This is a genomic window from Mesocryomonas lacus (genome assembly GCF_055730135.2).
Window position 1 is genome coordinate 335,780 of record NZ_JBUZWE020000002.1, and the last position, 161,818, is coordinate 497,597.

Consider the following 161,818-nt stretch of genomic DNA (forward strand, 5'->3'; position numbering starts at 1 on the left):
TGATGCCCGGCAGCGCGAACTGGATCGTCGTCTGCGGCACATCGAGCGTCACCGCCGCGGTCTTGCCGGTCACCGGCACGGCGTCAGCGATGACGGGGAGCGTCGCCTTGGCCGGCAGCGCGCCGAACACCGCGTCGAGCTGCTTGCCGAGTTCCGTCGCATCGATCGCCCCGACGACGCCGACGACGAGGTTGTCCTTGGCGAAGCCGTTCTTGCGGAAGTTCTCGAGATCGGCCTTCTCGACCTTGTTCAGCGTCTCGACGGTGCCGTCGCTCGGCCGGCTGTAGGGATGCCCGGGGAAGACCGCGCCGCGCCAGGCCTTGGAGGCGAGCTGGCCCGGATCGTTCTCGTTGGCGATGATGCCGGTCTCGATCTGGCCGCGGATCCGCGCCACCGGCTCGTCGTCGAAGCGCGGCTCGTTGACCGAGAGGCGCAGCAGGTTGAAGGCCTCGGACTCGTTCTCCACGAGCGTCCGGAACGAGCCGGAGAAGTTGTCGTAGCTCGCGGTGTAGGACAGGCTGACGCCGAGATTGTCGAGCTTCTCTTGGAAGCTGCGGCTGTCGATGTCGCCGGCGCCCTCGTCGAGCAGGCCCGACATGAGGTTTCCGGTGCCGTCCTTGCCCTCGGCATCGGCGGTCGAGCCGGCGCCCTTGAACGAGAAGTTCACGGCGATCAGCGGGTTGGTGTAGTCCTCGACAAGCAGCGCCTTGATGCCGCCCGGGCTGGTCACCTGCTTGATTTCGACGGCCTCGGCCGGCGAAAGCGCGAAGAAGGAGAGGCCGGCGGTGAGGGCGAGCGCGGCGATCGGGCGTAGCGTGATCTGCGTCATGTAAACCTCGATCTCAGGAGCGGACGGCGGGGGCGGCGGGCAGCAAATAGCCGGTGACCGACCGTTTCGGGTCCAGATACTTGCGGGCGACGGCGTTGACGCTGTCGACGGTGACGGCCTCGATCCGCTGGGGATAGCTGTCGACGTCGGCGATGGTGCGGCCGGTGGAGATCGCCGCGCCGTAGCGGCGGGCGAGCGCCGTCTGGCTGTCGCGCTCGTAGATCACGGCCTTGCGCACGCGGTTCTTGGCGCGCTCCAGCTCTTCCGGTGTGATGCCGTCCTTCAGGATCTTCGCGATCTCCGCGTCGATCGAGCCTTCGACCTTGGCGATATCGGCGGTGCCGCGCGGCGTGCCGTAAACGCCGAACTCGCCTTCCTTCAGCGCCGAGCTGGAATTATAGGCACCGACGCCGGCGGCGATCGCCTGGTCGACGACGAGCGCACGGTAGAGCCGGCTGGTCGTGCCGCTGTCGAGGACGTCGGCGAGCACATCGAGTGCCTCGGCCTCGCCCGGTGCCGCCGTGGTGTCGGACGGCACGAGGTAGGAGCGCTGCATGGTCGGCTGGGTGACGCGCGCGTCACTGAGTGTCACCGTGCGGGCCGCCAGCGGCTCGGGCTCGGTCGGGCGCAAGGCTGCCCGGTCGCCGGGCTCGGCGCGGCGCTTGACTTTGCCGAAGGTCTTTTCGGCGAGCGCGCGCACCTCGTCCGTTGTCACGTCGCCGGCGATGATCAGCGTCGCGTTGTTCGGTGTATAGTAGCGGTTGTACCAGGCGATCGCGTCCTCGCGCGACAGCTTCTCCATCTCGTGCCGCCAGCCGATGACCGGGATGCCGTAATGGCTGTTCTGGTAGAGCGTCGCCTGCAGCGCTTCCTGCAACTGGGCAGAGGGGTCGTTGTCGGTGCGCTGGCGGCGCTCCTCGAGGATCACGTTGCGCTCAGGCAGCACTGCCTCGTCGGACAGGATGAGGTTCTCCATCCGGTCGGCCTCGAAGCCCATCATCTCTTCCAACGCGGAGGATGGAATCTGCTGGTAATAGGCGGTGTAGTCGTAGCTGGTGAAGGCGTTCTCCTCGCCGCCGATGTCGGAGACGGCGTTTGAGAAGGTGCCCATCGGATGGGTCTTGGTGCCCTTGAACATCAGGTGCTCGAGGAAGTGGGCGATGCCCGAGGTGCCGGCGACCTCGTCGGCCGAGCCCGCCTTGTACCAGACCATCTGGGTGACGACCGGAGCGCGGCGGTCCGGCAGGACGACGACCTGCATGCCGTTTTCCAGCATGAAGCTCTCGTTCTTCGGGCGCTTGGCTTCCGCCTCGGCCATCCGTTCGGCCGGTGTCTGGGCCGGCGCGGGGGCGGCGGCGGTCGTCGCGGCGACTGGCTTGGCGGCGTCCTCGGCGAAGGCTGTGAGCGGCAGGAGACTGATCGAGAGGGCGAGAGCGGAACCCCCCGCATGCCTGGCAAAACGATGCATCGTCGGTTCGATCCCTGTGCTTTTTCGTTCTCGTGCGGCAGCTATGGCTGCTCCGCGCTATGGGTGCCAATTAAGTTTTAGTTAGGTCGCCCGCGGCGTGGCCCAGCGCTACCCGGCGGCTGAGGGATCGGGCGGTCTCCGGCGGATAGCGAACCGCCCGGCCGATGCTCACGCCGCGGCGAAGCGCAGGAACCGCAGGACCGTGTCGCCGGTCGGGCGGCTGTCGTCGAGGACGAAGCCCGCCGGCAGCTGGAAGCGCGCGCTCGACGCCTCTTCCAGCACGCAGATCGCGCCTTGCTGTAGCCAGCCTTCGTCGCGGGCCGAGGCCAGCGCCTTTTCGCCCAGACCCTTGCCGTAGGGCGGATCGGCGAAGAGGAGGTTGAACGGCTCCAGCGCGCCCGCCGGGCCGAGGCTCGTCGCATCGCGGCGGAACACCCGGGTGATGCCGGTCAGGCCGAAAGCCTCGATATTGCTGCGCAAAAGGCCACGGCCCTCGACGCCCTCTTCGACGAACAGGCAGTAGCGCGCGCCGCGCGACAGCGCCTCGATGCCGAGCGCCCCGGTGCCGGAGAAGAGGTCGAGGACGCGCGCGCCTTCCAGCGGTCGGCTCTTCTGATGCTGCAGGATGTTGAACAGCGTCTCGCGCACCCGGTCCGTGGTCGGGCGGATGGCGTCGGTCTTCGGCGCGGCCAGCGGCCGGCCGCGGAAGGAGCCGCCGACGATGCGCATGGCCTAGCTCCGAGGTCCGCGCTTCGGCCCGCCGGGGCCCTTGCCGTTGCCGCCGCCGGGGCCGCCCCGTGGCGCCCCACGCGGAGCATCACCGCCCCGTGGTCCATCACCGCGGGAGGGTCCGCGGGCAGGGCCATCACTGCGTGGGGTCCGGGGGGCGTCGCTGCGGTCGCCCCGCGGGGCCGAACTGCGAGCGTCGCCGGGCGTCTTGTTGCGGTCGCCGAAACGCGAAGGGGCACCGCTGCGGGCAGGACGCTCGCCACTTTCCTCGCGCGGCTTGCCATAGCTCGGGCGTTCGCCGGCCGGGCGGGCCGATGGCCGTTCGCCAAGGCCGGGGCGACTGCCGGCCGGCCGGGCGGGCCGATCGCCGGCAGGACGTTGGGGACGATCGCCGGTCGGCTTGTCGGCGCCGACGCTCGGCCGGGGACGGTCGCGGCCCTTGGCGCGCTCCTCGCGGGCGGCGAGCTTCTTCTCGCCGACCGGCCGGGCGCCAGGTGCGGTCCAGACATTGGCGTGGCGGCGCGGGCCCATCGGGGTCTTCATCGCCGTGTCGCCGCCGGTGCGCTCCTCGCGGTCGCTGCCACCACGCGGACGGTCGTCCCGCGAACGGTCCGAACGTTCCGGGCGGTCACCGGTGCGCGGACGATCGCTGCGGTCCTCGCGGGGCCGGTCCGGCCGGTCACTCTTGCTGCGGTCGTCGCGGGCACCCGGCCGCGGCGGCTTGGTGTCGAGACGGCCGAGCGCGTCGGTGCGCTTGGCGTCGCCGAACTTGCGCCGGTTCGGGCGTTCGGTGGTGGCCGAGACCCACTCGCTCTTGACCTTCGGCGCCTCGACCTTTTCGGCCTGCACCACGGCATTGGTGAAGGTGGTGATGATCGGCGCGTCGAAATCGGCGCCGGCCTCCTCGATCAGCCGGTCGCCGAGCTGGTCGCGCAGCATGCGGCCGTTGATCTCGCGCACCGAGCCTTCCGGCATGTCGGCAAGCTGGAACGGGCCGAAGGAGATGCGGATCAGCCGGTTCACGTCGAGGCCGAGATGGCCGAGGATGCGCTTAACCTCGCGGTTCTTGCCTTCGCGCAGGCCGAGCGTCAGCCAGACATTGGCGCCCTTCTCGGAATCCAGCGTCGCTTCGACGGCGCCGTAGAACACGCCGTCGATGGCGACGCCCTGGCGCAATTCGTCGAGTTGGGCCTGCGTCACCGTGCCGTGCGCGCGGACGCGGTAGCGGCGGAGCCAGCCGGTCGCCGGCAGCTCAAGGATGCGGGCCAAGCCACCGTCATTGGTGAGGAGCAGCAGGCCCTCGGTGGTAATGTCGAGCCGCCCGACCGAGAGCACCCGCGGCAGGTCTTCCGGCAGGCGGTCGAACACGGTCGGCCGGCCTTCCGGGTCGCGGTTGGTGGTCACGAGGCCGGAAGGCTTGTGGTAGAGCCAGAGCCGGGTGCGCTCGATCGGCGCCAGCGGCTGGTTGTCGATTTCGATCTTGTCGCGGCCGGTGACGGTGACCGCCGGAGTGTCGAGGATCTTGCCGTTCAGCTTGACGCGGCCGTCGGCGATCATGCCCTCGGCGTCGCGGCGCGAGGCAACGCCGGCGCGGGCAAGGCGCTTGGCGATGCGCATCGAGCCGGCCGGCTCGTCCGACGTCGACGCCGTCCGGGACGGGGCGCGGGCATCGTCGCGGGGCTTGCGGTCCGGCTTGTCGCCGCGCGCCTCGCGCTTGTCGCCGCGGGCACCGGCGGGTGCTGCTCCCGGCATCTCGGTGTCGAAGCTCTTGGGGTAGACCTTGCGGGCCGGCGCGTCGCCGAGCGGGCGCGGCTTGAACACGCGCTTCTCGCCGGCGGGCTTGTCCCCGCGCGTTCCACCTTTTTTAGCGTCGTCGCCGTCGTGTCTGTCGGTCATGATCTTTGCCTTTTGCTCGCCGGTGCTTATCAGGTCGGGCCGGGCGCGGCGAGAGGCTGCGCGAGGGGAAGGCCATGGGCCGCGAGAATTACATGGATTTGGCGCTGGAGGAGGCCCGCGCCGCCGCCCTGCGGGGCGAGGTGCCGGTCGGCGCCGTCCTGGTGTCGGGGGAGGCCGTCATCGCCCGCGACGGCAACCGCACGCGCGAGCGGAACGACCCGACGGCGCATGCCGAAATGCTGGTGATCCGCTCGGCCGCCGAAGCGCTCGGGCAGGAGCGCCTCTCCGGCTGCGATCTCTACGTGACGCTGGAGCCTTGCGCGATGTGCGCCGGGGCGATCTCGTTCGCGCGGATCCGGCGGCTCTATTTCGCCGCAAACGATCCGAAAGGCGGCGGCGTCGAGCACGGCGGCCGCTTCTTCGCGCAGCCGACGTGCCACCATGCGCCAGAAGTCTACGCCGGCATCGCCGAGAGCGAGGCGGCCGTCATCCTGCGCGACTTCTTCCAGGCCCGCCGGGACTGATCCGCCCGAAAAGCGCAATCGATCCCGGGCGGGCGGGACGGCCTAGAACGGCAGGATGCCGCGCAAGGTCTCGCCGAAACCCTTCTTCTTGTTCAGCTTGGCTTCCTTCACCTTCTCGTCGACGCCGGGATCGCCGACGGGGGCGCTGGCGGCGGGCTGGCGATAGGCGACCGGCGGTTCGCTGAGATACTTGCGCTGGGTCGGGTTGCCTTGCTTGCTCTCCTGCAGACGCTTCTTGAACGCCTCGCGGCCGGAGTTCAGCTCGTCCGGGCTCAGCGTCGTGCGGCCGCGCTCACTGCTCAGGCGGTCGGTGCCATAGGTGTTGGCGGCGATCTGTTCCTCAGTGATGCCTTCCTTGCGGGAAACCATCACGTCGGCGCTCACCGCACCGCCGGTGTCGCGGGCGTCGGCCGCGGCCTTGATCCGGGCGCTCCGCACTTCCGGCGATTCGGGCCAGTTCGGATCGTTCTCGGCGCTTACGCCGTCGCGCGGCGGCGGCAGGATCGACGTGTCCTTCGGCTTCACCAGCTCCGCACGCGGATTATAGGAGATCGGCTCCTTGTTCGAGGAGCCGAGCGTCAGCATGCCGTCGAGATCGGAGACCATCTGCGCGCCGGCCGACTTGCCCGTTCCGTAGGTCGGTCCCATGCAGCCGGCGAGGCCGAGGGCCGCAAGGCTGACGGCGATCGTGCTGGCGGCGCGAATCTCTCGAAGCTTCATCGTCGTGTCGGCCCCCTTGCCGAATTCCCCGCGACCGAGATCCCCGGATCGCGCCCAGCCATGCTCATTGAATTCTGTCGATTGTCGGGCGAGTTCTACGGCAAGCGCAAGGCTGAGGCAAGAAAGCGGCTGGTGGCGCGGCGGGAACCGCAGATTTGTTCCGGATGTCCCCGCCAATCTTTCGCATGTCCCCGCTTTGCCGCCTCAGACCGCCAGCCGGCCGAGCGCCTTCAGTTCGCGCAGCGCCGCTGCATCGCGGGCCGATACCTCCGGAAACTCGGCATCGTCGCCGACGTCCCGGGTGATCTTCCACGAGCGGGCGCATTTCTGCCCCTCGGCAAGGCCCGGCACCACCGCGACCCCCGGCGTGTCGGCGAGCGCGAAGGCGCCGGTGGGCGCCGGGAACGCGGCGATCACAATGCCGCTGGTGATCGCGATCTCGGCAAAGTCCAGCTCTTCGGCGAGCGCTCGCAGGCCGGCATCCTCGATGTGGACGGTCGGCGCTGCCTCCAGCGAGGAGCCGATGCGCTTGGCCCGCCGCTCCTCCTCCAGCGCGCCGGTGACGACCCGGCGCAACCGCTTGACCTTCTGCCAGCGCGTCGCCAGCGCCTCGTCGAGCCAGGCCGGATCGACGGTGCGGAACTGTTCGAGATGCACCGAGCGGCTCTCCGGATGGCGCGACAGCCAGGCCTCCTCCATGGTGAAGGGCAGCATGGGCGCGAGCCAGGTGACGAGGTGGTCGAAGAGTTCGCGCACCACCTGGATCGCCGCATGCCGGCGCGGCGAGGACGGCGCGTCGCAGTAGAGCGCGTCCTTGCGGATGTCGAAGTAGAAGGCGGACAGCTCCACCGTCATGAAGTCGACGAGCGCACGGCTGACGCGCTTGAAGTCGAAGTCGTCGTAACCCTTGCGCACCACGCGGTCGAGTTCGGCGATCCGGTGCAGCATCAGCCGCTCGAGCTCCGGCATGTCCGCCGGCGCCACCGTCTCGCCGGTGTCGTGCGCGAGCGTGCCGAGCATCCAGCGCATGGTGTTGCGCAGCTTGCGGTAGGCATCGATGTTGGTCTGCAGGATCGTCTTGCCGAGCCGCAGGTCCTCCGAATAGTCGGAGGAGACCACCCAGAGCCGGAGAATGTCGGCGCCGGACTGCTTGATCACCTCCTGCGGTGTGACGACGTTGCCGAGCGACTTCGACATCTTGCGCCCTTCCTCGTCCATGACGAAGCCGTGCGTCAGCACCGCGTCATAGGGCGCCCGGCCGCGGGTGCCGCAGGATTCCAGCAAGGACGAGTGGAACCAGCCGCGGTGCTGGTCGGAGCCTTCGAGGTAGAGATCGGCGGGCCATTTGAGGTCCGGCCGCTTCTCCAGGCAGAAGGCGTGGGTCGAGCCAGAATCGAACCAGACGTCGAGGATGTCGGTGACCATCTTCCACTGGGTGCCGTCATGCTCGTTGCCGAGGAAGCGCTCCTTGGCGCCCTCGGCAAACCAGGCGTCCGCCCCTTCTGCGGCGAAGGCCGCGAGAATCCGCTCGTTGACCGCCTTGTCCTTGAGGATCTTGCCCTCCTCGTCGACGAAGACGGCGATCGGCACGCCCCAGGCGCGCTGGCGGGACAGAACCCAGTCCGGCCGACCCTCGATCATGCCGCGCAGCCGGTTCTGGCCCGAAGCCGGCACGAAGCGCGTCTCCTCGATCGCCTTCAGAGCGCGACCACGCAGCGTGTCGGTCTCGGCGAGCTGGCCTTCGCGCAGGCCGTAACCTTGCAGCTCCTTGTCCATCGACACGAACCACTGCGGCGTGTTGCGGAAGATCACCGGCTTCTTGGAGCGCCAGGAATGCGGATAGGAATGCTTCAGCCGGCCGCGCGCGAGCAGCCGCCCCGCGGAGATCAGCGCGGCGATGATGCGAGCATTGGCGTCGCCCTTCTTGCCCTTGTCGTCGATGACCCGGGCCGGGCCCTCCGGCGCGTCGGGCCCAAAACCCGGCACATCCTTGGTGTAGAAGCCGTCATCGTCGACGGTGAACGGGATGGCGGTGTCGATGCCACGCTGCTCCAGCAGCTTGCGGCTCGACGTCCAGACGTCGAAATCCTCGCGGCCATGGCTCGGCGCGGTGTGCACGAAACCGGTGCCCGCCTCGTCGGTCACATGGTCGCCTTCGAGCAGCGGAACGGGGAAGGTGTAGCCAAGGGCCTCCAGCGGATGGATGAGCATCAGGCCAGCGAGGTCGGCGGCCGAGACGTCGGCGAGGCGAGTGAATCCGCCCTCCGGCACGCGCGCCTTGGCGAAGACGTCGGCGGCGAGAGCGTCGGCCAGGATCAGCTTCTCGCCGAAATTCGCCCAGCGCGGCGCCTCGGCGTCATCCGGCGCGGTCACCTCGTAGAGGCCGTAGGCGACGCGGTCGGAATAGGCGACGGCGCGGTTGCCGGGCATGGTCCAGGGCGTGGTCGTCCAGATCACGACGGACGCCGGCAGAAGGTCCGACAACGTCGCGCCATCGCGTGCGACGAGCCGAACCGGGAACTTCACCCAGACCGTGTCGCTCTCGTAATCCTCGTACTCGATCTCGGCCTCGGCGAGCGCCGTCTTCTCGACCACCGACCACATGATCGGCTTCGAGCCACGGTAGAGCTGGCCGGAGGTGGCGAACTTCAAGAGCTCGCCGGCGATCACCGACTCGGCCTCGAAGTTCATCGTCAAATACGGGTCGGCAAAATCGCCCTCGACGCCGAGGCGGCGGAATTCGGCCGACTGCACGCCGACCCAGTGCGCCGCGAACTCGCGGCATTCCTGGCGGAACTCGTTGACCGGGACCTCGTCCTTGTTCTTGCCCTTGGCGCGGTAGGCCTCCTCGATCTTCCACTCGATCGGCAGGCCGTGGCAGTCCCAGCCCGGCACGTAATTGGCGTCGAAACCGCGCATCTGGAACGAGCGGGTGATGACGTCCTTCAGGATCTTGTTCAGCGCATGGCCGATGTGGAGGTTGCCGTTGGCATAGGGCGGGCCGTCGTGCAGCACGTATTTCGGTCGGCCGGCGGCATCCTCGCGCAGCGCCTTGTAGAGGTTCTCTGAATCCCAGCGGGCGATCCATTCCGGCTCGCGCTGCGGCAGGCCCGCGCGCATCGGAAACTCGGTCTCGGGCAGGAACAGCGTCTTGGAATAGTCGGTGGTGGCGGTGTCGCTCATGTCGGTCTTTTCGGTTCGCGGGCCGGAAGGCGGCGCATCGCGTCAAGGGGAGAGCGTCGCGGCTGAAGGGCCTGCGGCGGGCAGTCGCGTCCCGGTCCCCAGAGCGCTCAGAGCGCGCGCGGGGCCGGGCGGATAATTCGCAGGAGCGGAAGCCGGATCATGCCGCCTCTCTAGCAATACGCGCCGCGCGTATAAAGCGGAATTAGAAGGCGATGGCCGTGTCGAAGGGCGACAGGGGTGTCGCTGAGGCCAGCAGCCGGCGGGCCTCGGCGGTGTCGCGGTCCATCTGTGCCACCAGCGCCTCGACCGAGTCGAACTTCTCCTCGCCGCGCAGGAAGGCGAAGAGCGAGACCTCGGCGGTCTCGCCGTAGAGATCGCCGGAGAAGTCGAACAGGAAGGTCTCGAACAGCGCCGCGCCGTTGTCGAAGGTCGGGCGGCGGCCATAGCTCGCGACGCCGTCGTAGAGCGTGCCGTCTTCCCGCCGGAAGCGGACGGCATAGATGCCGTGGGCGAGGATATCGTCCCTTTCGAACGCCATGTTGGCGGTGGGATAGCCGAGCGTGCGGCCGATCTTGGCGCCGCCGGTCACTTCGGCCTCGATCGTCCAGCGGTAGCCGAGCAGCGCTGCCGCGGCGTCGACGTGGCCGTGCGACAGCGCGGTGCGGATGCGGCTGGAGGAGACGACGTCGCCCGCCGCATCGTTCAGCGCCTCGACCACGGTGACGCCGAAACCGTGCACGGCGCCGGCGCCGGCGAGGAAGGCGGGGGTGCCGAGCCGCTTGGCGCCGAACTGGAAGTCGAAGCCGACGACGACGTGCTTTGCCGCGAGAGCTCCGACGAGGACCTCCTGCACGAAGGCCTCCGCCGAGAGCGCGGCGACGGTCCAGTCGAAGGGGTGCTCCACCACGGCATCGAAGCCGAGCGCGCCGAGAAGGCGCGCCTTCATCGGCGCCGGCGTCAGCCGCGGCACCGGGTGATCGGGCTGGAACAGGCTGCGCGGGTGCGGCTCGAAGGTCAGGCAGACCAGCGGCACGTGCCGCCGCGCGGCCTCGTCGCGGGCGGCCGCCAGCACCGACTGGTGGCCGCGGTGGACGCCGTCGAAATTGCCGATCGCCACGACGCCGTGGCGCAGCGTCTCCGGCAGGTCGGCGGGATCGTGAAGCCGTTGGATCATCCGAGCGCGTACATGAAATAGCGGGCCGAGAGGTCCTGCTCGGCCAAAGCCGTCGCCAGCGCCTCGGGCGCGACGCCGGCGCCGCCGAGCTCCTCGCCGTGGATCCCTCCGACCACCAGCAGCGCATCGGCGCCGTAGCCGACGGCGCCCCGGATGTCGGTGTTGAGGCCGTCGCCGATGCACAGCACGCGGCGGGGATCGGTGACGCCGGCCGCTTCGGCGGCCACCGCATAGATCGCGGCATAGGGCTTGCCGGCCATCCGGACCTCGCCGCCGAGCGCTGCATAGTCGCGGGCGAGCGCCCCGGCGCACCAGATCAGCCGGTCGCCGCGGTGGACGACGATGTCGGGATTGGCGCAGATCATCGGCAGCTTGCGCCCGTTCAGCCGGGCGAGAAGGTCGGCATAGTCCGCCGGCGTCTCCGCCTCGTCGTTAAACAGGCCGGTGGCGATCACCGCCTCTGCTTCCTCTTCCGCCACCAGTTCGATCGGCAAGCCGACGAACAGGTCGCGGTCGCGGGCGGGGCCGAGGTGGAAGAGTTTCGTGCCGGCGGCGGCGATCAGGACGCGGGTCACGTCGCCGGAGGTGACGATCCGGTCATAGGCCTCGCGTGTCACGCCGAGCGTGTCGAGCTGGGCGGCGACGCCCTCGTTCGGCCGTGGCGAGTTGGTGAGGAGGATCACTTTTCGCCCCGTCCGTCTTGCGGCCAGCAGCGCCGCCTCGGCGCCCGGGGACTTCTTCTCGCCGTCGTGCACCACGCCCCACACGTCGCAGAAGAGGGCGTCATAGCCGGATGCGACCGCATCGAGCCCGGTGATAGCCTGGAGTTCCATGTCGATCCTGCTTGCCTGCCGCGCTGCTGCCGTGGCGATAAGCAGGACGGCGTCTCCGGTCAAGCTGGCCGCGCTGTCGCAGCGTGAGGGTTGTCATCGTCACGCCTTGCAATCGCCTCAGCGGAACAGGGCGCTGCCGATGCCGTTAACCGTGGCGTCGGACGTCGTCGGCACCCTCTGGACAGAGCTGCTGGCCATCGCCAACTAGTGTGCTTCGGGCTTTCGCCTTTGGGCATCCACGATTGCCCAGCTCCGCGTTTTCGCACTGCGAACCAAAGCTCGCTTCCATCACGTGGACTTGACAAACGGCTCCCTCAGGCCCTATCTCCGGCTCGCTAGCACTCTCCCTTGGTGAGTGCCAACATTCTCGAAGCGGATGCCTTTCGGGCTTCGCTTCCCCCAGCTGAAGGTCCAACGATCATGGCAACTGTCAACTTCCGTCCCCTCCACGACCGCGTCGTCGTTCGCCGCGTCGAGTCCGAGACCAAGACGGCCGGCGGGATCATCATCCCGGACACGGCCAAGGAGAAGCCGCAGGAAGGCGAGATCATCGCCGTCGGCGCCGGCGCGCGCGACGAGCAGGGCAAGATCCAGCCGCTGGACGTCAAGGCCGGCGATCGCATCCTGTTCGGTAAGTGGTCGGGCACCGAGGTCAAGCTCAACGGCGAAGACCTGCTGATCATGAAAGAGTCCGACATCATGGGCGTCGTCGGCTGATCGCCGCTCGACCCTGATCTGATCGACATCCTTTTCAACACGGTGCCGCCCGCTCTCGGGTCCACCGCTGGAGACCATCACAATGGCTGCCAAAGAAGTTAAATTCGGCCGTGACGCCCGCGAACGTATGCTGCGCGGCGTCGACATCCTCGCGGATGCCGTCAAGGTAACGCTCGGCCCCAAGGGCCGGAACGTCGTCATCGACAAGTCCTTCGGCGCCCCGCGCATCACCAAGGACGGCGTCTCCGTCGCCAAGGAGATCGAGCTCGAGGACAAGTTCGAGAACATGGGCGCGCAGATGCTGCGCGAAGTGGCCTCGAAGACCAACGACAAGGCCGGTGACGGCACCACCACCGCGACCGTTCTCGCCCAGGCCATCGTCCGCGAAGGCGGCAAGGCCGTTGCCGCCGGCATGAACCCGATGGACGTCAAGCGCGGCATCGACATGGCCGTCGCCAAGGTCGTCGAGGCCCTGCAGGCTTCCGCCCGCAAGATCGAGACCTCGGACGAAGTCGCCCAGGTCGGCACCATCTCCGCCAATGGCGAGAAGGAAATCGGCGCGATGATCGCGTCGGCCATGCAGAAGGTCGGCAACGAGGGTGTCATCACCGTCGAGGAAGCCAAGACCGCCGAGACCGAGCTCGAAGTCGTCGAAGGCATGCAGTTCGACCGCGGCTACCTCAGCCCGTACTTCGTGACCAACCCTGAGAAGATGGTCGCCGAGCTCGAGGACCCCTACATCCTCCTGCACGAGAAGAAGCTCTCGAACCTCCAGGCCATGCTCCCGGTTCTCGAGCAGGTTGTGCAGTCGGGCAAGCCGCTCCTGATCATCTCGGAAGACGTCGAAGGCGAGGCTCTTGCCACGCTCGTCGTCAACAAGCTCCGTGGTGGCCTGAAGATCGCCGCCGTCAAGGCGCCGGGCTTCGGTGATCGCCGCAAGGCCATGCTGGAAGACATCGCGACCCTCACAGGTGGCCAGGTCATCTCCGAGGACATCGGCATCAAGCTTGAGACCGTCACCCTCGACATGCTCGGCCGCGCCAAGAAGGTCTCCATCACCAAGGAGAACACCACGATCGTCGACGGCGCCGGCGCCAGCGAAGAGATCCAGGCCCGCGTCGCGCAGATCAAGCAGCAGATCGAGGAGACCACCTCGGACTACGACCGCGAGAAGCTGCAGGAGCGTCTGGCCAAGCTCGCCGGTGGCGTCGCGGTCATCCGCGTCGGCGGCGCGACGGAAGTCGAAGTCAAGGAAAAGAAGGACCGCGTCGACGACGCCCTCAACGCGACCCGTGCGGCCGTCGAAGAAGGCATCGTGGCCGGTGGCGGCGTCGCCCTCCTGCGCGCTTCCAACGCGCTGACCATCCAGGGCAACAACCAGGACCAGGAAGCCGGCATCACCATCGTGCGCCGCGCCCTCCAGGCTCCGCTTCGCCAGATCGTCACCAACGCCGGTGAAGAAGGCTCGATCGTCGTCGGAAAGATCCTCGACAACTCCTCGGTCACCTTCGGCTACAACGCCGCGACCGGCGAATATGGCGACATGATCCAGATGGGCATCGTCGACCCGGTCAAGGTTGTTCGTTCGGCTCTGCAGGACGCGGCTTCGGTCGCCGGTCTGCTCGTCACCACCGAGGCCATGATTTCGGAAGCTCCGAAGCGTGACGGCGGCAATGGCGGCGGCGGCATGCCAGGTGGCATGGGCGGCATGGGCGGCGGCATGGGCGGCATGGACTTCTAAGAAGCCTCGGCTTCTCTAGAAGACCTGACGGTCATCTACCTCAGAGGGCTCGCCAGCGATGGCGAGCCCTTTCTACGTCCGGCGGCCGCTTGCGGGGACAAGGTTGACTTGTCGCCCCGTTGGATGGTTCACCGGGAAAACGAATTGGTGAAGGCCCGACCGATGATGAACCGCATGGAAAGCGCCGGCGAGGCCAAAATCCGCTACCTCGACGGCGACTTCGAGATTCTGAAGCCCGGCGCCTACGTGCGCTGCGCCGTGACGTCCGAGGCGATCCCGCTCGACATGCTGCGCTATTGGAGCGTCGCCCGGCAGGAGGCCTATGCCTCGCCGGCTGCCTCGCTGAAGCGCGAGATCGAGGCGAACCCGGTGCTCGCCAAGAGAGCTGCCGCAGCCCGCTGAGCCGCGAATGCGCCGGTCGCCGGGGCCGACGCCTTATCCAGGAGATGAGCCAGCCTGGCGCCGTGCGAAGGCGTCCAGCGCCGCGCCGACGAATTGTCCTGGTGCGGCGTCGTCGGTGAACACCAGCCGGATGTCCAGGATTTCGATACGTTCAAGCAAGGCACGGGCTTCGGCCCCGCCCCCCGCGAGGCGCGCGGCGTCCTTGCGTGTGGTGACGAGCGTCAGACCGCCGCGAACGGCCGCTGCGTCGAGCGCCTGCAGCTCGGCGGTGGTAAAGTCGTGGTGGTCGGGGAAGTCGCGTGTCTCGGCGACGATCGCCCCGAGGTTTTCGAGGCTTCGGTAGAACTTGCCGGGATCGGCAATGCCGGCAAAGGCGAGGAACCGGCGTCCCGCAAGCCGCTCCGGCGCCTCCGGCACCAGCGTGGCGCGAAACACGGGCTTGCCGGATGGGGCGAGCCGCAGCAGTGCCGCTGCGCCGGCCAGCCCGTCGCCGATGACGAGGAGGGCATCAGCGTGGCGCAGCTGCACGCCGAGCGGCGCGCGCAGCGGGCCCGCGGGGATCACCCGTCCATTGCCGAGGCCGCGGCCGGCATCGATCACCAGCAGCGCGAGATCCGTGCGCAGCCGGGCCGACTGGAATCCGTCGTCCATCAGGATGAGGTCGCAGCCTGCCTCCCGGAGAAGACGGGCCCCTTGCTTGCGGTCGACGGCGATGGCGGTGGGGGCAAGGCCCGCGAGCAGCATCGGCTCGTCGCCGACATCGGCCGCCGTGTGCCGGGACGGGTCCACCAGCAGCGGCCCACCCAGCCGCCCGCCGTGACCGCGCGACAGGAAGCCCGGTCGCCGTCCCGCCGCGAGCGCCGCAGCCCCGAGCGCCAGGGCCGTCGGCGTCTTGCCGCCGCCGCCGGCGGTGAAGTTTCCGATGCAGAGGACGGGAAGCCCGGTCTCGGCGCGTTCGCCCCGATCGAGCGTGCGGCCGGCAATGGCGCCGTAGACAGCGGCGACGGGGGAGAGCAGCCGGGCCGTCAGCGAGGAAGGGCGCCACCAGAAGCCCGGCGCCGAACCGCCTCTCACAGTGTCACCGTGGCTGACCCGACCGGTCGAGGCTGATCGCGACCTTCAGCGGGTGGAGGAAGGGCTCCAGCGCCTGCATCGTGCGGCCGAGCGCGCCGCGCATCTCGCCGACGGTACCAGCCGCCGCTTCCGCCATGCGCAGCCGAAGGTCCGGCTCGGCCAGGAGTTGCGCCACCATCGCGCCGAGTGCCGCCTCGTCCTGCACCAGCCGCGCGCCGCCGTTTTTCAGGAGGCGCTGGTAGGTCTCGCGGAAATTCTGGACGTAGCGGCCCGACAGGATGGCGGTGCCAAGCATTGCCGCCTCCAGCGGGTTCTGCCCGCCCTGGCCGGCGAGCGAACGCCCGACGAAGGCGATGTCGGTGAGGCGGAGGTAGAGCCCCATCTCGCCCATGCTGTCGCCGAGGAAGATGTCGGTATCGTATTCCGGCAGCTGGCCGGTCGAGCGGCGCACCACCCGCAGGCCTTTTGCCGTGAACGCCTTCTCCAGCGCGTCGGCGCGCTCGACATGGCGCGGCACGATGATGGTGAGCAGTTCCGGGTGCTGTGGCTTGAGGCCGAGATGCACCTCGGCGGCCATCGCCTCCTCGCCCTCGTGCGTCGAGACTGCCGCCCAGACTGGACGCTGGCCGAGGGCACGCTGCAGCGGTACCAGCGCTTCCGGGTCGACCGGGGGCGGGCTGGTGTCGGCTTTCAGATTGCCGGCGACGCTCACCGCCCGGGCGCCGAGAAGATGATAGCGCTCGCCGTCGATATCGGACTGGGCGATGACGTGCGACAGGTTCTCGAGCAAGGCCTCGGCGATCGACGGCGCCGATTTCCAGCGCTTGAACGAGCGGTCGGACAGGCGGGCGTTGACGAGGATCTGCGGGATCCGGCGGCGGCCGAGTTCCAGCATGGTCATCGGCCAGATCTCGCTCTCGGCGACGATCGCAAGGTCTGGGCGCCAATGGTCGAGAAACCGGGATACCGAGGGGCGCAGGTCGAGCGGCACATACTGATGCACGACGGAATCGCCGAGCCGCTCGCGCACCATGGCGGCCGAGGTGACCGTGCCGGTGGTCATGACGATCTTGATGTTCTCGGCGGCGATCTCGCGCACCAGCGGCATCACGGCGTTGCTCTCGCCGACGCTTGCCGCATGCACCCAGATCAGCGGCCCGTCGCCCGGGCGCTCGGCACCGGGATAGCCGTAGCGCTCGCGCGCGCGGCCCGGCTCTTCCTTGCCGCGCGTGGTGCGCCAGCCGACATAGGAGCCGAGCAGCGGATAGGCCACGGCGCCGGCGACACGGTAGGCGGTCAGCGCGGTGCGCGCCCAGCCCTGGCTCATCGCGCTGCTCCCGCCACCATCGCCATCGCCTTTAAATTCGCCGCCTCGATCGCCGCTGTGACCGCCACGCGCTTTTCCTCCATCAGCGCCGCATCGGCGTCGGCGGGCACGAAGATCGGATCGCCCAGCACCACCGCCAGCTGGCCGAAGGGGAGGGGGATCGCCGTCTTGTCCCAGGAGCGCGCGATGATCCGGCGACGGCTGGTGACGGCGGCCGACGGAATGATCGGCCGGCCCGACAGCCGCGCAAGGGTGACGATGCCAAGGCCCGCCTGGCGCGGCGTGCCCTTCGGCACGTCGGCGATCATACAGACGCCGTTGCCTTCCGACAGAAGCCGCCGCAGCACGATCAGCGCCCGTGCGCCGCCCTTGCGCGAGACGGCATTGCGCACCCGCCCGCCGGAGCCGCGCACCGTCGCGATGCCAAAACGCTCGACCACGGCGGCATTGATCTCGGCGTCGGCATTGCGCGACAGCAGCGCGACATAGGGCAGCGTCACCGGCCGGAAGAACGGTGCCAGCAGATGCTGGCCGTGCCAGAGCGCGACGATGGCGGGATGCTCGCGGGTCAGCACCGCCGTGAAGTCGCTGGAGCCGGCGACCGGCTTCTGCGACCAATGGACGAAGCGCAGCGCGTCATGCAGCAGCCGGCCCGCCGCCGCGGTGACCTGCGGCTGGCGCAACAAGCGGCGGCCGATCCGCTTGATGCGCTGCTGCAGGCCCTGGCGCTTGCGTTTCGGCGTCCGGTCGGCCTCGCCGACGCGGCCCATCTCATCGCTCATCGCCATCACTGCGGTCTTATGGGGGACGCTCAAACGCCTTCCGGATCCAGAAGGCGGTGCATGTGCACGATGAAGTAGCGCATGGCGGCGTTGTCGACGGTTGCCTGCGCCTTGGCGCGCCAGGCGCTCAGGGCCGAGCCATAGTCGGGAAAGATGCCGACGATATCAAGGCCGGCAGGATTCTTGAAATCGACGCCTTCGAGCGTCTTCAGCTCTCCGCCGAAGACCAGATGAAGGCGCTGCTTGGATTCCTGCTCGGCAACCATGGCAATATTCCTCGTCCCAGTTCTGTCAGTTCGGATTAGGCCGCCGAAGCGGTCGCGGCAAGGCCGATCAGCGTCGGCAGGGCATGCCCAGCGGCGGCGATCAGCACGTCGTGCCGTCGGCCCTCCACCGTGTAGTGGGCCAACGCCCCGCCGAGATCGACGAGGGAGCCGCCGGCCCGCTCGAGGATCAGGTCGCCGGCGGCGACGTCCCAGTCGTTGGCGTGCGGGCGGATCAGCGTGCCGTCGAGCCGCCCGCAGGCGACGAGCGCCAGACGGTAGGCGAGCGACGGCGCATTGCGCGCATAGGCGATGCGGTTCTCGCCGTCTGCCCCGAGCGCGCGGCGCATCGGATCGGGCATCGAGACCTTCAGCCGGACGTTCGGTTCCGGCTGCGAAACGCTGAGCGGCGCGCCGTTCAGCAAGGCGGTGCCCCCGGCCGCCGCCGAAAACACCTCGCCGGTCGCCGGCACGTCGATGACACCGGCAATCGGCCGGCCCGCCTCGATCACCGCCACCGAGATGCACCAGGTGTCCTCGCCGCGGATGAAGGAGCGCGTGCCGTCGATCGGATCGATGACGAAGAAGCGCCGCGGCGCCTCGACGACCGCCTCGACGGTCAGCAGCGGGTCCGTCTCCTCCGACAGCCAGCCATAATCCGGCCGGGCCCCGAGGAGCGTCTCCTTGAGGTAGCGATCGACGGCGAAATCGGCCTCGCTCACCGGCGAGTTTCCCTCCTTCCACCAGACCTGCGGGTCCTGCCGGAAGTAGCCGAGCGCGATCCGCCCGGCCTCGCGTGCCGCGGTCTCGAGGAGGGCAAGGTCCTGTTCGGGGCTGGCGAGCGCCATCAGCTCCCCGCGACGGTCAGCGCGCCGAGGCCGAGCGTCGGGGCGACGAGGGAGTAGCGCAGGTCGAGATCGTCGGCGGCGACGAGTTGCTTGAGTATGTCGCTGAGATTGCCGGCGATGGTCACTTCCGACACCGGAAAGGTCAGCGCGCCATTCTCGATCATGAAACCGGAAATGCCGCGGCTGTAGTCGCCGGTGACCATGTTGACGCCCTGGCCGATCAGCTCGGTGACGTAGATCCCGTTGCCGACGTCGCGGATGAGTTCCTCCGGCGACATGGCACCCGGCGTCACCACCACATTGGTCGAGGATGGCGAGATGCCGCCGGACGAGCGCGAGCCGCGGCCGTTGGTGGCAAGGCCGAGCTCGCGGCCGGTGGCGCTGTCGAGCAGCCAGCTCTTCAAAACGCCGTTCTCGACCAGCGTCAGCGGTGCGCCGCGCACGCCCTCGCCATCGAAGGCGCGCGAACCCGGACGCCGGGCGAGCAGCGGCTCGTCGGTGATCGACATCGAGGCCGGCAGGATCGCCTCGCCCATCCGGTCCTTCAGGAAGCTCGTCTTGCGGGCGATGGCGGCGCCGTTGATCGCGCCGATGACATGGCCGATCAGGCCGCGGGCGACGCGCGGATCGAAGACGATCTGGTACTTGCCGGTCGGCACCATGCGCGGGCCATGCCGGCGTACGGCGCGTTCGCCCGCCCGGCGACCGATCTCGGCGCAGTCCTCGAGATCGGCCCAGTGGATCCGCGAGTCGAAGTCGTAGTCCCGCTGCATCTTGACGCCTTCGCCGGCGATGACGCTGACCGAGCGCGAGAAGCCCGAACGCATGCGCCAGCCGGAAAAGCCCGACGACGTCACCAGCACCAGGCCGCTGATGCCGATCGACGCGCCGGCGCCGCCAGAATTGGTGACGCCGGCAACCGACCGCGCCGCGTCCTCCAGCGCCATCGCCTCCTCGACCAGAGTCTCGCTGGAGATGTGCGTGTCGTCGTAGAGGTCGAGGTCGATCTCGTCCGTCGCCAGGAGGTCGGGGTCGGCAAGCCCGGCATAGGGATCCTCGGGCGAGACCTTCGCCATCGCGACCGCCCGCTCGACCAGCGGGCCGATGTCGGCGCGGATATCGGCGGAGACGGTGGCGACGCGCTGGCCGACGAAGACCCGGAGCGAGACGTCCTCGCTCTCGGCCGATTCGGTGTCCTCTACCTTGCCGAGCCGCACCGAGGCGCCGCGCGAGTGCGAGCGCACCACGGCAGCGTCGGCTGCGTCGGCGCCGGACCTCAACGCTTGGTCGATCAACCGCCCCGCCGCGTCGAGGAGCCGCTGCGTCTCGTGATCCATTGGATTGCCTGCTGGGGGATTGCCTGCTGGTTTCTGCATCTGGAACATTTATGGTGCGGCGCGCCGGAAGCCAAGCGGCGGCGGCGGCTTTTCGTCCCGCCCCGTGCGGCCGACCGGCGCTCCTTCGCCTCGAAACGAGATGGTCCGTCCCGTGGAAGCCCCGACGTCGATATTTCTGGAAGCCGTCCTCCTCCTCGGCGGCGGCATCCTCGCCGGCACGATCTTCAAGCGTGTGGGGCTCGGAACAGTGCTGGGCTACCTCTTCGCCGGCATTGTCATGGGCCCCATGCTGCGGCTGATCGACGGCGACGGCGAGGAGATCCTGCATGTCGGCGAGCTCGGCGTGGTGTTTCTTCTCTTCATCATCGGCCTCGAGCTGAAGGCGAGCCGGCTCTGGGCGCTGCGCCGCCAGATCTTCGGCCTCGGCCTCACCCAGGTCGTCGTCACCGGCGGGCTTCTCATGGTCGCCGCCGTCCTCCTCGGCATCGACTGGCGCGCCGCCTTCGTCATCGGTTTCGGTCTTGCACTGTCCTCAACCGCTTTCGGCCTGCAGGTGCTGGAGGAGGCGGGGGAAACCAACACGCGGCATGGCCAAGCAGCCTTCTCGGTGCTGCTGTTCCAGGACCTCGCTGTCGTGCCGCTTCTGGCGCTGCTGCCCTTCCTAGCGCCCTCGACCGGGGAGGCGGCGCATTTCGACCTCGCGCGCTTTGCGCTGTCGATCGGCGCCATCGTCGCGCTGCTGGCCGCCGGACGTTACCTCCTCAATCCGCTGTTCTCGTTCATGGCGCGCTCGGGCGCGCGCGAGGTGATGATCGGGGCGGCGCTGTTCGTGGTGCTGGGATCGGCGCTGCTGATGCAGGCGGCGGGCTTCTCGATGGCGATGGGCGCCTTCATGGCGGGCGTGATGCTGGCGGAATCCTCCTACCGGCACGAGCTCGAGGCCGATATCGAGCCGTTCCGCGGCATCCTGCTCGGCCTGTTCTTCATCGGAGTCGGGCTGTCGCTCGATCTCGGGGTGATCCTCCGGCACTGGCCGGCAATCCTCCTCGTCACGCCGGCGCTGCTCCTCGCGAAATCCGCGGTGCTCTATGCTGCCTCGCGTTTTTTCGGCGAGACGCAGGACACCGCGACACGGGTGGCGGCCCTCCTGCCGCAAGGCGGTGAGTTCGCCTTCGTTCTGTTCGCCGCTGCGGCTTCGGCTGCGATCTTTCCGCCGGAAACCTCGTCGCTGCTGGTCGCCATCGTCACCCTCTCGATGGCGCTGACGCCACTGACGGTCTGGCTCGGCGGCCGGCTGTCGCCGGAGGCAGAGGCCGAGCAACTCGATGAGGATTTCGAAGGCGCCGGCTCCTCGGTCCTGATGATCGGCTTCTCGCGCTTTGCGCAGATCACCGCACAGGTGCTTCTCACAAACGGCACCGACGTCACCATCATCGACTCTTCCGCCGAGCGGATCCGCAACGCCGCTCGCTTCGGCTTCCGGATCTATTTCGGCTCGGGCCTTCGCCGCGACGTGCTCGAGGCGGCCGGCATCCGCAAGGCCAAGATCGTCGCCGTCTGCACCAACCACCAGGAAACCACCGACCAGATCGTCGATCTCATCCGGTCGGAGTTTCCGAACGTCCGGCTCTACGTGCGCTCCTACGATCGCAACCATTCGCTGTCGCTGCTGTCGCGCGGCGTCGAGTATGAGCTGCGCGAGACGCTGGAGTCGGCGCTGGTGTTCGGCGGTGAGACGCTGCAGGGGCTCGGCGTCAATGACGAGGTGGCGGAGGCGATCGTTGACGATGTCCGCCGCCGCGATACCGAGCGGCTGAAGCTGCAGCAAGCGGAGGGCATCTATGCCGGCGACACCGCCGCCCCCGGCCGCAAGGCAACGCCGGAGCCGCTGGTGCCACCGAAGCTCAAAGGCCCGGCGGGCGAGGGCAAACCCGCCGTCCGCCGCCGCCCGCGTTTCACGGCCCGCTTGCGCAATCGGCAGGCAGCCGAAGATAAATAGCTTGCGGCCGGCATCGCTTTTCGCGGGTGCCGGTCGAACTGGCAGCTACCATTTGTCGAGCTCGGTCTCGCTCTTCAGCGCCTTGCCGCCGTCCTCCTGTTTGACGAGGTAGGCTGGCTTGTCCTCGTCGGCGTTGCGGGTGACCTTCTTGCCCTTGATCGTCTTCGTCACCTTGTCGGTGAAGGCCTCGACGACCTCGCCTTCCGCCTCGCCCTTGCCCCAGGACCAGGTGACGTCGTCGCCCTTCTTAAATTCGGTCATGTCGTCTCTCCCTTGGCTGTCGTGCCTAGCTCATGTGCTGGTTCGTGCGGCCTCAATGCACGGTGGGCAAGAGCCGTTCCGTCTGGTCTCGACGCGTGCGCACCTGTCGCATCCAGACCTCGGGAACCCCCGCCGGAAGGCTGCCGTTGACGCTTCAAACACTGCCTGACGGACGCCATGAACAAGCATCTCTTCCGCCACGCCGAACGGATCGGCCTCCAGATCGTCGACCCGCAGGATTTCGGCATCGAACGCCTGCATCACGAGGATGGCCCGCGGATCTGCTTCGCCGCCGGTGACGAGGTGTCTGATCCCACGTTGCGGGCGCGCATCAATGCGCTGGTGATCCCGCCGGCCTGGCAGGACGTGAAGATTTGCATCGAGGCGAACGGCCACATCCAGGCAATCGGCCGGGACGAGAAGGGGCGCCTCCAGTACCGCTACCACGACGACTGGGTGAACGTGCGCAACGCGGTGAAGACCGAGCGGCTGCTGCGCTTCGGCAAGGCACTGCCCAAACTGCGTCGGCGGATCGAGAAGGACATCCGTCGCAAGGATTTCGGCGAGGCGGCTACCGCCGCGACCGCGGCACGGCTGATCGATCTCGCTGCGATGCGTCCGGGGCACGAGAAATACGCCGCCGATGGCGGTCGCGGCGTGGCCTCGCTGCGCAAGCAGAACCTGCGCATGACGCCGAAAGCCGCGGTGCTGAATTTCATCGGCAAGTCGAACAAGCCGCACCGCATCGACATCGCCGACCGGCCGGTGCTCCGATCGCTGGCACGGTTGCGCAAGCTCAAGGGCCCGAGGCTTTTCGCTTTCCGGAATGGTGGACTGAAGCCGAAGCTGCTGACTGCGACGCTGCTCAACGGCTACCTCCGCGACGCCGCCGAAGCGCGCGTCTCCGCCAAGGATTTTCGCACCTTCCACGGCTCGGCGGAGGCGCTGCGGTTTCTGATTGAAGAGGCCGGCGTGGAGCAGACCAGCGACACCAAGCGCAAGCGGGCGGTGGCCGCGGCCATGAAGGCGGCGAGCGAACTTCTGCGCAACACGCCGACAGTCGCCCGCGCCTCTTACGTCCACCCCGAGATCGTCAGCGCCTATGAGGAGGAACGGCTTGATCCCGACCTTCTGAAAGGTCGGTCGCGCCAAGGCCTGACCCGGGTTGAGACCGGCCTGATGCGGTTCCTCGAGGAAGTCGCGACTCGGCCGTAAGCCGGTGTGAAGCGCTTCATTTAAACCGAATGGCGCCAAGTCCGTTTCTGGCGCAGGTCACCCGAGGCGTACGCAAAAAGGGCGACCCGAGGGCCGCCCTTTTCCGTTGGACAGTATCCGATGCGTCAGTAGCGCGAGACGCGGGCTGGCTTCGGGCCGACGGCGTAGGCGCCGGCGCCGTTGGCGGCCAGCAGCAGGAAGCCGCCGGCAAGGCCGATGTTCTTCATCAGCGCAGTCGGCTCGCCGATATGGGCGATATAGCCGGTGAACAGGCAGAACAGCGCGAGCAAGATGCCGACGATGCGGACCTGGAAGCCGATCAGCACGCAGACGCCGCCGACGAGTTCGCAGAGGCCGACGAGATAGGCCATCGCCAGCGGCTGCGGCAGGCCCATGCCGCCGAGCATGCCTGAAAGGCCCTCGGCGCCGCCAGTCAATTTGCCGAAGCCAGCGACGATGAAAAGAACCGACAGGAGCACCCGGCCGATAAGGAGGAGAAGGTTGGAATTCATGGACTGGGTTCCCGACAAAGGTTGATGGCGCGCTGTAGACTAGAAAACCCTGCGCCGCAGGAGAAGCCGGCGGCAACGGATCGTTCACCGAAACGGCACGGCCCGTCCCACGGGAGACAAGCCGTACCGAATGGGGCGGACGATCAGCCCGGGCGGGTCATCGCCGCGGGCACGACGATCCGCTGATAGTCCTCGGCCGAGACGAGGCCGGAGGCGACCGCCTCCTCGCGCAGCGTGGTGCCGTTGTGGTGCGCTGTTTTGGCGATCTTGGCGGCATTGTCGTAGCCGATGGTCGGGGCGAGCGCCGTCACCAGCATCAGCGACTGCTCCATCAGCGCCTTGATGCGGTCCTCGTTGGCCTTGATGCCGTCGACGCAGTGCTCGCGGAAACTGTCCATCGCGTCGCCGAGGAGGCGGATCGAGGAAAGCACGGCGTTGGCGATCACCGGCTTGAAGACGTTAAGCTCGAAATGCCCCTGGCTGGAGCCGACGGTGACGGTCGTCTCGTGGCCGAACACCTCGACGGCGACCATGGTCATTGCCTCGGCCTGGGTCGGGTTGACCTTGCCCGGCATGATCGAGGAGCCCGGCTCGTTCTCCGGCAGCGACAGTTCGCCAAGGCCGGAGCGCGGGCCCGAGCCGAGGAAGCGGATGTCGTTGGCGATCTTGAAGAGGTCGGTCGCCAGCGCGTTCAGGCTGCCGTGGAAGAAGGTCAGTGCGCCGTGCGAGGCGAGCGCCTCGAACTTGTTGCCGGCGGTGCGGAACGGATGGCCGGTGAGGCCCGCGATCTCGGCGGCGATCGCCGTGTCGAAGCCAACCGGGGCGTTGAGGCCGGTGCCGACGGCCGTGCCGCCCTGCGCCAGCGCCAAGACGTCGCCGAGCGCCTGCTCGATGCGCCGGCGGCCGAGGTGCAAGGCTGCGGCATAGCCGGAGAATTCCTGGCCGAGGGTGATCGGCGTCGCGTCCTGGGTGTGGGTGCGGCCAATCTTGATGATGTGGTCGAACTCTTTGGCCTTGGCGTCCAGCGAGGCGAACAGCGCGTCGATGGCGGGGAACACCCGCTTCATCGTCTCCACCACGACGGCGACATGCATGGCGGTCGGGAACACGTCGTTCGACGACTGGCCCATGTTGACGTGGTCGTTCGGGTGGACCGGCTTCTTCGAGCCCATCTCGCCGCCGAGCATCTCGATCGCCCGGTTCGAGATGACTTCGTTGACGTTCATGTTGGTCTGGGTGCCCGAGCCCGTCTGGTAGACGACCAGCGGGAAGTGATCGTCGAGCGCTCCGGAGATCACCTCGTCGGCGGCCTTCTCGATGGTCGCGGCAAGGTTCGCGTCGAGCTTGCCCATGCGCGTGTTGACGCGCGCCGCTGCCTTCTTGACGAGGGCGAGGGCGTGGATCAGCGGCAGCGGCTGCTTGTCGGTGCCGATCTTAAAGTTGTGCAGGGAGCGCTCGGTCTGCGCTCCCCAGTAGCGGTCGGTGGCGACCTCGATGGCCCCGATGGAATCGGTCTCGCGGCGTGTCGTCATGTGCCCAGCTCTCCGGTTCAGGAGGCTGGGCAATGCGCTCCGGTCGCAGCCCAGGCCTCGTACAGCGCGCCGAATTCGGCCTGGGTGCCGGCGACGGGCTCGCGCCCCTTGCCGGGGTTCCAGCCCCATCCGACGAGATCGTCCTTTGCCATGTGCTCGACGAGTTCGGCAAGCGTCTTGCCGCCGTTTCTGTTCTGGTCCTTGATCTGCACGCAGATCTCGGCCAGCGTCTTGCCCTCCCAGGCCATCTCGATCGGCGCGAGGTGCCAGTTGGGATTGCCGGGGATCGACTTCAGCGTCGCGGCCTGGCCGACGACGTCGACATTGGCCGGGCCGTGGCAGGTGGTGCACTGCATGCCGGCCATGCCGAAATTCGCCTCGCCGCGCGACACCGGCGGCTGGTGCTTGGCGAGATTGTTCTGCAGCGGGCTGTCGCCCTTCGGGTGGCAGTTGACGCAGCGGGGATCGAGCAGAACCTTGCCGGTCTCCTCGAAGATCGCGATCGAGCGCTCTTTCTCGTCCTTGATGCTGTCGAAGGCCGAGACCGGCTTCAGCGTCTTCGCCTCGGCGGTCTTCTCCTGAGCATTGGACAGGGTCGGTGCCATCAGCGCGACGACGATGGCGATGGTCGCGGCAAGGCCCGCCAGCACGAGGATAGGCTTCACGTTACGCACCTTCAGGACACCACGACATTGACGATCGGCAGCTGCCGCACCGGCGAACCGGTGAGCTTGCGCCAGGCATTTGCGACGGCGGGGCCGACGGGGGGCACGCCGGGCTCGCCGACGCCGGTGGGCGGCTCGGTCGAGGGGATGATCGAGACCATCACCTCGGGCATCTCGTTGATGCGGATCGAGCGGTAGTCGTGGAAGTTCGACTGCACGATGCGTCCGCCGTCCCCGAGCGTCACCGCGTCGAACAGGACGGCACCGAGGCCGTAGCCGACGCCGCCCTCCATCTGCGCGGTGATGACGTTCGGGTTGATCGCGACGCCGCAGTCGACGGCGACCCAGACCTTGTGGACGCGCGGCAGCTTGTCCTCGCCGATCGAGGCCTCGACGATCTGCGCGACGAAGGTGCCGAAGCTCTCGACCACGGCGACGCCGCGCTCGCGGCCCGCCGGCACCGGGGCACCGCCCCAGTCGGCCATCTCCGCGACCTTCTTCAAGGTCGCGACATGCCGCGACTTCGGATCGAGCAAAGCGAGGCGTCCCTCGACGGGATCCTTGCCGGCCTTTTCCAGGAGTTCGTCGACGAAAGTCTCGACCGCAAAGCCCGTATGGGTGTGGCCGACAGAGCGCCACCAGAGCGCCGGCACCGGCAGCGTGGTGTTGTGCGATTCCACCTTCAGGCTCGGAATGGCATAGGGCAGGTTGGAGGCGCCCTCGACCGAGGTCTGGTCGAGCGTCGCCTTGGCCATGATCGACTGGCCGACGATCACCTGATGCCAGCCGGTGATCTCGCCTTCTGCACTGACGGAAGCCTTCATGCGGTGGGCGTACATCGGGCGGTAATAGCCGCCGCGGATGTCGTCCTCGCGCGTCCACATGTGCTTGACCGGACGGCTGCCGCCCGACGCCTTGAACACCTCGGCGGCCTCGCGCATGTAGGGCGAGCCGAACTGCGCACGGCGGCCGAAGCTGCCGCCGCCGAGCTGGGTGTTGACGCGGATCTTCGCCTCGTCGATGCCGAGCACCTGGGAAAGTGCCTGCCGGTCCTGGCCGGGGAACTGCGCGCCGTTGTAGCAGTCGATCGAGCCGTCCGCGTTTTTGACGATGACGGCGTCGAGCGGCTCCATCGGCGCATGCGCGAGGAAGGGGAAGACGAGATCGGCTTCCAGCGTCTTCGCGCCCTCGGCCGTGAAGGCCTTCTCGACGTCGCCCTTGTTGGTTGCCTCGAAACCCTTCTCGGTGAAGAGCTTGGTGTAGTCAGCGGTGATCTCTCGGCTCGAGCGGGTCTCGGCCTTGGCGAGGTCCCATTCGATCACCAGCGCGTCGCGGCCCTTCAGGGCGGCGAAGGTGTTCTCGCCGTAGACGGCGACGCCCTGCGGGATCTCTTTCACGTCGACGACACCCGGCACCTTCAGCGCGGCTGCAGCGTCGAAGGATTTCACCGTCGCGCCGAAATGGTCGGGGTGGGCGACGACGGCGATCAGCATGTTGTCGGCGAGGACGTCGAGCGTGAAGATCGCCTTGCCGGTGGACTTCGCCTCGGTGTCGAGCTTCGGCAGCGACTGGCCGATCAGGATGAAGTCCTTCGGGTCCTTCAGTGTTGGCTCGGCCGGCGGGGTCTCGGTCGCGGCCTTCTCGGAGAACGCGCCGAAGCCGCTTTCCTTGCCGGAGGCTGCATGCGCGATGCGGCCCTTGGCGACGGTGATCTCGGCAGCGGGAACGCCCCATTCCTTGGCGGCAGCGGCAACCAGCATGGCGCGGGCGGTGGCGCCGGCCTTGCGCAGCTGGTCGTAGGAATTGAAGATCGCGGTCGAGCCGCCGGTGCCTTGCAGGCCGAAGGCAAGGTTGGCGTAGATCTTGTCGTCGGCGGGCGCGTGGACGGCGCGCATCTGGCTCCAGTCGGCGTCGAGTTCCTCGGCGACGATGGTGGCAAGGCCGGTGAACGGGCCCTGGCCGAACTCGATGTGCTTCGACAGGATCGTCACCGTGTCGTCGGCGGCGATCCTGACGAAGGCGTTGAGCTCGCGGAGCTCTGCCCCGCCGCCGGCCTCGACGCCGTTCGCGGTCATGCCGCGGGCAAAGCCCTTGGGCGACAGCGCCAGGCCGATGACGAGGCCGCTGCCGAGGAGAAAGCTGCGGCGGGTGGTGGTGTGAATGGTCATCGCTCAGCCCTCCAGCGTGCCGGCGGCGTTGTGGATCGCCTGGCGGATGCGTTGATAGGTGGCGCAGCGGCAGATGTTGCCGGCCATGGCGCCGTCGATGTCGGCATCCGTCGGCTTCGGCACGGTCTGCAGCAGCGAGACGGCGGACATGATCTGGCCGGACTGGCAGTAGCCGCACTGCGGCACGTCGATCGCGACCCAGGCGGCATGCACGGCCTCGGCCTCGGCACCCTCGACGCCCTCGATGGTGATCACCTCGGAGCCGTCGACGGTGGAGATCGGGGTGATGCAGGAGCGGCGGGTCATGCCGTCGAGATGCACCGTGCAGGCGCCGCATTGGGCGACGCCGCAGCCGTATTTGGTGCCGGTGAGCTTCTCGACGTCGCGGATCACCCACAGGAGCGGGGTCTCGGGGTCGCCGTCGAAGGTCTTTTCCTGGCCGTTCAGCGTGAAGGTAATCAAGGTGCCGCTCCCTCGGAGAGTCCCGGCGCCACGGGGTCGGGCCGCAGGCTGCCGGCGTCTAGTTTGGGGCAATTCTAATCTGCAGGGGGAAAAGCGTCTACTGCCCGGCGCAGCCCTTAGGGCCGAAACGTACCGTCCGGTAGCCTAAATGCCCTGCAGCGCTTACATTTCGCCGCTGAAAATAAAGTTCGGCGGCGCCGGCGCCCGCGCTGTTGCCAGCCCGCCGAAGGCGGTCAGCGCCGACCGAAAAGCCGCTCGATATCGGCCAGCTTCAACTCGATGAAGGTCGGCCGGCCGTGGTTGCAGGTGCCGGAGCCGGGCGTCGCCTCCATCCGGCGGAGAAGCGCGTTCATCTCCGCCGGCCGCAGCGTGCGCCCGGCCCGGACCGAGCCGTGGCAGGCCATGGTGGCGGCGACATGGTCGATCCGCCGCAGCAGGCTTTCGGCGCTGTCGCAGTCGGCGAGCTCGTCGGCCAGATCCTGCACCAGCCGGGCGGTATCGACCTGGCCGAGCATCGAGGGCGTCGCGCGCACCGCGACGGCGCCCGGCCCGAAGCGTTCGAGAAAGAGGCCGAAACGCTCGAAGGCCGGGGCATGCTCAGACAGGCGGTCGGCGTCCTCTTCCGGCAGATCGACGATCTCCGGCAAGAGGAGGTGCTGGGCGGCGAGCGGCTTCTCGTGGATCGCCGTCTTCAGCGCCTCGTAGACCAGGCGCTCGTGCGCTGCGTGCTGGTCGACGATGACGAGGCTGTCCCCGGTCTCGGCGACGATGAAGGCATCGTGCAGCTGCGCCCTTGCCGCGCCAAGCGGGTAGCCGCGGGCGAGATCGTCGCCATCGTCCCCGCTGCGGGGTAAGGCAGGGCGGGCATAAGGCGCGAGCCCTTCGAAGCTGCTGGCGATGCCGGCGAGAATCTGTGGCGATGGCAGCACTGCCGGGCTGTCGGCGAGCGGGCGGAACGGCGACTGGCTGGGATCATACGTCGTCTGCACGCCTTGGGAGAAGCCGCCTTGGTTCGCGCCGCCCCAGGCCGCAGCCGTCGGTGCCGGCGCCGCGCCGCCTGCCCGAAAGCTCGACAGCATCCCGCTGGCGCTCTCGGTCGAGGCCCGCATGCCGGCCGCCGCCAGCGCCTGCCGGATGGCGCCGATGACGAGGCCACGGACCATGCCGGGATCGCGGAAGCGCACGTCGGCCTTAGCCGGATGGACGTTGATGTCGACGAAGGCCGGGTCGATCTCGAGGAAGAGGACGGCGATCGGGTGCCGGTCGCGCGGCATGACGTCGGCATAGGCGCCGCGCAGCGCCGAGAGGAGCATCTTGTCGCGGACCGGCCGGCCGTTGACGTAGACATACTGGAACTGCGCATTGCCGCGGCTGTAGGCGGGGATGCCGGCAAAGCCGGTGAGCCTTGCGTTCTCGCGGCCGGCTTCGATGGGCAGGCTGTTTTCGGCGAAATCCTTGCCGACGACCGACGAGATGCGCCCGATCGGCGTCGCGGGCTCGAAGACCAGCTCGCTGCGGTCGCTGCCGGCGAGCGCAAAGCGCACCGCAGGAAAGGCGATGGCGATGCGCCGGATGACGTCGGTGACCGCCGCCGCCTCGGCCCGCTCGCTCTTCAGGAACTTCAGCCGGGCTGGCACGGCGTGGAAGAGGTCGCGCACCTCGACGACGGTGCCGCGCGACAGCGCCGCGGGGCGGGGGCGCTCGACCTTGCCACCGTCAACGGCAATCTCGTGCGCCCCGTCGGCGCCGTCCCGGCGCGAGCGCAGCGACAGCCGCGCGACCGAGCCGATCGAGGGCAGCGCCTCGCCGCGAAAGCCAAGCGTCTGGATGAGGTGGAGATCGTCGACGAGCTTCGACGTGCAGTGGCGCCGCACGGCCAGCGGAAGTTCGCCGACCGGAATGCCGCAGCCGTCGTCGGTGATCCGGAGAAGGCCCTTGCCGCCGCCGGCGGTGACGATCTCGATCCGCGTCGCACCGGCGTCGAGCGCGTTCTCGACCAGTTCCTTGACGACGCTCGCCGGCCGCTCGACCACTTCGCCGGCGGCGATCTGGTCGATGACGGTCTCCGAGAGCTGGCGGATCGGCATGGTGCGGTGTCCGATAAAACAGAATCACCCGCCCGGACACCGGGCGGGTGATGCGTTGATAGGCCTTTGACCTGACCGGATCAAACCGGCGGGATCACTGCAGCTTGGACTGGCTCATCAGGCCGGCGTGCCCTTTTCCTCGAGCATGATGAAGACCGAGCGGCCCTTCACGACGATCTCTTCGGTGTGATCGACCTTGCGTGGCTCCAAATCCGGCCAGTCGGACTGGATGTAGAGCTGGAAGTGCGAGCCGGCGCGGGGCTCCGGCAAGCGGACGTTCGCATCGTCGTGGCTGCCGTTGATGTAGATGACGGCACGCTCGCTGTCGAACTCGTCGCCCTCTTCGCGCGGCGCATAGACGCTCATGCCGAGGAAGCGGCGCGAACCGTCGTTCCACTCGTCCGGCGAGAGCTCGTTGCCGTCCTCGCGCAGCCATTGCACGTCCGGCATGTCGCCGCCGCGCACTGTGTCGCCCGTCAGGAACGCATCGGCGTTGAGGGCCGGATGGGCCCGGCGCAGATGCGCGAGCTTGGCGGTGAAATCCATCAGCAGCTCGTCGGCATTCTCCCAGTCGAGCCAAGTGATCTCGTTGTCCTGGGCATAGCCGTTGTTGTTGCCGCCCTGGGTGCGGCCGAACTCGTCGCCGGCGACGATCATCGGATTGCCGCGCGAAACCATCAGCGTTGCGAGCATCGCCCGGATGTCGCGGCCGCGCGCCTGGATCACGTCGGGATTGTCGGTCAGTCCCTCGACGCCGTTGTTCCAGGAATGGTTGGCGTTGTGGCCGTCGCGGTTGTCCTCGCCGTTCGCCTCGTTGTGCTTGTCCTCGTACATCGCGATGTCGGCGAGGGTGAAGCCGTCATGGGCGGCGAGGAAATTGACGCCGACCGAGGGCGTGCGGCCGTCATGGTTGTAGAGGTCGGCCGAGCCGGAGAGGCGGGTTGCCAGCGCGCCCAGCATGCCGTCCTCGCCCTTCCAGAACTTGCGGATGTCGTCGCGGAACTTGTCCTGCCACTCGAACCACGGCTTCGGGAAGTTGCCGACCTGGTAGCCGCCGGGGCCGACGTCCCAGGGCTCGGCGACGTGGATGCGGTCCTTCAGGACCTCATCCTCGGCGACCATCTTGAAGAACGGTGCGTCGTGGCTGAAGCCGTCCGGCAAGCGGCCGAGCACGGTGCCGAGATCGTAGCGGAAGCCGTCGATGCCCGTGGTCTGGACCCAGGTGCGGAGGACGTCGACGAACATCTTCGCCACCGGCGGCTTGTGCGTCGCGAAGGTGTTGCCGGTGCCGGTGTCGTTGAGGTTGAACTCCGGCTGGCCCTCGGGGTGGCGGTAATAGAGGAGGTTATCGAGGCCGCGATAGCAGATGGTCGGGCCGACTTCCGAGCCTTCGCCGGAATGGTTGAAGACGACGTCGAGAAGCACGCGGATGCCGCGCTCGTGCATTGCCTCGACCGCGCGGCGCACTTCGGCCAGACCGCCCGGCGACAGGCGCGGATCGGGCGCCATGTGGGTGATCGGGTTGTAGCCCCACGCATTGGTGAGGTTGTTGAGCATCAGATGCCCTTCGTCGATCCAGGCGGCGAGGGGCATGAACTCGACGGTGTCGACGCCGATGCGCTCGAGGTGGTCGAGGAAGTGCGGCTCGGCGAGCGCGGCGACGGTGCCGCGCAGTTCGCTGGAGATATCGGGGTTGCGCTGAGAAAAGGCGCGCACCGACAGCTCATAGGTAAAGCCCGGGGCCTTGAACGGGAGCGTCGTGGCGTCGCGCAAGGGATCGATGACGACGGCGCGCGGGATGAAGGCGGCGCTGTCGAGCTCGCGCTCCGGCGGGGCGGTGAGGCCCGGCTGGTAGATGAACGGCCGGTCGAGCTGAATGGCATAGGGATCGACCAGAAGCTTCGAATAGTCGAAGCGGTGGCCTTCCTTCGGCGCATAGGGCCCCTTGGCGCGCAGGCCGTAGCGGGCACCGGCGGCAAGGCCCGGGACGAAGCCGTAGCGGAAACCCTCGCCGTCGAGGCCTTCAAGCGTCAGGCGATCGGTTTCCTGTGTGCCGGCCTCGTCGAAGAGGCAGACCTCGATGGCATCCGCATTCTCGGAGTAGACGGCGAAGTGGACGCCGTCGGCGTCGACCGTGGCGCCCAGCTCAGCCGGCTTGCCACGTTCGGTCGTGATGGTGTTCGACATGGAGGTCCCGCGAGAAGGAGAAAAGATCAGGTAATCACGTCAGGCGCCGTGCGCTTGGTACGTTTGGTGATCTCGCCGATAACATCAGCGGTCTCGATGAGTTCCCGCAGCACGGTTTGCGGTGCAGCATCATGCTTGGACGCATCCGGCTGGTAGGCCTCGATGTAGACGCGCAGCGTGGCGCCCTGGGTGCCCGTGCCCGACAGGCGGTACACGATCCGGGCGCCGCCCGAGAAGAGGATCCGCACGCCTTGGCCGGTGGAGATCGAGCCGTCGATCGGGTCCTTATAGGAGAAGTCGTCGGCTTCCGACACCACCAAGGTCCCGAAACGCTGGCCCGACATCGAGGCCAGGCGGTCGCGCAACGATCCCATCAGCCCGGCCGCGGCCTTGCTATCGATCTCTTCATAGTCATGCCGCTGGTAGTAGGTGCGGCCGAATTCCGCCCAGTGGCTGGAGAGGATGTCGGCGACGCTCTCCTTGCGGACGGCCAGGATGTTCAGCCAGAGCAGCACTGCCCAAAGCCCGTCCTTCTCGCGCACGTGGTCGGAGCCGGTGCCGGCGCTCTCCTCGCCGCAGATCGTCACCTTGCCGGCGTCGAGGAGGTTGCCGAAGAACTTCCAGCCGGTCGGCGTCTCGAAGATCGGAACGCCGCGCTTGGCGGCCACGCGGTCGGCGGCCTGGCTGGTCGGCATCGAGCGGGCGATGCCGGCGATGCCCCGGGCGTAGCCCGGCGCCAGATGCGCGTTGGCGGCGAGCACCGCGAGTGAATCGGACGGCGTCACCACGACGCCGCGGCCGACGATCAGGTTGCGGTCGCCGTCGCCGTCGGAGGCCGCGCCGAAGTCCGGACCGTCCGGCGCCATCAGGAGCTCGATCAGCTCGTGCGCGTGGACGGCGTTGGGATCGGGATGGCCGCCGCCGAAATCCTCCAGCGGCACGCCGTTCATCACGGTGCCCGCGGGGGCGCCGAGCAGGCCCTCGAGGATCGCCGTGGCATAGGGGCCGGTGACGGCGTGCATGGCGTCGAACTTGATGCGGAAGCCGCCGGCGATCAGCGCGCGGATCGCGTCGAAGTCGAACAGCGTCTGCATCAGCTTGGCGTAGTCGGCGACGGGGTCGACCACCTCGACCACCATGTCCTCGATCGTCGTCTCGCCGAGAACGGAGAGGTCCGGGGAGGGCGCGTCGGACATCTTGTACGCGGCGATCTCCTTCGACCGGGTGAAGGTCGCCTCGGTGATCGCCTCGGGGGCCGGGCCGCCATTGGCGATGTTGTACTTGATGCCGAAGTCGCCGTTCGGGCCGCCGGGATTGTGGCTGGCCGACAGGATGATGCCGCCGGCGGCCTTGCGCTGGCGGATCATGTTGGAGGCGGCGGGCGTCGAGAGGATGCCGTCCTTGCCGACGACGACGCGGCCGAAGCCGTTGGCGGCGGCCATGCGGATCGCGGTCTGCACGACTTCGCGGTTGAAGAAGCGGCCGTCGCCGCCGATCACCAGCGTCGCGCCGGGCTGGCGCTCGGCGACGTCGAAGATCGACTGGATGAAGTTCTCGGCATAGTGCTTCTGCTGGAAATGCGGGACCTTCTTGCGCAGGCCCGAAGTGCCGGGCTTCTGGTCGTCGAAGGGCCGGGTGGCGATCGTCTCGATCATGGCGTCTGCTCTTTCGTCAGGGACCGGTAGAGTTCGGCGTAACGGGCGGCGCTGGCCGTCCAGCCGACATCGGTGGCCATGCCGCGCTTCTGCATGGCTTGCCAGAGGGGGGGATCGGCGTAAAGCCGGTTGGCCTTGTGCACCGCGTCGAGCAGCGTGTCGCGGTCGACGGGCGAGAAGATGAGCCCGGTGGCGACCGCCGCCGTCATCGCCGCGAAGTTGCTGTCGATCACCGTATCGGCAAGGCCGCCGACGCGGGCGACGATCGGGATGCAGCCGTAGCGCAGCGCATAGAGCTGGGTCAGGCCGCAAGGCTCGAAGCGCGAGGGGATCAACAGCGCGTCGGCGCCGGCCTGGACCTTGTGCGACAGCGTCTCGCTGTAGCCGATGCGCACGCCGATGCGGCCGGGATGGCGGGCGTGCGCCGCGTGGAAGGCGCCTTCGATCAGCCGGTCGCCCGAGCCGACGATCGCCAGCCGTGCGCCGCTGGCGACGATCTCGTCGCAGAGCGCCACGAGCACATCCATGCCCTTCTGCCAGGTGAGGCGGCTGACCACGGCGTAGATCGGGCCAGCCTCGTGCGCGAAGCCGAACTCGGTCTCCAGCGCGCGCTTGTTCTGGGCGCGGGCCTTGAGGGCGCGCAGACTGTAGGTCTTGGCGATGTTGGCGTCGGTCGCGGGGTTCCAGGTGTAGGTATCGATGCCGTTGACGATGCCAATCAGCCGGTCGCCGCGGCCGCGCAGCAGGCCGTCGAGACCCATGCCGCCCTCGGCCGTGAGGATTTCCTCGGCATAGGTCGGGCTGACCGTGGTGACGGCGTCGGCGGCATGCAGGCCGCCTTTCAGGAAGCCGACGCTGCCATAGTACTCGATGCCTTCCAGCGACCAGGCGGAGGCCGGCAGGCCGAGCTTGGGGAAGATTTCGAGCGGGTAGCTGCCCTGGAAGGCCAGGTTGTGCACGGTGACGACGGTCTTCGGGCGGCGCTGGCCCCGACCGAAAGCCAGGTACACCGGTGCCAGCGCGGCTTGCCAGTCGTGTGCATGCAGGATGTCCGGGGCATAGCCGTCGATCGCCCCTTCGCCAACCATCGCGCCCGCCTTGCCGAGCGCGGCAAAGCGCGCCCAGTTGTCGGCGTGCTCGTGCCCGTCATTGCCGATATAGGGGCCACCCGCGCGGTCGTAGAGGTGCGGCGCGTCGAGGAGCAGAAGGTCCAGCCCCTCGGCCTTGGCCGCAAGAATCCGCGCCGACCCGCCGAACAGTTCGGGGATGACGAGAACGCTCTCCGTCGGCCCGACCGCCCGTACCACGTCGGGATAGGCCGGCATCAAGGTGCGAACCCCGATGCCGAGCGCGCCGAGCGCCAGCGGCAGAGCGCCGGCGACGTCGGCGAGCCCGCCCGTCTTGATGAAGGGAAAGACCTCCGAGGCGACGGAGAGAACGCTGAGGCTCATCGGTAGTTGAGCCGGTCGATCATCGACTTGGTGACGAGGCAGATGCCGTTCTCGGTGCGGCGGAAGCGCTGGGCGTCGAGCTCGGGATCCTCGCCGATGACGAGGCCGTCCGGGATCGCGACGCCGCGGTCGATCACCGCCCGCGTGATGCGCGCGCTCCGGCCAATGGTCGCGTGCGGCAGCACGACGGCATGGTCGAGGCTCGAATAGGAACGCTGGCGCACGCCGGTGAACAGCAGCGAGCGCATCAGCGAGCCGCCGGAGATGATGCAGTCGCCCGAGACCAGCGAGGAGATCGCTTGGCCGCGGCGGCCGTCCTCGTCATGCACGAACTTCGCCGGCGGGGTAATTTCGGAATAGGTCCAGATCGGCCAGTTGCGGTCGTAGATGTCGAGCGGCGGGACGACGTCGGTAAGGTCGATGTTCGCCTGCCAGTAGGCGTCGACCGTGCCGACGTCGCGCCAGTAGGCGTCGTACTCGTTCTCGGAGCGGACGACCGAGCGGTTGAAGGAATGCGCCTGCGCCGTGCCGTGCTTGACGATGTGCGGGATGATGTCCTTGCCGAAGTCGCGGCTCGACTTCGGGTCGGCCGCGTCGCGGCGCAACTGGTCCATCAGGAACTTGGTGTCGAAGACGTAGATGCCCATCGACGCCAGCGCCGTGTCCGGCCGGCCGGGGATCGCTGGCGGGTCGATCGGCTTCTCGACGAAGGCGGTGATGCGACCGGTGTCGTCGACATGCATGACGCCGAAGCCGACCGCCTCCATGCGCGGGACCTCGAGGCAGCCGACGGTGACGTCGGCGCCGGAGTCCACGTGCTGCTGCAGCATGATCTCGTAGTCCATCTTGTAGACGTGGTCGCCCGCCAGGATGACGATGTACTGCGGCGCGTAGTCCTCGATGATGTCGATGTTCTGGTACACCGCGTCGGCTGTGCCGGCATACCACTGGTCCTCCGACACGCGCTGGCTGGCCGGCAGCACGTCGAAGCTCTCATTGCGCTCGGGCCGCAGGAAGTTCCAGCCGCGCTGCAGGTGGCGGATCAGGCTGTGGGCCTTGTACTGCGTGGCGACGCCGATGCGCCGGATGCCGGAATTGATGGCGTTCGAGAGCGCGAAGTCGATGATGCGGGTCTTGCCGCCGAAATAGACCGCGGGCTTTGCCCGGTTGTCGGTCATTTCCATCAGCCGGCTGCCGCGGCCGCCAGCGAGGACATAGGCCATCGTATCGCGTGAGATCGGCGCATGGCGCTTGCGGTCGGTCATCGTTCATCCTCCCAGTATGCCATCGGAGGTGCGCGACCCTCCCAGGCCGCCGCCCTTCCGGAGCGCTTGTTGTCGTCGCGTCTGTTGTCTTCGTCCTTGCCGGTATGGCTGCGGACAGTCGTTAGAGATAGCGCCGTGCCGCCATGCTTCTACAAGCCAAGGGCACGCCGCAAGGGGCTTTTTCCACTATTCCCGGTCTGACGGAAGCCTTGCCACGCCGTATGCCAAGCACGGCCTAGGCGTCGCCGCGCGGCTTTGCGTGCCGGCGGAAAACCTAGACCGTCAGGAGACGGTCTAGGTGGCAGCGGTGAAGGAGAGTTTACGAACGCCGGGGCTCGGTGCCGGGTCCGGCGTGCCAGATGTCCTTGGCGTATTCGCGGATCGAGCGGTCCGACGAGAACCAGGACATGCGCGCGGTGTTGCGCACCGCCTTCTCGCCCCAGGAGGCGCCGTCCTGCCAGGTGGTGTCGAGCTGGCGCTGGGTGTTCCAGTAGGCTTCGAAGTCGGCGGCGATCATCCACCAGTCGTTGTTGTAGATGTTGGAGACAAGGCTCGCATAGCTCTCCTGTCCCTCTGGCGAGAACACACCCTTGACGATCGATTCCATCGCCCCGCGCAAGAGCCGCGAGTTCTCGATGATCGAGCGGCCGCTGTGCGCGTCGCGCCGGCGCTGGGCGACATCGGAGGCGGTGAGGCCGAAGATGAAGATGTTCTCCTCGCCAAGGTGCTCGAGCATCTCGACATTGGCGCCGTCGAGCGTGCCGATGGTGAGGGCCCCGTTCAGCGCGAACTTCATGTTGCCGGTGCCGGAAGCCTCGAGGCCGGCAGTCGAGATCTGCTCGGACAGATCGGCCGCCGGCATGATGATCTCGGCAAGGCTCACATTGTAGTTCGGGATGAACACGACCTTCAGGAGATTCTGCACGGACGGATCGGAGTTCACGACGCGGGCGACGTCGTTGATGAGGTGGATGATCTCCTTGGCCTGCGCATAGCTCGGCGCCGCCTTGCCGGCGAAGATCTTCACCCGCGGCTGCCAGTTCAGCTCGGGATGCGAGCGGATCTGGTCGTAGAGCGCGATCGCCTCGATGATGTTGAGGAACTGGCGCTTGTACTCGTGGATCCGCTTGACCTGGATGTCGAACATCGCCGTCGGGTCGACCGAGATCGCCAGCCGGTCCTCGATGACCTTGGCGAGCCGCTCCTTGTTCTGCCGCTTCACCGCCATGAAGCGCTCGCGGAAGCTGGAATCGGTGGCAAGCTTGTCGAGGTCGGCGATGCGGTCGATATCGTCGAGGAAGGCCGGACCGATCGCATCGGTGATGAGATTGGTCAGGCCCGGATTGCACTGCATCAGCCAGCGGCGGGGTGTGACGCCATTGGTCTTGTTCTGGATCCGCTGCGGATAGAGCTCGTGCAGCGAATGGAACACGGTCTCCTTCATCAGCTCGGTGTGCAGGGCCGAGACGCCGTTGATCGTGTGCGATCCGGCGAAGGCGAGCTGGCCCATCCGCACGCGGCGGCCGTTGTTCTCGTCGATCAGCGACATGGCGGTGATCTTGGCGCCGTCGAAGCCGAGCTTGGCGGCCTCGCGGATCATCTGCGCGTTGATGGCGTAGATGATCTGCATCTGCCGCGGCAGCAGCCGCTCGAAGAGGTTGATCGGCCAGGTTTCGAGCGCTTCTGGCAGCAGCGTGTGGTTGGTGTAGGAGAAGGTTTTTTGGGTGATGCCCCAGGCATCGTCCCAGGCGAAGCCGTGCACGTCGATCAACAGCCGCATCAGCTCGGCGACCGAGACCGCCGGGTGCGTGTCGTTCAGCTGGATCGCCACCTGCTCATGCAGGTTGGAGAGGTCCGGATTGGTACGCAGGTGCTCGCGGATGATATCCTGCAGCGAGGCGGAGGAGAAGAAGAACTCCTGCCGCAGCCGCAGTTCCTGGCCGGCCTGGTGCGAGTCGGCGGGGTAGAGAACACGGGTGATCGCCTCGGCCTTGTTGGCCTCGCGCAGCGCGCCGATGTGGTCGCCGGAGTTGAAGGCGTCGAGCAGGATCGGGTCGAGCGACTGGGCGCTCCACAGGCGCAGCGTGTTGACGTGCTCGCCGCGCCAGCCGACGATCGGCGTGTCGTAGGCGACCGCCAGCACGCGCTCGGCCGGGCGCCAGATCTGCCGTGGCGGCTTGCCGGGCTCGTCGATCGACGAGACCTTGCCGCCGAAGCCGATCTCGTAGGAGCTCTCGCGGCGCTCGAATTCCCAGGGATTGCCGTGCGCCAGCCAGTTCTCCGGCAGCTCGACCTGTTCACCATCGACGACTTCCTGGCGGAAGAAGCCGTGGACGTAACGGATGCCGTAGCCGAAGGCGGGGACGCCGGTCGAGGCCATGGATTCCATGAAGCAAGCGGCGAGGCGGCCGAGGCCACCATTGCCGAGCGCGGCGTCAGGCTCCAGCAGCTCGATCATGTCGAGACTGACGTCGAATTCCGCCAGCGCCTCGGTCACCGCTTCGGTCAGGCCGAGATTGCTGATGGCATCGCGTAGCAGGCGGCCGATCAGGAATTCCATCGAGAGGTAGCAGACGCGCTTCTCACCGCTTTCGTAGATGTGCTGGCGGGAGGCCAGCCAGTGATCGATGATCCGGTCGCGCACGGCGAGCGTCGTCGCTTCCAGCCAGTCGTGCCGGCGGGCGGAGGCGGGATACTTGCCGATCGAATAGGTCAGCTTCTCCAGGATCTCGGAGGCGAGGGTATCCCGGTCGTTCAGCCGCGGCTCGGCCTTGGCGAGGACGGTCGGCGACTCTTCGGCCTGGATGGCTTCTGCCTGGGCTTCTTCAAGTGCGGAGCTCATGTCAGTTCCTCATGTCGCGGATGGCGGTGACGAGACCTCTGGTGGAACTGTCGCGCCCGGAGGCGTCGGCGTCCCCGGTGACGACCGGCAGAAGGCCCGTGGCGAGCTCCTTGCCGAGCTCGACGCCCCACTGGTCGAAGGCGTTGATGCCGAACAGCTGGGCCTCGACGAAGACCCGGTGCTCGTAAAGCGCGATCAGGCGCCCGAGCGTGAACGGATCAAGACGGGCGTGGAGGATGGTGATCGACGGGCGGTCGCCGGAGAACTCGCGGTGCGGCGCGATGCGTTCGGCCTCCGCCGCCGGGGCTCCCTTGTCCAGCATCTGTTGGCGCGCCTCCTCGAGCGTCCGGCCGCGCATCAGCGCCTCGCTCTGCGCCAGGCAGTTGGCAAGCAGCAGGTCGTGGTGCTGCTTGAGGCCCGACTCGTGGCTGTTGGCGGCAACGATGAACTCGGCCGGGATCGCCCCGGTGCCTTGGTGGATCAGCTGGTAGAAGGCGTGCTGGCCGTTGGTGCCGGGCTCGCCCCAGACGAGCGGGCCGGTGACCGTCGGCGTGCGGCGGCCGTCGAGGCCGACATGCTTGCCGTTGGATTCCATGTCCAGCTGCTGGAGATAGGCGGGAAAACGCGCCAGCCGCTGGTCGTAGGGCAGGATCGCGCGCGCCGGATAGTTCTGTGCGACCCGGTGCCACCAGCCGACGAGGCCGAGCAGCACCGGCAGGTTCGCCTCCAGCGGGGCGGTCCGGAAGTGGACGTCGAGGCTGCGCGCGCCTTCGAGGAAACGGCGGAAGTTTTCGGGGCCGATGGCGAGCATGATCGGCAGGCCGATCGCCGACCAAAGCGAGTAGCGTCCGCCGACCCAGTCCCAAAAGCCGAAAACGCGCGTGGGGTCGATGCCGAAGGCGGCGACCTTGTCGAGGGCGGTCGAGACGGCGCAGAAATGCGCCGAGACCGCGTCCTCGCCGAGCGCGTCCGCCACGAAGGCGCGCGCGGTGGCGGCATTGGTCATGGTCTCGGTGGTGGTGAAAGTCTTCGACGCGACGATGAAGAGCGTCGTCGCGGGATCGAGCCCCATCAGCGTGTCGGCGATATGGGCGCCGTCGACGTTCGAGACGAAATGCGCCCGCGGCCCGTCGTGGAAGGGAGAGAGCGCGAGTGTCGCCATTGCCGGCCCGAGGTCCGACCCGCCAATGCCGATGTTGACGACGTCGGTGAACGGCTTGCCGGTGGCGCCAAGGGTCGTGCCGGCGCGGATGCCGTCAGAAAAGGCCGTCATCGCCGCCAGCACCGCCTCGACGTCGGCACCGACCGGCTCGCCGGCGGCGGCAAAGCCGTCCGACGGCTGACCCCGCAAAGCGACATGCAGGACCGAGCGCCCTTCCGTCGCATTGATCGGCGCTCCGGCGAACATGGCGTCACGCTTGGCCTCGAGCTCCATCTCGCGGGCAAAGGCGAAGAGCGCTGCGAGGTCGTCGGCACCGAGCGCGGTCTTCGAAACATCGAGCAGGAGATCGTCGAGCCGGGCGGACATGGCGTCGAAGCGTTTGGGATCGGCGGCGAAACGGGCGGCAATGCCTTCGGACTTGGCACGCTCGCCGCGCTCGATGAGGGCCGTGATGGCCGGGCTGGGAGTGGCGGCAGTCTGTGCGTTCACGTCAACGTTCCATGGTCGGTTGCGGGTGGCGGTCTCGGCGCCGGATGCCGTCTGCCGCAGGATAGGGCCATACCGGGCAATGATCGAGGGGAGGGGCCATTATTTCCTGTCGCACTGCAGCAAGAAGGTTTTGACGCCTAACCCTCACAGGCACGTGACAGGGATTGATGGCGAGATCAGGAACGGCGAACGCCAGCCGCGATTCCTTGAACATCTTGCCCCGCAGAAGCTGTTTCCAGAATGCCTTTGTCGGTTCATGCCGATGAAGGTCCGGGGCCCTCAGGAGAATGAAGATGAAGAAGTTCGTGATCGCCAGTGCCGTCGCCGCGATGATCCTGCCCTCGCTGGCCTTTGCTCAGGAAGCCACGCCCGCCACGGGCATGCAGGGCATGTCGACGCCCGCGGCCAGCGACTACACCATCGAGATCAAGACCAATCTCGACGTCGCCACCGGGACCGACAACACCGACTCCAGCATGAACCGCAACACCGATCCCGCCGCCATCCAGCGGACGATCGATGCCAATCCGGGGCTTGCCGAAAAGCTGGCATCCGAGGGCGTGAAGATCGAGGATATCGGCAACCTGTCGGTGCAGCCGGGTGGCAAGGTCGTCGTCTACAAGTCCTGAGCCGCCTGAACGGCCGAACAGACCGTTTTAAGAAAAAACGCGCCCTTCGTAAGAGGGGCGCCTTTTTCGCGTCGGCTGGTGATGGTCGCGACGGCGCGTCAGTCGATGGTGACGGTCTTGACGTTGACGAACTCGTGGATGCCCTCGTGCGAGAGCTCCCGACCATAGCCGGAGTTCTTGATGCCGCCGAAGGGGAGGCGCTGGTCGGAGGCGGTCATCCGGTTGATGTAGGTGCCGCCGGCCTCCAACTCGCGGGCGAAGCGCTCCTGCTCGGCCGGCTCCTCGGTCCACGCCGAGCTCGACAGGCCGAAATCGCTGTCGTTGGCAAGCGCGATCGCCTCATCGATCGAAGTCACCTTGAAGAAGATCGCGACGGGACCGAACAGTTCCTCGCGGTAGGCCGGGGCGTTCTCCGGCACATCGGCGATGATCGAGGGCTGGTAGAAATAGCCGGGCCGGTCGACGGCGGCGCAGCCGGAGACGCGCTTGGCGCCCATCGACAGGCTCTTCTCCACCTGTCCGGCGATCTCGTCGCGGATCTTGGCGGTGGCGAGCGGCCCCATGTCCGTGCCGGGATCCATCGGGTCGCCCACCACCATGGCGTCGACCTTTGCGCGGTAGCGCTCGAGATAGTCGTCGTAGACGTCGGCATGGACGATAAAGCGCTTGGCGGCGATGCAGCTCTGGCCATTGTTCTGCATGCGGGCGCGCACGCCGACCTCGGTCGCCTTGGCAAGATCGGCCGAGGGCATGACGATGAACGGATCGGCGCCGCCCAGTTCAAGAACGGTCTTCTTCAAATGCGCGCCGCACTGTGCGGCGACGGCACGGCCGGCCGGCTCGCTGCCGGTCAGCGTCGCCGCCTTGATGCGGGGATCGGTGACGATCGATTCCACCTTGGAGCCGGCGACGACCAGCGTCTGGAACACGCCCGCGGGCGCGCCGGCATCGGTGAAGATCTTCTCGATCTCGAGCGCCGAGTGCGTGACGTTGGAGGCGTGCTTCAGGAGGCCGACATTGCCGGCCATGACGGCGGGGGCGGCAAAGCGGAACACCTGCCAGAACGGGAAATTCCACGGCATGATGGCGAGTACCGGGCCGAGCGGGCGGTACGCGACGAAGTTCTTCCCCGCCGGACCCTCGCGCAAGCTGTCGGCGAGGAAGCCCGTGGCGTTCTCGGCGTAGAAGCGGCAGCCGGCGGCGCATTTCTCGATCTCGGCCTTCGCCTCAGCGAGGCGCTTGCCCATCTCGGCGACGGCGATTTCCGCCAGACGGTCGCGGCGCTCGTCGAGGATGTCGGCGACCCGCAGGAGGAGAGCGGTGCGCTCGGCAAAGCGCGTCTGGCGCCAGTCGCGAAAGCCGTGCTCGGCCTTCGCCAGCGCTGCCTCGATCTGCTCCGGCGTGTGCTCGGCGTAGTCGGCGATCGTCTCGCCGGTGGCGGGGTTGATGCTGCGGGCCATGGCTGAAGCTTCCTTTCGGCGATGAATGCCGAAAGGGCTATGTCGCCGGGACAGGGCGCGTCAAGCCGCGCCTCTCCCCAAGGGGCGACCGCGCCCGATGCTGAAGCCGGGCGCGGAACTTGCCCGCCGGGCGATCAGTACTCGTTCTCGTAGAACACGCCGACCTCGCCGCCACCGGTGGCCGACACCGCACCACGGGCCTTCAGGCCCTTGCCGAGGTCGAGGTCGATTGACACCCGGCCGGTCGAGTCGACGCCGAGATAGGCGTTGTCGGTCAGGTACTTGCCGACGCCGACTGCGGTCTGCCCATCGGCATTGGTCTTGATGTCGAGATCGTCGACCCCGAGCTGGGCGCGCAGGTTCTCCAGAAGCCCGTTCGACCCGCCGACACCCGCAAGCTGCGAGGCGGCCTCGGCGAGCTGGGCAATCTGCAGCGGCGACAGGTTGGCGGTGCCTTGGCCGAAGATCAGCCGCGCCAGCACCTCGTCCTGCGGCAGCGCCGGGGTCGAGGAGAAGTTGAAGGCCGGATCATTGGCCGGGCCCGTGACGGCAACGCTGACCGTGACGCCGCCGCTGTCGGAGGTCGCGAGGAGATCGAGCGTCGGCAGGAGGTCGCCGGTGAAGGTCAGGCGGCCACGCTGGAAATCCAGACGGTTCGACAGGATGTTGAAGCGACCGCGCTCCAGTTCGAAGCCGCCGGTGATGCTCGGCGCCGACGCCGAGCCGGCGATCCGCACCGAACCACCAAGCTCGATGTCGAGGCCGCGGCCGCGCACGAACACCCGGCTGGGCGCGCTGAACGTCACGTCGAGCAGCAGGCCTGCGCTGGAGGAGGCGCCACTCGCCGCCTTCGGCTCGATCTTCTTGGCCTGTTCGAGCACTGCGCGGGGTGCGTTCTTGTGCTGCACCTGGATGCGGGCGAGCGAACTCGGCAGGCGCTCGGGCACCAGGACGTCGATGCCGGTGGCGTCGATCCGGCCGGCGAGCAGCGGGCTGCCGGTCAGCGGCCCGGTGATCGTCAGATTGGCGCCGAGCCGGGCGGCGATCAGCTCCCCGTCATTGTACCGGCCATTGGCCAGCTGGATGCGGATGTCGGCGGGAAAGCCGTTCGCAAGCCCCACCGTGCCGCCGATCGTGATGGTGCCGCCCGCCGCCAGCGAAGCCTGGAACGACCGGATGGTGGCCGTCTGCCCGCTGAGCACGATCGTCGCCGAGATACCGTTGACGGCGACGTTGGCGCCCGTGTCGGTGAAGCTTGCCCCCGACGTCGAGATCGTGCCGTTGACATCCGGCGCCGACGGCGTGCCGCGCACGGTGGCGTTCACCGCGACGGTCCCCTTCACCGAGCGGCCGCCCTCGGCGAGGATCCGGTTGGCGATGGCGAGCGGGACGGTGCCGTTCAGCGCCAGGTCGAGCTGTGGCGTCCCGGCGAGATTGACCGAGCCGCTGGCCTGGAAGGCAAGGCCGCTGCCGGAAAGACGGGCGTCGAGTCCGAGCAGCTTGTTGGCGAACCGGCCATTGGCGGTGATGTCGAGAGGACCGACACCGGCATCGCGCGTCTGGGCGATGCTGAGGCCGCCGGCCCTGAGGTCGTAGGTGACGTCCGGATTGGTCGCAGAGCCGGTGGCGCGGACGGTGCCGTTGATCGAGCCAGCCGGATCTATCCCGGGCGCTGCCGCTGCAGCGAGCGAAGCCGGCAGATCATCGATGGCAACGGTGAGGTCAAGGTTCTGCCCCGCCGTGCCGGTGACCGTCACTGTGCCGCCGCCGACGGTGATCCGCGCGGTCTCCAGCGCGACGCCGGCATTGCGGTAGGTGCCGCGTGCGATCGCATCGATCGCAGGCGCGCCAGCCTGCCGGGTCTGCGCGACGGAAACGTCGTTTGCCGCGATGTCGAAACGGGCGTCGGGGCTGGTCAGCGAGCCGGTGGCGGTGGCGGTGCCCGACAGCGTCCCTCGGGCGCCGAGGTCTGGGACGAAGCCGTTGGCGAGGCCGACCGGGAGCTTGTCGATCTTCACGTCGACGTCGAGCTGCTGGCCGATGCTGCCGGTCGCCGACAGCGAGCCCTCGCCGATTTCAGCGCGTGCCGTCTCCAAAGTCGCGGTGCCCGCGGCGTAGCGGCCGGCGACGTCGAGGTCGATCGGCGCGACGCCGGAGGCCTTCACCTGCGCCGCGGTGATGCCGGTGCCGGTGATCTTGAACGTTGCGGCGGGATCGGCGAGCGAGCCAGTCGCCTTGGCGCTGCCCGAGAGCGTGCCGGAGGCCTTGAGGTCTGGGACGAAGCCGTTGACGAGGGCGACCGGCAAGGCGTCGAGCACGACGTCGAGGTCGAGCGCCTGCCCGACGGTTCCGCTGGCGACGAGCGATGCCTTGCCGATGTCGGCGCGTGCTGTCCGGATCGTTGCGTTCCCGGCAGCATAGCTGCCGTCGACGTTGAGCGTGATCGGCTCGATCCCGGCGGCCTTCACCTGCGCGGCGGTGATGCCGGTGCCGGTCAGCTGGAAGCTGGCGTTCGGGTCGCTGAGCGAGCCGGTCGCCCGGACATTGCCGGACAGGGTGCCCGTTGCATTGAGGTTGGGCACGAACCCGTTGACGAGGCCGACCGGCAGCTTGTCAAGCGCGACCGTGAGGTCGAGGGCATCCCCCACGGTGCCGCTGGCGTTCAGCGATCCGTCGCCGACGAGGACGCGCGCGGTCTCGATCGTCGCGGTGCGCCCGGCGACGCGGCCGGCGACGTCGAGGCTGAGCGGTGCGATGCCGGACGCTGCGATCTGTTCGGCGGTGATGCCAGTGCCGGTGAGGTTGAACGTCGCGTTGGGGTCCTGAAGCGTTCCCGTTGCAGTGGCGGTGCCGGAGATCGTTCCGGAGGCCTTCAGGCCGGGCACGAAGCCGTTGGCAAGGCCGACCGGAACGCGGTTGAGGACGACGTCGAGGTCGAGCGCCTGCCCGACGCTGCCGCTAGCGGTCAGCGAGGCGTCGCCGAGATTGGCGACGGCGGTCTCGAGCGTCGCGGTGCCGTCGGCGAAGCTGCCGGCGAGCCGCAGCGTCATCGGCGGAATGCCGCCGGCCTTGACCTCGGCCGCGGTAATGCCGGTCCCGCTGATGTCGAACGTCGCCTGCGGGGCGGTGCGCGGTCCGGTCGCCGTCGCGGTGCCGGAGAGCGTGCCCGACGCCTTGAGGCCCGGCACGAAGCCGTTGACGAGGCCGACCGGCAGCTCGGTCATGCGGACGTCGAGGTCGAGCGTGTCGCCGGCGGTGCCGGAGGCCTCCAACAAGCCGTTGCCGACCGTCGCACGGGCCCGCTCCAGCGTCAGCAGGTTGCCGGCGAAGTTGCCGGCGACGTCGAGCTCGACCGGCGGCACGCCGCTGGCGGCAACCTCGGCTGCGGTGATGCCGGTGCCGGTGAGGGTAAAGCTTGCCGTCGGCGCCGCGACGGTGCCGCCGGCGCGGGCCGAGCCCGAGATGGTGCCGGAAGCGTTCAGCCCGTCGACGAAGCCGTTGGCCAGCGCCACCGGGACATTGTCGAGGTCGGCATTCACGGCGAGCGTGTCGCCGATCCGGCCGGACGCGGTGATCGAGCCGTCGCCGAGGTCGATGTTGGCGTTCTGGAGATCCAGCGTGCCACCGGCATACTGGCCGGCGGCCATGGCCTCGATGGGTTTCAGCCGGGCGGCGCGGGTCTGCGTCGTCTCGATGCCGGTCGCGGCGATCTCGAAGCGAGCCTCCGGATCGCTCGAGGGACCGTTGACGGCCGCATTGCCGGTGATCACGCCGGATGCGCCGAGGTTCGGCACGAATGGGTTGGCGACGGCGGCGGGGACCCTCGTGAGGCTTGCCGTCAGGTCGAGCGTCGCCCCGGCCGTGCCGGAGACGGCGACCGAACCGGCGCCGACGTTCAGCGTCAGCGCATCGAGCTTGGTGGTGCCGTCGGCGATCCAGACGGTCGCGCGCTTGGCGAGCGCGATCTCCGCGTCGGGGATGGCGGCGGTGAGACTGTCGAGGGCGACGATGGTCTCGGCGGCGGTAATCTGCGCCTGGCCGGACAGGCCGACCGGAATGCCGTTGGCGCGCGCCTTCGCATCGATCTGGGTGTAGTCGCCACGCCGGGCGAGATCGATCGCGGCCGTCTCGACGGTGGCGCCGCCGGCGACCAGCTTCTCGGCGCGGATCGTGCCGGCCGGGAAGGGGGCACCGAGATAGTCCTCGACCGCCAGCTTGACGCCGAGGCCGGTCAGCGTGTTGCCGCCGACGGCCAGGCTCGTCGAGAGGAGGTCGAGCGTGGCGACCGGAAACTCGCGCTCGTTGACCGACAGCTCAATCTTGCCGTTGAGATCGCCGGACATGCTCTGCAAGGCAAGGGCGGCCAGTGGGCCGACATCGCCCAGCGCGACATTGAGGCTTCCGACCGGCCCGGTCTTGCCGAGCAGGACCTCGCCGGTGACGTTGTTCGGTCCCTGGCGGATCTCGAGCCCCGAGAGGTTGATGTCGCCGGTGGGGAGGGTTTCGACCTTCGCATTGCCGGACAGCGGCGCGCCGTCGAGTTCGCCGGAGAGGGTGACGGTCCCGGACGGCGTGGCGGAGGCGATCTCGCCGCGCGCCTCGACCTTAAGGTTGGCAAGCTCGCGCCCGTTGACCTTGAGGCCCTGGCTGGTCAGCGAGATGTCGACGTCGGGCTGGGCCGAGGGACCGCGCGCGGTGAGGCCGAACTCGGCCTTGCCGGAGATCGCGGCGTCCTCGCCGGCCTTCGCGTCGAGGACGCCCTTGATGTCGGCGGTGATCTGGCCGGCCGCGAGCGCCGCGCCGCCCGTGACGGTCAGGCCCGTGCCGTTGATGGCGAGGGTGTCGGCGGCGAGGCCCTCGCCGGTCTGAACGACATGGCCGCCGACGGAGAGCCGGTCGCCGGCCAGCGGCACCAAGGCGGCCGAAAGGGCGAGCGTGTCGAAATCGCTGGAAAGCGTGAGGTCGAAGGTCGAGAAGTTGTAGGCGGCGCTGCCGGTGACCGCGGCATTGGCGACCTTGGTGGTGACCTTGCTCTGGCTGAGCGTCAGGCCATCGGCCGTCAGCGCGCCATCGGCGGCGATGCTGACCGGGCCCTTGAGGAATCGGTCGGCGACGCCGGCGGGCGCGGTCATCGAGGCGGCGGCGAGCTGAAGCTGCAGCGGCCCCTCGAGGCCCGACAGGTTGAAGCCCCGGGCGGTCGCGCTGGCCGAGACGTCCTTGCCAACATATTCGCCGAAGCCGGCCGTCGGCAGCTTGGCGGTGAGGTCGATATTGGCGGCGACAAGCGCGCCGGCGAGCTTGGCGTTGAGGCTGGTGACGTCGAGGACCGTCTGGCTCGGCGCCGTGCCGAAGCGTAGCGGCACCGTTCCGCCATCGCGCGCGGCAATGGCGACGTCGAGCGCGGTCTGCGGGCCGGCCCGGTCGAGCGTGCCGGTGACGTTCGCGCGGATCTGGCCGGAGGCGATCTGCGCCTGGTCGATGCCGATGACGCCGTCCGGTCGCAGCAACAGCTGCACGTCGAGATCGGCGCCGCCGTCGACATAGGCGCGGTAGGCGTCGGGCACGAAGCGCTCGGCGGCGACGTTGAGCGTCGCGGTAACGCGGCGCCCTTCCGGCTGGTCGGCGACGCGGGCGGTGAGCATCGCCGCGGACTCGCCGCCGACTGTGAGCTGGCCGTTGGCCATGAAGTCGGCGAGCGGGCCGCTGCCGTCGATCGTCAGCGCCACCGGCGGCGCGCCCGGCAGCTTCAGGAGGGTCGCGACCAGGCCGCCGGCGGGCTCGCTGGCATTCACCTTCACGGCCAGGCGGTTATCGGCCGGCGCGAAGGCGACGTTCGCCGCGATCGTGCCGGGTTGGTCGAGCCGCTCGATGTCGATATTGGCCTCGACATTAGTCGGGTCGTTCTCGAGCTTCAGGCGGGCATTGGCCGAGAGGCGCGCGCGCGTGCCGGCGATCGCCTCGCCGAGGATGATCTCCTGAATGGCGATCTTCTGGATGTCGGCGGTGATGTTCGGAAGGCCGGAGGACGGCTCGGCATTCGGATCGGCAGGGGCGCTTTCGGGCAGCCGCTCGAGGACGATCTGGCCGGCGGTCAGCGCCTCGACGTCGATGCGCGAGCGCACGACGGCGAGCGGCGACCAGTCCATCGCCAGATCCTTGGCGGTGAGGAACACGCCCTTCGGGTCCGAGACGGTGACGCTGTCGATCCTGAGATTGCCGGTCAAGGCGCCGCTGAGGCCGGTGATCTCGACCTTCATCGTGTCGGTCGAGATGAGGTTCTGGATCTGGTTGGCCAGGAACTGCTGCGCCGATGCCGGGCGCACGGAAGCCTGCGCGAGAAGGACGGTCAACAGCGCGACGGCACCAAGGCGGGCGAAGGCGGCAAAACGGGAAATGGGAAGAAGCCTCATCGTCAAAACGCCTGTCCGATGCCGGCATAGATCTGGTAGCTGGCGTCGCGCGAGCTCGGATCGAGCGGGATGCCGACATCGACCCGGATCGGCCCGAAGCCGGTGAGATAGCGGGCGCCAACGCCGACGCCGATCTTCATCTCGCCGAAGTCCGGCACGAGGTCGTTCGAGACGACGCCCGCATCGACGAAGGGGACGAGCTGGATCTTCTCGGTGATCCCGATGCGCACCTCGGCCGACGCCTCGAACAGCGACAGGCCGCCGGTCGGCGTGTCGTTGAAGTTGTTGTCGCCGCCCGGCCGGTCAACGTCCGGGAAGAACGGGCCGATGGTTTGGAACTGGTAGCCACGGACCGAGCCGCCGCCGCCGGCATAGAAGCGGCGATCGTTCGGGATGTCCTGGAGGTCGGCGCCGAAGATCGTGCCATAGGCGACGCGGCCGGCGAGAACGAAGCGGTCGCTCTGCGTCAGCGAGAGGTAGGTCGAGGCGTCGGCGCGCGTCTTCACGAAGGCGGTGCCCTCGTTGATCTCGTAGGACGGCTCGGCCATCAGCTTGGCGAAGAAGCCCGAGGTCGGGTTCAGTTTGTCGTCTCGGCCGTCATAGGTGTAGGTGATCGGCAGCGAGGCGATGATGAAGCTGGCATCGCCGAGATAATCGGTGATGTCCTCGTATTCGCCGCGGATCCGCGCCTCGATCGTCTGCGTCTTCGACAGCTTGTACTGGACGCCAGACGTCGCGGCGAAGGACTGGCGGTCATAGGCGAGCGGGTGCTCCGTCACCGCCTCGACCGAGCCGATATAGACCGAGTCCGGTCCGAGCACGCCCGGCTTCTTGAACACGGCCGCGAGCTTGTAGTCGAACTCGTCGGTCTGGCGGACGGTGTCGTCCAGCGCCGATGCGCCGATGCGCGACACCGCGGCGTCGATGCGCAGGCTCTCTGCCCGGCCGAACAGGTTGCGGTGGCCCCAGTAGCCGGAGACGCCAGCGCCCTCGGTGTTGGAATAGGTCGCGCCGACGCCGTAATAGCGGAACTTGCGCTCGCCGACCTCGACCTGCACCGGCAGCGTGCCGTCCTCGGCCTGCCCGCGGCCTTCCTTGACGGTGACGCTGGAGAAGACGTCGAGCCCGAGCAGCCGGTCGCGCGCGTCCGCCATGTCCTGCGGCGAGAAGATCTTCCCCTTCTCGATGCCGGTCATGTAGGCGATGAAGCCGGGGTCGACGTCCTTGTTGCCGTCGACATAGAGGTCGCCGAAAGGCACCGGGGCGCCCGGCGAGATCGCCAGCCGGTAGTCGAGCTTGCCGGTCGCACTGTCGGCGACGACGTCGCGGTCGGTGACGGCGACGAAGGGCCGGCCCTCGTTGCGCAGCGCCTCCAGCACCTTGGCTTCCTGAGAGAGGATCCGGGTCGATGCGGCGGACGAGCCGCCGGCAAGGTCGAAGCTCGCCGGATCGATCGGGACGCCGTTGGCGGTGATGTCGACCTTGCCGAGGGTGAAGGCCTGGCCGGGATCGACCATGATGGCGACCGGCACGGGCCGCGAGGTGTCGAACTCCGCGTCGGGCGCGAGGTCGTCGATGTTCTTGCCTTCGATCAGGACGGTGACGACGCCATCATAGCGGCCGTTCTCGTAAAGCGAGGCGACAAGGCGCTTGCGGTCGTTCTTCGCCTTGGCGAGGAGGCCAAGCGAGCCGGAGACCGGCTGGTCGACGTCGGCGACGAGCGTCGAGGCGGTATCGAGTTCGTCCTTCAGCCTTTCGACATCCGGCATCACGCCGAGCGTGACGGTATAGCGGATGGGATCGACGATCCCCTCGACGGCCTTGTCCTTCTTGCTCTCGAAGATCGTGATCCCGAAAATCTCCAGCGCCTGAGCAGGCGCTGCTGAGAAGGGGGCCACCATGCCGGCGCAGCCGAGTGCGAGGGCCATCGCCCGCGGTGCACGACGGCCGGCAGCGGAGAGCTTTCGCGAGGGAAAAGGCAGCTTCGGAAAGATCAAACGCACCTCGGACCTGTCACCGTCAACGCGCTTCGGGGAAGGCGACCGATGGCACCAGGCCGCGCCGATCCCCCGATGACGCCGGGTCTAACAAGCCGATAAAACATTAAATAACAACACATCTCGCTGGCGTGAGACTGACCATCACGTGATCCCGGCCATTCTGTAGCCGCATGTTGTGTGGCAGTCACAGCGGTGGACGGGAGAGGCGGCAGGCCTTGGCGCCCCGTACCTCCCACACGAAAACGCCCGGTTCGAGACCGAACCGGGCGCCCATCAAATGAACAGTTGCTCAGCCCTTAGAGCCGGCACTGGTGGGCACGGCCGTCATTGCCGATGAAGGTGTTCGAGCGGACGTCATAGGTACGGTAGCGGGCCGCGCAGGCGTCGATCCGGTTGTAGCCGCCGCGATAGACCGGCGCCGGACGGTAGGCACGGTTCACTGGGCCCTCGTTGACGATGTAACCGCCACGGCCGTAGTAGCCGTTGTCATAGGCGCGCGGAGCAGCAAGCGCTCCGCCGATCAGAGCGCCGACGCCGAGGCCAACGGCGCCCGCTGCCAGCGCGTCGCCATGCCCACGGTGATGGTAGCGGCGACCGCCGTCATAACCGCGGTAATAGCGGCGTCCGCCATCATAATAATCGCGACGGCCGCCGTCGTAGTAGCCGCGGTGATGGCGATAGTAGCCGTCCGCCGACGCAGGGGTCGCCGTTGCAAGAGTGCCGGTCACCAGCATCGCGACAGTGCCGAGCGCTGCGAAGAAGGTCTTCATGGCTTGCCTCAGAGTTGTAGGAGCGGACAGAGCCGCAAGAAAAGCGAGATAGAGTTTAATGCGCACTCCGGCACCAAGGTTCCGTTGGGACCGGCAGCGCTAAGCAAGTCCCGCAATCCGACGTCACCGCTCCTGTTGGCTTTGAAATGCCGGACTCGCACGCAGAAGTCACTGGTACGAACGAAGCGGGAACGCTACATCCCTGCCATGGCTGCACCGACCCTCATGCAAAAACTCGCGATCCTCAGCGACGCCGCAAAATACGATGCGTCCTGCGCGTCGAGCGGCACCACCAAGCGCGACAGCGCCAAGTCCGGCGGCATCGGATCGACCGAAGGGCATGGCATCTGCCACGCTTACGCCCCGGACGGCCGCTGCATTTCGCTGCTCAAGATTCTGATGACGAACTTCTGCGTCTATGACTGCATCTACTGCGTCAACCGCTCGTCCTCAAATGTCGCGCGGGCTCGCTTCAGCGTCGATGAAGTCGTGAAACTGACGATGGAGTTCTACAAGCGGAACTACATCGAGGGTCTCTTCCTCTCCTCCGGCATCATCAAGAACTCCGACCACACCATGGAGCAGATGGTGGAGATTGCCCGCAAGCTGCGGATGGTTGAGAATTTCGCCGGCTATATTCACCTGAAGACCATCCCGGACGCCGCGCCCCACCTGATCGAGCAGGCCGGGCTCTTCGCCGACCGCCTGTCGATCAACATCGAGCTGCCGACCGACCTCTCGCTTTCGGCGCTCGCGCCGGAAAAAGACGCGCGCGACATCCGCCGCTCGATGGGGCACCTGCGCGCCAAGATCGAGGAGCACAAGGGCGAGAAGAAGGACCGCGCCAAGCCGAAGAAGTTCTCGCCGTCCGGCCAGTCGACGCAGATGATTATCGGCGCCGACGCTTCCGACGACAACGACGTCCTCTCGCGCTCGGAGAATCTCTACGGCTCCTACCAGCTGAAGCGCGTCTACTACTCCGCCTTCTCGCCGATTCCCGATGCGTCGAGCCGCCTGCCACTGGCGCGTCCACCGCTGATCCGCGAGCACCGGCTATATCAAGCCGACTGGTTGATGCGCTTCTACGGCTTCGAGCGTGCGGAGATCGTGTCGGGCGGCGAGGATGGGATGCTGGATCTTGCCATCGACCCGAAGCTCGCCTGGGCGCTGAAGCACCGCGCGCGCTTTCCGGTGAACGTCAACCGTGCCGATCGCGAGATGCTGTTGCGTGTGCCGGGGCTTGGGACGAAGGCGGTCGCGCGCATCCTGACGACCCGGCGGCACCGGACGCTGCGGCTCGACGACGTCGCCAAGCTCTGCCAGTCGATCACCAAGGCGCGGCCGTTCATCGAGGCGCTGGACTGGACGCCGGGCGGCCTCACCGACAGCGCCGGATTGCGGGCGACCATGTCGCCGAAGCCGAAGGCGGAGCAGCTGTCGCTGTTCTGAGAGGGTTGGGGTGGTCATCGTCGCGGTGGTTCACCCCCCTCTGCCCTGCCGGGCATCTCCCCTTCAAGGAGGGAGATCAGTCGCCTAGGCCGCAGCTGCCGATCTCCCCACCCGAGGGGGAGATGGCCGGCAGGCCAGAGGGGGGGGGGCAAGCCGCCGCAACGTCGGAAGCCATCCGCCGCTCCAATCCACTCCCCATGCAACCGCCGCCGTTCCCAGCGCTTGTGCGCAAAAGGAGCCGCCCATGTTCCACGCCCGCCTCGACCATCCCGCCGACTTCGACGGCTGGCGCAGTGCCGCCCGCACTGCGGTGGAACTCGGCATTGCCCCGCCTGAGATGAGCTTCACTGTCGGCGACGACGCGCCGGGCCTCTTCGCCGAACCCCTGCCGCCGCGACCGACAGGCGCCAAGGCGATCACCGTCTCGAAGGCGTTTCCGGACCTCGCGGGCAAGATCGTCTGCCACGCCGATCCCGCCCGCTTCGACCTCGCCTACCGCCTGCTCTGGCGCCTGCAGACCGAAAAGAAACTTTTGGAGATCGCCTCCGACGCCGACGTGCTCGCGGCGACCGATATGGAGAAGGCGGTCCGCCGCGACAGCCACAAGATGAAGGCCTTCGTGCGGTTTCGCGAGATCGAGGTGGGGTCCGACACCGACACGCCCACAAAACACTACATCGCCTGGTTCGAGCCCTTCCACCACGTCGTCGAGCGCACCGCGCCTTTCTTTGCCCGGCGCTTCGCCGGCATGGTCTGGTCGATTTTGACGCCGCTGCGCTCGGTGCACTGGGACGGCACGGCGCTCGACTTCGCCCCCGGCGCTTCCATCGCCGACCGGCCGGCGGACGACGACATGGAGGCGCTGTGGCTGACCTACTACGCCTCGATCTTCAACCCGGCGCGGCTGAAGGTGAAGGCGATGCAGTCGGAGATGCCGAAGAAGTACTGGCACAACCTCCCCGAGGCCGTGCTGATCGAGCCGTTGATCCAGGGCGCCGACGCCGCCGCCCGCCGCATGCTGGAAACCGCGCCGACGCTGCCGAGTTTACGCCACGCAAAACAGGCGGAGCGTGACGAGATGGCCCGGCAGGAGACGGTGGTGCAGCGACAGGGCAACCAGCCGCAGACGATCGATGTGGCGCGGTCCGAGGCCCAGCACTGCAAGGCCTGTCCGCTCTGGGAGCCGGCGACGCAGACGGTGTTCGGCAAGGGGCCGGACAATGCGCCGGTGATCTTCGTCGGCGAGCAGCCGGGCGACCAGGAGGATCTGGCGGGCGAGCCCTTCATCGGCCCGGCCGGCAAGGTGTTCGACGCCGCCCTCGCCGAGGCCGGCATCGATCGCGGCCAGGCCTACGTGACCAATGCCGTGAAGCACTTTAAGTTCACCCCGCGCGGCAAGCGGCGGATCCACCAGAAGCCGAACATGGGCGAGGTCAAGGCTTGCCGATTCTGGCTGGAGCTCGAGCGCGACCTCGTGCGGCCGAAACTGATCGTGGCGCTCGGCGCGACCGCCGCAGCCTCGGTGCTCGGCAAGACGGTCACCATCCGCGACACCCGCTCGCGGCTGATCGACCTCGACGAGAACACCAAGCTCCTCGTCACCGTTCACCCCGCCTACATCCTGCGGCTGCCCGACCCTGAGGCGCAGGCGCGCGAGACCGAGCTGTTCAACGCCGACATGGCGCGGGTGCGGGACTACGTGCCGGAAATCGCGCTCGCGGCCTAGGGCATCCGCGGGTCGCCTTTCGCACCAGGCTCGGCGCCGTCAGGCGATGCTCACCGCGCGCAACGCGAAGACGACGAAACCGATGAGCGCGATGGCTAGGCACACCATGCCGCCGATCAGCAGCACTTTGCGCTGCCAGGACTGGGGGGCGATTGGGGTCTCGTCGCGAATGACAGGGTGGGGCAATCGGATCTCCTTTGGGGAATGGCTGCATCTCATATAGGCCTGCAGGAGCAGCCGCGCCCGGACAAACCGTCCCATCGCTAAACTCCGCCGGAGAGTTAGGGGTCGCGCGCCGCCGGTCCTTTCAGTATGCCGGGGCAGGGCAGGAACGGCGCTGGGTCTGCGGAACACGGCAGAGAGCGGCGATAAGGGGATCGATGGCATGGACGGCAAAGGCAGCGAGCGGCGAGCCCTAGAGGAGATTTTCGCGGCGGTGGTGGCGGCTGCCCATCCCGGCGCCGTCCTGGCGGAGCATCTGCCGGAGCCGCCGACGGGCCGCGTGATCGTGCTCGGCGCTGGCAAGGCCGGCGCCAGCATGGCCGCCGCTGCCGTCCGCTTCTACCAGGCCAAGGGCCTCGGCGATGACCGCATCACCGGCATCGCGGTGGCGCGCGACGGCTATGGCTGCGACGCCGGGCCGGTCGACGTCGTCGAGGCCGGCCATCCCCTGCCGAACGCGGCGGGCCTTGCGGCGACGCGCCGCGTCCTCGACTTCGCGCGGAGCGCGGGGCCGGACGACCTCGTGCTGGCGCTGATCTCCGGCGGCGGCTCGGCCAACTGGCTGCTGCCGCGCGGCGACATCACGCTCGCTGACAAGCAGGCGGTGACGAAGGCGCTGCTGCGCAGCGGTGCCGGCATCGGCGAGATCAACTGCGTGCGCAAGCACCTCTCGGAGATCAAGGGCGGGCGCCTGGCTGTCGCCTGCGGCGATGCGCGCCTCGTGACCCTCGCCATTTCCGACGTGCCGGGCGACGATTCGAGCGTCATCGCGTCCGGGCCGACCGTTCCGGACCCGACGACGCTGGCCGAGGCGCGCGAGATCGTCCGCCGCCGGGGTATCACTTTGCCGGAAAGCTGCTTGCGTGCGCTTGAAACTGACGCGAGCGAGACGCCGAAGCCCGGCGATGCCGCTTTCGACGGCCGGCCCTACACCATTGTCGCCACCCCGGCGACGGCGCTCGCCGCAGGCGTTGCCGCCGCCGAGGCGCTCGGCTATCGCGCGGTCATGCTCGGCGCCGATCTCGAGGGCGAGGCGCGCGAGGTCGCCCGGTCGCATGCCGCTTTGGCACTCGCGGCAAGGCGGGATGGCGAGCGGCTGGCGATTCTCTCTGGCGGCGAGCTGACGGTGACGATCGCCGGTGAGGGACGTGGTGGCCCGAACCAGGAATACGCCTTGGCGCTGGCCCTCGCTTTGGGCGGCGCGCAGGGAATTCATGCGCTCAGCGCCGATACCGACGGCACCGATGGCGGCACGGGCCTTGCCAGCGACCCCGCCGGCGCGTTTGCCGGACCGGAGACGCTGGAGGCGGCTATCGCCACCGGCATCGATCCGGCCGGAGCGCTCGACGACAACGATTCCACCGGCTTCTTCGAGGCGATCGGCGGGCTGTTCGTGCCGGGGCCGACGCTCACCAACGTCAATGACTGCCGCGTGATCCTCGTCGGCTGAGGCTTGGCGGCGGCGGGCGCCGCGGCTAACGTCCCGCCGCGAACGCCTTGGGAGAGAGAAATGAAACGAAGCCGAGTGAACGCCATCCTGCAGGAAGGCGACGCCTTCATCCGCTCCTTCGGCTACGTCATGCCGCCCTTCGCCTATTTCAGCCCCGCCGAAATGCAGGCCCGAAGCGATCTCGCACTGCTCAAGCAGCGGCAGATGGGCTGGGACGTCACCGACTTCGGCAGCGGCGACTTCGACCGGCTCGGGCTCTTCCTCTTCACCGTGCGCAACGGCGACAACGCCGATCTCGCGGCCGGCCGCGGCATGCTCTACGCCGAGAAGATCATGATCTCGAAGCAGGATCAGGTCACGCCGATGCACCGGCACGATCTGAAGGCCGAGGACATCATCAACCGCGGTGGCGGCACGCTGACGCTGGAGCTGTTCACCCGCGCCCCCGATGGCGGCATCGACGAGACGGCCGATGTCGAGGTCTACTGCGACGGCATCGCGCGCCGCATGGCGGCGGGCGACAAGCTGCGGCTGACGCCCGGCGAGAGCGTCACCTTGATGCCGCACCACTGGCATTCCTTCTGGGGCGAGGGCGCCGACGTCCTCGTCGCCGAGGTCTCGACCGTCAACGACGACCGGACCGACAACATCTTTCGCGAGCCGGTCGGGCGCTTTGCCGAGATCGAGGAGGACGAGGCGCCGCTGCACCTCCTCGTCGCTGACTACGATGCCTGGCTGAAAAGCTGATGCCGCTCGCCTCCGCCGGGTTGCGGCCAGCGGCGCGGCGGTGGCGGCTCGGGCTCATGGCCCTCCTGGCGGGCATGGCCCTGACGGCGGTCAGCGCGTCGGCCGCTGTGGCCGGCGATATCCGGGACTTCGCTTTCTACTCGCCGGCGCTCGGCAAGGCGCAGTCGGCGCGTGTCTACGTGCCCGAAGGGCGGGCGCCGGAGGGCGGCTGGCCCGTGCTCTATCTGCTGCACGGGCTCGGCGGCAACGCTTATGACTGGCAGCGGGCAGGCGGCGTCGACGCGACGATCGACCGGATGATCGCTGCCCGGGAAATCCGGCCGCTGCTGGTGGTGATGCCGGATGCCAATGACTCCTGGTACGTCGATTCCGCCGAGGTCGGCGGGCCCGGCAACTATGCGACGTTGATCTCGAGCGACCTGCCAGCGGCGGTCGAAAAGGCCTTTCCGGTCGGCCGCGATCTCGCGCACCGCGCCATTGCCGGCCTGTCGATGGGCGGCGCTGGCGCGCTGCGGCTGGCGCTGACCTTGCCCGAGCGGTACGGCGCCGTGGCCGCGCTGTCGCCGGCGATCTGGCAGAACGTGCCCGCGGAGGATTTCGGCAGAAGCGCCGCCGAACTTGCGGTGATCCGCGACAGCCGCTATTTCCACCGCATCGATCCCGACACGATCGGCACCGGCATCGACATCCCGCCGGAAGGCCTGCATTTCGGCGGCGCTTTCGGCACGCCCTTTCAGCCGCAGCGCTTCAATGCCAGCAACGTCTTCACCTTGCTGTCGCAGGCGATCGCGGCGAAGGCATCGCTGCCGCCGATCTTCGTGACCGTCGGGGATGATGACAGCCATCTCCTCTGGCGCGGCGGCATCGCCTTCTTCGAGACCATGCGGGCCGACGATCGGCCGATGGAGTTCCGGATGACGGACGGGGACCATAGCTGGGATCTCTGGCGGGTCTCGATCGTCGACGCGCTGCGCTTCATCGATTCCTCCATCGACCGACCGGCCGTCGCGGGCCCGCGCAATCCGTCCCCTTTGACGCCGGAATAAGGTCGCGCATCACGGCTTTCGCACAGAGACCGGAGAATTTGCGCGAAGCTGTGGAGAAGACGGCTTTTCCTCCGACTCCTGACGGCCCCGCGGTGATAGGAAATGCCTCTGTCCCCCTCTCGGCCGAAGGAGCGCCATCGATGAAAGTCGCCGTCGACCTCGGCACCACCGCCACCGGCGATCCCGCCGAGATGGACCTCGAGGAACTGCTGTCGACGCGGCTCCTCGTGCAGGGCAATTCCGGCTCCGGCAAGTCGCACCTCCTGCGCCGGCTGCTCGAGCAGAGCGCCGAATGGGTGCAGCAGGCGATCATCGATCCCGAGGGGGACTTCGTCTCCTTCGCCGAGCGCTACGGCCATATCGTCGTCGACGCCAACCGGACGCCCGCCGAGCTGCAGCGCATCGCCGCGCGCATCCGCCAGCACCGCGCCTCGGTGGTGCTGAACCTCGAGGGCCTCGACGCCGAGGTGCAGATGCAGTGCGCCGCGGCCTTCCTCAACGGCCTCTTCGACGTCGACCATTCGCTGTGGTTCCCGATGCTGATCGCCGTCGACGAGGCGCAGCTCTTCGCCCCGGCGATCGCCGGCGACGTCTCGGACGACGCGCGAAAAGTCTCGCTCTCGGCGATGACCAATCTGATGTGTCGCGGGCGCAAGCGCGGCCTTGCCGGCATCGTCGCGACGCAGCGGCTGGCAAAGCTTGCCAAGAACGTCGCGGCCGAAGCGTCGAACTTCCTGATGGGCCGCACCTTCCTCGACATCGACATGGCGCGCGCCGCCGACCTCCTCGGCATGGACCGCCGCCAGGCCGAACGGTTCCGTGACCTTGAGCCCGGGCACTTCGTCGCCCTCGGGCCGGCACTGTCGCGCCGGCCGGTGCCGATCCGCATCGGCCCCGTCGAGACGCGAGGGCGCACCGGGCGGCCGACGCTGATGGCGCGGCCGGAAATGGCGCCGGAGGACATGGCCGACCTCATCTTCAAGGGCGGCAACGACGCGCCGGCGCCGATGATGGCGCGCGCGCCGACCCCGACGCGCGAACTCATCGAGCGCGTCGCCGCGCCGAAGCCCGAGCCCGACGCCGATCCCCGCTCGGCCGAATCGCGCCAGGCGCTGGTCGAGGATATCTTTGCCGAGATGCTCGCCGATCCCGAGGCGGCGTTCCGCCCGGTGCCGATCCTCTACCAGGACTTTCTCGTGCATTGCCGGTTAAAGCGACTCGGTGGTGCCGAGACCGGCATGCCGGCCTTCCGCCGGCGCCTGTCGCTTGCCCGCGCTGGAGTCTCCGAGGAGACCGAGGACGAGGACTGGCTGAGCGTCATCCAGCGCTCCGAGGCGCTGCCGGAGGAAATGCAGGGCGTCTACCTCATGCTGGCGCGCGCCGCCCGCGACGGCGAGGAATGCCCGTCCGACGAGGCGCTGGCGCGCGCCTATGGCAGCCGCTCGCCCTCGCGCGGCCGCTTCCTCTTGGGCTTCATGGCCGAGCGCGACTTCATCACCGCCGAGGCCGATTTCCGCGGCAACCGCGTGGTGACGATCACCGGCACCCCCTGGCGCGCTTCCCAGCGCGGCAATCTGCCGCCCCCGCCGGCGGCCCCGACGCCACTCGACGAGGCACGGGCCCGGCGGGCCGCACGGCTGTCCGGGCGGTAGGGCTACTGCAGCTTCAAACTGTCTGGCCAATCCTGCGCCATGTGAACGACAGCCAGAACCTCGATCTGATCGTGAATTCGGTAGACGACGATATAACTGGTGCGGGCGATACCGAGCTCGCGGGTTCGCTTGTCCCACCCTGTCCATCCGAGCAGTGGATTGGCCGACAGCAGCCGTTGGGTTCGCTGGAAGATGTCCGGAACGACCTGCTCAGCCATCCTTGGGCTGTCCCGCGCAATATAGTTCTGGATCTCGTCGATCTGGCGGAGCGCAAATCGGGTCCAGACCACCCGCATCAGCGGGTGCGATGCCGCTTCAGCACCAGTTCGATCTCCTCAGGCGTGGCAAACTCTCCGGCGTCGGCCGCGGCGATGCCGGAGGCGACGGTGTCTAGAAACCGTTCCTGCCACTCCAGCGAACGGCCGTTCTCCAATGCATCGGCGACCACTTCAGAAGCCGTCAGGCTGGATCTCGCGGCGACCGCGTCGACGCGGTTACACAGTTCCGGCGGTAGAAAGAGGGTCGTGTCCATCTTGCTATCTTGGATCCACGTGGTCGGCCTTGCAATCGCTGCGGACGCAACATCTTCGGTGACGCCTTCGGATTCAGCCTGATTATGGATCGAAGCCTGTAGCGCTGGAGAACGATACACCTGACAGGCAGCGTCGAATCAGCGCATCACCGGGGGCTGGAAGGTACTGGTTCTCCGTCGAAAGGATGTACTGTCGCTTCAGTCCACGCTTTGCCCAGTCCTGCTCTCTGCCTCCCGTTCTCCGCTTGAACTTTTTGTGCGGAATGCCGCCCTTGTAGGATAGGCTGTGGCGGCTAGTTCGAGGCAGGTGAGCGGTTTCGCCGGGGAGACAGAGTGGCAAGGCAGGATCGGGACGGGGTCGACATTCTGTTCGTCGGCGGCGGGCTGGCGAACGGGCTGGTCGCTTATCGCCTGGCGAAGCTTCGTCCAGACCTAAAATTGCTGCTGCTGGAAGCGGGCGATACGGTCGGGGGCAACCACACGTGGTCTCTCCACGATGGCGACCTGACGGCCGACCAGCAGGCCTGGCTCGAACCCTTCATCGTCCACCGCTGGCCCGGCTACTCCGTCCGTTTTCCGGAGCGCGCGCGCGATCTTTCGACCGGCTATCGCAGCGTGACGTCGGAGCGATTCGCTGAAGTCCTCGCCCAGGCGCTCGGACCCGCCATCCGCTGTGAGGCGAAGGTCGCGGCTGTCGGCGCCACCGCTGTCACGCTGGCCAGCGGCGAGCGGATCGAGGCTGGCTGCGTCGTTGACGGACGCGGGACGGCGCCGAGCCGACACCTGACGCTCGGCTTCCAGAAATTCCTCGGCCAGGAGATCGAGCTGACGGCGCCGCACGGGCTGCAGCGGCCGATCATCATGGACGCGACCATCCCGCAGCAGGATGGCTACCGCTTCGTCTACACTCTGCCTTTCGGTCCGAAGACGCTGCTGGTCGAGGACACCTACTATGCCGACGGTCCGGCGCTCGAACCCGAGCGCCTGCGGGCGGAGATCCAGAGCTACCTCGCGCGTCAGGGCTGGGTGGCCAAGACGGTGCTGCGCGAGGAGGCGGGCGTGCTGCCGATCGCGCTGGGCGGCGACATCGACGCGTTCTGGGACGACAAGGCGGGCGTCGCGTCGACAGGCCTTGCCGCGGCCCTCTTCCACCCGACGACCGGCTATTCGCTGCCGGATGCCGTGCGCCTCGCCGACCGCATCGCCGCGCTCCAGGACTTTTCGGCCGGCGCGGTCTACGCCGCGACGCGGGCGCATTCGCGGAAGGCGTGGAAGGCTCGCGGCTTCTTCCGGATGCTGAACCGCTTCCTCTTCCTTGCCGGCTTGCCGGGCGAGCGCTACCGCATCCTGCAGCATTTCTACCGGCTGCCGACGCCCTTGGTGGCGCGCTTTTATGCCGGCAAGCTCAATCCGCTCGACTGGGCCCGCATCCTCACCGGCAAGCCGCCGGTGCCTTTCGGCAATGCCATGCGCGTACTCGCGCAACCCTCCCATACGAAGAAGGCGCGCGCCTGATGCTGCAGAAACTCTCGCCCAGGACCGCCGTCGTCGTCGGCTCCGGCTTTGGCGGCCTTGCCCTTGCGATCCGGCTGCAGGCCGCCGGCATCGCCACGACTTTGGTCGAGAAGCGCGACAAGCCCGGCGGCCGGGCCTATGTCTACGAAGACCAGGGTTTTACCTTCGATGCCGGGCCGACGGTCATCACCGATCCTTCGGCGCTGGAGGAACTGTTCGAGGTCGCTGGGCGAAAACTGTCCGACTATGTCGAGCTGCTGCCGGTCAGCCCGTTCTACCGGTTGTGCTGGGAAGACGGCTACGCCTTCGACTATGTCAACGACCAGGCCGAGCTCGACCGCCAGATCGCCGCAAAGAACCCGGCCGATCTGGAGGGCTACCGGAACTTCCTCGCCTACTCCAAGGCGGTGTTCGAGGAGGGGTACCTGAAGCTCGGTACCGTGCCATTCCTGAACTTCAAGGACATGATCAAGGCCGGACCGGCGCTCGCCAAGCTGCAGGCGTGGAAGAGCGTCTATGCCAAGGTCGCCGACTACATCCAAGACGAGCAGCTGCGGCAGGCCTTCTCCTTCCATTCGCTCCTCGTCGGCGGCAATCCTTTCGCGACATCTTCGATCTATGCACTGATCCACGCGTTGGAGCGGCAATGGGGGGTCTGGTTCCCGCGCGGGGGGACAGGGGCGCTGGTGCGTGGCATGGTGCAGCTGTTCGAGGATATCGGCGGCACCGTGCATCTCTCGGCCGAGGCCGAGAGGATCGAGTTGACGGGCAAGCGGGCAACGGCCGTCGTGCTGAAGGACGGCCGGCGCTTCGCCGCCGATCTCGTCGCCTCCAATGCCGACGTCGTCCACACCTATGCGACGCTTCTGGCAGGCACGCCGCGCGGCGAGGCGGCGGCCAAGAGCCTGAAGCGCAAGAAGTTCTCGATGTCGCTCTTCGTCATCTATTTCGGACTGAAGAAGCATCGGCCGGACATCCAGCACCACACCGTCTGCTTCGGCGCGCGCTACCGCGAGCTGATCGGAGAGATCTTCAACGGGGCCGAGCTGCCGGCGGACTTCTCGCTCTACCTCCACAACCCCTGCGCCACCGATCCGTCGCTGGCGCCGGAGGGGGCGGGCAGTTTCTATGTCCTGTCGCCGGTGCCGCATCTCGGCAATGCCGAGATCGACTGGGAAGTCGAGGGGCCGCGCTACCGCGACCAGATCTTCGATTATCTTGAGAAGCACTACATGCCGGGCCTTAAGGAGGACCTCGTGACCTCCCGCATCTTCACGCCGCTCGACTTCCGCGACGAGTTGAACGCGCATGTCGGCTCGGCCTTCTCGCTCGATCCTGTGCTGACGCAGAGCGCCTGGTTCCGGCCGCACAACCGCGACGATGTCATTTCAAACCTCTACATCGTTGGCGCCGGCACGCATCCGGGCGCCGGCGTTCCGGGCGTCGTCGGCTCCGCCAAGGCGACCGCAGGACTGATGATCGCGGATGCCGCGCGTGTCTGAACGCGTTGCCGGAGCGGCGGACGAAAGGCTGGTCGGTACCCCTGGCCCGGTGAACAGGGCGGGCGGCAAGGCGGAAGCGACCGGCGGACGGGTGCGGGGCGGCAGCTCGGCGTCGGTGCCGGCGGGTCTGGCAGCGGTGGACGAAGAGGCCATCGCCGCGATGGCGGCCGCGACCATCGCGCGGGGATCGCAGAGCTTTGCCGCGGCGGCGAAACTCTTCGACCCGGTCACGCGGCAAGGTGCCATGCTGCTTTATGCCTGGTGCCGGCACTGCGATGACGTGGTGGATGACCAGGACCTTGGCTTCGCCCGCGACACCGTAGCCGCGACCTCGCCTGCCCAGCGGATCGCCGGGCTGGAGGCGACGACGTGCGCCGCCTTCGCCGACGAGCCGGTGTCCGACCCGGCGTTCCGCGCCTTGCAGCTGGTAGCGCGCCGGCACGGCCTGCCGCTCGGCCTTGCGCTCGATCATCTCGAAGGCTTCCGGATGGACGTCGACGAGCGGCAGTACCGGACGAGCGAGGACCTCCTCGACTACTGCCACCATGTGGCCGGGGTCGTCGGCGAGATGATGTCGATGGTCATGGGCGCCCGCGAGGCGGGGACGCTGCAGCACGCGGCCGATCTGGGCCTTGCATTCCAACTCACCAACATCGCCCGCGACATCGTACCGGATGCGCGCGTCGGCCGCGTCTACTTGCCGGCAACATGGCTGGCGGAAGTCGGGCTGGATGCGGCCGACATCGCCCGGCCCGAGCGACGCGGGGATGTCGCAGTCCTCGCCGCGCGGCTGGTGGCGATGGCCGAGCCTTATTACGCCTCGGCGCGGATCGGCGTCGACGCCTTGCCGCGCCGGTCGGCCTGGGCCGTGGCGACGGCGCTCGGGGTGTACCGCGAGATCGGGCTGCGGGTGGTGGCACTGGGGCCGCGCGCCTGGGATGCCCGGGTTTCAACCTCGAAGGCCGACAAGCTGGGCCATGTCGCGAAGGCGGCAGCGGCGGCCTTTGGCCCGCGCAAGCCGCATCCGTCCCCGCGGCCGGATGGGCTGTGGCGTCACACCGACTGAGGCGTCGAGCAAACGTTTAGTGGAATGCCCCACGGCTCGCCCGGATGGATGCTTGCATGCCGATGAAGGTCGGAAGGCTGATAGGGATGAGAGAAGGCCGGCGGTAGAAGCCTAACGCACCCCAATTTCCTGGCCCAGTCCGCCCGGCATGTCGTCATTGCTGAAGGCGGCGGTTAGCGGGGTGGGCAGAGCCTGTTCGACGATCGCCGACACCAGCCCGTGCAGCCGGCTGCCGGTGCCGAAGATTTCGTCCAGGGCCTCTTGCGCGGTTTCGATGTGCCGGTCGATGCGGCGGCGGGCCGAGTCGCGGCCGATGATCGACAGGATGGTCGACTTGCCCTCGTCCTTGCCGATGTCCTTGCCGGTGAGGCCAGGGTTCGCCGCCAGGTCGAGAAAGTCGTCGAGCAGCTGGAAGGCGTGGCCGAGTTCCTCGGCGAAGCTGCGCAGTCTTGCGCGGGTCGCCGCATCCGCCCCGGCGATGACGCCGCCGATCTCGACGGCCGCCGAAAACAGCGCGCCGGTCTTCAGCCCGTTGGCCGCCTGGATTTCGGCCACCGCGCGCCGCGTCTTTCCGCGGCGAAGGTCGTCGAACTGGCCGCCGACGAGGCCAGCGACACCCACCGCCTTCGCCAGGATCGAGATCGCGTCGAGCCGTCCGGCGGCGGGAATGTCGGAGATTTCCGAGATCAGCTGGTAGGCAAGGCTCACCGCCGAGATCGAGACGAGAACCGCGATGTCCTCGCCATGTCCGACATGAACGGCCGGCAGGCCGCGCCGCAGCTTGGCGTTGTCCATGCACGGCAGGTCGTCGAGCACCAGCGACGCCGCGTGGACCAGCTCGACCGCGCAGCCGGCATCGATCGCCGAAAGGGCGTTGCCGCCAAGATCCTCGGCCGTCAGCACCGTCATCAGCGGCCGCAGCCGCTTTCCGGGCGCTAGCACGCCGTCACGCATCGCCGCGTCGAGCGCGGAGTGGCCGGGCAGCACGGGCGGCAGCAGGGCGGCAAGGCGCAGGTCGATCTGACGGCGGTAGAGCGTCAGGCCCGTCGTCGCATCCACATTCATTGCCGACTTCTCGCTTCGCTCTGTCTCATCTGGGCCTTTTTACCAGTTACCACCTATACTTGACCCTTGCAGCCGCGGTGCCAAGTGCCGAAACTGTGGGCAGATGGGTTTTACCCCGCCGCGAGAGCGGGCAAAGCGCCGCCAGCGCCGGCCGTGCGCCCCGAGAGATGAAGGATTGCAGGGCGTTGACCAGCCAGAGCGAGACCGGCAAGGCGGACGATATCGGCGCCCGCAAGAGCGACCATCTCGACATCGTGTTGACGCCCCGGCTCGCGGCGCGGCACGCCGATGCCGGGTTCGACGCCATCCGATTCGAGCACTGCGCCTTGCCGGAGCTCGATCTCGGCGCGATCGATCTCTCCTCGCGCTTCCTCGGCAAGCCGCTTTCGGCGCCACTCCTGATCTCGTCGATGACCGGTGGACCGGCGCGGGCGGCGCGGATCAATGCGCATCTGGCGGAAGCGGCGCAGGAGCTCGGCATCGCCTTGGGCGTCGGTTCGCAGCGCATCGCCCTCGAGGGCGCCGCTTTCGGAGGCCTCGACCGATCGCTCCGTGCGCTGGCGCCAGACGTCGTTCTGCTCGCCAATATCGGCGCCGCGCAGCTCCTCGAGGGCGGGCTCGACGTGGCGCGCCGGGCGGTGGCGATGATCGAGGCGGATGCGCTGATCGTCCACCTCAACCCGCTGCAGGAGGCGGTGCAGACCGGCGGCGACCGGGACTGGCGTGGCGTTCTCGTCGCGATCGGTGATCTCGTCCGGAGCCTTGGCGTGCCGGTGGTGGTGAAGGAGGTCGGCGCCGGCCTGTCCGCCTCGGTTGCGCGACGGCTGGTCGAGGCCGGCGTCGCGGTCATCGACGTCGCCGGCGCCGGCGGCACCAGCTGGGCGGCGGTGGAGGCAGAGCGTGCGGCGAGCCTTGCGGAACGCCGCACGGCGCTGATGTTCGCCGACTGGGGCATCCCGACGGCGGAGGCGATTGCCGGGGTACGCGCGGCCTGCCCGGATGTCGTGCTGGTCGGCTCCGGCGGGGTCCGCTCGGGGCTCGACGCGGCGAAGGCGATCCGGCTCGGCGCCGACATCGCCGGACAGGCGGCGGCGAGCCTTGCCAGCGCCGACGTCTCGACGGAGGCGGTGGTGGCGCATTTCTCGGAGGTCATCGACCAGCTGCGGATCGCCTGCTTCTGCACCGGCTCGGCCGATCTCGATGCCCTTCGGCGTGCGCCGCTGCTCTAGACTTCAGCGATAGAGCATCTCTGCTGCATTCTTTCGATTGCATGAGCCCTGGCAAAGTCCGCGCGCGTCAATCGATCGCCGGGCCGTCGGGATAGAGCCGTGCCAGCAGCGGCAGGAACTGGGCGCCGCGCTGGGTAAGGAAATCGGTGAAGGCGCGCTCGGCCGGGGCGGAGGCGTGGTCGCTGCGCGAGACCGCGAACCATTGCCGCCGGATCGGCATGTCGGCGACGTCGAGCACCGCCAGCCGGTGCATCTCGACCTCGAACTCGATGGTGTGAGCGGAGATGAAGGCGATGCCGAGCCCGGCCATCACCGCCTGCTTGATCGTCTCGTTGGAGCCCATCTCCACGACCTTGTTCTCGAGCGCATCGGGAATGCCGGCGAAGAAGCGCTCGAGCGAGGAGCGGGTGCCCGAGCCCGGCTCGCGGATGATGATCGTCTCCTCCAGAAGACGCGGCTTATCGATGGCGCGTGCCGTCACCAGCGGATGGTCGGGCGCCGAGATCATCACCAATGGATGGTCGCCGAAGGCGCTTGCGGACACCTGGAACTCGCGCGGCGGCCGGCCCATCAAGGCGATGTCGAGCTGGTAGTTGCGCAGCTTCTCGACGATCTCCTCGCGGTTGCCGACGAGCAGCTTGATCTCGATCGCCGGGAAATCCCGGGCAAAGCCCGCGATCATCCGGGGCGCGAAATACTTTGCCGTCGACACGACCCCGAGCCGGATCGAGCCGTGCCGCAGGCCCTTGATCGCGTCGATGTCGTCCTGCAGCGTCTGCAGCACGGTCTCGATCGCGTTGGCCGCGCGCAGGGCCGCCCGTCCGGCCTCGCGCAGCTGCATGCCGTCGCTGGTCCGGTCGAACAGGGCGACGCCGAGGTCCTCCTCGACCTGCTTGATCTGCAGCGTGATGGCGGGAGCGGTGAGGCCGAGCTTCCGGGCAGCGGCGGCGATCGTGCCGTGCTGGTAGATGGCCTGGACCGAGCGAAGCTGGCGAAGGGTGAGGGTGCGCATTTCCCATCCATAATAAAACTGACTGCGAATGTAAATAGAATAAATTTTACTAACGGCATCGCGCCGGCCATAGTCTGAGGGTAATCGGTGAACGGGGACGAAGAGCCCCGAACCGACAGGGAGAAATGCATGGCATCGTCGCTAGACGCGCATCTCGGCTCATATGCCGGGACCGATCCGCTTCGGCTAAAAGTCGCCGAAACCCTCCGTCATCTCGCCGGGGCCGCCATCAAGGTCCGCAACACCATCATCGCCGGTGGCAGCGGCGACCATTTTGGCCAGTCCCGCGACGTCGCCAATGCCGGCGGCGACATCCAGAAGGAACTCGACGTCGTCGCCGACAAGGTGTTCCTCGAGGCCGCCACCGCCTCCGGCATCGCCTTCTACGGTTCGGAGGAGCAGGAGGAGCCGGTTCGGCTCGCCGAGGGCGGCGCGCTGGCACTGGCGATCGATCCGCTGGACGGCTCGTCCAACATCGAGACCAATGTCTCGATCGGCACGATCTTTTCCATTCTACCAACCGAGGGAATGGATGCCGCGTCCGTCTTCTGCCAGCCGGGCACGAAGCAGCTGGGCGCCGGCTTCTTCATCTACGGACCGCAGCTTCTTCTGGTGATGAGCGTCGGCAACGGCACGCATATCTTCACCTTCTCGCCGTCCTTCGGCGGTTTCGTCGAGTTGAAGGCCTCCGTCGAGGTCGCCGACCGGGCGCACGAGTTCGCCATCAACGCCTCCAACTACCGTCACTGGGACGAGGCGATGCGGCTCTACATCGACGATTGCCTGGCCGGCGCCGAGGGACCGCGCGAGCGCGACTTCAATATGCGCTGGATCGCCTCGATGGTTGCCGACTGCTACCGCATCCTGATCCGCGGCGGCATCTTCCTCTACCCGGGCGACGGCCGGAAGGGCTACGCCAAGGGCCGCCTGCGGCTCTGCTACGAGGCCAACCCGATCGCCTTCTGCATGGAGAATGCCGGCGGCAGCGCGACCGACGGCGTCACCCGCATCCTCGACATCGTGCCAGAGAGCCTGCACGTGCGCACGCCGCTGGTCTGCGGCTCCAAGCGCGAGGTCGCCCGTGTCACCCGCTACCTGACGGATCCCTCGGGCATTGGCGAGCGATCGCCGTTGTTCGGCAAGCGGAGCCTGTTCAGGGCCTAACATTCGACGTCGACGGCTTCTGGGAGGAACCGAGCATGTCCGCAAAGCACCCGATCATCGCGATCACCGGCTCGTCCGGCGCGGGCACGACATCGGTCAAGAATACCTTCGACCAGATTTTTCGGCGCGAGATCGTCAACGCCGTCTACATCGAGGGCGACGCCTTCCACCGCTACGACCGCCAGGCGATGAAAGAGAAGATCGCCGAGGAAGACGCCAAGGAGAACCGGCACTTCTCGCATTTCGGCCCCGAGGCCAACATCCTGGAAAAGCTCCAGGAGGTGTTCGCCGAATACGGCCGCAAGGGCCGGGGCGAGACGCGCCGCTACATCCACGACGATGCGGAGGCCAAGATCTACGGCTGCGCGCCGGGGACGTTCACCGACTGGTCGGCGTTCTCGGACGAGAGCGACCTCCTGTTCTACGAGGGCCTGCACGGCTGCGTGCGGACCGGCACGGTGGACCTTGCCGCCCATGTCGACCTGAAGATCGGCGTCGTGCCGGTCATCAACCTCGAATGGATCCAGAAGATTCACCGGGACAAGGCGTCGCGCGGCTACTCCACCGAAGCGGTCATGGACGTGATCCTGCGCCGCATGCCGGACTACATCAAATACATCTGTCCGCAGTTCGCGCTGACGGACATCAACTTCCAACGCGTGCCGATCGTCGATACATCGGATCCGTTCATCGCCCGGTGGATCCCCACCGCCGACGAATCAATGATCGTGATCCGCTTTGCCCGTCCGCGGGGTATCGACTTTCCGTACCTGCTCTCGATGATTCCGAACTCGTTCATGTCGAGAGCGAACTCCATCGTGGCCCCGGGCAACAAGCTCGACCTCGCCATGCAACTGATCCTGACGCCGCTCATCCTGCAGCTCATCGAGCGCAAGCGCCGCGCGGCCTGAGACCCGAAAGAGACCGATGTCCACCACCTCAGCCAAGCCCGATCCGAAGACCGTCGACCAGGACGCCCGCGACATGGCGAACGCCATCCGCGCTTTGACGATGGACGCCGTCCAGAAGGCCAATTCCGGCCATCCCGGCATGCCGATGGGCATGGCCGACGTCGCCTCGGTGCTGTTCCGCGACTTCGTCAAGATCGATCCCTCGAACCCGACCTGGCCCGACCGCGACCGCTTCATCCTGTCTGCCGGCCACGGCTCGATGCTGCTCTATGCCGTCCATCATCTGCTCGGCTATTCCGACATGGACATCGACCAGTTGAAGAGTTTTCGCCAGATCGGCTCGCGTACCGCGGGCCATCCGGAATACGGCCATGCGCTGGGCATCGAGACCACCACCGGCCCGCTCGGCCAGGGTCTGGCCACCGCCGTCGGCATGGCGCTGGCCGAGCGGCTCGCCAATGCCCGCTTCGGCGACGCGATGGTCGATCACCACACCTATGTCATCTGCGGCGACGGCTGCCTGCAGGAGGGCATCAGCCACGAGGCGATCGATCTCGCCGGGCACCTGAAGCTGAACAAGCTGATCGTGCTTTGGGACGACAACAACATCTCGATCGACGGGCGCACCTCGCTGTCGACCTCGATGGACCAGATCAAGCGCTTCGAGGCCGCCGGCTGGACCGCCGTCTCGATCGACGGGCTCGACGACGACGCCATCCGCGACGCCATCGCCACCGCCCGCAACTCCGACAAGCCGGCGCTGATCGCCTGCCGCACCATCATCGGCTATGGCGCGCCGAAACTGCAAGGCACCGAGAAGACGCATGGCGCCCCGCTCGGCGCCGAGGAGATCGCCGGCGCGCGCAAGGCGCTGATCTGGGAGTCCGAGCCTTTCGTGCTGCCGGAGGCCGTGGTCAAGGGCTGGCGCAAGGTCGGCGAGAAGGGCGCCGAGGCCCGCGCCGACTGGGAGAAGCGCGTCGAGGGCTCGAACCGCGCGGAAGAGTTCCGCCGCCACGCCGCGACGACGCTGCCGCACGATTTTGCCGAGACCATGCAGGCCTTCCGCGAGAAGCTCTCCACCGAGCAGCCGAAGATCGCCACCCGCAAGTCCTCCGAGGCGACGCTGCAGGTCATCAATGACGCCACCGACATCACCATTGGCGGCTCGGCCGATCTGACGCATTCGGTGTTCACCCTCACCAAGGGCATGACCTCGGTCACCCCCGGCGACTATTCCGGCCGCTACATCCACTACGGCATCCGCGAGCACGGCATGGCCGCGGCGATGAACGGCCTCGCGCTGCACGGCGGCTTCATCCCGTATGGCGGCACCTTCCTGGTGTTCTCCGACTATGCCCGCGGCGCGATCCGGCTCTCCGCCCTGATGGGACTGCGCGTCATCTACGTCCTGACGCATGACTCCATCGGCCTTGGCGAAGACGGCCCGACGCATCAGCCGATCGAGCACCTCGCCATGCTCCGGGCGACGCCGAACCTCCTCGTCTTCCGCCCGGCGGATGCGATCGAGACCGCGGAAGCCTGGGAGATCGCGATGACCGAGACCAAGCGCCCGTCGGTACTGTCGCTGTCGCGCCAGAACCTGCCGACGCTGCGCGGCGGCGACGTCGCCGAGAACCGCACCGCCAAGGGCGCCTATGTCCTGCGCGAGGCCGAGGGCGGCGAGCGCCAGCTGACGATCCTTGCCACCGGTTCGGAGGTCGAGCTCGCCATCGCCGGCGCCGAGAAGCTGAAAGCCGAGGGCATTCGCGTCGCCGTCGTCTCCATGCCGTCTTGGGAGCTCTTCCTCGAGCAGGACGCGGCCTACCGCGCTTCCGTGCTCGGCACCGCGCCGCGCATCGGCGTCGAGGCGGCCGCCCGCTTCGGCTGGGACCGCTGGATCGGCGATAACGGCCGCTTCATCGGCATGAACTCCTTCGGCGCCTCGGGTCCGGCACCGCTCCTCTACGAGCACTTCGGCATCACCGCCGAGGCGATCCTTGCCGCCGGCAAGGAGCTGGTGGCTTGAGCGGCGGACAGCTGCGCCCGATCGAGGGCGTCGACGTCGCCGGCAAGACGGTGCTGATCCGCGCCGACGTGAACGTGCCGATGCAGGACGGCGTCATCACCGATGCGACCCGCCTCGAGCGCTTCGCACCGACGGTGACGGACCTCGCCAACCGCGGCGCGCGGGTGGTCGTGCTCAGCCATCTCGGCCGGCCGAAAGGCGAGGTGAACCCGCACTTCTCGCTGCGGCCAGTGGCCGAGAAGCTCGGCGAGATCCTCGGGCGGCCGGTGCAGTTCGCGGCGGACTGCGTCGGCATCGAGGCCGAGAAGGTCGCCGGCGCGCTGAAGGACGGCGAGGTCGCCGTCCTCGAGAACCTGCGCTTCCACGCCGAAGAGGAAGCCAACGACAAGACCTTCGCGCTGCGCCTCTCGGCGCTCGGCGACCTTTACGTCAACGACGCCTTCTCCTGCGCCCACCGGGCGCATGCCTCGACCTACGAACTGGCGACGATCCTGCCGGCCTATGCCGGGCCTTCTCTCATGGCCGAGGTGAAGGCGCTGGAGGCCGCGCTCGACACGCCGAAGCGGCCGGTGGCCGCGCTCGTCGGTGGGGCGAAGGTATCCTCGAAGATCGGCGTCTTGGAGTTCCTGGTGCCGAAGATGGACCACCTCGTCATCGGCGGCGGCATGGCGAACACCTTCCTCGCGGCGCAGGGCCACGATGTCGGCAAGTCGCTGTACGAGCCGGACGCCATGGAGACGGCCAAGAAGGTGATGGCGATGGCGGAAGGCGCGGGGTGCACGCTGCATCTGCCGGTCGATGTCGTCGTCGCCCGCGAGTTCAAGGGACATGCCGCGAACGAGACGGTCGCCATCTCCGCCATCCCGTCGGACGCCATGGCGCTCGACGTCGGGCTGAAGACCGTTGCCGCGATCAACGCAGCGCTCGAGACCTGCGCTACGCTTCTGTGGAACGGACCGCTCGGCGCCTTCGAGATCGAGCCGTTCAACGCCGCCACCAATGCGGTGGCGCAGACGGCGGGCAAGCTCACCAAGGCCGGCCGGCTGATCACGGTCGCCGGCGGTGGCGACACGGTGGCGGCGCTGAACGCTGCCGGCGTCGCCGACGACTTCACCTACCTGTCCACGGCGGGCGGGGCCTTCCTCGAATGGCTCGAGGGGCGCGACTTGCCGGGGATCGAGATCCTGAAGACCCAGTCCACCATGACATAGGAGTATCCCCGATGGCCAAGATCACACTTCGCCAGCTTCTCGACCATGCCGCCGACTACGACTACGGCGTTCCTGCCTTCAACATCAACAACATGGAGCAGGGCCTCGCCATCATGAAGGCGGCGGCGAAGTGTGATGCCCCGGTCATCCTCCAGGTGTCCCGGGGCGCCAGGGCCTATGCCAACGACATCATGCTGTCCAAGATGATGGACGCGCTGGTGGAGATGTACCCGACCATCCCGGTCTGCATCCACCAGGACCACGGCAATGACGAGGCGACCTGCCTCACCGCGATCCGCCACGGCTTCACCTCGGTGATGATGGACGGATCGCTTGAGGCGGACGCCAAGACGCCCGCCTCCTACGACTACAATATCGCGATCACCGAGCGGGTGACGCGGATGGCGCACTGGGTCGGCGCCTCGGTCGAAGGCGAGCTTGGCGTGCTCGGCTCGCTGGAGAGCGGTCAATCCGAAGCGGAGGACGGTCACGGCGCCGAAGGCGTGCTCAGCCACGACCAGCTGCTGACCGATCCCGACCAGGCGGTCGACTTCGTCCGCCGCACCGGCGTCGACGCGCTCGCCATCGCCATGGGCACCTCGCACGGCGCCTACAAGTTCACCCGCCAGCCGGACGGCGACATCCTGGCGATGGGGATCATCGAGGAGATCCACCGCAAGCTGCCGAACACCCATCTGGTGATGCACGGCTCCTCCTCGGTGCCGCAGGCGCTGCAAGACGTGATCAACCGCTATGGCGGTGAGATGCCCCAGACCTGGGGCGTGCCGGTCGAGGAGATCGTGCGCGGCATCCGCCACGGCGTGCGCAAGGTGAACATCGACACCGACTGCCGCATGGCGATGGCCGGGCAGTTCCGGAAGATCGCCATGGAGCGGCCGCAGGAGTTCGACCCGCGAAAGTTCCTGCAGCCGGCGATGGACGCGCTCGAAGCGCTCTGCACCGACCGCAACGAGCAGTTCGGCACCGCCGGCAAAGCGTCGATGATCCGGCCGATCGGCCTCGACGCGATGGCGAAACGCTATCAGCGCGGCGAACTGGATCCGCAGACAGGGCTGCAGCAAGCGGCCGCCTGAGAGCATCTGCGGCCCGCCGCAGCCTGAACAACCGAAACCTACCTGCGGCAAGCCGCAGCTTCACCCGTCGAGCCCGACCGCGGCCCCGCCGCGGAACGACCCGTCACGTCTATGCAATGGGCATTTGGAGGAAACGACCATGCAAGAGAAGTCGCAAACCGTCACCGGCAAGGACCGCTACAAGTCCGGCGTCATGGAATACAAGAAGATGGGCTACTGGGAGCCCGACTACGTCCCGAAGGACACGGACGTCATCTGCTGCTTCCGCATTACCCCGCAGGACGGCGTCGACCCGATCGAGGCAGCCGCCGCCGTCGCCGGCGAGTCCTCGACCGCGACCTGGACGGTGGTCTGGACCGACCGGCTGACCGCGGCCGAGAAGTACCGCGCGAAGGCCTACCGCGTCGACGCGGTGCCGAACGCCGAGGGCAGCTACTTCGCCTACATCGCCTACGATCTCGACCTCTTCGAGAACGGCTCGATCGCCAACCTCACGGCCTCGGTCATCGGCAACGTCTTCGGCTTCAAGCCGTTGAAGGCGCTGCGGCTCGAGGACATGCGGCTGCCCACCGCCTACGTGAAGACCTTCCAGGGCCCCGCGACCGGCATCGTCGTCGAGCGTGAGCGGCTCGACAAGTTCGGCCGGCCGCTGCTCGGCGCCACGGTCAAGCCGAAGCTCGGCCTCTCCGGCCGCAACTATGGCCGCGTCGTCTACGAGGCGCTGAAGGGCGGGCTCGACTTCACCAAGGATGACGAGAACATCAACAGCCAGGCCTTCATGGATTGGCGCGAGCGCTTCCTCTACTGCATGGAGGCGGTCAACAAGGCGCAGGCCGCCACCGGCGAGATCAAGGGCACCTACCTCAACGTCACCGCGGCGACGATGGAGGACATGTACGAGCGCGCCGAGTTCGCCAAGGAACTCGGCTCGACCATCGTCATGATCGACCTCGTCATCGGCTGGACGGCGATGCAGTCCATGGCGAAATGGGCGCGGCGCAACAACATGATCTTGCACCTTCACCGCGCCGGCCACTCGACCTACACGCGCCAGAAGACCCACGGCGTCTCGTTCCGCTGCATCGCCAAGTGGTCGCGGCTGGCCGGCGTCGACCACATCCATGCCGGCACGGTGGTCGGCAAGCTGGAAGGCGATCCCGCGACGACGAAGGGCTATTACGACCTCTGCCGCGACGAGTTCACGCCGCAGAACCTTTCCAACGGCATCTTCTTCGACCAGCCCTGGGCCTCGCTCAACAAGATGATGCCGGTCGCCTCAGGCGGCATCCATTGCGGGCAGATGCACCAGCTGCTCGACCTCCTCGGCGAGGACACCGTGCTGCAGTTCGGCGGCGGCACGATCGGCCACCCGATGGGCATCGGCGCGGGCGCGACGGCCAACCGCGTCGCGCTGGAATGCATGGTGCTCGCCCGCAACGAGGGGCGCGACATCGTCAACGAGGGCCCGGAGATCCTGGCGACCGCCGCCAAGACCTGCACCCCGCTGCGCCAGGCGCTGGATACCTGGAAGGACGTCACCTTCAACTACGCCTCGACCGACTCGCCGGACTACCAGGTTGCCGTGACGGCTGCCGCCTGATCCCCCGCCGGGCTCCGCTCTTACGCCGGGCAGCCCTGCTGCCCGGTGCCAAGGCCCGAACCTCGCCAGACGTCCCGTGGCCGCGCGCACCGCGACGGCCGACCGCCAATCATCATGCCGAAAGGAACCATGCCATGCGCATTACCCAGGGCGCCTTCTCCTTCCTGCCCGACCTCACGGACACCCAGATCTCGGCGCAGATCCAGTACTGCATCGACAATGGCTGGGCGGTGAACATCGAGTTCACCGACGACCCGCACCCGCGCAACACCTATTGGGACATGTGGGGCCACCCGATGTTCGACGTGCCGGACGCGGCCGGCGTGATGATGGAGCTCGCCGAATGCCGCAAGGTCTACGGCGGCCGCTACATCCGCGTCTCCGCCTTCGACTCCACCCATGGCTGGGAGTCGGTGAAGCTCTCCTTCATCGTCAACCGTCCCGCGGTCGAGCCCGGCTTCCGCCTCCGCCGCCAAGAGGCGAGCGGGCGCACGCTGCGCTACTCGACGGAAGGGTACTCGGTCGACCTGCCCGAGAGCGAGCGCTACCCGGCGTAATCAAAGGGCGGCGCTCTATGGCGCCCCCCTCTGGCCTGCCGGCCATCTCCCCCTCCAGGGGGGAGATCAGCTGACCGCCGACGCCGCAACTGCCAGATCTCCCCCCTTGAGGGGGAGATGTCCGGCAGGACAGAGGGGGCGAGCTGCCGCCCTCTTCTAACGATATCCCAAGGAGCGCGTCATGAGCACGACCACTGCCGAACCCATCACCGCCGAACCCGCGTCCCCGCCGCAAACCGTCGACCTCCGCCGCGAATACGAGGAGGCGGGCGTCGGCGAGGTGCTGGACGAGCTCGACCAGTCGCTGGTCGGCCTGAAGCCGGTGAAGCAGCGGATCAAGGAGACGGCGGCGCTGCTGCTGGTGGAGCGGGCGCGCAAGGCGATGGGCCTCGCGCACGACACGCCGACGCTGCACATGAGCTTCACCGGCAATCCCGGCACCGGCAAGACCACGGTGGCGATGAAGATGGCGAACCTCCTCCACCGGCTCGGCTACATCCGCAAGGGCCATCTCGTCTCCGTCACCCGCGACGACCTGGTCGGCCAGTACATCGGCCACACCGCGCCGAAGACCAAGGAAATTCTGAAGAAGGCGATGGGCGGCGTCCTGTTCATCGACGAGGCCTACTACCTCTACCGGCCGGACAACGAGCGCGACTACGGCCAGGAGGCGATCGAGATCCTCTTGCAGGTGATGGAGAACCAGCGCGACGACCTCGTCGTTATCCTCGCAGGCTATGCCGACCGGATGGACAAGTTCTTCGAAAGCAATCCGGGTTTTCGCTCGCGCGTCGCCCATCATATCGACTTCCCCGACTATTCCGACGGGGAGTTGCTGACGATTTCGGAAGGCATGCTGTCGCGGCAGAACTATACGCTGAGTCCGGAGGCGAAGGCGGTGCTGGAGCGCTATATCGGCGAGCGCCGCCAGCAGCCGCACTTCGCCAATGCCCGCTCAATCCGCAACGCGCTGGACCGGGCGCGGCTTCGCCAGGCGAACCGGCTGTTCGAAAGCGCGACCGGCCCCCTCAACGCGGCGCAATTGTCGTGTATCGAGGCGGTGGACATTTCGGTGAGCCGGGTCTTCGACGCCTCGCGCCGGCAGAACGCCGCCGAGGCGCAGTAGCCGGTCCCGGCCAGAGCAGAACAAGGGAAGGGAATTCCATGGACCTCATCATCGCCCCGTCGATCCTTTCGGCCGATTTTGCCCGCCTGGGGCCCGAGGTGACGGATGTCGACAAGGCCGGCGCCGACTGGATCCACCTCGACGTGATGGATGGCCATTTCGTGCCGAACATCACTTTCGGCCCCGGCATCGTGAAGGCGATCCGCCCGGCCTCGGCGAAGCTCTTCGACTGCCACCTGATGATCGAGCCGACCGACCTCTACCTCGAGGCCTTCGCGGAAGCGGGGGCCGACCTCATCACCGTGCATGCCGAGGCGACGCGGCATCTCGACCGCTCCCTGCAGGCGATCCGTGGCCTCGGCAAGAAGGCCGGCGTCGCGTTGAACCCGTCGACACCGGAAAGCGTCATCGCCTACGTCCTCGACCGCGTCGACCTCGTGCTCCTGATGACCGTCAATCCCGGCTTCGGCGGCCAGGCCTTCATCCCCGCGGTCGTCGACAAGGTCCGGCGGGTCAAGGCGATGATCGGCGACCGGCCGATCCACATCGAGATCGATGGCGGCGTGACGCCCGAGACGGCGCCGCTGGTGGTGGAAGCGGGCGCCAACGTCCTCGTTGCGGGATCTGCGATCTTCCGCGGCGGCACGCCGGCGCATTACGGGGCCAACATGAAGGCGATCCGCGAGAGCATCGCCGGGGCTCCCCGCCAAGCGGCCTGACGTCCTCCCCGTTGGACCGCTCTTGCCGCGCCGTCCGAGAATGGACCGCGCGGCTTTTTTGGGTTGGGGAGGATGACGCGGGGAGGGCAGCGGCGTTCCCCCGCGGAATCATTGATCGAAGTACCATCGTCCTTGGGGGGGCGGCGGGAGCGCAAAACCGTACCCATCGTCATCTCGCGCGCAGTTGGGGGATCCATGCCAAGCCGTCGAACAAGCGCGGCGTGGAGAGACATTCCCTCCCCCCCTGAAGCGGACCGGCGCGTCACTTGGGTGGCATGGGTCCCCGGCCTGCGGCCGAGGATGACGACTGCGAGGGGAGGCGACGTCCTTGAAAGTCCCGATGACCATTCCGGCCGTTGGTCTGCGGTTCACCAACACCCCTTGACCTTCCTGTGGCTGGAAGCCCCATCTCTCGGGTCTGAGTTCGGGAGACGCGCATGAACGCCCATCATCATCAAGACGACAAGACGGTCACCCGCGATCCCGTCTGCGGCATGCTGGTCGATCCCGCGGCGGGCAAGCCCAGCGTTGAGCGGGACGGGCGGGTCTTCCACTTCTGCTGCGGCGGTTGCCGAGCGAAGTTCGAGGCCGATCCCGGCACCTATATCGAGGCGAAGGACCCGGTCTGCGGCATGACGGTCGACCGGGCGCCGGCCGCGCACATGGTCAAGCACGAGGGCCAGCGGTTCTACTTCTGCTCCGCCGGCTGCCAGCAGAAGTTCGAGGCCGAACCGTCAGCCTATCTCGGCGATCGCCCTGCACCGCCACCGGTGCCGAATGGCACGCTTTACACTTGCCCGATGCATCCCGAGGTGGTCAGCGACCATTTTGCCGATTGTCCGAAATGCGGCATGGCGTTGGAGCCGATGGGCGTGCCGGCCGCCGACGCCGGGCCGAACCCGGAACTTGTCGATTTCACCCGCCGGCTCTGGGTCAGCATCGCCTGCGCCGTCCCGCTGCTGGTGCTGTCGATGGGGCCGATGCTCGGCCTGCCGGTGCGCGGCTGGATCGGCGAGCGCGCCGCCGTGCTGGCCGAGTTCGCGCTGGCAACGCCGGTGGTCTTGTGGGCCGCGCTCCCCTTCTTCCGCCGCGGCTGGCAATCGCTGGTGAACCGCTCGCCCAACATGTGGACGCTGATCGCCCTCGGCGTTGGCGCCGCCTATCTCACCTCCGTCGTCGCGACCTTCCTGCCCGGCCTGTTTCCCGCCTCCTTCCGGCAAGGCGGGATGGCGATGGCCGAGGGGGCCGCGGGTGAGATGATGGGCGGCACGGTGCCGGTCTACTTCGAGGCGGCGGCGGTGATCGTCGCGCTCGTCTTCGTCGGCCAGATTCTCGAGCTGAAGGCGCGCGAGCGCACGGGATCGGCGATCCGGGCGCTGCTCGACCTCGCGCCGAAGACGGCGCGGCGGCTGTCGGCGGACGGCAGTGAGGCGGAGGTCGCGCTGGAGACGGTGGTGACGGGCGACCGGCTGCGGGTGCGGCCGGGCGAGAGCGTGCCGGTCGACGGCGTGCTGGTCGAGGGCCGCTCGGCGGTCGACGAGAGCATGCTGACCGGTGAGCCGCTGCCGGTCGAGAAAACCGTCGGCGACAAGGTTTCGGGGGGTACCCTGAACCGCACCGGCGGCTTCGTCATGGCCGCCGAGGCCGTCGGCTCGGACACGGTTTTGCAGCGGATCGTCGCCATGGTCGCGACTGCCCAGCGCTCGCGGGCGCCGATCCAGGGCCTTGCCGACCGGGTGGCCGGGGCATTCGTGCCGGCCGTGGTGGCGGTGGCGGTGCTCGCCTTCGCCGCCTGGGCGCTGCTCGGCCCGGCGCCGGCGCTCGCCCATGCCGTGGTCGCCGCCGTGTCGGTGCTGATCATCGCTTGCCCTTGCGCGCTGGGGCTGGCGACGCCGATGTCGATCATGACCGCCACCGGCCGCGGCGCGCAGGCCGGCGTCCTCGTCAAAAGCGCCGAGGCGCTGGAGCGTTTCGCCGGCGTCGACACGCTGATCATCGACAAGACGGGCACGCTGACCGAAGGGCGACCGGTGCTCACCGACGTCGTCGCGCTCGACGGCAAGGGCGATGCGCTGCTGCGGCTGGCCGCCAGCCTCGAGCGCGGCTCGGAGCATCCGCTGGCCGAGGCGATCCTTGCCGGTGCCGCCGAAAAGGGGCTGACGCTGGCCGAGACGGCGGACTTCGAAGCCGTGACCGGCCAAGGCGTTCGCGGCCGGATCGACGGCAAGGCGGTCAGCCTTGGCAACCGCAGGCTGATGGAGGACTGCGCGGGGCCGGGTTTTGCCGCGCTGAACGAGAAGGCCATGGGGCTCGAAGGTCTGGGTCGAACGGCGGTATTCATCGCGGTCGATCGCGCCGTCATCGGCCTTGTGGCGGTCGCCGATCCCATCAAGCCGGGCGCGGCCGAAGCCGTCCGGGCGCTGCAGGCCGAGGGGCTGAAGCTGGTCATGGCGACCGGCGACGCCGAGGGTCCCGCCCGGCACGTCGCCCGGCAACTGGGCATCGATGCCGTGCATGCCGGCTTGCGGCCCGAGGACAAGCAGGCGCTCGTCGCCCGACTGCAGGCCGAGGGGCGCCGGGTGGCGGTGGCCGGCGACGGCGTCAACGACGCGCCGGCGCTTGCGGCGGCCGAGGTCGGCATCGCCATGGGCACCGGCGCCGACGTCGCGATCGAAAGCGCCGGGATCACGCTGGTGAAGGGCAATCTCGACGGGCTGCTGCGCGCCCGTCGCCTGTCCGAGGCGACGATCGCCAACATCCGGCAGAACCTCTTCTTCGCCTTCGCCTACAATCTCGTCGGCGTGCCGGTCGCCGCGGGCGTCCTCTATCCGCTGTTCGGCTGGCTGCTGTCGCCGATGCTGGCGGCGGCGGCGATGAGCCTGTCCTCCGTGTCGGTCATCGGCAATGCCCTGCGGCTGCGGACGGTGAAGCTGTAGCGGCGCTGCGTCCGTTCTGCGGCGGCGGGAGAGGCCCAATGCTGCCTACAGCAGCATGGCGTAGCGCAGCCCGTCGTAGATCGCAGCGTGGATGTTGCGCGATTCCACGGCGTCGCCGATCCGCACGAGGTGGAAGCTGCCCGCCGGGTTTCGGTCCGGCAGCGGCCAGCGGCCGGCGATCAGCGCGTCGTAGTCGACGGCGCCGAGATTGCGGGAGGACGGCTTCAACTCGAAGTAGAGCTCCTCCATCGCCGAGGTGCCGTGCTCGACCACGACCTGCGCCACCTCGCGCTCTTCGGGATGCCCCGGTGCCCAGTCGCTGTCGAGCACGGCGACGAGCCCGTTGCCGCGCCGCTTCACCGATTTGAGGCGCTTGGCGATGGTGATGCGCGTGCCGGTCTCGGCGAAGGCTTTGGCGAAGGGCACGTGGTTCATGCCGCCGACATCGGGCGCGAAATTGCGCTCGGGGGTGACGAATTCGAGGGCGACGCCGGCCCGCACGATCATCTCGGCGGCGCTGAGGCCCTGGTGGGCGCCGTTGTCATCGTAGAAAAGCACCGGGCCGTCCGGCTTGACGGTACCGGCGAGGATGTCCCAGCTCGAGACCACGAGATCGTCGCCTTCTTCGAGCGGCGGGTTCTGCGGCAGGCCGCCGGTGGCGACGAAGACCATGTGCGGGTTCTCGGCCGTGACGTCGGCGCCCTCGGCATAGACGTTGTAGCGGACCTCGACGCCGAGCCGCTCCAGTTCGGCAAGCCGCCAGTCGATGATCCCCGCCATCTCGCGCCGGCGCGGCACGCGGGCGGCGAGCGCCACCTGTCCGCCGGCCTGGCCGCTCGCCTCTAGTACGACGACGCTGTGGCCCCGCTCGGCGGCGACACGCGCGGCCTCGAGGCCTGCAGGTCCCGCGCCGATCACCACGACCCGCTTGCCGGGCGTGTTGGAGCGCTTCAACAGCTGCGGCATGAACTCTTCGCGCCCGGTTGCGGCATTGTGGATGCACAGCGCCCCGCCGCCCTCGTAGATCCGGTCGAGGCAGTAGGTGGCGCCGACGCAAGGACGGATCTCGTGCTCGCGGCCCGTCATGATCTTGCGCACGATGTGGGGGTCGGCGATGTGGGCGCGGGTCATGCCGACCATGTCGAGCTTGCCCTCGGCGATGGCGTGCCGGGCGGTGGCGACGTCGGCGATGCGGGCGGCGTGGAACACCGGATACTTCGTCGCCGCGCGCACCTCGCCGGCGAAATCCAGATGCGGCGAGGCCAGCATGCCCTGGATCGGGATGACGTCGGTCAGGTCCTTGTCGTGGTCGAGATGGCCGCGGATGACGTTGATGAAGTCGATCTTGCCCGACGCCACCAGCCGCCGGGCGATCTCGACGCCCTCGCGCTTCGACAGCCCGATGTCCCAGGCCTCGTCGGCGACCATGCGGGTGCCGACGATGAAGTCCGGCCCGACGGCGGCGCGCACCGCATCGACGATCATCCAGGTGAAGCGCAGCCGGTTGTCGAGCGAGCCGCCATGCTCGTCGTCGCGCTGGTTGGTGGCGGGCGACCAGAAGCTGTCAAGGAGGTGGCCATAGGCCTCGATCTCGACACCGTCGAGCCCGGCCTCCTTCATCCGCGCGGCGGCATCGCCGTAGTTCTTGGCGATGCGCTCGAGGTCCCAGTCCTCGGCGGCTTTCGGAAAGGCGCGGTGGGCGGCTTCGCGCACCGGCGAGGCGGAGACGACGGGCAGCCAGTCGGCCTTGTTCCAGGAGGTGCGGCGGCCGAGATGGGTGATCTGGATCATCACCGCGGTGCCGTGTTCGTGGCACTCGTCGGTGAGCCGCTTCATGTGCGGCACGATCTCGTCCTTGTAGGCATGGAGATTGCCGAAGGAGGCGGGCGAGTCCGGCGAGACGATCGCCGAGCCCGCCGTCATCGTCATGGCGATGCCGCCCTTGGCCTTCTCCACGTGGTAGAGCCGGTAGCGGTCCTTCGGCATGCCGTCTTCGGAATAGGCCGGCTCGTGCGCCGTCGACATGATGCGGTTGCGAAGGGTCAGGTGCCTGAGCTGGTAGGGCTGCAGGAGGGGATCGTTCGACGCTGACGCTGACATGGCCCACCGCTTGATTGGAACGCCGCCATCATGCGCTTCGCCGCGGGAGCCGTCGATCCGCCTGAGACGGAAGCTGGCCTGATCGCGACGTCCCGCTTCCCTTCGCCGGCCGCAGGGGCTTGTGCGGCCGGTTTCGCGTGTCCGGCCGCGCACGTCAGGCCCCGCACCGGGCATGACCGCCGGTCCCGCGCGCTACGTCGCTGAGAGATGCTCCAGCATGGCGGAGAAGTCGCGGCCCCGGCCGCCTTCCGCGTCGAACGCGGCATAGAGGGCGCGCGCATGCTCGCCGAGCGCGGTGTGGGCGCCGGTCGCCTGGGCCGCCTCCGCTGCCAGCGTCAGGTCCTTCAGCATCAGCTCGGTCGCAAAGCCCGGGCGGTAACTATTGTCGGCCGGGCTCTTCGGGCCGACGCCGGGGGCGGGGCAATAGGTTTTGAGCGACCAGCAGGCGCCCGACGAGGTCGAGGCGACGTCGAACAGCGCCTGGCGGGAAAGGCCAAGCTGGTCGGCGAGATGGAACCCCTCGCAGACGGCGATCATCGAGATGCCGAGGATCATGTTGTTGCAGATCTTCGCCGCCTGGCCGGCGCCGGCCGAACCGCAATGGACCGCCTTCGCGCCCATGATCTCGAACAGCGGCCGCGCCAGCTCGAAGGCGCCTTCGGCGCCGCCGACCATGAAAGTCAGCGTGCCCGCCGCCGCGCCGCCGGTGCCGCCGGAGACCGGGGCGTCGAGGGCGATGAGGTCAGCCTCCATCGCGGCATCGTTGACGGCGCGCGCGCTCTCGACGTCGATGGTCGAGCAGTCGATGAGGAGGGCCATCGGCCGGGCCGCGTCGATGATCTCGGCATGCACCGCGCGCACGATCAAGCCGTTCGGCAGCATGGTGACGATCGCTTCGGCCTCGCGCACGGCCTCGGCGAGCGAGCCGGCCGGCGCGACGCCCTCGACGGTGACGCCCGCCGCGTCGTAGCCGGTGACGGAATGGCCGGCCTTTGCCAGGTTCGCCGCCATCGGCGCGCCCATGTTGCCGAGGCCGATAAAGCCGATCTTCATGTCCGTTCCTTTCGAGAATGCTGTCTGTGGAGGGTCTCGGGGGCTCGCCGCGCCTTGTGATCCGCCGCGCTTTTTGTTTCGGGCGAGTTTAGAAGGTTGGCGGCCGCTGTCACGCCTCGGCGAGCAGCGCCCGCGCGGTGATCAGCCGCATGATCTCGTTCGAGCCCTCGAGGATCTGGTGGACGCGCAGGTCCCTGACGGTCTTCTCGATGCCGAAATCGGTGAGGTAGCCGTAGCCGCCATGCAGTTGCAGCGCCTGGTTGGCGACGTCGAAGGCGGCATCGGTGACGAAGCGTTTGGCCATGGCGCAGAAATTGGTGGCATCCACTGCCCCGGTGTCCAGCTTCCAGGCCGCCTGCCGCAGGAAGACGCGCGACGCCTGGAGCGCCGTTTCCATGTCGGCAAGGCGGAAGCGCAGCGCCTGCAGATCGGACAGCGGCCCGCCGAAGGCCTGGCGCTCCCGGAGGTAGCGCACGGACTTGTCGAGCGTCGCCTGGGCCGCGCCGAGCGCGCAGGCGGAAATGTTCAGGCGGCCGCCGTCGAGGCCCTGCATGGCGTAGACGAAGCCCTCGCCTTCGACGCCGAGGAGGTTTTCCGCCGGCACCCGGCAGCCGTCGAAGCGCACTTCCGCCGTCGGCTGGGCGATCCAGCCCATCTTGCGCTCCTGGGCGCCGAAGGAGAGGCCGGGCGCGTCCTTCTCGACGAGGACGGCGGAAATGCCTTTCGGCCCCGGCCCGCCGGTGCGGCACATCACGACATAGACGTCCGCGGTGCCGGCACCGGAGATGAACGCCTTGCTGCCGTCGAGGACGAGGTTCTCGCCGTCGCGCCGCGCCGTGGTGCGCAGCGCCGCCGCGTCCGAGCCCGAGCCGGGCTCCGTCAGGCAGTAGCTGCCGATCTGGCGCATCGCGGCAAGGCCCGGCAGGAACCGCGCCCGCTGCGCGTCGCTGCCGTGGCGGTCGATCATGCCGGCGACGAGGTTGTGGATCGACAGGAAGGCCGAGACCGAGGGGTCGCCATAGCCGAGCGCCTCGAAGATGACGGCCGAATCCAGCCGGCCGAGGCCCGAGCCGTAATCGTCGCCAACGCAGATCGCGGCCATGCCAAGCCCGGCGAGTTCGGACAGGACGTCGCGGGGGAGCGCCTTGGCATCCTCCCAGTCCTGCGCGAAGGGTGCCATCTTCGTCACCGCGAAGGCGCGCGCCATGTCGAATATGGCGGCCTGTTCGGCACTCAAGGCAAAATCCATCGGCCTTCCTCCCGTCGCCCTGACGGCGATCTCTTCCCCAGGCGTAGCTGAGCGCGGCGGCGGCGTCGATTGGCCAAGGGTCGAAGGGGGAAGGGTGGAAGGGAAAGGGCGAAAGGCGGGTGGCAAACGCCTGCTTGCAAATTGACCACGCGCCGGGAATGGCGTCTGATGGGGCATGGCGAGCGCCGGCAGGTTTATGCCGATGCCGGCGGTCCGCGCGTCACGCCCGGCCTGTCCGTCCTGCCGGGGGTGCCCGGCGGAAAGGCCCGGCGGCCGGAAAGGAGAACCATGTCCCCCGAGACCCTGCGAGCCCTCATGGCGCATGCCTCGCCGCCCCGCTCCGGCGATTTCCTGGCGGGCCTTGCCTGCGAAAGCCAGGAGGCGCGCGTCAAGGCGCAACGCCGGCTCGCCGATACCGGCCTTGCCGAGTTCCTCGCAACGCCGCTGGTCGATCCCGAGATCGACGAGGTCTCGCGGCTGATCCTAGACCGGCACGATCCCGCAGCCTTTGCACCCATCTCCGGTCTCTCGGTCGGCGAATTCCGCGAATGGCTTTTGTCGGAAGCGGCGACGCCGGAGACGCTGGCAGCGCTCAAATGGGGGCTGACGCCGGAAATGGTCGCTGCCGTCTCGAAGATCATGCGCAACCAGGACCTCATCGCCGTCGCCCTCAAGCGGCCCGTGGTCACCGCCTTCCGCACCACGGTGGGCCTGCCCGGCCACCTCTCGGTGCGCATCCAGCCGAACCACCCGACCGACGACCCGAAGGGCGTCGCCGCCTCGATCGTCGACGGGCTGCAGTTCGGCTGCGGCGACGCGACGATCGGCATCAACCCGGCGACCGACAGCCCCGACGCGATGATCCGCCTGCTCGACCTCATCGAGGAGCTGCGCCTGCGCCTCGGCTGTCCCGTGCAGAGCTGCATCCTCGCCCATGTCACGACGGCGCTGTCGGTGATGGAGCGTGGCGCGCCGGTCGATCTCGTCTTCCAGTCGGTCGCGGGGTCCGAGGCGGCCAACGCCTCCTTCGGCATCGATCTCGCGGTGCTCCGCGAGGCGCATGCGGCGGCAAAAGAGCTCGGCCGCGGCACGGTCGGGCAGAACGCGATGTATTTCGAGACCGGCCAGGGCTCGGCGCTCTCGGCCAATGCCCATCACGGCCTCGACCAGCAGACCATGGAGACCCGCGCCTATGCCGTCGCACGCGAGTTCGACCCGCTGCTCGTCAACACCGTCGTCGGCTTCATCGGGCCGGAATATCTCTATGACGGCAAGGAGATCATCCGCGCCGGGCTGGAAGACCATTTCTGCGGCAAGCTGCTCGGCCTGCCGATGGGGGTGGACGTCTGCTACACCAACCATGCCGAGGCCGACCAGGACGACATGGACACCCTCTTGACGCTGCTGGGCGTTGCCGGCGTCAACTTCGTCATGGGCGTGCCGGGCTCGGACGACATCATGCTGAACTACCAGTCGACCTCGTTCCACGACGCCGCCTATATCCGCAGTGCGCTCGGCTTGCGGGCCGCGCCCGAGTTCGAGCGCTGGGCGCAGGATTTCGGCATCTTCGACGCCAAGGGCCAGCTGGCGACGGGCGCGGCCGACCGCTCGCTCGAACTGCTGCAGCGCTCGCGCCTCCTGGAGGCGTCCTGATGGTCAAGCCTGTCGCGCTGCACCCGATCGCCGCGCTCCGCCGCCATACCGAGGCGCGCATCGGCCTCGGCCGCTTCGGCGCCGGCCTGCCGACATCGGCGCATCTCGATTTCGCCGAGGCGCATGCGAAAGCCCGCGACGCCGTGCACGCCGGCTTCGAGGCCGAGGCGATCGCCGCGGCGCTGGCCGAGGGCGGCATTGCCTCGGTGCAGGTCGCGAGCGAGGCCGGGGACCGCGCGACCTATCTGCGCCGGCCCGACCTCGGCCGCCGCCTCAGCGACGCGTCCCGCGACGACCTCGCGGCCTTGGACGCGGAGGGCGCGCCCGACCTCTGCCTGATCATCGCCGACGGGCTCTCGGCCCGCGCGGTCAACACCTACGCCGCCGAGACCGCGCTGGCGGTCCTGAAGCTCCTGCCGGGCGAATGGCGGGTGGCGCCCGTCGTGCTGGCGCACGGCGCGCGCGTCGCTTTGTCGGATCCCGTCGGCGTCGCGCTCGGGGCGCAACTGGTGCTGATGCTGATCGGCGAGCGGCCAGGCCTGTCTGCCGCCGACAGCCTCGGCGCCTACCTCACTTTCGGCCCGCGCATCGGCAAGACCGATGCTGACCGCAACTGCGTCTCCAACATCCGCGCCGGCGGCCTCCCGCCGCCGCTCGCCGCCGCCAAGCTCGCCGGCTTCCTGACGCGGTCGCGGGTGCTCGGCTTCAGCGGCGTCCGGCTGAAGGACGACGAGGGGCTGATCGAGGCCGAGGCCGCGCCTGCCGCGCTCCCGGGAGCCTGACCACCAAGCAGCGCGGCGGCGGCTTAATCGGTCCGGAGGCTCGGCGGCATCCCGGAACGGACGATGCGGATTGACTGGTTCCAGAGGTCGAGGAACAGCCGCCGCTTCTCCTTGTCGAGCCCGACCAGCAGCACCGGCGAAAAGGTGATCGGCCTGAGGTTCGGCATGCCGTCGAGCGAGGGGCCGATGCCGCCGCCTTCCTCGGTGAAGGAGACCATCAGCGACGCCGTGGCAAGGATCCGCTTGCCTTCTTCCGACAGTGTGAAGTCGAGCAAGGCGCCGGCCATGGCCGGGTTCGCCGCGGCCTTCGGGATGAAGGCGGCGCGCGAGAGGACCAGCGTGTAGTCGCTGGGCGCGACGATGCCGATGCGCTTGTCCGCGGCAGCGCGCGCCAGCGCGTAGGAGGAGAACATGTTGTAGGCGAGGAGGTATTTGCCGGCCGCCACGCCGTCGACGATCTCCTTGAAGCAGCAGGTCGCCACCACGTCGTTGCGGCCGAAAGCCTCGATCAGCCGGCCGAAGGTGGTCGCCTGCTGCGAATCGGCGAAGGCGAGGAGGTAGCCGACGCCGGAGGCCTCGATGTCATAGGTGGCGATGCGGCCGGTGAAGATGTTGCGGTCCGGGCGCAGGAAGTCGATGAGGTCGAAGCGGGACGTCGGCACCTTGTCCGGCGGCACGAGGTCGCGGTTGTAGACCATGACGATAGGCTCGAAAGTCAGCCCGAACAGCTCCTCGCGCCAGCTCGCCCAGTCCGGCATGGTCGCGGTGGCGCTCGACGCATAGGGCTGCGCGCAGCCGTCGTTGACGAGTTTCACTTGCTGGTCGACCGAGGAGCTGACGACGAGGTCCGCCGAGGGAACCGTGCCCGCACAGGCCGCGGCGGCGAGGCCGTTCAGGGCGTTGGTGGTGATGTCCTCGTAGATGATGTGCAGCCCGGGATTGAGCTCGGCGAAGCGCCCGAGCAGCGCGGCGAAGAATTCAGGATCGGTGGCGCCCTGAACGCGCAGCGTTTCCGTCGCCTCCGCGGCCGGAGCGCCGTATTGCGACACGCTGTCCGGCTCGACGGCGGCGGACGGCGCGGCAAGGGCGAAGAAGGCGGTGAGGGCGAGCGCCAGGAATTTCATGCCGGCGGCCTGACCAAGGGGAGCCGGAGCGCGGCGCGGAAGCCGCCCCCGGCGGGCTGCGACAGCGCCAGGCTGCCTTGATGGCTCGCCGCGACCGCATCGACGATGGCAAGGCCGATGCCGGCGCCGCCCGCGGGATTGGCGCGGGCAAAGCGCCGGCCGGCAGAGCCGGGGTCGGGGATGCCGGCGCCGCGGTCGAGCACGGCGATCTCAGCCGCTCCATCAATGCGTTCGACCACCAGCGATACCGGTTCCATCCCGTAGGCGAAGGCGTTGTTGACGAGGTTCTTGACCGCCTCTGCAAGACTGAACGCGTCGCCGGCAATCCAGACCGGCTCCTCCGCCAGCACCAGGCGCAGCGTGCTGGCGGGCATGAGATCGTCGATCTCGTCGGCGACCCCCATCGCGACTTCCCGGAGGTCGAGGGTCTCGGCCGCCTGCGCGTCGCCGCGGTGGACGACGAGCGCTTGGTTCAGCAGTTGGTCGGCGAGCCGCCCGAGCCCGATGGCGCGGCGGTGGATCTTCTCGGCGATGGCCTTCAGCGCCCCCGGATCGGTTTCCTCGCCGGCGAGCTGCGCCTGTGCGCGGAGCGCTGCGATCGGCGTGCGCAGCTGGTGGGCGGTATCGGCGATCAGCGTCTGCATGCCGGTGACGCGGCGCTGCAGCCGGTCCATGAAGCGGTTGATCGCCGCCACCAGCGCCTCCACCTCGCGCGGCGTCGAGACGCTGAGCGGCGACAGGTCTTTCGGATCGCGCGCGGCCAGCGCCTGCTCGATGCGGGCGAGGGGGGCCAGCGAAGAGCGGACGGCAAACAGGGTCAGCGCGGCGATGACGAGACCGGCGGCGAGCACCAGCAGCATCGCCTTGGTGGCGATGTCGCGCGCCAGCGCGTCGCGGGCGCGGGTGGTGTGGCCGACCAGCACCTCGACGTCGCCGCTATAGGCCTGCTCGGCAAAGCGCCGGCGGGTGGCGGCGAGCCGCACGGTCTCCTCGCCGAAGGTCGAGGTATAGAAGCTGAGGTCGCCTTGCGGGTCGGTTGGCGGGCGGACACTGTCATAGCCGGTGACGGTCGCGCCGTTGCGGTCGATCACCCGGTAGACGACGCGGTCGGAGGTGGCGAGCGCCAGGAGCTCGAAAGCCGAGACCGGCAGGTCGACGGTCAGCCGGTCGGCCGAGACCGAGATCGACTGGGCGATCTGGAAGGCCGCGCCGGCGAGCAGCCGGTCGTAGGCGGCCTCAGCCGCCTCACGGCCGTAGGCATAGGCGGCCAGCGTCACCACCACGCCGCTGGCCGACAGAATCAGCGCGATGGTGACGGCGAGGCGGCCGGCAAGCGAGTTAGTCATCGACGGCGATCTGGTAGCCGATGCCGCGCAGCGTGACGATCTGCACGCGCGAGCCCTCAATCTTCTTCCGCAGCCGGGCGACGTAGAGCTCAATGGCGTTCATGCCGACATCCTCGTCGGCAAAGCCGAAAAGCTTCTCGAACAACCGCGCCTTCGGCATCACCCGGCCGCGGTTGACGAGGAGGATCTCGAGGAGGCTGAACTCGCGCCGGGCGAGCGTCACCGGCTGGCCACCGATGCTGAGCGCCCGGCCGGCCGGGTCGAGCACGAGGTCGCCGACCTCGATCGTGCCGGCGCGCTCCTCGCTCCCCCGCCGGATCAAAGCGCGCGCCCGGGCCTCGAGTTCGCGGAGATCGAAGGGCTTGGTGAGGTAGTCGTCGGCACCGAGGTCGAGCGCCTCGATGCGGTCTTCGACGTCGATCCGCGCCGTCAGCATCAGCACCGGCGTCGCCCGCCGTTCGCGGCGGAGATCACGCAGGATGTCGATGCCCGAGCCGTCCGGCAGGTTGATGTCGAGGATGACGAGGTCATAGGCCTGCACCGACAGGAAGTCACCGGCGGCGGCGGCGGTCGCGGCATGGTCCAGCGCATGGCCGCGCTTGGCGAAGCTCGCGACGATCGCCGAGGCGACGTCGAGTGTATCCTCCACCAGCAGAACCCGCATCGACCCATCGCCTCCTCGGCGCACCTCGTCGAAAAACGCCGGAGAAGGCAAGCGCTGAGCCCTCATTACCGCTTTTCAGCATTAAGGTTTTGGTAACGATGTGCGCCGGGGGCCGATCAGTGTTGCCAGCTATTCACTGGGTGCATGCCTCCGCTGCGAAGTCAGCACTTTCTATTGCGGCGCAACATACGCATATTGGGGTCAACAACAACCCAGGAGACTTCAATGACCCGCGCCGCTGCCGCCCCGACCCGCCGCTCGATCCGCTCGACCCTCGCGTCGATCGCCGACATCATCGGCGGTGCCGGCGCCTGCGCTGCCGCAGCCGAGAGCGGTCATCGCCCGAACAGCCGCGCGCTGAACGCCGTCGGCATCTCGGGCGCTTCCTGGGATGCGATTGGCAAGATCTGATCCCAATGGGGCCAGTCTGCTCGAATTAGTAGCTGCAATGCCAAAAGGCCCGCGATGCTGAGCGTCGCGGGCCTTTTGCTTGTCTTGTCCGATCTTCGCGAAGACGCGGCATCGGATCTTCCAGCGAGAAGACCCGATGCTGAAACGCCTCAGCCGTGGAACGGCAGCCAGGCGAAGGTGCCGGGCCAGACCGCTTCGGAGCCGTCGACCAGCATCTTCAGCGCGACGTAGAGGATGATGACGAGGCCGACATAGGCGATCCAGCGGTGCTTCTGCAGCAGCGCGGCGATGTAGTTGGCGGCAAGACCCATCAGGCCGATCGACAGGACGAGGCCGACGATCAGCACCCAGGTGTGCTCGCCCGCCGCGCCCGCGACGGCCAGCACGTTGTCGAGCGACATGGAGACGTCGGCGATGACGATCTGCCAGGCCGCCTGGGCAAAGGTCTTGCGCGGGGCGCCGCTGACGGCGTCGCCGTGCAAGGCCGCATCGGCATTGTCGAGGTCGTGCTGCGAGGTCCGCAGCTCGTGCCACATCTTCCAGCAGACATAGAGCAGCAGCAGGCCGCCGCCGATCAGCAGGCCACCGCCGAGCGTCAGCAGGAACTGCGTGCCGGCGGCGAAGATGATGCGCAGCACCGTCGCGGCGATGATGCCGACGAGGATCGCCTTCGTCCGGAGGTCCTTTGGCAAGCCGGCAGCGGCAAGGCCGATGACGATGGCGTTGTCGCCGGCCAGCACGAGGTCGATCATGATGATCTGCGCGAGCGCGGTCAGCGACTCGCCGGTGAGGAAATCCATGCGTCAATCCTTCGGCATGCCGAGTGGTACGGCAAATCAGGCGGCAGCACGCCGCGTCGGTAAGAGGTTGCTTTGATACGGGAGCGGCGGCGGCAGGGAGAAACCTGCCGCCGGCCAATCAGTCTTCGTTGGCTGCGAGCTGCGAGAGCACCTTGCCGCGGCCGCGGGCGCGCAGCACCAGCGGCACGACCAGCGCCGCCAGCGCCAGCAGCAGGAGGATAATCGCCAGCGGCGAGTGCACCAGCACCGTCACGTCGCCCTGGCTGATCGCCAGCGCGTTGCGCAGCTGTTTTTCCGCCATCGGCCCGAGGATCAAGCCGACCACCACCGGCGCGATGGGGTAGCCGAAGCGCCGGAGGGCATAGCCCATCAGGCCGAACAACAAGAGCATGCCGAGCTCGACCGCGGAAGGGTTGGCGCCGATCGTGCCGAGCGTGGCGAACACCAGAATGCCGGCGTAAAGCCAGGGCCGGGGAATGGTCAGCAGGCGGACCCACAGGCCGATCAGCGGCAGGTTGAGCACCACCAGCATCAGGTTGGCGATGAGCAGCGAGGCGATGAGGCCCCAGACTAGGTCGGGCGAGTTGACGAAGAGCAGCGGGCCCGGCTGCAGGCCGAACTGCTGGAAGCCGGCCAGCATGATCGCCGCGGTCGCCGTGGTCGGCAGGCCGAGCGTCAACAGCGGTACCAGCGTACCAGCGGCGGACGCGTTGTTCGCCGCTTCTGGTCCGGCCACGCCCTCGATCGCGCCATGACCGAACTCTTCCGGCTTCTTGGCGAACTGCTTTTCCGTCGCATAGGACAGGAAGGTGCCGATCTCGGCGCCGCCCGCCGGCATGGCGCCGATCGGGAAGCCGATGGCGGTGCCGCGCAGCCAGGGCTTCCAGGACCGTTTCCAGTCCTCCTTGCTCATCCAGAGCGAACCCTTGATCGCCTCCACCTTGTCCGGCGTGCGGTGGCCGGCGGCCGCGACCGACAGCGTCTCGCCGATGGCGAAGAGCGCGACGGCCAAGGTCGTCACTTCGATGCCGTCGAGGAGGGCCGCCGAGATGTCGCCGAAGAAGCCGGCGAGCCACAGGTAGATGCCGGTAAGGGCGCTCGGCTCGGCGGCGAGGTTGGTGAAGAACGGTCCGACATTGCTGAAGGTCAGGCGCGCCTGGCCGGTCTGCAGGTCAATGCCGATGAGGCCGAGGGTGAGGCCGACGGCGAGCGCCGAGAGGCCGCGCAGCGTCGAATCTCCGAAAGCCGCCGAGACGGTGACGAAGGCCAGCACCATCAGCGCGAAATACTCGGCCGGGCCGAAGGAGAGGGCGAAGCTGACGACCCAAGGCGCCAGGAAGGCGAGCGCCAGCGTCGCGATGAGGCCGGCGACGAACGAGCCGATCGCCGCAGTGGCGAGCGCCGGCCCGCCGCGCCCGGCGCGCGCCATCTTGTTGCCCTCGAGCGCGGTGACGATCGAGGCGCTCTCACCCGGCGTGTTGAGGAGGATCGAGGTGGTCGAGCCGCCATACATGCCACCGTAGTAGATGCCGGCGAACATGATCAGCGAGCCGGCGGCGTCGAGCTGGTAGGTGACGGGCAGCAGCAGCGCGACGGTCAGCGCCGGGCCGATGCCCGGCAGCACGCCGACGGCGGTGCCGAGCGTCACGCCGATCAGCGCGTAGAACAGGTTCATCGGCTCCATGGCGGTCAGAAGACCGTTGCCGAGCAGAGCGAAGGTATCCATCGGTTTCCCCGTTCAGCGGAACAGCTGTTCGAGCGGACCGGCCGGCAGCGACAGCTTGAGGAGAAGGGTGAAGATCAGCCAGATCACCAGGCTGACGACGATGCCGATCGGCACGGTCATCCACAGCGGCCCGCGGCCGAAGCCCTTGGCGGTGGCGGCAAAGAGCAGGCCCGTGGCGATCGAGAAGCCGACGGTCTCCAGCAGCATCAACTGGGCAATGAGGCCGCCGACGATCCAGAGGATCGGTGCCGGTTCGTCGTGCTCGCGCTCGGGGAACTGTCCGCGCAGGCCGGCAATGATCGTCCAGACCGAGAGCGCTGCCAGCGAGGCGGCGATCGCATAGGGAAAGGCTGCCGGGCCGATGCGGGAATAGCCGCCGCCGACGAGGCTCGACGTGTTCCAGGCGATGACCGCGGCGATCACGCCGAGGCCCACGCCGATGCCCACCGCCGCCTTATCGGGGCGGCGGTGGGTCAGTTCCGAAGGTGTTTCCGTCATTTCTGGACGAGACCGATGTCCTGGAGGATCGTCTTGGTCGCCGCGATGTTGGCGGCGAGCTCAGTCTTGAACGCGTCACCGGCGAGGAAGGTGTTCTCCCAGCCATTGCGCTCGAGCACGGCCTTCCACTCGGCGCTCTCGACCATCTTGGTGATGTCGGCGGTGATCGTTGCCTTCTCTTCGTCGGTGATGCCGGGCGCGGCAGCGACCATGCGCCAGTTCTGGATCACGACGTCGAGGCCGGATTCCTTCAGCGTCGGCGCGTCGACACCGTCGATGCGGGCGTCGCTGGTGACGGCGAGGAGGCGCAGCGTTCCGGCCGCCACCTGGCTCTCGAACTCGCCATAGCCGGAAATGCCGGCGGCGACCTGGTTGCCGAGGAGGGCGGCCAGCGCTTCGCCGCCACCGGAGAAGGCGATGTAGTTGATCGTCTTCGGGTCGAGGCCGGCCGCCTTAGCGACGAGGCCCGCGGTGATGTGGTCGGTGCCGCCGGCCGAGCCGCCAGCGATCGAGACGGCGCCCGGATTGGCCTTCATGGCGGCGGTGAAGTCGGCGAGGGTCTTGAAGGGCGAGGCTGCCGGCACAACGATCGCCTCGTATTCGCCGGTGAGGCGGGCGATCGGCGTGACCTGGTCGAGCGTGACGGGCGAGTTGTTGGTGAGGATCGCGCCGACCATGACGTAGCCGCCGACCATCAGCTTCTCGGCATTGCCCTTGTCGCGCGAAACGAACTGCGCGAGGCCGATCGTGCCGCCGGCGCCGGTGACGTTGACCACCTGGACGTCATTGGCGACCTTTGCCGCCGTCATCGTCGCCTGCATGGCGCGGGCGGTCTGGTCCCAGCCGCCGCCGGGCGAGGCAGGGGCCATGATCTCGTAGGAAGCGGTCTGGGCCATAGCCGAGCCGGACAGAAGGCCGAACATCAGGGCGGCCGCGAGCAGTCTCTTCATAAAATGATCCTCCCGATCATACCGGCCGCGGTTCCCTCTGGACGCTGCGTCCAGCCCTCTGCGGCCGTATTCAATGGTTCCAAGACGGTGGCATCCAGCTCCCGGGATGCGACCACACAGTCCGGCGGTTCCGTGAGATCCGGCCGCCTGCTTCTTGTTGCCGGACACACCCGGTCCGGCACAGCCTAGGCCGGCTTTCCTGTCGCAATCCTGTCAGCCTGGCCCGACGCCTTCTCCGGGGCAGCGGCCCGGCCTTAGTCTTGCCGCAAGCCGAGGCGCCCGACAAGCGCGACGCCCTATAGAAGGCCGCAGCCGCAAGTTTATCAGTCCAAATACGGCTCGGAACGCTGCCGGTCGGCCTATCGCTTCAGCGTGAAGGCCTGTGTGCAGGCATAGGTGATCTTCACACGCGGCGCACCGGTCCGGCTTTCATTGATCGTCTCGGTCATCTCCTTGCCGGTGGTGGTCACCGTGATGATGGCGGTGCCGGAGCGGCGCTCGCACATCACGCCGCCGGCAAAGGGAAGGCATGGCAAGGTCTGATGCGGCATTTTCGTGCCGTCGATGGTGCCGCCAAGCTGCATAGCATTGCCCTGCAGAACCACCGTCCGCTCCGCCGTGACGGCGCCGCCGTCGATCGTGCCGTTGATCGACGTGCAGTCGGCGGCAAGCGCCGTTGCCGGGCAGAGGAGGAGGGTGAGGAGGATGAGCTGGCGCATGTCGGCGAGGATAGCGCCGGAACGGGGGTGCCAGCAACCGGCCGCAAGCACGGCTCGAAAGTCACGTGTGGCCTTCCGTTGAGCCCCGCTTGGGACGACAGAGCGGGGCGGGCCAAGCGGAGCCAACAGGATCGAGCGGCTAGCGGATCAAGGCGCCATAGTGCCGGACGACTTCGCCGGCCAGCCGGTGCCCGCGGTGCATGGCGTCGGCGGGACTGGCGCCGGACAGCCGTGCCGCCACGTAGGCCGCGCCAAAACTGTCACCGGCGCCCGTGGTGTCGACGGCATCGCCGACCTCAGGCGCCGGCACGACCTCGGAATGCTTGGGCGTCGCGATGATCGCTGGATCTCCGCCGTTCTTGACGACGACCTCGTTGGCACCGAGCTTCAGATAACGCGCGGCGCTTGCCGAGGGGGTGGTGTCGCCAAAGGCCTCGCGCTCGTCGGGATAACTCGGCAGGCAGATGCTGGCGGCGGCGGCCCCGGCCTCGATGGCGGCCCGCATCTGCGAGGCGTCCGGCCAAAGCCGCGGCCGGATGTTGGGGTCGAAGGCGACCGGCTTGCCTGCGGCCTTGGCGGCGACGAGGTGCCGCAGCAGCCGTTCGCGGCCTTCCGCCGGAAGGATGGCGAGGGTGATTCCCGAGAAGTAGAAGGCGTCGCCCTCGGCGAAGGCGGCGGCGAGATGGGCGTCGTCGTCGGCCAGGGATTTGGCTGCCGATGTGTCGCGCCAGTAGGAGAAGCGCCGCTCGGCGCCGTCGAGATGGATGAGGTAGAGCCCGGGCATCCGCCCCGCCAGCTGTCGCACGAGGCGGGTGTCGATGCCGCCTTCCTGCATGAAGCCGAGCATGGCCGCCGAGGTCTCGTCCGTGCCGACCGCCGAGAGATAGGCGATCTGCCAGTCCGGCCCGAGTTCGCGCCGCAGGTACCAGGCGGTGTTGAAGGTGTCGCCGGCAAAGCCCATGCGCAGCAGGCCGCCGGGGGCGCCCGACAGTTCCACCATGCACTCGCCGATCGAGATCAGGCGTTTCGGTCGGTCGGCCGTTGGGTCAGTCATGAATGTCCTCGGCCGCCGGCAGAGCGGGGCTCTCGTCCTGGAAATAGGGGGCGAACTCGCTGCGCAGCCGGGCGAGGATGGCGGTGATGCCGCCGAGATGGCGGTGCATCGCCGCCTCCGCCGCCACCGGGTCGCGCGCCTCGATCGCGGCGAAGATGCGGCCGTGATCCTCCAGCGCTGCCGGCTGGCCGAAGGCCAGCGACAGGAAGCGGACGCGGTCCATCTGCGCCTTCTGCTCGTCGATCAGCGGCCAGGCGAAGCGGCAGTCCGCCGCCTCCGCCACCGCGAAGTGGAAGGCGTCGTCGTGCTGCTGGAAGGCGTTGCGGTCGTCGCGCTGCTGGGCTGCCGCCTGCAGCGCCATCAGCGCGCTGAGGCGCTCGAGCGCGGCGTCGTCGCGGCGCTCGGCGGCCTTGCGCACGACGGCGATCTCCAGCGCCTCCCGCAGGAAAAGCGCGTTCATCACCTCCTGCGGCGAGATCTTCACCACCTCGGTCGCCTTCTGCGGCTGGATCCGGAGGTAGCCGGCGCGGGCAAGGCGCGAGAACGCCTCGCGCACCGGCTGGCGGGAGACGCCGAGCTGCTTGGCGACTTCCGCCTCGGAGGTTCGGGTGCCCGGTGGCAGGCGCACTTCCAGGATGGCACGGCGCAACTCGTCGAACACCGCATCGGCGATGGTGCTCCGGGGCGCGGCATCCTGCAGAGCGAGATCGAGCGGCATGGCGAACCCTTGTTGTCAGTCTCGGCATACTAGCATACCACCGACTTGCAAAGTGCGGTTCCCCCGCAACTACAAGCTTTCCCGCCCTCCCTCAACCGGTGAGCCGCATGACCGCCAGACTGTCCCTCGCTACGCTCGAACAGCTTCCCGCCAACGTGGGCCGTCCCGCTTACGACGTCGCCGCCACCACGGTCGGCATCGTCCACCTCGGCATCGGCGCCTTCCACCGCGCGCACCAGGCGGTCTGCCTCGACGACATCCTCGCCACCGATCCGCAATGGGCGGTGGCGGGGGCATCGCTGCGCCGCGCCGACATGCGCGACGCGCTGGCGCCGCAGGACAATCTCTACACTTTGGCGATCCGCTCGGGCGAAGGCACGCGGCTGAGGGTCATCGGCGCCATTCGCTCGATCGACGTCGCGCCGGAGGATCCCGCGGCGCTGCTGGAGCGGATGGCCGACCCGGCCGTCCGCATCGTCTCGCTGACCGTCACCGAGAAGGGCTACTGCCACGATCCCGCAACCGGCGATCTCGACGTCAACCATCCCGACGTGAAGGCGGACCTTGCCGATCCCCGCCGCCCGGTCTCGGCGCCCGGCCTCATTGCCGAGGCGCTGCGCCTGCGCCGCGACCGCGGCATCGTGCCGTTCACCGTTATGCCTTGCGACAACCTTCCGTCGAACGGCCCGACCGTCCACCGCATCGTCGCGCAATATGCCGGCCTGATCGATCCCGAATTCGGCCGCTTCGTCGAAAACGACGTCGCCTTCGCCGGCACCATGGTCGATCGGATCGTGCCGGCGACATCTGACGAGGACATCGCAACCATCGACGCGGCGCTCGGCCTGCACGACGCCTGGCCGGTGGTCGGCGAGCCCTTCCTGCAATGGGTGATCGAGGATCGCTTCCCGACCGGACGGCCGGATTTCGCCAGTGTCGGTGCGCAGATGGTGGCGGACGTCGAACCCTTCGAGCGAATGAAGCTACGCATGCTGAACGGCTCGCACTCGACGCTCGCCTATCTCGGCTACCTCGCCGGCCACGAGACCGTTTCCGCCGCGATGGCCGACGCGCCTTTCGCCCGTCTCGTGAACGGGCTGATGACCGAGGAGGTGATGCCGACGCTGGAAATCCCAGTGACTGAGCTGTCCGCCTATCGCGACGCGCTGATCGAGCGGTTCCGCAATCCGGCCTTGAAGCACCGCACCTGGCAGATCGCCATGGACGGCTCGCAAAAGTTGCCGCAGCGCCTGCTCGGCACCATCCGCGATCGCCTGACGGCGGGGGCTTCGGTCGACAGGCTCGCCCTCGGCGTCGCTGCCTGGATGCGCTACGTCGGCGGTACCGACGAGACGGGCGCCGCCATCGACGTGCGGGACCCGCTGGCGGAAAGGCTCCGGCGACTCGGCGCGGAGGCTGGCTCCGATCCCGCATCCATTGCCGCCGCCTATCTCGGCGTTACCGCAGTGTTCGGCACGGACCTTACCGGCAGTGCCGTGTTCGTCGCCGCGGTCGAGAAGGCGCTGGCCTCGCTGATGGACAAGGGAGCCGCCGCCACCGTCGCGGACTACGCCGCAGACGCCGCCTAGCCTTCGCGGGGATTGGGGTCTGCACGACTTGCCTTTGCCGGCCTCCTGTCCGAGGTATCGCCCACATTCCATCCGGAGGCAGGCCGTGCAGAAGACCGTCGAGATCATCAAGGGCGATACGCCGGGCACCGAATGGCGCTTCAGCGTTCTGCGCTTTTCCGGCAGCGATGCGACGGCGCCGACCGCCTACCTGCAGGCGGCGCTGCACGGCAACGAGCTGCCGGGCGTCGTCGCCTTGCATTACCTCGTGCCGATGCTCGAAAGAGCGGAGGCCGAGGGGCGGCTGCGCGGCAGCATCACCGTCCTGCCGCACGCCAATCCGATCGGCGCCGGCCAGCACTTCTTCCAGCAGCACATGGGCCGGTTCTCCTTTGCCACCCGCGCCAATTTCAACCGCGATTTTCCCTTGCTCGATACCGAGGACACGTCCGGCCTGCCGAATGACGACGCGCCGATCGCCGCGGAGAAACGGCTGAAGGCGAGGCTCACCAAGCTGGCGCTCGGCCACGACATCGTCCTCGACCTCCACTGCGATGACGAGGGGCCGTCCTATCTCTACATCGCGCGGGCCTACTGGCCGCACATGGAAGATCTCGCTGCGAGCCTCGGCTCGGAGGCCGTTCTTCTCTGGGACGAGACCTCGGACGGCGCCTTCGAGGAGGCCGCCTGGTCGCCCTACCGCCATCTGCCGGACGCCGATCCGAGCTGGCAGCGCCGGGCGGTGACGACGGTGGAGTTTCGCGGCGAGGCCGACGTCACGCCGGAATTTGCCGAGAGCGACGCGGCCGGTCTCTATCGCTTCCTCGTCGCGCGCGGCGTCATCGCCGACGAGACGCTGGCGCCGCTGCCGGAATGGCGGGGGACGGTGACCCCGCTCGAGCAGGTCGAGATGGTGCGGGCGCCGGTCGGCGGCGCCGTGCTCTACCATGTGGTGCCGGGCGACCGGGTCGAGGCCGGCGACCGGCTGGTCAGCATCCTGACCGCGCCCGGGGAGGCCGGCGGCGAGACCTTGGTGCTGGCGCCCCAGGCCGGCCTGATCCTCACCCGCAAGTCGAACCGCCTGGCGCGGACCGGCGACGACCTCCTGAAGCTCTTGGGCAGCGCCCGCTCGGCGACGGCGAAGGCCGGAACGCTGGAATCCTAAGACGAATTACCGTTTCCTTCCCCCGACGTTCGGTGGGTGGGGGCAAGGCAAAAGGGGCGGCTCCTTCCGGCCCGCCAATGCCCGTCGGCTTTTGAAAACCTGCGGCGGTTCGGCTATGACGGCGGCATGACCTGGTCCGTTGCCGCCCTCTACCGTTTCGTCGCGCTCGCCGACCTTCCGGCTTTGCAGTCCGCTGCGCGCTCAGCCTGTGACGCCGCCGGCGCCTGTGGGACGCTGCTGATCGCGCCGGAGGGCGTCAACGGCACGCTGGCGGCGCCCGAGGCCGCCATGCCGGCGCTGGTCGAGGCGCTCGACGCGCTGTTCGGCGTGCGGCAAGGGGAGCTGAAATTCTCTGCCGCCAGCAAAAAGCCCTTTGTCCGCCTGAAAGTGCGGCTGAAGCGCGAGATCATCACGATGCGGGCGCCTGAGGCCGACCCGACCCGGCGCGCCGGCACCTATGTCGCGCCGGCCGACTGGAATGCCGTGATCGCCGATCCCGATGTCGTCGTCGTCGACACGCGCAACCGCTACGAGACGCTCGTCGGCAGCTTCGAGGGCGCGATCGATCCGGGCATCGACACCTTCACCGAATTCAAGGATTTCGTCGCGGCAAAGCTCGATCCCGCAAGGGACAAGAAGATCGCGATGTTCTGCACCGGCGGCATCCGCTGCGAGAAGGCCTCGTCCTATCTCCTGGCGCACGGCTTCGAGGACGTGGTCCATCTGAAGGGGGGTATCCTGCAGTATTTGGAAGACGTGCCGGCGGCCGAAAGCCTCTGGCAAGGCGACTGCTACGTGTTCGACAGCCGTGTCGCCGTCGGGCAAGGTCTTTCGGAGACGAACTGGGACCGCTGCTTCGGCTGCGGTGCTCCGCTGGCGCCGGATGATCTCCTTGAGCCGCGTTACGAAAAGGGCGTCTCCTGCCGCCATTGCGCCGAGGCGCTGACGCCCGAGCGCGCCAGCGCCTTTCGCACCCGCCAGGCACAGATCGTCGCGAGCGGGCGCGCGACCAAGGCTGATCCGCTGCCATAGCGGTGCCGGCGTTCCCTTGGTGGAACCGTCGCGATAGGATCGGGCATGGCGGAGCTCAATCTCCGCAGCTTTGCCCCCGCTTTCAAATCACAGCCCAGGCAGGATAGACCGCATGCGCCAGATCCTGGTCCTCAACGGACCCAATCTCAATCTCCTCGGCGTTCGCGAGCCCGGCATCTACGGCTCGCAATCGCTCGCCAGCATCGAGGCCGACCTTCGCGTCCATGTCGCCGGCCGCGCGGAGCTTGAGTTCCGCCAGTCGAACCACGAGGGCGATCTCGTCACCTGGATCCAGGAGGCCGGTCTTGCCGGCACCGGTGTCGCACTGAACGCCGGCGCCTACACCCATACCTCGCTCGCCATCCGCGACGCGATCTCCGGGGCCAAGGCCGTGGTGGTGGAACTGCATCTGTCGAACGTGCACGCCCGAGAAGCCATTCGCCACCACTCGATGCTGGCGCCGGTCTGCCGGGGAATCATCGCCGGCTTCGGTCCGATGTCCTACCAACTGGCCGTCGACGCCCTGATCGCCCTCTAATCGCTTCCGCAACACTTCGCAAACTCATCGGAGCAGTCCAGTACGTTGTAACGGGTCGCGCTCCTATCCTTCCAGCAACAGGAGGCTTAGAAGACCGGAAAATATATCGTAGGCCTTTGTAATTTCGGTCAGCGGTCTTATGTCCAGCTTCGGAAGCCCGCGAACAATTCTGAATATTTCTTACAAAGCGAAGCGAACTTCGTATCGTGTCCGAGATCAGTGGTGATTTATTCGTAAATAACGAGCCTTCTCCGAAGCGAAAAATGTTCGAAATCGTACGGTCGCCTACGACGCGTGTGCAGGCTCTCGTTTATCGGGCATAGGCCTATCGTCGCTTGATCAAGTCTAGGGTGCGTGCGACGAAGAGTTCTCTCTTCCCTACAAAGGGATACACATGTCATCGCCAAGTCAGTCTAGCGTTCGTAACCAACTGCTGCAGGCAATGCACACGGAAGATTTCGAGGTGATTCGGCCTCATCTCGCTCTCGTCGACCTTCCGCTGCACGATGTCATCGTGCAGTCGGGGGAGCGGATTGAGCATGTTTATTTCATCGAGAGCGGCATCGCGTCCATTGTCGCCAATGGCGCGGAAGGCAAGCAGATCGAGCTGGGGCAGGTCGGCCGCGAGGGGATGGCCGGGCGTTCGATTCTGCTGGGCGTCGACGTCACGCCGGACATGACTTTCGTTCAGGTTCCGGGCTCGGCCTATCGCATGCCGGCGGCACGACTTGCCCAGGCAATCGACGCCAACAGTCGGCTTCGAGCGTTCATGCTGCGCTATATCCATGTCAACGAGGTGCAGATCGCCGGGACGGCGCTGTCCAATTCGCTCTACACGATCCATGAGCGGCTCGCCCGCTGGCTGCTGATGTACCACGATCGGCTGGATGGCGACGATCTGGCGATCACGCACGAATTTCTGTCGCTGATGCTGGGCGTGCGGCGCGCCGGTATCACCAGCGAACTGCACGTGATCGAGGGCCTGCACATCATCCGGGCGACGCGTGGCAATATTCGCGTGCTCGATCGCGAGAAGCTCGTCGAAATCGCCGGCGAAAGCTACGGACTTGCCGAGCGGGAATACGAGCGGCTGCTGAAGTTCGAACGCGTCTGATCCCAGCCCGGAGGGCTCGGGAGGGTATATCTCTCCGGTTTCGGTAGCGTGCGAGGCGCAAGCTACCGAAGGCGCGCCATCCGAGAGGCCAAGAGGCCGTCGACCCTTTCAAGTTCCTTGCGCAACGAATCGATGTCGCGTGAATGCAGCGCCTTGGTCAGGTCTAGCTCGAGCGCATGCCAGATGCTGGCCACCAGCCGCTGCTGGTGGTAGCCGAGCGGCGTCAGTTCGACGAGGGTCGTGCGGGCGTCGTTCGGATCCCGCAGCCGCTGCATGAGGCCTTTTTCGATCAGCCGGTCGACCATTTTCGAGACGGTCGAAGGGCGCACCGAAACCGCAGTGGCCAAGGTCGAGATGCTGGCGCGGCTGGTATCGTTGAAGACGGCCAGCAACTGATCCTGCCCCGCGCACAGGTCGATCTCGGCGAGCTTCAACCCGAGCATAGCCCGCGTCAGCTTGGAAATAGACAGAAGCCGGCTGACGATCGGAACCGGGTCGCTCGACGGCATCGCCGAATGCAAGGCGGCGCCAGTATCTCTCTGCGCTTCAACGGCGTGAAATGGCATGTCCCCGATCCCCCTGGTTACAACACCTAGTCGTGCTCATTTAATGGGCACTACCAATAGCTGGCAAAACCTTAGTTACGGGTACAGGATGATTTACTAGATTAAAATAGGCTGTACGAAATCGTACACCTTGCAAACTGATTTCAGTATAGCGCTTTACAGAAGACTAAGACAGATGCTTTTCATAAGGAAAATAATCGATTCAAGTGACGAATATTGTCATTAACAGACAATGATAAGCTATATGTATTATTATTGCGATCTGAATATTTTTCGGAATTGTAGCTTATCTAGCGTCGTGATTCTTGAATTTTCTTATGTCGGCGAGGTTTGAGGTTTCACAAGGCCTGCGGCGTGGGCCACCCAACGATGTCGCGTAAGAACAGAAGGGCATGGGATCTAAGCCAAAACCTAAGGGGCGAATGCGATCGACTTGGCCCAGAGGCTCAAGATCTCGGGTCCGCATCCCAAGAGCGATCTTGGCTCAGCCTACTTCAGCATAAGCCTGCCGCCCACGGTGTCGCGGACACGACCTCTGTGAGGTCATCCGCGTGGGTCCCATGGCGTCATCAGTCCCGCTCTGCCTGCGTCGCCATGGCCAGCCGGGCTGTCCATTGTTCAGCCAGCCATCTTTTTCAGGATGGCCAGCGTCAAAGACTGCTTCACCGCGCCGTAGCAGGCCCAAGGGTCGGGGTCCGCCAGGCGTTTCAGCACATCGGCGGGGTGGAAGAGGTTTGCCGCGCCGAGGCCCTGCAACTCGTCCCATCCGATGGGCACCGCGACCGGGGCATTTTCGCGGGAGCGGGTGGAGTAGGGGGCGACCGCGGTCGAGCCACGCTCGTTGCGCAGCCAGTCAACGAAGATCCGCCCCTTGCGCTTAGCCTTCGACATGGTGGCGACGAAGCGCGCCGGCTCTTCCCGCTCCAGAAGATAAGCCATGTCGCGGGCAAATCCCTTCACCACCGGCCAGGCCTGCCTGCGGGACAGCGGCACCACGACATGCACGCCCTTGCCGCCGGTCACGAGGGCAAAGCTCTCCAGCCCCATCTTCTGCAAGCGATCGCGCATGTCGAAGGCAGCAGCCTTTACGTCCGCGAAGGCCAGGCCTTCGTCCGGATCGAAGTCGAAGACGATCCGGTCCGGCTTGTCTACATCGCGGATGTCGGCGCCCCAGATGTGGAACTCGAGCGTGTTCATCTGGACGGCGGCGACCAGTCCCGCCGCGTCCGCCACGTAGAGATAGTCCGCCGTTCCGCCGTCCTTTTCCGCGATCGCGATCTTCCGGATCGCGTCGGGAAAGCCGCCGGAGTCGTGCTTCTGGAAAAAGCAGGCCTTCTGACGCCCGCCGGGACAGCGCACCAGCGACAGCGGCCGGCCGCCGGCATGGGCCAGCATGCGGTCGGCGACGGCTGCGTAGTATTCGGCAAGATCGAGCTTGGTCACGGCCTGGCTGGCGAAGATCACACGCTCAGGATGCGACAGCGTGATGCCCGCGACCTTCGTCACCGACGCCTTCTCGCCGCGTGAGACCGCCTTGCGCGTCGCCGGAGGCTCGGTCGCGTCCGACGCCGGAGGCGCAAGCGGGTCGCCCTCAAGTTTATTTGCCGGCTTAGCTGTCTCGTCGGCGACATCGGCCGCCGGCTTGTCTTCCCGCAATCCCTTGAAGACGCCGTGCCGCACCTGGCCGTCTGCTGTGATCTCGGCGAAGTCGATTTCCGCCACCAGTTGGGGCACAACGTATTTCGACGTCCGTGCAATCGGCCGCGGCAGGTCGGCGAAGGGCGAGGTGTCGCGCGCGAGCGCCTTGAAGCGGTTCGCGAGATCGGTCAGCGCCGCGTCGTCAAAGCCGGAACCGACGCGTCCGCGGTAGCGAAACTCACCGTCCTCGTTCACCCCGATGAGGATAGAGGAAAAGGCTCTGCCTTTCTTGTCCGAGGGCGAGAAGCCGCCAATGACGAACTCCTGCCGCCGGGTGCATTTCGCTTTCAGCCAGCCGGTGCTGCGGCCGGCGCGGTAGGGGGCGTCGGCGCGCTTGGCGATGAGGCCCTCATGCCCGGCCGCGCAAATTTGCTTCAGTATGGCGGGGCCGCTGCCGCGGATGTGCTCGCTGTAGAGCAGGACCGGTTGTTCGTGCCCCTTCAGCAGCTGCTCCAGCGCGGCCTTGCGTTCGGTCAGCGGCTTGTCCTCCATGTCGACCCCGTCGAGCATCAGGAGATCGAAGCAGAAACAGGCGAGGTCGCCCCCGTCCTTCAGATGCCGCTGCAGCGTGGAGAAATCGGTGTTGCCGTCACTGTCGAAGGCGACGAGCTCCCCGTCGATCAAGGCGCTGTCACAGGGGAGCCCGGCAATCGCCGGCAGGAGGAACGCGAAACGGTTGGTCCAGTCGAGCGCATTGCGGGTGTAGATCCGCGTCTTTCCGCCGCCGATCGCGATGACAATGCGGTAGCCGTCGTACTTCATCTCGTTCAGCCAGTCGCCGCCCGATGGTGCGGCATCGACGAGGGTCGCGAGTTGTAATGGGCGGAACGCCGGTACCTTCTTGCTGCGGCCGGACTTTGCCGACTTTGCCGCCTGCTTGCCGGAAGTCTTTGTAGGAGCCTCGTCCGCCGTGTCAGCCTTCGCCTTTCTGGCCGCCTTGGCGGGGACCTTCGCTTTCGGCGCGGCCGCCTTGGTCTTGGCGGGGGACGCCGTCGGCTGGGTCCACTCCTCGTCGCCATCGGCGATCTCCGCGAGGGACCGGCCGGTCTTGACGCTGCGATCCTCGGTCAGCACGTCGTGACCGGCGTCGGCGAGTTCGTCCTTTTCCTTGATCAGCAGCCAGTTCTCGCGCTTTTCACCGGGCCGCGGCTTCATGCGGATCAGCGCCCATTTCCCCTTCAGCTTCTCGCCGTGGAGGATCATTTTCAGGTTGCCCGCCTCGAGCTCGGCTGCTGCATCACCTTGCGGCTCCCAGGTGCCGCGATCCCACAGCATGACTGTCCCGCCGCCATAGGCGCCTTTCGGGATCGTGCCTTCGAAGTCGCCATAGTCCATCGGATGGTCTTCGGTGCGCACCGCCAGCCGCTTGTCGGCGGTGTCGTAGCTCGGCCCCCGCGTCACTGCCCAGCTCTTCAGGACCCCCTCGAACTCGACGCGGAAGTCGTAGTGCAGCCGCGTCGCGTCGTGCTTCTGCACCACGAAGGCGAGACCCTCGCCTTTTGCTGCCGATGCCTCGCCCGAGGGCTCGCGCGTCCGCGCGAAATCACGCTTCTGCCGATAGGTCTTCAGCAGCGCGTCGACGGCCATATCAGGCGGCCGTCTTACGCTTGCGCGCTGGCGCCTTGGCAGCGGGCGCCTTGGCCACAGGCTTGGCCTTCGCAGCTGCCGTCTTGGCGGCAGGCTTCGGCTTCTCGCCTGCAGCTGCCTTGTCCTTTGCCTTATCGTCTGCCGGAACCCCGCCCTCAAGGCTCTTCTTCAGGCTCGCCATCAGGTCGATGACGTTGCTCTTGGTCTTCGGTGCCGCCGTGTCGTCGTCCTCGATGACCAGCCTGCCATCGCCGCCTTGCTGGCGCTTCTCGGCGATCAGCCGCTTCAGCGCCTCGGTATAGTGGTTCTTGAAATTTTCGGCCTTGAACGGCGACGTCTTGCGCTTGATCAACTCGCTTGCCACCGCGAGGAGATCCTCCTCGGCGGTCTCATCGGAAATGTCCTCAAAGATCGTGTCGGCCTTCTGGATTTCGTCGGCGTAGTGCAGCGTCTCCAACAGAAGGCCGGAGCCGCAAGGCCGGAGCGCGACGAGATATTCCTTGCCGCGCATGGCAAGCTGGCCGAGCCCGGTCTTCTTGGCGCCGCGCAGCGCATCCCGCACCACGCGGAAGGCGTCCTCGGCCAGATCGTCCTGGGGCACGACGTAGTACGGCTTGTCGTAGTAGAGCGGCGGGATATCGTTGCTGTCGACGAACTGGACCAGTTCCAGCGTCTTCTTGGTCTCGAGCTTGACGCCCTCGATCTCCTCGTCGGTCAGAAGGACATATTCGTCCTTCGCGAACTCATAGCCTTTGATGATCTCATCGGCATCGACCGGGCCGATCCCCTCCGCCACCTTGTCGTAATGGATGCGCTTGCCGCTCTTGCGGTGGATCTGGCGAAACGAAATCTGCGCACCCGATTTGGTGGCGGCGAAAATCTCCACCGGTATCGACACCAGCGACAGGCGGATCTGGCCTTTCCAGACGGGACGAGATGCCATTCCAACAATACTCCGGACGAGAAGAATTGCCGACTCAACGCCGCTTTGTCCCGCGCGTTCCGGCTCTCAATGACGGGTTGTTTGGCTGTCGCACGGCCTGCCGCCGCCGTGCCTCCCGCTCGTCGTTTCTGCAGGCGCACAGAGCCATCACGCGGTCCTGATCTTCCGGTTTTCTAAAATACGAAGGATGCCTTTGAAGTTTGCCTTCGTATCTCCTATATCGGCGGTATGACAGCGGAGAAGAACCAGCCGGAAGCGACGCTCGCCCTTGCCGCAGAGCTGCGCGCCGTCACCGCGCGGCTGCGGCGACGGCTGCGCGAGCAGGCGCATCTCGGCGAGATCACGGGGACCCAGATGGCCGTGCTCGGTCGCCTCGAGCGGGAGGGGCCCGCGACCGTCACCGTGCTTGCCAAGGCCGAGGCGATGCGGCCGCAGTCCATGGGCGCCAACATGGCAGCGCTGGAAGCGGCGGGTCTTGCCGCCGGCGCGCCCGACCCTGGCGACGGCCGCCAGACGCTGTGGTCGGTCACCCCCGCCTTTCTCGCCCGCATCAAGGCCAACCGGGCGGCGCGCGAGGACTGGCTCTGCCACGCGCTCGAGAAGGCACTGTCGCCGTCGGAGCAAGCCGAACTCGGACGGGCGATCCGTCTCCTCGATCGTCTGGTCGACACCTAGAGGCGCCCATCTGAACCCCGGATAGGCGAGTCCCTGCCGGAAGGCTTCCCCTTTTCATTCCCGCTTGCCTCGCACGAGACGAAAACGCCCCGCGCCGAGACCTCTCGGAGTTCCGCATGACCGACCGCTTTGCACTCACAGATCCCGTTCCGCCGGATCCTGTTTCATCCGCGATCCTGCAGCAGCAGGCGACGGCGCCGGAGGGCGGCGCCGGCATGCCGCCTCAAGCCTCCACCCTGGATGATCCCGCGGCGCCGGCGCGCGCCGACGCCGCCGGGCGCGGCCGTTTTCGCTCGCTGCGCAACCACAATTACCGCATCTGGGCCGGCGGGGCGCTGGTCTCCAATGTCGGCACCTGGATGCAGCGGGTCGCGCAGGACTGGCTGGTGCTGAGCCAGCTGACCGACCACAGCGCCACCGCCGTCGGCCTGGTGATGGCGCTGCAATACGGCCCGCATCTGCTGCTCCTGCCGTTCACCGGCTTTGCCGCCGACCATTTCGACCGCCGCCGCCTGCTGATGGCGACGCAGGCCGGTCTCGGCGCGCTGGCGCTCGGCCTTGGGTTTCTCACCGTCAGCGGGCTCGTGCAGCTCTGGCACGTCTACATCTTCGCCTTCCTGCTCGGCTGCGTCGCTGCCTTCGACGCACCGGCGCGCCATACCTTCGTCTCGGAACTCGTCGGCGAGCGGGACCTGTCCAACGCCGTCGCGCTCAACTCGATGTCGTTCAACGTCGCGCGGATGATCGGCCCGGCGGTGGCCGGCGTGACCATCGCCGCCGTCGGCTCCGGCTGGTCCTTCGTGCTGAACGGCGCCTCGTTCTTCGCCGTTCTCGTCTCGCTGTCGCTGCTGCGGATCGGCGAACTGCACAAAAGCGCCCGAGCCGTGCGAACCAGCGGCAGCCTCGTCGAGGGTTTTCGCTATGTCTGGAAGCGTCCGGATCTCCGGGCGGTGTTCCTGATGCTCTTCCTGATCTCGACCTTCGGGCTGAATTTCCCGATCTTCATCTCCACCATGTCGGTCGCCGTCTTCCACGCCGATGCCAGCGGTTACGGGCTCCTCACCTCGACGATGGCGATCGGCACCGTGCTGGGCGCACTGTTGGCGGCCGGACGCGAGAAGCCGGGCCTTTCCCCGCTGTTCACCGGCGCTGCGGTGTTCGGCGTCGGCTGCGCGCTGGCCGCCGTGATGCCGAACGCAATCCTGTTCGGTCTGGCGCTGATCGTCGTCGGCGTCTCCGCGCTGACTTTCACCAACACCACCAACAGCCTCGTCCAGCTCTCGACGGAGCCGAGCATGCGCGGCCGGGTGATGGCGATCCGCCTTGCCATCGCGCTCGGCTGCACGCCGATCGGTGCGCCGATCATCGGTTTCGTCGCCGATGCCTTCGGCCCGCGCTGGGCGATCGGCGTCGGTGCGGCCTCCGGTTTCGGCGCAGCCCTCGTCGCGCTCGTCTATCTCGTCCGGCACCGCCATCTGCGCCTGTTCATGGAGGCAGGGCGGCCCCGTTACCGCTTGGACCCCGCAGTGTCCTGACCCGTCCCGGCCGTGGAGCGGACTACCGCCCGCTCGCCATGGCCACGGCGTCGAGCACGCCGCTCAGCGTGATCTGCGTGCCGACGCAGAGCAGCAGGAAGGCGGCGAGGCGGGAGACGATCTGGACGCGGGTCTCGCCGAGCAGCGCGGTGAGGCGGTCGGCCCAGCGATAGGCGAGCCAGATGATCACCGCGATCACCGCCGCGGCAATCGAGGTGCCGAGGAAGAAGGTCAGAAAGGCCGTGCCGCCCTCGGGCCGGCTGGAGCCGAGGGCGATGGCGACGGAGATCGTGCCGGGGCCGGTGGTCAGCGGCATGGTCAGCGGGAAGAAGGCGACGTCGGCCTCGCCGACCGCCTCGTCCGCCTGTCGCTGCTTGCGCTCTTCCCGCCGTTCCGGCGCCGACAGCAGTTGCCAGGCGAACGCCCCGACCACCAGCCCGCCGGCGATGCGCAGCGCGGCAAGACTGACCCCAAAGAAGCTCATGACATAGGTGCCGCCCCATATCGCGCCGAGCATGACGAGGAGGGAGTAGAGCCCGATCCGCCTCGCCAGCGCGGCGCGTTCGCCATGCGAGCGTTCGGCGGTGACCTGGCTGAAGATGAACGCGGTGCCGATCGGGTTGACGATCGAAAACAGCGCAGAGAAGGCGAGCAGAAAGCTCTGCGCCCAAGGCATTCCGTCCTGCATGGCATCGCCTCTTCGAAAGTATCGCGCCCATCGGCGTCAGGTTCACCCCGCGCGCGAGGCGCCGTCGCCGTGGCGGCAAACGGGCCTGGTGAGCCTTCGGCCGCCTGCCGATCGGAGTGGCTCTCAGGCCTCGGGCCTTGCCGCTTTGCGGCGAAGGTCGCCCTTGCAGCGCTCCGAACAGGTCTTCACCGCATCCCAGTCGCGGGCCCATTTCTTGCGCCAGGCAAACGGCCTGCCGCAGGCCTGGCAGATCTTTTGCGGGAGATGCGTCTTGGTCGGGCGGTTCGCCATGTCTCGTCCGGAGCTTCGTTCTTTCATCGGCCACCTTGGCGGTCAGGCTCGATTGATCCCGGCCTGTTCACGGATTTCGGCCAGTACCGCGGCGTGCAGCGCCGGTGTCGAACAGGCGAGGACATCGCCGGCCGAGCCGATCGACAGCTTGCCGCCCGTCCAGTCGGTGATCACGCCGCCGGCGGCCTCGATCACTGGCACCAGCGCCATGAAGTCGTAAGGCTGCAGCCCCGTCTCCATCACCAGGTCGCAATGCCCCGACGCCAGCAGGCCGTAGGAGTAGCAGTCGCCGCCATAGCGGCGCATCAGCACCTTTGCCGCCACGTGCTCGAAGGTGACGAGCGCATCGCCATCGAAGAGTTCAGGCGAGGTTGCGTAAAGCCGGGCATCCGACAGCTCTGTGCGCGGGCTGGTCGCGGCCGGCTTGCCCGCGAAGTCGGCGCCGAGCGGCGAGCCGGTCCAGCGTTCGCCGGTCGCGGGAATGTCGATCAGGCCGACGAAGGGCCTGTCGTCGGACGCAAGGGCGATCAAGGTGCCGAACAGCGGCAGGCCGGTGATGAAGCTGCGGGTGCCGTCGATCGGGTCGAGCACCCAGGTCAGGCCGTTGCCCGCGCGGACGCCGAATTCCTCGCCGTAGATCCCATGCTCGGGATAGCGCGCCTCGATCATCCGGCGCATCTCCGCCTCGATCGTCCGGTCCGCGATCGTCACCGGGCTCTCATCCGTCTTGCTGTCGACGTCCAGCGGCGTGCGGAAGTAGCGCAAGGCGATCGGCCGCGCGGCATCTGCAAGCTCGGCGGCAAAGGCCAGCGCCTCGGCGGGATCGAAGGGAAATGCGGGCACGGCCGGCGGTCCTCTCATGCGGATCTGTCGGCCGTCTTATAGGCGTTTCGCAGCGGGGGGGAAGGCGGCGGTTTTCATCCCCGGTAGCAGCGCTAGTTCCAACATTCAGACAAGGAGAAGAGCAATGAGCAAAGGCTTTGGCGACAACGGACGTAAGGCGATCGCGGAGATCGCCGCCCGCCATGGGTTCAGCGATGCGGCGGCATCGGCGATGGCCGAGGCGATCCTGTCCGGGCAGGGCCGCATGGCGCAGTTCAGCCATCCCGAACTCGGTGGCATGGGACAATGGTCACAGGGTGGCATGCTGATGATCGGCGACATGTTCAACAGCGACCTCAAGACGCGCGTCGGCCGCCTCGCCGACGATCTCGCCTCGGCCATGGCGGATAGAAGCCTGGCGCGGGAGGCGGGCGCGGGCGGCGAAAGCAAAGCGGATACATCGGATCGACATGCCGACGATGAGCGCGGGAATGCGGCAACAGGTGCCGGCGCGGTACAGTCCAGCAACAGCGCTTCATGGCCCGCTCACCTCGGGACACCAAGTGCCAGCGGCTCGCAGAACGGCCGGCGCTACGCCATCTTTGCGCCGAGCCACCGCATTGCTGTCGAGGAAGATGGCAAGGTCCGGCTTTACGACACCGGCGACCACGATATTTCCGGCGTGTCCCAGGCACAGGGCTCGGCGAATACGCTGCGTCTCAGCGCCCGGAATGGCAGCCTCGATCTATCCGAACTAAAAGAGGTCGAGAAATAATGGGCTGACGCTTAGAGCGACATCGGGGTAACAACAATCGGTTGATCATCAGTTCGACGGGATCCAGAGGGTACCGTCGGCAATTGACGCTTCCGTACACGTGCATACAAAGCCGTTTAAGAAACCGCGAGAATTACATGTTCGCGGCCGTGGCTTTCCTGGGGCGCGGCATTAGAGCGCCTAACAACGTCTCTTTAATTTGCTGCATCAAAGCCGCTTAAAGAGAGCTGCAATAGCTAAGAGGGCTGCAGAGGTCTTTTACATCCTCTTCGAACGCGCGATCGACTGCAGTCGATCTAGTGCCAGACGTTGGTCACGACGTCATTGCCGCCGTCGCATGCCCTTCTCATGACCTTAAGTCAGCAAGCTCACGGCTCTATGGCCGCATCGCGAGAAGCCCGCGAGAATTGTCAGATCACTTGGTAACCCGCATATTGTCGGGCTGAAGTCATCATGATCGCAAGCGCTCGGTGAGGTTGGAAAAGCGGCCTGTTGGCGCTGGGTGGCAGATGACGAACTGTTGCTTTCCCTGGCGTCATTATTTCATGATTTAAAATTTAGCAGCCAGCTGCGGTTAAAGCTGGTCAAAAACTGAAATAATAATACTCAGATCTGGCACAGTCATCCACGTCTTAAACATTCCGTGAGATGACAAAACGCAGGTTTATCTTCCCGAAAAAAACTATGTAGGCGTGACCGAGATTTCGCACCATAGGAATCTTTTTCAGCTTGCAACGACCAAAAACTAAAGACCTAATTATCCACTAAATACATAACCGCCAATGTCAAATCATAGGGGCAAAAATTATCATAAGGGGAGGCAGACGTTTAATTGCCATCATTCGGGATCCGGCGAAGAGGGGTCAACCGCTGCTGCCGATATTCAGCTCAAAAAGACGCGTGGCCCAAGAGGCTTCCTGATCGGATCGGTGATATCGGCAATCCTATGGATTGCTATCCTCATGTTTCTGTTTCTTTAAAACAGAAAGCCAGCCGTCCATCCCGATGATGCCGGCTTAAGTCTATTCCCCGTGGAAGTCGCTCTTTGAAGCGCCGGCTTAGTTGAGCGGCACTGCTGCCGGGATCAAGGCCACCTTCACGACATCGCCCGGAACAACGGGTGTGTTCTCTTCGGCCGCCAGTTCCTCAGGCTTGCCTTCTTGGTTCCGGACGATCGTGTAGCGGATCTTGGTGGCGCCGAAAGTTCCGGTGTCGATCATCGCGCCGCGCGAGGTCGCCTCGTTCACCAATCCACGGCTCAAGGCGATCTTCAGGTCGACGCTCTTCAATTCGGCTTCGGTCTGCTGCCGGGTCTGCGCGATCTCGGCTTCCCGGTCGTTCTGCAGATCGATCGCGCTCTGATTGGCTTTGACAATATCCTGCTTGGCCTGCAGCAAGGCCGTCTCGTAATCGAGGACCTTTGTCTCCATCTCAGCCAGCGTCCGTTCTACCGACAGCAGCCGGGAGTTTACGACGAGGCCGCGATTGGACAGTGTGCCGACGTCGCTCTGCTCCTTCTTCGAAAGCTCGATCTGCCGATTCTGGCTGACGATCTTCTTCTCGAGGGTTTCGATCTGGCTGCTGAGCAATCTCTTCAGATCCTCGATGGCCTCGAGTTGGAGTTTCAGGCGTCGGGTGCGGGTGCCCATGATCGCCTGCTCATCCGAAATGATGGATTCGATATCGGCGGCCTGCTGGAGTTCGGCCGGCGGATCGAAGGCCTCCTTCTCCGCGCTGGCGGCCTCGGCCGTCAGGCGGGAGCGGCGCACGATCAGACGGTTGCGCTGAGCGACGAGCACGGCCTCGTCGCCGCGGGCGTTGATGAGTTCGCGTTCGATCGCCTGGCCGCTGTCGGAGCGACGCAACCCGCCGGCAAGGCTGACGGCCTTGAGGACGGTCATATCAGGTGCAAAGGGATACTGACCGGGATTGGACGCGTCTCCCGCGATGAAGACGGGACGGAATTCGGCCAGTTCTACCGACGCATTGGGCTTGTCGGTCAGGCCGAGGGTCTGCTGAAGTTCGGCGCCGATGGCATCCGCGACCTCGGCCGTGGTCTTGCCGGCAGCGGGCACCTCGCCGATGAACGGAATGGAAACATTGCCCGCGGGGCCCACGAGATAATCGCCCGCCAGCGCCGTCCAGTCGCGAACCGCGCCTTCCGCAGTCCGCCACTCCACGACCTTGATGCGGAGCTTGTCCATCGTTCCGAGTTGATAGTCCGCGGCGTTGGAACTGATCAGAGTCGAGAGCAGCAGGGCAGCAGACAGAGAGAAAACGGTGCCCGCACGAGCCTGCCTCTTCAAAGGCGATACCAACATACTGGCACCAAGGCGCATGGTTTTCATCGAAGCTTCCTCTTCTTTCCGTCTTCGCCCGTCATGTCGCAAGATCGGCCGAACGGCAAGTGTTCAGTAGCAGCAAGATGAACCGAAGCGCCTTGCGTCAGTAGCTTCCGCGCGACGCGAGGACGGCAGGAACCGTGCGCAGGATAATGGTGAGGTCGGTGACGAACGACCAGTTCTGAACGTAGTGCGTATCGAACGCGACGCGCTCGCCATACGACACATCGTTGCGGCCGCTGATCTGCCAGAGGCCGGTGAGGCCAGGGCGCGACTTCAAATAGTAGACCGAGGCATTTCCATACATCGCGAGTTCATCTGTGACGACCGGTCGCGGGCCGACAATGCTCATGTCGCCGCACAGGATGTTCAGGATCTGCGGCAGCTCATCGAGGCTCAGCTTGCGCAAAATCGTGCCGATGGTGGTTACCCGCGGGTCGTTCTGCAGCTTGCGGGTGGCAGCCCACTCAATGGCCGCGTCCGGATTCTCGGCCAGATGACGCGCCAGAACATCGGCGCCATCCTGGACCATTGTCCTGAACTTCAGGCATTTGAAGCTGTTGCCGTTCCGGCCAACCCGAACATGGCCGTAGAAGATCGAGCCTGGCCCCGACAGCTTCACCAGAAGCATCAGGATGAGAAAGAGCGGGCTGAGGAGCAAGAGCCCGACGAGGGCGCCGACAACGTCAAAGCCCCGCTTCAGCATTCCACCGATTGGCGGGTGAGCATTCGCTTGACCCGAAAATTTAATCGGAAGCGATCCTAGTCTGGCTTCGGGTCTCATCGTCCGGTTTCCCACGTTGGTTACGGGCGTCTCAGTGTCATCACCCAAAATGCTGCAGTGCAGTAGCTACCATACTGTCGATGGTCCGAGCAAGCAAGTGTGATCTGGAATGGGTCGCGATGCCCGCGTAGGCGTGCATATCAAAGCTGCATTCAGCAAAGTTTCAGCATCCGGACCTTGATTTGGTCTGAATGTGACGGAAATCGGTTAAATTTAGTATAGGACATGCTTCGAATATGTGCTCAATGGACCAATTAGAGCTCATCAAGCAGAAGATTATCTATATAGATTGCTCGAGAGATGCTGGGGAAGGTGTAGTAAGGTTGCTGAGGTGAAATTCTCTCCGATGGTTCACGGGAACGGTGTGGACCTCGAAAAATCGCGCGGCGAAAGCTGAATCATATACATTCCTGCCTGTCTGAACCGTGTAACAAATTGCTGGTTCAGCGAGAGCCTTGCGCGCTGGGGTGGAGCGCACGAGGGCAGTCTGCTCAGCTATGGTGCAGAAATTGCCGAGAATGCCGCGGCACTGTGCTGCTGATCCGCTAAATCTGGGATGCTGCAGCGCGCGGGGTGCATGGCTTCTTCTGCTTTCCGGGGTTCGATCCGCTGCCTGCGAGGCACGAAGACGAAGATGGTGGGCGCATGCCTTGCAGCAGACGACTACGTGGGTGGATTCAATTCCCTATGCTGACCTGAATTGCCCGCGCCTCGCGGCCTCTGATACTGCAAGGTTCGATGCTACGCGGGGATGTGCCTTGCGCGGACCGGAATGACCAGAAGGAGTTGCAGATGGTAGACGACGCAACCGGCGGCGTATGTGTCATCATCGCAGCCATGAATGCCAGCGCGACGATCGGCCAGGCCATTCGTTCAGCGCTCGGCCAAGCCCAAGTCGTCGAGGTGGTGGTCGTCGACGACGGCTCCCACGACGGGACTGCCGAGGTGGCGGCCGGGGCCGACGACGGTACCGGCCGGTTGCAGGTGAAGCGGCTTGACGTGAACCGCGGTCCATCGGCCGCCCGCAACTATGCGATCCTGCAGTCCACGGCGCCGCTGCTGGCCATTCTGGACGCCGATGACTTCTTTCTGCCGCAGCGCTTCGATCGGATGCTGGCCGAGGGCGGCTGGGACTTCATCGCTGACAACATCCTCTTTTTAGACGGCGCGCCACTGGACCCGATGCTCGTCGAGGCGCCTGACTTCCTGCCTGACACCAGCCTGCTCGGTCTCTCTGAATTCATCCGTGGCAATCTGTCGGTGCGGGGGCAACCTCGCGCAGAGACGGGCTTCCTGAAGCCGGTAATGCGAAGGGCGTTTCTCGACCGGCATGGACTGCGCTATCGCGAAGAGATGCGGCTCGGCGAAGATTACGATCTCTATGCGCGCGCCTTGATCGCCGGTGCCCGTTACAAGATCATCCATGGCTGCGGCTATGGGGCTGTGGTCCGAGCAAATTCGCTGAGTGGCCGGCACCGGACGATCGATCTCAAATGCCTGTATGAAGCCGATTGCGCTCTTCTCAAGCAGCCAGGCCTTCAGGGGGAGGGGCGGCGGCTGGTCGAGCAGCACACCGCGCAGGTAAAACGGCGTTACGAGCTCAGGCGGTTTCTCGACGAGAAGGCCGAGCGTGGCCTATGGCGAACGGCCATGGGCATGCTGGCGCGGACGTCCGCTTTGCCGGGGGTCGCGACCGATATCTTCCTGGACAAGTACGACCATTTGAAATCGACCCGCGCTGAGCCTTCCGTGGCGGCGGATGAGAAGCTTCCGCGCACGCTGATCAAGGGTCGGCTTGCGCCAACCACAAAGTGATCGAGTGCGAAGGCAGCTTTGATCCTCTCAGATCAGCCCTCCTGACGCCGTTCGCTCGATCGGAGCCGGTTCGCGAACAGTCCAATGCGGAATGGCCCAGGCGCTTGGGGACCTCGGGCCGTGAGGGCGCAGGGCGCTCTAGTTGGGTCCCGTCATGCGGACGGGCAAGCTGCCGGTCATCGACGTCCACAAGCGTCGCAGCATCGAGACGAGGAATGGTTTCGGCGTTTCGGAGGCGGGTCTGCGGTGGATTGCTGAATTCGTCGCCTTGAATGGCGGTACCTCAAACACGAAGTCGTATTCCATTACCCAATGCCCCAGGAGTTTTGGTCGTCTGTCATCCGGCGGCTGGCGTCCCTTAAAGAGGACGAAACCCGCAAGACCAGCTCAAGCGTGATCTAGCTCATTGAGCAAGCAATGCAGCCGAGTTCCGGCTATTTGTCCACTGCGCTCTTAACGCTTGTGAACAAATTTCCGTTGTTCGCAGCTGATCTGAAGCCATCCGCGCCTCCGTCGCATGTCGCCAGCCGTCCGACGCCGGGAAGTCGGTATGGCCATTGCGAAACACTCGGGCTTAGCGCTGCCCATCGTCCAGTTTCTTAAAACCGGAATTGATAGCGCAGTGAGCAAATAGAGTTTGAAGCAAGCGAGTGATCGGCTGCCGTTCGACTACCCATGCCCGTAATAGTTTTGGTGAATTTGACCGAAATTTTAATGGACGACCCAGTGTATTCGTGCTGACTTCATCACAGATGGAGGGCCAACTTCCACAAAAAGGGAGGCGGATTTGCACACTTCAACCCATTCAAATTTTTACAGGGTGGTTCGGCTATCGCTCGCGACAGCACTGGCACGAGACCCGATGCGGGGCATGCTGTTGGGCTTCAGCCTTTCGGCGCTGCTGTGGGGAGCAATACTGTCGCTGGTGGGGTAGTCGTCATCCCGCTCTTGAAATGCTGATGATATAAGGGGGGCGTCGCGCGGACCTAGGTGGATGGAGCGTATCGAGTGACAAGGCTCCGATCTGCAGCCTATCCCAATCGCCGCCTGTTACGGCCCTTAAAGCGCTGGCCCTTCGCCTTTCGGCGGTCCTGAGAACTGACCAGCACGGGGGGCGGTAAGCTCAGGGACTCGTTGTAGACCCACCCGCCATCGAAGCGGCGACGATAGAAGTTGTTTTTCCAGCTCGTCGGAAGGGACTGCAGCTTCCAGATGTAGTGCAGCCAGCCGATCTTCTCCCACTCGCCATATTCTGGCGGTTCTGATGCAGTCATGTTTCCTCGCATGGTCCAGGGCAGTGCCCCTTCCGGCGCTGGCGCGCATCACTAGAAGTCATTTGTGAAATTTGCGTGCCGCAGAATGTTACAATCCAGAACCGGAATGACGGCGGTATGGCTCTTCAATTGGCTTAACCGAGCAGGCCAGCCTGAGGGGCAAACTGCGGCGAAATTTGCGCCGCGGGTTCTGCACTTCAGGCGTTGGAGGGCCTCGAGCTGGCTGAGAGCGATGCATCTCCGTCACCGCCCTGAGTGAACACACGATACCCCACTGTCCTTCGTCGCCTCGATAGCGCTATCCGCATGCCCGATTGGATAGGATGCTGGGAGAAAATTCGGCACGATCTTATTATCTTCTCGTTTGCTTGCCATTGTGCAGTGCGAAAGAACCAGCGACGATCGATGTCGTGGAACAAGGATATGAGATGCTTCGTCGGAATATCGCAAAAGCCCCTTTCACATCCCTGGCCGTCTTGGCTCTCTTTGCCGTGCCAACCCTCGCGCAGGCGCAGCAAAAACCGCCCGGCGGTTCCTTTCTCGAAGAGTTCAACCAGCTCAGCCCCAGCCGCTGGTACATCTCCGATGGCTGGAACAATGGGGCGCATCAGAACTGCACCTGGCTGAAGCGCAATGTGAAGCTTTCGGATGGTATCCTGAAACTCGTCTTTGCCAAGCAAAAGACGAAGGACCGGGAATACGGCTGCGCCGAGGTGCAGACAAAGACCCGCTATAGCTACGGTACCTATGAGGTCCGGATGAAGTCCGCTGCCGGCAAGGGGTTGAATTCCGCGATGTTCACCTACATCGGCCCCGTCTCGAAGCAGCCCTGGGACGAGATCGACTTCGAGGTTCTCGGCAAGGATCCGAGCCAGGTCCAGTTGAACCAGTATGTCGACGGAAAGGGCGGGAATGAAAAGTTCGCGCCGGTCGAGGGTGGCGCCGATCAAGCCTTCAACGACTATGCCTTCATCTGGGAGAGGCAGCGGCTGCGCTACTTCGTCAATGGCGTTCTGGTTCACACCGTGACGGACACCCCCGCCATCCCAACCCACCCTTCCGCCATCATGCTGTCGATGTGGGGGAGCGATACGCTTGAGTCGTGGCTCGGAAAATTTGTCGACCCGGGTGAAGTAGCGCTCGAGGTTGATCGCATCTCCTATACGGCTCCAGGTGACAAGTGCCAGTTCCCGACGTCCGTCGCGTGCTCGCAACAGTAAAAGCTGAGTAACATTAGGGTTAAAACGCCTAAGTTCCTCCGAATGTTGCAGGGCAGCAAAAATTGCCGTAATTCGTGGTCGGGGCGAGGTTCGAAGGGGTCGGCATGCTGCACATCTTGTATCTGGTGCATGATCTATCGGATCCTGCAGTGCGCCGGCGCGTGATGATGCTGGCAGCGGGCGGCGCGCGCGTGACTCTCGCCGGCTTTCGGCGGACAGACAAGGTCGTCTCCGAGGTTGCCGGGCTCAAGCCCATCGATCTCGGCGTCACCGCCGACGGCCGGTTTCTTCAGCGGATCGCGGCGATCTCGGCAGCAGCGGCGCGTCTCGGTTCGAAGCTGAAGGGGCTTGCCGCCCCCGATGTCATCATCGGCCGCAACCTCGAAATGCTCGCTCTGGCGAACCGTGCGCGGAGCCTTTTCGGCAGCAAGTGCCCGATCGTTTACGAGGCGCTGGACATCCATCGTCTGCTCCTGCGGGATGATTTTCTCGGTCAGGGGCTGCGCCGCGCAGAGCGTGCCCTGTCGCGCAATGCTGATCTGCTGCTGACGAGTTCGCCTGCCTTCCTTCGGGAGTATTTTGCGGCGCGTGGGCAGTTTGCAGCGCCGACAATGCTTCTAGAAAACAAGGTGCTGGAGCTCGGCGAAGCGGAGAGCGATGACGTTGCTCCCGCCTTGGCCCTGCAGCAGCCGACCCGCATTGGGTGGTTCGGCGCATTGCGCTGCCGACGGTCGCTCGAACTTCTCGGCGTGTTCACGCGGAAGATGGAAGGGCGGTTCGAGGTGATCCTGCGCGGGCGCCCGGCCTTGTCGGAGTTCGCGGATTTTCACGCCGACGTCGCCGCACAGCAGCACGTACGGTTCGAGGGCGCCTATCGCAATCCCGAAGACCTTTCGGCGATCTACGGCGAAGTTCATTTCACCTGGGCCATCGACTTCTTCGAAGCCGGCCAGAACTCCGATTGGCTGTTGCCGAACCGGCTTTACGAGGGCTGTCGCAACGGCGTGGTGCCGATCGCGCTCGCCGGCACTGAAACCGCACGCTTTCTCGAAGACAACGCGCTTGGCCTGATTTTGCCGGAGGCGAGCCCGGAAGCCTTGATCGACCTGCTGGAGCCGGTTGATGCCGGTTCCTATGCCATCGAGCGCGCGCGTGTCGCGGCGCACGGACGGCAGAAATGGATCATCGATGCCGCCGGCTGCCGTGAGCTTGTGGCGCGTCTGGAAGGTCTCGTGACAGGTGGCAGATCGTTCGTTCCCGAAGAGGTCGCTGCCTGATGACGATCGACCCCTCCGTCGTGTCTGCCGGATCCCAGCCGGATCTGGCCATGTTGCCGTCTGGAATGATCGTCATTCCTTGCCTCAACGAAGCGCTGCACATCGAAGCCCTGCTCGCACAGATGCACCCCGCCGCGGAGCGGCTCGGCCTCTCGCTGATTGTCGCCGATGGTGGCAGCACGGACGGCACGCTGGAAATCCTGGCGCGCTTGCAGGGTGGCTATCCCCGGCTGACGGTCGTCGACAATCCCCGCCGCCTGCAGAGCGCCGCCTTGAACAGCGTCGTCGCGCGTTTTGGCGATGGTGCCGAGTTTCTCATTCGCATCGACGCGCATGGCGGCTATCCCGCGGATTATTGCGACCAGCTGATCGACGAGATGAAGACGACCGGCGCCGATTCCGTCGTCGTCGGCATGGAGACCCGCGGCGTTTCCGGTTTTCAGAAGGCAACGGCGGCGGCCCAAAATTCCAAGCTCGGCAATGGCGGCTCCAAGCACCGGGGCGGCAGCGTCGGTCAATGGATCGATCATGGCCATCACGCGCTGATGCGGATCGAGGCGTTCCGCGCCGTCGGCGGCTATGACGAGAGCTTTAGCCACAATGAGGACGCCGAGCTCGATTTTCGCCTGCGGGCTGCCGGCTACCGCATCTGGATGACCGACGGGACGCGGATGGTCTATTACCCGCGATCGACGGTCAAAGGGCTGTTTCGTCAGTATTTGGGTTACGGTCGGGGGCGGGCGCGCAATCTAATCAAGCACGGCAATCGACCGAAGATCCGGCAGGCGATCCTGCTCAGCGTCGCGCCCCTCGTTCTGATTGCCCTGTTGTCGGTCTTCTGGTGGTGGATGGCGTTGCCGGCGCTGGCATGGGCCGCCTTGTGCCTGGGATACGGGGCCTGGATCAGCCTGAAGGGCGAGGGCGGGCCCCTCGTCGGTGTGTCGGCGATGACCATGCATTTCGCTTGGTCAGCCGGTTTCTGGCTGCAACTGATCGCGCCGAAGCGGCAGAAGAGGGCTCTTGCATGAGCACTGATCTGGAAGGCTCAAACATGGTGACGGTCGACGTCTGCATCTGCACGTTCCGTCGACCGGCTCTCGCCGCGACCATCCACTCTCTGGCAAATCAGACTGTACCAGCGGGCGTGGCGGTGCGGCTGATCGTGGCCGACAACGATGTGACGCCGAGTGCCGAGCCGCTGGTGCGGCGCCTGGCAGAAGAATGCCCGCATCCCATTCTCTATACGCATGCACCCGCGCAGAATATTTCGATCGCGCGCAATGCCTGCCTCGATGCTGCCAGCGGCGACTTCCTCGCCTTCATCGACGATGACGAGACCGCTTCAACCGGCTGGCTTGCCGCTCTCCTGGAAGCTTCCGATGGTGCCGAGGCGGTGCTCGGGCCGGCACGTGCCGCCTACGAGGCCGAGGCGCCGCAGTGGATGCGGTCGGGCGACTTCCATTCGACCGCGCCTGTCTGGGTGAATGGCGAGATCGTCACCGGCTACACCTGCAACGTCCTGCTCCGGCGGGACTCGCCAGCGGTCGCCGGCCGCCGTTTCGCCGTGGCGCTCGGTCGAAGCGGCGGCGAGGATACCGACTATTTCACCGGCCTGACCCGGGCTGGCGGGCGGATCGTCTATGCCGAGCGGGCCGTCGTCGATGATCCCGTGCCCGCCAACAGGGCCCGGTTTTCCTGGCTGATGAAACGGCGCTTCCGCATGGGGCAGACGCACAGCCGTATCGTCATCGGGGCCGCAAGCGGTGCGGCGCGCCTCCGTCATGTGGGGGCGGCGACGGCCAAGACAGTTCTCTGTTTCGCCATGGCGACCGCCACAGTGCCATTCGCCACGCGGCGCAACCGCTGGGCGCTGCGGGGGACCATGCATGCCGGGGTTGTCGCCGGTCTGCTCGGCCTGTCCGAGATCACTCAGTATGGCGACGTCGAACCGGGCCAGGGCAAGACCAATGCAGCCTGATGTCAGCGTCGTCATCGCCGCTTACAATGCAGAGGAGGGTGTTGCGAGAGCGATCCGCAGCGCCCTTTCCCAGGTCGGCGTCACCGTGGAAGTCGTCGTCGTCGACGACCTTTCGACAGATGCAACGGTCGAGATCGTCCGTGGCTTTGCCGGCGACGGCGTTCGTCTCGTGGCCCTTTCGCGCAATGTCGGTCCCGGCGGCGCCCGAAACGCCGGCCTCGACGTGGCGACAGGGCGGTGGATCGCCATCCTCGATTCCGACGACACGCTGCGTCCGGACCGGCTTGCCCGGATGATCGCGCTCGGCGAAAACCGGCAGGCTCAGGCGGTCGTCGATAATCTGGTGGTGGTTCAGGAGGGAGCCGGCACCGGCGATGTCATGTTCCCGGCCGGCTTCCTCTCAGCGATTGAAGAAATTAATCTTGCCGACTTTATTCGGTCCAACATCCTCTTCAAGACGACCTTCAACTTCGGCTACATGAAGCCGATCTTCGACCGGGCGTTTCTCGTACGGCAGGCGGTTCGGTACGAGGAGAGTCTTCGGATCGGTGAAGACTATATCTTTTTGGCATCGGTTTTGGCGAAAGGCGGCAAGTGCGTGGTCGATCCTGAAACCGGCTATCTTTACCATATCCGTCAGGCATCGATCTCGCGCGTCCTGGAGCCAAGGCACGTTGCCAGCATGCTGGAGGCCGATATTCGCTTCGAGAAGCAGCATGTCATCACGGGGAAAGCGCGCGACGCCTTTGATCTGCGACAGCGCAGCCTCGAAGAGGCCGGCGCCTTTCTGGCGCTGGTTGATCACATCAAGCAGCGCGCTCTCGGCAAGGCGATTGCAACGGCGGTGCGAAACCCCGCGGCAGTCCGTCACCTCAGCATGCCGCTGATGGTTCGCCTCCGGCGCTTCTTTCCCGGAATTGCCGGGTTCAGCAAGTCCCAATAACAAGAAACGGGGGAAGTCGAAGGCGACAGATCGCCGCCCCCATTCACTTCAAGGAGAACAGCATGAAAAAAGTCAGAAAGGCCGTCATTCCGGTCGCAGGCCTCGGCACGCGCTTTCTTCCGGCAACCAAGTCCATGCCGAAGGAAATGCTTACCATCGTCGATAGGCCGGTCGTGCAGTACGCCGTGGATGAGGCTTTGGAAGCCGGCATCGAGCATATCGTCTTCGTGACCGGGCGCAACAAGGCGACCATCGAGGACTATTTCGACATCCAGCCTGAGCTGTATCTTACCCTTTCGGAGAAGGGCAAAAAGGATCAGTTGAACGCGCTGGAGGCCATCTTGCCACCGCCGGGCTCGATGAGCTTCACTCGTCAGCAGTCGCCGCTGGGTCTCGGGCATGCGATCTGGTGCGCCCGCGACATCATCGGCGACGAGCCTTTTGCCGTCCTGCTGCCGGACATGGTTTGCTTCGGCGAGGAAGGGTGTCTGTCCGGTCTCATCGATCTCTACGGGACGACGGGCGGCAACGTGATTGCGGTCGAGCAGTGCGATCCCAGCCAGACCGGCAGCTACGGCATCGTCGGCAAGGGCGATGCCGTCGGCAGCGGTTTTGCGATCACCGAGATGGTCGAGAAGCCAGCACCGGCCGTTGCTCCGTCGAACTACTACATCAACGGCCGCTATGTCCTGCAGCCCGAGGTGTTCGAGATCCTTGGGACCCAGGCTAAGGGCGCAGGCAATGAAATCCAGTTGACGGACGCCATGCTGCGCCTGTCGGAAAACCAGAAGTTCTTCGCCAGGCCCTATGCCGGCAAGACCTTCGATTGCGGTGCCAAGGATGGCTTCATCCAGGCCAATGTCGCCTTCGCCCTGGCGCGGGACGACATTCGCGAGCTGGTCTACGAGCCCATCTCCGAGATGGTCAAAAGCTATGGCGGCCGCGTCACGGTAGCCTGACGCTCGTCGAGGCCGTATTGCCCAAACCGGGTGGTGCGGTCTATGTCTCTACCGCACTGCGGAAGCCTGGCGGACCGGCAATCAGTCGCCAACTACGCCAGGCTTCAAGAACGCCTGATCTCGGCGAGTACGATCCCGATTTTGGGACATGATGCGCGGAGGCGCGAGCGATGAACCAGAGCAACTCTCACCTTCCAGGTCATGTCTCAATCTTGTCTGCCATGGCCAGCCGTGCCGATGATTTCATCGATCTCGACCATCTCTTCAGCATCGCCAAGCGGAATTGGCGCACTCTCGCTCTGGCGGCCTTGCTGGGGCTCGTGCTCGGCGCGGCCTACCTCGTAGTCGCAACACGCCTCTACACGGCCTCGACACAGATCCTGCTGGACCAGGAATTGGGGCGCTACGCCGAGGATAACCGGCGCGGACCGGCGCCCCAGCAGATGGACTCGATCGTTCTGAACGAAATCGAGATCCTGAAGTCCGCCCGGCTCGCACGCACGGTGGTTCTTGCGGAAAAGCTGGATGCGAACGCCGACTTCGTCAGCCCGCCTGTTTCCGTCGGAAAGCGCGTCAAGGACGCGGCAAAACGCGTCTTCGGCCTTCCGACGTCTCCGGAAGTCTCCATGTCAGCATCGAACAACGCGAGGATCAGTAAGGCGATTGCGCTCCTGCAGGAGTCGCTGGCCGTCGAGCGCGTTGGCCGCAGCTCGGTGATCCTCCTGTCATTCCGAGCCGACGATCCGAGCCTTGCTGGGGCGGTCACCCGTGCCTACGCCAAGGCTTATCTCCTCGACCAGCTCGATGCCAATTTCGACGCCACAAGGCAAGCGACGGTCTGGCTCCAGGACCGGCTCACCGAACTGCGTCTCAGCTCCCAGAACGCTGCGCTCGAGGTCGAGAAATTCCGCGCCGAGAATGGGCTGACGAGCGCCGGCGGCGAGCTGATCTCCGACCAGCAGTTGTCCGACCTGAATAGTCAGTTGATCCTAGCACAGGCGGAGACGGCAAAGACCCTCGCCCGCTATAACCAGTTTCGGTCGATCATCGAGGGCGGCGTCGATAACGCCGTCCAGAACGCGACCATCTCCAACGCCGATCAGCCGGGAACGGCGACAATCGTCGATCTCAAGCAGCGCTATCTGGCCGTTCGCAAGCGCGAGCAGGAAGTCACGACCCAGTTCGGCGCCGACCATCCGCAGGCGGTCAGCCTCCGGCGCGAGGAGCAGGATCTGACGCGCCAGATTTTCGCCGAGTTGCAGCAGCTGACCGACAGCTATCGCAACGAGTACGAAGTCGCCAAGTCGCGGGAGGATTCGCTGCGGACCAGTCTCGGGCAGCTGACGGGCGAGAGTTCAAAGAGCGGTAACTCGATGGTTCGCCTGCGGGCTCTCGAGCAGCAGGCTCTCGCGCTCTCGACCCTCTACCAGACGTTCCTGACGCGCTATGAGGAGGCCTCGCAGCAGAGTTCCTTCCCGATCGCGAAGGCGCGGGTGATCTCCGAGGCGACCGATCCCGTCGTGCCGTCGAGCCCGCGCAATACGATGGCGCTCGCGCTCTTCCTGGTGCTGGGCCTTTTCGCGGGCGCAGCCATCGTTGCCTTGCGCGAGTTCAAAGAGCGGTTCTTCCGCACCAGCGAGGACGTCAGCCACGCGCTGGGGCTGAAATTCCTTGGGCATCTGCCCCGGCAGGATGGCGGCGCTCAGCGGCTCCGGTTCTTCCGGCGGGGGGTGGCCGTGTCTCCGCCAAGCGATGCGTCGCACGTCGAGGGACGACTGATTCCACCCAGCCTCAGCTACGCCGTCAACGCGCCCGCCTCGTCCTTTGCCGAAACCCTTCGCAATTCCAAGATCGCCGCCGACATCTCGTTGGAGAACGGGTGCAAGGTCATAGGTTTCGTGTCTGTCTTGCCGCATGAAGGAAAGACCACGACGGCGGCAAATTTTGCCTCTCTCACGGCGGCCACGGGGCACAAGACATTGCTCATCGATGCCGATCTTCGTAATCCTGGCCTGAGCCGACGCCTCCTGACCGAGCCGGCCCGTGGCCTTCTCGACTGTATCGTTGGAGACGTCCATTGGCATGATGCCGTCGTCACCGACGCGCCGACCGGACTTGCGGTTATTCCTTCGTTGATCGGCGGCTATCTCTCGCATACAAGCGCGCTGCTGTCGGGGCCTGGCATCCGACAGCTGCTGGAAGAGGCGCGGCGGCATTTCGACTACATCGTCGTCGATCTTCCGCCCCTTGGTCCGGTGGTGGATGCCAAGGCGTTCGAACCCCTGGCGGATGGTTTTATCCTAGTGGCCGAATGGGGGCAGACGCCACGCGCGCTCGTGCGTTCCACGCTTCAGGACGAGCCAGGGGTCGCGCAGAAGCTGCTCGGCATGATCCTGAACAAGACAGATATGAAACTCTTGCAGCGCTATGGCTCCGATGCAGCTTCGGATCGCTACATCGAGCGCTACGCGGCTTACTACCACGACGAACAGCGCGCCGCCGTGTAATGCTGGAGCGTACGACATAACGAATTGGTCCTTCCGCCCCGGTGCCGGGGTAGCGGAGCATCTGACGCGACCGCCTGTGCTGCCGGCGCTGCTGCCGCCGGACGCGAAGCGCCTCGCTTACGGTCGGCGAGCATGCGCTGACACGCCGCTCAAGAACCTGCCGGTATTGCGCCAGATGCGGACGCCAGTGAGACGGCCGCTGAAATAGGCCCCGGTATCGATGTTCAGGTGGCGGCCGTCTAGCCTCGGGTTGGTCACGGGCGTATGGCCGTGGACGACAAACTGTTCTAGGAAATGGGTGGTTTCCGCGAACTTAGATCGCAGCGTCGTCATCTCGCGGTCGGTCTGCTTGTCGATGGGGACGCCGGGGCGAATACCGGCGTGGACGAAGAGGTAATTCGGCGTCTGCAACAGCACCGGCATTTCACGAAGGAACGCGAGGTGTGCGGCCGGGAGCCGTGACCGTAGCAGCTCGTCGCCGGCTTTCGGTCCGCCATAGTCCGCCTTAGTCTCGTCTAGGCCATAGCTCAGCAGGGTCTGCGCCCCGCCGATCGCCACCCACTGACGGCGCTCGAGCCGTCCCTCGGCAAAGTCGAGCATGGCCACTTCATGATTTCCACACAGGCAGATGCGGTCGAACCCTTCCGGCGGCGGCGCCAGGAGATGGTCCAGCACGCCTGAAGATGCCGGTCCTCGGTCGATGTAGTCGCCGAGCATCACGATCGTCTTGCGCCCGGGCAGCTTTGCCGCATCGGCAATGATTTCCGACTCCAACGCCAGCAGTTCATCCAGGCAGCCATGGACGTCTCCGACGGCGTAGACGACGTGATCACTGAGATCTGAGGACAGACGGACGCGTGCTGCGGGCTCTCGTTTGCCGCGAAAGGGCTTATTGCTGAACGCCATGAAAGGGTTGGGTTCTCCGGGAGGAAGTGATGGGAATGCAGTTTCCCTATATAGCCTTTTCCACTCGCTTGGGGCGACTCCATACACACCCGCTGCGATTGCCGCCGAGAACCGAAACGGGGACGCCTCCAGAGCTGGCTTCGTTCGATTGAGGTCCTTTCGGCCGAGCGGCGGGGATTCCGGCGCTTCTTGGCTTGCTAATCTCTAGAATTATAGCGATCTGGTCTGCAAACGGTGGCCTCCGTTGCAAGGCTCGGAACATGGCGTTGGGGGTAAGGCGTTCGAGGCGCTTCAGTCTCAAGTAGGCATCGATAGCAAGGTTTCGGGGGCTGAACGTCAGGCACATGATCATAGCCACGCTGGCCTTCTTTTCAAAGCCAGGCCCCGGGGGGCCTTCCACGTTGGCAAGCGGGTCGGCGACCTGCCATCAGAGAAGGGGCGTCCATACTCCGGCCGACTGTGCAACGCGAAATATTTTGCGCTATGCACAATGAAGGGTTGCGCAATTTATTTACCGCATTCTACATTGCTCCAATGGCGGTAAGAATTTGTATTATGTTGAAATCAGTGGGTATGCCATGCTACCAGCCATTCGCGAAAAAGTAGAAATTACAGTTCCAATAACAGTTGTTGCAAGAGGCGGTCTTAATATTATACACCGTAACGCGATTATTCTTGGTAAAGGGGCTTATCGTGATGAAAGAGAGCGTCAGTATAGGCTGGGCGCTCCCCGAAAGGAGTTCATGGCGGTAGGTTCAATCATGCAATCAACTTTCGTGTCTTATACCGCTGCCAGTTTTCAGCGCGGAAGATGGTTTCGTTTTTTATTTCGCCGGCGGCCGATTTACGGCTCGGTCTTTGAGTTTGCGGCAAAAGCTGCCCATTTCGATAGTTGCTACGTGACTGGAGAAGATATTGGTCTGCCTCTCTCTGCGCTGTTGAAGGTCAGGCGATGGAAGGGGCGAATGGTTTGTGTGGTGCATAATGTCACCGTCCGCAAGGCAGGACTGTTGCGTCTTCTGGGTCACAAGGGCTTCGCCGGCTTTATCGTTGTCAGTGAGGACCAAAGACGGCGGCTTGTCGAAGACTGCCATGTTCCAGAGGCCAAGATTCTTCTCCTCAGCAATTGGGTGGATACAAAGTTCTTCCTGCCCGAGCATGGCACCAAGAAATATGCGGTCGCCAAAGTCATGTCTTGTGGGTCGGAAAGCCGTGACTATGCGACGCTGTTAAAAGCCGCCGCAAACGTCGATGCCGAATTTGACGTTTACGCCAACGGCTTCAACGGATCCGAGAAGGTCGATAGCCGCAACAGACCCAATGTCAGGGTGATGCCAAGGGTTTCATACGACGCGCTGAGGACTGCGTATCGCGATTGCGACGCCGTCGCTGTGCCGCTGAAGGCTGTGAATTATGCCGCCGGGGTGAGCGGCATCATCGAGGCGATGGCCTGTGGCAAGCCGGTTGTCGTGACCAGAACGGACGGGATCGCTGACTATCTGCCGGAAGTCAGTCCCGAATGGATCGTTCGGCCGGGCGATCCAGCAGATCTAGGACGGGCATTGACGGATCTCCTCGCCCTTAGCGCTGAGGCCCGAGCCGCCATCGGGCGAAGAAATCGAGAATGGGTGGTCGCGAATTGCGACATCGATCGCTACGCGCAGAAGGTTCGTGCGCTGCTGGTTGGGGAGCAAGAGGGAGCGACCGCCGGCCTTGAGGCGGGCAGTCCTTATCCCGATGTCAGCTGTTGATGGGCCGACCAAGGAGCACAGGAATGATGGTCGGTGCTGACCGCTTTGCAGGGTTGCTGCGAAGCTTGAGGTGGGCATAGGCGTAATAGAAGAGGAATGATCCGATCGTGTAGGGGAAGGTCAGGTCGATCTCGAAGAACGAGCGTGAGATCAGAAGGAAAATGAAACCGGTGAGTACGATCAGGTCGTAGTCCTTGTTTCCCCCGATGATTTTGCCGAGCGGGCGAGCTATGGCGGAAAGGATCATCCTGACCAGCAGGACCAATCCAACGACACCGAGCTCGACCATCATCTCAATATAGGTATTGTTAAAATGGAAGTCGTTGCGGGCGGTGATGTAGAACTTTTCCCACAATCGTTCTGCCTCGGAGAATCCATGAACCCAATAGGAATGCCGCAGAAAATAGCACCAACTTGAAGAGATCGTCGCCAAGCTGAGGCAGGTCGACATGCTGTTGTCACAGAGCCGATCGGTGTCGAAGGCTGTCCGCACAATCAGCGTGACGCCGTTTACCTACTATCGATGGCGCAAGGAGTTTGGCGGGCTGAAGTCCGACCAGGTGAAACGGTTGAAGGACCTGGAGAAGGAGAATGAGCGGCTGCGCAAGGCGGTCTCTGATCTCACCCTCGAGAAGCTGATCTTGAAGGAAGCTGCCTCGGGAAATTGGTGAGCCCCGCCCGCCGTCGCCAATGCATCGACCACGCCGTGATGAAGTTCGGCGTATCGGAGCGGTTGGCGTGCCGGGTTCTGGGGCAGCATCGGTCGACACAGCGTAAGGTGCCCAGGGGCCGTCTCGACGACGCGGCACTGACGGCCGACATCGTTGAGCTCGCAACTCAGTATGGTCCCTATGGCTATCGACGGATCACGGCATTGCTGCAATAGGCGGGCTGGTTGGTCAACCTGAAGCGCGTCGAGCGGATCTGGCGCCAGGAGGGCCTCAAGGTGCCGGCCCGGCAACCAAAGCGAGGCTGGCTCTGGCTGAACGACGGTTCGTGCGTCCGGCTGCGGCCGGAATATCCCAACCATGTCTGGTCCTATGACTTCGTCGAGGATCGCACCCACGACGGGCGGAAGTTCCGAATGCCTGGCGACAAACGCTATGCGTTTGCGCGGATGTCATCAACGAATTCACCCGGGAATGCATCGCGATCCGGATCGACCGGAAGCTCAAGTCCACGGACGTGATCGACGTCCTGTCCGACCTCTTCATCCTGCGCGGTGTGCCCGGGCATGTTCGGTCCGACAATGGCCCGGAGTTCGTTGCAAAGGCGGTGCGGGAATGGATCACAGCGGTCGGCGCCAAGACCGCCTTCATCGAGCCGGGCATCGAGCCGGCGCCGAACCGGACGGAATACGCGAAGACGAAGATATACAACGCGACGGCGGCGGTGCCGTAGATCTCGTTTTCGAGTGGTTTGAAGAACAGCCGTCGGGAGATCTTCATAAAGCGTACCTTCCGCATCCGGCGGGCAGGTTAGAGAGACCTGCCGGTGTCACGCCGGTGCAGCCCCGGTTCAGTCAGGCGGGCGCAGTGAATTAAGCCATCCGAGGCCCCTTGTCCTCTCCTGCGACCATCGTCGCAGGAAACGAACTCCTACGCCATTTCACCTCCGCCGGCAGCAATATTCTCTGATGAGCCGATCCTCGCAGCATGGCTCCCAAGATGTCTCGGAGGTACACCTGGGTCTTCTCATCAGCGCGATGGTGTTAAACGCTGCCGCGGGCGAAGCAAACCGCCGGGATCGTGCGAAGGATGATCATCATGTCCAGCGTAAACGTCCAGTCCTGGCTGTACTGACGATCGAAATCTACGCGCCGTTCATAGGAAACGTCGCTTCGGCCGCTGACCTGCCACAGCCCCGTCAAACCTGGGCAGGTTTGCAGGTAGGAATTTTGATGTACGCCATAGTAACTCAGTTCGTCGGCGACGACCGGACGTGGCCCAACGACGCTCATCTCTCCCGTGATTATGTTGATTAGTTGCGGAAGCTCATCAAGGCTGAGCTTGCGCAGAATTCGCCCGATAGGGGTGACCCGAGGATCGCGCTGGAGCTTACGCGTGCGCAACCATTCCATCTGGTCCTCCGGATGATCAGCGAAATGGGCGGCCAACAGGGCCTCGCCATTGGGCACCATAGTTCGAAACTTCCAGCAGCGGAACTCGCGCCCGAACCGGCCGATCCGCTTGTGGCCGTAAAAGACGGGCCCGGGGCTGGTAATGGTGATCAAGGCGATCAGCAGCAGAAGCAGCGGGCTCAAAAAGACCACGCCGGCAGCCGCGGCGGAGACATCGAAGACCCGTTTCGCCCGCGGTCCCAGCCGGTTGGGCGTCCCGCTTTCAATCTTGATGGTGGACATGGGGGCTCCAGAGTTTCCAGGTGTCGGTTGTGGCGGGTCGCATCGTCCTTGGCGGCTGCCGGTCAGTCTGGCGCATCGTCGTTTCTCTGTTCTCTCAGGATCATCTGCGACAGCAGACTGTCTGGGCGCCCGGCCTGCTCGGTGAAGCTTCCGGATTCGGCTACCACGCCATCCTTCAGGGCGATGACCTGATCGGCAAACGAGATCATCGAATAGCGGTGTGCGATGGTGACGACCGTCATCGTCCTGCGAAGGGCTGCCACGGCATCGGCGATCAGCGACTGGTTTTTCCAGTCGAGCGCGCTCGTGGCCTCGTCGAGGACCAGCAGTTGCGGCCGCCGCAGTAGCGCGCGCGCAAGGGCGATCCGCTGCCGTTCGCCGCCAGAAAGCCGCGCTCCCCGATCGCCGACCACGGTCGCGAGCTCATGCGGCAAGGCGCGGACGAAGGACGCGGCCTGCGCGGTTTCCAGCGCAGCCCATAATTCTGCATCCGATGCGTCGGCGCTGGCGATCCGGAGGTTGGCGGCGACCGTGTCGTGCAGGAGGAAAACCTCCTGCGGCACGTACGCAACCCGTTCGCGCCAAGCACGGCGGTTGTGATCGTCGATCGCGATCCCATCGACGACAAGCCTGCCACACGTCGGCTCGAGCAGGCCCAGCAGAATGTCGGCAAGCGTGCTCTTGCCGGAACCGGACGGGCCGATGATGGCGGTGATGCCGCCGGATGCCAAGCTGAACGACAGGTCGCGAAGGGCTTCCTTGCCGGTCGTCGCATCGTAGACATAGGAGACGGCTTGGACATCCAGGCCTTGCGCCAATGTTGGTGCGGCCGATGCATCCGGCTTTGGTTCCGCCTCGGCGGCGGCGTCGAACTGGTGCTTGGTGGCCTCCATCACGTGGTAGGCGGGAAGGTTCAGAATGATCTGCTGTAGGTTCAGCTGCAGTTCCATGAAACGCGGGGCAAGGCGCATGAACAGCACGATCATGACCAGAATTTCCGCGATTCCCAGCCGCACATGGACCAGGGCGACATAGATGAAGATCGTCAGGCCAATCACGCTGAAGATCTGAAACGCCGCAGTGCTGATGCTCGTCAGCCTGGTGTATTTGCTGAACTCAGAATGCATCTGGCCGAGCGTGCGCCCCAACCGGTCGACGTAGCGATGCTCGATATTAAGACTCTTCGCCATCTTCATCCCGGACAGGAATTCCGAGACGGTTCGGTACTGTTCCTGGCGGCTTGCCGTCAGTCGTGCGCCGAAGATCGCCGTCCGCCGACGAAGAGGGTGGAGGACGGCGAACATCAGCACGCCGATGCTGCCGGCCACGAGTGTCATCTTCGGCGAGACGAGCAAGGAGATGCCAAGGTACGCCGCGAGGAGGACAAGGCCCTGAAGCAGCAGCAGGAGATAGAATGTCGCGCTCTGCACGCGGTCGATGTCGCCAGTCAGAGCGTGGTTGAGGTCGGATTCACGCAGCGTCGAAAACAGTTTCCACCGTGCGCGTGCCATCGACAGGATGAGATCTTCGCGCAAGCGGTTGATGAAGCGGTAGAGCAGATCCGCCATGAAGATCGACTTGTAGCGGTTGAAGAGGGCTTGGGCGGAAACCACGACCACCAAGGTTGTCAGAACGGTCGCGAGGCTGACCCTTGCGCCGCCGGTCACCCATCCCATCCAACCCGAATTCGGCAGTGCGAGGGTGAAGTCGCCGCCGGCGTTCGAAAGCAGCTGGAGCAGCGGAATCAGCACGAGGATTGAGATGCCCTCGGTCAGGCTGCCGAGCACGAGAAACAGCAGAGCCAGTGATGCCTTGCGGTCGGTCTGCCGCCACACGAAACGCGCAAAGCCCAGAATTTCCTTCACCGTTACCGCAGGCGTCGGCCTCGCCGCCTTCGGCGACGGTGTTTCCTTAGCAGTGGGCGCGGCCGGTGCTTTTAGATCCTGGGAGGCAGAGAGCGTCAAGGCCGCCGTGCTCCTAGTTTGGCCTCGAGCGTCTCGACCGCGTCCTTAAGGTGCTCCAGGCCGCTGGCGATCTCGAACCGGGCGATCGGCACGGCCTGGACCATGGCGGAGCACTGCTGAAGATGCCGGACGGCCCTTGCACCCTTCAGCAAAGAATCGCCGAACCGCGCGACATACGAGAAGCGCAGAAGCTCGGTCACCGCCTCGCCCGGAGAGAAATCAACGATCCGGGTCTCAGTTGATCTTGCCAGCACCATGATGCACCGGGCGGGGACCGCATCCGAAGCAAAACCGCTCTTCAGCCAGTGCTGGCGCTTTTCGATGGCAGGATGGATCCTCACCTGCCGGTCGGTGTGCGTCAGTGCCAATGCGGCCGCCGCATCCTCCCACAGCTTTAGCTGTGCAATCGCTGGTAAAATGGAGAACGACCCATCGGACTCGGCCCTAATCGCAACGATATCGTCGGTGACGAGCGAGTGGCCCGCAGCCATAAATGCTCCGGCCATGGTCGACTTGCCTGCACCCTTGTCGCCCATGAAGACGGCACCGCTGCCATCGACGTCCAGCGCACTGGCATGGAGCACGAGCAGGCCCCGCAGATGCAGGAGAACCGCAAACACCGTGCCGAGGAGGGGGAGGGCGATCAGGCGAGGTCCTGCATCGTTCCATGGCTCAACGTCGATGACGTCGGTGCCGGAAATCAGGAAGGCGCCCACTGTCTGCCAGACGAGGAGTTGCTGATCCCCACCGAAGTCGACGACATCATGCGCCTCCTTCGGCATGGCCGCATGATCGATCTTGCGCAGACGAATGCGGACGTCGGCCTGGGCCGGCGCGGTGACGGGCAGTTCTTCCAACGGAATCTCGGACTCGACCACGAGATCGAAGACTCTATAGAAGTGAGTTTCAGATTTCATGGTGTTTTCAGGGGCCGTCAATTCGGTGTCACACTGGTTCATGGCTGCCATGGATCGTTGATTTATTCTGACGTCGGAGCCATTCGGAGAGAAAGACGATCTTCCACAGCCACATCATCTCGGTCGGGCTGATTCGATCCGCACCGCCTTTTAAGCGCCGATATATTTCACCTGCCGATGACATATCGACGAACGTGGCCAGATCCGGTCGCTTTTGAAGGAAGATCGAACTGGTAAGTTCCAAGTTCCCCTCGGAAAGGGCGGTCGTGAGCTCGGACGAGAAGTTCGTTTTGTCGGGGCGTTTGGCAATTGCCGGGGGCAGAACGTCTCGCATCGCACGGCGAAGCGTCATGCGGGTAAGGCCATTCTTGAAGACCTCTTCGGACGGCACGGACAGGCAGAAGGTCACGACCCGCCTGTCCCAGAAGGGGTAGCGCCCTTCGATTCCGGAAGCCGCGCAGACGCGGTCCAGCACCTCGAAGGAGTCGACCTGAATATTGTTGCGAAGGGTCATCAGATGGTGCTTCGCGGTCATCGACTGGGGGCCAGCCGGTAATCTCTGGCTTTCCCGCAGACGTTCGGTCAGTCGGTGTCGCGCGGCAAAGCCTTCGTCGGTCAAGCCAAGCGGCTTGCGCGCCGTTGCGGCTCCCACCGATGGCCTGCCTACGACGCGGCGCAGACGCGCACGGGGAGCTCCTAGGAAGCGACCGCCTCGGCCGAAAGACTGGTAGTAGTCTAGGAATTGAGATACCGGATTGCTACCGTGACGCAAGCTCTCGTGCAAGATGGCGGTGCTCGCCTTCAGCCAACGACCTTCGGCTGCCAGTTCCTGCAACCGTCCGCTGCCGTACGAGATTACCTCATCGCCGCCATGTCCGTCGAGCATGATCCGAATACCCTCGGCAGACGCCTCCTGATACAGTTTGCGGGCAATCCCCAGCCTCGGGGCGAAGAAGATATCGTCCTGCTCGGCGAGCAGATGATCGAATTCCGCAAGCGGCGACATCCGATCGGCGACGATGAAGCGCGGGGAACAAGCATGCTGGGCCAGGACCTGGTCGATGTACCGCCGCTCGTCGAGGGAGGGAGTGTTTTTGTAGACAAAAGAGAAGGTGCGCAGCGGGCCGGAGCCGGCTGCCTGCAGTCGGGGCGCCGCAAGTCCGACAATCGTGGACGAGTCAAGGCCCCCGCTCAGCATCGCCCCGATCGGAAGCGTTGAGCGAAGACGGGACTGCACTGCAGAATCCAGCCGCTCGTGCAGCATTTCCGGGATGTCGCTGGGTCTGCAAAGGGGATCCGCTTCTACCGACCAGTAGCGGCGAACCGACAGGTCGCCCTTCTCATAGGTCAGGGTGTGCGCGGCCGGCACGCGGAAGATGTCGCTGTAGGCCGTTGATGACGGGTCGTCCGATATTCCGGCCAGGAAGTCGGCGATCCTCGCCTCGTTGACAACCGGCGTCTCGTTTTCGCCCAAAATCGCCTTGATCTCGGATCCGAAGCGGAAGCCTTCCGCATCCCGCCTGTAGTAGAGGGGTTTCACCCCGAAATGGTCACGGATACAGACCAGCCGATGGCGGCTTTTGTCCCAGACGGCGAAGGCGAAGTCACCCAGCAGGTGCTCGGCGCAGCCGACATCCCAGCGGCTAAAGGCGGCCAGAAGGATGGCAGCATCGTCGAGAGTTCGAGCGTCTCGAAGGCCGAGGCGCTCGATGAGGTCGCTGCGGTTGTCGATACGCGCATCGGCGGTGATCGAAAGGTCACCGTCCGTGGAGTGGACGATACCCGCTGTTGCGCCGTCGAACGCGAAAAGGGCATTGGCAAGCCCTGCATTCTGCTCGCGCCAGAGGAAGAGCCCATGGGGGCCGCGGTGCGCCAGTCGTTGCAGCGGGGCTATCAGGTCGGCGTGCTCGACCGGCCGGTCAGAGGCCGCGTGAATCACCCCGTAGAGTCCGCTCATTTCGAACTGGATCCGTATTCTGCGAGAGGGGTAAAGTCGGCCACCGAACGGTCATTGCCGCCGAGAATGATTTGATGGCTGCTGAGCAGCCAAGCATGCGCCTTCAGTTCCCCCTCAGAAGTGCGGATGACGCCAATTTTAATGTTGGACGCCAGCCCTCGGCGTGAGAGAGCGACTTGACCGGCGAGGGCCTGGGTAAGGCAAGTCGCCTTGGGAACCAAGCCGGCGGTGCTTCGAACCGCCCAGGCAATGCGGCGGGCATCCGCGGCTCTGGCTTCTTGCGTCGGATTGCCCCGAAGCAGCACCTTGCGCAAGGCGTTGTAGGAGGAGAGGGTCAGTCCGACCCTAATAATTAAGACAAATGCGAAGCATTCGGTCAGGAGTAGTATGTTCGGGAAACTTAGCTTTCTAAGAGCTTTAAGCGACCACATTAACGATAAGTCCTGCCGTCCTAAGGTCCGCCAGGATAACGCTAACATCCTTGGCGCATGCCTCAGGCCCAATTTCGTATTCATCACTCAGCGCAACGCATAGTTCCTGTCGCGTCCGCGATTCCTGCAGCATTTCCCATATCAGCGAAGCACTCGGATTTAGCGTGAAGTATGTCCCTGACTCGAGGTTCAGCAGGGCCTTTTCATTTCCGATGTCGCAAGCTACCGCGTCCTTGTGGGCAACGAAGCGGGCGCTGTCCTGATCGAGCTGAATGTCTCGCTGCATCTCAATCGCCATCAATCGTTTCACGAGAACTGGGCTGCGCGGATGAAACCAGCACAGCCCGTTTTGCACAGATCGAACGTATCAGGAGAAGGTCAAGTCGCCGCGGGGCGTATTGGACGGGAAGATCTGGTCGGTGAAGTTACCGTCGGCGCCGCCCTGGGTGAGCTTCTCGATCGAGCCGTGGGCGCGCAGCGCCGGGGCTTCGTAGGCAGTCTTGGTCTTGGAAACGGTCATGGGGAACGCCTTTCTATAAGTGAACGCCGGAGCGTTGGGGATGAGCTTAACGGGCCTGAACGCCAGATCCCGACATTTCGCCGCAGTGTGATCTGGTCATATATGCTCAGTGGGGTCAAGGGTCCCTAACGGGGTGTTAATGGTGCAATCTCTGTAGCGTTCGAGGCATTGTCTGGTATTCTGCCCAGAGAGGCGGCTGAATTCTACCATCTCAAAAGGTTACCAAAGAGAATATATGACCCAAGGTGCAGGACATATTGCATGTTAATTAGCAAATACCACGGCGGGTCAGTGAAAATCGAGAATGTAGCGGTGTTTAATCGTAGTAATTCGAACGAAGAGCACGATGGAATAGTTGAAGATTTAAACTTTGTCTTGTTCGCATTGCGATCCAGTTTCAGGCAAGGCGTGTCGGAGATTGCCGGTCGCCACCGCGATATTGCAGCGCAAAGGCGTATCTTCGCGGTTGCGTCGGAAAACAAAATCGTGAAGCTCACCGCAGCGGGGCTATCCCGCAGCGGGGGACAGGAGGAGCATGGTTGGTTCCTTGAGGCTGCCGATAGCTACAGCCGCTCAGTGCTCGGGCAAAACCTCGTACTGCTTTCCGAAGTAGCAGCTGTCATGCGTCATTTCACAGTGAGGCAGATCCCCGCTACCGTCATGAAGGGACCGCTCCAACAGAAGCTCCTCTACGGAGACTTTTTCATCCGGCCCGCCGCCGATATCGATATTCTAGTTGCGCATCGACATTTTCGGAAAGCAACCGACGCGCTGCTCGAGCTTCAGTACGAGCAGCTGGCCGAGTCGCGCTCCATCTGGTGGCGGTGGTTCCTGGGCGAACAGCACTTGGTGCGACGGGGTGACCGGCCGGTATCGGTCGATCTCCACCACAGGGTTCAGCAGCCTGGCTCCCCAGCGCCCGCTGACACGCGAGCCTTCCTGTCCGGTTCTGTGCCCGTCGCGTACCGGTCCGAGCAACTGCCGGCCTTGTCGCGCGAAGACGTGCCTCTGCTGTCGGCCATCAGCATCGTCAAGGCGCTCTACAATCGTGAGGCGGTCGGCAGCCACATCTGCGACCTCTATCGCGCCGTGGGCTTCGATACGGCGGCGCTTGCCAGGTTCCTGGCCAGCGCGGAGAAACAGGCGATAGCTGGGACGGCCGTCGCCGCCTTACGGATCGTATCGATCGCCTTCGATCATGATTTCGGCGATCTGCAGCCGAAGGTCGCGAGCGCGCTGGAAAGTATCTCGGACGACGATTTGCTGCTGATGACCTTCGTGCCCGGCGCGACCACGCTGGTCTGGCCCAAACGTCGGCAGATTCTCTGGGCGCTCTGTACAGGCGACGTCCGCCGCTACCTGCGGGAAGCCTGCTGGGTCTTGACCTCGGAAGCATGTCGTCGGCTGGTCGAGCCAGCGCCACCGTCAGAGAGCGCCCCCGGGACATGATCCTCCCGGGCCGCGGCAAACTCCGTGAAAATATTACTGCATTGCACTCGGAGCATGCTAGCTGTTGCCGTCGGGAGGACCGCAGAGGGTTCTGGTGAGGGATCGCTAAGAGCAAAATTTGCCGAAGCTTTTGCGATGGCACAATGCGACCAATGATGGGGTGCAAGCGTCAGGCAGCGCCCGCAGCTGGTGCTGGCAGCTGAACCTCATCGGTCGAGGTGCACGTGGCCTGCGCCGAGAGATACCGCTCCGGTTTCGGTGCCGGTTAGCAAACAGGAAGACAGATGAACGAGGAGCCCTCCTTTCCGATGACGAACAGCTTCGCGACGGCCCGCACCCCCAAGGCTTCGGGTCAGGTGATGGTCTATCTCGACCGGCTTCTGGTCATGCTGGCCCGGCATCTTCGGACACTCCTGATCTCGGCCGCGATCGGGCTGATCGTGGCGCTGGCCTGGATCTACTTCAGTCCACCGAGCTACACGTCCGTCACGGAAATCCTGATCGATGAAAATCTGACGAAGTTCGGCAGCGATGCGGCGGACGTTCCAGCTTTTATCCAGGCAGACTCGATGGTGCTGAACCAGATCCAGATCCTCCAGTCCACCCGACTGGCGCGGCAGGTCATGCTGGCGGAAAAACTGGACACGGATCCCGACTTCCTCAATCCGCCGCCCTCGGTGATGCAGCGCTTGCTCCAGCCGGTCGGCATCGCAATAAGGCTGGCCATGTCGCCCTTCGTGTCGAAGGACAGGCCGGCAGCGGACGTGCCGGTAGCGCAGACGGCGGCAAGCTCCGAAGATCCCGCGGCCGGTTCTGCGGCCGCTGTTGTCTCCGAGCCGGCACGGTCGACGCGGCTTCAGCAGTCGGTGATGCAGGCACTGCGGGTTAACCTCCTGATCGGCCGGAGCGACCGCAGCTATGTTCTGGTGCTCGGCTACAAGTCGCACGACCCGGTTCTCGCCTACCGCATCACCAAGGCCTATGCGAAGGCCTATCTTGAGGATCAGCTCGGCGCGAATTTCGATGCCTCGAAGCAATCCGGCGAATGGCTGCAGGCGCGCCTCGCCGAACTCGCCGCCTCGCAGCGAAGCGCTTCGCTCGCGGTGGAGCAGTTCCGCAAGGACAAGAACCTCGCCTCGACGAAGGACGGCCTCGTTTCCGATCAGCGCCTGACCGGGCTCAACCGCGAATATGTTCTGGCGCAGATAGATACCGCGAAAGCCAAGGCCCGGTCGGAGTGGCTGCAGTCGATCGTCGAGGGCGGCATCGACAGCGCCGTCCAGAACGCTTCCATCGCGACATCCGAGGGCGGGGGGCAGCAACTCAATCTCCTGCGGGAGCAATTCGTCAGCGTCGGCCGCCGGGAGCGGGACGTCACCGCCCAGTTCGGCACTCAGCATCCCCAGGCGGTCGCGCTCCGGCAAGAACGCCGGGGCGTCGAGCGGCAGATCTTCAACGAGATGCAGAACCTCGCGCAAACGTATGCGAACGAACTCTCCGTCGCGCGCGCCCGGGAAGCTTCCTTGCAACAGGGGCTGCAGAGCGAGAGCGGGATCAGTGCTACCGCCAACCAGGATCAGGTTCAGCTTCGGGCCCTGGAGCAGCGCGCCGATGCGTTGAGCGCGCTCTACACAAGATTCCTTGCACGGTTCGAGACGACGTCGCAGCAGCAGAGCTTTCCGATCGGCAAGATGCGGGTGATCTCCGAGGCAGACGTGCCGACCAGCCCTTCGGGACCGCGCTCGCTGGTAATTCTGGTGTTTTTCGTCTTCTTCGGGCTGTTCGTCGGGACGTGCTCCATCCTCTGGCGCGAGTTGAACGAGCGCTACTTCCGCGTGGGCGAGCAGATCGACCGGGAACTGAAGATGAAGTTCCTGGGATATCTTCCCTTCCTGCGCAGAAGCGATCTTGCCTCGATCCGTCGAGGGAAGGGTGATGCCTCGACGCTCGCCATGAGCAAGGTGCCGGAGGCGGAGAGTTTTATGCATTTCGCTCGGCTGATGCCGGACAGCCCCTTTGCCGAGACGTTGCGCGGCGCCAAGCTTGCGATCGACCTCCTACCGAAGGGCGCCGGGGCGCGTGTCGTCGGAACGGCGTCGATCCTTCCGGGCGAAGGCAAGTCCACAGTCGCCAGCAATTTCGCCGAGATGCTGGCCGCAAACGGTGCGAGGACGTTGCTCATCGACGCCGACCTGCGCAATCCGGAAGTGAGCCGTCGTCTGGTTCCAGGCGTGCAGACGGGTCTGGTCGAGGTGTTGAAAGGCCAGCCCTGGCAGAATGTTCTGCAGCCCGACGGTGCCAGCACGCTGGCGATCCTTCCGGCCGTGCAGATCGACAATGGCGGCCTATCGAGCCAGTATCTGTCGTCCGATGCGATGCGCCGGCTGATCGACGAAGCGCGACGGCATTTCGACTACATTATCGTCGACCTGCCCCCGCTGGGCGCTACCGTCGACGCTAGGGCTGTCGAGCCCCTGCTGGATTCGGTCCTGCTCGTCGCTGAATGGGGCAAGACCCCGAGGGGCCTGCTGAAATCCTTCTTCGGCACCGACGACGCTATCGTCAAAAAGATCGTGGGTGTGGTGCTGAACAAGACCAGGATGCAGGAGCTGCCAAAGTATGCAGCATGGGGAAGCGCGGAGCGCTATATTGGCGCGTGTGGCCTGCGAGGCTAACGGCGCTTAGCTCAGACTCGTTGGCAGCGGCGTCTCGCTCGGCGCGCTGCGCCGACTGTCTGCCGACCGCAAGTGCCTCAAGCGAAGAACGCTGAGAGATCGATTGGCGACCTAAGAGTCTTGATTGCGCAAAAGCCGACCGCTTTCCGGACGACGACATTCCTTCATGCCGTTTTACCTACGAGAAGATGACCGACGCGATGGCAACCCAGATTGCCTAAGACTGTGCTGCGCCTATCATCAGCCCCGCGCCGGCTTCAAGCCGGAAGGCTGTTTGCGCGGGATGGATCGCGTGGTGGCGTCTTGCTTGTGGCAGAAGGTGGATGCGCTGAACATAATTAATCTCCTGCCTTACTTACGGTCCCCACGCGGAAACGATACGGATTCATTGAGCAGCAAGATACCCCGTTACTGGCCCCATGGCTGCGAACCTAAGGCTTCTGGACGGAGAAGACCGCCGCAACGCCGTCTGCACGCGAAGCGGCTGCAGATCAGCCGAAGATAAGGGCGGCGATGCCTGCCCAGATGGCGAGGGACAGGGCGGATCCGATGACGAGGCCACGCGCCGGCGACAAAGATTTTTCGGTTGGTGTGAGCTTGGACGTACCCAGCTGCGGATCGAGCTTCTTGGTAGACGCGGAAGCGGGCATGTCATTCGCCTATGACTGGGCCAGCCGTTGTGTCAGCCAGCATTATGATCTGCAAAGACCCTAGCCACCAGACGTTCACTGATTGCAAAACGCTTGCCTAAAGTTTTAGTGGCTAGCTCTTAATACAGCAAGGTTCGCCCTCATCAGGCGGGCCTTTTTTATGCTTGGAGCAATTGATAGAACTCGTCCCTCACTTGGCCTGCCCCCATCAGGTGGTCCGGTTCAAATCTAATGCATTGTGGGCTTGGTGGCCACGTTTGAGGTGGCCGGCGCAGCGGGTTGGGTTGGCGTAGCCGGCCACACCACGGCGTTGGGTGCCTGCGGGCGGTAGCCGAGCGAGGAATGCGGGCGCCGGGTGTTGTAGTGCTAACGCCAGCCCTCGATGATGATCCGCCCCTCGGCCAGGCTGTAGAACAGCTCGGCGTTCAGAAGTTCGTCCCGGAGCTTAGAGTAGAAGCTCTCGCAGTAGCCATTTTCCCAAGGGCTGCCCGGCTCGATGAAGGCGGTCTTGGCGCCGACCGCTGTGATCCATTCCCGCACCGCCTTTGCAACGAACTCCGGGCCATTGTCCGACCGAACATGCCTGGGCACACCGCGCAGGATGAAGAGGTCGGACAGGACGTCGATCACGTCCGTGGACTTGAGCTTCCGGTCGATCCGGATCGCGATGCATTCCCGGGTGAATTCGTCGATGACATGGGCTACAGCGGCATCAAGTTTCCAATGCCTGCCTTCTTGCCGCTCAAGCTGTCGGTGTTTCTGGCCGGGATGCTGTGCGCGGCGGCTTTGGAGCAGCGCGGTGGAACTGTCGCCGCCTATTTCCTGATCGGCATCGGTCTTGTATCGATACCCGTGATCGACCTGAACCTGATGAAGTCGATGGCTCGGATTTTGATAGTCGCAGGGTTCTTCGCCTTAGTTCATCACCGACATCTCGGTTCGTTTCGCTCGGTGACGGAATGGACATCCGCTAAGCTCGGCACGACACCCTTTCGTTGGCTAGGGGATTTGTCGTTCGGCGCGTACCTCTGGCACCTTCTCATCATGCAGCCGGTAGCTGCTTGGACCTTCATGAACTTGCCGCAACTCGGAGCTCTAAGCCGCTTCGCGGTTGTCTCTGCCTGCGTGGTGCCAATCACCTACATGCTAGCCTTCATCACCTTTAAGCTGGTTGAGCAACCAGGGCTTCGGGTCGGCTGAGTGTTCAGTGGGAAGCGCCCGCCTGAACCGAAAGTCGCCGTTTAGGCGCGATATAAGATGCCAGCACAAGTACGCTTGTATCATCTCCGAGAAAGTGCTCGCAAATCTCTTTGCGACCGTAGAAAGCTCGATGAAGCTATTCCTTGGTCAGGACCCCACAATGCGTACCGCTAATTCTCTCGATCGCTCGGCACCAGCGAAGGTTTGATAGCAGTCCTTTGCAGGATTATGCATCGAAGGTGACTTCCTTACTTTTATGGCGTGCCAGGATGATTACCTCATGCAGGGATATCAAACCTTGGGACTGGTTGAGGACGAAAGTCTGCGAATTTGTGGAAGTGACCGACGAGGATACAAATATTCACTATTCTTCCCCATCGAAGCCAGGGCGAAGGCTGCAGTACATTTCGCCCGCACTGACAGTGCGGTTTCAGTCAGTGAGCCTGTCAATATTTGATTGCCGAATGCGAGCCTTTTGAAAGAAGATTGGTTGTCGCGGCAACCTTCTCTTAAACCATGCTTCGTCAGCTTGCGGGTCATTTGATCGACCGCGCCTGCAAGCCACAAGGCGCCGTAAATGCGGCCGGTGAGTAATGCCGTAGGGCTCGCTCCGCTCGTGGCCACAAGTCGATGCAACAGCCGCCGCGCGCGGGGCACTCGCCAGCACTGCGGTCGATACAGATATGCTATCCAACCTCAACGTCCCGCAGCCGTTAGCTTCCACCGTCTCAGCCGAGTGTGTCGCCGGCATCATACCGACGGTTGAAGAGAGATCGTTCGTGGTCCCGCCAGTGCGGGTAGATACCAAAGCTCGTGGCTTTTTATTGTTGGCAAGGATGCGGGCAATTCCGGCGTCTGGCTCCAAGACCGATTGTGCGCCGGTCATATCTTTCCAGTGCATGAACGCCACGCCTGCCTAAGACGTATTCGCCGCAATGCCGATGAACGCGGTGGTGCTGAGATAACGGCCAGCCGTGTAGCGGGACCCCGAATAGGAATTGACGTCCAACCGCAAAGCCGAGAAGCAAAGCGTTGCCGGCTCTGCCCCGGAAGTGGTTGCCGTTACCCGACTTGTCGGCGATGAAAAGAACCTCGTCGCCGATGGCCGCCGGCACGGTCCCTGCCGTGTCCGCCTGTATCCGCCCCTACAACGCTGACTGAGATGGACATTTACGTTGCATTGCAGCATTGTGCGATCGAGGGTGGATCCGGCATTCCGCAATAAAGCTAGTTTTTGGTCCGATTTTTGCAGAGTTGCAACATTATCAAGATGAATCATACGAGAGGACTCCGACGTCGGGTTTGCCCGATGAGATTCATTCTGTCGCAGAGATTTGGGCCAATCAGAAAGCTGACGTTTTTAGCTGGCTTCCTCCCGGTGCCTTCCCAGCTAAGAGAGCCGGTCGATCTTTAAGTGCGAAGGCCGACGCAGGCGTCCATGTATCGATAGGAGTTAGTTATTGCGAGTTACCGTATTTGGAATTGGCTATGTTGGTCTGGTACAGTCCGCGGCGCTCGCCGAAGCCGGCCATGAGGTCCTTTGCGTCGACGTCGATCCGGTCAAGGTCGAGAACCTGAAACAGGGCATCGTCCCTATCTACGAGCCCGGCCTCGAAGGCTTGGTGCGGGAGAACTTCGCCGAAGGGCGGCTGAAGTTCACCACCGACCCCGAGGAAGCGGTCGCCTTTGCCGCGATTCAGATTATCGCCGTCGGCACGCCGCCCGGCGAGGACGGCTCGGCCGACATGAAGTATGTCGTGGCCGTGGCCGAGACGATCGGGCGCCTGATGGACGAACCGAAGACGGTCGTCACCAAGAGCACGGTGCCGGTCGGAACCGGCGACAGAATTGCGGCTGCCCTGTCGCGCGTCCTCGCTGAACGCCAGCGCGCCGATCTGCGATTCAGCACCGTCTCCAACCCCGAATTTTTGAAGGAAGGCTCGGCGGTCTCTGACTGCCTTAAGCCCGATCGCATAATCGTTGGCTCCAGCGATCCCGAGGCGATCGCGCTGATGCGCGAGCTCTACGCGCCGTTCAACCGCAACCACGAGAAGATGATTGTGATGGCGCTGCGCAGCGCCGAGTTCACCAAATATGCCGCCAACTGCATGCTCGCCACGCGCATCAGCTTCATGAACGAGATGGCCAATCTCGCCGAGCTCATGGACGCCGACATCGAACAGGTGCGCCAGGGCATCGGTAGCGACCCCCGCATCGGCTACCATTTCATCTATCCCGGCCTCGGCTATGGCGGCTCGTGCTTTCCGAAGGATGTCTCGGCCATGATCCGCTCTGCCGAGGCGATCGGGTACGAACCGCTGGTGCTTCACGCGGTCGACGCGCGCAATCAAGCTCAGAAGTCCGTGCTGGTCGACAAGGTGAAACACCACTTCGGCGATCTCGCGGGCAAGCGTTTCGCGCTCTGGGGCCTCGCTTTCAAGGCCAATACCGACGACATGCGGGAGGCCTCCTCGCGCGTCATCATGGAGGCGCTGTGGGCTGCGGGCGCCACCGTCCAGGCCTTCGATCCCGAGGCGATGAACCAGTGCCAGGAGATTTACGGCCACCGCGACGACCTCGTCCTCTGCGGCACCAAGGAAGCCGCCCTGCGCGGCGCCGACGCGCTCCTCATCGCCACCGAGTGGAAGAATTTCCGCGCGCCGTCCTTCGATTTGATCCGCGAGACCCTGTCTGCGCCGCTGATCTTTGACGGCCGCAACCTCTACGACCCGGCGGTCGTGGCACGGTATGGCATCCAGTATTTTTCGATCGGACGGCGGGTGTCGGGGCAGAAATGATTACCGGCTAGTTGGTCGCGCGAACCTCCGGACGTGGCTTCAGTGAATTGGTTCAAAGCTGCACGGCGTCACCGCCGTGCAGACACTAACGCGAGCCAGCGCTCATTTGGATACTAGCCACATCCGGCACTGGCGGTGAGCCGCGGGTCGGGTATGATTTGGTCGCGGACAAGCGCGCAGTAGGCCAGTCGGAAAGACAACGATTACAGCGGCCCATCCAATATATGGCAGCGCATTTGGATGCCGGAAACGACCCAAAGTTGGAACGGCAGCGGCCCCGTCGCACGTTCAACGTCGCTCAATTTGGGGATAGGATTCCCAAGCGATGTTCTATATCCGTTCTCGTCCTGACGGGAACTGGTCATGGCCAACTGGCGAAGCATCTCCGACCTGGCGCAAATGCTCGAGACGGCCGTCGACGAAGTGCGGACACCGCGGCTTACTCCGCAGACGGCACGACTGGTGGCCCTGTCGCTGCGGGCGCTGGGCAGCAGGCCGAACCGTGACGATATCGCCCGATGGGCGATCTGCAGCCATAAGGGAACGTGCGAGAACCTCTGCTTTGCCTGTATGGGAACCGCCAACATGGTCGACCGGCTGCTGAAGGGCCAAGGCAGCCCGTTCGAGGGATACGACACCAAAGGCCCGCCGAAGCCACGCAGCATCCAGAACGAGCGATGAGACTGCCTCTCCCTCCCAGACGGATGCCGACGTCCCACGCCCGTAGGCATATGCCATCCGGCACTTGGTCGCGCCGGTGAAGGCCTTCCGCCTCTATGCCGGGATCACGTCAGAGCGATTGGCTAAGAGGCTTGCCTTCCATACCACCGCGTCCTGAGCATCGAGAGCGGGCAAAGCATGACGAACGTCGAGGCGGGGAGACTTAGCGAGACGCTTGCCGTTCCCATATGGATCCTTCGCGGGAATAAACGGAATTGACGGAAGCGGGGCACTTCCGTGCCTATTCTAATCCGAGTACGACCGACGCGACGCAATCTCGCCGAAGCCGCTGATGACAAAGATCCTAATCACCTCGCCGCAGACTGGCGCATCAGACATGACCGCCGATATTGTCGTCATCGTCGGCGACTATGCGCCTACGCCGGTGTCGGCGCTCTTTATGGCCTGCATGTCCTTCCAGAAACCGGTTGTGCTGATCGCTGGGCTGATGGAGCTGGACGGGACCAATAGGACGCGACTGATTTCCGAAGGGCGTCGGCACTCGAAGAAGTATCTACGCCTGCGCTTCCTGGAGCGTGATGCGACCACGATTGAAGGTGTGCGCTTCATCGGCATGCACAAGCCAGACACAGACTTCATCCTGGCTGCGCTCGATGAACCGCACGACAGACCGACCGTTGTCATCACCTACGACATGCCGCGGGAAGACATCAACGCCATTACAATCACCGGCAAGGTGTCGCGATGGGTGCACGCCGGCAGCACGACGACAGAGCCGCTGGTCGTCGAGGTTTGATCGCCCTACCTTGCCGGAATGAGCTTCAATCCGCCCAAGCACCCCGTCGATCATCCCGACCGCGTCATCGACTGCGAATTTGCGATGGAACCAGAGTTTCACGCTCTGGCACATCGCGCAGAGGCGGCCGGATTGTCGGCCGATGACGTCTCGACAGCGTTGACGAACCTCGCCATTGCTCAGATCGAAGCTTTCGAGGCCGAGCAGCGAACGGATGCAGACGTCGAACTGGTGGTGCAGCCTATTCGAACGATGAAGGGCGAGCCGAAGGCGAAATGAGAGGGACACGTTGGCCTTGCACAAGTGTCAGGCAGGGTCGAACGCTGTAAGATCAGACACCAGTGCCTAAGAGAATCCAGTGCGGCGCTGAAGCAGGTGCAGGGGGCCGGCGACATTTTGCACGAGGTGTCGCCGGTTCGTGCCTGAAGGGCTACCCTCAGATCGCCTACGCTTCAGCGGTAGCGCTCAGCCGCACCTCGGCAGCTATTTCAGCTTCCGCGTTGGCCGTAGCTGTACATCAGTGGCGCTCCGCGACGCCGCGGCCAAGCACGTTCGGTGCGCGTGTCCCGATACAGGCCCGCACAAGCTACCAAATGCGTTATCAATAGTGCCCTAGCGTTATATGAGGTAAGCGATCAAACCTACGGCCTGAGCCTTACTGACATTTCGCCTTTGGCACCCAACGCGACGTAACCTCCCGAGATATGTCGCCCATCTGTGACGGCAGAAAGAGAACAATGACCAAGAAGACCTACGAAGCGCCAACCCTTCGCGCTCACGGCTCGATTGAAAAGCTTACTCAGGGCGGCGCTGACGGCAGCCGGCTTGATGCGACATTCCCAGCGAACACGCCGTTCAGCGATTTGACTTTCTCCTGAACATAAATTACGGGCGGCTCTGGATGGTCGCCCGTATCTATTAGGAATTTAAAGCCAGTATGGGCCTTAATAACCTATAATTCCCGAATGCATTGCCCGCCTTCCGCCCATCCTTGCCCGCACCCGCCGTCGGCTGCTTTACTTCCAGCGAATTCGTGGCGCCACCCGACCGCGAGGCCTTATGCGTCACGCTCACGAACCGGTACGTGCCGTCGATGCCGGGCCGGGCGCCGGTCAAAACCAGCGTGCCTTCGGCATGCGCCTCGACGGTCAGGTCCATCTCGATGGTACCGCCGCCGGCCTCGCGCTCGGTGTCGGATATAACGAAGCCCCGCCGCTGGCGAGGGCGACGGGGCTCGTTTCTGATTAGGATCCAGCCGTTGGGAGCAACCGGATGCTAAACATGCGGGTCCTTTTAGCGGATACCGCATCGTAAAGTTGTCATGTGTTTTCGCATGTGTCTAGTGAGCGAAAACTTTGAGCAACTTGCACGTTCGGCGAGCAATCCGCTTTCTTCGACGCTAGCCTCGCACACATCGGTTCGGCGCTTGACCGTAAACGTAGGCCTTCAGCTACCCGAAACTGCTGATATGCGAAGTTAAGCCGCCGTCACCCGGTGAAGGGCAACGGTGGCTCAGGTGGTGGTCGGTAATAGACGGTACTGCTCAGCCCGGGGTCGGCGGCCAATCACGAATGGGATCTCGATCGTCTTCGTCAGCGGCCAGATGTAGTGGATCGGGTTGCAGACGTCGCTGATGACTACGCGGTACTGGCCGTCGCCCGGCGCCGCGGCGCGCGGGACTCGGAACGGCTGGATGAAGGTGTTGGGCTCATTGCGGATCCGGCCGACATACGGCGGGCTGTCCTCGATACTGACCTGGAACTCCCTTCCCGTCGCGTCGATCACATAGCGGACTGAATGCCGCGAGCAGAGCTTGAAGCGCTGGTAGGTGTATAGGACATCCCCGGTTGCACCCGCGGCGATCGTCGAAGGACGGATGCGAACCGAGATTGTCTCTGTCGGCGAGTTGCGGTCGCCGGCCCATATGGCTGCGACCGCTGCGGCACAGTTCGCCAAGGCGAAGATCAGAAGCTTCCCCATTTCGGTGCTCCCTGAAACCACGCGAACGCTTTCTGGATGTTGTTGGCGAGCAGCATAAAGCCCACGAATGTGCCGACCACCGAGATGATCAGCCACTTCGCCGCCCTCCCTGCTGTGATGAAGGACTGAGCCAGCTTGATTGCCTGAAACAGCTGCTCCTGCTCCTCCTGGTCCATGCGAGAGAGGCGTTGGAGCATCTCGACCTCGTCCTTCCGCAGCTGGGTGAAGAATTCCTTGGTCGGCTCCGGCAGCATGTTGAAGGCAAGAACCTTCGTCAGCTCGCCGTTCTCACGCTCTCGTTCAGTCTGAGACAATGGCCTACCCCTTGCCAGCGGCGGCCATGCCGCGGACGATCTGGTCGAGGACGAGGCTGTCGGGGACGAGCTTTGGCGCAGGCACTGGCTTCAACGCTTGGTCCACCATCGCGCTCAGCGCCGCCTGCCGGGCCGCAACGTCAGGCGCCAGCGGAGTGGCCGCGATGATCGCCTCGGCCTGAGGCTTGATCTTCTCCGCGATGTTTTCGTCCGTAAGGCCTTGCTTCCGGAAATGTTCGACGGCATCGGGGATGGCGTCGCGGACCAGCTTGACGCCGAGTTCCAGCGATTGACCTGGGAGTGACGTTAGCGCAGCCGCACCACCGGCCTTGACGACGATCGCGTTCGCGGTCCGGGTGATCGTGCCCTGCAACAGGTCTGAATAGATCTTGTCCATCTGGACGCCGGTCACCTTCTTGTAGCGCTGCACTGCCCAACCGACGGCGGCCGAGGCGGCGATCGGCAGGAGCGTGGCGTAAACCGGCCCGAGGATTTCCCAGGTCGTGTTCCAGAACGATTCCCACATGGTCTCTACTCCTGCCCAGCTCGGATATGGCGAATGGCCGCCATCGAGGCTTCGATGATCGTGAGGTACTGGTTGATGGTGCCGATGGGCGCCTCGCCGAGCGGCGGAGCGGGGATTGCTGGTGCTGGACCCACTACAGCGCCGGGGGGTACCGGCGGGGCGGCTTCGGAAGCGCGGGGTACGTCGTCCGCAGTCACCACAGGGGGCTCTGGAGCGCCTACCAGCGCGCCCGCCAGTGTCATCAGCGTCTTGCCGCCGGCCACGCCGTCGTCGTCGAGTGCCGCGCTCTGTCTCTGGAAGGCTAAGACGGCCGCCTCGGTGCCGTACCCGAAGATGCCGTCGACCGCCTGATTGTAGAGGCCAAGTGTCCGGAGGTCGGACTGCAGCTTCTTCACCGCGTCGCCGCGCTCTCCCCTTCGCAGGACGCCATCGGCCATCGCATCCGGTTCGGCAGCAACCGGCGCCTTCCCGCCAATCGCAGAGTCGCCGGTCGAGATCAGCTCGGCTTCTTCCCTCCGGCGCGTGACGAGGCCCTTCAGCACCTTGCCGCCGGCAGTCGTGCCAGTGACCTTCAACAGCGCGGCCGCGGCATCAAGTTCGCCAGCCTTGACCGCAGCCGCCCAGCGCCATTTCAACGAGCCGGTCCCGAGGTTGAAGACCGGGCTGGCGGTGCAGTCGAAGACGTGCGGCTCGACATCCTTGCCTAGGAACTTGGCGACGGCCGCCCCGTATTCCTCGTCGAACATCAGCATCAGCATTCAGCTCTCGTCGGCCTCGGTCCGCGTGATGACGGCCGTGGTGTCGAACTTCTGGCCCGGCCGGTTCTTACCCCACCACTTCCGGAAGGCTGCGGACGCCCAGGTCGCTCCGATGCCGATCGTCAGAACGGGCGGCGTGGCGTTGTCGTAATAGGCCTTCAGCACGACGCCCTCGAGCGTGCGAACGAAGGCGGCCCCAGCTTTGCTGAGTTGCTGCATGGCGGATCCTCACGAGACAAAAAAAAGGCCCGCCAGGTGAGGGCGAGCCTGTGGATAGGGTGCATGATGTTGATGGTGGGGGTTCAGCCGGCCAGCAGTGCCTCAATCGTATCGCGGATGGCCATGAGGATGCTTCAGACATGGAAAAGTCCCGCCGATGACGGCGAGCCTTCATGGAAAGATTGTCTATTCATGTAAGCGCCGCCAGGTATTCAAAATACTTGAGGAGCTAGTTGAACTTTACGGGTCGATGCCCTGTTGATGGGCGGGCGCAAATTGGGTGACAGTTTGAAGAAGAGCGAACTTCCGAACGATGGCGACTGGGAGCCAATCAGCTGGCTACGCTACTTCATCGAAATGCAGACCTTTCCCTCTTCTCGGAAACACAAGCTGTTCCGCAGAAGGCATGATGGCGGCTGGGTCTATTGCGAAACGACGAGACCATTCCCGCCGCCAGTGCTGAATACGGATCGCAGAGTCGCTGTAGATTATTATGCCGGCACCGAACGTCGGGAGGACGGCCGGAAGCCTTCAGCCAAGCACCACGATCGCTAGCCCGGCCCAGAAGGCCGCGCAAATTACGAAGCCGACGATAATTCCTCGGGCTGGTCCGAACTGGGTACGTGGAGTGGCTAACATATTTGTATGCTCAATTAGGTGATCGACCGTCCTGTTCATAACCGTCCCTCCCCGCGAGATGTCCTTCCCGTCTACCCCAATGTAATCACTAAACAGTTGCAGGTCCAACCACTGGTCACAAAACTGTCAAGCTCTGCACCAGAACGCTCAAAGACGTAGCTTACACGAAGGCATTGGCTTGGGCGAAAATGACGCTGGTCAAAGTTCTACAGCGCCCGGATGACCCCCGCCCACATCATGGATGACAGGGCGAGGCCTAGAGGCTGGCACCAATCAGACGATTGAGGTCATAGAGCGGCCCGGCTTTGCGCGGCCTCTAATCAGATAGTCTAACGGGACTATGACTATGCTTGATGGAGAAAATCTATCCAATAAGGTCCGCGGCAATCAATTGCTGCCGACGGGGATTCCCTTGCGTAAATTTTCCTACCTTTTTCGAACAGCTTTAGCACTGCAGCGTTTTGAAATTTTCCCATCCCGCGCCCGTCGATGGATACTGTCCCGACAAGCCGGAGCTGTGCACCAGTCTGCATTCGTCGAAGCTGACTGTACCGTCGTTCCAGGGGCTCTCGAATTAGGTTCGTCAGCATACCTAAACCGCGGTTGCTATCTCGACTGTCGGGGCGGCATTACAATCGGAGAAAACACGATGATCGGACCCAGGGTAATGATCTTGACGGTGACACATCCGATCTACGGAGAGAACAATGGTGAGGAGCCGATAACCGCGGCTGCTGTTCAGATCGGTTCAGGCGTTTGGATTGGAGCGGGTGCAACAATCTTGCCAGGCAGTGTGCTGGAAAACGGTTGTGTTGTTGGGGCAGGCGCTGTCGTCAAGGGGAGGCTGCAATCCCATACCGTATACACAGGTATTCCAGCTAAACGACTTCGTGCGATAGGAGGGCGTAGCCATCTGACGATTTAGCAGAGCGTTTGTTTAAGCGAGCAGGTTTTGGAGGACCGCCAGCAAGAGGCCCTTGCAGATGCCATAGCCGAGCGAGTTCGGGGGAACGCCTGAGCCAGATCCGAAATAGGTAGGGTTCGGTTGGCCCGGCCGGTGACCTGAACGGGCCCGTGCCCGCGGAACTTCGAGCTGTCGCCCGGCTGAACGTTGCTGAGATCCTTGCGGCCTTCGTATCCCCTCTGCGCAGGCGTCGGCCCCCAAGCCTTACGATCGAAGACGAAGCCACCGGTCTCGTGCATCAGCTGTGCGAAATATTGCGCCAGACGCTGCGCCGTGTTGACGCCGATTGCGGGGCCCATTTGCTCGAGGCCGAGCAGCATGGATTTCATGTTCGCCAGTTGCTTGGCGTTCGTTGATCCAACGATGGCGGTAAGGGTAGCAAAGCTTAGATTCATGGTCGGGCTCCGGACATGAAAAAGGCCCCGCCGCGATGGCAGGGCCTTGGTTGAAGGTGGATGCTGGTCGAGCGCCTACAGCGCGGCGCGTGATTTTGGCCGGTCCGTTAGATTTTTCTTTTCCGAGCCGCTTATTTGAAGCTTCTGGTGGCAAAAGCTAAATCGGAGAAGCTTCATACCTTTACGGCAGATGCGGAATTTGCGCGCAGAGTTGCAGACTTTGGAGTAGCGGCGTTCGATTTGAATGAGTTGAAGATGCCGACGCGAGATTTTTATGAGCGCATTCTCGCTTCCTTTAGGTCGCATGCAAAAGAACCTGCAATCGATCAAAAGCCTGGACACGAAATTCACGTTGGATATGTCAACTACGATGCACTCAAATCCTTTGCAGGAATTGGGGACGGGGACATAATTGCCATAAACGAGGGAACTGTGCCTCGGCTGATGTCCTTGTTTATTTACCACCTAAGTAAACCGGGTGGCTTCGCATGGCTGGGCGACTCGCCGAAAAGCTGGGCTGGCGACGTATTGTCACTGGAATTTCGAATCCATGCCTACACTGATCTGAGTCCGGCGCGATTTGAAGTATTCATGTATTCAGTCGTCAGCCCGACACGCAGAGCTCGGCCTCACCGAGCCGCTGCGCGTCCCCCATCTCGCGGCGCCGGACCAAGCCGGTGACGATCTGGCCGCCGGCCTTATTCCAAGCGGTCTGGGCTTCGCAGGCCTCGCAATATTTCTCGGTCACTGCCAGCGCGGCCGCGCGCGAGCCGACCATGCCCCCTACCCCGAAGTTGTAGGCGCCGGAGATCTGGGCGGCCTGGACCGAGATCGGGAGCTTGGTGAAGCCTTTGATCTGCTTCGTCAGCGGCGTGTAATAGCCGGCGCTGACCCGCTTCTTCAGCATAGCCTCACACTCGGCCTTGGTGAAGCTTATGTTGGCCGTCAGCGGGCGGCCGTTGATATACGGGTCTCGCCGTAGCAGATGTCCCAGATCTTCGCGTACTGGTCCAATTGCGATCGCAGAGCCAGCCCTTCCCAGGGCTTGATCAGATGGTCGACGGCGAGCGTCACCGATGCCGGCGTGCTGTTCACGAACGGGACCGCGGCAGCCGCAGCCGCAGCGAGCACAACGCCGGCGATCGCCGCCTTGCCGCGCTTGCTGGCGGTGATCCTATTTACTGGCATCGGAGCCTCCGGATGTTGGGACGTTGGACTGGGCGACGAGGCGGGAGATGAAGGCCGCGGCGGTGGTGATGCCGGACAGCGCGGCGAACACGCCGTGCGCGATGTCGAAGAGGCCGTCGATCAGCGGGAGGCCGACCTCGAGGCCAGAGAACAGCCCGGCCAGAAGCATCAAGCGGATCGACGAGGCGTGCTTCAGCACCCGACGCCAGTGAGGGACGAGTTCCATGGTTTGCTCCGGGCATGGAAAAAGGCCCGCCTGATGAGGGCGAGCCGCTGTTTTGGTTATGGTTTTGGATAGGTTCGGCGGCGAGGATGAGCCACCAGCACGACACATCGTCCGTATCGTCGTGCTGAAGCAGGTGCCATACAGGCGGCGCTACTCCCCCGAGCAGCGCCGCCATTTGCGTTGCAGGGCGACCCGTCGAGGAGGACGGGAGGGTTACAGAACGGCTACAGCAAGCCCGGCCAAAACGACGGCTGCGACGATGCCGCCGATCAGGACGCCATGGGGGGGGGGCGCAGCCGGTGCGGTTGGGCATAGACTGCCTCTGGATTCCGCTGATCAAGATGATGTCCCGGAGCATCAGCCGCTCAAGCAAAAGGCCCGCCCCACGGGGCAGGCCTTGGTTACCAGCGTACTGCGGAAGCGGACACTCGGATCTGAATATGAGGCAAGCCAAGCTTCAACTGTTTAGAGCAAGCCCGCAATAAAGTAGGCTTGCTGTCATCAACTCAGTCGTTTGGGCGCAACATCAATGAGGAAACGTCCATTCGTGTTGGTACTGGCGGGTGAAAACTTGCTGCCCCAAACGCGACTATAGCCACCGGCTCAATGTGTGCAGGTATTTTCAGCCTATGCGAAAATGTCTCATAACGTTTTCTATTTGCTTCTCTGGACTCTATTAGGTCTCGTGAAAAATGGTTCCAACATACCCCATAGTTGCAGACATGTGCAGCAAGTATCATTTGTATGATTGCAGCCCCTGCATCGATATAGAGGCCAGCCTCGTTATTGCCTAGTCCGCCATAAAACCGCCGGTCGGCACCAACAAAAATAAGGCAGGGAGCATCGTAGCAGTGCTCCTCTTTCAGTTCTTTAAGTAGATGCCTCTCAGATTCTTCGGCTATAACAAGGAACCTCCATGGCTGTCGATCTCCAGAATTTGGAGCCCACCGCGCTGCGTCAACCATCTTGTTAGCAAAATGCTTCAACTCATCTACGGAGGGTTGGGTTTCACTCCAAACCCGAGAACTCCTGCGCGAGCTCACCATACGCAAGTAATCAGGCAGCAGCGTCTCATCTACAGGTCTCGCCGACGTCGACTGCTTTTTAATAAACTCGGCCTCCAGGCGGTCATAGGTGTCTGCTATGTTGATAGCCCACTTGACGGTCGGATCATTGATCCGCCCATTTCGCTCTCTGAGGAGCTGAGCGCTGTGAAAAACGTTTTCTCTGCGCCGATCGTAAAAAGCTCTCTTGCGGTGAAATATTCGATTGTAGAATGACTTTTCGATACGATGGGCGTCATGGCGCATAAAGGCCATAAGTTCATCATCTGACAAAACTGAATTATCTACCTCATTAAAATTTTTAAGTACGACGTCTCCCCTTGTTCCTTTGTAGTAGGAAGCCGCCCCTCGTTTAAGCCAGCCAGCTAATGCCCGTGGGCTTTTTCTGCGATCCAATCCCGGGATTGTCGGCTTGAGTGGCTCCGATGATGGTTTTGGCTGAGCCGATGCCCTCATTTCAGCCAGAATACCTGGCAACCTATCAAAATGAAGCGAATTGAAGTCCGGATACTTGAACGGAGGAACGGCTTTCGCTTTTGCTAGCGTCGAGCGGATTTCATCGACAGACTCGCAAAATATGACGTTCGGAATATCTTTAAACCATTCGAGAGCGGAAGTAAGTTTATGGTCGACCGTTCGGAGAACCACTACAGGCTTTCGCGTGATAACTGCAAAAATTAACCCATGGAACCGGTCAGTTAAAACAGCATCATGTGATTCGAATAATTCAAGTGTATCTCTAATGACTTCATATCGTTGTTCATCCTCGATGGGACTTTCGAGCGTCGTGTCGTAAAGCGTAAAGGGTGCCGGGACCAGCTCAGAAACCCTCACCCTTTCATCTGCTGTAAAGATCGATTCATCGTCGACACGAAGACAGGCAAGCGTCTTGCCGGAATTCGCAGGCCTCGCGTTTAAGGTAAATTCGTTCTTGTCCAACGACAAAACGTAATCCGGCATTGTGAGAATTTGAGCACGCGGAAACATCTTGCTCGCAATCTCGCCACTTACCGGATCGCGCCCGATTACAGTTAATCGATCATGCTGAGCGTATACATACTCGCTTACTCTTTTTTGATAGCGCCCGACCTTGTGGTCATGAAAATATATGGTCTGCGGCAGGCTAACGACCCTGTTGTTCGGCAGCTTCGAGATAAGCAGCCTCCGTCCAGTTTCTGAGTAGATGCCACGATCTCCCAGATTTCCCCCACTATGAATAAAAACAAGGTCGTTTGGCTTAACACTTTCGGCAATTTTATCGGCGCACGCAAGAATAACATCCTTGTCGAGCTCTATTACCGGAATGCCCGGATATTGCTTGCCAATCCATCGCTGAATTGCCAATATTTGCGCATGATCGCCTACGTTACGTAGCCCTGCAGTAGGAAGAAGGCCATAAATGATTCGAGAACCAGCAGAGACGTGCCAGTTAATTTTTGAAAACCTCTCTAATGCCGAATTTTTACGACCTTCAGGCAGCACATAAGGCCCAAATGGGTCCTTAGGTACATCTAATTGTAGGTTCTTCTTTAGGTATCGGTAAGCCTTCTTCAAGGGCGGGGGTACCTTATCTCTGAACGTCATATCTGCTCTTGCGATCCCGTTGCGGCGGCTGTTATTATACCCTAGCACAGAGATACATCAACTCGCATCAATCTGCCTGGTAGGCTCGCTTCGCAGGATGTGTGGGGGGGGGGGGGGGGGGGCTGCAGTTGCCCGTCATGCCGAGCACACCCCAGCCCGACGCGATCCGCCCGCGATCTCAGACCGACGAACGCGCCACAGCGCCGCCTCGGAATATTAGGCGCCTGGTGGCTCGATATGCGGTTTATGGCAGGCGAGTTGCGCGGTAAGCGCTATCGAAAGGACTGATCTGAGACATGCCGCGATGCAGATCCGGCAGGCATTTCGAAGAGGTCGCGGCGGGTGGGGTTGGTCATGCTGAGCCCTCAAAATGAGACAGCCCCGCCCACATCACGGATGACAGGGCGAGGCCGAAGCAAAATTATAAAATTTTGCCATTCCATCCGATGCAGATCACTCGTGTTAAGGCCGCTTTCTCTTCGACACGCCGCCTCAAATAGATTTGCTAAATTTCAGTTCTCTTGCATGGCGCAATGCATCCCGATTATATTTCCCGAGATTTATAACCATTACCATCGCCACATTAACTCCACTGGCAACCGAGCCCATTATACCCGTTGCCTTGCACTCGACGAGCCCAGACTCGACGGATATCCTTCGTATGGGATCATCCGGGCGGTCGTTTTTTATGTATGCTTCTCAAAGAAATTTACCTTTCCGGTTGATAACAGAGAAGTGGGCGCCGTACACGTTCGGGAATAATTCAAGAGCGCTAGAGATGTTGGATGCATCAGATAAGTTTGACTCACGAGCGTAAATTCTAAAATAATCGATTGGTTTAATAATCACCTTTTGTCTTATGGACATTACGATAACTAAATATCGCTGTGCGATATTGCTACCGTCGCACCATTTTCCTAATTATGAGATTCCATCGAGGCTTTCGTCAGTGCTACTGTTGGGAAGCTTCTGACATATGGAAGTTGTTAATAACTGACCGTACGAGCGCCATGTCGGAGCGCGATATCAGTTTGGAAGATGCTATACTGTAAACATCACTTGGGAGCAGAGCTTTATCTGATAAGCGCTCAAATGCCGCCGCTTCGTTCTTTATGCCGTCAAGTTCATTAGATTTAAAGTCTAGACAATCAAGCAGGCGTTCCTATTTTGGTAACTCCAACCCTTCTATGCTTATAAGTGACAGAGCACTCATACTAACGAGCGCTAATCAGAACCTGTGGGCCCAGTCCCGCATTCCCATGGATATGAATTTCCAAGGCTGATCGACGAGCTTCGTCCAGGCGTGGCATCAATGGTCGACGATGTCGTTGTAGTA

Annotated in this window: 135 protein-coding genes and 3 pseudogenes (1 of these 138 only partly in view); 58 read left to right on the forward strand and 80 right to left on the reverse strand. The window is 65.3% G+C overall.

The window, feature by feature from the left end; translation table 11 throughout:
* The 4 genes from ACZLZY_RS04515 to ACZLZY_RS04530 form a co-directional block, all read right to left on the reverse strand.
* Positions 1-829, reverse strand: partial view of a M16 family metallopeptidase gene (locus ACZLZY_RS04515; protein WP_472932246.1) — the 5' portion only. Its footprint begins 494 nt before the window's first position; only the first 829 of its 1,323 coding nucleotides appear in the window; the start codon lies at positions 827-829; its stop codon lies off the left edge, out of view.
* 13 nt (positions 830-842) lie between these two features.
* Entirely contained in the window at positions 843-2,297 is a 1,455-nt protein-coding gene (locus ACZLZY_RS04520) for a M16 family metallopeptidase (RefSeq protein WP_472932247.1), read from the reverse strand.
* 168 nt (positions 2,298-2,465) lie between these two features.
* Positions 2,466-3,026, reverse strand: coding sequence for a 16S rRNA (guanine(966)-N(2))-methyltransferase RsmD (gene rsmD / locus ACZLZY_RS04525; protein WP_472932248.1), 561 nt, complete (start codon positions 3,024-3,026; stop codon positions 2,466-2,468).
* 3 nt (positions 3,027-3,029) lie between these two features.
* Positions 3,030-4,778: a pseudouridine synthase gene (locus ACZLZY_RS04530; protein ID WP_472932405.1), complete on the reverse strand. Its 1,749-nt coding sequence runs from the start codon at positions 4,776-4,778 to the stop codon at positions 3,030-3,032.
* Between the two features lie 218 nt (positions 4,779-4,996).
* Between ACZLZY_RS04530 and ACZLZY_RS04535 the strand changes: the two genes are divergently transcribed.
* Positions 4,997-5,446: a nucleoside deaminase gene (locus ACZLZY_RS04535; protein WP_472932249.1), complete on the forward strand. Its 450-nt coding sequence runs from the start codon at positions 4,997-4,999 to the stop codon at positions 5,444-5,446.
* Between the two features lie 42 nt (positions 5,447-5,488).
* Here the strand turns inward: ACZLZY_RS04535 and ACZLZY_RS04540 are convergent, their stop codons facing one another.
* From ACZLZY_RS04540 to ACZLZY_RS04555, 4 genes are all read right to left on the reverse strand, one after another.
* Positions 5,489-6,166, reverse strand: coding sequence for a hypothetical protein (locus ACZLZY_RS04540; protein ID WP_472932250.1), 678 nt, complete (start codon positions 6,164-6,166; stop codon positions 5,489-5,491).
* 204 nt (positions 6,167-6,370) lie between these two features.
* Complete coding sequence (gene ileS / locus ACZLZY_RS04545; protein ID WP_472932251.1) at positions 6,371-9,349, reverse strand: isoleucine--tRNA ligase; 2,979 nt, start codon at positions 9,347-9,349, stop codon at positions 6,371-6,373.
* Between the two features lie 202 nt (positions 9,350-9,551).
* The gene (locus tag ACZLZY_RS04550) at positions 9,552-10,523 is read right to left on the reverse strand and encodes a bifunctional riboflavin kinase/FAD synthetase (RefSeq protein WP_472932252.1); all 972 of its coding nucleotides are present in this window, start codon (positions 10,521-10,523) and stop codon (positions 9,552-9,554) included.
* The gene (locus tag ACZLZY_RS04555; RefSeq protein WP_472932253.1) at positions 10,520-11,356 is read right to left on the reverse strand and encodes a TIGR01459 family HAD-type hydrolase; all 837 of its coding nucleotides are present in this window, start codon (positions 11,354-11,356) and stop codon (positions 10,520-10,522) included. The genes ACZLZY_RS04550 and ACZLZY_RS04555 overlap by 4 nt, the downstream gene beginning before the upstream one ends.
* Here ACZLZY_RS04555 and ACZLZY_RS04560 point away from each other — a divergent pair.
* The 4 genes from ACZLZY_RS04560 (at position 11,355) to ACZLZY_RS04575 (ending at position 14,216) form a co-directional block, all read left to right on the forward strand.
* Positions 11,355-11,564 carry a hypothetical protein gene (locus ACZLZY_RS04560; protein WP_472932254.1) on the forward strand — a complete coding sequence of 70 codons (210 nt, stop codon included), beginning with the start codon at positions 11,355-11,357 and terminating at the stop codon, positions 11,562-11,564. The genes ACZLZY_RS04555 and ACZLZY_RS04560 overlap by 2 nt on opposite strands.
* 212 nt (positions 11,565-11,776) lie before the next feature.
* Positions 11,777-12,073, forward strand: a complete 297-nt coding sequence (groES, locus tag ACZLZY_RS04565) for a co-chaperone GroES (protein ID WP_188849147.1) — start codon at positions 11,777-11,779, stop codon at positions 12,071-12,073.
* Positions 12,074-12,155: 82 nt separating this feature from the next.
* Entirely contained in the window at positions 12,156-13,814 is a 1,659-nt protein-coding gene (gene groL, locus ACZLZY_RS04570) for a chaperonin GroEL (RefSeq protein ID WP_472932255.1), read from the forward strand.
* A 162-nt stretch (positions 13,815-13,976) separates the two neighbouring features.
* A complete protein-coding gene (locus tag ACZLZY_RS04575; protein ID WP_472932407.1) occupies positions 13,977-14,216 on the forward strand; it encodes a DUF2093 domain-containing protein in 240 nt (79 codons plus the stop codon).
* Between the two features lie 33 nt (positions 14,217-14,249).
* Here the strand turns inward: ACZLZY_RS04575 and lpxK are convergent, their stop codons facing one another.
* The 6 genes from lpxK to ACZLZY_RS04605 are packed head-to-tail and all read right to left on the reverse strand — an operon-like array spanning position 14,250 to position 19,847.
* On the reverse strand, positions 14,250-15,290 hold the full coding sequence (lpxK, locus tag ACZLZY_RS04580; protein ID WP_472932256.1) for a tetraacyldisaccharide 4'-kinase: 1,041 nt from the start codon (positions 15,288-15,290) through the stop codon (positions 14,250-14,252).
* Positions 15,291-15,294: 4 nt separating this feature from the next.
* Positions 15,295-16,617 (reverse strand): lipid IV(A) 3-deoxy-D-manno-octulosonic acid transferase, encoded by a 1,323-nt coding sequence (gene waaA / locus ACZLZY_RS04585; protein WP_472932257.1) that lies wholly within the window; start codon positions 16,615-16,617, stop codon positions 15,295-15,297.
* Positions 16,614-17,432, reverse strand: coding sequence for a lysophospholipid acyltransferase family protein (locus tag ACZLZY_RS04590; protein WP_472932258.1), 819 nt, complete (start codon positions 17,430-17,432; stop codon positions 16,614-16,616). Before ACZLZY_RS04590 ends, waaA begins: the two co-directional genes overlap by 4 nt.
* A complete protein-coding gene (locus ACZLZY_RS04595) occupies positions 17,429-17,665 on the reverse strand; it encodes a DUF4170 domain-containing protein (protein WP_472932259.1) in 237 nt (78 codons plus the stop codon). The genes ACZLZY_RS04590 and ACZLZY_RS04595 overlap by 4 nt, the downstream gene beginning before the upstream one ends.
* Positions 17,666-17,700: 35 nt before the next feature.
* The gene (locus ACZLZY_RS04600; protein ID WP_472932260.1) at positions 17,701-18,510 is read right to left on the reverse strand and encodes a 3'(2'),5'-bisphosphate nucleotidase CysQ; all 810 of its coding nucleotides are present in this window, start codon (positions 18,508-18,510) and stop codon (positions 17,701-17,703) included.
* Positions 18,510-19,847 (reverse strand): TldD/PmbA family protein, encoded by a 1,338-nt coding sequence (locus ACZLZY_RS04605; protein WP_472932261.1) that lies wholly within the window; start codon positions 19,845-19,847, stop codon positions 18,510-18,512. Before ACZLZY_RS04605 ends, ACZLZY_RS04600 begins: the two co-directional genes overlap by 1 nt.
* 139 nt (positions 19,848-19,986) lie before the next feature.
* Between ACZLZY_RS04605 and ACZLZY_RS04610 the strand changes: the two genes are divergently transcribed.
* Positions 19,987-21,846: a monovalent cation:proton antiporter-2 (CPA2) family protein gene (locus ACZLZY_RS04610; protein WP_472932262.1), complete on the forward strand. Its 1,860-nt coding sequence runs from the start codon at positions 19,987-19,989 to the stop codon at positions 21,844-21,846.
* 45 nt (positions 21,847-21,891) lie between these two features.
* On the opposite strand, the gene ACZLZY_RS04615 is transcribed toward ACZLZY_RS04610, so the two are convergent.
* On the reverse strand, positions 21,892-22,107 hold the full coding sequence (locus ACZLZY_RS04615) for a hypervirulence associated TUDOR domain-containing protein (protein WP_472932263.1): 216 nt from the start codon (positions 22,105-22,107) through the stop codon (positions 21,892-21,894).
* 177 nt (positions 22,108-22,284) lie between these two features.
* Here ACZLZY_RS04615 and ACZLZY_RS04620 point away from each other — a divergent pair, with 177 nt between their 5' ends.
* Positions 22,285-23,322 carry a DNA topoisomerase IB gene (locus tag ACZLZY_RS04620; RefSeq protein ID WP_472932264.1) on the forward strand — a complete coding sequence of 346 codons (1,038 nt, stop codon included), beginning with the start codon at positions 22,285-22,287 and terminating at the stop codon, positions 23,320-23,322.
* 125 nt (positions 23,323-23,447) lie between these two features.
* Here ACZLZY_RS04620 and ACZLZY_RS04625 read toward each other — a convergent pair whose 3' ends face one another.
* The 12 genes from ACZLZY_RS04625 to pgi form a co-directional block, all read right to left on the reverse strand.
* On the reverse strand, positions 23,448-23,834 hold the full coding sequence (locus ACZLZY_RS04625) for a DoxX family protein (protein WP_472932265.1): 387 nt from the start codon (positions 23,832-23,834) through the stop codon (positions 23,448-23,450).
* Between the two features lie 143 nt (positions 23,835-23,977).
* Positions 23,978-25,366: a class II fumarate hydratase gene (gene fumC / locus ACZLZY_RS04630; protein ID WP_472932266.1), complete on the reverse strand. Its 1,389-nt coding sequence runs from the start codon at positions 25,364-25,366 to the stop codon at positions 23,978-23,980.
* Between the two features lie 17 nt (positions 25,367-25,383).
* A complete protein-coding gene (locus tag ACZLZY_RS04635; RefSeq protein ID WP_472932267.1) occupies positions 25,384-26,031 on the reverse strand; it encodes a multiheme c-type cytochrome in 648 nt (215 codons plus the stop codon).
* Between the two features lie 11 nt (positions 26,032-26,042).
* Entirely contained in the window at positions 26,043-28,199 is a 2,157-nt protein-coding gene (locus tag ACZLZY_RS04640) for a xanthine dehydrogenase family protein molybdopterin-binding subunit (protein WP_472932268.1), read from the reverse strand.
* Positions 28,200-28,202: 3 nt separating this feature from the next.
* Positions 28,203-28,661: a (2Fe-2S)-binding protein gene (locus tag ACZLZY_RS04645; RefSeq protein WP_472932269.1), complete on the reverse strand. Its 459-nt coding sequence runs from the start codon at positions 28,659-28,661 to the stop codon at positions 28,203-28,205.
* Between the two features lie 233 nt (positions 28,662-28,894).
* Positions 28,895-30,748: a DNA mismatch repair endonuclease MutL gene (mutL, locus tag ACZLZY_RS04650; protein WP_472932270.1), complete on the reverse strand. Its 1,854-nt coding sequence runs from the start codon at positions 30,746-30,748 to the stop codon at positions 28,895-28,897.
* A 117-nt stretch (positions 30,749-30,865) separates the two neighbouring features.
* Positions 30,866-32,935 carry a glycogen debranching protein GlgX gene (gene glgX / locus ACZLZY_RS04655; RefSeq protein ID WP_472932271.1) on the reverse strand — a complete coding sequence of 690 codons (2,070 nt, stop codon included), beginning with the start codon at positions 32,933-32,935 and terminating at the stop codon, positions 30,866-30,868.
* Between the two features lie 26 nt (positions 32,936-32,961).
* Positions 32,962-34,590 carry an alpha-D-glucose phosphate-specific phosphoglucomutase gene (locus ACZLZY_RS04660; RefSeq protein ID WP_472932272.1) on the reverse strand — a complete coding sequence of 543 codons (1,629 nt, stop codon included), beginning with the start codon at positions 34,588-34,590 and terminating at the stop codon, positions 32,962-32,964.
* On the reverse strand, positions 34,587-36,041 hold the full coding sequence (gene glgA, locus ACZLZY_RS04665) for a glycogen synthase GlgA (RefSeq protein ID WP_472932273.1): 1,455 nt from the start codon (positions 36,039-36,041) through the stop codon (positions 34,587-34,589). The genes ACZLZY_RS04660 and glgA overlap by 4 nt, the downstream gene beginning before the upstream one ends.
* Positions 36,038-37,306 carry a glucose-1-phosphate adenylyltransferase gene (gene glgC / locus ACZLZY_RS04670; protein ID WP_472932274.1) on the reverse strand — a complete coding sequence of 423 codons (1,269 nt, stop codon included), beginning with the start codon at positions 37,304-37,306 and terminating at the stop codon, positions 36,038-36,040. Before glgC ends, glgA begins: the two co-directional genes overlap by 4 nt.
* A 319-nt stretch (positions 37,307-37,625) precedes the next feature.
* The gene (locus ACZLZY_RS04675) at positions 37,626-40,148 is read right to left on the reverse strand and encodes a glycogen/starch/alpha-glucan phosphorylase (protein ID WP_472932275.1); all 2,523 of its coding nucleotides are present in this window, start codon (positions 40,146-40,148) and stop codon (positions 37,626-37,628) included.
* Position 40,149: 1 nt separating this feature from the next.
* Positions 40,150-41,799, reverse strand: coding sequence for a glucose-6-phosphate isomerase (pgi, locus tag ACZLZY_RS04680; protein ID WP_472932276.1), 1,650 nt, complete (start codon positions 41,797-41,799; stop codon positions 40,150-40,152).
* A 293-nt stretch (positions 41,800-42,092) separates the two neighbouring features.
* On the opposite strand from pgi, the gene ACZLZY_RS04685 reads away from it, so the two are divergent.
* Positions 42,093-42,428 carry a hypothetical protein gene (locus ACZLZY_RS04685; protein ID WP_472932277.1) on the forward strand — a complete coding sequence of 112 codons (336 nt, stop codon included), beginning with the start codon at positions 42,093-42,095 and terminating at the stop codon, positions 42,426-42,428.
* 98 nt (positions 42,429-42,526) lie between these two features.
* Here the strand turns inward: ACZLZY_RS04685 and ACZLZY_RS04690 are convergent, their stop codons facing one another.
* The 4 genes from ACZLZY_RS04690 to ACZLZY_RS04705 form a co-directional block, all read right to left on the reverse strand.
* Positions 42,527-43,888, reverse strand: a complete 1,362-nt coding sequence (locus ACZLZY_RS04690; RefSeq protein WP_472932278.1) for an NAD-dependent succinate-semialdehyde dehydrogenase — start codon at positions 43,886-43,888, stop codon at positions 42,527-42,529.
* Positions 43,889-44,022: 134 nt separating this feature from the next.
* Positions 44,023-50,298, reverse strand: a complete 6,276-nt coding sequence (locus ACZLZY_RS04695) for a translocation/assembly module TamB domain-containing protein (protein WP_472932279.1) — start codon at positions 50,296-50,298, stop codon at positions 44,023-44,025.
* Positions 50,299-50,300: 2 nt separating this feature from the next.
* A complete protein-coding gene (locus tag ACZLZY_RS04700; RefSeq protein WP_472932280.1) occupies positions 50,301-52,226 on the reverse strand; it encodes an autotransporter assembly complex protein TamA in 1,926 nt (641 codons plus the stop codon).
* Positions 52,227-52,594: 368 nt separating this feature from the next.
* Complete coding sequence (locus ACZLZY_RS04705; protein ID WP_472932281.1) at positions 52,595-53,068, reverse strand: BA14K family protein; 474 nt, start codon at positions 53,066-53,068, stop codon at positions 52,595-52,597.
* A gap of 207 nt (positions 53,069-53,275) precedes the next feature.
* Between ACZLZY_RS04705 and ACZLZY_RS04710 the strand changes: the two genes are divergently transcribed.
* Entirely contained in the window at positions 53,276-54,517 is a 1,242-nt protein-coding gene (locus ACZLZY_RS04710; protein ID WP_472932282.1) for a putative DNA modification/repair radical SAM protein, read from the forward strand.
* 244 nt (positions 54,518-54,761) lie between these two features.
* Positions 54,762-56,243 carry a UdgX family uracil-DNA binding protein gene (locus ACZLZY_RS04715; protein WP_472932283.1) on the forward strand — a complete coding sequence of 494 codons (1,482 nt, stop codon included), beginning with the start codon at positions 54,762-54,764 and terminating at the stop codon, positions 56,241-56,243.
* A 39-nt stretch (positions 56,244-56,282) separates the two neighbouring features.
* On the opposite strand, the gene ACZLZY_RS04720 is transcribed toward ACZLZY_RS04715, so the two are convergent.
* A complete protein-coding gene (locus ACZLZY_RS04720; protein WP_472932284.1) occupies positions 56,283-56,429 on the reverse strand; it encodes a hypothetical protein in 147 nt (48 codons plus the stop codon).
* 199 nt (positions 56,430-56,628) lie between these two features.
* Between ACZLZY_RS04720 and ACZLZY_RS04725 the strand changes: the two genes are divergently transcribed.
* The 4 genes from ACZLZY_RS04725 to ACZLZY_RS04740 all read left to right on the forward strand — a co-directional run bounded on the left by ACZLZY_RS04725 (position 56,629) and on the right by ACZLZY_RS04740 (position 61,360).
* Positions 56,629-57,915 (forward strand): glycerate kinase type-2 family protein, encoded by a 1,287-nt coding sequence (locus tag ACZLZY_RS04725; protein ID WP_472932285.1) that lies wholly within the window; start codon positions 56,629-56,631, stop codon positions 57,913-57,915.
* Positions 57,916-57,975: 60 nt separating this feature from the next.
* Positions 57,976-58,662 carry a D-lyxose/D-mannose family sugar isomerase gene (locus tag ACZLZY_RS04730; RefSeq protein ID WP_472932286.1) on the forward strand — a complete coding sequence of 229 codons (687 nt, stop codon included), beginning with the start codon at positions 57,976-57,978 and terminating at the stop codon, positions 58,660-58,662.
* Complete coding sequence (locus ACZLZY_RS04735; RefSeq protein ID WP_472932287.1) at positions 58,662-59,708, forward strand: alpha/beta hydrolase; 1,047 nt, start codon at positions 58,662-58,664, stop codon at positions 59,706-59,708. Before ACZLZY_RS04730 ends, ACZLZY_RS04735 begins: the two co-directional genes overlap by 1 nt.
* 140 nt (positions 59,709-59,848) lie before the next feature.
* Entirely contained in the window at positions 59,849-61,360 is a 1,512-nt protein-coding gene (locus tag ACZLZY_RS04740; protein ID WP_472932288.1) for a helicase HerA domain-containing protein, read from the forward strand.
* 2 nt (positions 61,361-61,362) lie between these two features.
* On the opposite strand, the gene ACZLZY_RS04745 is transcribed toward ACZLZY_RS04740, so the two are convergent.
* Both ACZLZY_RS04745 and ACZLZY_RS04750 read right to left on the reverse strand, forming a co-directional pair.
* Positions 61,363-61,656, reverse strand: a complete 294-nt coding sequence (locus ACZLZY_RS04745; RefSeq protein WP_472932289.1) for a type II toxin-antitoxin system RelE/ParE family toxin — start codon at positions 61,654-61,656, stop codon at positions 61,363-61,365.
* Entirely contained in the window at positions 61,656-61,892 is a 237-nt protein-coding gene (locus ACZLZY_RS04750) for a CopG family ribbon-helix-helix protein (protein WP_472932290.1), read from the reverse strand. The genes ACZLZY_RS04745 and ACZLZY_RS04750 overlap by 1 nt, the downstream gene beginning before the upstream one ends.
* 333 nt (positions 61,893-62,225) lie before the next feature.
* Here ACZLZY_RS04750 and crtY point away from each other — a divergent pair, with 333 nt between their 5' ends.
* The 3 genes from crtY to ACZLZY_RS04765 are packed head-to-tail and all read left to right on the forward strand — an operon-like array spanning position 62,226 to position 65,975.
* Complete coding sequence (crtY, locus tag ACZLZY_RS04755) at positions 62,226-63,407, forward strand: lycopene beta-cyclase CrtY (protein WP_472932291.1); 1,182 nt, start codon at positions 62,226-62,228, stop codon at positions 63,405-63,407.
* Entirely contained in the window at positions 63,407-64,909 is a 1,503-nt protein-coding gene (locus ACZLZY_RS04760) for a phytoene desaturase (RefSeq protein ID WP_472932292.1), read from the forward strand. Before crtY ends, ACZLZY_RS04760 begins: the two co-directional genes overlap by 1 nt.
* The gene (locus ACZLZY_RS04765; RefSeq protein WP_472932293.1) at positions 64,902-65,975 is read left to right on the forward strand and encodes a phytoene/squalene synthase family protein; all 1,074 of its coding nucleotides are present in this window, start codon (positions 64,902-64,904) and stop codon (positions 65,973-65,975) included. Before ACZLZY_RS04760 ends, ACZLZY_RS04765 begins: the two co-directional genes overlap by 8 nt.
* 111 nt (positions 65,976-66,086) lie before the next feature.
* Here the strand turns inward: ACZLZY_RS04765 and ACZLZY_RS04770 are convergent, their stop codons facing one another.
* Positions 66,087-67,040: a polyprenyl synthetase family protein gene (locus ACZLZY_RS04770; RefSeq protein WP_472932294.1), complete on the reverse strand. Its 954-nt coding sequence runs from the start codon at positions 67,038-67,040 to the stop codon at positions 66,087-66,089.
* 167 nt (positions 67,041-67,207) lie between these two features.
* Here ACZLZY_RS04770 and fni point away from each other — a divergent pair, with 167 nt between their 5' ends.
* On the forward strand, positions 67,208-68,269 hold the full coding sequence (gene fni / locus ACZLZY_RS04775) for a type 2 isopentenyl-diphosphate Delta-isomerase (protein WP_472932295.1): 1,062 nt from the start codon (positions 67,208-67,210) through the stop codon (positions 68,267-68,269).
* A gap of 67 nt (positions 68,270-68,336) precedes the next feature.
* Here fni and ACZLZY_RS04780 read toward each other — a convergent pair whose 3' ends face one another.
* On the reverse strand, positions 68,337-69,281 hold the full coding sequence (locus ACZLZY_RS04780) for a LysR family transcriptional regulator (protein ID WP_472932296.1): 945 nt from the start codon (positions 69,279-69,281) through the stop codon (positions 68,337-68,339).
* A 129-nt stretch (positions 69,282-69,410) separates the two neighbouring features.
* Between ACZLZY_RS04780 and ACZLZY_RS04785 the strand changes: the two genes are divergently transcribed.
* The 10 genes from ACZLZY_RS04785 to ACZLZY_RS04830 all read left to right on the forward strand — a co-directional run bounded on the left by ACZLZY_RS04785 (position 69,411) and on the right by ACZLZY_RS04830 (position 82,625).
* Entirely contained in the window at positions 69,411-70,445 is a 1,035-nt protein-coding gene (locus tag ACZLZY_RS04785) for a class 1 fructose-bisphosphatase (protein ID WP_472932297.1), read from the forward strand.
* A 35-nt stretch (positions 70,446-70,480) separates the two neighbouring features.
* A complete protein-coding gene (locus tag ACZLZY_RS04790; RefSeq protein WP_472932298.1) occupies positions 70,481-71,356 on the forward strand; it encodes a phosphoribulokinase in 876 nt (291 codons plus the stop codon).
* A 16-nt stretch (positions 71,357-71,372) separates the two neighbouring features.
* Positions 71,373-73,382, forward strand: coding sequence for a transketolase (gene tkt / locus ACZLZY_RS04795; RefSeq protein ID WP_472932299.1), 2,010 nt, complete (start codon positions 71,373-71,375; stop codon positions 73,380-73,382).
* An 11-nt stretch (positions 73,383-73,393) separates the two neighbouring features.
* Positions 73,394-74,593, forward strand: coding sequence for a phosphoglycerate kinase (locus ACZLZY_RS04800; RefSeq protein WP_472932409.1), 1,200 nt, complete (start codon positions 73,394-73,396; stop codon positions 74,591-74,593).
* An 11-nt stretch (positions 74,594-74,604) separates the two neighbouring features.
* Positions 74,605-75,687 carry a class II fructose-bisphosphate aldolase gene (gene fba / locus ACZLZY_RS04805; RefSeq protein WP_472932300.1) on the forward strand — a complete coding sequence of 361 codons (1,083 nt, stop codon included), beginning with the start codon at positions 74,605-74,607 and terminating at the stop codon, positions 75,685-75,687.
* 139 nt (positions 75,688-75,826) lie between these two features.
* A complete protein-coding gene (locus ACZLZY_RS04810) occupies positions 75,827-77,287 on the forward strand; it encodes a form I ribulose bisphosphate carboxylase large subunit (RefSeq protein WP_472932301.1) in 1,461 nt (486 codons plus the stop codon).
* Between the two features lie 134 nt (positions 77,288-77,421).
* Entirely contained in the window at positions 77,422-77,844 is a 423-nt protein-coding gene (locus ACZLZY_RS04815; RefSeq protein WP_472932302.1) for a ribulose bisphosphate carboxylase small subunit, read from the forward strand.
* A 181-nt stretch (positions 77,845-78,025) separates the two neighbouring features.
* Positions 78,026-78,970, forward strand: coding sequence for a CbbX protein (gene cbbX / locus ACZLZY_RS04820; RefSeq protein WP_472932303.1), 945 nt, complete (start codon positions 78,026-78,028; stop codon positions 78,968-78,970).
* A gap of 38 nt (positions 78,971-79,008) precedes the next feature.
* Entirely contained in the window at positions 79,009-79,689 is a 681-nt protein-coding gene (gene rpe, locus ACZLZY_RS04825; protein WP_472932304.1) for a ribulose-phosphate 3-epimerase, read from the forward strand.
* Between the two features lie 437 nt (positions 79,690-80,126).
* Positions 80,127-82,625 carry a heavy metal translocating P-type ATPase gene (locus ACZLZY_RS04830; protein WP_472932305.1) on the forward strand — a complete coding sequence of 833 codons (2,499 nt, stop codon included), beginning with the start codon at positions 80,127-80,129 and terminating at the stop codon, positions 82,623-82,625.
* A 45-nt stretch (positions 82,626-82,670) separates the two neighbouring features.
* Here the strand turns inward: ACZLZY_RS04830 and ACZLZY_RS04835 are convergent, their stop codons facing one another.
* The 3 genes and pseudogenes from ACZLZY_RS04835 to ACZLZY_RS04845 all read right to left on the reverse strand — a co-directional run bounded on the left by ACZLZY_RS04835 (position 82,671) and on the right by ACZLZY_RS04845 (position 87,027).
* Positions 82,671-84,725 (reverse strand): oxidoreductase, encoded by a 2,055-nt coding sequence (locus ACZLZY_RS04835; RefSeq protein WP_472932306.1) that lies wholly within the window; start codon positions 84,723-84,725, stop codon positions 82,671-82,673.
* Between the two features lie 192 nt (positions 84,726-84,917).
* Positions 84,918-85,793: pseudogene (mmsB, locus tag ACZLZY_RS04840) on the reverse strand (3-hydroxyisobutyrate dehydrogenase); the annotation flags it as partial.
* Between the two features lie 94 nt (positions 85,794-85,887).
* Complete coding sequence (locus ACZLZY_RS04845) at positions 85,888-87,027, reverse strand: acyl-CoA dehydrogenase family protein (protein ID WP_472932307.1); 1,140 nt, start codon at positions 87,025-87,027, stop codon at positions 85,888-85,890.
* Positions 87,028-87,315: 288 nt separating this feature from the next.
* On the opposite strand from ACZLZY_RS04845, the gene ACZLZY_RS04850 reads away from it, so the two are divergent.
* Positions 87,316-88,680, forward strand: a complete 1,365-nt coding sequence (locus ACZLZY_RS04850) for an ethanolamine ammonia-lyase subunit EutB (protein WP_472932308.1) — start codon at positions 87,316-87,318, stop codon at positions 88,678-88,680.
* Positions 88,680-89,462, forward strand: coding sequence for an ethanolamine ammonia-lyase subunit EutC (gene eutC / locus ACZLZY_RS04855; RefSeq protein WP_472932309.1), 783 nt, complete (start codon positions 88,680-88,682; stop codon positions 89,460-89,462). The genes ACZLZY_RS04850 and eutC overlap by 1 nt, the downstream gene beginning before the upstream one ends.
* Positions 89,463-89,485: 23 nt before the next feature.
* Here the strand turns inward: eutC and ACZLZY_RS04860 are convergent, their stop codons facing one another.
* The 3 genes from ACZLZY_RS04860 to ACZLZY_RS04870 are packed head-to-tail and all read right to left on the reverse strand — an operon-like array spanning position 89,486 to position 92,596.
* A complete protein-coding gene (locus tag ACZLZY_RS04860; RefSeq protein WP_472932310.1) occupies positions 89,486-90,586 on the reverse strand; it encodes an ABC transporter substrate-binding protein in 1,101 nt (366 codons plus the stop codon).
* Positions 90,583-91,932, reverse strand: coding sequence for a sensor histidine kinase (locus tag ACZLZY_RS04865; RefSeq protein ID WP_472932311.1), 1,350 nt, complete (start codon positions 91,930-91,932; stop codon positions 90,583-90,585). Before ACZLZY_RS04865 ends, ACZLZY_RS04860 begins: the two co-directional genes overlap by 4 nt.
* Entirely contained in the window at positions 91,925-92,596 is a 672-nt protein-coding gene (locus tag ACZLZY_RS04870) for a response regulator transcription factor (RefSeq protein WP_472932312.1), read from the reverse strand. Before ACZLZY_RS04870 ends, ACZLZY_RS04865 begins: the two co-directional genes overlap by 8 nt.
* Positions 92,597-92,821: 225 nt before the next feature.
* Between ACZLZY_RS04870 and ACZLZY_RS04875 the strand changes: the two genes are divergently transcribed.
* Positions 92,822-93,007, forward strand: a complete 186-nt coding sequence (locus tag ACZLZY_RS04875) for a hypothetical protein (RefSeq protein WP_472932313.1) — start codon at positions 92,822-92,824, stop codon at positions 93,005-93,007.
* A gap of 149 nt (positions 93,008-93,156) precedes the next feature.
* Here ACZLZY_RS04875 and ACZLZY_RS04880 read toward each other — a convergent pair whose 3' ends face one another.
* From ACZLZY_RS04880 to ACZLZY_RS04910, 7 genes are all read right to left on the reverse strand, one after another.
* Positions 93,157-93,807, reverse strand: a complete 651-nt coding sequence (locus ACZLZY_RS04880; RefSeq protein WP_472932314.1) for a YjbE family putative metal transport protein — start codon at positions 93,805-93,807, stop codon at positions 93,157-93,159.
* A gap of 118 nt (positions 93,808-93,925) precedes the next feature.
* Positions 93,926-95,533, reverse strand: coding sequence for a tripartite tricarboxylate transporter permease (locus ACZLZY_RS04885; protein WP_472932315.1), 1,608 nt, complete (start codon positions 95,531-95,533; stop codon positions 93,926-93,928).
* Between the two features lie 12 nt (positions 95,534-95,545).
* On the reverse strand, positions 95,546-96,031 hold the full coding sequence (locus ACZLZY_RS04890; RefSeq protein WP_472932316.1) for a tripartite tricarboxylate transporter TctB family protein: 486 nt from the start codon (positions 96,029-96,031) through the stop codon (positions 95,546-95,548).
* A complete protein-coding gene (locus ACZLZY_RS04895; protein ID WP_472932317.1) occupies positions 96,028-96,981 on the reverse strand; it encodes a Bug family tripartite tricarboxylate transporter substrate binding protein in 954 nt (317 codons plus the stop codon). The genes ACZLZY_RS04890 and ACZLZY_RS04895 overlap by 4 nt, the downstream gene beginning before the upstream one ends.
* Positions 96,982-97,340: 359 nt before the next feature.
* On the reverse strand, positions 97,341-97,700 hold the full coding sequence (locus ACZLZY_RS04900; protein WP_472932318.1) for a hypothetical protein: 360 nt from the start codon (positions 97,698-97,700) through the stop codon (positions 97,341-97,343).
* 139 nt (positions 97,701-97,839) lie between these two features.
* Complete coding sequence (locus ACZLZY_RS04905; RefSeq protein ID WP_472932319.1) at positions 97,840-98,754, reverse strand: sugar kinase; 915 nt, start codon at positions 98,752-98,754, stop codon at positions 97,840-97,842.
* Positions 98,747-99,472: a GntR family transcriptional regulator gene (locus tag ACZLZY_RS04910; RefSeq protein WP_472932320.1), complete on the reverse strand. Its 726-nt coding sequence runs from the start codon at positions 99,470-99,472 to the stop codon at positions 98,747-98,749. Before ACZLZY_RS04910 ends, ACZLZY_RS04905 begins: the two co-directional genes overlap by 8 nt.
* A gap of 107 nt (positions 99,473-99,579) precedes the next feature.
* On the opposite strand from ACZLZY_RS04910, the gene ACZLZY_RS04915 reads away from it, so the two are divergent.
* The 5 genes from ACZLZY_RS04915 to ACZLZY_RS04935 all read left to right on the forward strand — a co-directional run bounded on the left by ACZLZY_RS04915 (position 99,580) and on the right by ACZLZY_RS04935 (position 104,889).
* Positions 99,580-101,061 carry a mannitol dehydrogenase family protein gene (locus ACZLZY_RS04915; RefSeq protein ID WP_472932321.1) on the forward strand — a complete coding sequence of 494 codons (1,482 nt, stop codon included), beginning with the start codon at positions 99,580-99,582 and terminating at the stop codon, positions 101,059-101,061.
* 85 nt (positions 101,062-101,146) lie between these two features.
* Positions 101,147-102,205 carry a M14 family metallopeptidase gene (locus ACZLZY_RS04920; RefSeq protein ID WP_472932322.1) on the forward strand — a complete coding sequence of 353 codons (1,059 nt, stop codon included), beginning with the start codon at positions 101,147-101,149 and terminating at the stop codon, positions 102,203-102,205.
* Between the two features lie 126 nt (positions 102,206-102,331).
* On the forward strand, positions 102,332-103,237 hold the full coding sequence (gene trhO / locus ACZLZY_RS04925) for an oxygen-dependent tRNA uridine(34) hydroxylase TrhO (RefSeq protein WP_472932323.1): 906 nt from the start codon (positions 102,332-102,334) through the stop codon (positions 103,235-103,237).
* A gap of 112 nt (positions 103,238-103,349) precedes the next feature.
* Positions 103,350-103,775, forward strand: a complete 426-nt coding sequence (gene aroQ, locus ACZLZY_RS04930) for a type II 3-dehydroquinate dehydratase (protein WP_472932324.1) — start codon at positions 103,350-103,352, stop codon at positions 103,773-103,775.
* 394 nt (positions 103,776-104,169) lie between these two features.
* Positions 104,170-104,889, forward strand: a complete 720-nt coding sequence (locus tag ACZLZY_RS04935; RefSeq protein ID WP_472932325.1) for a Crp/Fnr family transcriptional regulator — start codon at positions 104,170-104,172, stop codon at positions 104,887-104,889.
* A 62-nt stretch (positions 104,890-104,951) separates the two neighbouring features.
* On the opposite strand, the gene ACZLZY_RS04940 is transcribed toward ACZLZY_RS04935, so the two are convergent.
* The 3 genes from ACZLZY_RS04940 to ku form a co-directional block, all read right to left on the reverse strand.
* A complete protein-coding gene (locus ACZLZY_RS04940; RefSeq protein WP_472932326.1) occupies positions 104,952-105,455 on the reverse strand; it encodes a MarR family winged helix-turn-helix transcriptional regulator in 504 nt (167 codons plus the stop codon).
* A gap of 618 nt (positions 105,456-106,073) precedes the next feature.
* Entirely contained in the window at positions 106,074-108,740 is a 2,667-nt protein-coding gene (gene ligD, locus ACZLZY_RS04945; protein WP_472932327.1) for a DNA ligase D, read from the reverse strand.
* 1 nt (position 108,741) lies between these two features.
* Complete coding sequence (gene ku, locus ACZLZY_RS04950) at positions 108,742-109,683, reverse strand: non-homologous end joining protein Ku (RefSeq protein WP_472932328.1); 942 nt, start codon at positions 109,681-109,683, stop codon at positions 108,742-108,744.
* 228 nt (positions 109,684-109,911) lie between these two features.
* On the opposite strand from ku, the gene ACZLZY_RS04955 reads away from it, so the two are divergent.
* Both ACZLZY_RS04955 and ACZLZY_RS04960 read left to right on the forward strand, forming a co-directional pair.
* Positions 109,912-110,358, forward strand: a complete 447-nt coding sequence (locus tag ACZLZY_RS04955) for a MarR family winged helix-turn-helix transcriptional regulator (protein WP_472932329.1) — start codon at positions 109,912-109,914, stop codon at positions 110,356-110,358.
* A gap of 116 nt (positions 110,359-110,474) precedes the next feature.
* On the forward strand, positions 110,475-111,893 hold the full coding sequence (locus tag ACZLZY_RS04960) for an MFS transporter (RefSeq protein WP_472932330.1): 1,419 nt from the start codon (positions 110,475-110,477) through the stop codon (positions 111,891-111,893).
* 22 nt (positions 111,894-111,915) lie between these two features.
* Here ACZLZY_RS04960 and ACZLZY_RS04965 read toward each other — a convergent pair whose 3' ends face one another.
* From ACZLZY_RS04965 to hisN, 3 genes are all read right to left on the reverse strand, one after another.
* Positions 111,916-112,581: a MarC family protein gene (locus ACZLZY_RS04965; protein ID WP_472932331.1), complete on the reverse strand. Its 666-nt coding sequence runs from the start codon at positions 112,579-112,581 to the stop codon at positions 111,916-111,918.
* 123 nt (positions 112,582-112,704) lie between these two features.
* A complete protein-coding gene (locus ACZLZY_RS04970; protein ID WP_472932332.1) occupies positions 112,705-112,872 on the reverse strand; it encodes a DUF2256 domain-containing protein in 168 nt (55 codons plus the stop codon).
* Positions 112,873-112,914: 42 nt separating this feature from the next.
* The gene (hisN, locus tag ACZLZY_RS04975) at positions 112,915-113,733 is read right to left on the reverse strand and encodes a histidinol-phosphatase (protein WP_472932333.1); all 819 of its coding nucleotides are present in this window, start codon (positions 113,731-113,733) and stop codon (positions 112,915-112,917) included.
* Between the two features lie 106 nt (positions 113,734-113,839).
* On the opposite strand from hisN, the gene ACZLZY_RS04980 reads away from it, so the two are divergent.
* Complete coding sequence (locus tag ACZLZY_RS04980; protein ID WP_472932334.1) at positions 113,840-114,469, forward strand: SHOCT domain-containing protein; 630 nt, start codon at positions 113,840-113,842, stop codon at positions 114,467-114,469.
* Between the two features lie 1,058 nt (positions 114,470-115,527).
* On the opposite strand, the gene ACZLZY_RS04985 is transcribed toward ACZLZY_RS04980, so the two are convergent.
* Complete coding sequence (locus ACZLZY_RS04985) at positions 115,528-116,817, reverse strand: polysaccharide biosynthesis/export family protein (protein WP_472932335.1); 1,290 nt, start codon at positions 116,815-116,817, stop codon at positions 115,528-115,530.
* A gap of 97 nt (positions 116,818-116,914) precedes the next feature.
* On the reverse strand, positions 116,915-117,595 hold the full coding sequence (locus tag ACZLZY_RS04990) for a sugar transferase (RefSeq protein ID WP_472932336.1): 681 nt from the start codon (positions 117,593-117,595) through the stop codon (positions 116,915-116,917).
* Positions 117,596-118,387: 792 nt separating this feature from the next.
* Here ACZLZY_RS04990 and ACZLZY_RS04995 point away from each other — a divergent pair.
* Complete coding sequence (locus ACZLZY_RS04995) at positions 118,388-119,410, forward strand: glycosyltransferase family 2 protein (protein WP_472932337.1); 1,023 nt, start codon at positions 118,388-118,390, stop codon at positions 119,408-119,410.
* 1,031 nt (positions 119,411-120,441) lie between these two features.
* Here the strand turns inward: ACZLZY_RS04995 and ACZLZY_RS05000 are convergent.
* Positions 120,442-120,684, reverse strand: coding sequence for a hypothetical protein (locus ACZLZY_RS05000; RefSeq protein WP_472932338.1), 243 nt, complete (start codon positions 120,682-120,684; stop codon positions 120,442-120,444).
* 428 nt (positions 120,685-121,112) lie between these two features.
* On the opposite strand from ACZLZY_RS05000, the gene exoK reads away from it, so the two are divergent.
* The 7 genes from exoK (at position 121,113) to ACZLZY_RS05035 (ending at position 129,568) form a co-directional block, all read left to right on the forward strand.
* A complete protein-coding gene (gene exoK / locus ACZLZY_RS05005; RefSeq protein ID WP_472932339.1) occupies positions 121,113-121,904 on the forward strand; it encodes an endo-1,3-1,4-beta-glycanase ExoK in 792 nt (263 codons plus the stop codon).
* 104 nt (positions 121,905-122,008) lie between these two features.
* The gene (locus ACZLZY_RS05010; RefSeq protein ID WP_472932340.1) at positions 122,009-123,181 is read left to right on the forward strand and encodes a glycosyltransferase; all 1,173 of its coding nucleotides are present in this window, start codon (positions 122,009-122,011) and stop codon (positions 123,179-123,181) included.
* Between the two features lie 50 nt (positions 123,182-123,231).
* Positions 123,232-124,209: a glycosyltransferase family 2 protein gene (locus ACZLZY_RS05015; protein WP_472932341.1), complete on the forward strand. Its 978-nt coding sequence runs from the start codon at positions 123,232-123,234 to the stop codon at positions 124,207-124,209.
* Positions 124,206-125,159, forward strand: a complete 954-nt coding sequence (locus tag ACZLZY_RS05020) for a glycosyltransferase family 2 protein (RefSeq protein WP_472932342.1) — start codon at positions 124,206-124,208, stop codon at positions 125,157-125,159. The genes ACZLZY_RS05015 and ACZLZY_RS05020 overlap by 4 nt, the downstream gene beginning before the upstream one ends.
* Positions 125,116-126,102 carry a glycosyltransferase family 2 protein gene (locus ACZLZY_RS05025; RefSeq protein ID WP_472932343.1) on the forward strand — a complete coding sequence of 329 codons (987 nt, stop codon included), beginning with the start codon at positions 125,116-125,118 and terminating at the stop codon, positions 126,100-126,102. The genes ACZLZY_RS05020 and ACZLZY_RS05025 overlap by 44 nt, the downstream gene beginning before the upstream one ends.
* A gap of 62 nt (positions 126,103-126,164) precedes the next feature.
* The gene (locus ACZLZY_RS05030; protein WP_472932344.1) at positions 126,165-127,061 is read left to right on the forward strand and encodes a UTP--glucose-1-phosphate uridylyltransferase; all 897 of its coding nucleotides are present in this window, start codon (positions 126,165-126,167) and stop codon (positions 127,059-127,061) included.
* A gap of 170 nt (positions 127,062-127,231) precedes the next feature.
* On the forward strand, positions 127,232-129,568 hold the full coding sequence (locus ACZLZY_RS05035) for a succinoglycan biosynthesis protein ExoP (RefSeq protein WP_472932345.1): 2,337 nt from the start codon (positions 127,232-127,234) through the stop codon (positions 129,566-129,568).
* Between the two features lie 117 nt (positions 129,569-129,685).
* On the opposite strand, the gene ACZLZY_RS05040 is transcribed toward ACZLZY_RS05035, so the two are convergent.
* Positions 129,686-130,474, reverse strand: a complete 789-nt coding sequence (locus ACZLZY_RS05040) for a metallophosphoesterase family protein (RefSeq protein ID WP_472932346.1) — start codon at positions 130,472-130,474, stop codon at positions 129,686-129,688.
* Positions 130,475-131,052: 578 nt separating this feature from the next.
* On the opposite strand from ACZLZY_RS05040, the gene ACZLZY_RS05045 reads away from it, so the two are divergent.
* Positions 131,053-132,225, forward strand: a complete 1,173-nt coding sequence (locus tag ACZLZY_RS05045; protein ID WP_472932347.1) for a glycosyltransferase family 4 protein — start codon at positions 131,053-131,055, stop codon at positions 132,223-132,225.
* On the opposite strand, the gene ACZLZY_RS05050 is transcribed toward ACZLZY_RS05045, so the two are convergent.
* Positions 132,215-132,580: a hypothetical protein gene (locus ACZLZY_RS05050; protein ID WP_472932348.1), complete on the reverse strand. Its 366-nt coding sequence runs from the start codon at positions 132,578-132,580 to the stop codon at positions 132,215-132,217. The two genes, ACZLZY_RS05045 and ACZLZY_RS05050, sit on opposite strands and share 11 nt — an antisense overlap.
* Positions 132,581-132,616: 36 nt before the next feature.
* Here ACZLZY_RS05050 and ACZLZY_RS05055 point away from each other — a divergent pair.
* Positions 132,617-133,554: pseudogene (locus tag ACZLZY_RS05055) on the forward strand (IS3 family transposase); the annotation flags it as partial.
* Positions 133,555-133,936: 382 nt separating this feature from the next.
* On the opposite strand, the gene ACZLZY_RS05060 reads toward ACZLZY_RS05055, so the two are convergent.
* The 7 genes from ACZLZY_RS05060 to ACZLZY_RS05090 form a co-directional block, all read right to left on the reverse strand.
* The gene (locus ACZLZY_RS05060; protein WP_472932349.1) at positions 133,937-134,587 is read right to left on the reverse strand and encodes a sugar transferase; all 651 of its coding nucleotides are present in this window, start codon (positions 134,585-134,587) and stop codon (positions 133,937-133,939) included.
* Positions 134,588-134,649: 62 nt separating this feature from the next.
* A complete protein-coding gene (locus tag ACZLZY_RS05065; RefSeq protein WP_472932350.1) occupies positions 134,650-136,551 on the reverse strand; it encodes an ABC transporter ATP-binding protein in 1,902 nt (633 codons plus the stop codon).
* Positions 136,548-137,519 (reverse strand): phosphoenolpyruvate carboxykinase (ATP), encoded by a 972-nt coding sequence (locus ACZLZY_RS05070; protein ID WP_472932351.1) that lies wholly within the window; start codon positions 137,517-137,519, stop codon positions 136,548-136,550. The genes ACZLZY_RS05065 and ACZLZY_RS05070 overlap by 4 nt, the downstream gene beginning before the upstream one ends.
* A complete protein-coding gene (locus ACZLZY_RS05075; protein ID WP_472932352.1) occupies positions 137,497-139,425 on the reverse strand; it encodes an asparagine synthase-related protein in 1,929 nt (642 codons plus the stop codon). The genes ACZLZY_RS05070 and ACZLZY_RS05075 overlap by 23 nt, the downstream gene beginning before the upstream one ends.
* Positions 139,422-139,856 (reverse strand): lasso peptide biosynthesis B2 protein, encoded by a 435-nt coding sequence (locus tag ACZLZY_RS05080; RefSeq protein WP_472932353.1) that lies wholly within the window; start codon positions 139,854-139,856, stop codon positions 139,422-139,424. Before ACZLZY_RS05080 ends, ACZLZY_RS05075 begins: the two co-directional genes overlap by 4 nt.
* The gene (locus ACZLZY_RS05085) at positions 139,843-140,154 is read right to left on the reverse strand and encodes a PqqD family protein (protein ID WP_472932354.1); all 312 of its coding nucleotides are present in this window, start codon (positions 140,152-140,154) and stop codon (positions 139,843-139,845) included. The genes ACZLZY_RS05080 and ACZLZY_RS05085 overlap by 14 nt, the downstream gene beginning before the upstream one ends.
* A 69-nt stretch (positions 140,155-140,223) precedes the next feature.
* A complete protein-coding gene (locus ACZLZY_RS05090) occupies positions 140,224-140,376 on the reverse strand; it encodes a lasso RiPP family leader peptide-containing protein (RefSeq protein WP_472932355.1) in 153 nt (50 codons plus the stop codon).
* A 261-nt stretch (positions 140,377-140,637) separates the two neighbouring features.
* Here ACZLZY_RS05090 and ACZLZY_RS05095 point away from each other — a divergent pair, with 261 nt between their 5' ends.
* Positions 140,638-141,825: a nucleotidyltransferase family protein gene (locus ACZLZY_RS05095; RefSeq protein WP_472932356.1), complete on the forward strand. Its 1,188-nt coding sequence runs from the start codon at positions 140,638-140,640 to the stop codon at positions 141,823-141,825.
* A 284-nt stretch (positions 141,826-142,109) separates the two neighbouring features.
* Positions 142,110-144,500 carry a succinoglycan biosynthesis protein ExoP gene (locus ACZLZY_RS05100; RefSeq protein WP_472932357.1) on the forward strand — a complete coding sequence of 797 codons (2,391 nt, stop codon included), beginning with the start codon at positions 142,110-142,112 and terminating at the stop codon, positions 144,498-144,500.
* 491 nt (positions 144,501-144,991) lie between these two features.
* On the opposite strand, the gene ACZLZY_RS05105 is transcribed toward ACZLZY_RS05100, so the two are convergent.
* Positions 144,992-145,150 carry a hypothetical protein gene (locus ACZLZY_RS05105; RefSeq protein ID WP_472932358.1) on the reverse strand — a complete coding sequence of 53 codons (159 nt, stop codon included), beginning with the start codon at positions 145,148-145,150 and terminating at the stop codon, positions 144,992-144,994.
* 228 nt (positions 145,151-145,378) lie between these two features.
* Positions 145,379-145,849: pseudogene (locus ACZLZY_RS05110) on the reverse strand (integrase core domain-containing protein); the annotation flags it as partial.
* On the opposite strand from ACZLZY_RS05110, the gene ACZLZY_RS05115 reads away from it, so the two are divergent.
* The 6 genes from ACZLZY_RS05115 to ACZLZY_RS05140 all read left to right on the forward strand — a co-directional run bounded on the left by ACZLZY_RS05115 (position 145,847) and on the right by ACZLZY_RS05140 (position 151,503).
* Entirely contained in the window at positions 145,847-146,350 is a 504-nt protein-coding gene (locus tag ACZLZY_RS05115) for an acyltransferase family protein (RefSeq protein WP_472932359.1), read from the forward strand. The pseudogene ACZLZY_RS05110 and the gene ACZLZY_RS05115 sit on opposite strands and share 3 nt — an antisense overlap.
* 1,460 nt (positions 146,351-147,810) lie before the next feature.
* A complete protein-coding gene (locus ACZLZY_RS05120; RefSeq protein WP_472932360.1) occupies positions 147,811-149,148 on the forward strand; it encodes a UDP-glucose dehydrogenase family protein in 1,338 nt (445 codons plus the stop codon).
* 363 nt (positions 149,149-149,511) lie between these two features.
* Complete coding sequence (locus ACZLZY_RS05125; protein ID WP_472932361.1) at positions 149,512-149,829, forward strand: hypothetical protein; 318 nt, start codon at positions 149,512-149,514, stop codon at positions 149,827-149,829.
* A 331-nt stretch (positions 149,830-150,160) separates the two neighbouring features.
* Positions 150,161-150,625 (forward strand): metallophosphoesterase family protein, encoded by a 465-nt coding sequence (locus tag ACZLZY_RS05130; RefSeq protein WP_472932362.1) that lies wholly within the window; start codon positions 150,161-150,163, stop codon positions 150,623-150,625.
* A gap of 18 nt (positions 150,626-150,643) precedes the next feature.
* The gene (locus ACZLZY_RS05135; protein WP_472932363.1) at positions 150,644-150,904 is read left to right on the forward strand and encodes a hypothetical protein; all 261 of its coding nucleotides are present in this window, start codon (positions 150,644-150,646) and stop codon (positions 150,902-150,904) included.
* A gap of 458 nt (positions 150,905-151,362) precedes the next feature.
* Positions 151,363-151,503, forward strand: coding sequence for a lasso RiPP family leader peptide-containing protein (locus ACZLZY_RS05140; RefSeq protein ID WP_472932364.1), 141 nt, complete (start codon positions 151,363-151,365; stop codon positions 151,501-151,503).
* Between the two features lie 40 nt (positions 151,504-151,543).
* On the opposite strand, the gene ACZLZY_RS05145 is transcribed toward ACZLZY_RS05140, so the two are convergent.
* The 6 genes from ACZLZY_RS05145 to ACZLZY_RS05170 all read right to left on the reverse strand — a co-directional run bounded on the left by ACZLZY_RS05145 (position 151,544) and on the right by ACZLZY_RS05170 (position 154,422).
* Entirely contained in the window at positions 151,544-151,783 is a 240-nt protein-coding gene (locus ACZLZY_RS05145) for a hypothetical protein (protein WP_472932365.1), read from the reverse strand.
* 354 nt (positions 151,784-152,137) lie between these two features.
* On the reverse strand, positions 152,138-152,605 hold the full coding sequence (locus tag ACZLZY_RS05150; protein ID WP_472932366.1) for a hypothetical protein: 468 nt from the start codon (positions 152,603-152,605) through the stop codon (positions 152,138-152,140).
* The gene (locus ACZLZY_RS05155) at positions 152,590-152,919 is read right to left on the reverse strand and encodes a hypothetical protein (protein ID WP_472932367.1); all 330 of its coding nucleotides are present in this window, start codon (positions 152,917-152,919) and stop codon (positions 152,590-152,592) included. The genes ACZLZY_RS05150 and ACZLZY_RS05155 overlap by 16 nt, the downstream gene beginning before the upstream one ends.
* 4 nt (positions 152,920-152,923) lie before the next feature.
* Positions 152,924-153,445, reverse strand: a complete 522-nt coding sequence (locus tag ACZLZY_RS05160) for a hypothetical protein (protein ID WP_472932368.1) — start codon at positions 153,443-153,445, stop codon at positions 152,924-152,926.
* A gap of 5 nt (positions 153,446-153,450) precedes the next feature.
* Positions 153,451-154,203 (reverse strand): peptidoglycan-binding protein, encoded by a 753-nt coding sequence (locus ACZLZY_RS05165; RefSeq protein ID WP_472932369.1) that lies wholly within the window; start codon positions 154,201-154,203, stop codon positions 153,451-153,453.
* Positions 154,204-154,422, reverse strand: coding sequence for a hypothetical protein (locus ACZLZY_RS05170; RefSeq protein ID WP_472932370.1), 219 nt, complete (start codon positions 154,420-154,422; stop codon positions 154,204-154,206).
* 985 nt (positions 154,423-155,407) lie between these two features.
* Between ACZLZY_RS05170 and ACZLZY_RS05175 the strand changes: the two genes are divergently transcribed.
* Complete coding sequence (locus ACZLZY_RS05175) at positions 155,408-155,986, forward strand: acyltransferase (RefSeq protein ID WP_472932371.1); 579 nt, start codon at positions 155,408-155,410, stop codon at positions 155,984-155,986.
* Here the strand turns inward: ACZLZY_RS05175 and ACZLZY_RS05180 are convergent.
* From ACZLZY_RS05180 to ACZLZY_RS05200, 5 genes are all read right to left on the reverse strand, one after another.
* A complete protein-coding gene (locus tag ACZLZY_RS05180; protein ID WP_472932372.1) occupies positions 155,983-156,420 on the reverse strand; it encodes a hypothetical protein in 438 nt (145 codons plus the stop codon). The two genes, ACZLZY_RS05175 and ACZLZY_RS05180, sit on opposite strands and share 4 nt — an antisense overlap.
* A 604-nt stretch (positions 156,421-157,024) precedes the next feature.
* On the reverse strand, positions 157,025-157,327 hold the full coding sequence (locus ACZLZY_RS05185) for a glycoside hydrolase family protein (protein WP_472932373.1): 303 nt from the start codon (positions 157,325-157,327) through the stop codon (positions 157,025-157,027).
* 38 nt (positions 157,328-157,365) lie between these two features.
* Positions 157,366-157,608, reverse strand: a complete 243-nt coding sequence (locus ACZLZY_RS05190; protein WP_472932374.1) for a lysozyme family protein — start codon at positions 157,606-157,608, stop codon at positions 157,366-157,368.
* Entirely contained in the window at positions 157,595-157,834 is a 240-nt protein-coding gene (locus ACZLZY_RS05195; protein WP_472932375.1) for a DUF7940 domain-containing protein, read from the reverse strand. Before ACZLZY_RS05195 ends, ACZLZY_RS05190 begins: the two co-directional genes overlap by 14 nt.
* A 506-nt stretch (positions 157,835-158,340) precedes the next feature.
* On the reverse strand, positions 158,341-160,452 hold the full coding sequence (locus tag ACZLZY_RS05200; RefSeq protein WP_472932376.1) for a polysaccharide pyruvyl transferase family protein: 2,112 nt from the start codon (positions 160,450-160,452) through the stop codon (positions 158,341-158,343).
* Positions 160,453-161,818 lie beyond the last annotated feature (1,366 nt).

Excerpts from the sequence above, each read along its gene's own strand:
- ACZLZY_RS04745 (WP_472932289.1), bottom strand. The coding sequence starts at position 61,656 with ATGCGGGTGGTCTGGACCCGATTTGCGCTCCGCCAGATCGACGAGATC.
- glgX (WP_472932271.1), bottom strand. The coding sequence starts at position 32,935 with ATGTCGAACACCATCACGACCGAACGTGGCAAGCCGGCTGAGCTGGGC.
- ACZLZY_RS04675 (WP_472932275.1), bottom strand. The coding sequence starts at position 40,148 with ATGAGCTCCGCACTTGAAGAAGCCCAGGCAGAAGCCATCCAGGCCGAA.
- ACZLZY_RS04640 (WP_472932268.1), bottom strand. The coding sequence starts at position 28,199 with ATGACCATTCACACCACCACCCGCCGCAGCTTTCTCCTCGGCAGCGGC.
- ACZLZY_RS04850 (WP_472932308.1), top strand. The coding sequence starts at position 87,316 with ATGTCCCCCGAGACCCTGCGAGCCCTCATGGCGCATGCCTCGCCGCCC.
- ACZLZY_RS05080 (WP_472932353.1), bottom strand. The coding sequence starts at position 139,856 with ATGTGGTCGCTTAAAGCTCTTAGAAAGCTAAGTTTCCCGAACATACTA.
- ACZLZY_RS05045 (WP_472932347.1), top strand. The coding sequence starts at position 131,053 with ATGCTACCAGCCATTCGCGAAAAAGTAGAAATTACAGTTCCAATAACA.
- ACZLZY_RS04790 (WP_472932298.1), top strand. The coding sequence starts at position 70,481 with ATGTCCGCAAAGCACCCGATCATCGCGATCACCGGCTCGTCCGGCGCG.
- ACZLZY_RS05170 (WP_472932370.1), bottom strand. The coding sequence starts at position 154,422 with ATGCAGCAACTCAGCAAAGCTGGGGCCGCCTTCGTTCGCACGCTCGAG.
- ACZLZY_RS04520 (WP_472932247.1), bottom strand. The coding sequence starts at position 2,297 with ATGCATCGTTTTGCCAGGCATGCGGGGGGTTCCGCTCTCGCCCTCTCG.
- ACZLZY_RS05150 (WP_472932366.1), bottom strand. The coding sequence starts at position 152,605 with ATGGGGAAGCTTCTGATCTTCGCCTTGGCGAACTGTGCCGCAGCGGTC.
- ACZLZY_RS05095 (WP_472932356.1), top strand. The coding sequence starts at position 140,638 with ATGTTAATTAGCAAATACCACGGCGGGTCAGTGAAAATCGAGAATGTA.
- exoK (WP_472932339.1), top strand. The coding sequence starts at position 121,113 with ATGCTTCGTCGGAATATCGCAAAAGCCCCTTTCACATCCCTGGCCGTC.
- ACZLZY_RS05030 (WP_472932344.1), top strand. The coding sequence starts at position 126,165 with ATGAAAAAAGTCAGAAAGGCCGTCATTCCGGTCGCAGGCCTCGGCACG.
- ACZLZY_RS04750 (WP_472932290.1), bottom strand. The coding sequence starts at position 61,892 with ATGGACACGACCCTCTTTCTACCGCCGGAACTGTGTAACCGCGTCGAC.
- ACZLZY_RS04560 (WP_472932254.1), top strand. The coding sequence starts at position 11,355 with ATGTCGATCCTGCTTGCCTGCCGCGCTGCTGCCGTGGCGATAAGCAGG.
- ACZLZY_RS04810 (WP_472932301.1), top strand. The coding sequence starts at position 75,827 with ATGCAAGAGAAGTCGCAAACCGTCACCGGCAAGGACCGCTACAAGTCC.
- ACZLZY_RS05145 (WP_472932365.1), bottom strand. The coding sequence starts at position 151,783 with ATGGACCTGACCGTCGAGGCGCATGCCGAAGGCACGCTGGTTTTGACC.
- ACZLZY_RS04555 (WP_472932253.1), bottom strand. The coding sequence starts at position 11,356 with ATGGAACTCCAGGCTATCACCGGGCTCGATGCGGTCGCATCCGGCTAT.
- ACZLZY_RS04880 (WP_472932314.1), bottom strand. The coding sequence starts at position 93,807 with ATGGATTTCCTCACCGGCGAGTCGCTGACCGCGCTCGCGCAGATCATC.
- groL (WP_472932255.1), top strand. The coding sequence starts at position 12,156 with ATGGCTGCCAAAGAAGTTAAATTCGGCCGTGACGCCCGCGAACGTATG.
- ACZLZY_RS04865 (WP_472932311.1), bottom strand. The coding sequence starts at position 91,932 with ATGACTAACTCGCTTGCCGGCCGCCTCGCCGTCACCATCGCGCTGATT.
- ACZLZY_RS04955 (WP_472932329.1), top strand. The coding sequence starts at position 109,912 with ATGACAGCGGAGAAGAACCAGCCGGAAGCGACGCTCGCCCTTGCCGCA.
- ACZLZY_RS05125 (WP_472932361.1), top strand. The coding sequence starts at position 149,512 with ATGGCCAACTGGCGAAGCATCTCCGACCTGGCGCAAATGCTCGAGACG.
- ACZLZY_RS05075 (WP_472932352.1), bottom strand. The coding sequence starts at position 139,425 with ATGAGCGGACTCTACGGGGTGATTCACGCGGCCTCTGACCGGCCGGTC.
- ACZLZY_RS05000 (WP_472932338.1), bottom strand. The coding sequence starts at position 120,684 with ATGACTGCATCAGAACCGCCAGAATATGGCGAGTGGGAGAAGATCGGC.
- ACZLZY_RS04870 (WP_472932312.1), bottom strand. The coding sequence starts at position 92,596 with ATGCGGGTTCTGCTGGTGGAGGATACACTCGACGTCGCCTCGGCGATC.
- fba (WP_472932300.1), top strand. The coding sequence starts at position 74,605 with ATGGCCAAGATCACACTTCGCCAGCTTCTCGACCATGCCGCCGACTAC.
- ACZLZY_RS05060 (WP_472932349.1), bottom strand. The coding sequence starts at position 134,587 with ATGTCCACCATCAAGATTGAAAGCGGGACGCCCAACCGGCTGGGACCG.
- ACZLZY_RS05115 (WP_472932359.1), top strand. The coding sequence starts at position 145,847 with ATGGGCTACAGCGGCATCAAGTTTCCAATGCCTGCCTTCTTGCCGCTC.
- ACZLZY_RS04730 (WP_472932286.1), top strand. The coding sequence starts at position 57,976 with ATGAAACGAAGCCGAGTGAACGCCATCCTGCAGGAAGGCGACGCCTTC.
- ACZLZY_RS04940 (WP_472932326.1), bottom strand. The coding sequence starts at position 105,455 with ATGCCATTTCACGCCGTTGAAGCGCAGAGAGATACTGGCGCCGCCTTG.
- rpe (WP_472932304.1), top strand. The coding sequence starts at position 79,009 with ATGGACCTCATCATCGCCCCGTCGATCCTTTCGGCCGATTTTGCCCGC.
- ACZLZY_RS04960 (WP_472932330.1), top strand. The coding sequence starts at position 110,475 with ATGACCGACCGCTTTGCACTCACAGATCCCGTTCCGCCGGATCCTGTT.
- ACZLZY_RS04970 (WP_472932332.1), bottom strand. The coding sequence starts at position 112,872 with ATGGCGAACCGCCCGACCAAGACGCATCTCCCGCAAAAGATCTGCCAG.
- ACZLZY_RS04915 (WP_472932321.1), top strand. The coding sequence starts at position 99,580 with ATGACCGCCAGACTGTCCCTCGCTACGCTCGAACAGCTTCCCGCCAAC.
- ACZLZY_RS04905 (WP_472932319.1), bottom strand. The coding sequence starts at position 98,754 with ATGACTGACCCAACGGCCGACCGACCGAAACGCCTGATCTCGATCGGC.
- ACZLZY_RS05010 (WP_472932340.1), top strand. The coding sequence starts at position 122,009 with ATGCTGCACATCTTGTATCTGGTGCATGATCTATCGGATCCTGCAGTG.
- ACZLZY_RS04830 (WP_472932305.1), top strand. The coding sequence starts at position 80,127 with ATGAACGCCCATCATCATCAAGACGACAAGACGGTCACCCGCGATCCC.
- hisN (WP_472932333.1), bottom strand. The coding sequence starts at position 113,733 with ATGAGAGGACCGCCGGCCGTGCCCGCATTTCCCTTCGATCCCGCCGAG.
- ACZLZY_RS05105 (WP_472932358.1), bottom strand. The coding sequence starts at position 145,150 with ATGCCCGCTTCCGCGTCTACCAAGAAGCTCGATCCGCAGCTGGGTACG.
- ACZLZY_RS05025 (WP_472932343.1), top strand. The coding sequence starts at position 125,116 with ATGGCGACGTCGAACCGGGCCAGGGCAAGACCAATGCAGCCTGATGTC.
- ACZLZY_RS04690 (WP_472932278.1), bottom strand. The coding sequence starts at position 43,888 with ATGGCCCGCAGCATCAACCCCGCCACCGGCGAGACGATCGCCGACTAC.
- ACZLZY_RS05190 (WP_472932374.1), bottom strand. The coding sequence starts at position 157,608 with ATGCCAGTAAATAGGATCACCGCCAGCAAGCGCGGCAAGGCGGCGATC.
- ACZLZY_RS05015 (WP_472932341.1), top strand. The coding sequence starts at position 123,232 with ATGTTGCCGTCTGGAATGATCGTCATTCCTTGCCTCAACGAAGCGCTG.
- ACZLZY_RS04550 (WP_472932252.1), bottom strand. The coding sequence starts at position 10,523 with ATGATCCAACGGCTTCACGATCCCGCCGACCTGCCGGAGACGCTGCGC.
- eutC (WP_472932309.1), top strand. The coding sequence starts at position 88,680 with ATGGTCAAGCCTGTCGCGCTGCACCCGATCGCCGCGCTCCGCCGCCAT.
- ACZLZY_RS05130 (WP_472932362.1), top strand. The coding sequence starts at position 150,161 with ATGACAAAGATCCTAATCACCTCGCCGCAGACTGGCGCATCAGACATG.
- trhO (WP_472932323.1), top strand. The coding sequence starts at position 102,332 with ATGACCTGGTCCGTTGCCGCCCTCTACCGTTTCGTCGCGCTCGCCGAC.
- glgA (WP_472932273.1), bottom strand. The coding sequence starts at position 36,041 with ATGAGCCTCAGCGTTCTCTCCGTCGCCTCGGAGGTCTTTCCCTTCATC.
- ACZLZY_RS04895 (WP_472932317.1), bottom strand. The coding sequence starts at position 96,981 with ATGAAGAGACTGCTCGCGGCCGCCCTGATGTTCGGCCTTCTGTCCGGC.
- ACZLZY_RS04900 (WP_472932318.1), bottom strand. The coding sequence starts at position 97,700 with ATGCGCCAGCTCATCCTCCTCACCCTCCTCCTCTGCCCGGCAACGGCG.
- ACZLZY_RS04685 (WP_472932277.1), top strand. The coding sequence starts at position 42,093 with ATGAAGAAGTTCGTGATCGCCAGTGCCGTCGCCGCGATGATCCTGCCC.
- ACZLZY_RS04610 (WP_472932262.1), top strand. The coding sequence starts at position 19,987 with ATGGTCCGTCCCGTGGAAGCCCCGACGTCGATATTTCTGGAAGCCGTC.
- ACZLZY_RS04615 (WP_472932263.1), bottom strand. The coding sequence starts at position 22,107 with ATGACCGAATTTAAGAAGGGCGACGACGTCACCTGGTCCTGGGGCAAG.
- ACZLZY_RS05040 (WP_472932346.1), bottom strand. The coding sequence starts at position 130,474 with ATGGCGTTCAGCAATAAGCCCTTTCGCGGCAAACGAGAGCCCGCAGCA.
- waaA (WP_472932257.1), bottom strand. The coding sequence starts at position 16,617 with ATGAGCCAGGGCTGGGCGCGCACCGCGCTGACCGCCTACCGTGTCGCC.
- ACZLZY_RS04835 (WP_472932306.1), bottom strand. The coding sequence starts at position 84,725 with ATGTCAGCGTCAGCGTCGAACGATCCCCTCCTGCAGCCCTACCAGCTC.
- ACZLZY_RS04605 (WP_472932261.1), bottom strand. The coding sequence starts at position 19,847 with ATGGATCACGAGACGCAGCGGCTCCTCGACGCGGCGGGGCGGTTGATC.
- ACZLZY_RS04875 (WP_472932313.1), top strand. The coding sequence starts at position 92,822 with ATGACCCGCGCCGCTGCCGCCCCGACCCGCCGCTCGATCCGCTCGACC.
- ACZLZY_RS05085 (WP_472932354.1), bottom strand. The coding sequence starts at position 140,154 with ATGGCGATTGAGATGCAGCGAGACATTCAGCTCGATCAGGACAGCGCC.
- ACZLZY_RS04995 (WP_472932337.1), top strand. The coding sequence starts at position 118,388 with ATGGTAGACGACGCAACCGGCGGCGTATGTGTCATCATCGCAGCCATG.
- ACZLZY_RS04710 (WP_472932282.1), top strand. The coding sequence starts at position 53,276 with ATGGCTGCACCGACCCTCATGCAAAAACTCGCGATCCTCAGCGACGCC.
- ACZLZY_RS04700 (WP_472932280.1), bottom strand. The coding sequence starts at position 52,226 with ATGGCCCTCGCACTCGGCTGCGCCGGCATGGTGGCCCCCTTCTCAGCA.
- ACZLZY_RS04620 (WP_472932264.1), top strand. The coding sequence starts at position 22,285 with ATGAACAAGCATCTCTTCCGCCACGCCGAACGGATCGGCCTCCAGATC.
- ACZLZY_RS04965 (WP_472932331.1), bottom strand. The coding sequence starts at position 112,581 with ATGCAGGACGGAATGCCTTGGGCGCAGAGCTTTCTGCTCGCCTTCTCT.
- mutL (WP_472932270.1), bottom strand. The coding sequence starts at position 30,748 with ATGCCGATCCGCCAGCTCTCGGAGACCGTCATCGACCAGATCGCCGCC.
- aroQ (WP_472932324.1), top strand. The coding sequence starts at position 103,350 with ATGCGCCAGATCCTGGTCCTCAACGGACCCAATCTCAATCTCCTCGGC.
- ileS (WP_472932251.1), bottom strand. The coding sequence starts at position 9,349 with ATGAGCGACACCGCCACCACCGACTATTCCAAGACGCTGTTCCTGCCC.
- ACZLZY_RS04890 (WP_472932316.1), bottom strand. The coding sequence starts at position 96,031 with ATGACGGAAACACCTTCGGAACTGACCCACCGCCGCCCCGATAAGGCG.
- ACZLZY_RS04540 (WP_472932250.1), bottom strand. The coding sequence starts at position 6,166 with ATGAAGCTTCGAGAGATTCGCGCCGCCAGCACGATCGCCGTCAGCCTT.
- ACZLZY_RS04625 (WP_472932265.1), bottom strand. The coding sequence starts at position 23,834 with ATGAATTCCAACCTTCTCCTCCTTATCGGCCGGGTGCTCCTGTCGGTT.
- ACZLZY_RS04760 (WP_472932292.1), top strand. The coding sequence starts at position 63,407 with ATGCTGCAGAAACTCTCGCCCAGGACCGCCGTCGTCGTCGGCTCCGGC.
- ACZLZY_RS05090 (WP_472932355.1), bottom strand. The coding sequence starts at position 140,376 with ATGACCGTTTCCAAGACCAAGACTGCCTACGAAGCCCCGGCGCTGCGC.
- ACZLZY_RS04595 (WP_472932259.1), bottom strand. The coding sequence starts at position 17,665 with ATGGTTGCCGAGCAGGAATCCAAGCAGCGCCTTCATCTGGTCTTCGGC.
- ACZLZY_RS05195 (WP_472932375.1), bottom strand. The coding sequence starts at position 157,834 with ATGGAACTCGTCCCTCACTGGCGTCGGGTGCTGAAGCACGCCTCGTCG.
- ACZLZY_RS04770 (WP_472932294.1), bottom strand. The coding sequence starts at position 67,040 with ATGAATGTGGATGCGACGACGGGCCTGACGCTCTACCGCCGTCAGATC.
- ACZLZY_RS05185 (WP_472932373.1), bottom strand. The coding sequence starts at position 157,327 with ATGCTGAAGAAGCGGGTCAGCGCCGGCTATTACACGCCGCTGACGAAG.
- ACZLZY_RS04935 (WP_472932325.1), top strand. The coding sequence starts at position 104,170 with ATGTCATCGCCAAGTCAGTCTAGCGTTCGTAACCAACTGCTGCAGGCA.
- ACZLZY_RS04530 (WP_472932405.1), bottom strand. The coding sequence starts at position 4,778 with ATGCCGGGAGCAGCACCCGCCGGTGCCCGCGGCGACAAGCGCGAGGCG.
- glgC (WP_472932274.1), bottom strand. The coding sequence starts at position 37,306 with ATGACCGACCGCAAGCGCCATGCGCCGATCTCACGCGATACGATGGCC.
- ACZLZY_RS04695 (WP_472932279.1), bottom strand. The coding sequence starts at position 50,298 with ATGAGGCTTCTTCCCATTTCCCGTTTTGCCGCCTTCGCCCGCCTTGGT.
- ACZLZY_RS04660 (WP_472932272.1), bottom strand. The coding sequence starts at position 34,590 with ATGATCGAGACGATCGCCACCCGGCCCTTCGACGACCAGAAGCCCGGC.
- ku (WP_472932328.1), bottom strand. The coding sequence starts at position 109,683 with ATGGCATCTCGTCCCGTCTGGAAAGGCCAGATCCGCCTGTCGCTGGTG.
- ACZLZY_RS05165 (WP_472932369.1), bottom strand. The coding sequence starts at position 154,203 with ATGCTGATGCTGATGTTCGACGAGGAATACGGGGCGGCCGTCGCCAAG.
- ACZLZY_RS04990 (WP_472932336.1), bottom strand. The coding sequence starts at position 117,595 with ATGAGACCCGAAGCCAGACTAGGATCGCTTCCGATTAAATTTTCGGGT.
- ACZLZY_RS04980 (WP_472932334.1), top strand. The coding sequence starts at position 113,840 with ATGAGCAAAGGCTTTGGCGACAACGGACGTAAGGCGATCGCGGAGATC.
- ACZLZY_RS04535 (WP_472932249.1), top strand. The coding sequence starts at position 4,997 with ATGGGCCGCGAGAATTACATGGATTTGGCGCTGGAGGAGGCCCGCGCC.
- ACZLZY_RS04815 (WP_472932302.1), top strand. The coding sequence starts at position 77,422 with ATGCGCATTACCCAGGGCGCCTTCTCCTTCCTGCCCGACCTCACGGAC.
- ACZLZY_RS05135 (WP_472932363.1), top strand. The coding sequence starts at position 150,644 with ATGAGCTTCAATCCGCCCAAGCACCCCGTCGATCATCCCGACCGCGTC.
- ACZLZY_RS05180 (WP_472932372.1), bottom strand. The coding sequence starts at position 156,420 with ATGAATCTAAGCTTTGCTACCCTTACCGCCATCGTTGGATCAACGAAC.
- ACZLZY_RS04740 (WP_472932288.1), top strand. The coding sequence starts at position 59,849 with ATGAAAGTCGCCGTCGACCTCGGCACCACCGCCACCGGCGATCCCGCC.
- ACZLZY_RS05100 (WP_472932357.1), top strand. The coding sequence starts at position 142,110 with ATGAACGAGGAGCCCTCCTTTCCGATGACGAACAGCTTCGCGACGGCC.
- ACZLZY_RS04705 (WP_472932281.1), bottom strand. The coding sequence starts at position 53,068 with ATGAAGACCTTCTTCGCAGCGCTCGGCACTGTCGCGATGCTGGTGACC.
- groES (WP_188849147.1), top strand. The coding sequence starts at position 11,777 with ATGGCAACTGTCAACTTCCGTCCCCTCCACGACCGCGTCGTCGTTCGC.
- ACZLZY_RS04910 (WP_472932320.1), bottom strand. The coding sequence starts at position 99,472 with ATGCCGCTCGATCTCGCTCTGCAGGATGCCGCGCCCCGGAGCACCATC.
- ACZLZY_RS04575 (WP_472932407.1), top strand. The coding sequence starts at position 13,977 with ATGATGAACCGCATGGAAAGCGCCGGCGAGGCCAAAATCCGCTACCTC.
- ACZLZY_RS05175 (WP_472932371.1), top strand. The coding sequence starts at position 155,408 with ATGCTTGATGGAGAAAATCTATCCAATAAGGTCCGCGGCAATCAATTG.
- ACZLZY_RS05020 (WP_472932342.1), top strand. The coding sequence starts at position 124,206 with ATGAGCACTGATCTGGAAGGCTCAAACATGGTGACGGTCGACGTCTGC.
- ACZLZY_RS04885 (WP_472932315.1), bottom strand. The coding sequence starts at position 95,533 with ATGGATACCTTCGCTCTGCTCGGCAACGGTCTTCTGACCGCCATGGAG.
- ACZLZY_RS04785 (WP_472932297.1), top strand. The coding sequence starts at position 69,411 with ATGGCATCGTCGCTAGACGCGCATCTCGGCTCATATGCCGGGACCGAT.
- ACZLZY_RS04735 (WP_472932287.1), top strand. The coding sequence starts at position 58,662 with ATGCCGCTCGCCTCCGCCGGGTTGCGGCCAGCGGCGCGGCGGTGGCGG.
- ACZLZY_RS05160 (WP_472932368.1), bottom strand. The coding sequence starts at position 153,445 with ATGTGGGAATCGTTCTGGAACACGACCTGGGAAATCCTCGGGCCGGTT.
- ACZLZY_RS05035 (WP_472932345.1), top strand. The coding sequence starts at position 127,232 with ATGAACCAGAGCAACTCTCACCTTCCAGGTCATGTCTCAATCTTGTCT.
- ACZLZY_RS04725 (WP_472932285.1), top strand. The coding sequence starts at position 56,629 with ATGGACGGCAAAGGCAGCGAGCGGCGAGCCCTAGAGGAGATTTTCGCG.
- fni (WP_472932295.1), top strand. The coding sequence starts at position 67,208 with ATGAAGGATTGCAGGGCGTTGACCAGCCAGAGCGAGACCGGCAAGGCG.
- ligD (WP_472932327.1), bottom strand. The coding sequence starts at position 108,740 with ATGGCCGTCGACGCGCTGCTGAAGACCTATCGGCAGAAGCGTGATTTC.
- fumC (WP_472932266.1), bottom strand. The coding sequence starts at position 25,366 with ATGACGACACGCCGCGAGACCGATTCCATCGGGGCCATCGAGGTCGCC.
- ACZLZY_RS04600 (WP_472932260.1), bottom strand. The coding sequence starts at position 18,510 with ATGGCGCTCGCCAGCCCCGAACAGGACCTTGCCCTCCTCGAGACCGCG.
- rsmD (WP_472932248.1), bottom strand. The coding sequence starts at position 3,026 with ATGCGCATCGTCGGCGGCTCCTTCCGCGGCCGGCCGCTGGCCGCGCCG.
- ACZLZY_RS05140 (WP_472932364.1), top strand. The coding sequence starts at position 151,363 with ATGACCAAGAAGACCTACGAAGCGCCAACCCTTCGCGCTCACGGCTCG.
- cbbX (WP_472932303.1), top strand. The coding sequence starts at position 78,026 with ATGAGCACGACCACTGCCGAACCCATCACCGCCGAACCCGCGTCCCCG.
- ACZLZY_RS04845 (WP_472932307.1), bottom strand. The coding sequence starts at position 87,027 with ATGGATTTTGCCTTGAGTGCCGAACAGGCCGCCATATTCGACATGGCG.
- tkt (WP_472932299.1), top strand. The coding sequence starts at position 71,373 with ATGTCCACCACCTCAGCCAAGCCCGATCCGAAGACCGTCGACCAGGAC.
- ACZLZY_RS04715 (WP_472932283.1), top strand. The coding sequence starts at position 54,762 with ATGTTCCACGCCCGCCTCGACCATCCCGCCGACTTCGACGGCTGGCGC.
- ACZLZY_RS04860 (WP_472932310.1), bottom strand. The coding sequence starts at position 90,586 with ATGAAATTCCTGGCGCTCGCCCTCACCGCCTTCTTCGCCCTTGCCGCG.
- ACZLZY_RS04780 (WP_472932296.1), bottom strand. The coding sequence starts at position 69,281 with ATGCGCACCCTCACCCTTCGCCAGCTTCGCTCGGTCCAGGCCATCTAC.
- ACZLZY_RS05070 (WP_472932351.1), bottom strand. The coding sequence starts at position 137,519 with ATGGCAGCCATGAACCAGTGTGACACCGAATTGACGGCCCCTGAAAAC.
- ACZLZY_RS04985 (WP_472932335.1), bottom strand. The coding sequence starts at position 116,817 with ATGAAAACCATGCGCCTTGGTGCCAGTATGTTGGTATCGCCTTTGAAG.